The organism is Labilibacter marinus (assembly GCF_001659685.2).
In the GTDB taxonomy this organism is placed as follows: domain Bacteria; phylum Bacteroidota; class Bacteroidia; order Bacteroidales; family Marinilabiliaceae; genus Saccharicrinis; species Saccharicrinis marinus.
Genome location: NZ_LXYE02000038.1, coordinates 1 through 209,896, shown reverse-complemented (window position 1 = coordinate 209,896; position 209,896 = coordinate 1). Strand labels below are relative to the sequence as shown.

Sequence of the window (209,896 nt, the reverse complement as noted above, 5' to 3'; positions counted from 1 at the left end):
ATTCTAGGCGGGTATTTTTATATTTGACAAAGTGTCAAAATCAATTAAAACATTACATCATGAAGCTAAGGTCGATATATTTTGTTCTTATTTTTAACCTAATGATTTTTGCTCATGCTAATATGTGGGCTCAGCAGCAAGAAAATACATATTTAAATATTAAATCGTATGGAGCTAAAGGTGATGGTATTTCCGACGATACGCCTGCCTTGTTAAAAGCTATGGAGGCTGCTACACAATCAGAAGGAACGGTTTACTTTCCGCACGGTAATTATGCTATTCATCCCGTTCAGGTGCCTAGTCATATTACTTTATTAGGGCATTCGGCTTGGGCTTATGAAAATAAGGATAAGAGAGATGAAGACTTTGAAGGAAAAACCTTTTTAAGCGCTTTGTCAGGAGATGCTCGTGCTTTACTTGATTTAGGTAATAATAGAGGAATACGTATTCTTGGATTAACCATTAACGGAAATCATCAGGGAAAACGCATGCATGGCATTTATGCCCGTCACTCGCAATGTGAGCAATATAATTGTATTGAGGATTGTCGTATTCAGCATTTTACGGGATCAGGAATTCGTTTGGAACGCTCTTGGGTGTTTTCTATTCGTCGTTGTTTGCTCATGTTTAACGACGAACATGGTGTAGACCTAACGGGAGGTTACGATGGTTGGATTATAGATACACAATTAACAGCCAATAAAGGAGCTGGTTTGTTTGCCCGTGGCGAAGCTCGCGAAGGAATGGCGGAAGATCAGATTAAAGACCTTAAGTTTTTTGGCACGGCATCAGTGATGGTAACAGCCAATCGTATAGAATGGAATAAAGAAGGAGGGATACTTTTAAAAGGTTCTAACTCTATGCAAATAACAGGCTGTTCTATCGACCATAACTTTGGGCCAGGAATTAGAATGGTAAATAGTATTGGCAATACTATTACAGGAAATATGGTAAGGAGCAATGGTGCGCAAAAGCAAGGAGATTGGTGTAGTCAAATATGGCTTGAGAATTGTAAAGGAACCAGTGTTACAGGTAATTCCTTATGGGGATGGTACAATCGTAAAGAAGGTTCGTTTACCTATCCTTTTCCATATTACGGTATTATAGCTAAAGACCTTAATGGCTGTGTTATTTCGCAAAATGCCATGTACCATAGCTCTAGTAAGGAAGGGGTTAGTGATAGGGGAGGAAACAAGAATTCAATCATTACCCAAAATGCCTATGTAAAACCAAATATCAAGCAGTTTGAAGGCGGTTTTTCTTTAGTAGAAGAGTAAAGCATTGATGAATCCATAAAACGATCATAAAAATATATAGCATGAAAGTAATCTACTTTTTATCCATCTTACTTTTAACCACCACCCTAAGTGCCCAAACGGTTTTCGAAGAGGACTTTGAAGACAAAATAACGGGATTAGATTTAACCACCGAAGCATATGTGCTTTCTCACAAAGATTCCTATACTGGAACGGTGACAGCTGTGGTTACTGAAAATACAGGAAATAAGTTTGCCCGAATGGTGGCCGATGTAAATGCAGGTGCCGATATGCAAATGGCCAAGACTATAAGTGTAGAGGCCGGTAAAACTTACTTGTATAGTGTTGAAAGTAAAGGCCCTTTTAAAAGGCAGCTACGCGTTTTATCTATGGATGATGATATTTTAGCTTCGTCACCAGATTATAAACCAACCAACGATACCGAAGGTCAGGAATGGAAAAGCATGGAGATTAGCTTTACTGTGCCTTCAGGAGCCACACAGGTTAAAATTGCCTTTTTACATTACTGGGCGGGTACTATTGATATAGATAATTTTAAAGTGGAGCAAACTACGCGTCAAACCGCTTATTATGTAAGTAGCTCTGAAGGAAATGATGATAATATAGGTACTGAAGATGAACCTTGGCTAACGCTGGAAAAAATTAGTGCAGTTACTTTAATGCCCGGTGATACCGTTTTGTTTAAGCGTGGCGATGAGTTTAAAGGACACTATTCGGTCAGTGGTTCTGGAAGTGTAGAAGACCCTGTACTGATTACTGCCTATGGCGATGGAGATAAACCTATCATCAACGGACAAGTAGGAACAGAAGCAGGAGGTGATTATCAGGAGGCCATTAGAATAGAGAACTGCGACAATATTATTATGGATGGTATTGAAGTTAAAAACGACCGATTGGTTACTAGGTCTGGCGTAAGAGATACAGATGCGTTTGGTATTTCTATTCACAATAGCAGCGATAAAACCATGAAAAACTTTGTTTTTCGCAACTTGACTGTTAAGGATGTTTTTGCGGTTCAGCCCATGTTGAGTCACGAAGATTTTGATGCTATTCAAGTATCGGGTATCAGGTTTACTAGTGCTAGAAATACCGTTGAAGGAAAAGAGAAAACCATTGATGGCATATTAATAGAAGATAGCTATTTTGCCAATTTACAGCGTTTAGGTATCCAGTTTAAAGGAGGAGGAGCTGCAGAGGGTATTGGGAATGATTCCATCAATAGAATCATGAATATTGAGGTGCGCAACAATGAGTTTTATTATAACGGAGGAACGGCGGTATTGCCCAATGGTACTTATAACTGTATCATCGAAAATAATATTTTTGACCACCCAGGAGCAGATACAGACCCTCGTATGCCTGCTCGCGGAAGTTCTGTTTGGACATACAAAGCCATGAATACTGTGGTGCAATATAATATGTGTTTAAGTACGCGTGGTTATCTCGACTCGTACGGAATACATATTGACAAGCATAATACCAACACCTTTGTGCAATATAATTATATGGACGACTGTATTGGTGGTTTCGTAGAAATATTGGCCGATAATATAGATGCGGTGTACCGTTTTAATGTGAGCGTGAATAGTGGTTTTAGATATACCGAAGGTGTTTCGGATTGGAAAGCGGGTAGTAGTACCATATATATTTATTCCGATAGGTGGACAGAGCCTGACCAGTCTGGTTTGATGTTAAGCGATGGCGTATATGTATATAATAATACAGTGGTTATAGATAAACCTTTTACCACAACTTTTAGTGCCGATGCCAATAATATGTTTATATATAACAATATTTTTTCGTCAACTAATGGTGCTACCATGGGGCATTTGCAATGTACCGTCCGCGAAGAGTCTCAATTAAGCATGACCCATAATTTATACGAAGGAGATGTGAATACTGCCTGGGTAGATATGGATGCTAGTCCTGTACAAGGAGACCCAAAATTTACGGGTGAAGGAGAGGATAAAATGCCTTTTGAACTAACAGCTGGTAGTCCAGCGATTGACGCAGGTACTAATATTACAGGACCAGAGGTCAATAATGCAGGGTATAGTGTATTTAAAGATTTAACACCTTATCCAACGGTAGACTTTTACGGAAACCCGATTGACCTAGCATCTGGTAAAGTAAATATTGGAGCTTTTAATGGCAAGCCAGAAGATGTTTCTGTGGTAGAACAAGTGTCTGGTAGTAACAATTGGTTGGTGTATCCTAACCAAGATAACACGGCATTTCTAATTACCAACAAAGGTGATTACTCTGGCGATATAAAAGTATCTTTATTTAGCCTAAGTGGTAAGTTAATTCAGCATAACAAACAAAGCATAGACCCATCTAATCATAGCTTTAGTATGGATATCAATGACAATATAAGCAACGGTATTTATATTTTAAGCTTTACTGGCGATGGAATATCACATAGCAGAAGAATAGTATTGTACCGATAAGAAACCGATTTAGTAATTTACTAGATTCATTCAGGCAAAAGGTTAGTTCGTAAGAGCTGACCTTTTGTTTTTTAATAATGTGTGATAATATTTTATTGAGTTAACATATAATCAATATTATTCTTGGCTATATAGTGTGTATTATGCATCTTTAAGCTTGATAAAAGAAAAATAACAACTCCTGACGTGGTTTTATTAGGTAGTTGTGTGCCATAAAAAACGTATGAGAAATATAGTATATATATTAGTTCTTTTTGTAATATCAAGCTGTGGAATAGAACGAAAAGAAAAACCAGGTAGACAAGTAATTCCAGATTCATTAGTAATAAACCAAATTTCAATAAAAGATTATGATAGCATCTTACCTCAAATAACTATTGGAGACTTTTGTCTGTGTCAAACAAATTTATCAGAACTTGAATACAAAGGTTATAACTTTACAGAAATAGATATAGAGGATTATTATTATCTTAAAAGTTGTCGAAGTAATAACTCTGATGTTGATTTTTACAAGGGTTTCATTTCGGATAGTATAAAAGGAGTAATATTTCGAAAAGAAGAAAATTCAGATATTATAAATAAAATAAGATTAACAAAGGATTTCGAGGGAACATTACCCAATGGACATTTTATAAAACTTGCAGATTTAAACTTAAATGACCTTAAAACCGAATTGAATGGTTTTAAATGGCAATCTAAGGACTGTTCTGATTATTGGAACTATACTAATGACACATTACGTATTTTTATTAAAATGATTCAAAGTAAACCTCGATATCCAATTGATGAAGAATTCTATTCTAAGCAACCGATTGAAGCAATTGAAATGGTATTGTCATGTTACTCTATTTATGGACCAGAATATGTAAGCAATGGTTTAGTTTATCAAAAACCTAAATACGCACCTTTAAAAGATACTCATTTAAATTGTAGTTATATGTTTTTTCGGTCTGACTTTGGGACTAAAATAAAAGAAGCGATAAGTTTTGGAAAAAAGACCAACATTGAATATTTAAAACTTGGTAAAAGGTTAGAATACAATTTTCAACATCAATTGATTTTGGAAGAATACTATGACAATAAAGGAAGGTTAATTCGGAAAGATAAATTACGGCACACAACACGTGCTCATAAATAATTGCCGTTTAGCAGGTTATTCAAGGGTTGTAACACGCAGTAAGTTCAGAGCAACAGGACAGGGAGGCAACCCGCAATCGGCAACTATTCATAGCACCATACGTTAGGCACTATAGAGACAAATTAATGACAAAAAAGAAAAATCAACATTTTGTTCCTCAGTTTTATTTAAGAAGATTCACGAAAACATCAAAATCTCCGTACATAGATTTATTTAATTGTACTAGCCAAAAAATTATTTCAAAAGCAGCCATAAAGAAGCAAGCTTCAATTAGTAATTTTTATGACAATGATAATGTAGTTGAAGATGCTTTGAGTATGATTGAGGAAGAAACAGCTAAATGTTTGGTAAAGATTGATAAAATGAATAATCTCCCAAAATTAGTATCTGAACGAACTACAATTATTGCATTTATTTTATTTCAGGAAGCACGTACTAAATCAAATGGAATAAGAGTTGATTCTAATATTAATAAAGTATACAAGAGAGCTTTCGAAGGAAATTCAGAAATTGGAGATTTTCTTAATAACCATAAAATAGCAGTAGAGAAACCTGCTTCGTTTGCTTTGAGAGTTACAGCAAAACAAATTCTATTGGCGATAGACCTAAAAATAAAGCTTATAAATAATGAAACTAAACAAGACTTTATTACGTCAGATAATCCTGTTTTGAAATACAATCAATTTTTAGAGAATAGAAAAGTTCATGGTGGAATAACTGGGGTTGGAGTAAAAGGGATACAGTATTTTTTTCCTATAGATTCAAAGAAATGTTTGATATTATATGATGGAGAAACTTATTCTATAGGCAGTCGTTTTTCAAATAGGATAATTATTAAATCAGAAAAGGAGATTGAATCAATTAACATACTTCAAATTTTAAATTGTCAAGATAACATATATTTTAATGAAGGTACAAATATTGAATACATAAAGAGTATCTATGGTAAATCAATGCATTTTGAAAAAGCAGGAGTAACTAAAGTAGACAAACACCCTCAAAAAGATAATTTTATGGGGAACGGCAATTTAATTCATTCTTATACGACAGATCTGAAAATAAATCTAAATTTATCATTTATAAGAGAAACCAAAAGAGCGAAAAAATATAAGCTAGGGAATAAGGCATGTCATCCGAGAAATAAAAAATTTGAGAATACTACAGTGCCTAACACGTGGTAATATGGCTTGGTAGGGAATGTGTCAATTCGACACGGTCGAATCTCGTGCAAGCTTTTGGCTCGGCCGTACAAAATACATGAGAATTTGATAGATGGTGATTTATTACCTTCTATTGGTAACTAAAAGTAATAGATATAGGTAAATGAATGAAACAATTAAAAAGAGAATAAAACAAAGGAGTGACTCTGAATTATTACTTATGATTGAAAAGCACAATGATTACCAGAAAGGTTTTGTTTTGGCTGCACATTATGAGTTAAAGGCAAGAAATATAGATTTTGATGAAACAGAGACACTTAAAATTATTGAAACTTCAAAAGTTAAAAAACAGGCTGTCGAGGATGAAATAAAAAGGCAGAAAATAGTTATTAAAACTTTACCTTCAAAAGTGAAAATTGCTAGAGTTTTGATATATGTATCTGTTGCTTTAAGGATTATAAAGATGCTCTTGGTTGAGAGTTATTTTGGGAATGGAGCAATTGAGATTCCTTATCTACCAGATATTTTCAGCATTGCAAGTTTAATTTTCATTGATCAGGTTTTTATAAAAGGACATTTTAAAATCAGGTTGATTTTTTTAGTTGGTTTTATTTTGAACACATACATAGCAATTAGATTCATGCTAGGACTAGAATTACCATTGATGTCTACTTTGATTTATATTCTTCATATTTTAATGAAATTGTTTGCTTTGATATTATTATTTAGTAAGCCAGTAAATCAGTGGATAGATGAATTAACTAAGCCTAAAGATGTGTAAAATACAGTGCGCGGATTGTGCTATATTTAGGCAATAAAACTTTTACTTAGTGTCTGTATAATGGGATAAGGAAGTGCTCTGAAATGCGCGGCGCCTCTTAAACTATCCGTAAGCTTCAGCATAAAAGCAAATATATATATGAAAACAGTAACATATTCTATATACGCTTCTAATAAATGCAGAACATAAAGGTTTTATTAGTATGGATTTACAGCAGATTGTAATTGTGTTTTTGTTTAATTTATTATTGACTATAGGAATAATTGCTCTAAGACACAGGATTAAATTAAAGAACAAATAATAACTCACCCACTAATAAACACCTTAAATCAATGAAACGCTATTTATTATTGTTGATCATTACCATTAGTACTTTTTGCTCTGCACAAAAGGAGCGCGCGGTTTTCCCTGCAACTACCATGGTAAATGATGTTATGTACAAAGACAGTAAGTTTAATCGATTAAATATTGGCTGTGGATTTCTGCTTAAATATAAAACAGACACTTTTGCTATAACCGCCAAGCATATCATTATTGTGGCAAAAACAGATGCCATGAAGACCACAAATTTTGAAGGCGATTTAAAAGAGTGGAGAATGTATCGTAAGGACGACAAGCAGCAATATGTTACCATGGGTGAGCTTATAAACAAAGATACCACCGACTCGCTTACTTGGGATTTTATGATGAGTGCAGAGAACTATTATGACTTCTTAATTTTCAAGATAAAATCAAATCATTCTAATATTACACCACTGGAATTAAGTACTGAAAAACCCGAGTTAGGTGATACTTTATATAATTTAGGTTGGTCGTATAATGATAAAGAAGGTCCTCAAAGGGTTTATAAATATACCTTTCACGAATCGAAAGGACTACGCTTTAATATGCGCAAAATTATTGCTCCTAAAAATGGAGGAGGATTAAGTGGTTCACCAGTTATAAATACAGACGGTAAAGTAGTCGGCATTATTTCAGGAATGGACCAAGATCCCGTAACCAAGGAAGAATTCTCTTCGCCACGGCACATCGATTACTTGATAAAATTCTTTGAAGAATATTACAAGAATAAAGAATAGAAGAGTTTAGTAATGAACCTAGATTAAAAAACATTCCATGAGATATTTTCTTTTAATACTGTTTTCAATAAGTATTTTTGGCTTTATTAATGGTCAGGAAGCCGAAAAGCAAGAGATTGTAATAGGACATTTAGATAAAGTATATTCAGATTCATTAGCGCAGTGGCGTGAGCTATACATACACTTACCTAAGAGTTATAAAAAGGAGACGTTTAAGAACAAGAAGTATCCTGTTGTGTATTTGTTGGATGGCGAAATGCACTTTGATTATACCGCTGGTATGATTGAGCATCTGAGCGCATTTAATGAGCGCACAGCTATTCCTGAAATGATTATAGTTGGAATTAAGAATAAGAATAGATGGAAGGACTTAACTCCTGAAAAAGATCCATTCTTTAAGATAGAAACAGGAGGCTCAGAAAAGTTTACTCAATTCCTTGAAGATGAAGTGATGCCTCATGTGCATGAAAAGTATAGAACAAGTGGTAAGAATTCAATTGTGGGACATTCCTTAGGTGGTCTGTTTGTGATTCATACTATGATGAATTCTCCAAAACTGTTTGATAACTATCTGGCGATAGATCCGTGTTTATGGTGGTTAAGTAATAAGTACTTGACAGATTACTTAGCGCGCTTTGATAAAACAGACCTGAATGACAAAAAGCTATATTTTGCCATAGCCAATAGTTTATTATCAGGAACAGATACAACTACCATTAGGAATGATACCACAGTAGACTCCTATCATATGAGATCTATGTTAACGTTTAAGGACGATTTTTATAAGTGTAGCATGAATCACCTCAAAGTAAAATCTAAATTTTATGAAGACGAGACCCATGGTTCATTACCTTTGATTGCCACCTACGATGCCTTAAAGTTCTTTTATGATGATAGAAGGAAGATTCAGCATAAAGGAAAATAGTTTTATATTGAAAGGTAAATAAATGTAGAAGTACAGGTAATCGACATAATAGAAACAAAGAATTATATAATACTCAAGATGCAACATACTATAGAGAATGAAAAGCTGATTTGTATCATCGAATCCAATGGAGCAGAAATACGTTCTTTAAAAAACAAAGAAACGGGAGAGGAGTATATTTGGCAGGTTAACCCGAGTATATGGGGAAGTAGTTCGCCAGTTTTATTTCCGGCCATAGGCAATATTAAAGACGAAAAGATAGAATATAATGGCGAAGCTTACGCCATGCCCAAACATGGTATTATCAGAAATAATGATAAACTGATTTTTGAGCAGGTAAGTGTTTCGCAGTGCTCATTTTCATTAACAAGCTCTCACGAAACTCTCAAGCAATATCCTTTTAAATTTTCTTTTACGGTGGAATATACCTTAGTGGAGAAACGTTTAATCATGAATTATAGCATCAAAAACCAAGATCAGGTAGCTATGTATTTTGCCTGTGGTGGCCATACAGCCTATGCTTGTCCTTTAAATGATAACACACAGCTTTCGGATTATGTCATTGAGTTTCCTGATGCGGTAAGTTTGGAAACAGTTGTTTTGGGTACTTCAGGTTTATTGACCGATGAAAAACGAAAGATAACAACTTATGATACTTTACTTCCTCTTTCTGATACTTTGTTTAACGAGGATGCTTTAATATTTATGGATGTTGATTTTGATTGGGTACGTCTGCGCAAGCAGAATGAAGAAAAAGGTATTGTAGTTCGTTTTACTAACTATCCAAATTTAGCCTTATGGTCTAAACCAGGTGCTGATTTTGTATGCATAGAACCTTGGTTAGGTGTAACGGACCGAGAAGATGAGCCAACTGAAATTAGTAAAAAGTCAAGGTATAAAAAGCTTGATGTAGGAGGTTGTTTATCTTTTGCCATAGAAACGGAAATAGAGTAGCAAGGGAACCTGCGTAAAATAGAATGGATTAGCAAGAGTAGTTACTTCATAATAGTAGAGTACCTACTTCTTAAATTTATTTTTTCAAAACAATTGAAAATCATATATTGATGCTTTATACTTTAATCAATCAGCAATGATAAACGATTTATTAAGTTCCTTCATTACTTTTTTCACTGTAATTGATCCTATTGGAACAGTACCAGTATTTATTGCGGTAACTGCTCTAGCTAGTCCCGAAGAAAGAAAAAAAATGGCTCGCAAAGCATCTTTAACGGCAGCTGGGGTGCTATTGTTTTTTATAATATTGGGTGAAGTAATCTTGTCTGCCATTGACATTCCATTAGAAGGATTTCAAATAGCAGGTGGTATTGTACTGTTTCTTTTTGCTCTTACAATGATATTCGGAGAAAGTAAACCAGAAGAAGAGCTTTCTCATATTAACAAGAAGGATGATAAATCTATTTTCCCCTTAGCTATGCCGTCTTTGGCTAGTCCTGGAGCTATTATGGCAGCCATCCTCCTAACCGAGAATACAAAGTTTAATATAGTACATCAATCCTTAACTACCTTAATGATGTTGTTGGTAATTGGCATTGCTTGGTTGTTGATGGTGCTATCTGCTAAAATATTCAAGTACATCGGAAATAGCGGTGCTGCCATTATTAGTCGTATTATGGGATTAATATTATCGGCCGTAGCGGTTACCAATGTATTAGAGGGATTTAAAAATTATTTTGGATTATAGATAGTTAATTAAGAAGAAGCTAGGATATAATTTATTGCTGCATTATTATAATATTACATAGGAAATATATTGATTGATAATAAATAACTTTTATCTTTATGAGGTAAAATATATTTATTATCAATTATAATCAAACTTAAAATGAGAAAAGTAATTGGCACATTATTGTTCGCTTCCTTTTTAGTTGGCTCATGTAAAAACGAGCAAACTATAATTAATGAGGAAATTATTGATTTAGTACAAGCTAAGTCAACGCATATAAATATGCGAATTCCAAATGGAGATAGTGAAAATCTTCAATTATCTGATGAAACAGGTTTAAAGGCTGGAGCGCTAGAATTTGTAAGTGTTATTAATCAGGGAGACACTGTTTATTGGCAGATTGATGAAGCCAGTAATATTCGTACTATTGAAGATATTATTCTTATTAATGAGGATGTTGAAGATGTTTTTAAGAACGGGCTTATTTTTAACGAGGACAAAACAACGTGTTATGCTGTAATATCTAAAAACATAGATGGAACAGTAAAATATGATATACAGTATATAACAGAGGATGGTATTTTAGTAAGAGTAGATCCAACTATGAAGGTTAAGATAATAAAGCCACCGAAAAGAGAATAGTTTTTTGAGCAAAAAAAATCCCCGATCAATAAATGGTCGGGGATTTCTTTTTATGAAGAGTTTCTTACATTCTTCTCTCTTTAATTCTGGCTTTTTTACCAGTAAGGTCACGTAAATAGTAAATACGTTTTCTACGTACTTTACCATAACGGTTCACCTCAATTTTTTCAATAAAAGGAGAATTTAATGGAAAAATTCTTTCAACACCTTGGTTTCCAGACATTTTTCTAACGGTAACAGTTTTTGCGCTACCTGAACCTTTTACTTGAATAACAACACCTTTAAAGATCTGGATACGCTCTTTGTTACCCTCTTTAATTTTGTACGAAATTGATACGGTGTCTCCTGCTCCAAAAGAAGGTTGTTCTTTTGATTCAGTTTTAAATGCTTCTTCGGCAATTTTAATTAAATCCATTTTTAAAATATGATTGCATTTAACAAATACATGCAATATTACGTGAACTTTCTGTTCAATAAGAGATTACATGCAGATTATTTTATAATCGAGCGCAAAGATAGAGTTTTTGTTGAAATAATAAAAAAATATCCATTTCTTTTTGTAACTCAATACATTAATGATCGTATAAACATATAAACGAAATATAATGGAGCAAAGGTACTAAATACCTCTCAGTACATAAGCTTCTCTTTCTTCAAAAGAAAAACTCATTGCTGAGTAGGTTCAATATATTATTAACCGCTTAAGTTTTGAGTTATGATACCTAAAAAAAATAACATAGCAGATTTAGAGCATAAACGCTCCTTGTTTTTTGAAGTTGGTTTTGTGCTTAGTTTAGGCCTAGTTTTATTTATGATGGAATTAAACTTTGTCGCAAAGGATTCCTCTTCTATTGTGGAAGGAGGTGAAGTAATTCCTGAACAAGAAATGGTGCCCATTACAAGGCAGGAACAACAAATTCAACCACCACCTCCAAAATTAGTAGTTGCTTCTGACATCATTAATATTGTTGATGACGATGTAATTATTGAAGAAGAATTAGAAGTGTTTGATAGCGAAACGGATGAAAATCAAATGGTTGAGTTTGTTGATTTAATGATTCCTGAACAGGAGGAAGATGAGGAAGAGCCTATATTTGTTATCGTTGAACAAATGCCCATCTTTAGACCGGATATTTGTAATACATCAAAGGAAGGAAATAGAGAATTAATGAAATATATTGCTGTGGCGATAAGATATCCTGTTATAGCTGCAGAAAATGGAGTAGAAGGTAAGGTTTACGTTACTTTTGTGGTATCACCCATAGGAGCTGTAACAGATGTTCGTATTGCTAGAGGAGTTAATGCTGCATTAGATAAAGAAGCTATTCGTGTAATAGAAAACCTGCCTAATTTTGCCCCAGGTAAACAAAGGGGTAAGGCTGTACGGGTTCAATATTCCGTTCCTATCAATTTTATGTTGCAATAATTTTTTACAGATATGGCAATAAACTATTCATTAACTTACTTTCTAAAATCAGTACTCTCAAATATTTTATCAGCAGAACCTGCAATAAACCCTTGAAATAAATGACCATTGCTAAGCGGAAATCTTTGAGCAAATTCGTAATAACAAGCGGGTACCTCAAAAATATCTTCTGTAAAAGCAATATTTACTTTATCGGCCAAAATACTCGACTGCTTTAAAAATTGTTCTTTACTACCTTTAATTATACCCCCAGATGCGTTTAGTACAAAATTATTTTCTAATATATATTCATTAAAATCTTCTAGACTAGTTAAATTGTTTAGATGATTTATGAATATGGTAAAGTGGTTGGCTCTAAAACCAAAAACATACATCCAAGCAGCATATTCTGATTCTTCTCTTAGTTGTTGATATTTTTTGTAATTGGGAGTAAAGCCCATGTTATTTGCAAAAATAATATCAGGGTGTTGCGGTAATTTGTTTAATATATATTGATAGTGCTCATTAATAAGCATCTGGTTAGCTTTGGATAGTTCAGATACTTCTAATTGACTGATAAAAATTTTGGGTGCATTCGGAAAATCTTCGTTTTCGTAGTGATTTGCTGTTAATTTTTTTTCTTTAAATCGATAATTTCCCTTTACTTTGTAGCCTCTAACTTCAAAAGCTTTGGCAAGCACATTAATGTTGATTTGTGGTAAATTGTATGTTCTAAATGCAATGTGGTCATTTACAATAGTTTCATTTCTATTTTTTAATAGTGTATGAATTTTATCAACGGAAGGATTTAATGATTTGTAATCATCAAATAGTCTCGAAAAAATAGCTTGCAAGTCCATCTTATTTTTTATTAAAAGTTAAGAAAAATATAACTGGAATTCAAGCATTGGTAACTTAAGTTGTCATTTGCCGTTTATCTCAGTTTATAATTTCAAGGATTGATAAAACGCATATTATTGTCGAGATATAATAAATAATTTTGTACTAATAAACTTATAATAACATACCTGTAATGGAATTCATTAACAAACTTAAAGCAAAAGCACAACAAGACATTAAAAGAATTGTGCTTCCTGAAGGATTAGAAGAAAGAACGCTTAAAGCTGCCGACACTATTATTAGTGAAGGTTTTGCTGAGATTATCTTAATAGGTAATCCTGAAGTAATTAAGGAAAAGGCTCTTCAGTTTAATTTAGGTAACATTGATAAAGCTACTTTAGTTGATCCTGAAAATCATGATAAAAAAGAAGAGTATATCAATTTGTTAGTGGAGTTAAGAAAAAGTAAAGGTTTAACACGCGAACAAGCAGAAAAATTGGTTGTTCAGCCGCTTTACTTATCAACTTTAATGATAAAAAATGGAGATGCAGATGGAGAGGTAGCTGGTGCTGAAAATTCTACTGGCGATGTATTAAGACCTGCTTTTCAAATTGTAAAAACATTACCAGGTATTAAAGTAGTTTCAGGTGCATTTATTATGATTTTACCTACTGATGAATTTGGTGAGAATGGTATGTTAGTATTTGCAGATGGAGCTGTTCATCCAGACCCAACAGCTAGTGAGCTTGCTGAAATAGCTGTAGTTACAGGTAGAACAACAAAATCTATTGTTGGTATTGAGCCACGTGTGGCTATGCTAAGTTTTTCTACCAAAGGAAGTGCAAAGCATGCAATGGTGGATAAGGTAGTTGAAGCTACACGCTTAGCTAAGGAGATGGATCCAAACTTAAAAATTGATGGAGAACTTCAGGCTGATGCTGCTATTGTAGAGGCTATTGGAGCAAAAAAAGCGCCAGGAAGTGAAATTGCGGGTAAAGCAAACGTATTAGTATTCCCTAATCTAGAAACAGGTAATATTTGTTATAAGTTAGTTCAAAGAATGGCACATGCAGAGGCTATAGGGCCTGTATTACAAGGTATGGCTGCTCCAATTAACGACTTATCTCGTGGATGTTCGGTAAGTGATATCGTAAACTTGGTGGCTATTACGGCTAATCAGGCGGCAGGTTTAGTATAAATATTTAATTTGAAGTATTATCATTAACTTCAATGTTAGTCTTGTAATAACAAAATCAATATAAATGGCTGAAATTTTAGTAGAACCTATAGAAGGTTATGCGCTAAGTAAGGACAAGAAAAAAGGGACAACGCTTTTTTCAAAAGTCGGAGTTATAGGTTGCGGTAAAGAGGGGCAAAGTATTGCTCGTATCGCAAGCTGGCACGGCATGGAAGTTGTATTCTTGGAGTTAAGCGAAGAGAAAATTGAGAGTGCAATTACCAATATTGGTAAAGAGTTAGACAATAGAATTGAAAACTGGGGTTTAACTTCTAGCGAGAAAAAGGCCATCATGAGCCGAATTAAAGGAACTGTTGATTACAAAGATTTAGCAGATTGTGACTTTGTAATTGAGGCTATCCGTTCTGATTCTAATACGGCTTATCGTAGTATTGATGAGCGTAAAGAAGTATTTACAAAAGTTGAAGAGATTGTTAGAGAAGATACGATCATCGCAACTAACTCTACAACAATTATCATTACAGAACTAGCCTCTGAAATGAAGAAACCAGAAAGATGTATTAGTTTACACTTTTTTGTGACTTCGCCAGAAGCTAAAATTATTGAAGTTGTAAAAGGATTATATACTTCAGAAGATGTATATAATAAGGTATGTACCTTCGTTAAGTTAATCAACCGCGATGTTATTCCTGTAGAGGAATCTGCTGGATTGGTTAGTGTGCGCTTGTATGTAACGCTTTTAAATGAAGCTTGTCAGGTATTAATGGAAGGCATTGCAACAATGGCTGACATTGATAAAACAATGAATATAGGTCTGGGTATGAGATTCGGACCATTTAGAACTGCTGATATTATTGGTTTAAGTAAAATTTCTAGATGGATGGATAATTTATATGAAGAGTTTGGTAACTCTAAATATAAACCTAATCCGTTAATTAAACGATTAGTGAGAGCTAAGCATCTAGGAAAACAAACTGGAGAAGGTTTTTATAAGTACGATGACAATGGCAATATTATAACTGAATAGTTTGCCAATTATTAAACAGAAAGAAATTAAACCAATGAAGATATTAGTTTTAAATTGTGGAAGTTCCTCAATTAAATATCAGTTGTTCAATATGGATGATAATGGTCATGATGTATTGGGTAAAGGAGGCGTTGAAAAAATAGGACTTAAGGGGTCATTTTTGAAGCACGAAAAAGAAAACGGAGAAAAAGTATTACTTGAAGGTGAAATTTTAGATCATCAAACAGGTATTGACTATATTTTAGGAGTACTATCTAGTAAAAAGCACGGATGTATTTCAAACCTTGAAGAAATTGATGCTGTTGGGCATAGAGTTGTTCATGGTGGTGAAACATTTAACTCAAGTGTATTTATTACAAATGAGGTGGTGGATAAAATGAATGAGTGTATTGATTTAGCTCCACTTCATAATCCGCCAAACTTAAGTGGTATTTCGGCAATTGAGCAACTGTTACCAAGTGTACCTCAGGTAGGTGTGTTTGATACGGCTTTCCACCAAACAATGCCAAAGCATGCTTACATGTATGCACTTCCGTATTCTTTATATCAAAAATATGGAATTCGTCGTTATGGTTTCCACGGAACTAGTCATAAATATGTATCAGCAAGAGCTTGTGAAATTTTAGGTTTAGATTATTCTAAAACTAAGGTTATTTCTTGTCACTTAGGTAATGGAGCATCTATTGCAGCTATTAAAAATGGGCAGTCTGTAGATACATCAATGGGTTTTACGCCAATTGAAGGTTTAATAATGGGTACGCGTGCAGGTGATTTAGACATTGGTGCAGCTACTTACATTATGGACAAGGAAATGATTGGTACAAAATCTGCCAGCGTACTATTTAATAAGCAAAGTGGTATGTTAGGAATTACAGGTGTGTCATCGGATATGCGTGAGGTAGAAGCAGCTAAAGCTGAGGGTAATAAGCAAGCTATTCTTGGATTGGATATGTATTATTACCGTATTAAAAAGTATATCGGTTCGTATGCTGCTGCAATGGGCGGAGCTGATGTTATTCTTTTTACTGGAGGTATTGGCGAAAATGGTATCGAAACCAGGTTTAATATCTGTTCTGATATGGAATATATGGGTATTGAAATGGATACCGATAAAAATGAAACAAGAGGTGATGAAGCTGTAATTAGTTCAGATAGTAGTAAAGTAACTGTAATGGTTGTGCCTACAGATGAAGAATTGGTTATTGCAAAGGACACAAAACAAATTGTTGAAGAATTAGCGAGTAGATAGTTTTACAACGTAAAATATTTAAAGAGACGCACTTTTTATGAGTTGCGTCTCTTTTTTTTGCTTATAAAAGTCATTTTTATACTTGATTTGCTAGCGTAATTTAGTGTACTTCGAAAAGAGAATTTTAATGGTAAAAAAAATAGAGGTCTATGTTTAAAAAATTATCAGATCTAGAGCGTTTAATCAGCAAGAATAAAATTGTTAGAACTTTAGCTCTTGCCGTGTCGCAAGATCAGTATTCATTAAATGCGATCCATAAAGCATATAAAGTAGGAATTGTAAATCCTATATTAATTGGAGACGAAGTCTTAACACGAGATATCATCAAAGAAAAAGGTTATGACTTTGATGGTGCCGTATTTATCAACGAATTGGATCATCAAAAATGTGTGGAGATAGCAGTTAAGTTGGTACATAATGATGAAGCACAAATTTTAATGAAGGGTAAAGTTGCTACTCCAGAATTGCTAAAAGGCGTATTGAATAAGGAATGGGGTTTACGTACAGGTACCTTGTTGTCTCACTTTGCTTTGTTTGAAGTAAATACCTATCATAAATTAATAGCTATAACAGATGTAGCTATGAACATTGCCCCAAATCTTAAGGATAAGATAGCTATTGTGAATAACTCTGTAGGTTATTTAAATAAGATGGGTATCGCTAAACCTAAAGTAGCGGTTTTGGGTGCTATAGAAATGGTAAATGAAAGCATGCAAGCTACTTTAGATGCCGCTTTATTGTCAAAAATGAATCAGCGCGACCAGATTAAAAACTGTATTATTGATGGTCCATTGGCTTTTGATAATGCAGTTAGTTTTGAAAGTGCTAAAAACAAAAATATTAAAAGTGCAGTTGCTGGTGATACAGATTTATTGTTAATGCCAGATATTGAAGTAGGTAATGTTTTGTATAAAACGCTGGTGTTTTTTGCAAAGGCTAAGGTAGCATCGGTGGTTCTTGGTGCTAAAAAACCCATTGTATTAACTTCCCGGAGTGATTCCGAAGAATCTAAATATCATAGTATCTTATTAGCTGCATTAGCTTAATTTAAGGATTAGTATGAGACCAGTGTCAAGACTTTCCGAGCTTCCAGAAATAGTCATTTCTTTAAACAAAAGGTTTAAAGTAGCTGTGGTTATGGCCGAAGACAAAAACACGATTGAAGCAGTAATTGCGGGAATATTAAATGGTTTCTTGAAACCTATATTTATTGGTAATAAGCAATTGATTATTTCTTTAATACCTGATGAGCTGTTGCTTAATGAAAATGCTTTTGATATTGTGGAATGTGAAGACCCAAAGGAAGCTTCAGATTTGGCTGTCGATATGGTGAACAATGGAGAGGCGGATATCTTAATGAAAGGTCTAATTAATACAGATATTTTCTTAAAGTCGGTATTGAATAAGGAAAAAGGATTGATGAAGGAGGAGGGAGTGCTCAGTTATGTTTGCGCCCTGGAACTTCCAGCATATCACAAACTCCTTTTTATTACAGATCCTGCTGTACTTCCGTTTCCATCAAAAAAGCAAAAAATAGCTATGGCCCAATATGCTATTGATATGACGAATAAATTGGGTATTAATGAGCCGAAGGTAGCCCTAATCGGTGCGTCAGAAAAGGTTTCGGAACACTTTCCTAATTCGTTAGATTATCAGGAAATGAAAGAAATGGCAGCTCAAGGAGGCTTTGGCAAATGCATAATGGATGGACCTTTGGATGTTTTTTTAGCCTGTGATCCAGAAAGTTTAAAAACTAAAAAAATAATATCACCCATCGAGGGCGATGCCGATGTCCTTCTTTTTCCTTCATTAGAAGCAAGTAATCCCTTTTATAAAGGATTAATGTTGTTCGGAAATGGCGATTTGGCAGGACTCATACAGGGCACAACTCATCCAGTGGTGGTGATGTCGCGCAGCGAGAGTTTTAAATCTAAATACTATTGTTTAGCTTTAGCATGCCTAATGTCAAATTAAATGTTAACTATTGAATTTTAATTTATGAAGATTTTTAGAGTTTTAGTGATTAACCCAGGATCTACATCAACTAAGATAGCGGTGTATGACAATGAAAAATCTATTTTTCTAAAAAATATAAAACACTCAAATGAGGATTTAGAACCATTCAATACAGTTGCTGCTCAATACGAATTTCGTAAGGAAGTAATTTTAAATGAATTGATACAAGCTGATATAGACATTGAAAGGATTGATGGAATAATAGGTAGGGGAGGTTTAGTTAAGCCTATAGAGTCGGGTGTATATGCTGTTAATGAAGCTTTAAAACATGATTTAAGAGTGGGTATTTTAGGAGAACATGCTAGTAATCTTGGAGGACTCATTGCAGATGACATAGCCAATTCTTTACCCCATGCCAAAGCATTTATTGCCGATCCTGTGGTAGTAGATGAATTAGAAGATGTAGCACGTGTAACAGGCTGTCCATCTATGCCGCGACGATCTATTTTTCATGCCTTAAACCAAAAAGCGGTAGGACGATTATTTGCACGTACACGAGGTTTTGTGTACGAAGAGTTGAATCTTATTGTAGCACATATGGGCGGTGGTATTTCAATTGGAGCGCATAAAGAAGGAAAAGTGGTTGATGTAAATAATGCCCTTTCTGGTTATGGACCATTTTCTCCTGAAAGAGCGGGTACATTGCCAACTGGTGCTCTGATAGACGCTTGTTTTAGTGGTGAGAAAACCCATGAGGAAATGAATAAACTCGTGAATGGTAATGGAGGTTTAGTGGCTCATTTAGGTACCAATCAAGCTTATGAAGTGGAGAAAAGAATAAAAGCAGGAGATAAACATGCTGAGCTTGTATTGAGTGCAATGTGTTATCAAATTGCCAAAGCAATTGGTGGTTGTGCTGCTGTATTAAAAGGAAAGGTTAATGGAATTATATTAACTGGTGGTATTGCCCACGATGACTTTGTAATTAAATACATTAAGGAAAGAGTTGATTTTATAGCTCCTGTAGCAGTTTATCCTGGTGAAGATGAAATGACTGCCTTAATGCAAAATGGCTTATCCGCATTACGCGAAGAAGTGGAGTGTAGGGTGTATGAGTAATTATTAAACAAAATATTAAAGCTTACGTTTTAAAAGAAGTTGTTAATGTGTATTCATTGGCAACTTTTTTTTATTATTGCTAAAGTAAAAGGAATACAACTTATGGAGCTTTTGTCAATACAGGAATATATAAATACAAATAATGTAGCTTATTTTTTAATAATAGGAGCTTCATTAGTTATTATCCTGTCTTATCTTTTTTCGGTTGTATCTCAAAAAACAGCTATACCCAGTGTAATTCTATTAATATTTTTGGGGTTCTTCAGTAAAAAGGTTTTTAATATAGGAGTATCTGATGTCGATTGGATATTCTCTCTTGAGATATTAGGTTTAGTAGGGTTGATGTTGATTGTACTTGAAGGAGCATTAGACCTAAAGTTATCAAAAGAGCGCTGGCCCATGATCTGGAAGTCAGGATTAATCGCTTTTTTATCTTTAATAATTAATGTATTTCTCTTTACTTACGGAATTCAAATACTCATATCTAATTTAGATTTTCTAACTGCTTTTATCTATGCTATTCCGCTTTCTATCATTAGCAGTGCCATTGTAATTCCTAGTGTAACTCAATTAGAAGAGGAAAAACGAGAATTTCTTATTTACGAAAGTACATTATCCGACATATTTGGTTTAATCTTGTTTTATACGGTTATTAATAACGTACATACAAGCGAGGTGGCTAAAATAGGATTAAATGTAGTCTCTAATTTGGGAGGAACTTTAATTCTGTCAGTAGTCTTGTCCTATGCAATGATTATATTTTTTCAGCGTATTAATAGTCATGTAAAACTCTTTTTATTTATTTCCGTATTACTTTTACTGTATGCGATAGGCAAGGTTTTTCACTTATCATCGTTACTCATAATATTGGTTTTCGGGCTCATATTAGAGAATAGACATATTTTCTTTTCTGGTGTAATGAAAAAGTTTTTACGAGAAGAGAAAGTAAAGGAAGTATTGGCTGATTTTAAACTATTAACAGCAGAAAGTGCTTTTGTGGTGCGTACTTTTTTCTTTTTTGTATTTGGATTAAGTATTACCATTGCAGGTATTTTTGAAACTAGGATTGTACTAGGAGCATTTGCATTTTTAGCTATAATTTTTTTAGGAAGATGGTTGTTGTTTAAGATTATTGTTAAAAAAGATTTTGTGCCTCATGTGTTTATCGCGCCAAGAGGTTTAATATCTGTTTTATTGTATTTTGCGATACCCGATGAGTTTTTAATAAACGATTTTGAAACAGGAATATTACTATTTGTAATTCTGGGTTCAAGCATTATAATGGCATGGGCTTTGGTACATTACAAACTCGGTAAAACAGGGAGATTAAGAAAAGTAGTGAAATTAAAAACGAGTATTTCATTGAAATCGATTGCTAAGCAAAAAGATATAAATACTAAAGCATAGTATAGGTGTTTTAAGGTAGGTAAAGTTTGGAAGATTTTATATATGATTAAAAAGATAGATTTAAGATTAACGATATTAATATTTGCTTCATTAATTATGATGCAACATTCTTTAAATGCTCAAATAAGTGAGTCTGGTAGTCCAGTTTTTGATGTTGAAGTAAGTAAAGAGCTATATGTTGATGCCAAGGAACACTTCTACTTACCATCAAAGACTAGGTTAAAAAGTGCACGCCAAGTCGATAAAGGAGAATCATTAAAATTTGCACATCAGTTCTCGGTTAACTATTCTTTAGTTAATTCGGGAGAATGGACAACGTTGGATGATGGAACAAAGATTTGGCGTTTGGTTATTAGTTCGCAAGGGGCGTATTCTCTTAATTTAATTTTTGATAGGTATAAGCTGCCAGATGGAGGTAAGTTATTCATATATAATACAGATCGTTCGGAAGTATTGGGTGCGTTTACTCAAGCAAACAATCAGCCGTCTGGAGTATTAGCTACTTCTCCTATTAGAGGAGATCAAGTGATCGTTGAATATCAAGAGCCGAGTAATGTAAAAGGCGAAACGGAAATACTAATAGGTGCTGTTAATCATGATTATTTAAATATATATGATTTAAAAATAAGTGATTATTTTGGTGAGGCAGATCAGGAATGTGATGTTGATATAAGTTGCTATGAAGAAGGAACGGAAATGAATATAAAGAGGGCTGTAGTTAGAGTTATCATGAACGGTACAGACTTATGTACGGGTACTCTTATTAATAACACTGGCTCAGAAAAAAAGCAGTATATAATAACAGCAGCACATTGTTTTAGGCCGGATAAAACAGGAAGTACGGCGTTGGTTCACTTTAATTATGAAACTCCGCAATGTGCTCAGATTATTGAAGGATATTATGGACATAGTCTTTCGGGAGGAGTGCCAAGGGTGTTAGAAGATGATTTAGATATCGCTTTATTAGAAATGAATAATACTCCACCTTCCTATTACAGACCTTATTTAGCAGGTTGGACCTTAAGTACAGCTCCTCCTTCTCCTTTTAAAGCCATTCATCACCCATGGGGAGATGTGAAAAAAATTGCCACCTTCGATGGAGATATAGAAGCTTCTTCGTTTAATATTCCAGCTAATTATCCTTATACACAGGTAGATAATGTTCATTGGAAGGTTTCAGAATGGACTACCTCTACCACGGAGCCAGGGTCTTCAGGAGGGCCATTGTTTGATGGCAATGATATGTTTGTGGGTACTTTATCTGGCGGAGCAGCTATTTGTACCAACCCAGTTAATGACTATTATACGCAATTCTATAAATCATGGGATCAACATTTTAAAGAGTGGTTAGACCCTATTAATTCAGGAGATCAAAGTTTACAAGGTGTTGATCCATATGAAAGCAATAAATTTAAACGTCTATCCAATATTGAATTTGGTGATACGCCAACTAGTACGGAAATTGCCGAAGGCGGATTCTTGAGTGGACATAATGCTTCTCAAAACACTATTTATGCCGAACGGTTTACAGATATTAAATCGGCTAGAATAAAAGGAGTATATTTTGCGCCGAGTGAAGTAAAGTGGGGTTCTAATCAAACATTTAATTTAGGTGTGTGGCAAGGAGATATAGAGCCTGAAGTGTTGATTAGTAAAAAGGTAGGAATTCAATTTTCTGAGTTAGGTAATAGTGATAAAGATAGTTCGGAAGTGCATTATTTCGAATTTGATACACCAATTAATGTTGAAGGAAACTTTTTTGTGGGTTATGAAATCAACTATGAAGACACACCTGTAGATACTTTAGCGGTTTATTATTCTGTTCGTAATAATAATAAACATAATTCAATGTTAGTGTATGATAATGTGGATGGATGGTCGTATGCATCTGAAATTTACGAATATAATAACTACAGTCTATGGCTAGATGTTTTAGCAGATATGGTAGTGTATGAGGATACGCAAGTCCCAGAAAATAAAGCAGGCAGTGTTTATATTTATCCTGTACCACTTAAAGGCCATACCTTATTTTTGAATAGTAATGGTAAGTTTGTTGATCGCTATGAGGTCTATGACTATATTGGAAGAAGGATAACTGGAAATATGGTTAATTTAATAGGATCGGAAATACCAATAGAAGTTGGAGATATACCTGTTGGTTTTTATGTATTAAAGGTATATTTAGAAGGAGAGGAGCAGGTCAAGTCATTTGTAGTTCAGTAATTCCTTTTACGAAGGAAAATGAAATGGCATTTACTTTTGCTCAAGAGAACAAAGGTAAATGCCATTTTTAAATTACGATTATTCTATAATTTTAATTTCATCAAAACAAACAAAGCCTGGAGAATTGGTTACTCCATCAACAGTATCTGAAGAAGATAAGTAAAATTTGATTGTATTAACGTGCCCCAAAGTAGTTAAATCTATAGTAGTCCAATCTTCAACGATATAATTATCCCTATTAGTACCAAATGTAAAATCAGCAAGCATAAACTCAATAGTACCTTGTTTAGTATCATTGTTATCTATTCCAACAATAATAAGTTTAAGCCAGTCTAAATCAGTTCCATCTTCGCCGCCAAACTTTTTAGAACCATGTGCCCCAGTATTAACAGCATCATATAAGTAATAAGAGTTATTGACGGAGATGCTTTTGAAAAGATGATTACTACCATCTTTTGTATTAAGAGTTATTGCATTTTGAGGATTTTTATCCAACAACATGATCCCAAAAATGGTTGATTCAAAATCACTGGAGGCTTTGTGACAACTGTACTTCTCATTGTCCTCGTATTTATCACTTCCAGTTAAGTTTGAATAAGTAAATCCATACCAAGGTTGATTATTATAAGAGCCGCTAATATCAAATTCTATTTGATCTGATATTAACGAATTATTAGTTTCTGTATTAAGCCAAAATGTATCTTTTTCAAGTTCAAATTCCTCAAAATCCGTTTTATACATCGACTGTACAACAATAGTAGTGTCATCACTACCTCTATCGTTATTTATACTAAAATGATAAGTGTATTTGTTTAGCTCATTGGGGATTAATTGATAATCCTTTTCATCCCATATAATTTCTTCATTAAGCACCCATGCGTAAGTAGAATTAAAGTCGTAGGTTATTCTTGGAATTATAACAATAGTGTCATTAACATTTATTTCATAACCTCCTTCGGGCATGTTTAAAAAGATCTCAGAAGGTGGAATGTCCTTAACGTACTCTTCGCAAGAAGTACATACAATTAAGAATGTAAGAAAAGATAATATTATATATTTGAATTTATTCATTTGATGCACTTCTGTAATTACAAAATTATTGCTGATTTAACTTAAGGTGATGATCAATAAAGCCTGGAACTTGTTCTGCTCCAATTCTTTTTCCAATTATTTTTTTATTCTCATCTAAAACATAAATTACGGGTGTACTGTATATATCGTATAAATTTCGGAAATTAGTTTGATTATATGGATCATACACATTCATCCATTCCTCTAACTGATTATCCGTAATAAATTCAGTCCATTTTTCCGTTTCGTGTTGGGTGAATACTGCAAATATCTTAACGCCTTGATCTTGGTATTTATCCCACACAACCTCTTTAAGTTTAGGAATTTCCTTTTTACAGTGACCACAATCTGGCTCCCAAAAAACAAGTACCGTAACGGGAGCATATACCTCGCTAAGTTTAAAGTGTTGACTATTGGGAGACATCATGAGCAGGTCAGGTGCAGTATTGCCAATCAGGTTTGGTTTTAGTTTAGTAATACGATCTTCTAGTTTTGTAATAAATTCTTCATCTACCCAATCGGCATAGCCAGATAAATAATACTTTTCCCCTAAGGCAACCATCGCAGCATCCATACCCATCAACTTGCTCTCGTTAGCTTTGTTGAATGTGTATTGAATAAGATACTTTTCCATTTCTTTATTTCCTTCGGCCATATCTATTACCCTAATAGATTCCTTTACAACGCTATCTGGCATTTGCACCACCAATTTTGAGAAGAAGTTTTCTAGTTTGCTAGTAAAGAATGGAGTGCGTAAAAGTCGATCATCTTTCATATCAATATTATCAAAATAATGAAGTTTATAATATTGATATTTCCTAATCTGTTTTAATGAGTCCGATTCGTTAATTTCATAAAAATTAGGTACAGTAACTTCTCGCATTGCATTTACAAAGGAAGATAAAAATGTTCCTTCATGCTCTTTCAAAATATTATCCCAATAACTATTGACCTCAGTCGATAATTCAGATAGTTGCTTCTTCCATATATCTACAGAGTCAGGTTCTGTTTTACTCTTATCTTTAATATTGTTGTTTATAGCTGTAGCTTTTGATTGCCTTTCGAAAATAAACTTTTGATAGTTATTGAATGCCTTTTCTTGTTTATTACCATTTACTTGAAGTGTCTGAACAGGATCACTTTTATCAACAGATAATGAAAAGTGTTGCTCATCGTCAATAATTACATCAAAGTACTTCTGATCTGGCATGTAAATAATATAAACACCTCCCGCCAGTTTGTTATCACCCTCGAACTTTCCCTGACCATCGCCATTAAGGTATATAGTATCATTAACCAACATTTTTTTGTTGAAGTAATGCCCTAGAATTAAAGTGGTGTCTTGCCAACCATTTACAGTTACGTCTATAGCGTAACCCTTATTCTGGCTATATCCATTAAAAGTAATAAAGGATAGTAGGAGTGTTATTATTAAGCTTAGTATCTTATGGTTCATCGTATTTGCGGATTACTTTTTATCCTTTATATTAAAGTAGTAACCAATTTTATATAAATCAAATAATAAAAGGTTTGGATTGTTACTACAAAGGTTATTAATTATTTTCAGTCTAAATTTTAAGTACAGCTTAATGACAATACCTTTTAGTCCGTATTGTTGAATCATTTTAGCATACCGAAGGAGTTTAATTTTATCATATAAGGCGTTGGAATATTTATTATCAAGCAAAATCTGAACCAAGTTTTCAATAGCTTGTTCAGTTTTATTTAAATATTCAATATTTGAGTCAATGCCAATGTGAATAGCAGGATTGTCAATGTGTTTAATTTTAACACTGTTGATATCTAATTCGATGCCAAAAAGAGTATCTTCATGACCATATTTCGTTATATTTTCATTAAAGGAATATTGATAAAATACTTCAGTTTTCACAACAAAGTTATTGGAAGTAAAGGATGTATATTTATTCCTTTCTCTCACTGAAACAGAGCGGTCTTCTCTCATGGTTCCTGATTTCCATCTTAAAGTTTTATTTGGAGATGGACATATGTTGGGATGTAGAGTGCCTCCACAAATAACCTCGCTACCTTTATCGATATTATTCATGTAAGTTTTTACAAAATTAGGTTTAATATCAGAATCACAGTCTAAAAAAAGGATGTAATTAAATATACTTCGCTTAGCCAAAAGGTTTCTAATTGCTGACCTCCCAACGTTTTCTTTTAATTCGATATAGTTAACCTTGTAATCGTTTTTAATGGTTTTATTTATTAGCTTATAATCATTACTAGAGCCATCATCCATCACTATTATTTCCGCTTTTTGAGAGATGTCTTTTAGTTGTGCGCATAATTTGCCAACTAAAGTTGTAACATCGTAATTATAAACAGGAATGCAAATGGATAACATGTTAGAATAATATTGTATTAAATTGCTTTAGTCTTTTCCTCTAACCAATTTTTCAACTCTTCATTAAGCAAAGGAGAAAGCTTGTCAAAAACCATCTTGTGATAACTATTTAACCAATCTTTTTCTTCATGATTTAATAAAGAAACCTCAATAGAATCTATATCAATAGGGCAGAGGGTTAAAGTTTCAAACTTTAGGAAATCACCGAATTGTGTTGTGTCTGCTTCGGTTGTTAGAATTAAATTCTCGATTCTAATACCATACTCACCTGTTCTATACAACCCAGGTTCATTGGATGTTATCATACCATTTTTAAATAGTACTCCATTATCATCAGGTCTTATACTTTGAGGACCTTCGTGCACATTTAAAAAACAGCCAACTCCATGTCCTGTACCATGGCCATAATTTAAGCCTTTAGACCATAGTGGTTTTCTAGCCAATATGTCTAAGTGAACTCCTCTGGTACCCACCGGAAAATAAGTTGTATCCAAGGCAATATTACCTTTTAATACCATCGTGAAGTCTACTTTCTGTTGTTCTGTAGGATTACCTAAATGAATAGTACGTGTAATATCCGTGGTACCTTCTAAATATTGACCTCCTGAATCAACAAGGTAAAAGTTGTCAGGAGTTAATTTAACGTCAGTTTCTTTATTCACCGTATAGTGAACAATAGCACCGTGCTCAGCAAATCCAGAAATAGTTCCGAATGATTCACCTACAAAATTATCACCTTCAGATCTAAACTTTTTTAGTTTTTTTGATGCTGATAATTCACTAACATTTCCTTCAGATACATTTACTTCGAGCCAATGTAAAAACTTAACCATAGCTACACCATCTTTTACCATGGCTGTTCTAAAACCTTCTTGTTCCGTTGGGTTTTTTATGCCTTTTAATTCACGAACAATGCTATCTTCCTCAATTTTAATAATTTCTCTTGGTATTAATGAAAATATCTTGGCATTGGTTGTGGATGAGTCAAAAACTAAACCAGATTCAACAGGCATGTCTTTTACCCATTTAAAAATATCTGAATACAGATGTATTGAAATATCATCTTTAGCCAATTCTTTACCAATGTTAGCTGTTATTTTATGAGTGTCTATAAATAAATAAACGGCATCAAGTGATATGATTAAGTAAGCGTGAAAAACTGGGTTATATGCCACATCATTGCCTCTTAAATTTAAGGTCCAGGCAATTTCATCTAATGCAGTTATAATATAATGCGATGCATCAAGATCGCGCATTCTTTTTCGAATACTTTCTACTTTCTCATTACGGCTTAATCCGGCATATTTTGTTTCATGAACAAATATACTGTTGTCAGGAATTGGCGGTCTACCTTCCCATATCTCATCCAATAAAGTCTGGTTTGGATCAATGGTAATACCATAATGTTTATATTTTTTTGAAAGCTTTCTAGCGTCATCAATTGAGAAAACCTCTCCTTCAAAAGCTATTGTACTTCCTGGGTTTAACCTTTCTGCAATCCAATCAGCGTAATCTGGGGTTTCAGGTTCGGAAGCTTTAAACAACTCAATATCACTACCAGTTAATTCTTCTTCGGCTTGCAAATAATATCTACTATCCGTCCATAAACCTGCTTCTTCAGCAAGTACAACTACAGTTCCTGCCGATCCAGTAAAACCAGAAATAAACTCTCTTTTTTTCCAATGAGCCGCAGTGTATTCACTCATATGAGGATCACTACCTGGAATTATAAAAGCATCAATGCCCAATGAGAGCATTTTGGTACGAAGTAAAAATACTTTATCTGCAGTTGACATATTGTTGAGTTTTGGGATTATTTAAATTCAATAGACTCGTTACGGTTAAAGATAATAACTTTTGTTTTGGAACTAGCATCATTACCAACTTCTCCTGAAATTGAAACGTTTTCCAGATCTTTAATAATTTGAATGTTTTCTGATTTAGGATGTGTAAATGAACCGTTTATAACTTCCCCATTAATAGAGTATGAAGAAGCTGAGTTCAAATGAATTTCTGTTAATGTTTGGTTATTATTTACAACCAGTTCACTAAAATATGCATCCGAATCCTGAATATTTAAACTTCCATTTTTACATTCAAAAAATCCTTTAGTGGAGAAATAGTGAAGTTTAATAATGCTATTGTCAGACTTAAGTTTAATACTATCCAGCTTATTAATTTCAAGATTATCTACCATAGACTCTCCTTGATAATGATATATGGTATTGAAATTTAATAGGCTATATTCAGTTATTGCAGAAATATACTTACCTTTTATAATATCTATATTAGAATTACTAATATTTAAGTTTGCCGTTCCTAAATGATTAATTTTTCCTTTACAATGTATAATTTTTAATTGGTTAGGGATAGAATCATTTATTTGATTGATATTTTTAATGTTTAAGTTACAATATCCAATATTTGCATCAACACCACCTTCTACTTCTCCAATATTAACATCCCCGTGTTCATTGTCAATTCTTAGAGCCAGTTTTTTGGGGTAAAAGATATTGTAGCTGATTTTATAAGGAATCGTTCTGTTGAATTCTTTTATAAAAGTAGTTTTTACCTGTAGGGTATTCCCGTATCTAACTTTCTTAACATAAACCTCTTCAAGCATCTCTTTAGAAATGTTGGGTTTGGTAGATATTATTTCAATGCTTGTTTCTACACTGATGGAATCTTTATCCCAGTTTAACAGATTTATTTGAGCATGTTTTGCTCTAATATCTAACCTTTTTATATCTCCTAACGGAAATACTTCGAAAGTATAATCTTTAAAATCAGTTGTTAATCGAGTTTGCCCAGAAATTGGTAAAACTGAATACATTAAAATGATTGTTAATATAATTGATTTAAGCATTTGTTATTTGTGTTATGAATGCACCAAAAATAGATAAAATGTGGAGTTTCGAAAAATTTTAGTCCCTCAATAAAAAGTAAAATAAATTATATCTACTTTAATATTTTATCTAGTTTGTTGGATTATCATCTTTAGTTTTTTCAGTATTAATTTGTTGTCCACTAGCGCCAGAGCTTGTTTTAATAGGAGCTAAGCCAAATTTCTTAATAAAACGATTTAAACGGCTCGCTGGTGCTTGTATAAAAGTAAAACCTCCTGACTTAGCTTTTCGTTCATCCGATTTTAAATTTAATACCGTTGAATTGTACGCTTCTATTGAAGATAAAGTATACATCATTTTTGATTTATAGCTAAAGTAGAACCAAGTTGATTTATCAAAACTTAAAAATAAGTCGATAGAGTTACCACTTCGTTTCTTAACAATTTCAGCTTTGATATCTACTTTTTTGTTGAGTACTTGATTATTAACCATAGATAGGTCAGCCGTACCATCAGCAATATACATATGGTACTTTCCATCAAAAATAAAATCGATATTACTAAATAAAAACATATTATTCATGGTTTCATTTAGTTCCTCAATTAATTGTATTGATTGACACTCTTTAGTAAGCTTTTTAGATTCTTTAAGGCCGACTAGTTCTGCCGCGCGTTTTTGGAATAATTCATTGGATACATTACTTTCTCTAGCAGAAGATGCTAAAATAGCACTGGTCATTTGCTCAGTAGCTACTTCATTAAAAAAGAAATCAATTCCTAACATTGAAGTAAGGGTTATTTTTTCTTTTTTAGGATCATCGATAATTGTGCCTGAGTTTAGAAGTTTAACCTGACCAAGATCCATTCCCATATCCATTTTACCTTCAGCAAGAACAGTACAGTTTGTATTAGAATACCTAAATAGCACCCCTGTTGTATCTGGGTTTTCAATTCTATGAAGATCAGTTATTTCAAAGGCATTCTGTTTATCGTTGAAGTATAGATATTCTCCAGCAGTAATCATTGGTATATCGCTGTAATCCTTTCTGCTAGTCAAGAAGGTCGAATACAGGTGGGATGAATCTTTTGTGATATAAAAGTCTCTATATATCTTTTTTCGTTCGTAATTAACTGGTTCTACTCCAATAGGAATCCTAACTTTATGAGGATCGATCGTTGCATTAAAATAAGTAAAAGTCTGAGGTCCACCTGAACATTGGTGAAGCATTTGTGCACCTCCATCAAAGTTTAAATGTTTTTCGGTAGAGGTAAGTTTTGCTTTCCCCTTAAATGTAAAGTTTTTATCAAACGTAAATAAATCTTCACCAATTATTGTTCCTTCTGCCGTGGTTTTAACGTCATCATTTAAACCAATATCATTAAACTGGATGGTGAATTTTTTACCGTTACCATTGATATAATCATACTCTCCATAACCCGAATAATCAAATTTACCTGCTATTTTTAAATGGGAATTATAGATAGTGTGAGATAAACTTGTATCAGCTGTTAAAACTATAACAGCACTGTCCAGTGGTGCCATATCTGCATCTTCGCGAATGATTACATTTCCATTGCTAAGTATAATATTCGCATCAGCTACTTTAATCTCCTTTACTTCTTCTGCATAGATAACTTTGTTTTCTACATCGTAACGGGCTAGTGGTACTCTAAACTCTAGAGAATCTTGTCTTTTATGTGTTGAAACAAATCGGTTACCTTCCGAACCACGAGCTCCCATAAAGATGTCATTTTTATCCATATCCCATGAGAATTCACTAATGTACGAAACATATCTATTATCGGTAAAGTTAACCTCACTACCTCCAGTTTTAGAGCGGAACTTACCTTGGCGCTCTTCAAAGTCAATTTGAGAAACCAGGTTGGTTGTATTGAAGGATACAGCATCTTCCATATCTGCACTTACCAAATTAAAGTCAGATGAATCAGCTAACAAGATATGGCCACCAAAAGTCATGTCAGGTGATTTTATATTGGCTTTTTCCATATAAAAAGTTCCTTTTCCAGTTGCCCCGTATGGGCCTATTACAATCTGACCTTCTAGCTGAGCCTCACTGTTATACATCGTGAAAGATTCTTCCTGAGAATTTGAAATCAACTTATCACTATATGGTAGGTAGGAGATATGATTATATTTGCCTTGTGCATCTGGATATTCTGTTCCTTCTTCGCTTTTTTGAACAGTGAACTCATGAGCCTGCCCTCTAGTCTCTTCAGGTAAAAATAATAAGTTTTCGGATTTAGAAGTTGAAGAAAGGTAGTTTAATGTACCAGAACCTCTAAGACCTTTATTGCTTAAATCAATATCGTTGGTGAATTTTGCTCTGTGATCATAAATATCATATCCAGTTTCTGGTGTTTTCCTTTTAAAACCAAGAGAGTAGTCTTTTCTTACCGTTAAGTTCTCTTCAAACGTTGGAAAGATATTAGATACGAATGTTCCCGAAAAGTCGAAGTTTTTAGCCGTTAATTTACTAATGCTATCCATACTAAACGTATCTAGTTTAAAATAGAATTTTTCGCGGGCGTACTGTCCTCCCTGTACTTCGGGTTTGTCGTAATACACAAATGACTCCTTAGAACTATGTAAGATAGGGTATTCACTATAAAAATCTTTACCAGATTTGTTATCTGGCTGATCAATTTTTAAGCTACCAGATAAATTTTCAATGGCATTATTTACATAAGTGAGTTTAGGTTGGCCAAAATAATCTAGCTCACCGGTTTGCACCTTCATTCTAACCGAATCGATATTTTTCATATCGATCAGAAAGTTTTCGTAGTTAAATTTAAAACCATCGCCATATAAATTAAGCATACCAGCATTAATGGCGCCATCAAAAACAAAGTTTCTATTTTTCTTTAATAATAGATGCTCATTGCGAGGGAAGAAAACTACATTTTGATTATCAGAAATAGATATCTGTTGTACACCGTTTATATCAATATCGTAGTTTAATAAGTCAATTTGTGCATTGGCTAATCCACCAGGAGTATGAGATACGAATCTAATAACATCATAATCCTTTTTACCTAATCTAAAGGACAAGTAGTCATTAAGCCTGTCCGTTATTTGAATCATATCTGTGTTTACATTGTAATTCACAAACCCATAAAAAGACAGTTGTATGACTTGTTGACGTATCTGATTTTCTGGCAAGCCCATCATACCTGCATATTCTTTAGCACTGAATGGTCTCCCGTGAAAATATTTAGAGCAGTTTCTTAAACCTTGAAGTGGGTGGATGGCATCCATTCCTTGCAGTTGGTTATAAAAGCTTTCTCTGAAATAACTTAATGATTCAAACTCACCATGGTTTTCAGCAGCACCAGAAACCATTTTTAAGTCCATCAACAAACTGTTTAGTTTCCAGGTTAATAGCTCGATGTCCATACTAACATTATGGTAGGTGTTAAAATAAGGACTTAAAGCTAATCCTTCGCCATTTCTAATTAGATGAAGTTCGTTTTCATCTACCATTAATTTAAAAATAAGACCTGGGTGGTAAATATAGTCCTGATCCATTCTAAATTTCACTTCAGTATCACTACTAAGTATCTGATCTTTACGTAAAGCAAAATAAAGTGATTTCGCTGTTAAAAAGGCGGTGTCGTTACGAAAGATGGTTATAGTAGCTGGGTTTTCGTGCGTTCCAGATCCTAAGAACTTAGCTCCATTTTGAGAAAAGCCTCCTTCGTAATTTATATCAGGATGAATATTGTCTAATTTAAAGCGTTGTTCTACAGATAAAAATTGTGGATAAGTAGAACTTTCGGGCGATTTAATATTCATTACTTTGTGCCTTAACTTACCTTTTAATGGATGATCAAAATAGATAGTGTTATAAAACTGAACAGAGTCAATTTCGATATATGATTGTTTAAGCGGTAACCTATAAGCTCCAAATGTTGCGTTTACTTGAGCAGGATCAAAGCCAGACCTTTCCCAAGTGATTTTACCTTTATCACCCTCCCAAATGTTGGTGGCGTAATTAAAGGTTCCTTTCGAATCAAAAATTTGAATACTATCGTTTTTAGAATAGCAAGTTAGTTTTAAAGAAGGAAACGTTGCTATCAATTCCTTGTTGATGTATTTTAAGGTCCAGTTACTATTGTCTGATTTCCATTTGTTGGAAGGGGTAGAGTATATTATTTTATCCGTAATTAAATTAGTGGTTATTTTTAAATAGGAGTTTAATTTTCGGAGTTGATACCTAGGTTTAGTTGCTAAATCAACTACTGAGTTATTCCATGCTTCAAACGATGGTTTAGCAATATCAGCAGTTAAATAAGTCCTTGCACAGTTAAGGTAGGTTTCGTAGTCTGGAATTGGACGGGCTTTCTTTTTGGCCAGATGATTACAATTTGTGATAATCAATAGCTTATCTTCCTCTGTATTGTCAGCAGAATACCAAAATGTGCTTAATTCTTCAATGTAGCTTTTAGCATGTTTTTTATCTGCAATAGATTTAAAGAGTTCTTCCATTTTTGGGATGAACTCTTCTGTGTTGTCTGTAAATACTTGAGATGGGCTTTGAGAAAAAGCACTGATATTTATAAAGTATAAAATAAATAGAGTAAAAGTTATTCTCATTGCTTGCGTTTTAATTAGTCAATGTATACGCAATGGCCACCCAATTGTTATCTTCCTTAAGGTGTTTTTTTACCAAGTTATTAACATTGCATACTTTATCAATTTTTTCGATGTCGCTTTGGTAAAAACCACTTAAAAGTAGGGTGCCTCCAGGCTTTAGAACTTTAGTGTACTTACTAATATCTTGCAACAAAATATTACGATTTATATTGGCAAAAATTACATCATAAATCTCATCTCCGAATAAAGACGCATCTCCACAAGCAATTTCCATGTTTGTGATATGATTCATTTTTACATTTTCTATAGCATTATTGTAGGCCCATTCTTCAATATCAATACCCATTACCTTTTGTGCACCTCTTTGTGATGCTAATATACCAAGTATACCTGTGCCGCAACCCATATCTAATACCGATTTATTGTTAAAGTCGATATTTAAAATATGCTTTACCATTAAACCTGTAGTTTCGTGGTGACCAGAACCAAAAGCCATTTTTGGTTCAATTAATATGTGGTATTCTGCTTTAGGAATATCAGTATGGGTAGGGCTATGAATAACGCATTGGTCGCCAATAATAATGGGATTAAAGAAGTGCTTTTCCCAAGTTTCATTCCAGTTCTGATCAGCTATATTTTCATATTTAAATGAAATAAAATATTCCTCATTGCTAAGTAGCTGAATGCTTTTGATGTTATCCTCATTATAATGTTGGGTTGGGATATATGCATTTATTCCATTGTCCGTTTCTTCAAAGCTGTCAAACTCAAACTGTGCTAATTCGGCAGTTAATATGTCTCTAATAAAGTCGTTAAGCGGCGATATGGTGAAACTTACTTTAGTGTATTCCATTTTTCAATTATTGACCGTATATGAATTTAGCCCAAAAGTATGGAAAAATAACGGTTAATGGAGCAGTGAGCAGTTGAATCTATTCATTGTTTGAATCAAAACTTATATCCTATTAATATATTCAACTAGATGAACTGATTTACTTAATCCCATTTTTTTTCTTAGTCTATACCTAGATGTATTGACACTTTCCATAGAAATACCCAAAAGTTGTGATATCTCCTTACTTGAGAAATTTAACTTAATTAGAGCGCATAGTTTATGATCTTTAGAAGTGAGTTGCGGATGTTGGTTGGATAGGGACTTGTAGAATTCTTGATTAATGGAGGTAAATCTAATATCAAACTCATTCCAATCTTGTTTGCTGTTTATTCTAATCTTATTTAATATATCATCGAGTTTTTTATTACTCATTGATGAAGTTAATTCTGCTATAATCTCTTTTATCTCGAGAAGTAGTTCATCTTTATGAATTAACTGCAGAGCAGAGGAAGTAAGTTCTTTGTTTTTAATTTCTACAATCTCTTTGTTCTTCTCTGAGCTTATTTTTTGCTCTTTGGCAAAGAATAGTTTATCTGTTTTACGTTTGTGTTGTAAGTACCAATAAAAAGCTGCTGCCAATAATAATAGTGAAACTACCGAAATAGAAAGAACACTATTTTTTAAAAACAGTATTTTTTTCTCCTGTTCAAGCTCGTTTAGCTTATTTAATTCTAATAGCTTGGCTTTTTCATCAAGCTCTCGACGGTATTCATCTTTAATTTCTAATATGGTGCTATTACTCTTGCCCCGTGCATCAAAAAGTTGTTCTGTTAGTTCTCTTGATTTTGATTGGTAATCGTAGGCCAGCTTTAACTTTCCCATCTGCACATACAATTCTGCAATGTTTTGATATACCTGAGTTAACATGTTTTTATGGGCGTTATATGTATCAGATATATCAATTGATTTTAAGTAATAGTATTCACTTTTCGTATAATCCCTTTGTTCAAAATATAAGTCTGCTAAATATAAATACAGAATAACCAAATATGGTTTTTCATTAGCAATGAGTATATCTTCAGCTTCAAGTAAAAACTCCTCCGCTTTTTTAGTTTCTTTATTATAGTAGTATATCCTCCCTTGTTCAGCTATTAAAAATGGAAGTTTTGCAGCGGTATTGTATTCAGCTTTTATATTCCAGCAACTATCTAAATAGGATTGAGCTATGTTATAGTTACCCAGTTCTCTATGAAAACTAGCAATTACATAAAAATCATCGATTAAAACAGAACGCTTTAGGTGTTGGATATTGATCAGACTTCTTTGCAGCTCTATTGACTTATTAAAATAACTTTCGGCTTCATTTACTCTGCCGTATAAACCATAAAGAATACCTAAGCCTCTATATATATCACTTACATAGGAAGAGTCATTTATACTTTCAGAATAAATTAAGGCTTCCCAATATCCATCATAAGCCTTGGTGTAGTTGCCTCCTGTAGAATTCAATCTGGAGGTTTTGATTAAGTATTGTATGGCATTTATTGTATCGCCATTTAATAGATGTTGCTTAGTTATCTTAGGTAATTCTATCAGTAAGCTATCATGGTAGGTAGTTTTATGTTGATATAAACTAGAAATGGCATTCGTTATACTTAATGAGTTTTGAGAAGTAACATCTACTGTAATGAAACTGAAAAGTAAATTTAGTAAGAAGTATTTACAAAGGAATAAAAAAAGTGCATGAGAAAATAGACTTCTGTACATGTTGAATATTGCTATGTTTATATATTGGTACTCAAGCAAAGATATGCTAAATATTAAATATCAGCAATATGTGTTGATTGTTAATGTTGTATGTCTATTGAGAGTCTATTGTTTTTAACATTGTGTCTATGAAGTGTTCGTGCAATTCTATTATGAAAGTTTTTATAAGTTGATACTTTAGGAGGTGGATTTATGTAGTAAGTATCGGTAGTGAAATGCTACCTGATTGCAGATGTAATTATAACCTATTAATAATATATTTAGAATGGAAAAAAAGACTAAAGTTATAAGTAAGCTGTTTGGGGTTTGCTTGATAGTAGTATGTACAATAACATCTAATATTAATGCTCAGGAAACAAATATTGTTTTTCTATTTTCGGATGACGCAGGATATCACGATTTTGGTTTTCAAGGAAGTAAAACATTTAAAACACCGCATTTAGACAAGTTAGCTTCAGAAGGCGTAGTTTTTAAACAGGCCTATACAACAGCAGCGGTTTGTGGTCCTTCTCGTGCAGGATTAATAACAGGAAAATATCAGCAACGCTTTGGTATCGAAGAAAATAATGTGCCTGGGTACATGAGTCATTCTTCTAAATTGATGGGTGATGAAATGGGAATGCCTTTAAATGAGAAAACGATTGCCGATTATCTAGATCCATTAGGTTATACTTCTATTATCTTAGGAAAATGGCATCTTGGAAATGCAGATAGGTATCATCCATTGCATCGAGGATTTGATGAGTTTTACGGTTTTAGGGGTGGAGCCAGATCGTTTTTCCCTTTAACACAAAAGCAGGCAGCAGATAAACCTGAAGATAGGATGGAAAGAGGTATTGGTGTGTATGAAGAACCTGAGAAGTATCTGACGGATGCAATTGCTGATGAAGCTTGCGATTTTATGGAAAGAAATCAAAAGAAACCATTTTTTATGTATGTTTCGTTTAATGCCGTTCATACACCAATGCAAGCCACTAAGGAGGATTTAGCACAGGTTGAAGGATTAGGCCTAACTGGTCGCCGTAAAACGTTGGCCGCCATGAATGTAGCTTTAGATAGAGCCTGTGGTAATATTTTGGCAAAACTAAAAGAGCTTGGTTTAGAAGAGAATACCTTGGTAATCTTTTCAAACGATAATGGAGGCCCAGATGGATCAAAGACTTGTAACTATCCATTAAGTGGATGTAAATCCAATCACCTGGAAGGAGGAATTCGAGTTCCTTGTATCATGAAATTACCCAATGTGATAAAGCCAGGAACTCAGTATAATCCTTCTGTAAGTATGTTAGATATGCTTCCTACTTTTGTAAATGTAGCTGGAGGTGATGCAAAAAAGATTAAAGATATCGATGGGGTTGATTTAATTCCATATGTAACTGGTGAAAATAAGTCGGATCCTCATGAATTATTATTTTGGAAAAAAGAAAACAGAGGTGTTGTACGTCAAGGTGATTGGAAAATGTTACGCTATCCAGACAGACCAGCAGAGTTATATAATATTACTAAAGATATTTCGGAGAGTAACAACTTAGCACATAAGCATCCTGAAAAAGTAAGAGAAATGTTTAAATTATTGTGGGAATGGGAAGGTGAGCTGGAGCGACCACTATGGCAATTGAAGCGCCTGTATGAAGTAAATGCCATGGAGAGAATGGATGTAAAAAGAACTCCTGTGTTAGATGAGTTGAATAAATAAAATTAGAAATATAGCCTTTGCCAAATCAATAAATAATGAGTTTTTAAAAACTTAATATTTTAGAAAGTAAACATGAATTTAAACTAGACAATTAAAAACTCCTTTGTATGGTTTTCTTTTACAACCCCACAATCATAAATTATTATGGTTTATTGCTAAGTAATTTAAAACCATACAAAACTGATTAATATGAAACATGTAAGAAATAACCTTATTTCTGGAAAAGAGAGATTCTTTATAGGCATTATGGTATTAGTTCTTTTTATAAACCATAATTTGATGGCTCAGCCATCTGCTCCAGAAGGTAAGGTGTGGAAAGTTGTACCTGAGTTAAGTGATGAATTTGATTTTTGGGATTCTTCTAAATGGGGTAAGTCTCTTTGGAATTATGGTGTTCCTGTTCAAATGAAAGCAGAAAATTCTGGAGTAGCAGAAGGTAATTTATGGATAAAAGCCACATTAGATAAATCGGTATCGCAAGATAAGGATGGTCGTTGGTTTGAGACTTCTAGGGTAATGTCTAAAAAACAAATAAGATTTCCGATGTACACTGAATGTAGAATGAAGACATCTGATATTTCAGCCTTTAGTACATATTGGTTAAACAATGGCAATAGTAATAATAGAGATGAAATAGATATTTGTGAGCATAATTCAAAACCATCTTTTATTGACCAGAAGGATAGGCCGTATACCATGTATTCGCAATATTTTGTTGTGAAAGACGGAGATACCGAAAGGCATCATGGAAACTTTGATAATCGTAAGTTGTCGGATGATAACCCTGCTAAAGGAAAAAAGTGGAATGAAGATTACCAAGTTTTAGGATGTTGGTGGAAAGATGAGCACAATATTCAGTTTTATATTAATGGAGAAGAAGCAGGAAGTGTCCAGTCGAAGCAGGTATTTACTCGTAAGCAAAATATTATTTGGGATCTGTGGACCAGTAAAGATACTTGGACAGGAGGTATAGCTGATAAAAAAGATTTATCTAACGATAATATAAACACCATGTATGTAGATTGGATACATACTTATGAGTTGGTTAAGGATAAGAAATAGTTTGATACAAATTATAAACGAAAAAAAACGCAAGGACATAGATGATTTCCTTGCGTTTTTTGTATAACCACCAATTGTTTTACAGGTTTGCTATATATTTTTCCAGACTTTCAGATCGATCAAGACCCATCTTTTTTCTCATCCTAGAGCGTGTAATGTGCACACTGTGAGGTGCAATATTTAGTATGCGGGCCATTTCTTTAGTGCCAAAATTTAGTTTTATCAAAGCACAATGTTTCCTCTCCGTTGGGCTTAGGTCTGGGTGTTTTGTATTTAATTTATTATAGAATACGGTATTTACTTCTGTAAAGCGCAGGTTAAACTGATCCCATAAGTCTTTTGCGCCCTTTTTATATTTTATTTGTAAAGGCTTATAACTCGAAGGAGCTTCCTTTTTTAATATATCAAGTAATTCATCAATAGCTGTGTCCTTATCTATCATCTGTAGTGCGTAGGAAGTCAACTCTTTGCTCTTTAGTTCAACTTCTCCTTTTATCTTTTTCTCGCTTAGTTTAGCCTCTAACTCAGAAGTGTTTTTTTCCAGTAAGGTTTTCTTTAGCTTTAATCGGATACGTACAACAGCAAAGGCGGCAATGCCTAACAGTATTATTAATATAGATATTATTTTTAATCGAGATTGAATTTGCTTTTGGTAATCTAACTCCTGTTGCTGACTTATTATATAGTTATCTTTTTCTTTAATAGACTTTAAATAAGAGTTTTTAACTTCAAATAAATCACTGTTTGCATTCAACTGAAATTCAATTAGGCTGTCCTTTATTTCCTTATGATGATTTAAATATATAAGCGCCTTGTGATATTTTTTTTGTTCTTTATAAATGTTGGATAATAACAAATATGCTTCTGGCAGCAAAGCTAGGTCACCTTTGTTTTTCTTAATGTAATCAATCGATTTATTAAAATAATAAACGGCACTATCTCTATTATTGGTTTTTAAATGGTACTCACCCAGATATAGGTATAAGTTAGGTTTATAATTTACCTTTTTTTCATAAACCCCTTGGTAAGCTCTGGTCAAGAATTTATAAGCACTTTCCAACTTGTCTGTTTTCATATGTACGTAACCAATTTCAGCATCAAAAAAAGGTAAAGAAATTTCTTTTTCTTCAAATTGGTTTTCAATCATTAAGCAGGTGTCAAGATAATTTAAGGCCATTTGGTAATTACCCATGCTACGCTGGCGTATGCCTAAATTCATGTAAGTAGCAATTAAATTGGAGGCGAAATTTGGGTCGTCTTCAGGAATTTTCTTCGCTATGTTCAAGCCTTGCTGAAGATGAATTAACGCTGCATCGTTCAAATTAAAACTCACATAGAGCTTTGATAGCATGGTATGAATTTTAATGACTGATTGATTATTGTTGGAAGAATTTGCTAAATAAAGGCCTTCCCATAAATCATTAAATGATGTACTGTACTTACCGATATTTTGATTTTGCTTAGCTTCAATAATCAGCTCAGCTATTCTTTCTAAGGTATCTTTTTTGGAAGGTAGTATTGCGGTTCTATTATTTTTTTTTGAGTTTGTCTCAACTGAATCTGTAATGCTCTTTTTTAATTCATCTGTATAACTGTCTTTAGCTCTGTATATAGAATTAGATGCAATAATTGAAGTGCTAATAAAAAATATAGATATGATTATAAAGGATGGTTTGGGTTTTAAGTTCTTGATAAATAGGTTCATAATCTTTTATTTAGTTAGAGGTGATAAAAGTACTTAAAAAAAATATTGTAGAAATTAATTATATGGATTTATAGTAGAGTGTATAGTATTTGTATATGGTAATTTATAATAAACCGAATTGATTTAGAGTATTTTTGAAATAGATTTTAAACGAAAACTATACAATATGTATATAGCTAGATTCAAACGTGCTTTTATATTGTCATTTCTTATAATGTTAGTATACTTTATTAAGCTAAATGCTCAATCAAATCAACCCAATATACTTTGGATAATAACAGATGATCATAGAGCTGATGCCTTAGAGTGTTATAACCAAGCCACAACAGGTAAGAGTGAAAGTAATTTAGGGTATGTATCATCACCTAATATAGATAGGTTAGCAGCAGAAGGTGTGTTATTTACACATGCTTACTGTAATTCGCCTATGTGCACCCCATCTCGTAGTTCTATGCAATCAGGCAGGTATCCTTTTCGCAGTGGGCATTATAAGTTTAAATCTCATCAAAAGGCAGATCATGTTAAACCAACGGTTTCTCAATCCTTACGGGAATATGGATACGGAACTGCAGTTTTTGGTAAAACGGGATGGGGAATTAAAGGAGATAAAGGGGATCTTTCCTTTTACGACTATACCATAAGTTTTGGCAGAGATATAAACCACGCAGGATTAGGAGATATTTTTACGAGTGGTGGAAAGTATGAATTCCCAGATGGAATATTTGAAGTTATTTATTCTGATGAAACAGTTATTTATCCCAATGGAGAAAAAGTAAGTTACCGAAAACAACAACGTGATGGAGAAATTCCCTTGAAAGATCAACAGCTAAAAGCTAAAGTAGAAGAGGACTTTGATATTTTAAGAGCATACACCAGACCTAATCAAGGCTTAATATTAGGAGGAGTTAATCCGCACCCAATGGGAAAAACTTTAGATAGTCATGTGGTAACTGAATTTAAAAACTATCTAAAAAATCAGGATAAGGCATTTAAAACATTAGCAGGAAAAAATGCCGAAGGTGCTAAGTCTGGTCAACCTTTGATGGTGAATATTGGCTTTACATGGCCACATACGCCTGTTCTTCCTCCAAAGGAATTCAGAGATCAGTTTAAAAAGAAGAAATATAATATTCCGGAGTTTAGTACAGATGAACTGTCTAACTTTCCACCGCAACTGGTAACTCTTTATAATGAATGTAAAGCCGATCAGCTAACGGATAAAGAAAAACTGCAAGCGATTCAAGATTACTATGCGTTTTGTGCATATGGAGATGCGTTGATTGGAGAGTCTGTTAAGGCGTTTAAGGAATATTGTTCTACAAACAATCAAGAATACCTAATCATATTTACGGTAGGCGATCATGGTTGGCATCTTGGAGAACAAGGTATTATGGCAAAGTTTGGGCCATGGAAGCAATCCGTTCAGGATGCTGCTATTGTAGTTTCATCTGATAAAGCCAAGATTCCTACAGGAAAAGTTGTAGATGATATCATTGAATTTGTCGATTTTACACCAACAATGTTAGCAGCAGCTGGAATTAATATACAACAAGATAAGTATGCGTATTTGGATGGATACGACTTGCAGGAAGTTATCTCAAATCCAACAAAGAATAATCGAGAATATGCCGTAGGCGAGGTTAATGTAGTTTGCGGACATAGGGCGTATATTAGAGGAAAGGATTTTGCATTCAGCATGAGAACCCGCGATAGGTGGGATGTGGCAACTTCAGAAAATGTAAATAAGGATATCATGTGGGCGCTCACTTGCGAAAGACCAAAGGCCGATATGGCGTTATATGATTTGCGTAACGATCCTTTGGAGATGAATAATTTGGCTAATGATAAAGACTATATAAAACTTGCCGATTGGTTTAGAAATAAACTAGGAAATATAGTTTTAGGAGATAGGCGTGTTGAGTGTGATTGGACAAAGCCCAATAGCTACGCCATTAGTAATTTTGCTGGAGGAGCTGATAATAAAAAGTTAGATATTCCTAAAGAAATTATTCCTCAGTTGTAATTTAAAAGGATCTAGGACTATTGTTTTTGCGAAAACGTTTCCGTAAAAATAATAGTCTTTTTTTAGCTTTAGTTACAAATATGAATAAGATATTTAAATATGAAGTATATTTTCGTTAACTAATAACCATTAAAACAAACACATGAATAAGAAATTGATTAGTGTGGTATGGATTTGCTTGATGTTGGTGTCAATTCAAGTATTTGCACAAGAAGAATTTAACTTTGCCGATCTGCTTCCCGATAAGTTTGATAAAGCCAATATTATTGAAGAAGAGGACTATAATGTTTGGGGTACTAATATTCTTAAAGGAAAAGATGGTAAGTACCATGCCATATATTCGCGTTGGCTTAAGAGTCGTGGCCATCATGGATGGGTAACACATTCTGAGATTGCTCACGCTGTATCCGATCATTTAACAGGTCCTTATACGTTTAAAAATGTGGTACTACCAGCCCGAGGTAAGCAATACTGGGATGGAGATTGTACCCATAACCCACATGTAATGGAGTATGATGGAAAGTATTATTTATATCATATGGGAAACCGAGGAAGTGGTTATTGGGATGAAACACCTGATGATAGAATGCCTTTATATAAAGATAAAGAGTGGTGGGTAAACCGTAACAATCAACGCGTAGGCGTAGCGGTGGCTGATGATTTAAATGGAGAATGGAAGCGTTTTGATGAACCTTTAATTGATGTTACAGGAAATAGAATGATGACTTCAACGCCTACTATATCAAGGCGAAATGATGGAAAGTTTCTGTTGGCCTATAAATATGTTGAGCCACACCCTAAGTTTAAAAATGGAAAGGTGGTTCATGTTACAGCAACATCCAGATCGCCTATGGGGCCTTTTGAAGACACCGGCATTCCTTTTATAACGCACCCAACAGCTTCTTTTGCTATTGATGATCATGTAGAATGGGTTTTTAATGGTAATTATTATTGCATTGCAAAAGATTCGCGCGGGGCTTGGAGCGATTACCCGGATGGATCAACCATGTTGTTTGAAGGCGATGATATGGGACTGAACTGGAAGCCTGCCAAAAACTTTTTAGTATTAAAAGCTGGAGAAATTAAGTGGACAGATGGTACCATAACAAAAACAGCACGAACGGCTGATATGCCTAAGTTTTACATGGAAAAAGGAGTGCCAAAAGCTTTAATTATTGCCATCCTGCCAAAGGGTAGTGAAATTTCATATTCGCTGGTGATTCCTTTAAAAACGCCTAAGCCAGGAACAAAAGCTTTTCCTTATCAAGTAACGGAATATTCTGTTGATTATAAACTAAGCGCTGCTTTGGATAGGAGTTTTAATCAGTATCCATCGCATGTAAATGCCGAAAATGAGTTGTATAGTCAGTTTAAGTATACTAAACTCACAGGTTTCGATTATAATGATGGAGATGCAACTATTACTCGTCGCGATCCTTCAAAAATCCTTTTCGAAAATGGAAAATACTATGTGTGGTACACTAAGCGCCACACCTCAATTCCGCCAGTAGGTAGATTTTCTAAAGATTACAAAGTAATGGAGGTGGTTGGTGACCAGGTGGTTTGGAATGATACGATACCCACTACCGATTGGGACTTAGCCGAAGTGTGGTATGCTACGAGTAAGGATGGGTTTCATTGGGAAGAGCAAGGTGTAGCTGTAACGCGTCCTCAAGCTCCAATACCTGGTTGGAGGGCAGTTGCAACACCAGATATCTTAAAATTTAAAGAAAAATTCTATATCTATTATCAAGCCTTTACGGAGCCTAGTGGCGTACGAGGAGATTATTGCCCAGTGGGTGTAGCCTATGCCGATTCGCCCGATGGACCATGGACGCACGTGAATGATGTGGTGATTCCAACCGGAGCCAAAGGGGAGTGGGACCAATTTGCCATTCAGGCACCAACACCATTGGTACATGATGGTAAAATATATGTTTATTATAAGGCGGCTTTTAATAGGCCAGGAACGGTTTGGAGCGGAATTGGTTTGGCGATTGCCGATAATCCCTTGGGACCTTTTAAAAAGCATCCTTTAAATCCAGTTCAAAATTCAGGTCACGAAATATGCTTTTTTCCTTGGAAAGAAGGTGTCGCTTCGTTGACAATAAGAGATGGTTCAGAACACTTTACCATTCAATATGCCAAAGACTGGGTTAATTTTGATGTGATGTCCATTACAGAGATGATGCCTGTTGGTCCCAATGCCTATATTCCTGATGCTTTTGCAGATAATGGAGATGGCCGAGGAATAACGTGGGGTATAGGTCACTTTATTAATTTTAAATCCGAAGGCGCGGATAGATGGCATTCTGAATTATATCGCTTTGATTGTGATTTGAGTAGAGATGTTCATGACCCAGAGATGAAACATCATAATTACCTGCGTAAGCCTGAAGAATATTTTAAATATGGCCTTAGTGAAAAACAAAAAGCTAGAATTAAAAAACAAAATACAGAGATGAGTAAGTAGCATATTTAGTGTATAGTTACAAAAACTGAAAAGGCAAGTTGTATATATACTTCTTGCCTTTTTGTCTTTGAGTATCTTGCAAATGACTTTTTTAGTATAATTCTGGTTTTATCATTTAATCTTACACTATACAAATTCAAATAGATTAAGATATTTCATGTCAAGCTGTTTATTACCCGTTTAAACCATTTATTATTGGACGTCCGTTATCTTGGATTTTGTTTATTTAGTTTCCTAATAAGAGATTAGCCTTCATTAAATATTATAAGAAGACATTATGAATTCAATTTTTACAAGAACAATTCAACTTTTGGCTGTAGTGTTGTTATTAAGTGTTTCGGCAGAAGCTAAAAAGAAGCCCAATATCATTATCTATTTTGCAGATGATATTAGTGCAAGAGAATTGCCTATCTACGGTTCTTCAAAGTGGAGCAAGCCGCCGCAGGGTGGAGATACATCAGATGCTAAATATAGAGCCAAAACGCCTGTGTTAGATCAGTTAGCTAACGAAGGCCTTTGGATTAAAACAGCATGGGCAGCAACCGTTTGTATGCCAAGTCGTGCTATGATGATGACTGGGCGTTATGCGCATCGCCATAAGTGGTGGCATAATAAAGACAAGGGAACTTGGGTGAATGAGAAGGGCAAGAAAGAATCGGTTCCTATTTATGCTGCTTCACCGCATACCAATGCATTTGTGGCAAAAGCAGGAGGGTATGCGAGTATTTGGGCTGGTAAAACGCAAATGTCGGGCGTAGATCAGTTTGGTTTTGACGAAGGGGTTTTTACGCCAGGCGTGCACGATAAGGAAAATACTCACACAGATTTTAAAGTTGTTACGAAAAAGAAGAATGGAAAAAGAGTATTGATTAATGAAGATACTGGGGCAGAAGTAGATTACTATCAGCAGTTTGGTTGGTACTGGCAACCTCATGTTGAGTTAATGAATCATCCAGATTCTAAAACAAAATTTGAAATTTGGCCCAACTCCTTACGGGCAAAACAATCGTATGGCTTGCATACTTACGGACCAGATGTTGAGTTGGAATATGTTTTTGATTTTATGCAGCGAAAACAAAAAGAAGGCAAACCATTTTTTGTTTACCACACTTCGCATTTAGGTCATGATGGATGGGATTTCTTCAGTAGTGATATCAACAAAAATACCAGGCAAAAATGGCCCTGCACACCAAAGATTGAATGGAAAAAAGGTAAATACCATAGAACAGAACCAAAGATTACGGGAGATAAAGGTGTTTATAATACACATGGAACAGTCAGTGAGCCGGGAATTCACGCGCATATTAATTATATCGATTATCAGGTTTGGCAATATATAAATAAGCTCAAGGAACTAGGTATTGATGATAATACCATATTTATTTTTTGTGCCGATAATGGAACTAGTGGATACGGAAAATCAAGTCCTGTTTCGCAAAAAGGGGTACACGTACCCATGATAATTTACGCACCTTGTTTAAATATGACCAAGCAGGGCGAGCAGGATGTATTGATGAATATAGCCGATTTAGTTCCTACTATTGCAGAAATTGCGGGTGTTAAAATACCAGATAGCTACGAGATAAATGGAGAAAGTTTAATACCATTTTTAACAACAGATAAGCAAGAGCATAGAAAATGGATTTATGCTTATCATATGGAGAAGCAATTGATACGAAGTAAAAATGTATTGATTGATGGGAATAATAATATGTATGACGTTTCGGAGTACCCTGCAGACTTAATCAGTTTTCCAGAGGTTAAAGATTGGTCATCTTATTCAAAACAAGATGTAAAGGATTACCAAATGTTACAATCTATTCTACCTGAATTCGACCTTCATGATGATGAACATGATTTGCCAAAACGTTTAGGTCCTGTGGAGGCTTTAACCGTAAAATAAATTCAAAGTAAATATTGGGGAGGTATACTGTGTTGGTAACCAGTTGCCTTCCTTGAATTTAATTCTAACTTTTGAGGATTAAAGCGCTATGCTTTAATTTATATTCTACCCTGTTGAAATATTCTGTCATATTGCAGATTACTAATTTTTTCTATATTTGGTGTTTGAGTACGACTTAAAACACCTATGGAAAAACAAGATCAAGATCAATATTTACTGGCTGAATTCCGCCAAGGCAAAGAAGGTGCGTTTGATTTTGTTTTTCGTAAATACTTCAAGTCACTTTGCGCTCAAGCTAACTTATATGTACACGATTTAGATAAATCTCAGAGTTTAGTGCAGGAGTGTTTTGTAAAACTTTGGGAGAACCGACAAAAAGCAGAGAGTATAAATAATCTGTCTTCCTATCTGTCTTTTATGGTTCGGAATAATTGTATCGACTATTTACGATCTGTTAAAACTTTTGATCGTGTTAAAACCAATATCGCGTTAAATGAACCAGAAAATAATTCGGAGCAGCTTTTAGAGCTAGGCGAATTTGAAGAAAAACTGGTTGTGGCCTTAGCTATGTTACCTGAAAGAAGTCGACAAGCCTTTGAATATAGTCGCTTTGATGGTTTAAGTTATAAGGAAATTGCGGCTAAAATGGATATCTCTGTAAAAGCCGTAGAAGCGCTATTAGGCCGCTCTTTAAAAATTTTAAGAGCTGAGCTAAAAGACTATTTACCAATTATAGCTACCATTTTTAACATGGGTGAAATTTTATAACAGTTCATTTATTTTTTTCTCAACATCTTTTCGTGTTTCGTAATATTCACATAACCAGTAAGTATGCTCTAGTTATAGGAAGATGTATACTGTGTTATTTATGAAAAAGTAAATAAAAATGTAATTTTTTGTAAAAATGACATAGGGTATGTGTAGTCTTGGTTCGTCTTATAAGAAACAAAGGCATAAATTGTGGACAATACATACATCGAAAATATCATTACTAAGCAAATTTTGGAAGGGCTTGAAGCTAATGAACAAGAGGTTTTAGATAAGTGGCTTGCAGAATCTGATAAGAATATAAAGGATTATCAGGCTTACCGTAAAATATGGAACAAGTCTAAAAAACTAGTACTGTCGGATGAAATTGACGTAGAAGTCTCGCTTAAAAAGACTAAAAAACAAATAGGCTTTAAAACTCCGAAAAGGTGGCTGGTATATGCCCGTCAGGCAGCAGCTGTTTTATTACTTTCATTATTGATCAGTTATCTATATCAAAATCGTCCTATCGATTCTAAGATTGCGATTAACGAGAAAACCATATATCAAGAAATTACCGCTTCATACGGAACTCGTAGTAAACTATTATTATCAGATGGTACACAGGTTTGGTTAAATTCTGGAAGTACATTAAAATTCCCAACCGCTTTTAAGCAAGGAAAGAAACGTGAAGTGTTGTTAGATGGAGAGGCCTTCTTTGAGGTTCATACAGATTCTTTAAGACCTTTTATTGTTAATACCTCCAAGTTAGATGTAAAAGTATATGGTACTTCGTTTAATGTTTCGGCCTACAATAGTTATAGAAATATGACGGTTGCCTTAACAGAGGGGAAGGTTAGTTTAATAAAGGACGGAAGTTTGAAAGATGAAGAACTTGTTGTAATGGAACCAGAACAAGTGGCTGTTTTTAATAACAAAAGTGGAAAACTTGATTGTAAAAAGGATTCATATATTGAGAAGCACACAGCTTGGAAAGATGGACAAATTATATTTTATGGCGATCCAATATGGGTTGTAGTTCGTCGATTAGAAAAATGGTATAATGTAGATATTGATGTGGCGGATAAAGAGCTAAATAAATATCGTTTTACAGCTACATTTATTGATGAATCATTAGAACAAGTATTAAATCTACTAAGTCTATCTTCTTCGATGGACTATAAAATAACATCAGCAAGAAAACAAGATGACAACTCTTTTAGTAAGAGAAAAATAACCTTAAAAGTCAAGAAGTAAAATCTATGAAAAATTAAAAATCTATGTGCTTATGAAGTAAAAGAAAAATCTAAAAAAAAAGAAGGTGTTGGCGCACCTTCTTAAATTACTCTACCTGAATGATAGCTCAGGTAAAATTTTGTACTAATTAAATACTTAACAAATTTATGAAAAAGATTGTAAATAGGAGGAATTTCCTCAATGGATTTCTTCCGCCTAAATTTCTGCTTGTTATGAAATTATCTGCATTTATCACTTTTCTAGCAGTATTCGAACTTATGGCATCCTCTACCTACTCTCAAGAAGCCAGAGTATCATTAAAAATGGATGACACATCAATAAAAGAAGTTCTATTAGAGATTGAAAATACGAGTGAATTTTTCTTTTTATATAATAATGAATTGGTAGATGTTGAACGTAAGGTTGACGTTGAGATTAAACAGGAACCTATTTCGGATGCCCTAAATCATATTTTCGAAGGGCAGCAAGTTCAATTTTCTGTTATGGATAGGCAGATAATTATTTCGCCAGAGAGTATAGATGCCAGCTATGTACAAGCTATATCCAAAACAATTACAGGAAAAGTAGTTGATGATTCTGGTGAAGCTTTACCTGGTGTTACGGTTATTATAAATGGTTCTACTACAGGTACTATAACTGATGTAGATGGTAAATATTCTCTTTCGAATGTTAAAGAAAGCGATATACTTATTTTTTCTTTTATAGGGATGCGTGCTACAGAAGTGCTTGTAGGAGATCAAACTGCAATTGATATTACCTTAAAGCCTGATGCCGTTTCCCTGGATGAGATTGTAGCCATTGGATATGGTACAGCGCGTAAAAAGGATTTAACAAGTGCTGTTGGTTCGGTGACAAACGAGGATTTTCAAAATCAGCCTATCACAGAGGTGAGTCAAGTACTTCAAGGACGTTCGGCTGGGGTTTCTGTAATAAAAGCTTCGGGTGCACCTGGTGGTACAGCGCGTATTCGCGTAAGGGGATCCAATTCCATTACAGGTAATAATGATCCATTGTATGTAATTGATGGTTTAGTAGGAGGCGACTTTAATAGTCTGAATCCGAATGATATTGAGGATATGCAGATATTAAAAGATGCTTCGGCAACAGCTGTGTATGGTAGTAGAGGTGCTAACGGTGTGGTTATTATAACAACTAAAGGTGGTAGAGCTGGCGAAAACAAAATTTCGTTTAGAGCTACATATTCTTTATCTAATGTAATTGACGAGTGGGATTTATTAGGAGCCGGAGAATATGCCGATGTAGCTAATGACTATTATACGGCTTTAGGTAATACACCTCCATTTACAGACCAAGATGTGCAAGGCTTCTATAAAAATGGAGGTTCTGATTGGCAAGATTTACTTTTAAGGACGGCTAAAGGTCAGGATTATCAGCTGAGTTTTTCGGGAGGTAACGAAACAACTACCTATTATGTATCTGGTAATTTAACCGATATGGAAGGTATTGTTATTAACTCAGACTATAAAAGATATGGCTTGAGAGCTAATATCAGCACTAAATTTTCAGACAAGTTAAAGGCTAATGTTAGAACTAATTTTACCCACAGTGAAGCCTTAAATAATGCTGGAGGAAGTTGGGGATTCCGTACTTCAATGAACCAAATGTTAAGTTGGGCACCAACTACGCCAGCGTACTTAGAGGATGGTAGTATAAACCCTGTTGATAATGTGGGTAGTACCTTTGAAGGCCCTTTAGAGCTTGCAACCGACGAAAATTTAAAAACGGCTAATACTTTTACCGCCAATGGTAACCTAATATATGATATCATACCAGGATTAACATTAGATATTGGTTTAGGGGTTAGATATAGAAATAGTTCGGAGAGAATTTTTAATCAGGCATTGTTAATGGGTTTAACCTCAGATGATGCAGCCTCAGCAACACGTAAAGCGAGTGAAGATATCTATTATGCTAATACAAATGTATTAACCTATAGAAAGTCATTTGATGGAGGTCATGACCTTACAGTAACTGCTGTTAATGAGCAGACCAGAGAAATTGACGACGACTTTAATGTGGATGCTCAAGGCCTACTTTTCCCATCATTTGGTTACAACAACTTGTCGTTGCTTAGCGAAGGTGGAGGTTTAACAGGTGATGCATATTTGGGCGAAAGAAAAATACGTTCGTATGTAGGTCGTGTGAATTATGTATTTGATCATAAGTACTACTTTACTGCTTCTATGCGCCGTGATGGTTCAAGTGTATTTCAAGGCGATAATAAATGGGCTAACTTTCCTTCTTTAAGTGCTGGTTGGACTATTTCTGAAGAGGACTTCATGGATGTTGATGCAATCGATCAATTGAAGTTAAGAGCTTCCTGGGGTAAAACCGGAAATCAGGCTGTTGGAGTATATGGCACAAGAGGACAGATTAAAACCAGTCCACCAAAAGAAATATCTACTTCTTTTGAAAATGGAGAGAGCGTTCCTGGTGTAGTGATGGATGATCCTGGTAATAAAGATTTAAAATGGGAAACAACGGAACAAATAAATATAGGTGTTGATTTAGCACTTTTTAACCGTGTAACTTTTACGGCGGATTATTTTAAGAAAAACACCTACGACCTGTTACTTTATGTACCGCTACCAAAGTATTCTGGTGGAGGAGGTATGTATCAAAATGTTGGAGAAGTTGAAAACAAAGGCTTTGAGTTCTCTATAAATGCTGATGTAATTGATAATGGAGCTTTTTCTTGGACAACCAACTTTAATGCTACTTTTTTAAACAACGAAGTATTGTCTCTAGGTCAAGATGAATTTGGTGTCGGAAACGAAACTACCGAAGGTTATTCGTTCATGGTTAAAGAAGGTTATGGCGTATCATCCTTTTATGGTTTAACTTATTTAGGAACATGGAAACAGAATCAAGCAGCAGAAGCAGCAATGTATGATGCCGTTCCTGGTGATCCAAGATTTTTAGATTTACAAAAAGAAGGTGAAGATGGTTATGGCGTTATCGACTCTAAGGATAAAGGAATCATCGGAAACGGAATACCTAATGCTACATATGGTTGGAACAATACCATGAAGTATAAGAAATTTACCGTAAATGTGTTCTTCCAAGCTATGACAGGTGTTGATAGATATGCTCAAACTTATGCACTTGCAGTAACACCTGGTTACGGTGGAGTTTTTCCAACACATGTTGATATTCAAGACCGTTGGGATGCAAATACAAATCCTAATAGTGACATTCCTCACTTTAGTTCAACTGCTGCAACTGATATTCAAACATCTCGTTTTGTAATGGATGCTAGTTTCTTACGTTTAAAGAATTTAAGTGTGGGGTATGATATTGCTTTAGGTGAAGGAAAGAATCTTTCGTTAATGTTGGCAGGAACAAACCTACTTACATTTACTAAATACAAAGGTTTAGATCCAGAGGCATACTCAAATCAGGATAACGACGATTCACTTCAAGGATTGGATATGGGATCATACCCTAATTCAAGAATGTATTCGTTAAGTGCAACTATTAACTTTTAATAAGTCATGGTAAAATTTGAAGAAATGAAGAAATTAATATTATTCTTATTTATAGCAACATTCCTCTCTGCTTGTTCCGACTTTTTAGAAGAGGATACATCAACTATCATGTCGGATGATAGTGAGGCAATCAAAACGGAAACAGGAATGTTTTCTGCACTTATTGGGGCGTATAAACCTATGTCATATACATGGAATACAGGTTTGGGTAACTCCAATACACAAGGTGTTTGTTGTGGTGATGATATTTTAACAACACACAAAGCACGTAATAAAGCCGATTTTCGTGAGTTCGACCAGTTTAATGTAAATGATATTAATTACCGTTTGCAATTTATTTGGGATGGCGCATATAAGGCCATTCAAGGAGCCAACTTAATTATTGATAATTATGAAGAGGCTACAGGTGATCAAGATAATATCATGCAATATGCAGGCGAGGCTTATTTTTTACGCGCTTATAATTATTTTTGGGTAGCTCGTATGTGGGAAGAAGCTCCTATTCTTTTGCATTCTCAAACATTTGATTTTGATTATTTAACTATGGAACCTTCTGATCAGTTGGCTCTTTACAATCAAATTATTGCAGATTGCGATTTAGCTTTAGCTACTATGGTAAGCGATACTAGAGTTCAACCAGGTAGAGCAAGTAAAGGTAGTGTGATGGCTTTAAAAGCAGAGGCTTTACTACATATGGCTGGATATCCCCTTAAGCAAACAGCTAAATATGCCGAGGCTGCAGCTGTAGCTAAAGATTTAATAGATGATAGAGCTATTTATGGATTGGGCTTAGTAGATGACTGGGCCGATTTATGGCAAGCTGAGCACGATGGTAATAGTGAAGAGGTGTTTGCAATTACCTTTTTAGGAACTTCTCAAAACTGGAATGGTAATGCATTATACGGTTCTGCAAACAGACCTGCTGACGAAGGTGGTTGGAATGATATATGCGCAGAGATAACCTTTTTCAATAATTATCCAGATCAGTATCGTAAAGATCTTACTTATAAAACGTCAATAGAGAAAGACATAGATGGTGTGATGACCACTATCCCTTGGCAGGACTTTGAGAGTGCACGTCCGTTCTTTCAAAAATTTGAGGGAGAAAGAAATAATTGGTACCTAGGTCAGTCCCTGCCTTTAGAAAGATTTGCAGAAGTATACTTGATTTATGCTGAGGCAGAACTTATGTCAGGTGGTGATGTAGACGAAGCTTTGGAAGCTTTAAATATTATTGTACGCAGAGCTTATAACCAACCGCTTTATACAGCAAGTGTTTATGATTATACGGCTGCTCAATTAACCCAAGACTTAATTTTAACCGAAAAAGCACGTGAGCATGCTGGTGAGTGGGTTCGTTGGTTTGATTTAGTACGTACCGAGAAAGTAGAAGAGGCTAATTCAACTAAAGATCCCGATGATCTTCAGCCTATCGGTGGATTGGATAAAAGCGATTATTTTATGCCAATACCAGCTACCGAAACGCAGGTAAATCCAAATTTGTAATGTAAGGAGTAAGGTCATCAAGTTACTTGGTGGCTTTGCTACTTGTGATGAAAAGGGCATTTGTCACAAAGTATATTGCAATATTTGAAGAGTTTAGTAATTGTTCTGTAAAGGAATATCCGGATTGCTAAATTATATATTGATTAAAATGGCAAGGCTGTCTCTTATAGGGGCAGCCTTTTCTGCGTTTATACTATGAAGTTATAAATCGATTATTCGCAATTACCCGGGCTTATATTATGAACCTTTTTCATGGAGAGGATGTTTTTTGTAAGAACGATTACTCAAAGTTCTTTCAAAGAGGTTTGAGGTAATTGTAAAAGAAAATATTTACAAACGATTTTAAACCCTGATTATGTATTAAAACATCGTTATGAACATTGAAAACGCCCAAAAATAAGGCTTTATTGAAACAAGGCGTAGCATCGTTTTAGTGAGTTAAAGTAAAGCAAATAAGCGACTTGTTTTGGAGCGGTTTAAATGGGCGATAAGTTTTTTAATGCATTGTGCGGGTTGAACTTTGTTGTGTTTAAACAAATTAATATAATATGAAATTTAACACTGTACTTGGTCAATTACGAATACTAGCAATCGTTGAAGGAATTTCTTACCTACTGCTTATACCAACCGTTATTCTTAAGTATGGCTTTGAGATGGGACTGCCTAATAAAATTGTTGGAGGTATTCACGGTATTCTATTCATTTTATATTGTGTTTGGGTAGTATTTTATGCGATAAAAAAGAGGTGGAACTTTATAAAAACACTCATCTGCTTGGTTGCATCTTTATTTCCCTTTGCTACTTTCATTGTAGATCAGAGAATTCTTAAAAAGGAAGAAGAGAACGAATTACTAGCCGCTACTAACTAGGTGTCGTAATTAAATGTAGTCTTACCCTTTTATCAATTGCTGTTCTCTGATTGCTATTGTCAAAAGTTTTTAAATGATCCTAAATGGCTCTAGATTAATAATTTACAGAATGTAAACTAGTGGAAAATCTATATATTTTAATTTTTAGATACTAAGAGTTAACTTTGGTATTTTTTTATAACGGAATAATCCATTTTGTTTATTCAAAAATAAAGGAGAAACTAAATTACCATCTTTGAAGGAAATAATATGGATGAAAACTGAAAAAATATAAGCTAATTATCATCTAAATGATAATTAGCTTATATTAGCGCTGCCTAATATATTTAACCTTACATGATGATTACTACAAAACGCCTAAACCGAAAATTATTACTGATTAGTTTTTTTTATACTACCATAGCATGCTCACTTTATAGTCAGCAGTTTGAGCCTTTCTTCTCTTTTGGGTACGGTTCTTATAAAATGGAAGATTTAAAGAAATTTCAAGATGACATCATAAGCCAGGTTCCTTTTCCACTTAAAATAACAGATAACTTTCCTTCGTATGTAAATTACCGTATTGGATTAATGTACCATTTAGAAAATGGACAACATAAGGTTGGATTGTCGTTTGGTAATATGTCAACAGGTAGCAGAGCAAACGTAACTGACTATTCTGGTTCGTACAATATAGATCAAAAAGTAAAGGCAAGTCAGTATGGAGTAGTTTATGAAGGTTTATTATCGGAGTTTTATATATTTCAACTGGCATTCAATGCAAATGTTGGTTATTTGGCTACTTCGTATAAACTGGTAGAAGAATTTGAGATTGGACAAGAATATATGCCAAGCGATGTGGCTAGTCTGGCTTCTTCAGGTTTTTATATCGAACCTGGTTTAAAGTTGTCAGTACCCTTTCATAAATTTGTGTTTTCTGTACAGACTGGATATATGTTTGATTCAGCATCACCACTTCATTTAGAAAGTGATAAAGATTTAGAGCTACAATTAGAAGATAGGTCCATTGGAGCAGACTTTAGTGGAGTTAGATTAAATGCGGTAATTGCTTTTATAATTGGATAAAACATTTAATACTATGGCTATGATTCGTCAACAATTATATTTATTCATTATCTTTTTCGTAATAATTTGCACTTTATATTCATGTGAGTACGATCCTAACGGTGTATTTGAACAACAGGTTGAATCCCCATCTCTTCCGCTTCATTCCGAAGAAGGATTTAGTTTTTATAATAAGCTTATCAATGATACAATATATGTTCATTTTTATGAATTTCGTATGTATTACTCATGTCCCGAAGAGGGCAGAAGGGTAATGGGAGCGAGATATTCGGTAAATGGAGGTAGTATGATGGAGCTTGATAAAGATTTTGTGAGAGTAGAATTGGAATTATATGAACTGAATGAAGGGATTAATACAATACGGGTAGAATTGGCTTTTAATTCAGGAACTAAAAGTATAGCTGATTTGTCAGAAGTAGAATTCGTATCTGAAGTGTATGAATTTAAGGTTTTTAAAATTCCGATGTATTCAAGTATTGCTAATACTTTAAGCACTTCAATTGAAGATGGGGCACTTAAGTTAAGCTGGAGGCCTTATGAGTATATTGATTTTGATTATTATGAGATACTGTATACAGCACATATAAAAGATCAAAACCAAACTTATTATTATGATGAAAATTATTACGAGGGCCTCAATAAAGGTTACGAATTAAGTGTATTTGCAGGAGGAAGAGAGGTAAGTACTTATACGAGACGCGCTACATATCCATTACCTCCGTTATGGTACGAAGAAGAAGATGGTGGCTATCGATTTTATTGGAATAAAACAAAATTTCCTAAAGCAGATATTAAGTATGTAGTAGGCGGAATGTATTCGAGCACTGTTTGGTTTGAATCGGAGAACTTAAATGATACTTCCTTTTTTATTAAAGATCTTCCTTTTGGTCGAAGCCTTGAATTTAACCTTAATTTTATTGGGACGGGTGCTGATTACGAGGACGGCATGGAAGGTTCTAAAGTCACCAATATAGCTGTTGGAGAAACGACCCCTATTGAAGTAATAAATAAAAACAGGTTTTACAATAAGGAAACAGGACAAGTTGTAGTATATTTTAATTACAACTTTGCAATATATGATGAATCCACAAACAGAGTTGTTAAAGAGGCTTACATTAATGATTATGCCCGTTCTTATTTCTATGGGGCTCCATGGGCTTTGTCTCAAAATGGTAAAAAAATAGTAGGTGTCAATAGTGATTATGTGTTAAGGTTAGACCCTGAAGCACTGGAAACTGAAAGAATAATTTCTCTGCAAGAGTTTAAAGAGAAGGCTGGTTTAGGTTATGGATATTACTTTAAAAGAGTAATTGCTGATGAAATAGGCAATTATTATATCATTATATCGGATTATAGAAGTTGGTATACTTTGTATAGATACAATGAGCATTCAGAAGAGGTGACGCAAATAACGATGGAGGAAAATTATGGCTTATCTTTAAGCGACAGCGAAGTGTCTGCAGATGGTAAGTTCATCATCTTAAATAGTGGTTTATGCGCTATTGAAGGCAATACTTGTTCATTGGTATACGGGTTGGGAGAAGGGCATTTTTTACCAGAAGAGCAAACTGTATTGTTTTTTAATAATGCTGTATATAATAAGAAAAAGGAAGTACGTTATTTAGATTTAGAATCTATGCAAATAGATGAACAGCTAAGTTTTAATATTTTTCAACTGGATTCATACTCGCTAAATTTTAAGTATGCCATAGGAACCAAGAATTACTATGATCAGAATCCTTCCATTATTGATTTAGAAACAGGTAAGGTTTTACAAGAATTAAACGTAACGGATGCTTATAGTATTTGCATGTTAGCCAACTCATATATTTATGGTTATGCAGGAAGAAGAATGGCTGTGTTGGAATAAATAAGAATCTAGTCAGAAGTTAATAATCATCGCTATTAGCTACGTTTTGACTAGAAGTGCTTTCTTCATTTGAATTTTATATTATTTATGTAATTATTCAAGCAAGAATGTAATTATGAAGCTATTGTGATATGCGGTATATTGGGGTGTTCTCAACAAAAATATAACTATAAAGTTGAAAACGCTACCCTAGATTGCTTTATAAATAACATAAGGATAACAATATTGATGTAATAAGTTTAATTGATAGCCTTGCAAGAAACTGATTAACTACATTTAAAGAAACCTAAACAATGAAAGAAGTTTTAATAATAGTCCTACTATCCATTTCATTATCTATAAGCAGTCAAACAAAGTCAATATCAAAACTTGAAGTGCCTGGCTTAACTGTGAAGAATAAATCTGTATACTCAGAGGACTCAAAAATTAAGGTTATTAATAAAGATAGTATTACAATTACCCAATCAAAACATTCGAATGTAGCTTATTTTATTAATGGTGTTTTTCTGGAAGGTAAAAATATAGATTTTAACTTAAACCCTCGTAAAATTGAAGAGATAAAGGTAGAAAAGGAACCTATTCATATAGGTGGAATAGAATACGAAGGGAAAATCCTTGTAAAAACACATAGTAGTTACAAACCTAAGTTCATAACACTTAAGAAGGTTATAGATAGGTATTTAAAATTAAATGATAATCCAATTGTTTTTCAGCTTGATAATAATGTAATTGAAGCCGATTATAACAGTTATATGGTAAATGAAGATCAAATTTTAAAAATAGAGTTTGAACAGATTAAAACTTCTAATCAGAATATAGAACTGAACCTGGTAAAATTAACCTCAAGAACTAAAGAAAATATAAAAGAAGCGAATACTATTTATATCAAGTAAACTTTAATATGAAACTACTTAGCACTATTATCCTGTTCATAGGACTGTCAACCATTACGGCTTGCGCTCAAAAAACAAGTTCAGCTACTGAAAAACTACTGGCCTTAGATGCCTCTTGGGAAAAGGCGCAATTGGAAATGGACTTTGTGTACTTAGAGTCTTTATTAGCTGAGGATTTTATTTGGGTACACAACCATGCAGGCACAGTGGATAATAAGAAGGCAGTTATTGAAAGAGCTAAAAGACATTTAAAAAACAAGAACAATAATACCAAAGCGCGTACTTCTTCCGATGTAAAAGTGATCGTATTACAAGAAACGGCTATAGTGACGGGATATACAACGGTGGATAGAGGACCAAAGCCAACCAAATATCATTTTATGCGCACCTATGTAAAGGTAGGAGCAAAGTACTTGTTGTTAGCAAATCATACCATGGCTATTCCAAAAGAATGATGGCTCAATTTAGCAGTCATGCACCCACTTTTATTCAGGGGTACTTGACCATTTTTCCCATCTAATATTATCCGAATCGAATTTATCTTTTGGTTTTTCAATACCCGTTGGATAACCAATGGTGATGGCGCATAGAGGCGTAAAGTGCTCTGGAAGGTTTAACACATCTTTTATATGAGCCATATAATCTTTCCATGGATAGATGGAACGCCAAACTGCGCCTAAACCCATACCTTCAATGGCTAATAACATATTTTGAGTAGCTACAGAAGTGTCGGTAATCCAGAATTCAGGTGCTCGTTCGTCAAGCTTACTCATATCTGCACAAACTACAATGGCAGCCGGAATCCCAGCTTGTTTTATCTCTCGCATTATACTACTGTCTGTAATAGCAATAAACTTCCAAGGTCGGGTATCAATGCCCGATGGAGCCGCCATACCTGCTTTCATAATAGTCATCAAGTCTTCTTCTGAAACCGCTTTGTCCTGATAGTTCCGAACACTCTTTCTATTATGAATGACAGAAAGAATGGCTTCTTTCGGCGATACAGTTTTATTGGATAGCTCTTTTACCTGATATTTTTGTTGTACGTATTTATAAGTACTCACCAGTAATGCAATACCGAGTAATAAAGAGAGTAAATGACTTTTGCTCATGAGGTTTTTGTTTGTTTTAACAATGAAATATTAATAGTAAGTGTTTTAAAGCAAATTGCTATTGGTAGACTAAATGTAAATGACTCTTCCCTTTATCTATGAAGATAAAGGGAAGTACACCGTTAAAGCTGACGGGATGGTGATTTATTTTAATATAACTTGATAGAGATAAGCTTAGTTATTGATTTAAAACTTATATATGCAGCCTTTTTGCAAACTGGGTTTTATCCTATTCTAATTACGAGTTTTTAATTTCGTAATTACCATCGGTGCGAATGTAGATCACAGCCTCTGTGTTATTTGGGTTGCTCAATTTATGAATACCCGTTCCTTTCGAACCAAAGTAACTACCAGTTTCTAAGTCTTTGATCTTTTCTTCGCCAGGAACTTGATGTTGAATATTTCCTTGCACCACTACAGATCGCAATACAGCATCATAGCTAACTAATTCACCATTAAACCCGGCAGGTAGCTTTACCATGGTTCCGCCCAGTGCACCAGCTTTGGTATTACCCCATAAAAAAGCAACTTTAGTTCCATTTGCAGAATCATTGCTAGGTTTCACCCATCTAATGTCGGATGCATTCAGCCAGACTAAGTTGGTATGATCCACATTTACCGGTCTTTCGCCACTATCAAAATGTTCATCTGCAGGAAGCACTAAATAAGGTCCTTTATCAATTTCGATGTAAGCAAAAGTGTTGGTTCCCTTGGCTGCAGTAATGTGTACATGCCCTTTAGGCTGTGTCCAAAACGAACCCGCAGGCATCCACATATCCGCTGCATTGGGGTCATCATTATGAATCATTCCACTCATCACAATACCTCGGTAAGAAACATTGTGGATGTGAGGAGGCGAGGAAAAACCATCACTTGGCTTAAGTAAGAATCCTGTAGCTTCGGTTCCGTTTCTGTCTCCCCAAAGCGTGCCAGCCATTGGGGCTAAGTCTCCTCTTTTAGGGTTCAGGTAAGTCCAATCTACTTCCGATTTTAATACTACCTCGTAGCTTGCATCTTGTTTAAATGGAGTTTCTTTCTTTTCAGATGAATTAGGGGTGGTATTGCAAGCCGCTAATATGCTAATTAGGGCTAAATACATTAAATTTTTCATGTTATATGTTGTTAAGATTATTGATATAAATGAATAGAATAACTGCTTGTATTTACCATTTTTCGAAATGGATATTGTTCGCATCAAATTTAACCTTTGGTTTTTCTACACCTGTTGGGTACCCAAAAGGTATAACACACATTGGCATAATGTGTTCTGGTAGGTTAAGTACTTTGCGGGCATGTGCCATACGTTCCACACCAGGATATAGGGTACTCCACACACCACCTAAACCCATTCCTTCCATGGCTAATAGCATGTTTTGCGTGGCCGCTGAGGTATCGGTAATCCAAAACTCAGGAGCCTCTTCTCGTACTTTAGTCATATCCCCACATACAACAATTGCTGCTGGCGATCCATCTAAACCACGGGCATACACCAATTCTTTTCTAAGCTCCATCATGGTGTTTCTATCCTTAATAACAATAAATTGCCAAGGTTGTGCATTAAAGCCTGTTGGAGCAGCCATGCCTGCTTTTAGTATAGTAGTAATATCTTCATCCGATACTGGCTGATCGGTATAATTCCGAACACTCTTGCGGTTATGGATTACGGATAAAATAGCTTCCTCTTTACTTGATGTAGATTCTGAAGTATTTTTAATTTCATTTTTTACTTCCGCCAGTTTATAAATGCTTAAAAACAAAGCAATAGCTAATAACAAGGATAATATATGACTCTTATTCATGATTGTTTATTTTTTAAAGGGTTTTCTAATTGTTTCTAATAAATATCCTGTCGGACAAACATAGTTGCACCAAGGACGTGGTATAAATATAGAGAGCAATAAAAATGTGCCTGCTAACACCATTATAGGTATGGAGGCAGATCTAAATAAAAAGGCCGAGAATGGTTCTATATTGGTTAAGTCGAAAGCTACACCTGTAAAAAGCAACAGCATTATGCAGGCAAATACTTTTTCGCGGAGTGTAGCCAAAAACTGCTTAAGATTATTGGAAAGATTAAAACGCTTTTTTCTGATTTTGCCCAATAAATCTTGTGAGGCACCAAAAGGGCATAAGTGGCTGCAATAAAAAGCCTTGTTTGTAATAAGCGGTAGCGTTAGGCTTAAAACAAGTATGGTAAACACAAATAGTTTAGAGGGAAGGTCTATTCCGTATATAATCCAATTGTTAAAGGAAAACAAGGAGAGAAAAGTTCCCAACCAAAAGCCTAGTATAGCAACTACTAACACTAAGTATATGGTTCTTACTTTCCTTAGTTTTTTGGGAGCAAAAAACTGCAATAAAGCCAAAAGGATTAATAAATATCCTGCTATTACCTTTAGAATATATAATATATCTGTAGGTCTTTTTAAGGACACACTCTGTTGGGAGAGTTTGCCAGTGCTATGCTGAACGGTTTTAATAATAGCAGACGAGGTCAAGGTAGCTCCCGAAAAAGCATCAATATGAGTTTGGGGTAAATCGTTTAAGCTTATTTTATCCCATGAATCCAAAAATCTCGACTTTACTATTTTCTCTACAAAATCAGGCGATTCATAATTCTTCAGTAGCCTAATTCCAATAACTTTATTGTTAGTATTAAAGCCTAATAGCAAAGGAACAGAGGTAGTGTATCCTACAATAGAATCTGAACCAGGACTGGTATTATAAGCCCACCCTAGTTTATTATCATCAGCGTAAACAAGGATACTATCTTGTACAACCGTATATTTATTGGCACTGGGGTAGAGTTCTTTTATATCGCTTAAAGCAAATGCTGTAATTTGTGGTTCACCCGTATCGATTACAAATAATCGGTTTCCCAGAATACTTTCGTTTCGCATGGCAACTACCCCGAGCAATAAAGTAATCATAATGACTACATAAGCTTTTTGTAATACTTGCTTACTCATCTTTACCTTGCTCATATAGTCAACAACAATATTATAATGGCTGCTGCCAGAATAATGTTAATAATATCACTAATGCTTAGTTTTTTCATAACTGAAAGTTTAAATGACTGTTTACTTAACTAGGTACTCGTTTGTGCTAACAAAGTAAACCCAAATGCATGGTAATATTATAGTATTAACGTTGGAAATAATTGTAATATGTGGGGTTTAACATCGCGTTAACATCGCATCGAAATTTCAAGAACTTACGCGTTAATTTGGGCATAGGGGGTATATTTAAAATCAACATTGGTATTTAGTATTGTTTAGTAGGAGTCTAGTTGTAAAATAAGGAGTATTAAAAAAGTATGTATAGTTTTAAATAAATACAAAAAACAGATAGATGATGCGAAAAAGAGAGAGGAAAAACACACAAGGGCGCCTGTTTTGGGTACTATCTTTACTATTCATATTAAGCGCTTGCGGAGGAGATTCAAAGGAGGAGGAGAATCCAGCACCCCCAAATGATAAGCCAACGGCCGTAGATGATAACCTGACGGTAGAGCAGGATAGTCAACCAGGAGCAGCTAATCAAATTGATGTTTCATTAACTGATGATATTGGAGATAATGGTGGGAGTGATGATAATTATAGTTTATTGAGTGATGCTACCAACGGAAGCGTAAGCGAAATAAGTGACGGTGTATTTGAATATATACCTACTGCAAAATTTCATGGTTCAGATAGTTTTGAATATACGCTTACTGATGCTGCGGGTGAAACGGATAATGCAACCGTAAATGTGACTGTTAATAAATTTATGCCAAAGGCGGAAAATGATGACTTGACAGTAGAACAGGGCAGTAAGGCAGGAACAGAAAATCAGATTGACGTTTCTTTAACAGATGATATTGGTGGTAATGGTGGAAGCGATGATAATTACAGCTTATTAAATGGTGCCGCAAACGGAAGCGTTACAGAAATAACCGATGGTGTATTTGAGTATATACCGAATACAGAATTTTATGGAGAAGATAGTTTTACGTATACGCTTACAGATGCTGAAGGAGAAACGGATAATGCAACTGTAAATATTACGGTTAATAAGTTTATACCATCAGCTGGAGATTTTGATAATATTGATCCAAATTTACCTTCGTTTGTTTCAATATTTAATACAACACCCCAAGGCAAAGTATGGGTAAAAAAGGAAAGTATGTCAGATGAGTTTGATACTTGGGATTCTAATAAGTGGTTTAAATCAACCTGGAACTATGGCGTACCAGTATTTATGTCTCAATCGGCTGATAACTCTGGAGTAGGAGGTGGAAATCTTTGGATAAAAGCTACCTTAAATGAAAGTAATTCGGAAGGACGTTGGTTTCAAACTGCTCGAATTCACTCCAAAGCTGAAACAAGCTATCCAATGTATACGGAGGCACGCATTAAAACAGCGCATATTTCTGCTTATAATACCTATTGGTTAAATAATGGTAATTCTAGCAATAGGGATGAAATTGATATCATTGAAAACAATTCAAAACCTTCATGTGGTTGTCAGCCAGAATTTCCAACGCAGATGAACTCGCAGTATTTTCATGCCGATTCTTCAAAAGACCCAGTAGAAATTAGAAATAAGGGTAATGCTAGTCAATCGGTAATGTCGGATGCTAATCCTTTAAAAGGAGTGAAGTGGAACGAAGATTATCATACATACGGTGTTTGGTGGAAAGATGAGAAGCATATTCAGTTCTATTTAAATGGAGAGCCAGCGGGTAGTGTAACAGTTGGTCATCATCAAGATGGCACAGTATATTCTGACAGAGTATTTACTCGTGAGTTAGAGATTATCTTTGACCTTTGGACCAATGAAGCTAGCTGGTTGGGTGGACTTCCTCCAAAATCGGATTTAGCAGATAACTCCATAAATACAATGAAAGTAGACTGGGTAAGAACCTGGAAGTTAGAAGACGAATAAATCCTAAAAAGATTGAAAATATAGAAGACTCAAGTTTGCATAAAGCTTGAGTCTTTTTTTTGTCTTGATTTAGGATTCTGAAATGGTGGCTTCTATGTCGTTACCTATGCCTTTTAAATTAAAAGGTTTACGGAAGTACTTTTTTACCATGCCTAACTCAATCAGGTGGTTAATTTCATCCGTAATATCATGACCAGATAGAATGAAAAAAGCGATGGAAGGGTGCAATAGTTTAGCACTTCTAATAAAATCAGAACCATTCATGTTGGGCATCCTCATATCAGTTACTACCACAGGTATATCCGTATGTTGTTCTAATAACTTAAGTCCGCATGAGCCCGAATTGCAAGTGAGAACATCAAACCTGGTGCCGAGGTTTATTTTGAAGATTCTTAGGTTAATATCTTCATCATCTATATAGAGTATTTTGGTTTTTGGCATTTTAGTTTAGATTAATGGTAAGGTTATGGTTGCTGTTGTACTAACACCAAGCTCTGAGTCAAATTTTAATGTTCCTTGGTGTTCCTGTATAATTTTATAAGTGATAGAAAGACCTAATCCAGATCCTTTACCAGGTTCTTTGGTTGTGAAGAATGGATCTGTTATTTTATCCATATGATCCATATCAATGCCTTCACCCGTATCTTGTATGCTAATAATTAGGTTATTGTCCTTATTTAAGGTAGTTACATTTATGGTTCCTTTATCCTCTATTGCTTGACAAGCATTGGTTAGTATATTTATAAATATTTGATGAACTTTTCCAACGTTACCCATCACATTGTATGAAGCTGCATCATAATCTCTAATTAATTCAATTCGCCCCTTTGTGAGGTGTTTTATCATTAAAATACTATTGTCTAAAATAGAGTGTATATCACAGTTCTCATCAAAAGTATTTTTGGTACGGCTAAACTGATTTAAACCCGAAACAATTTCAGCAGCTCTATCAACACCCGTTTTAATGCTGTACATTAGCACTTCTATATCTTCACTTTTTTCACCTTGCTGATCAAAATAAGATTCTAGACCCGTATAGCCACCTAATATATAATTGAGTGGATTGTTGATTTCGTGAGCAACACCGGCAGTTAAAATTCCCAATGAAGCCATTTTCTCTTGCTGAACTAAGGTAGATTGGGTTTCTTTTAACTGGTTGATGGTTTTTTGTAGTTCTTCTCCTTGTTCAGATAAGGTGGTGTTTTGAAGAAGTATTTCTTTTTGCTTGTCCTTTAATTCAATTTTCTGATTTTCTAGTACATCAATGGCTTTGCTCAACTCGCTTGTTCTTACTTTTACCAGACCTTCCAGTTTTGTGTTTTGCTTGCTAAGCGATCTGTTATATAGCTTAACAATGAGTGTGATAAAGATTAATATGGCGGTTATATAAACAATATAGGCTATTCTGGTTTCGTACCAAGCAGGTTTAATAACAAAAGTGTAGGAGGCGGTGCTGCTTAGGTTGCCAAATACGTTTTTAGCCTTTACTTTAAAAGTGTATTTACCACGAGGTAGTTCACTATATAGGGCAGACGGCACTTTAGTCCATGGGCTCCATGCCTTATCAAAACCTTCAATTTTGTATTTATACTGCGTTTGTTGTGCGGCTTCTAAAAATGTAGCGCTAAAATATATTTGAAGCGAATTGAATTTCTTCTTGAGTTCAGGAATGTAATGTTTTGGTTGATCTTTTACAATCTTATTCTCATCTGCATCAAGGTATGTTCCATTAAAAATAAGAGAATCATTTGTTGGTATTACTACTTTTCGAATAGCTACATCAAAAGGCTTAGAATAATCTTTTTCTTTAAAAGTATCGTAAATTAAAATAGATTCGCTGGCACCAATATTTATATATCGCTGATCACGAATAGATACAGAGAATATTTCATTTAATATATTAAAAGGTTTTTCAATGAGTTGAGATGAATCTCCTTTTGCATGGTAGATACCCGTTTTGTCGCCATGTACAAAGAATTGATTTTCTTTAATTTGCTCAATGCCTATGATAGACAAGGAATCTTCGTTAATAAATCTATTCCAATATGTATCGTGGTCAAAAGTTAGTTTAGTTTCTTGATTGGGCTTATAAATTCCTTTTTGTGTAAAGATATTTATCTGGTTATTAAATTTAGTTACAAAGGCACCTTGAATTTCAGCAGGTAATCCATCTGAAGTTGAAAAACGTGTAATACTATACTTCTCCAAACTTTTGTCTTCAAACTTAATCAGACTAATTCCTTCGTTATAAGAAGCTAACCAAAGGTCACCATTCGAATCAAAAGTCATTGACCTAATTTGACTGATGTTATTTTTAATTTCAAAGGTTTTACTAATTTCTAATTTCTTGTTGGTACAATTATCTTTAAAAGTACAAATAACCAAAGCTTGATTTTGTCCTACTGCTAACTTGTTGTTATATCGTTTATCATATGCAGTGCAAAAAGCTCTGGATTTGGATAATAGCTTATGATTTACACCATTTATTATTTCCGACAAACCATTAACATCGCATACCAATAGATGATCATTTACAATATTAAAATCCTCACTTTTTTGAATGCCTTTTACCTGTTTTACTTCTTTATTAATACGATTCTTAGTTGAAGGATTCTCAGAAAGGTAGTACGTGTTTATACTCGTTCCAATGTATAGTTTTTTATCATGAAATATAGAATTAACCACATCCCCAAAAAGACCTTGTTTTCTGCTGTAATGAGATATGGGGTAGCTAATATCAATTCTGGATACTCCTCTTTTTGTGGCCGCCCATAGGTTACCCTCTCTATCTAAAGAAAGTGCATACACGCAATTGGAGGATAAACCTTTACTTTCGTTGATTACTTTAATTATAACACCATCATTATCGACTAAAGCTATTCCTCCAGAATAAGTGGATATAGCCATCTGTTGCTTACCTATAGGTGTAATGGAATGTCCAAAGAATTGATCTATAAATGCTTCCGTTTCTTTGGGGAATTGATAAGAAACAAGCTTGTTTTGCAATAAGTCGTATTTATATGTTTTTTTATCACTACTAGTAGATAATAGCAGTTTATCTTTTTCGTTTTGAACGATGAAAAAGCTACCTCGTTTAAATTTATTAACAGCCTCACAGCCTGGTAGTGATATAATGGAAGTGTCGTTAATGTACGCTAGTCCTTTTTCTTTGTCTTTAATATAAATGGTATTGTCTATATAAAAAGCACTCGGAGATTGCAGTTGAACCGAGATGGTATCAATCTTATTGTCTTTATATCGGAAAATATAATTGTTAGCAAAAAAGTATACCCCGTTAGCCGTGTTAAAGGTTTTCCAAACGCTTTGGTAATAAGAAAAATTTTCTGGCAATAAGTGTTGAAGAGAATTATATTTGAGCGAACCAATGGAGTCTGGTTTAAAAAATCCAAATTCATTTACAGCACCAACATATATAATACCATTGGGCCCTGTATCTATAGATCGAATAACCGATTTGTTTGGAACCTGATGCATTCGCCACGAATTGCCATCAAATTCGAGCAAGCCATGGCGATCGCCAAAAAACATAATGCCTCTTTGGTCCTGGGCTATTGACCAAATAAATTTACTGCCATGATTATCATTAGGATCAAAATTCTCAATAAAAGGAGAGCCTTGTAATTGAATATTCTGGGCAATAGAAATATGGTTAAGTGCTAAAGAAAAAACTAAAGCGCAGATAAATTTTAAATACAACTTCATTATAAAATACAGGATGCTAACTCAATATGTTTAACCATATTTATGGTCAATGATTTCGCGCCTAAGATACTAAAAGTTTATAGCTTATTGTATGATTTAAGTAGTGAAAGCTATTATGGCTGAACAATTTGTTCTATTATTTTATTCGTTCTAGCAGCAGATTCTCCTGTACTAACACAATTTGTTCCATTTAATATACTTTCAGTAACTTGTTTAATTAAATTATGTTGAATATTCTCGGGGTTTAAATACGGGAATTCAATGACTCCATTATCCTTGATGAGTTTGATTGGCTGATGGTTAAATCCACTAAATAATATGGAGCCTTTGGTGCCAATAATTTCCATGCTGTCTTGCGCTGCATCTCGGTGTGTAACAAAACTCCACATACCACTTCCTACTACACCATTTGAAAATTTAAACGATGCACAAACCGTATCCTCAGTATTGTACCAGCTGTTATTGTTGTTAGCAAAACCTTTAAAATCAGTTATTGGACCAAATAAAAAATCTAAATAGTCAAGCTGATGCGATGCTAAATCATGAAATATACCACCTCCTGCAATTTTAGGATCTACTCGCCACGAATTACTTTTTTCGGCTTCATTTGCTTCTCGCGATAAGCGAATATTACAAGTCAAAACCTGCCCAATGATATTTTCATCTAACAATTCTTTCACCTTTAAAAAGCCCGGTAGCGTTCTCCTATAATAGGCAACATATAACGGTACGCCTGTTTCTTCCGAAACTTTCAGCATTTCTTTACATTCTTGATAGGAAGTAGCCATCGGTTTTTCAACATAAACAGGCTTGCCTGCACGCATGGCTGCAATGGCGTATTGCGCATGGGTTGATGGAGGAGTAGCTACATAAATGGCATTCACCATTTCATGATTGATTAATTTTTCCGCCTTATCAAAATAATAAGGTACCTGATGACGTTCAGCGTAGTCTTTCGCCTTATTTAAATCTCTTCGCATCACCGCAATCAGGGTCGATTTTTCAACTTTGTTAAATGCAGGGCCACTCTTTTTCTCGGTTACATCACCACAACCAATTATTCCCCAGTTAATTGTATTTATCATTTGAATATTGTTTTTTTATAGATACAAAAGTTATAATTTTGGCTGGTATCATTTATCAAAGATATTGAATTTTGGAGCAGGTAAAAGGCGAAAAAACAAATATAATTCAAGAAGATTGTTTCTACGATATTATAGGCGATGTTCATGGTAACGCTAACGAACTAGAAGAGCTATTATTAAAGCTGGGTTATAGAAAAATGTATGGCGTTTGGCGTCATGAGCATCGTAAAGCCGTTTTTGCAGGCGACTTTATTGATAGAGGCCCTAGTTCTAAAAGAGTTTTGGAGATTGTTCGTAATATGGTGGGCTATGGTTTTGCATATGCCATATTAGGAAATCATGAGCTAAATGCCCTTTATCACTTTAGAAAAGGAGAAGACGGCAAACCTATAAAAAAGCTATCTGAATCTGGCAAAAAGATGGCAGAGAAGGTTAAAAGAGAATTTGTGGGCGAAGAAAAGCTTTTCAAGTCCTATTTAAAATGGCTGCGTTCATTACCTATTCATTTAGATTTTGGAAAGTTTAGGGTGGTTCATGCGTATTGGAATGATGAGTATGCTGCCGTAATTGAATCGTACAGAGAGGAAGGTAGATTCCGAAAAAAAATACTGCCTTTAATGGCAGATTGTAATCACCCACTTGGAAATGCAATAGAAAAATCAACTAAGGGAATTGAAATAAAATTACCGAACGATTTGATTATTAAAGATTCTGAAAATAATAGGCGTAATAATTTTAGAATTAAATGGTGGGAGTCAGCTGAAGATAAAACCTTTTTTGAACTCAGTTATGGTAATAAATTCAGATTGCCAGATTACACCATACCTAAGGAACTTTTATTTCCGTATCGACGATATACAGAAAAGGAACCTTTGGTGTTCTTTGGTCATTATTGCATGAAAAAAGAAAATATGGTTCCTCGCCATAATATTTGTTGTGTCGATTCATGTATTGCTAGTGGAGGTGCATTGGCGGCATATCGATGGAAAGGAGAGGAAGAGGTGCAGACAGAGAACTTTATTTTTGTTAATCCAGGCAATGAATTAAAGAAGAGTTTACTATCCAGATTAAAGCTATAGGATAGTAGAATTTGTATTATTCTTCAATTCTCATCCATTTATTAAGTTAAAAAAAAGTGAAAGAGGCTTATGGTTCTAGCTGAATCCGCTAAACTTATTATATTTGTTCGGTTAAATATGGTAGGTGAAAAATCATTGTGCCGAGTTAATATTTTATGAGAAAATTTTTTTGCTATTTATATATCCTCTTTTTATTAGGTATTGGTACTAATACAAAGGCCCAGATTGATACCGATAGAGTATTGATTATTGGTAGAAACGCTTTGTATTATGAGGATTACGTTTTGGCTATATCATATTTTAATAAAGTTATTCGTGTAAAACCGTATTTGGCAGAACCTTATTACTTTAGAGCTTATGCTAAGTATAGTTTAGATGATTTAAAAGGTGCCGAAAATGATATGACCAAAGCCATTGATATTAGTCCGTTTCATGCTGGTTTTTATCGCTTTAGAGCGGACATAAGAAATAGGTTTGGTGATTATGATGATGCGATTGATGATTATGCAAAAGGCTTAGAGATTAGTCCCCAAGACGAAGGTATTTTTTTTAATAGGGGCTTGGTTTATATGAATCTTAAGGAATACGAAAAGAGTGTTGAAGATTTTACCTCCGTTTTAAAAATAGATAATGCACAGTATGGAGCATATATCAATAGAGCTATTGCGAAGCTTAATTTAAAAGATACTATTGGTGCTGTTACGGATATGGATGAAGCCATTGAAGTAAACCCATTAGTGGCCGATGCTTACCGTTTTAGTTCATCCATTTATTATGAAATAAATCAATTTGATAAAGCTTTAGCTCGTATTGATGAAGCTATAAATTTAGATCAGCATGAAGCATCATATTATATGATGAGAGGTGTTATTCGTTATCAAACGGATGATTTGATGGGAACCATGGGGGACTTTGATAAAGTGATTGAGTTGCAGCCGCAAAATACAATGGCTTATGCTAATCGTGGTATTCTAAGAGTGGAAGTGGGAGATGTAAATAATGCCATTGACGACTTTTCGAGGGTGCTGGCTTTAAATCCTAATGATTTACTAACACTGTTTAATCGGTCTTTGCTTTATATCCGAGTTGGTCAATATAGAGATGCTATTTCTGACTTAAATCTTATCATTGAGCATTACCCAGATTATCCCAATGCTTATATGGCTAGGTCGCAAGCACACAATGGACTAAACAATACGGCTGCTGCGGGTAAAGATTATAATATGGCTTATAAGCTGGAGCAAGACGGACGTAAAAAGGCGGCACAAGCAGCTAAGAGTGGTAGCTCAAGTAAGCCTAAAAAGACCAGAAGTGAGAAGGATGAAGATATTAATAACCACGATAAGATAGCGGTGCTGGACGACTTTGGTGTTGAAGAAACCGAAGTTGAAGAAATTGATAACCTACGTGGTAAAATTCAAAACCGTAATATAATTATTGATTTGGAAACGGTTTATGGCTTAACCTTCTTTTCTGTTGATTCTTTGGTAAACAGAACAAGGTACTTTAAGCCTACTGTAACTCAGTTTAATCAGCGTAAAAAGTTTGGTCGACCACTTGTATTCTCTAACAGAGAAGCCGAGAATGATGGAGAAAAAGCTTTAGAATATTTTACTACCATTAAAGAAATAAGCGAAGATTTAAAACAAGAGCCAACAAGTGTAGATTTACGTTATACCAGAGCTATTTTGTATGGTGTTGTATTAAATTACAGTAGTGCTATTAATGAGTATGATGATTTGATTAAAAGCAATCCGAAAGGCAACGTTGGCTTATTCTCGTATTTTAATCGCGCATATATACGCTATAAGATGGTTGAAATGATGCAAACTTTTACCGAGGAGGAATTGCCTGCCAATCTATTAGCAAAACCATTATCATCATCTACAACAACTAAAAAAGATACTAAAAAGGGTGACGGGGTAATTCAACAAATGCTGGATTACGATCTAATAGAACGCGACCTTCGAAAAGTACTAGAAATAGATCCTAAGTTTGAGTTTGCTTATTATAATTTGGGAATCCTTCAGTGTATTCGAAAGGATTATGAAGGAGCAATTGAGTATTTTAATAAAGCCATAGAATTAAATCCATTTTTTGCGGAAGCCTATTTTAATAGAGGTTTAACGCAAATTTATTTGAAAGAGGACGAAAAAGGAACCCTAGATTTAAGTAAAGCGGGTGAGCTTGGTTTATATAAAGCCTATAACGTTATCAAACGTTATGGTATGCAACGTATTGCTGAGCAAGAGGAAAAGGAAGAGGAGAAAGAGGAATAAATGGAGGAATGGCTCGAAAATATTGATACAGATAATAACGAATTTCAGGATGCACTAAAGCTGGTGCAATATACCAATCGCTCCGTTTTTTTAACAGGAAAGGCTGGAACAGGAAAGAGCACCTTTTTAAAATACATTTGTGCTCAAACGCATAAAAAACATGTAGTGGTTGCACCTACGGGAATAGCAGCTATTAATGCAGGTGGGCAAACCATGCATTCTTTCTTTAAAATCCCATTCAGACCAATATTACCTGATGACCCAGACTTGAGTACCAAGGATGGTCGTATATATGATTTTCTTAAATACAGAAAAGAGCACCAAAAGTTAATACGTGAATTCGAGTTGTTGATTATTGACGAGGTTTCTATGCTTCGCGTGGATATACTTGATTTTATAGATAGGGTATTACGTGTTTTTTCGGGTAATATGCAGCTTCCTTTTGGAGGCAAACAGTTGTTAATGGTGGGTGATGTTTTTCAGTTAGAACCAGTTGTACGAAGAGAGGAGTGGGGTATATTAAAGCGTTTTTATCAAACACCGTTTTTCTTCTCGGCCAGAGTGTTTCGTAACTTACCCATGGTTCAAATAGAGCTGAAAAAGGTTTATCGCCAAAGCAACCCTGAGTTTGTTAATTTGCTGGATAGAGTGCGCGTGAATGCCGTTAAACAGGATGATATTAGAACCATCAACCAGCGCTATAGCCCTACTTATAATGCGCCCATCGATGAGCTTTTTATCACCTTGGCGACCAGACGCGATACAGTTGACTATATCAACGACCATAAACTGGCTGAACTCGAAGAAGAAGAAATTACCTTTGAAGGATATATATCAGGTGAGTTTCCTGAATCTGCTTTACCAACTCCGCGTCAGTTAATTTTAAAGGAGAATGCGCAGGTAATGTTTATTAAAAATGATTCTCCCGATAGAAAGTGGTTTAATGGCAGCCTAGGCAGAATTGATGAAATAAACGAAGAGGGCATTTACGTTAGGTTGGAGAATGATGAGATTCATCTGGTTGAAAAGGAAGTATGGCGTAATGTACGATATAAATACGATGAGAAGAATAATCGTATTATTGAGGAAGAAATAGGTTCATATCAGCAATACCCGTTAAAACTGGCTTGGGCTATTACAGTTCATAAAAGTCAGGGTTTAACCTTTGATAAGGTGATGATTGATTTCTCGGGAGGTGCTTTTGCTGGTGGGCAGTTGTACGTTGCATTGAGTCGTTGCCGATCATTGGAAGGTATTATCATGAAGTCGCAAGTAACTCCTCGCGATGTAATTGTGAAAAGAGAATGTGTTGATTTTTCGCGTAAGTCAAACAATAAAATGCAAATTAAGGAGAGCCTGGATTCTGCGCATGCAGATGACAGTTATAAAAGTGCCTTAAAAGCGTTTAAAAAGAATGACTTTAGAACATCGATGCAAGAGTTGGGTAAAGCGGTTAGTAAACGAAATGATCTTACAAAACCAGTTGTATTGCGGTTTATGGCTAGGCAACTTCAGGTAATTCATAAGCTTCGCAATAAAGTAAAAGAGCTAGAAAATAGAGAAAAAAAGAGAAATAAGCAGCTAAAAGACTTTTCACGAGAGTACTTTTTAATGGCTAATGAATGTTTGGTGAAAGCTAAGGATAGGACAGCAGCCATCGCTAATTTAAACAAAGCCATATTATTAAGTCCCGATTTTTTTGATGCTATTTTTAAAAGGGCTGGTTTAAAGGTAGAAACACAAGATTTAGAAGGTGCTGATGAAGATTATTCCTTAGCTCGAAAATTAAAACCGCGTACTTTTAAAGTATATTATAATAGAGGTAGAACACGTATTTTATTGCGTAATTATAACGGTGCCTACAACGATCTTAAAAAAGCTACGCACTTAAAAGATGATCATGCAGATGCTTATTATTACTTATCAGAGGTCTGCGAAAAAATGGGAGAGAAGGATGAAGCCGAGCGATATAGAAATATATCTGAGAACTTAGGTTTTGAGGAGGGAGATGAATAGAAGACCAAAGCAATTGGTTTGATCTTCTATTACAGCTTATTATTTAGTTTGAGCCTTTATATATTCAGCCACTGCTTTATGTCCCTTTGAGTTAGCAAAATCCAAAGAAGATTCTCCATCTACATCAACCATACTTAAATCAGCACCATGGGCTACCAAAGTTTTAACCACCTCAAGTTGGCCTTCTGCAGCAGCCATCATAACTGCTGTCCAGCTTTCCTCATTGTCAACCATGTTCGGATTTGCACCTGCTTCTAATAAACTTAAAACCGTAGGCACAAAATCGCCCGTTGAAGCATACATTAAAGCAGTTCGGTTAATATTATCTACAAGATTTACGTCAGCTCCTTTTTCTATTAGTAAGTCCACAATAGAAGTGTGCCCATTATAAGCCGCCAACATGATAGCTGTACGTTTATTTTCATCAATAGAGTTAGCATTGTAACCGTTATCTAAAGCACCTTTAATAGTGGCGATATTACCTTCTAAAGCAGATTCCATAATGAATGGAATATCAAATACTTTCTCTGCTTTAATTTCAGTTTTATCGGCAACAACGGTATCTGTAGCTTCTTTTTTATTGGATTTAGTATTGCAACTGCTAACTATCGATGTGATTAACAGGATGGCAGCAAAATAATAAAGTCTGTTCATGATGTTGTTTTTCTTAACTTTTTTTTAATTGAAATTCAAAAGTAATACATAAATGCAATTTATTGAGATAAAAGGACTATAAAAGCTAATTTATAAGGAATACCCAATATATAAAATAAGGATACATAAGTTTAATAACCTAGTAATTAAGTAGAGCTTTTGATTAAGCGCTTTAATTTATAGATAAATGTATATCTCTACATATGTAATAAGATACTAAAAATTATACTTTTGTGATATTATATTATCTCATGGGTCTATGGAGGATTTTCTTGTTTTTTTTGTGGTGATGTCTTTGATGTTACCAGTTGGTTACTTTGCCTTAAAGATTGTTTTTAAAAAATCGATTATATTTTCGCTTTCTTGGCTTAATCTGCTCATAGTTTATTTTTCTTCCTTAATATATTTTGCTGTAGGCAGTTTTGGTTTGATTCACTTATTCTGGGGTTTGCCTGTAGTGAGTGCTATAACAGGTGGTTTTTATTTAAGAATTAAAAGTAAGGTACAACAACCCCTATTACAAACGGTAGATCAATTGGGTAAAATAGCCGATGGTGATTTACAAATAGGCAATGTAAAAGATATAGATCATCAAAATAACGAGTTGGGGTTACTGACAGGAAACATTCAAAAACTGGTATTAGTATTAAAACATCTGGTTAAAGAGATTAATAAAAGTTCTAAGAAATTATCAAAATCAAGTGTACTTTTAGCCAATAATACGCGCAGTTTAGCTAATGATACGAGTAAACAAGCTGCTTCTAGCAAAAAGCTGGAAAGTACTATGGGAGATATCGCTAATCGGGTCGGAGAGAATGCCCATAATGCTTCTCAAAGTAATGAGTTGTCTCAAAAAAATATGGGAAGATTACAAGAATTATTCTCATTGTCGAAGGATTTAATTATCATGGTGGATGAGATTTCGAGTAAAACCATAGAGATTGATGATATTGCTAAGGGAACGAATATATTAGCTTTAAATGCAGCCATTGAAGCAGTAAAGTCAGGTGCCTCAGGAAAAGGTTTTACAGTTGTAGCCACTGAGATTCGTAAATTGGCTGAACGAAGTAAAGAAACAGCAGAACAAATCACAGATCTTTCAGCAAATAGTAAAAAGCTTGTGGGTAAAACAGGTGAATTATTTGAAGATATGTTACCACAAATGGAGAATAACTTTAATATGGTAGCTGAGATTTGCGATGCAAGTTCAGACCAAAAAGTTAGTGTTGAAGAGGTTAATTATTCATTGAAGGAATTGAATCAGATCAATGACAATAATGTCTCCATTTCTGAGGATATAGCTTTTACTACGGAGCAATTAAAAGATTTATCTAACCGTTTAAAAGAAAGTTTACACTTTTTTAAGGTGGATGAAACTAGCACCAAAGAAAGAATGAAAAAAGCAAAGAATAAGCAGCAAAAGAAAACTCCTGTTATGCAGGAAGGGAATTCAAAAGTTCAGACAAGCCCTGAAGGAAGCTTGGTATAACATACAATACTCATTAAATGAATAAATAAAGCCACAAAATAGAGATGCTATTCTGTGGCTTTGCTATTTCGGTTTAATGTGAAATTACTGAACAGATAAGCTGACGGTTAACGTAAAAATGTCATCAATTACTTTATCTCCTAAGTTATCAAAAAATGACTTTGAACCGTAACGAATATCATACTTAGCGCGATCTACCTTTAATACAGTTTCGTATACTTTACCTGTTTTTTTAACTTCAAATTCAATCGGGTGCGAAGTGCCTTTAATCGTTAAGTCACCTTTAACTACGGCTACACCTTCAACAAATTTACCAGCACTGGTTACTTTTAAATGAGCTGTTGCATATTTATCAACGCCAAAAAAATCATCTGATTTAAGGTGACCAATTAACTTGGCTCTATATTCGTCACTTTCAATATCGTCATTGGTTATTGAGTTCATATCAATAACAAAGTTACCTTCTTTAATAACATCATCTTTAACGGTAAATGACCCTTCCTTAAATTTTATGTGGCCATCATGAGCACCGCCAATTTTCTTTCCTTCCCAATGAATTTTGGATGTTTTAGTATCTACTTGATACGATTGTGCAAAAGTGGATGTTGCAACCAATAATGCAACTGCTGCGAATAAAAATTTAATTGTTTTCATCATTTTTAGTGTATTCATTTTATATTAATTATTCTTTTTCTAACCTCATTTAATAATTCATGGGTATCTCCATCAGTAACAACTTAGCACTACTTTTAGTTTCAATATCAATGCTTTCTGCTTCCGTAATACCTATGGCATCTCTTGTTGTAAGTGTATGGTCAGCCACTTTTATTTCTCCTTCAATCAGCATTAAGTATACACCGCTTGTTTTATTATTCAGATTATAAGTAGCATTTTTGCCAGCTTCAAAATTGCCCATGTTAAACCAAGCATCCTGATGAATCCATACACCATCATCATCTTTATTAGGACTTAGAATCTGGAATAACTCATTCTTTTTTTCTAGGGTACTTATGCTAATTTGGTCATACCTGGGTTCAACATTTTTTACTTTAGGAAATAACCATATTTGAAAAAGCTTTAGTTCTTCGTCGCTACTGTTGTTAAACTCACTATGAAAAATACCGCTTCCTGCACTCATCACTTGAATTTCTCCTGCCTTAATAACAGATTGATTACCCATACTGTCTTTGTGGGCTATCATTCCTGACAAAGGAATAGTGATTATTTCCATATTATCGTGTGGATGCTCTGGAAAACCAGCTCCAGCTGCAATGGTATCATCATTTAAAACGCGTAGTGCACCAAAATTTACTTTCTTGGGGTCGTAATAGTTGGCAAAACTAAACGAATGTCGGGCATCTAACCAACCATGGTTGGCATGACCTCTATCTTCAGATTTAAATAATTGCACTTTCATAACTGTTGTTTTTATTTGATACAAACATACAGCATGTTGGGTGAGGAAGGATTGCAAAAATCAGTTGATGAATTGCAATAATCAGACTTAAAGGTATTTTATTGCTATTTTCTACTGGCAGTTCTAAACGAACCAGGGGTTTGTCCGGCTAGTTTCTTAAAAAAGTTACTAAAATGAGCAGGTTCTTCAAAGCCTAAATGATAGGCCAGTTCTTTATTGCTTTCTTCGGTAAAAAGAAGCATACGCTTGGCTTCAACCATTAGTCTATCCTGAATAAACTCCTTTGCAGACTTATTGGTTTGTGATTTTACGTACTTATTTAAATAGTCGCTGCTAACCGATAAACTATTGGCGTAATCAATCACCTTATGCAGCTGTTTATAGTGTTGCTCAATTAAATTTTTAAAATTTACAATCAGGTTATTAATACCCGAGCTGTGCATGTTCGACTCTAATTTAGGCTGAGAACACAAAGTGGTAATGTTGATGAAAAACAATTTTAAGATAGCACCTAAAGCTTCATATTTATAAGCAGTATCATTTTCTATATAAAAGCTAAACTGTTGTATGATGTTCTTAAACCTATCATATTCTTCCATACTTAATTTTAGAGGAGGAGAGTCGCCATAAGTATTGTATAAATAAACCTGATTAATAAGTTCTTGAAGAATGTTGTTTTTAAGTAAAAATTCACGCGTAAAATTCATCACCCAACCGATGGGTCTGCTTGGGTTTATTACTTTATGCACCTGACCAGGATATACAAAATGTATAGATTGATCTTCAATAGGAAACTCCTTAAAATCGATGGCATGACTACCATTGGCTTTTTCAAAAACAACAATGGTATAATAATCGTGCCTATGCGGCGCATCACTGATACCGTTAAACTTATCGTGCAAGTCGCCAATATCTTTTAAAATAAAATCTACTTTTTCACCTTCGATATTAGTAAGTCCGTATGTAGCTATTTCGTTATGCATAATCAAATAACACTTTAGGTTAAAAGTAGTTTAATTTGTTGATTGTTTAATAGAGCTTGTTATCCGATAATACATATGGTGCGCTTGTGAAATTTCATTTTTGGCATAAAAAAAAGGGTCGTGCTACTTACCTTGTAAGTGCCGACCCCCATCATATCCCACACTTCTTTATTAAGAAGTAACTTTAATGCCCAACTGCTCTAACTCCCCAGCATTCACAGTTGGGGTTTCTTTATTCAAGATTTTTTTCAGTACCATTTTACCTACTAATTCAGCTTCTTTTTTGTTGGCAAAACGTTGGTTGCCAATAATGGCTGGTACATAATCCTGATGTATGCATATTTTATCGTTAACAATAATATCGTATCCCCAGTATCCTTGTTCAAAGAAGGTTTGCATATAAACTTTCTTACGGCTGTTATGCGTACAAGCAAAACAAGCTGCTATCAACAGGATATATGAAAGGTGTTTAATCTTTGTTTTCATATTCTTCACTAGGGTTCAGTTTCCAAACATCATCAAAAGAGTAGCTACCATTTCCTCCCGTAGCAACGTATCCTATGTTGTTTAGGCTAAAACCAACAGCCCCTGAGCGAGCAGTTCCTTCAAAATCAGTTTTGCGTGTCCATCTATCTGTAGCTGGCTCGTACTCCCAGGTTTCTTGGTTATTGGCTCCATTAATGCCAGTAGCTACATAGGCTTTTCCGTCCATCACAAAAGTAACTCCCTTGTATCTGGCAATGGTATAGTCGTCGTCGTAACTATCATCTTCATAATCTGAAATGCGACCTAATTCGATCCATTTATCTTCTGCTGTATCGTATTTGTACATATCATCTAAATATGCACCGTTATTTAATCCAGTTAACACATAGGCTTCTCCATTGAGTACAAAATTCATGGCATCTCTACGTTTAGAACCGCCCATACTTGTTATTTGCGTCCAGCTATCGGCATCAACATCGTAACTCCAAAAGTCCTTTAAATAGTTATTGTCGTAACCCGTTCCCATATAACCTTTGCCATCTACATAAAAGGCTGTGGCGCTATAACGTGCCGTGCCAGGAAAATCATTTTTCTGCATCCAGGCATTATCTATAGGGTCGTATTCATACATATCCTTCAGTTTGTTATCACCATCGTAGCCTGTTCCTACATAACCCTTAGTGCTCGAGCTAAAAGCTATGGCTCCGTTTCGTCCTAATCCAGGAAGACTGGCTACCTGCTTCCAAAAATCCTTCTCGGCATCATATACCCAAAAATCCGTTAATCGCTCCTTGTTATCAATATCGTAACCTGTTCCTATATAGGCTTTATTATCTATGGTAAAACAAACACCTTCAGTACGTGGTATACCATCAAAATCGGCCATTCTAACCCAGTTTCCTAAATAATCTTCATCATCATCGCTGCTACATCCGGTAAAGGATAAACTTGTTATAAATAATGCGAGGGTAATTATTAGTGAATATTTTGTCATTTCCTTACAAATATTTTGTGTTTATTGTTTTGTTACGATACAAACATACGTCATCAACATGGCTTGCGAAGCAGGCCTTAGATAGCGGGTAAATATTTATCGACGAATAGGAATATTTCTTCTACCAACCTGATATAAGTGTTTTTCTATCTGCGTTACGAATTGTGGATTTTCTGATTAAGTAGTTGATGTATAGATGTTAGCATTGTTTTATTAATCGGATTGATCATCGTTAAATAATGATGTCGATGAAAAGACGCTTTTCGTCGATAAATAAATTGTATTGGAATTAGATATAGCTATTTATATTACTAGCATTACTTTTTTTGCATTAAAATATAATAAAATGCAAAGAGTAATAATTATACTAATAATAGCACTGGCTCTGGTTAATGAAGCTTGCAACGATCAAAGTCTGGATGAATTAAAAATGGGAGAAGAGTATATCGATGATGAATCGGGTATTCTGTTAATTGATACTTTTTCTTTGGCATTAAGCACGGTGCTTATTGATTCCATATCAACTTCTGCCAGTTCTTCACTTGTAATAGGACAATATAATAATACCGTGTTTGGCAAAATTGGTGTTGAACCGGTATATAGTTTAGATGTACCTTTTAGATACGATTTTGAGGAGGAAGATGTGTTTGATTCCATTACCATAAGTATTGATTACAATGGCTACACATTAGGTGATACGACATCATTACAGACGATAAATGTAATGGAATTGGATACTGATTTAGATGATTTTGAATCGTATTTATATAATACTACTAGAGTTAAAACAAAAGAGGAAGCGCTAGGGCAGATAAGCTTTTATCCAAAACCTACTAGAAGGGAATTGCTAGAAATGCGCCTAAATGATGATTTTGGACAACGCATATTTGATTTGTTTATAAACGAAGAAGATGAAATTGCGAATGCCACTGCTTTTAACGAATACTTTAAGGGTATTGTATTGCAAAATGAGCTCAGTCATTCTTTATTGGGGCTGGGTTTAAATGATAGTTCGTTGTGTGTGAATATGTATTACCATCGTGTGGATGGTGAAAAACAAGAGCTTAAGGCGGAGTTTGAAATGCGCCGAGAGTACGAGTATTTTAGTCAGGTTAAATACGATAGAAGCCAAACCTTGTTTGCACCGCTTGTAATTCAGGAAGAGGATATTTCATCCCTTCAAACCAATGATATTACACTTTTACAAGGCATGAGTGGCTTGCTTACCAAGGTGCGATTTCCAGGGCTTGCTAAGGTATTTCAGCTAGTAAAACTCGACCAGATTATTAAGGTTGAACTCATTTTGGTTCCCACGCAAGAAGCCGAAGATATTAATAGTTTACCACTTCAATTACTGGCTTATGAATCGAATAAGGTGAATAAAATAAATGACCTTGTTGATGATGGCAGTGGCAATGCTATTCCACTGTTACTGTACCCTGCATCTGATAATTTTGAGAGTCATCCATATTATTCCATGGATATTACATCTTACATTATTAGCAACCTAGTGACAGGATATTTTGAACCTGATAATGCCATTTTAGTTGGATTACCTTCAGAATATCTTCAAAACACAGCAGCCACGGTCATGTTTGGTGGGGAGCAGAATACCACCTATCAGCCTAAGTTAAAAATATACACTTACTATTATTAAACCGTACTTACATGCAATTTAAAATTAGATATTCACTCATTATAATTGGTCTATTAAGTTTTATAATAGAAGGGCTACAAGCTCAGAATGGAGCAGCTTCGGCATATACATCGTTTGGTGTGGGGCGAATAGAAAGTGGGGCTACCATTCAATACGAGGCCATGGGCGGAACAGGAATTGCTTTGCCATCGGAGTACTCCATTAATACATTAAATCCAGCTTCATTGGCAGGGCTAAAATCGGAAGGTATTATATTTGATTTAGGTTTGCGAACCAGCTTTACCGAATATTCCCATGATACCGAATCGGGAAGTGCCTTTACAGGAGGTTTAAATAATTTAACCTTGGCCTTTAAACCAGGAGAAAAATGGGTGACCTCATTTAATGTGTCGCAGTTTTCGTCGTTGGCTTATAAAATAAACTCAGAGACTTATATTGATGGTTCTACAACGCTTATAGATAAGAATTATGAAGGAAGCGGTGGGTTAAGTGAGGTGTCGGTGTCCAATGCTTACGCGGTAAATAGCAATCTATCCTTGGGTTTAACGTTATCCTATGTATTCGGAAAATTAAATAAACAAGAAAGCTATTCTTCATCGGTCATTGGTGGTGATTTAACGGTAGATTACGGCGACTTTTTGCAGCAAATGACTGTTGGTGCTGGTATCCAATATAAGCTTCCGCTTAAAAAGAGCAATTTGCTATTTGGGGCAACATATAACCCTGCTGTAAATTTCAATACCGAGCGCGAAGTACAAACATCCAGTAGCAGTGGGGCTGGTATTATTGAAGAAATGGAGGAGGATGATTATAAAATTCCCGCCAACCTAGGAGGAGGCGTAGCTTGGATGAATAATCATGGCATTAAAATAGCTTTAGATTATCGCTATCAGAGTTGGAGTAATATAAATTATAGCAGCCCTATAGCCGAATATAAGGACAGCCATAAATTCAATGGAGGAGTGGAATATAGAAGAAGAAAAAGTCGCAAGTTAAACCCCTACTTATGGCGCTTAGGCGGATATTATGAGGATTCGTACATTCAAGTAAAAGGAAAAACCATTATGGATAGAGGCATCACTGCTGGGGTAGGAATACCTTTGCGAGGTCAAAGCTCGTACTTAAACGTGAGCTTTAATTATGGTAGTCGAGGAACCAATAACAATGCGTTGATTACAGAAAATTACTACGGTATTAGCGTCAGTATGTCGATGGTAGAATCGTGGTTTAAAAAACGAACTTTCGATTAATGGGATGCGTTTATTGGCGCTTCTAACAAGCCATTAATTAGATAGGAGTAGTGCTTTATGATTTATTCCATAGGTGAAACTGGTTTAAAACCATGCCTGTACTTGCTTAAAGCTTGTTTGCATAAACGCTGAAGTAAAGTATATAAGCATTTTGTTGGTTTAATGTACGGGTATGTTGGTTTAACTGACAATTAGTTCGGTTTAACTGACGGGTTGTCTGGTTTAATATGCGGGTGAGATGGTTTACATGACGGGTTGTTTGGTTTGCATGACGGGTTGACTGGTTTTGATTGTAATGCCCTAAAATCGCTTTGTGTCGTTAAAATCAAAAAATTATATCAAGAACCAAGAAATTCCTAATACCTTCCTTTCCAAAGGCGTTTTAAGCGTTCCAAAATCTTATTTTCCTGAGCATTATTTTGTGGGGTATATAAGCGTTTGTTCTTAACCTCTTTGGGCATAAATTCTTGCTCTACAAAGTTCTCAGGGTAATCGTGTGAGTACTTATATTCTTCGCCATAACCCAACTCTTTCATTAGCTTGGTAGGAGCATTACGAAGGTGTAAAGGCACTGGTAAGTTACCTGTTTGTTTTACCAATGCCTGCGCGTTTTTAATAGCCATATACGAAGCATTACTTTTGGGGCTGGTTGCTAAATAAATAGTGGTTTGCGAAAGTATAATTCTACCCTCGGGCCAACCCACCATTTTAACCGCTTCAAAACACTGATTGGCCAATAATAAGGCGTTAGGATTAGCCATACCAATATCTTCAGAAGCAGAGATAACTAGTCTACGTGCTATAAATTTAGGATCTTCGCCACCTTCCACCATCCGAGCCAGCCAATAAACAGCAGCATCGGGGTCGCTGCCTCTAATAGACTTAATAAAAGCCGAGATGATATCATAATGCATCTCTCCATTTTTATCGTATGCAGCTGGGTTTGATTGCAAACACTTGGTTACATTATCGTTGGTAATAGTTACCTTTTCACCCTCGTTGGCATTTATCACCAATTCAAGTATGTTTAGTAATTTACGCGCATCACCACCCGAAAAACGAAATAAAGCTTCTTCTTCCTTCAGGTCAATGGTCTTTTTCTTCAGAATCTCGTCTGTAGTGGTTGCTTTCTTTACCAGCTCTCGTAAATCTGCTACTTCAAGCGATTTAAGTACATACACCTGGCATCGCGAAAGCAAAGGCGAAATGACTTCAAAAGAAGGATTTTCGGTAGTTGCACCAATTAAAGTAACTACACCTTGTTCCACGGCTCCCAATAAAGAATCTTGCTGAGATTTACTAAAACGATGAATCTCATCAATAAACAAAATGGGATTGGGACTATTGAAAAACTTAGTTTTTTTAGCCTTCTCAATCACCTCTCGCACATCTTTAACGCCAGAATTAATAGCAGAAAGGATATAAAAAGGACGATTAAGCTGTTGCGATATTATCTTTGCTAAAGTAGTTTTTCCAACCCCTGGAGGTCCCCATAATATAATAGAAGATATTACCCCTGAATCAATCATTTTACGAAGTACAGCATCTTTACCAACCAAGTGGTGCTGTCCTATGTATTGATCTAGCGCTGTAGGGCGTTGTCTTTCTGCTAATGGGGGATAACCGTTCATATTTGTTTAATTAGTGAGGCAAAATTAATAATCTTGCGTTAATCGCGAGATGAAATGTTGATTTAATATTCTATGCACTTTGGTTAATTCCTTACTTTTAATTTATCAGAGTGAGTATTAAAATAAGATCACAATTTTTTGCTGATACAACTACCTGTAAAATAACGATGAACCGAAACTGACATTTGTTGTTTTATAATACCAAACTAAAGCTTACTATTGCATGGTTCATTTTTATAATGACAGTGGGATAGTGGCGTAAAAAGATAGGTGATGAAGGGAGTGTTTATATTATTTACAGCAGCATTATTTTTTATGAGTTCAGAAGCAAAAAACAAAGAAGTAGCCACATTAGGAGCAGGATGCTTTTGGTGTGTTGAAGCTATATACGACCAATTAGAAGGAGTTATTTCTGTAGAATCAGGTTACTCGGGAGGACAGACAGATAAGCCAACGTATAAGGAAGTGTGTGAAGGAACAACTGGGCATGCAGAAGTGTGTCAGATTACTTTTGACCCTGAGGTGATTTCTTTTGGAGAAATTCTTGCCGTATTTTGGTCGGTTCACGACCCAACAACTTTAAATCGTCAAGGTGCTGATGTCGGTACCCAATATCGTTCGGTAGTTTATTATCATAACCAAGAGCAAAAAAGAATTGCCGAAGCACAGATTAAGTTGGTTGGCGATGAAAAACTATACGAAGATCCTATTGTAACTGAAGTAACGGCTTTTGATAAGTTTTACCAAGCAGAAGATTACCATCAGGAATATTTTGCTAATAATCCAGAAAATCAATACTGCCGAATGGTGGTTGGACCAAAAGTAGAGAAGTTTGAAAAGCTATTTAAAGATCAATTAAAGAAATAGAAGAAGCAATTTGTTTCAGTAATAAATGAGGTCGTTTGAAATTATCAAACGGCCTTTTTTTGTCCTTTATCTAAAATATTTTAATGTAGATAAGGTTGTTATATTTGTTGTAAACCAGATGTTTATTGTTTATTTATATGTTTGGTCTGAAACTTTTTTAAAATAAAATCACATTTTCTTAAAATATAATCTCTTGTTATTCGACTTAATAAGTAGATACAGTAATTATGACAACAGAAAAACAAAATATTGGAGAAACCTTTCATCAGGAACAGAATCGCTTAACAAACTATGTTAAGGGAAGAATCGGTTCTGTAGAGGATGCGGAGGATATTGTTCAAGATGTTTTTATGAGTTTAGTGGGAGGGTTTGATGATATATCGGATTTGCGCAAAACCATCTCTTGGTTATACTCAGTTGCTAAAAATAAAATTGTTGATTTTCGCAGAAAAAAGCGCCCTTATTCATTAGAAGAAAATAAAACGAATGAAGAAGGAGAGAGCTTAAATATAAGTGATTTGTTGCCGTCGTTAGAATCGATGCCTGATGAGCAAATGATGCTAGATATGGTTTGGGAAGAGATACAGGAACGATTAAATGAATTGCCTCAGGAACAGCGAGAAGTTTTTGAATGGCACGAATTAGAGGGCAATAGCTTTCAGCAGATATCTGAATTTATGGGGACGCCTGTAAACACGCTCATCAGCAGAAAGCGTTATGCAGTATTGTACTTGCGAGAACACTTAGAAGAATTATTTAATCAGATGAATGAATAACTGCGAGGCGGTTATAAATAAGAGTTATAAAACAGATTGTGTCTGAAGCTAGAGAATGTTGCAGATTAAGGCACAGTCATAAATTTTAGAAAAGATGAAAAAGTATTCAAGAATAAAAATGATAGGGAAGATGGTTGCATTTGGAGTATTAGCTGGAACAGCTTTTACATTTGCATTGATGTTATTGTGGAATTGGTTAATGCCAGCAATTTTTGGATTAACAGTGATTACCTTTTGGCAGGCACTAGGTTTACTGGCTTTATCTAAAATATTATTTGGCAAAGGACAAAGACCAAGCTGGCAAAATAGAGAAAAATCTAAGATGCATAAAGAGCAATTTATGAATCGTTTTAAAAGGTCGCGATGCAATGATGTTGTTGAACCATCAAAAGGGATGAGTTATGAAGAAAAATAAAGTAATCATATCGACACCGGTGCATGTAAACTTTAATGCTTGCGATGGATGCGGAGTTTGTGTTGATGTTTGTTCAATGAATGTTTTTGAAATCAAGGAGATAAGTAAAGAAGCGATGAATGATTTGTCTTTTATGGGTAAAATAAGGTGAAAATTAAAGGACATCAAAAATCTAATGTTATTAATGCAGCTGCTTGCATTGGATGTGTTAAATGTGTAAGCAATTGCCACGAGCGAGCCATTTTTGTAAAAGACATTAAACAAAGGGCATAGGCGTAAGGGTGTAATCGAAGAAAGTAAAAGGTTTAAACTGGATTAAAAGTATTCTGCTCGTAATGCTGTTTGTGGTAAGTGCGATTACTTCGTTTATTCCTTGGTGGCTTTTTATATTATAAAAAATGTGAACGTGCTATTTTTATTTTATGCTATATTCGGATTTTAATATTAGGTGTTTATGTAGGAGAAAACCAAACTTTTCTTGAACAAAAGAAATACCTAATGGTTTTTAAGGTATTATATTGTAACAAGAAGAGTTTGATGCTGCATGGTTAAAAGTATAACGCTTAGTGTCAAACTTATAAAAAAATGAATAATGAAATCAATCACAAAGATTCTAGGCACATTAATGTTAACCTTGGCTTTATTTAGCCTGTCGAATAATGCCAAAGCACATTGCGAAATTCCGTGTGGTATTTATGGCGATTCTACGCGTGTAACTTTAATGTATGAGCACATAGCAACTATTGAAAAATCGATCAATCAAATTGTAAAACTATCCGAAGGTGAAGTTAAAGACCATAATCAACTGGTGAGATGGGTTATCAATAAAGAAGAACATGCTACCAAAATTCAGGAAATCGCTAGTCAATATTTTATGCACCAACGCATTAAAGTAAAGGACTCATCTGATCCCGAAGGATATGCGGTTTATATTAAGCAACTTACATTAATGCATAAAATTCAGGTTTATGCCATGAAGGCAAAACAAGCAACCGACTTAAAGTATATTAAATTACTTCGAGAAACGCTTCATGACTTTGAACATGCATATTTTGGAGGGCATTAAAATATAAATTGGTCAATCATTTTTGTATGATATAAAATCATCAGGAAATCGGTCAGAACCATGAATGCATAAATCCATCAAGCAAAGCTTAAATGCTTTTGTTTGGTGGATTTTTTTATGCTAATTGTTATATATCGTATAAATAGAGATTGAATAATAAGCCGTATTTTTCATATATAACAAGGATAAAATTAAATGATCAGGCAACTATTGTTTCTAACAACTGATTTTAGAATAAATATCAAAGAATAAAATTATTATTTAATAATGCTTTGTGTTTTAGTAATGTATCTATGGTTGGGCGGAGGTATTAATTTATGAGATACGCAATATTAATATCAAATTAATGCATCTAATATAATATTGTGAGCAATATTAAATAAACCATCTCGCTTTGATGGACGAGTATTGACCTAAAAGTTAAATTTATAATCAAATGAAGAAAATCTTATTTATTGCATTTTGTCTATTTGTAGCAACAACAACAGATGCAAAAAAAATTAAAGTGTTAATCGTTGACGGACAAAATAACCATGCGGTATGGCCAAAGTCAACTATTATGATGAAACAGTACCTGGAAGAAACAGGTATGTTTAAAGTGGATGTATATAGAAGTAAATACACTTGGAAAGCAGGTAGAGAAAAGGATTTTTTACCCATGGCTAAAGCGGGTGAGTCGGAAGATTTAAAAGAGCCTAAACATGATCCAGACTTTGCTCCCAAATTTAAAAAATACGATGTTGTAATCTCTAATTTTGGATGGAAAGCAGCAGACTGGTCAGAAAGTACACAAAAAGCGCTAGAAGACTATATGGAAGCTGGAGGAGGTTTTGTTTCGGTACATGCTGCCGATAACTCTTTTCCTGATTGGAAAGCATACAATCAAATGATTGGCCTTGGAGGCTGGGGTGGAAGAAATGAAAAAGATGGCCCCTATGTGTATTATAATAACGAAGGTGAACTAATTCACGACCATTCTGCAGGTAGTTGTGGTGCACACGGACCCAAACATATGTTTCCAATAACGGTACGAGTTACCGATCACCCTATAACAGAAGGCATGCCAAAAGTATGGCTGACGGCTAAAGATGAATGTTATGCAAAACTTCGTGGTCCTGCAGAAAATATGATTGTTTTAGCTACAGGAAAAGATCAGAATGCCAATGCTCCAACCGATCGTCACGAGCCAATATTAATGGTTTTAGATTATGGCAAAGGGCGTATATTTCATACTACCTTAGGTCATGACGATTACTCTTTTGAAGGAGTTGGCTTTATTGTTTCTTTTTTACGTGGTACCGAATGGGCTGCTACGGGAAAAGTAACCCAAGCAATGCCAGCGGATTTTCCATCAGCAGAAACGGGTAAAAGCAGAGCTTTTAAATTAAATCAAGAGTATCTAAAATAAATATTGAAAATATAATTCGTTATCAATAGAAGAGTAAAATATTGTATTCTTCGTGCTGATAATTAAATAATCCTAATTAAATAATGAAAAAAAATCTTACAACAATTTTAGTAGCTGTATTCGTATTACTAAGTAGTTCAAGTATAGCTCAAAAGCAAACGCCTAAAAAATATCCGTCTAAAAAGACAAAATCTAAAGAATGGACCGATTTATTGGATAAAGAATTATCTCATTGGGAAGTATGGACTGGTGTTCCGCATAAATCAGTTAAAAATTTACCTGCCGATTATAAAAAGGATGCAAATGGAGAAAATACAGCACCCATTGGACTAGGTGATCCCTTAGGCATGTATAAAGTAACTGAAGATAAGAATGGTGAATTAGTTTTGAATATTTCTGGTAAAGTATATGCTGGGTTAACTTCTTTAAAAACTTACTCTAATTACCATATGACATTACTTTTTAAGTGGGGCGAAAAAAAGTACGAGCCACGTTTAGATAAATTAAGAGACAACGGTTTACTTTACCATTGTTATGGCGAACACGGTGCGTTTTGGGATGTTTGGAAATCATGTTTAGAATCACAAATTCAGGAAGGTGATTTTGGAGATTTATTTACTTTAGCTGGAACTAGTGCTCAAGTAAGAGTAAATGAGAATGGCCGTTTTGATGCCAATTCTGAAGTAATTAAGAAAAAAGCAAAAAGAGGCATTGATGCTGAAAGTCCTCATGGCGAATGGACGCGTGTTGACCTATACGTAATAGGCGATAAGGCAATCCATGTAACTAACGGAGTGGTTTCTTTAGCCTTAACAGATGCTAAAGACGATAAAGGGAATGCTTTAACTGAAGGTCAAATTCAAATTCAGTCGGAGGGAGCAGAAGCTTACGCTAAAGATATATGTATCCGACCAATCACTAAGTTTCCTAAAAAGATATTAAAAGCAGCTAACCTTTAATATACGGTAATGATTAAAAACTTAATTAAAGTATGCTGTTTCGGAATGTTGTTGCTTTTTATGGGGGCATGTACCAATAATAACGAGCTTAAATTTACACCCTTGTTTAATGGTGAAAATTGGGATGGTTGGTATTTTAAATTACGGAATGGTGATGAAGCTTTAGCTAAAAAAGTATTCAGTATTGAAGATGGAATGGTTCATGTTTATAATGATCAATTTCCCGATACGATTGACTTAGATGGCGAAAATGATACCCACGGTTTGTTTTATACCCATAAAAAGTATCGTAGGTTTATATTACGATTTGAATATAAATGGGGGGCCAAAATTGCCAATAATTTTAAGCATTGGCATTATGACGCAGGATGTTATTATCATGTGGTAGATGATAAAATATGGCCTGTAGGGTTGGAGTATCAAATAAGGTACAACCATAAAGCCAACAAAAACCATAGTGGCGATTATTGGGCCTCTGTACCTTTAGATTGGTACGCTCAAAAAGATAGTTCGGTATTTTTACATCCTAACGAAGGAGGTTTGCTGATAGAAAACAAAAAAGGTGAGGTGCTAGCCAAACCAACGAATAACTATCATGCTTTAGATGGACAATGGAACAAATGCGAAGTAATTGTAATGGAGGATAAGTATTCTATACAGAAACTTAATGGTGAAATTGTAAACATTGCCACTAACCTAAAGTTGAAAGGTGGTAAAATTGGTTTCCAGTCAGAAACAGCTGAAGTATATTATAGAAATATTGAGATTGCTGAATTTGAAGAGCTAGTTCCTATGGAGGAATTTATTCAATAAGATATAGTATCATTTTGTACAAGGAGGTCACAGTTTACTGTGGCCTTTTTTTGTGCCTAAATCTAAATGTCAGGCATATAGGAATGTGTATTTTAGAACTAAAAATGTACTATTAGGGCACCCATATTTTACGAATGTATGATTTTTGACTTTGAATTTAATAAGTCAATATTCTGTATTGTATTATCCTTAAATTGGAGTTGTAACTCTTTAAGTGTAGTAATGGGTTTAGAGCATTATTTTAATATTATTGAGTAGGGTAAGTCTATTTATTCTTTTCATCTAAATTTGATATGAGGGGGTAAAATTATACAAGTTGAGTCAAGAATAATTAGCAGGATTCTGCACCCTCTATCTTCCAATTTATGTATGTACATCAAATTTGCTTGTACAGCCTGATCCACAATTCTGCATAAAATTAACCACTGAGTAATACGAGAAAACGATAACATTGTTTCGAATACAAAATTCAAAATAGTATCGTGTAAAAACAATCTATTCAAAAGTAAGACAAGTAATTATATAATACAGGTATTTTTTTAAGATGCTGTGCAAACGATTGTATAAATAAAACGAAATCTAAATAAATCTATTACTCATTAAATCTTACAATTCGTATGAAAACTAAATTTACAGGTCGCGGAATGAAAATAGGGCTTACAAGTATACTCTGCTTGTTGCTTAGTTTCAGTCTGATGGCACAAGAAACAAAACAAATTTCGGGTGTTGTAACCGATACCCAAGGTAATTTATTGCCTGGCGTAACCGTGGTGGTTAAAGGAACCTCTAATGGTTTAATTACAGGTATCGATGGTGATTATACTATTAATGCCCCAGCCAACAGCGTACTTCAATACTCATTTATTGGTATGATATCGCAAGAAATTACAGTTACCGATCAAACTAAAATTGACATTACGCTGCAAGGCGATATGATTGGTTTAGAGGAAGTGGTAGCTGTGGGTTATGGTACTCAACGTAAAGCGGATTTAACTGGTGCCGTTTCTTCGTTGGAAGGTGAGGAATTAGTAAAAGCAGCTACTCCTAACTTAGCCAATAGTTTAGGTGGTAAAATAAGTGGTGTAACAGCTATGAATAGAAGCAGTAAACCAGGAGCGGAGGATGTAGACTTTTTAATTCGTGGTCAGAGTACTTTTGGAAATAACTCTCCACTGGTATTAGTCGATGGAGTTGAGCGTAGTATGAGTCGTATCAACCCACAGGATGTGGAAAGTATGGTGGTGTTGAAAGATGCCGCTTCTGCAGCCATTTATGGAGTAAAAGGTGCAAATGGTGTAATTTTAATTACTACCAAAAGAGCGAAGGAAGGAAAAGCTGAAATTAGCTACTCGTATAACTTAGGTATTCAAAGTCCTATGTTTTTGCCAGATCGAATGAATTCAGTGGAATATGCTACTCATTTGAATAGAGCAATGATGAATAGTGATCAAGATCCTTTGTACAGTGACGAAGATATTGAGAAGTTAAGAACTGAAGGCCCAAACACCAATTGGTGGGATGAAACCATGGATAAAAGTGCACCAATTCATACCCATAATATTGTGGTTTCTAATGGTAATGAAAAAATTAAAACCAGAACTTCATTTGAAATATTAGATCAAAAAGGGTTGTATGATGAGTCTAATTATAAACGTTATAATTTTCGTTCAAATTTAGATACTAAGATTACTGAATCTTTAAAAATGAATTTGAATATATCTTATCGTTTAGAGGATAGAAATGAAGCCCCAGAAGAAAGTGGTATGTTTCAGAGCACTACGGTAAGTCATCCTGATGAGCCAGCTTATATTGAGATTGATGGTAAGCAGGAGCTACATTGGAATGGTTTTAATAATACGCCCATTGGGGAATCTAAGAGTGGTAGCGATAATCGCAGATATGGGACTTTTGAAAGTTCGATTGGACTACAATATGATGCTAAATTCTTGCCTGGATTAACAGCTAAATACACCTTTTCTTTTGACAGAACAAATCATCAGAGAAAGACTTTTAGAACACCTTATACTTTTTATACAGGACCAGATCCGATAGAAGATAAAAAAACATCCATTGCATCTATTGATTTAACCCATTTAATGAGAGAATGGACTAACAAAACGGGTAATCTAGTTATCGATTATAATAAAAAAGCAGGAGATCATTCTTTTGGAGCAACCTTTGTATTTGAACACAGGGATTATTATAACGAATGGATTGAGGCTTATAGAGATGGATTTATCTCTGATGCTATTGATCAAATATTTGCAGGATCATCCGCACGTTGGGCCAATGATGGAAAAGCTAACGAAAATGCTCGTGTAGGTTATGCAGGACGTTTGAACTACAACTATAAAGATAAGTACTTATTACAAGCGAATGTTCGCTACGATAAATCATTTAACTTCCCTAAAGATAATGCAGGTGGTTATTTTCCAGCATTTTCTGGAGCTTGGAGATTATCTAACGAAGGCTTTTTACAAGATGTGTCTTGGTTATCTAACTTAAAATTACGTGTAGGTTATGGTATTTATGGAAACGATCGTATTGCTGCTTTCCAATATCTATCAACATTTGGGTTTAGTAGTACTAGAGGAAATCCATCGGGAACTATTTATGGTGGAGACTTTTATCAAGGAATTCAGCCAAGTAATATTCCTAATCCTAATGTAACATGGGAAACGGCCAAAAATTTAAATATAGGTGTAGATTTTGGTTTGTTTAATAATAAAATTTCTGGAGATTTTGAAGTGTATAAAAAACGTACAGAAGACCTTTTATTACCTCCAGCAAATATTCCTGTTGAGGTTGGTTCTGGAGTAGCTCATACCAATGCTGGTATTACAGAGAATACAGGTTTTGATTCTAATCTACGCTACAAAAACACCTTTGGTAGCTTAAAAATGAATATTACAGGTACCATTACTTATGCCAAAAGTAAAATTATTGAAATGACTGAAGCGGCTAATGTACCTGATGGTTTAAAGAAGACCGGCCGTCCTTTTGGTTCGCGTTATGGCTTAATAAGTCTAGGTAAATTTGTGGATGATACAGATATTTCAAATTCTCCAGATCATGCTAGTTATTTTGGATCAGCAAAACCTGGTGATATAAAGTACAAGGATATTTCGGGCCCCGATGGAACGCCTGATGATGTAATTGATGGATATGATCGTACCTACATAGGTAAAGGTGGTATGCCAGAGTGGGATTTTGGTTTAAACTTATTTTTTGGATATAAAGGCTTTGAATTAACTGCATTCTTTAATGGTAAAACAGGTTATACACATAGATATATGCCAGCGCCATTTGTAAATTCAGGAAATGGTCTACAAGCTTTTACTGATTCTTGGACTCCAGATAATCCGAACTCTTGGTTACCACGTACTTCTTTAGGATGGGATGAAATTAATGATGCACAATCAGACTATTGGTTAACTGATGGTTGGTTTGTAAAGTTAAGAACAGCAGAATTTGCTTATAACGTACCTCAAGTTAATGTGATGGATAAATTAGGGGTAAAAGCATTAAGGGTTTATGTGTCAGGAAGCAACTTGTTTTCTGTAAGTAATATTGACCTATGGGATCCTGAATCAGCTGATTTAGGTACGCACCCAATGTATTATATGCCAATGAGAACTTATAATTGTGGTGTACAAGTTACCTTCTAGTCATTACATTATAGCAGAATAACGCAATTGAAAGTAAAATTTTAAAAAATGAAACTAGTCGTTAATCAGTATTTTAATACTAGAACAAGGATAAAAGACAAGTTTCATTCAAAGCATCTGAATTTTATAAATAGTAACGAAATGAAAAAAATAAATATCATAATAGTTTGTTTCATGGCCTTAATAGCTTTTAACAGCTGTGAGGATTACCTTGAAAGACAACCACTGGATAAAGTTTCCAGTGCGGCAGTATTTGAAGATGTCGGATATATTCAAGCTACCTTGATGGATATCTATAGTTTTATGCCCAATGGATTTGGTTGGGAGAGCACAGGACACAAAGCCCGTGGTTATGGACGACGTAGCTTTTTAGATTGTACTACAGATCTTATCGCGAATAAAAGTGGATATGTAGAAGGGTGGAAGTATGTAAATCAAGGGCAAAGTCCAACCAATGGACAACAGTTCAGTAACTATAGCGAAAATTATCAAGTAATTTTTAGATGTAATACTTTATTAGAGGGGGTGGCTACATCTAGCTTAAAAAATGACGAATATGTAAAGTTAATGCTTGCAGAGGTTCGTTTCTTAAGAGCATTCTATTATTTTGATTTGGTGCGTCGTTATGGTCGAGTGCCATTTATTACTGAAGTATCTAACACGGATGATATAGAATCTACTTATGAGCCTAGAGAAGACACGGATGTTATTTATGACTTTATTTACTCCGAGTTTAATGAAGTAGCTCCTTTAATTCCTTTAGCAAAAGATTTAAAAACAGTTGGGTCTGATGTTGGACGTATTTCTCGCGAAGCTATTTGGGGTTTTAATGGAAGAGCGATGTTGCACGCTAAGCGTTATGCACAATCGGCTGCAGAATCTAAAAAAGTATTGGATGCAGTAGCTGATGGTACTTCGGACAGAAAATTAGCTGAGGATTACGAAAAACTATTTATCTCAAAAGGAGGAAATGAGGAAGTACTATTTGAAATCATCTTTAACGGAAACGAAAAAGGTGGTACGGTTGATAACTTCTCTCGTCCTCCAAGTGATAGAGGTTCTTGGGGTGGACAGCACAACCCAACAGAGGATTTAGTGCGTGCCTACGAAATGGCCGATGGATCTGAAGCTACAGTTATTAATGGTTATGATCCAAATAATCCATATACTAATCGTGATCCTCGTTTATCTCAAACAGTACTACATCATGGATCTATGTTTTATGGCAAAACAATGGATTTTGCATGGGTTCTGGAAGGGGATACTTGGACATCTAAACCTAAAGATGATGATTTAAAAGCTCAAGTGAATGGTAATGCGGCTCATGCACAAGGATTGGCTACCATTACGGGATATTACTTAAGAAAGTTTATGGATGAAAGCGCCCCTGTTGGTGATTTTGGTATGTCGGAACAAAGTTGGATAGTATTGCGTTTGGCAGAGGTTATGTTGAACTATGCAGAAGCTCAAAACGAAGTAGCAGGACCTGATGCTTCGGTATATCAAGCAATTAATGATGTTCGTGAGCGTTCGAGCATGCCAGCCGTAGAGGTAAATTACCCTGGATTAGATAAGGAGGGAATGTTTGAGCGTATTAAACATGAGCGTAAAGTAGAATTATGCTTTGAAGGTCAACGTTTTTGGGATATTCGCCGTTGGGAAATTGGAATGGAGATTTGTAATGGTACAATTCCTGAAGATGCTGCCGATCCTTCAAAAGGAGGTCGTATGATGTGTTGTTACCCTTTACGTCAGGCCGATGGGTCAGTATTGTATTGTACGCCAGAAACGATTGATGATGTATTAAAACCTGGAGAAAAAATATGGAAAGATCCTGTAACCAGCCGTAATCCGTATATCTGGCAAGACAGAAATTACTTAATGCCAATTCCTCAAAATGCGATCGATAAAAACCCTTCATTAGAAGGGGATCAGAATCCTGGATATGGTGGTTAATTTAAATGTGTAATTATAGGCTAAAATAGGCTTTAGCTCAATACTTTTGTATTGCGGAAAGGTTGTCTCAATAAATGGAGGCAACCTTTTTTGATGAAAATGAGTTTTTAATCACTCGTCATTGTAATTTGTATTCCTTATTTTTGATCGTTTATCGATCTTTTTATAATTATATTTTATAGTGAAAACTCTCTTCTTCAACTCCATATTACTTTTTCTACAATGTGTTTTTTTACAGGCGCAGGAGTCAAAGTTATTGCCTACGTATAATTATAATATTTCCAATGGTTTAGCACACAATGGTGTCACCTCTATCATGGAAGATTCTAAAGGTTATATTTGGATTGGCACCTATGATGGAATCAATAAATATGATGGTTATAGCTTTGTAACTTACAAAAATAGCTACGATAACGAAATATTAAAAAGCAACCGTGTTAGAACCCTTTGTGAAGATCATCGAGGTAATATTTGGGTAGGAACAGATAATGGAATATCTCTTTACCACTACCAAACGGACAAGTTTATTGATATGGATAGTGGGGTAAGTCAAAAGTCCTCAAAGAATATAATTGTACGTTCTATCTATGAAAATAAAAATAAGAACCTGATAATTTGTAGTACCGAAGGTGATGGAATTATCACCTTTTCGAAAAATTATCAATTTCAACAACAGATTATTCCACAAGAGCAGGATCCACGAAATAAAATCACTGTATATAATTGTATCGAATTGGATTCTTTAAACTTTGTTTTCTGCACTTCAAGAGGAATTAGTTTATACAATATTCAACATCAGACATTTAAAAGTGTACTTGAGCAAGATACGAGAGGTAATTCCAACATTCGGTTAATTTCGGATAGCATAATAGCCATACCGCTTAGATCTGGGGTCAGCTATATGAAGTACTCTTTAGTCAATAATGATTTTTCTTTTAAAATATTACCAAATCAAATAACTCAGCATCAATATAATTGTATTAATGTGGATGCAAAAAGAAATTTATGGCTAGGTACCAGCTTTAATGGCATTCGAAAAATAAACAATGTACCTAAACTATTAAATCACGAAGCGGTTGAAACGGCTGTGTTTAAAGGAGAATCAGGCTTACTAAGGATAAGTAGCATTTATTGTTCAGAAACATCGGGTTGTTGGGTAGGTACCTTTAATAAAGGTATTTATCGCTTTTCAAACAATGGTAATGTTTTTAAAACGATAGATCATGTTGTAAATACTCCCAATGGATTGCAATCAAACAGTATTTCAAATATTCATCCATTAGATGATAAGAGAGTTATTTTAAGTGCTAATAGAGGAGGGGTAGCTATATTTAATACAGAGTCTCATCAATATGAACCCTTACCTTTAAAATTGTCTGAAAAGGAGCGTAAAAGTTTTGCTATTTTTTATATAGATTCAAAAAAGCACATATGGTATAGAGCAAATGAGGATGCTGGTTTAGCTAGAATGACAAGCAACGGTAAACGACATAGTATCGATTTTCAGCGCTTCCCTGAGCTGAAAACCTTGCGTCCTAGAATATTTGTAGAAGATAAATACAGCAATATTTGGATTGGAGAGGAGAAAGATGTGTACAAATTAAGTATGGGTAATAATGGTGAAATAGAGAGAGTTGAAAGTCTAAATAGTCATATGCTTTTTAATGATAAACCCATAGATCAGGTTCGAGCATTGTATTTAGATCCTCAATATAATTACATATGGGTTGGTACAGGTTCCAACGGTTTGGTAAGAATCGAACCACAAGAAGATAGATCGGTTGAACATTTAAATATCCACCAGTTTTTAAGAGTTAAGAATAAACTCAACTCTATTTCTAGTAATTTTGTGAGTGCCATTGTTCGCACTCCCAATGGCGAATTATGGATTGGTACTGAAGGTGGTGGCATTTGTAAAGTAGTAAACTCTAATAGTTCACCCGAATTTATTCCATTTACAGAGAAGCAAGGTTTATCTAATAATGTTATTAAATCTATTCAGTATGATGATGAATATAGCCTTTGGATAGCCACTAATATTGGATTGAATAAGTTTAATACCAAAGATTATCAGTTCAGGAATTTTAAAAAGGAAGATGGATTACCTTTTGAGGATTTTTGGTATATAAATACAAAGCTGAAGAATGGTAATTTTGTATTTTCGGGCGTTGAAGGTTTCTGCTATTTTTCGCCATTGAATATAAGTGCCCAAGAATCATTGCCAAAATTAGAACTCGAAAATTTTAGCATCTTCAATGAAGAAATAGCGCCAGGAGATACCCTAAATAATAGGGTTTTATTGAAGAACCGATTAAATGATACCAACGAAATTATATTAGCTCATAATGAAAATAGTATATCATTTATGGCTAATGTACTACATTTTTCTGCTCCCGAAAATCATTATTTACAATATCAATTATTACCCATTAACGAACAATGGATAAAAGTTTCGTCGGATCAAAGAAGTATTTCATACAATGATTTAAATCCAGGGAATTATCAATTTAGAGTTAAAGCTTCCAACTCATTAAATGAATGGACGCAGATTAAGGAATTAAACATCGTAGTTAAGCCGCCTTTCTGGAAAACAATTCCTGCAATGTTAATATACCTTTTGTGCATTCTTGCGATTATTTATATAGTAATTAAGGTAATTACAAGAATACAGAAGCTTCAACATAAGTTAGAATTGGAACATCTTGAATATGATAAAGTAAAAGAGGTAAATGCAGCTAAATTGCGTTTCTTTTCTAATATTTCACACGAAATTAAAACACCTATTACTTTAATATCTGGGCCCATTAATATCTTGAGCGATCGCTTTAAAGGAATTGCAGACGTAATGGGACAGCTTAGAATAGTTCAACGACAATCTAAAAAGATATCTCAACTGATTGATCAGGTTCATGATTTTCAGCGTTCGGATGCTAATATGTTAGAAATGCACTATGCTCAGTTTAATTTCAAGGATTATTTATTTGAGTTAATTGAAGATTTCCATTTTTTAGCAAAGAATGATAAAAAGCAATTAACGTTAGTGGGAACAGAGCAAGATGTGTATGTTTCTGCCGATAAGGATAAAGTAGGTAAAATCATCAATAACCTACTGAATAATGCCTTTAAGTATACGCAGGAAGGTGATGGTATAACCATTGAATTAAATATAGTTAAAAATGGATTGTTCTTAATAGTTAAAGACACGGGTAGGGGTATAGAAAAGAGTGATTTACCATATGTATTTGATCGCTTCTATCAGTCAAAAAATAAACATGCAGAGTATACTGGCGGCTCAGGTATAGGTTTAGCCTTTTCATTACGTTTAGCTAAAATGCATTATGGAGATATTAAAGTTGAAAGCGTTGTCAATAAGGGATCTTCATTTATTCTTCAATTACCTATTGTGGTTAAGATAAGCAATGAGCAACAGGAAGAAGTTAAAACTAATGCTTTAGTCAAGGAATCGGATAATCAAAGGAATGATGTTTTATCGGATAAGATGGATGTTTCTAAAATTAAGGTCGATCCAGCATTATCTAACGCAACTCTATTTTATGCCGAAGATAATACCGAAATGCGACAGTTTGTAGAAGGCGTGTTGTCACAGTTTTTTGAGATTAAGTCATTTGTTAATGGCATGGATTGTTTGAGCGCTATGGAAAAAGAGTGGCCCGATTTATTAGTTAGTGATATTCTGATGCCCGAGTTAAATGGTTTTGATCTGTGTAAAGCCATTAAAACCGATATAAAAACGAGCCATATACCTGTGCTGCTGTTAACGGCGTGCACCTCTATTGAAGACGAAATTAAAGGTTTAGAGTTTGGGGCAGATGCATACGTAAAAAAACCTTTTAATATTCAGTATCTTATCTCAACTTGTGAAGCCCTTTTACGATCGCGTAAGCAATTACGAGAACGATTTAAGAATAATTTACCGTTGGATTTATCTAATTTAGATGAAGAGGAAAATGCACATAACAAAGCTTTTTTAGAGAAGTTTTACGAGCTAATTGAAAAAAATCTAGATAATTCAGATATTGATTTAGCCACCTTTGCCAAAGAGTTATATCTCAATAGAACACACTTCTTTCAGAAGGTTAAAGCGATAACCAGTCACACACCGTACGAATTAATAAAAAGCTACAGAATTAAAAAAGCAGCTGAATTATTAGTTGATAAACGACTGCCAGTAAATGATGTTTTTTTAATGACAGGTTTTAAAAGTCGTGCTCACTTTAATAAGCTTTTTAAAGAAGTGTATGAGCTGCCTCCTGGAAAATATGCTAGCCAAATGAGAAATAAATAGAACTAAATTCTCAAAACAACTTAATTATTGGGTACATTAATGCACTAGAATGTAAAACAAATTAATAGGTATGAAAAGTAATATTGTATTTATAGCAACTAGTCTAGATGGATATATTGCAGATTCAAAAGGAGGTTTAGATTGGCTAAATATAATTCCTAATCCAGATCAGGTTGATATGGGTTATGAATCTCTTATGGCTCGGATTGATGGACTAATTATGGGGCGAAATACGTTTGAAACGGTATGTAGTTTTGATGTTGAATGGCCATATACTAAGCCTGTTTTTGTGCTGAGTAATACTCTAAAGAAAATACCGAAAGAATATGAAGGGAAAGTGGAGTTGGTTCAAGGGGCTCTTAAGGATGTTTTAGCGCATTTAAATAATAAAGGTTATACTCAGCTATATATTGATGGAGGAGCTACTATTCAAAGCTTTTTGAAAGAAGATTTAATAGATGAGTTAATTATTACAACTATTCCAATTCTATTGGGAGGAGGAGTGCCTTTATTTGGTGATTTAGGCCAAGCAAAAGAGCTGGAGTTAGTAGAATCAAAAACCTACCTCAATCAGATTGTACAAAGTCATTATAAGCGTAAAAGGTAATTGTTACAATGAGATTAGAGCATATTGCATTTTGGGTTAAAGACCTTGAGCTTATGAGGGCCTTTTACTGTGAATACTTCGGCATGACTAGTAATAAAAGGTACCATAACCCAAACAAGAATTTCTCTTCCTATTTTTTGACCTTTCCGGAAGGCCGTGCAAGGATCGAAATTATGCATCAACCAGAATTACTCGAATTAGCGGAAAATGGTATAACATATTTTGGTCTAACTCACATTGCCATCTCAGTTGGGAGCATGGCAAAAGTAAATGAACTAACACAGAAACTTGAAAGCGAAAACTACAAGATAATAGGTAAGCCTAGAGTTACAGGAGATGGCTATTACGAAAGTGTAATTCTTGATCCAGAAGGCAATTATATTGAAATTACTGAGTAATTTTTTGTAATTATTTAGTGTGTTTTGATTAGGTAATTATATCAAGATGATTTTGATTATTGTTAACTATGGTTGCGTGTAATATCTTGATAGGTGGAATTTTCTGAATGTTCTAAAAAACACCCTGAGAAAGAAGAAATAAAACGTTAATTTTTTTCCATAAATATTATAATATATTTAAGCTTTTAAAATCGCTGTTTGTATAGGTTATTTTATGGATGTGTTAGTGTGTTTGTTATTGAAAGTCTCTGGTATTTAGTTTTTGTAAAGTTTCTTAACTAACACACTATTAGTATTTAGAGTGTTAGTTATTAATGGATGTAATTTGTATATTTTAAGATTAAAAAAATACTATTGTCTATGTATTTTATATGTATTGTTAGATTGTTTATTCAGAAAATACAATCCTATATTGGGTATATGTTGTCGTGCGATTTACGCTGGCGCTACGATGTTTTTATGAAAAAGTTATAGTGTTTTTAAAATAAATAGAATGTGATTATCAAAATATTGCAATTTCTGGTTAATGTAATGGTAGGGTTTTGTTTGGTATAGTTTGTGATTTATGAGTTTAATACGTTATTGTATAGGTCTTTGTGTTAATTGCGAATATATATCCATATTTGGTATTGTATAAGTATTCGTATTTTTATTTTGTATATTATACTACCAATTTATGCTAGGTGTGATTTATGCTCGTTTTGAAAGGAAGTATATTAATATTAATGTGAGTTAGGTAAACATATTACCTGTATGTTGATGGTGTTTAGTTCGGAAATATTTTATAAATTCAAATACCCAATAAATCTTTAACTAAAAGGATACTGAAAATACCAACCCTATATTCCTAACTGAGTTTAATTTGTTTTTCTTCGCGTATAAAACCATTTGATGTAGAAAATAGGGAGGAAGTTAACCTTTTTGTTGGGATGGATAAATAACCAACCTTGAAGGGTCGTATAAAGTTATTTTAAGACATACATCACCTATTTTATTATCAATAAATAATTATGTAGAGAATGCAGAGGTATCCATATTTGATGAATATGGTGAGGAGTAGCTATTCAATTATGAGAATCATGGTAACTATATTTCATCGGATTTTTTCCAAGACGAAGAAACTGTCCTATTAATTATTAAAATTAACGCGAATAGAAGTTCAGAAGAGCATAAATGCCTAGGATGGAGTGTTGTAAGTCAATTAAAGCAGTTACAAGAAGGATAATCCTACTAGTTACTGCTTTAATTATTTGTTATACATCAAGACCTATTATTTGACTTATAAAGTAAGTTATTTCTTCCAAAGCCAATTTAAACTCTCGACGCTTTTATGTTGGTAGTATCTAAAATAATCGAAGTTAATTCCCATACCATTAGGTAACTGTTGAGAGTTGTGAGCAACAATACTCAAGCTAATGTTTAAAAGATATAATAATATGGTTGTATCTTCATGCATTGAATAAGATTTAAATTATTCTACTTTTATGATATTCGACCAATTACTTTCTTTACCATTAATTACTCTCTTTATCTTAAAATAAAGCTCTGTTTCACCATTTAAATCAATAGATACCATGCCTCTTACATTAGAGGTGAATTCCTTTTTTAAACTATCTTTTGATGTACCGTATTTGATGGTGTAAATACCATCGTTAAAATCGCTGGAATAACCAATTACCAACTTATTGTCTACAATAAATGAATCCCAGATAATTGGAGGTAATGCTTTCTGATTGGTAGCTACTAACACCTCCTTTGAGGCTTCACTATTTCCTTTGTCGTTAATGGCATATAACTGAAGCTTATAGTTTTTACCTTGTTCCAAACTATCCACATCAATATAGTTACTTACCGTTTTGTACGATTCTTGATTATCCAGTCCATCAGCTGAATACTCTACGAAATACTCAGATGCATTAGGTACATGTTCAAAAAGGATTCTAACTGCATCTTTACCTTTAATTACCTCTGTAATTTGTGGTGTAATTGCTTTTTGAAAAGATATGGTTTTATCTAATCTAGAGTAGTTCGTAGGCGTTACTAGACTCACAGTTAAATCCAACACATCATCAGCTAAAGCTTTCCAAGAAATAGAACCATTCCATTCTTTATCATCAGGTTGTAGCGTAGGTAAACCGATAGAGTTATTTGAAATAATTTCGCCTTTTGTATTTTTGAATTGATACACCAACTTATAATTGCGCATGCTATGACTAGGGTAATCACTTGCACTTCGGATTGGCATTTTTACATCAGCCGTATTTTTCTTAAAATCAATGTTGCTGACTTCAATATCTAATACAGGCGCATGCTCTCGTTTTATACGTGGAAATAACCTTCTTTTTTGTCTCCAAGATGTAATTACACCCCAAACTCTGTTTTCTTCAGCTGTTGTTCCTGCATAACCACTTCTATAATCGTTGAAAGTCCACATGGAAGTTCCAATCACAAATTCATTTTTATGTCTAAAATTATTGGTCCATTCCGAAAATATTTCTTTATCCGAATCTAAAGCGGTAGAAGGGAAGGGGTCGAAACCAAATTCAGAAATAAACACTGGTTTATCAGGCCATTTAGTTCTTAATGTAGTGAGTATTTCCTGAGGGTCTCCTTGCCAACGATACATATTATGCATAATTAAATCTACATGGGTGTTGGCATCCGTTTCAGGTGTATATTCCTTTTTTTGTCCCGAGTTACTGACACAAGTAACTAATCTGTATGGGTCCATTTCATTTTTAACGTAATCGATAGACGCTTTTCCATATTCATAATGATTATTCAGCTCGTTACCTACACTCCACCCAATAATACTTGGGTGGTTAATGTCGCGCTCAATCATTCCTTTAAGCCAATATTTGGCTAGAAAATAGTTCTTGTCTGTAACATCTATACCATGCTTATCAGTAAGCATTACATAAGGCTCATCTAACATTAAAACTTCTTCGTCTTCAAGCTTAAGCTTAATTCCTTTCTCTTTTTCAAGCTTAGCTACAGGGTAGTAGTTAGCGCGGAATTCATCATTATCCAAGTCGCGTACATTGATTTCTTCAAAAAGTAGAATTCCTTTTTTATCGCATAAATCTATTAGCTTTTCATTTTGGGTTCCGTGCATAATTCTCATAAAGTTGGCACCAGCTTCCTTCATTAAATCCACATCTCTTTCTAACACTTCTAACGGTTCCGAAGAGCCCCAAAAACGGTGTTCGCTTACTCTATTAAAACCAGCTAAACGCACTGCTTCGCCATTCAGTAACATCTGAGAGTCGGTCAACTCAACTTTGCGAATTCCAAAATTATCCAACCGCTCATTCAATACATTTTTTCCTTCCGAAATGCTTGTTTTAATTTGATATAGTTTAGGATTATCAAAGTGCCAAAGTTCAACATCCTTCGCTTTTAATTCTGTTTCCAGATGAATGTCTTTTATGGTATTGGCTGCAATTTCAATTGAACCTTTTAATGCACCAATTTTGGACTTATCCAGAATCTTCGAATCAACATTAACGGTTCTTTTTTCATTAGAATTATTCTCTATCCTAACCTTTAATTTTAGCTTAGCTATCCCTGTTTTTAAATCAGGTTCAGCATGAATATATTGATAATCTATTCTAATATCTTTGTTTTTACTTAAGGTAACATCTCGGATAATTCCTCCCCAATTCCAGGTGGCACCAACAATGGCACTATTATCTGCTTGAACAGCAATTACATTTTTTCCATTAAAGTTTAATGCATCTGTTACATCAAACTCAAAAGGCGTAAAACCACCTCTGTTTTTCCCTATAAACTTACCGTTTAAATAAATCTTTGAAAGATGATAAATCCCTTCAAACTTCAAATAGAACCTTTCATCTGCATTCTTCGTCCATGTTTGCGGCAACTCCAATGTTTTACGATACCAACCAATACCTGTGTAGTTAGAATATTCGTTAAGCATGCCCCAATGACCCGGTACTTTTAAATCGCTCCATTTTGAATCATCAAAATCGCTTAAATAAACGCGCTTAGGTTCCTCTTTTGCTTGTAAGTATTTCTCTTTCGAAATCTCTCTGAACATTACAGCATCTGCAGCCACCTGACCACTAACAATAGCGGTTAATTCCACATAATTTTCAACCTCACTGTTGAATTTGTAAATACCTAGGCTGTTCCATTCATTACAAAAAACTCTTTGGCTCACAAATTTTGTACTTACGCCATCCGCATGTTTTATATTATACTGGGCAGTAAGATGTGAGGAAAAAGGGTAGTAAGTGAAAGCTTCGTAGTATCCCGATTTTTTGAATTTAGGATAGAATCTGAAATAAGAACTATCTGATTTATCATCGCCATTTAAATCGGTTAAGGAAAAATAATGAAGTTGATAATCTTCTTTATAAAATTTTGAATCTCTGCCAGCTTTCTTTGACGTTTTCCAGTTTCCTTTCATCTCTATATTAGGATGCTTATTGTCCATTACAATGTCTCCTTCTGAAACCTGAATATTCATATAATTAGAACCTTCGCCATAAATGGAGTAAAACTTCCAATAGCCATTAAGACTCATTGTTTCTTGACCTTGCTGAGCGATAATGTTTACTTGCTCATTGGGTATACAAGCCGTAAAAAATAAAGTCGTTAATAATATAAATGTTAAATGTAGATTTTTCATTTAGTTTATAAATTTTAGTCGTTCCAATGGTTATTAATTACTTCTTGAATATGCGGATAATGATTGTCTTCTTCGTTCAGTTCTGTTCTTTTATTGGCCAATTCAACCTTCAGTTTGTCCACAATACTTGAATAGTTCGGATTGTTATACTCATTCTGCATTTCTTTAGGGTCGCGTTTTAAATCATAAAACTCCCAGGCAACAGGCGTATCAAAATCATAACGTCCCCAACCGTCTTGTTTTATCTTATCCTTCGTTTTATAATATCTTCCATAATAAAAAATCAGTTTATAATCCTTTGTTCTAATACCAAAGTGAGCGGGATTACCATGACGACTTCCCATATGCATCCAATAACGATAATAGGTAGATTGTCTCCAATTTTCAGGTTCATGGCCTGTTTTAAGCAAGGATTTAAAACTATGCCCTTGCATGTAATCAGGTACCGTTCCACCCGCTAATTCAATCAAAGTAGGAGTAAAGTCAGTATTGTTTATCAAAGCATCGGTTTTAATACCAGACTTAAAACCTTTAGGGTAATGCACAATAAATGGCATGCGCATAGCTTCTTCATACATCCAACGTTTATCCTGATAATCGTGCTCGCCCAAAAAGAAACCCTGGTCGGCCGTGTAAACAATAATGGTGTTCTCCAACAGGTTTTCTGATTTTAGATAATCTAACAAACGCTGTATATTATCATCCACGCCTTTTACACAGCGTAAATATCTTTTTAAATACTCTTGATAAACCTTGTGTTTGTAATCTGGATTATTTGGGTCTAATTCCATTTTTAGCGCTCGTCCCATGCCACGAATGGTATTTCGCATGCCAATGGAAGAACCAATATCGTGGATTAAACTATCGTTTTTACCACGCGTAGCTTCCGAACCATGATTACCCATTTGATATAAACTAGCTGGTTCAGGAATGTATGTGTCTTCCAGATAATCTTTATATCTATCGGCAAATTCAAATAAATCGTGAGGAGCCTTAAAGTGATGCATCAACATAAAGGGCTTGGATTTATCACGTTTGTTTTTTAGCCAATTAATGGATCTATCCGTAATTATATCAGATGAATGCCCTTGGTAACTATCAACGAGCACTTCCTTTTTACCATATCTACCAAAGTTTAGCTCCATTGAGTTTTTACCATCTCTTGAAATTAAATCGGGGTTATGATATTTACCTTGTAAGGGAAGAACCTCATAATAATCAAAACTTTCAGGTGCTTCTTTTAAATGCCATTTACCAATTACTGCGGTTTCATACCCCAGCTTTTTCATTTCTTGTGGTAGATATTGCTTTTCTTTAGGTAGATATTGATGCAAGTCGAGCACTCCATTGGTTTGCGGATATTGTCCCGTTAAAATGCTTGCTCGACTTGGCGTACATATGGCGTTGTTGCAAAAAACATTATTAAAGATGATTCCGTCTTTTGCCAAAGCGTCGATATTGGGCGTTGGGTTTAAAGGCGCTAAACGACTTCCATAAATTCCGATGGCTTGTGTTGTGTGGTCATCGGACATGATATATAGAATATTGGGCGGTGTTTCCTTTTTTTTACAAGCAGAAAATACCAATAATATCAAAAGCAAAAATATGCCACTTGTTCTTATTTGGTAAGAGATTCGAGTCATTATTTATTCCAGTTTTCGTAGATTTCTTTCAATTGCTGGTAGGCCGCTTTGGGCTTTCTGTTTTCATCCACAACTCCCCATTCTCTAAAACCTGATTCAGGCGTTCCTTTGTAGTTGCTGCGATAATCGTTATAACACCAGTAAGAAATACCTATCAAGTAAGGATAATCTTTCATTTCCCTCATATAGGTTACCAAATCCTCCTTAAACTTAGCATCAGGCGCAGGACCTATTTGGCTACGACCCACCTCTGATAAAAAGATAGGTATTCCTGGGAATTTTTTGTGTGTATCACGAACTGCTTTTGCAGAATTACCATAGGAGTTAATGCAAATGAAATCGACTTTATCTACCGGTTCGTTAGATGGGTTTGCACCTTCACTGTAGGCTGTTAAACTCACAAAAGTTTTTAAGCGGGTAGTATCTAACTCATCAATATAATCTAGCATACTAGCCACATAGTCGTGCTGACGAGCTGTCAATAGTTTTTTACCCCAATTCGGAACCGAGTCTCTTAATTCGTTACCCACACTCCAACCAACAACACTTGGATGGTTAAAGTCGCGCTCTATCATATCCTTCAACCATTTTTTAGTAAGTGGATTATCTGGGAACGATTGTGGGTCGTCATTACCCCAAACAGGAATTTCTTCAATTAGTAAAAAGCCAATGCTATCACAAAACTCAAGTAAATTTTCAGATAGAGGAGCATGCATTAAACGTGCAAAATTGCAACCCAACGATTTTATGTCCAACATATCTTGCTTAACCAATTGGTCAGGCTCTGTATTTCCATATTTGGGATGGTCGTGCACGCGATTTAAGCCATTCATTCTGACCGGCGCATTATTTAAAAACATTTGCTCTCCGCGCACTTCTAATTTTCGAATTCCAAATTTGTCAGTCTTACTGTCCATATGACCTTTTGCTTTTAACTCACTAGTAAGTGCATAAAGGTGGGGATGATTAAAATCCCATAATTGAAAATGAGACAAGTCCTCTTCAAATGTAATTTCTTTGGTTTGTATTGATTTTCCTGTGATGGAAATTTTTGAAGATAATTCCTTCTCAAAACCATGTCCATTTATGATTGAAGATATTTTTGCTTTGTAGGTATTGCAAGCATTGTTTTCAACTTTATATTTTAATACAAATCGAACCTTATTTGAGTTAAAATCTGGAATTGCACTAATATGTTGGTAAATCAAATGAACATCATCATTTGCTGTTAATGTAACATCGCGACTAATACCTCCCCAGGCCCACCAAGCTCCTCTTTTATATGAATTATCGGCCATTACCAACACTGTATTAGGTTTGCCGAAATTAATCACGTCGGTAATATTATACTCAAAAGGAGTATAACCACCGAAGTGAACTCCGAGTTGTTTTCCATTAACCCAAACCTTTGATGTTTGATAAACGGCACCAAACTTAATGCGTATTTGTTTTCCTTTCCAGGAAGAAGAAACTTTGAATTCTTTTTGATAATAGCCTTTACCAATATACTCAGCATAGGCATCTTGCGTATCCCAGTTTCCTGGAACTGTTATTTTGTCCCATTCGATGTTGTAATTGGCTAATACTTCGTACTCCGTTTTATTATTGGAAGCAAAGAAGTCCCATGCTCCATTTAAAGAAGTCTGTTGAGTTTGGGCATTTCCAATAAATCCAATTCCTAATGCAACGATTAATATGTAGATGAATTTCATAGTATATATCTATTAATTAGATAAGTTTCCGACGCAAAGTTCATTTGCTAATAGCGAACTTTGCGTCGGATTAATATTTAACCCCGATGGGTTTATTTTAAGTTTTGTATGCAAAGATTATTCAACAAGCAACTCAAAAACAGAAGCGGGAACATTTTTTGATGGATGTTCGACTTCAATAATTAAACCTTTAGTATTAACAGAAGAATCTAGCTTAATTTTATTGATGGTTTGATAATTTCCTTCTACCTCCTTAATTACATCTCCCTCTAAACTAGTAATTTTGTAATTCTGCACACAGAAAGGTATGACATCCTCAGGGTGTCCAAATTGAACAGTTTCCATGGCATGGTCATAATCTGTATCAAAGAATAGCGTTATTTCTGAAATTTCCTTTTCAGCTTCCCACTCTACCTTTAATGAAGGTGTTTTATCACTTAAATCGGCTACCCATGCATTGGCACCAAGCCATGGGCGAATAAGTCCGTTACCTATGTTACTAACCTCAAAAGCTTCAATGGCTGGACTTATCTCCATAGCTATATTTTTACCTTCTGGACGACGATTTGGAATCCAAAACTCAAATGCATCTACGCCTATTCCTTCAGGTGGTCTTTGACTTCCATCGTTGGAAACCTTTTCGTTCACCCCATTAAAAACAGTCATCACACCCGTTATTAATTCTTGGCTTTCTCGAATGCTGACTAAATCATTTTTCATAAACGTCACAAAGGCATATAAATCCTCGGTAACCGTTGTGTCAAAACTAAATTCAACACTTTGCTCTCCTTTGCTTATTTCAATATATTTTGATTCTAGAATAAGCTCAGGAGTATAATTCGATGCTCTGTCAGATCTTCGTAATTGGACTTCTAGTTGAGTATCTTCTTTGGCATTAATGGCAACCTTAAATGCATGTTTTTTACCTGCTTTAAACGGTAGAACTTGAGCTGCAGAAACAGAAAGATTTAACCAGTCGCCATTGGCAGGAATCTCAGAAAGCTTTAATGTTGACGATGCTGTTAGGTTAGCTTCATTAATTGTATTTGAACAAGCTTCAATAGGCACATCTAGGATACTTTGCCCAGCTTTATTCAGTTCGTTTTGTAGTTTCTTAATCTTGCCATTTTCAAGTATCTGCGCAGGAAGTAATTTATCCTCTTTACAAATAGAGGCAGCCATTCCTACGGCCTGTGCACCAAAACCACAAGTAATCATTACACGGGTAGAACCAAAAGCCACGTGTGATGCACTAATAATTCTACCAGCTAAAAATAAGTTATCAATATCTTTACTTACAAAACTACGGTAAGGTATATCGTACACGCCTTTAGAATGCCATTGAGTGCAGCTCGATAACTCGCTATATACACCATCTGCAGGGTGTAAATCCAAGGCCCAACCGCCAAAAGCAATCGCATCATCAAACTTAGCCTGACCAAGCACATCTTGCTGCTTCATCATATATAAACCTTCAAAACGGCGGCTTTCACGTTTTCCTGGAATATTTCCAACCCATTCTAAATCTAGGTTTTCAACCCCTTCAAATTCACCTGAGTTTTTGATGTAATCCCAAACACCGTAAATTACTTTCGATAATTCCCACTTGATTTCCTCGGTATCATGAATCGTATCTAAACGTCCACCATATTCGAACCACCAAAAGTTACAACCTGTTTGGTCTTTACGGATAATTTTATGACGAGGTATTTTACTAATATCCTTTAAAGCATAGGAGGGAGCTACATATTTTACGGGTTTATCCGATGGTTTACTGTAAAAAAACATGGAGTGCCCTAATAACTGACCATAAGACTCTTCTGGAGCAAATAATTCTCCAAACTCCTCTTTAGATTCGGCACCAATACGAAAACTTGCACCGGCCTGAAAAGCAACAATACCATCTCCGGAAGCATCACAAAACAATGGTGCTGAGATAACGTATTCAGTAGAGTTTTGGCTATTGAAGGCCACTACACTCTTTAGGTTTCTATCATTGGCTTTTTCAACCTTGGATACACCTGTATTTAATAGCAAAGTAATATTCTTTTCCTCTACTACCTTTTCTAATAAAACTGTATCAAATATGATAGGATTACCTCCTTTGTTGCGATACATGTTTTCTACCATGATTTCATCAATCACTCCACCTTCGCGACTCCAACGGTTATTATTACCCATATGAGAAGTGGCGCCTAAAGCCCATAAACGGACTTCAGATGATGCATTTCCCCCTAACACAGGTCTATCTTGAATAAGAATAGTCTTGGTTCCTTTACGAGCTGCTGTAATAGCTGCACAAACACCTGACAATCCACCTCCAACTACTACAAAGTCTGCTTGTAGTTGCTCTACTTTATTATTACGCTTTACGCTTGAAAAATCTTCTTGAATCATTGTTTTACTTTTTCTGATATGAGCAATCACTCATTTTTCATTAGTAACTACTCCTTATTTCTATATATGATGATAGCACCCAAAGCCAATACTACAGTTCCCATACCGCCTACTAAAAGGGCGCCGTTATCGGCTAAAAAGGATAGAATTAATATTAACGCTCCTGTGGAAGCTACTCCAATACCGATAACACGTCCGCCTTTTTTGTTTCCACTGGTTTCATCCGTCTCATCTTTTACTTTATTGGCTATAGTCTCAATGTATTGGTTGTATTGCGTAGTTTCTTGTGCTTTAGCAATTAATATGATTTCGTAAATCACCATTAATACAACAGGAAGACCAACGCCAAGCATCATTTCTGCCGTGCGGCTTAAAGTGATGTCCAAAAATGATGGAGCTAAAAATTTAAAGAAACCATTAATGAGTAATGTAATGATGGTAACTGTTAAAGCTGTTTGACCATTTTGACGTTTTGAAAATAAAGACCATATAGGAGGTAAGAACATAGCTCCTCCTGTTAAGGCGGCTAAACTCATGACTACTTCTACAATTCCACCTAACATTGGAACCAGTAAGGCAACCAATATGGTAATCACACCTAAAATAACCGTAGAAAGCTTTCCAACTTTCACCAATTGCTGATCGCTTGTTTCGGGTTTGAAATGTTTATATACATCATTCGCCAAAACGCCAGCAGAAATATTTAAAGTTGTATTAACCGAGCTTGAAGTGGCAAATATCATTCCTCCCAACATTAAACCTAACATTCCAACAGGAAGTACTTCTTTACACATTAATAAATAAGCGCCTTCATCTGCTAAACCTGTTAAGTCAGGATTTAATACTCTGTAAATCATTGGAGGTAACATCCAAATTAATGGACTTATAGTGTATAAACCTCCGAATAACCAACCTACTTTTTTGGCATCTTTAGGCGTTGCTACACTTGTGTAACGCTGTACGTAGGCCCAGTTTCCTGCGATAAAAAAGAGATTATACAAACCAAATGCCACCAGGAACATGGGGGAGTATTCATCATTTACAAAATTGAAAAAATTATCGGGTGCTTGTTGAATGAAATTATTAATGCCTCCGATTTTATCGAAAGATAATGGAACAACAATAAGTACGGCTGCTGTTAAAACTACAAACTGTAAAACATCGGTAACAATCACTGCCCATAAGCCACCAACAGCTGTATATATTAAAATTAAAACACCTAAAAATATAATGCTGGCATAAATAGGAATACCTGTAGATACTTCAACTATTTTAGCTACAGGATATAGAAATGCACCTGTGGTAAACACCGATATAAATAGAAATAGATAGGTGTAAATCTTTTGCGTTTTTAAACCGAGCCTATCGGTGATGAATTCTGCTGCAGTTAATGCTCTTGTTTTTTGCCATTTAGGAGCAATGAAAAAACCGATAATTAATCCTGCGATACACATGGTCCATTGAATAGCAATGGCTACCCAGCCACTTTGATAGGCGATTGAGCCCCAAACCACAAATGTTCCTGCAGAGAAGAAACTCATAAATAAGGAAAGTCCACTCATCCACCAAGGTAATGCTCCACCTGCTGCAAAGAATGACTTCATGTTTTTTCCAGAACGAGAAAAACTCACGCCACTAATAAAAACTAGCGCTGTAAAAACTAAAATTACTGTAATGTCTATTGAACCCATTGAATATATTTTATGAAACCAAAACTAATGCTTAAGTCAATCAGTTTGTGAAAATGACTTTCGGAAACGTTTCCGAAAGCGTTTTTATTTTCGGAAACGTTTCCGAAAATTGTTTTTGTTTCCGAAATTAGTATCATTGTTGAATCGATTTCTTAAAGTTAATAAAAGGATTGCAATGAAACACGTAACTATAAAAGATGTAGCTTCTAAATTAAATTGCTCGGTATCTACCGTTTCTAGGGCTTTTAATGACAAATATGATATTCGTCCCGAAACGCGTAGTTTAATACTGAAAACGGCAGAGGAAATGGGTTATCGTCCCAATCCAATCGCCCGAAAGTTAATTAAGCAGCGCTCATTAAATATTGGGATAGTGGTGCCTGAGTTTGTCAATAGCTTTTTTCCAGAAGTAATTATTGGTGCTCAGGATGTGCTTCATGAAAAGGGTTATCAGGTGCTTATTATGCAATCCAATGAATCGAAGGACATAGAATATAAGAATGTAGAGACTCTTGTCGATAATATGGTAGATGGCATTCTTATTTCACTTACATCAGAAGTTACAGACAATGAGTATTATGCAAAGCTGATAAATAGAGGAATGCCTTTGGTATTTTTTAATCGTGTGTTAGAAGGCTTGAACGTTTCCAGAGTATTGTTTGATGATTATAAATGGGCGTTTTTTGCTACAGAGCATTTAATTGTTCAGGGGCACAGAAACATAGTACATATTACTGGTCCGGAAGAATTGCTACTTACAAAAGAGCGTATCAAAGGTTTTGATGATGCACATAAAAAATACAAAATAGCGCCAGGTAAAAAGGTAACCTGTGGTTTTACCATGAAGGACGGGGAGGGAATGGCTCAAAAGATGATTGATAACGATGAATTGCCCAAGGCTATTTTTTCTGCCAGTGACCTCAGTGCTATTGGTTTTATGAAGACGCTGAAAAATAATGGCATTAGAATACCAGAAGATACAGCTATTGTTGGTTTTTCGGAATCAAGATTGGCTGAAAATGTGTATCCGCCTTTAACCTCAGTAAAACAGCCCACTTATGAAATGGGACGTACAGCTGCCGAATTGCTAATAGAGCAAATACAAAACACAGGTAAATTTGTTCCGCAAACCATCGTTTTAAATGGAAAACTCAATATTAGAGAATCATCCGTGAACGTTGGTGCTTAATTCCTGTTGGCTTTCTAATTTTTTAATAGAATTCTTTTTGCTTTTTAAAAAGGATTGAAACCACAAACCTGAATACTTGATGATTCGTTCTTGTGTTTTAAAATTGTTATATACTAAACCAAAACGAGGTTCAAAACCTTCTTTCCATTCAAAATTATCTATTAAAGTCCATATTAAATAGCCTTTAACTGGAATACCTTTCTTCTGAGCTCTTAATATTTGCTTCAATATTTTTCGATGATATTGGGTGCGTTTTATATCGTATACTTTTCCGTTGCTTACATGGTCTGGGTAACAAACACCACTTTCGCTTACAATAATTTTTTTGATGCCCTTATATTGATGGTAAAAGTTCAAGATTTTATACATGCCTTTGGGATAAACTTCTAATCCCATGGTATTTACTTTAGCATTTCTTTTTTTAGCTTCAATTTCGGTGGCAAATAATACGGGTGGAAATAGGCTAAACTTTGTAACCACCCTAAAATAGTACTGGATACCTATAAAATCAAAATCAAACTTTAAACGCTCTTCATCACCCTCGTTAAAGTAACGTTGTATCATATTTAAACCAGGCATTATATCCGTTGGGTAACCTAAGCCCAAGGATGGTTCTATAAAAAAACGATTAAGTAGTGCTTCCATACGACTGGCGGCTCTACGATTCATAAACCATTTGTTAATAGGCTTAATAACAGAACAACTAAAGGCTGTACCTACTTGTGCACCTTCTACATTTCTTCTTACTATTCTGCCTCCTTCGGCATTGCATAGGCATGCATGATGGGCAGCCTTTAAAAAATTACTTAAGCCTGTTTTTCCGGGTGCATGATAACCCATAAAATATCCTAAACCTACAAAGCTCATAGGCTCATTTAATACCAACCAATGTTTTACCTTATGGCCATATTCTTTGGTGCAAAAATCTGTATATTTTGAAAACCAATGTACAATAGACCGTGACGTCCAGCCTCCTAAATCCTCTAGTTTTTGAGGTAAATCCCAATGGTACAAAGTAACCCAGGGTTGCAAACCATGCTTTAAACAGCAGTCAATCACTCGATGGTAAAAATATACACCTTCAAGGTTTACATCACCCATGCCTTGAGGAAATATGCGTGTCCACGAAAGTGAAAAACGAAATACTCGTAAGTTTAATTCCGAGGCTATCTGAATATCTCTTTCAAAGTCCTTATAAAAGTTGGATGCATTCTCTATTTTGTCGCTATTTTTAATGTTGTTGTAATTAGAAGTAAACCTATCCCAAATGGAGGCCCCTTTCCCTTCAGCCTTTGGCCAACCTTCATTTTGGAAGGAACTAATTGTAGTTCCCCAAACAAAATCACTCCCAAATTGATTCTTTTTAAGCATAGGTGGTATTATGAAATAAACACAAGATTACAATGCTCTTATAAATTAAACATTAGATAAATGTTACTGTTTAGATAATATGGGAAGATAAATACTAATGTTTTTATAATTTTGTGCATAAATTAATACCTAAAACATAAAATCATGAGAAAATTAATTGTAGCTTTTGTATTGGTTATAGCACCATTTGTAGTAAAAGCACAAACCGATGTGTATACGGAAACTAGCTGGGAAATGATATTTTCATTTGCTGATGTTGAAATGAATGTCGGAAATGAGGATATTAAAGTAAATTCTCCTATGCGTTTTACTGCATGGTACCATGCTGCACAATATGTAAATTTTGATTTTACCAATAATATTGGATTATACACTGGCTTAGCTTTGCGTAACGTGGGTTTTATCACTAATGATAGTGAATATAATTTAGAAAAACATGTGCATCGTTCGTATAATCTAGGATTGCCTTTGGCCGTTAAATTAGGGGCCTTTGATAAAGGTGCATACATATACGGAGGAGCAGAGTATGAATTATTATTCCACTACAAAGAAAAGTTTTGGCAAGATGGTCAGAAATACAAAACTTCTCAGTGGTTTAGTGATAGAACAAAACGCTTTATACCTTCTGTTTTTGTGGGTGTTCAACTTCCACACCGAGCCAATATTCAGTTTAAATATTATTTAGATGATTTTTTAAATCATGATTATAAAAGAGGAGTGGTAGACCAAAGTAATTATAAAAAGACACAAGTATTTTATGTATCCGTGTCATACCGTTTTAGGTCAAGAGACTTTAAAAAAGTATTTGAAGGAGAAGGCTATGAATTTCATGCTAAGCGATAAAGCTTACTGAAACACCTCTATATATGCACCAAATTGTGCATGAGAAGAAGGCGGTGTTAGCGGAATAAAACCAGAAATAATTTTAGAGCCACTTATAATGAGTGGCTTTTTTTTGCTTTCAGCTTCCGTAAAATCATTCCATAACCCTTTTTTAACGGAGACCACTTTCCATACTCCCTTACTATTCGAGTGTATAAAACGAGGCAGTTGAATATTTACATTGCCCATGTTATATCTCCAATTGATATCCAAACATGGATGAATTTTTAATTGCCCCAGTTCATCAACATAAACTATTCCGTCAACACCTAAATAGCCTTCGTATTTCAAATGAGGCTGTAAACTTTTAATGGCTTCAATTAATAACTGGGCAGATGATTGAATTAAATCCTCATTAAAAAACTCGCTGATAGCATTTGTTTGATGTGGCCAATGGATTATTCCTCCAGTAAAATGCCCTTTATTATCGTTGGTGAAATGTGAGATTCCTAAAAAAATAATTTCTCCATTTCTATCCAACTTAAGTTGATACGAAAAGTCCTTTGCTTTTTGAAGCAAAGGCTCTACAGTTACAAAACTCTGAGCGTTAATGGCTCCTCTAAGCCATTCCTTATTCAAAGGTCTGTTGTTCTCCGTATCTACCGTATGTACACCTCTTCCACTTGAGCTCCATGGCATTTTAATAACAGCTTTACCATTTCGCTCTATCCATTGCTCTACTTTATCAATGCTATATACATTTATTGCTGCTTTTTGAATTCGTACCTCCGAATGTTTGCAGTTGTGCTGGAGGTAAGTTTGTACTTTATTGCAGGATGCTCTACTAAAAAACATCTTATCATCCTCTTGCCATGAATAGTTAGGGCTAGATTTGAAATGTGAGCTGCTATTAGCTTTTAAATTCTTTAATTGATGATGACAGGCAGGACTCCAACTCCAAGGTCTGATAAAGTTTATATTCTTTTGTTGCTCTGCTTCTTTAAGAGTTATATAATTACATATTGGTAATCCAATATTTTGCCAAATATTTAAAAAGGATTCGTTGGGTTTATCCTGAACTAGAACAACATCGCCTTCTTGCGCAAAATAGGATGGCATCAACGCTAAATCGCACTCAAACTGTCGCAAGGCTTTGGGTGGCATATAACTGGCAAAACCATTAGCTATTGCCATTTCGCCAGTAGGATTAAAGTAATATATATCGCTCATGAATCATTAAATAAACTAGGGCACAAAGATAAGGTATTATCCTTTATTGAAAAGCCTTTGGTGCGAATGAGTGACTACACCTATTTTATCTTTTCTGGCAGCATTTAATATGACTAAAAACAGGCTTTTTGCCTGATAATATTCATAGTGCAAAAACAAACTAATCTGTTATTTTGAAAGTACAAAACATGAGAAAACGATTAGTAATATTTTAACTTTTGAGCCATGATTATAGGTGTTCCTAAAGAAATTAAGCCTGCTGAAAACAGGGTAGGGATGACTCCTGCGGGAGTCTTAGAAATGACCAAAGCTGGTCATACTGTATATGTTCAATCTACAGCTGGACTAGGTACGGATTTTTATGATGAAGATTATGAGAATGCAGGAGCTAAAGTTTTAGCCACTATTGAAGAGGTTTATGCAATCGCTGAAATGATTGTAAAGGTAAAAGAACCTATTGAGCCCGAGTACAAATTGATTAAAGAGAATCAACTGTTATTTACTTATTTCCACTTTGCATCATGTGAGCCTTTAACTAATGCTATGATTGAGCAAAAGGCAATTTGTTTAGCATACGAAACAGTTGAAACACCAGATAGAAAGCTTCCTTTATTAATTCCTATGTCGGAAGTAGCAGGAAGAATGGCAACGCAAGAAGGTGCTAAATACCTAGAACGAACATATAACGGACGTGGTGTTTTACTAGGAGGAGTTCCTGGAGTTAACCCAGCTAAAGTATTGGTTATTGGAGGTGGTGTTGTAGGTACGCAGGCGGCTAAAATGGCGGCAGGTTTAGGTGCAGATGTTACCATGATGGACTTAAATATTGATCGTTTGCGACAGTTAGATGACATTATGCCTGCTAACGTGAAAACATTAGTTCCTAATGAAATGAGAATGCGTGAGGAAATTCAAAAAATGGATTTAATCATTGGAGCGGTTTTAATACCTGGAGCTAAAGCACCTAAATTAATTACACGGGAAATGTTACCTACGTTACAACAAGGTACAGTATTGGTAGATGTTGCTATTGATCAAGGTGGTTGTTTTGAAACCTCCAAACCAACAACACACCAAGATCCAACATATATTATTGATGATGTGATTCATTATACCGTAGCAAATATGCCAGGTGCAGTACCATTTACTTCTACTATGGCATTAACTAATGCCACTTTGCCTTATGCTATTCAATTAGCTAATAAAGGATGGGAAACAGCATGTAAAGAGAATTCTGCATTGAAATTAGGTTTAAATATCGTTAAAGGAGATGTTGTTTATAAAGGCGTATCTGAAGCTTTCGATTTACCTTATGTTCCTGTAGAAAAAGTATTGTAAGTAAACTTTTAGAATTATGATATTGAAGGCGTCCTATGAAGGGCGCCTTTTTTTATGGATACGATTTAGCTATGGGAGTATATCTGTGTAAAATGGATCATATTGAAGTAATTTGGTTATAGTAACACTTACATTTGATTCTCAAATTATATGTTAATACTATTTTCAAACCTTTGAGGATATACAGGTAAAAGTCATTCTAGTAAAGAAAGAAAACTAGTACATTGAGCGTTATTTTAATGATTTGAATTCAATAGGGTAATCATCTATTGTCTTTGTAACTTATCTTTAACTGCCACGTAATGAGATTTACCCCCTCTATTTAGTTGTTTTATTTTATCATAATTATGTCCGAAGGACTAAATTTGGCTTTATGAAAATCTACCAGTTTATAATTATTCTATGTATTGTTCTTATTGCAAGCATTGGTATTAACACAAATGTACTAGCACAAGAACTACCTGCCCTTAAGTTTGAAAAATTAAATACTGACCATGGTTTATCTAGTAATCAATCCTTATTCATAAAGCAAGATAATCAAGGTTTTTTGTGGATTGGCTCTAATGGTGGAACAGATCGATATGATGGTTACAACCTGCGTAAATATGTCACGGACAAAAAGAATCCGCATGCTATATCAACCAATGTAGTGGGTAGTTTTGCTCAAGATTACAATAATAATATTTGGTTTTCTTCTATTAATTCGGGTATAGAATTTTATGATATACATACGGAGCGATTTAAAAACCTATCTAAAATTCAGCAGGATTCTAAAGCTAATAGTTCAAGCAAGGTATTTATTGATTCAAAAAAAAGAATATGGTCCATTACAAAAGATGAAGAGGTTTATATGGCTTCATTAGAAGAGTTTTATAAAGATTCAACATTAAATTTTCAGCCTATCAATAATAATGAAACCAATAATCCATTAACCGCTACTGATATTAAGGAAGATAAAACAGGTAAAATATGGGTGATTGGAAAAGAATATATGGCAGTAGTTTCGTTCAATGCGAATGGGAAATATAAGGTTGAACTTATTGAAACCTCGGGTACTTCAAATATATTTAAGGATGACCATGATGATTTATGGTTTTTTGCGAATGGAATGGTAAATAAGGTATTTTACGAAGCCAAAAATAAATATTCGATAGAAAAATACGATTGTTATAATAGTGTTAGTAATAAAAAGTTCTGGCTATACGATGTGAGTTCATTGGTAATTGATAAAAATGAAACCATGTGGTTAGGAACAGGGAGTAGAGGGGTTTATACTGCAACGATTAATACCGAATTAAAGCGTACAGACCTTAAAACACATTCTTCATACGACTTATATAATGCGGATGGCATTAGTTCTAATACGGTGCGAAGAATTTATGTAGATAAAAATAATATTGTATGGCTTGCATTGTCAGGAGGCGGTATTAATAAATACGATGCAGATCAAAAACAGTTTGGACATATAAAGGTTAGTAACCAACCGGGTCATCTTCCTTTTAAAGGTGTTCGGAAAATTGTTGAAGATGGAGAAGATAACCTTTGGATTGGAGAGCAAGGGGCTGGTTTGGTAGTGCTTCCGAAAACTGATGATAATGGTTTATATAATAATTTTATCAGCAAAACGGATGAAGTATTTTCTGGAAAACGCCCTCCTGGACCTAACTATAGTATTGGTGTGGTTTCTACTAATAAATTTAACTCGTTATACTTTTTTACTTGGAAAAAGAAGATTGTTTATTTAGATCCAAAATTAAATAGAGGTAAAAAATATCACTTTCTAGAAGATGACAAAGAAACCATTGGAAAGGGAATTTGCATTCAGAACTATGCAGATAAAAATAATGACTTATGGTATACTCATTTTAATGGTGGAGTAGCTAGGGTAAAATTAACAGAGGATGGCCACATTGATTCAAGCCAGGTGTTCATGTTTGATGCTAATGATGATTATTCCATACCCAACAATACGGTTCGCGATGTGGTGCACAGTTCAGACAATACGCTATGGGTAGCTACAGCAAAAGGCTTGGCACGTATTAAAAATTATAATAAAGATGACATTGATTTAAAGTTTGAGACTTTTTACACCAATGAAAAAGATTCGAACTCGATAAGTAATGATTATGCAATTTGTTTATTCGAAACTCAAAATGGAGTTTTATGGATAGGTACATACGGAGGTGGTTTAAATAAATTTGTACCAGGAGTTAACGGAGAACCAGATCGATTTAAAGCGTATACAGAAGAGAATGGACTTTCTAGTAATATTGTAAAATGTATTTTAGAAGATGATAATGGAAATTTGTGGATAACAACGGCATTTGGACTATCTAAATTTAATCCAAAAACTGAGAAATTCAGAAATTACACAAAAGCAGATGGTCTGCAGGATAATGATTTTTTCGATTTATCAGGAATCAAGCGTAAAAATGGTCAAATATTACTGGGTGGAGTAAATGGCTTCAACTATTTCTATCCAGATAGTATTAAGGATAATCCTTATCAGCCTAAGGCTAAAATTGTGAATATAAAGATAAATAACAAACCTGGCATTATTGGACAGGAATATCATAAAAACGTGGTTCTTCCGCAATCAATCAGCTTACTAAGTGAAATGGAAATTAGCTATAAAGAAAGAGTAATAGAACTTGAGCTAAGTAGTGACCATTATGCGAACCCTGAAAAAAATAAATTTCAATATAAATTAGAACCATTAGATGATGAATGGATAAGTACTACTTCGGAAAAACGATTTGTGACTTATACTGATTTACGTGGTGGAGAGTACACTTTTAAAGTAAAAGCTGCCAATGGCGATGGAGTTTGGGGTGAAGTAACAAGTTTGATGATAACAGTTAAACCTCCATTCTGGAAAACAACTTTTTTTATAGTTTTTTGCATTCTATCAGTAATTGTAGGTTTATATTTTCTTTTTAAATGGCGTACTCAAAAACTGAAAGAAGATCAGAAACTACTAAAGGAAAAAGTAGATCAGGCTACTGCCCAAGTAGAAAGTAGAAATGCTAAACTAGAGGAGGCTAAAGATAAAATAGCCAAAATAATGCAGGATGTAAAAAATGAGTTAGGTAAGGCCTCTGAGGAATTATTAAATGCGACAAATAGCCAAGCTTCTACCATTGAAGAAATTTCATCTTCGGTAGAGCAGATGACTGCCAATATTAAAGAAGATGCCAACAATGCCCTAACAATGCATCAGGATTCAAAGAGCATCGAAGAGGATGCCGAGTTGAGTGTGAAGATTGTTTCGCAGACCGTGGATTCCATGGAAAATATTACTAAAGAAATTAGTTTTATTTCGGATTTTGCACGAACTACGAACCTATTATCATTAAATGCCACCATTGAGGCAGCAAAAGCAGGAGAACATGGGCGAACCTTTGCGGTAGTAGCGGGTGAAATTAAAAAGCTAGCAGATAATTCGCAGGAGGTAGCAGATAAAATAAAAGGTTTGAGTGAGGCTGGTTTATTGCAGTCGCATGAGGCGAATACTAAAATAGTGGAACTACAAACTGTGATTGGAAATGTAATTGGTTTTATTGCTAAAATTAGAGAATCGAGTCAAACGCAATCGTACGAAACGAATAATATTAATTCCGCGATTCAACAAATAACAACATACATCAATAGTACGAATCAATTAGCAGAAAAATTAGATAGTGCCATTAACGCTTTATCCGTAGATGATGAATAGCTTATAAGTAAAACAACTTAAGATTATAATTAGATGTTATGCTTCCGTTTTAAAGGCTTATATTGCGGTTAATAAAAAAGATTTAGATGAAGAAAGCCGCAGTATTATGGACCGGGGGCAAAGATTGTGCTTTTGCCTTAATGGATTCCATTGGAAAATATAACATTGTAAAACTAATTACCTTTGTACCTGAGAATCACGAAGAATTTTTTGCTCATTCCATTGAGGTAATGAAAGCGCAAGCCTATAGTATTGGCTTGCCTCATGAATTAATTGAGGTGAAAGAACCTTTTAAAGAGGGTTATGTCGCTGCGATGCACCAAATTAAAAAATCCAATATAGAGGTATTGATCACGGGTGATATATCAACGGTAGACGGACATCCTAATTGGATAACGGAGTGTGCTTCGGGCATTATAGATGTAGATATGCCTTTATGGGAATTAGAGCGCAAAAGCTTAATGAAACGTATTGATGAAGATCAATTTAAAGTGGTTTGCTCATTATCTTACAAAAAGTATTTTGAAGAAACCATAACCGGTCGCATGTTAAATCCTGCTTTTGTAGCGGAGTTGTTGCAAATGGAAAACGAAGGTAAGATTGACGCTTGTGGCGAAAATGGTGAATATCACACAATGGTATTATCTGCTCCATATTTTAAATATGATTTAATAATTATGGAGGCAGAAATGTTTGAAGAGGATACCTTTAATTACTTACGTATTCGAAATATAGACTCCTCAGTAAAAAGATCATCGCCAATCGAAATTTCGTAATGAAAGAAATAACGTTTACTCTATAAACACATTGAATAAACTCCCAAGTACAAGTATATACATGTAGTACTATAGCTTTGTATCAAAGATTTTTGTAGTCACTAATTAAAGTTGAATGATGAAAAGATTTATAGGGTTTATAATGTTATTGATGATTGTAGCTGGTGTAACGAACATTAGCGCTCAGGCGATTGGTAAAAAGCACCTTGAGAAAATTGAAACTCAAGTAGAAGAGATTGCAACGGTAATGGGTTTAGATGATGCCCAAAAAGCGAAAGTTCTTGAGTATAAAAAGGAAAGTGCTTTAGAAGCACAAGCAGTAAATAAAAAATACGAAAAAGGATCTGATGACTACAAAGCTGCTAAAAAAGAAATTCAAACCACGTTTCATACTAAGTTAAAAGCCTTATCTACCAAGGAACAAATGAAGCTTTGGTCCGCACATAAAAAAAGCAAAAAACAAAGTATTTCATAAAAATATGAAGCCCTTATTTCAACTGAAATAGGGGCTTTTTTCTTTCTTCAAACTCCATAAATAGATATTTACGCTAAAGCACAAAGGATAAATTACGAGGACAATTCTTTGAATAGCTTAATGCTTTATTTGTATAAATATTTTTCTTAACCTCAATTAAGAAAACCATTTTTTTATGGAATTGAAATCTTACAATTAATTACACATGAAAATACAACACTATTTATTCTATGTGCTATTTTTAAGCATATTTCATTTGGGAAAAGCTGAAGGAGATAAAGTCAACATACTTGCCCCGTATTTATTCGGTTTTGAATCAGGTGGAAATGGTTGGTGGTTGCAGCACGATGAATATTGGCAATTATCCGATGAAATAGCCTCGCATGGTTCCTATAGTTTAAAATACTCCAATGAAACGATAATTACCGATGGTTCGAAAAAAGCACATGGTAGTAATTTAGTAGAATATCCCATAGTGCTAGATGCAGGCACATATACCATGACATTAAAAGTTTGGATTGTCAATGGTACTGAACTAACCGCCTTTAACACGATAATAAAAGATCCTGTATGGACAAATATTAAATGGGATATTGAAGGTGTTGAACGAGAAAAATGGGTGATGCTTACCCAAGAAGTATCATTTTCTCAAGCCATTAATGGCTCTGCTAGTATAATAACCATGGATCAAACCTATGGTGGAAAAGGAACATTTTATATTGATGAAATAGCCATTTGGGATGATGCTCCTGCAGAAATTGAAGAACTGCCGTACACATCCAATGTTAACTCCAAAGCAGGTGGATTAATAGATTTGGAACCAGGAACCTATGATGTTAAAACCAAAGTGTTTATAGAAGATGGTACAAGTATTTCTAAATTCTACACCTTTATCAATGAGCCTTGGTTGGCCTTGGATTGGGATATGGAATCGCTTGCTAAAGATGAGTGGGTTGAATTAACACAACAACTTATCATACCTAAAAAAGTAGAACAATCAGAATTTATTATTCAAGTGAATAATAACCCAGCTTATGGAGGAGGTAAAGGTTCTATTTACATCGATGACTTCAAATTTGAGTTTGTGTCAAGTGATGTAGCTTTAGGTAATACTCCAATATTTAGCTATGAAGTATTTCCTAACCCAAGTTCAGAAATTCTTCAAATAAAAACTCCTGAGCCTTGTACATATATTCTTTGTAATATGCTTGGAAAAGTAATGAAATCATCTTCCAACCCATCCAGTCATTTTACCATTTATGTATCCGATTTACCAAGCGGAATTTACTTGTTGCAGTTGAAGGTAGGCAATCAGCGTGTTGTGGAAAAAATAAAAATTAATTAGTCAATCATACAAAACATCATATTATGCGATATTATAATTTTCTATTATTCGTATTTCTAACTTTTTCAATTACAAATGCTCAAGTCAGTTACGACTTTGAAGATGAAGCTAAGTGGAACACCAATGCGAATTGGAGCATTTCAAGTAATGAGGCGGCCAAAGGTTCAAAGAGTTTAAATTATTTGGTTAACGAAAATTCAGTGCTACAGGACAAAGGTCTTGTAAGCATTGAAACTGGACATACCATACAAAAGGTTCGTGTAGCTAAAGAGAATGACAATAATTACATAGTAGCCAGTAGTTACGAAGGTGTATTAATGGGCGTTTCTTATGGTGGAAATGTGTTGTGGAAGAATAATCTGACAGGTTATATGGTACATGATATTTGGTGTGCCGATATAACCGGTGATAATACCGATGAAATTATTGTTGCCACAGCTGATGGTTGTATAATTGCTATTGATGCGCAAGGAAAAACTTTATGGAAGTTTCAGGATAGTGAGGTGCCCATGTATGCAACATGTGTGGTAAAAAAAGGCAATACTCCATATGTGGTTTGTGGCGGTTTAGATTTAAATATGTATTACTTATCAGCGCAAGGAGCACTGGTAAAAACGATTGCTTCATCCACTTATAGTGAAGAAAAAACGTGGGGTATAGATAAAAAATATGATTACCTGCACTATGCTAATTTCCTTCGTCCGATAACAAAGGCTGATGGAACGCAAGTTTTAGCCATGCATGCCAGCGACAATCATATGCAAGCCAAGGGCTCTATATACTTATTCGAAGTGTTGGCAGACGAACCTTATCAAGTCACAAAGGTGGATGCCACTTCACCAATTGGTGAGTTTCGAGTTTCTGATTACAATAATGATGGTACTGCCGAAATTTTATTAGGAGTTTCAAGTCATCAAAAAAGTGCTAGCATATCACGTTTAGATTTAGCTACGGGAACAACCAAAGACGATTGGCTGAAATATGAAATTACTGGACTTGGCTTTGGGTATACTGTGGCTCAACCGGAATTAATTAAAGATGGAAGCGAGGATAAGTACCTAGTAAGAGTTGGAAATCATATTGTACTAATCAATACTGACTTAAGTTCAGGTGAAGAAAAAATAGCATGTAATTATGCTTTTAACGATATGTGGAAAGATGGCAACAAGATAATTTTAGCCAGTGTTCAGAGCGGGGGAAGCAACATACATATTTTAGATACGCAACATGCCGATTGGAAAAAGTCTTTTAAAGCAATATCACCCACAGGTAAGCTACAAAAAATGAAAGATAACCATGAGGCTTATCGTGTGGCCTTGGAAGGTTACTCAAAACCTGCAGATGAACGAAATCCTCGTAAAGTGTATTTAATGACAGAAAATACGGATGATGGAATCGCTAAAGCTGTGGCCGATAATATACGATCAAACTACCAAAGTCCTATATTTTTAGGTGGGTCGCATACCAATAAAGCCGAAGACTGGGATCGCTCTGCAATGGCGAATGAAAAATATAAAAATAAACGTGATGGAAGAAGGCAATACGTATATTCTCGCCAGCAATGCCTCGACCTCTTACAACCATGGTACAATAACGAGCCTGGAATAGCCTATTGGGGTGGTCATGGTAACGATCCATACATGTTCCACATAGAAACTACCAAACAGGTATTAGATTATGCAGACGGCAAGAAAACTGTATTGATTTACCCAGAATTGGAGGACCATAGTGATGATTTTGCTTGGGTGATGGAAGATTTGTTTTATCCATTGGCCAACTATGCTAAAGATAAAAACGCCAACATATTTGTGCGTACTAAACACAATTTTTGGCAAGGCAATATCTATTTGCCAATGTGGGAAAAAGTAATGGATGGCGATTATGCAAATGTATTTGTGCCAGCTATGGAAGAAACTACCGATAAGGCCATGGATATTAGTATTGCTGCTCGTTCCGGAGTATGGGCTTCGGGTGCCTTTACGGATTGGGGAACTAGAGCAGTGCCTGATAACCCAAGTTTTGACCGTTCAAGACAATTTTCGCACCAACGTTTGCCAAGTCACTTTCTGCGTCATATAGTTTATCACATGGCTTGTGGAGCCACATATATTAACAACTTTAGTGTAGATCAGGACTATATGAGCATTCTTTGGGATTTAATTGCCAAGGGTGCGCTTTATGTTCCTGAATCAAATGAAATTGTAAGTTATTCTCCGGTTCACCTTTCGATGAAAGATCCTGACGAGCATTATATGACAGAATCGAGTAATGTAAAATGGTCAGTTTTTTATGATGAAGAATTTGAGAATAATAACCCTTTTGTTTTTAGTCGTCAGAATGGAACTTGGCCTGCCGCTAAAGTTAATGAGTGGGATTTTTCTAATTACGCAGGAGGAGTAAAAGATAGACGTCAAAACTACCTGCCTTCATACCCCAGTGGTTTAGTGCTCATTACACCTCCTCAAGATGGTGTATATGCGCGCGCAGGTGTTAGTCGTGGTAAATTAACGGATCATTTACATCCTATATACAAGGATATTATGAGGGAATACATCACCGATGGGCGTTTTTATTACTCGGCAGATGGTACACAAACCTTTAATGCAAACGAGTATAGTGATGTTATTGCCAATGATATAAAACAATTATCTAATAATTTACCCTTAACGGTAGAAGGTGACGTTGCTTGGGTGGTAGCCCAAACTGGTCCTAAAAAACTTCGATTAACGGTTATAGATGGTGGGTATTTAAACCCAAACGACAGAGAAGCTATAATTACTTTTAACTCTGTTACACCAGTTAAAATGAATGACATTTTAGATAAAACTAACTATGATATTAGCAATAAATCAAATGTTAAAGTAGAGGTGCCTTGCGGACTATTCCGATTTATCGAGATTGAATTACAAGAAGAATTGTAAGATAAATCTATAATGATGTAAAAAGGAACTTCTTTCATTAGGAGTTCCTTTTTTTATGCTTGTATGTTCCAACAATTGCTACATTCTTATTGTTATATTTGAACACTTTATAAAAATAAGATTAGTGAGGATTACATTTTTAGGAACAGGAACCTCCCAAGGAATACCCGTTATTGGATGTCAGTGTGAAGTTTGTAAGTCTGCCGACTCAAAAGATAAAAGGCTTCGCTCTTCAGTATTAATTGAAGTGGATGGATTACATCTTGTAATAGATTCTGGGCCAGACTTTCGCCAACAGATGTTGCGGCATGATGTAAGAAAATTGGACGGCATACTATTTACACATGAGCACAAAGATCATATTGCTGGTTTAGATGACGTGAGAGCGTTTAACTGGGTAAACAAAGTGCCTGCCGAGGTTTATGCAGAGCATCGTGTATCAAAAGCATTGCAAGTAGAATTTGCTTATGCTTTTGCAGAAAAACCATACCCTGGTGTTCCGAAAATTAATTTAAATATTATCGATGAACAGCCTTTTTATATTCAGAATACAGAAATAACTCCTATAAGAGGTAAACATATGCACCTGCCTGTTTTGGGTTATCGAATTAAAGATTTTACCTATTTAAGCGATTTTAATTATATCTCTGAAGAATCACTAGAAAATGTAAAAGGCTCTAAAGTAGTTGTAGTAAACGCAGTTCGTAAGGAGCCGCATGTTTCTCATTATTGTTTGAGCGAAGCTATTGAAGTCATACAAAAATCAGGAGCAGAACAAGGTTATATTACACATGTTTCGCACCAAATGGGGATGTATCAAAAGGAAAATAAATTGCTCCCTCATGGAATCGAATTTGCCTATGATAATTTAATCATAGATATTTAAGCCTCCTCGTTCTGGTCGATAGAACGAAGGAATAAAAAGATAGAGGAACCCACTAAAATTGTAAAAACAATTCCCATCACTTTCATGGAAAATGCCCGTGTATAAGCATCAGATAAGTACCCAATAAAAGGTGCTATAATGGCAAAAAATCCTCTGATGATTAAGCTTCGTATAGAAAGTACTGTAGCTCTAATATCACTCGATGTTATCCTATTGATATAATCTTTAAGTACCGGAGTGGCAATTCCTCTACTAAAATAAAATACTGCCAGTATTACTAATATCCAAGCAGATTCCATGAAACCAGAAAGAACATAACTACCAGTAATTATGATGGAAGTTAACCAAATGGTCATTTTAGGTTTTAATTTGGCTTCAATTTTATAAGCGAATAGGGTAGTGGTACCCACAATTAAATTTAATACGGTATGGGTGGTACCAATAGCGTACTCCGAAAAACCTAAATCATTGAGATATAATTGATATATCCAGGCCATCGTTAACGTAGCCGTACCGAGAATGCTCGAATACAATAAATTATAGCGCAGTTTAGCATTTTTTACGGTGGCATACCAAACCACACTTAGTATATCCTTGATACCTGGTTTTTTCCTTACGCCAGTTCTAATGGGTTCAATAAGCATGAATGAAGCAGGTACAGCCATAAAAGCGATGGCGGTTTGAAATATAAATGGATATCGCATATTAATGGCAGCGAGTGTTCCTCCAATAATTCCTGCCAACGCTTCGGAATAATTACCTACCGTAAAATTTCTACCTTCGTATTTTACATATTCCTTTTCACGCCCCGCCTGTTTTAAAGAGTCATACATAATTGCCGAGTCAGCTCCCGAAACAAAGCTTTGTCCGATACCTAAAATTACTTCAGCAATTAAAAACCAATAAAATCCAGATGTAGTGGCATAAACTAAAAAGCCTAGCGTTCCGAGTATTGAACCAATGATGAGTGTTTTTCGCCTCCCTAATACATCAGCCACATAGCCCGAAGGTATTTCGAAGATAACAATGGCAATGGAGTAAAACGCCTTTAACTGAAAGGATTCCCTATCCGAGAATCCCATGTCTTTGTAGAATAACATTAAAATAGGCATGGTTAGCATAAACCATTTGGCTATTTTAATAATGTATAATTTGCCGATATTCGACTCAAACCCTGTTCGCACCAATCCTATCGAAAAATGATTTTATAATTTTTTAGTAATGCCCTATTTCAACACTATAAATAATTAGAATGTTTAAGTTGGCCATTAACTTACATCTTTTCACTCATTAAAAGTGACCACTAATAATGACCTAACTCGCGCGCCATTTTATCAATATGCTTATTTTTATTAGGGTCTATTACTTTTTTAGTAGACTTTGCAGAAAGCATTTCTTTTCTCAGCTCAATTAAAGATGACGAAATAGTTTCCATCTTTTCTTTATTTCTGACTAACTGTTGCTCAAAACTGGCTAGCTTCTGCTTATTAATATCAGCCGCCTTGCTTAATTTTGTTTTATCAGCACTTAACTTATTATATTTGCTTTTTTGCGTTTCTAATTCGCCTTCTAACTGAGTAAACCTTTCTTTAGAAAGACTTAAAGCATACTTAATACTCGCTGTATCTCTCTTTAGCTTAATATTATCCGTTCTTAAATTTTTAAGTTCCTCAGTTGCCGATGCTGAGCTTTGTTTTGAAGATTTATAAAGCTTTATCGTTTCGTTAAGCTTATTCTCTAATGCTGTATTATCATCTGATAACTGAGTAACTTTTACCAATAAATCACTCATTTCATCCGATTTAACGGCATTACTTAAATGAAGCTCATTCTTCATTTTTTCAAAATCAGATATATTGGTTTCTATTCTACTGTTTAATGCTTTATTTTCTTTATTTGCAGCAGATAGCTTTTTACTCAGCTTAGCTTTATCGGCCAAACAGGCTTCGTATTTCTTTTTTGAAACAATACATCCGTTTAATAAGATAATGCTTGAAACAAGTAATATAGTCAGTTTCATAAGTTTTTTATTTATGATTATATCAATGTCAAAAGTAACAAAGTTTTTAATCTTTCCATCAAAATTAAAGTTTGTAAACGAAGATGGGAATTTAATATAAACAAGCTCAAAATAATTCTTACATTTATCGTTTAAAATTATAAGAAATGAAAAAGTACATGCGACATATATTGTTTTGTTTATCGCTAATTATTTTAGGATTAACCCCAATAAAAGCTCAAAATTTTAGTGTTACAGGCACTGTTATTAATGCCGAGACTGGAGCTGCAGTGGAGTTTGCTAATATTGGTGTAGAAGGGACCTATCTTGGTACAGCTTCTGACTTAAATGGTAATTTTGAAATCATTTTATCACAAGCTATAATTGACAAATTTGTTAGCGTATCGGCAGTTGGGTATAAAGCAAAGAGATTTAGTGTAAAAGATTGGGAAGGGCAAGAAGGGCTAATCATTCAGTTGGCACCTACTAATTATGGTATTTCTGAGGTTAATGTGGCCGCAAAATCCAAAGTGGGTTATGGTATCATTAAAACAGCATCGAATTTAATTTCTGAAAATTACACATCAAAGCCATTTACGTTAAGTGCATACTTTTTAAATAGTAAGTCTGGTGTAAAAAAGGAAGCCTTGGTGAAAATATCAGACAATAAAGGATATGGTGAGCGTTCTTTCACGGAATCATTTCAGAATAGAAATTTTAAAATTGTACAGAATAACGTAACCAAAGAAGCTCTATTATTAAAGGATGGCTTAACATTAACGGAAGAATTAATTAATGCGGATATTGTTAGGTCGCCAGGTAATATATTATCTATTGAAACCATCAATGAGTTTGACGTGAATGAAGAAGATGATGAAGTGATAGATGGAGAAAAAGTTTGGGTTATTTCTTATAAGTGTAAAAACCCTAGCATTCAAAATACTGGAGATGCTGAATGTATAGCTTATAGTGGCACTATATTTATTGCTCAAGATAATAATGCCATTATTAAGAATACTATCAAAGTGGTACGTCAAGGTAAGTTTCGACATGGAGTAAATTTCTCAAATCCAGAGGAAACTAAAGAAGAATTAAAATATGATATAGAGACTAGTTATAAACTTAATGAAGGAAAATATATCATTCATTCTATTAAATTAAATCAAGAATATAAAGGTGTAAAAGAAGCGGCTTGGCTTAAAGTAGTTGACATATTGCCATTGGATAAAAGTATTACTAGTCGTCAATATTTCAACAATACTAAAAAAGATGCTGATTTTTGGAATAGCTTTAAACGCCCATAGGAATTCTTCCTTCTAATAAATTATATGTTTTTGATGTTTGATTAGTGGACTTTTACTGGATTTATTATTAAATTAATAGTCCAAGAACTAATCTAAACAATCAAGACCATGGACGATAAAATAATCACCTTAGCAACGCTTTCGTTTGAAAAAGCTCAAATAGTAAAAACCTTATTGATTAATGAGGGTGTAGAATGTTTTCTCGAACATATTAATTTGCTTCAGGGAGCGGTTGCTGCTGGAGTAAAAGTGCAGATTAATGAGTTAGATTTTGAAAAAGCTATTAAGATATTTGATGCAATCCGAGAAACAGATTTTGAATTAAAACATAAACAGACTTCACCACCAGAAACCATTAAAATCTTAGTTCCTGTCGATTTTTCAGAATACTCCCAAAAAGCAGTTGATATAGCCTTTGACTGGGTAGTTCAAACAAAAGGCGAGATTATTTTATTTAATGCCTATTATTCACCTGTAGGTACAGGTGTTGGTTTTGGAGATTCCTTTGCTTATGACATTAACTCGGAAGAAGTTAGTTACGAGCTAAAAGAGGAAGCTGAAAAAAAACTTAGCCTTTTAAAAGAGGGACTCGATGAACGTATTTCCCAGGAAAATATAGATGATGTAACGGTAGCAACCGAATTAAGAAGAGGAATAGCCGAACACGAAATAATTACTTATAGCGAACTATATAAACCTTCGCTTATTGTTATGGGTACGCGAGGTGCGGACAAAAAGGTAGTAGATTTAATTGGAAGCGTAACAGCCGAAATTATTGAAGGTGCTAAAGTGCCTGTTTTAGCAGTTCCAGAGAGCTTCAATTATAAAAGTATTGAACAAATAAAAAACATTGGTTATCTGTCGGTATTTGGAGAAAGTGATTATATCGCCATAGAAAAATTAGCAAGCATAATACGTGCTTTAGATGTTAAAGTAAAGTGTGTTCATATCACTACAGATAAAGAGTCTGAACAGGATAAAGTAAAGATGGATGGATTGATTGAACACTTTAGTAATAAGCGTGTAGATTTGCCATTAGACTTTAAATTGGTTAATAATGAAGATTTTTGGGTAGGTATTGAAGGTTTTATTCAACTTGATAATATTGATGTATTGTCGTTTACCACATTTAAAAGAAATTTAATCTCAAGATTACTGAATCCATCGGTTGCTAAAAAAATGTTATTTCATTCAACTACTCCTTTGTTGGTTTTTCATGCTTAATTATTTAATTTTAAGCCTGAATAGATACTTGTTATCTCCATGGGGAAATATATTTTATTGTTTATTGTCATTTTTGGGCTTGCTCAAGGTGCGCTATATTGTCAAGAAATGTATGCAGTACGGGGTACTGTGTACATTAAAGATGGGAAAGCGGATAGAGTAAACCTTAGCGTATTTTCCTCTGATAGGGAGAAAAGAATTCCTGTGGATATTGATGGAGACTTCACTACTCAGTTGGATTGGAATAATAATTATCAGTTTTATTTTTCGAAACCTGGTTATATCAGTAAAAAAATAGATTTTTCTACTATTGTGCCAACTAACATAAATGAATCCAGATTATATCCCTATCAATTATTAGTCGAGTTGTTTCCAATGTTTCCGCATGCAGATACCGCGTTTTTTAGAAATCCCGTAGCAAAAATAAAATATTCAGATATCAATAATGATTTTGATTACGATCTCAATTATCAACTGGTGGTAAAAGAGAAGGTGCAGAAACTAAAAAAAGATTATCAAAGTTTTTTAAAGCAAAACATTTCAAAACCAGTTCCTGCAAAAGAAATTGTGGTAAAAAATCAAGAAGTGGCTGCTTTAAGGTATCAAAAGAGAGTAGAAACTAGCCAAAAGAAAAAAATAGTTCCTGTTAAAACAGCTGTAAGCAGGCCAGAGAAAGATGCTTCGAATAATGAAAGTAATCCATTTGGTTTACCTCCATTAAAAGCATTGTATCCCAATGGTAAGTCTATTGAGTCGTATAAAAGAAAAGGTAAAGTGATCACGCGTATTATCATGAAAAATGATAACTATCAGAAAGCCTTTTATAGAGTTAAGCATAATTGGGGAGGGCTATATTATTTTGTGCAAGAATCTCCTACTTACTACCGAAGTATCTCAAAGTATAACTTTGAGAAAGCCACTAAAATTTAAGATTTAGGTTAATTTATCCTTCTACATTTTCGAAAACAACAAAAAGGTAGCAAAAGTCATGCTTTTGTTTTGGGATTTAAAATAAATGTCTATTTTTGCATTATAATTTATAAGAGAAACGCATATACAGCTTATGGTTTGTAATTTACTCCATACAATTATTACAACAACTACTTCTACGTTCACCCCTAGGGGGGTCTAGCTGTTATATACCTACCATTGGGAGGTTTTATTTATAATAATAAACACCTTCTGAGATTTTTTCTAAAACTTTATTATTAGAAATTTGTATTGATCCAAAGCTTGGTTGTAAGATCACAAGTAAGCAATTAGTGAAAAGAATAATTCAATCAGATGACACTGTTGAAGAACGGTGAATAAATCCAAAAATAAGTATTGATGAAGGTTTTAAAATTTGGAGGAACATCAGTAGGCTCCTCAGATAGCATATTATTGGTTAAAAAGATTGTTGAATCGCAACAGGAACAAGTTTTAGTGGTGGTTTCTGCTGTAGGAGGAATTACGGATGAGCTAATTAAAGCTGCACATTTGGCCGAAGTTGGAAACCAAGAGTGCTTTGATGTTTCTAGTGAAGTAAAAGAAAAGCATTATAAAATAATAAGTGAGTTATTTCCTTTGGATGTAGCTCAAACCATAAAATTTAAAGTAGATCAACTTTTTGAAGAGGTAAGTACCATCATTAAAGGAGTATATATGCTAAAAGAAATGACCGTAAAAAGTCATGCTATCATTTCCAGTTTTGGAGAGCGTATTTCATCTTTTATGATTGCGGAATATATTAATGATGCAAAGTTGTACGACTCCAAAGACTTTATTTCTACAGACGAAGTGTTTGGTCGTGACTCTGTTGATTTTGAAATGACAGAATCGAAACTAAATGCCATTAAAGGTGATTTAGGTAAGGTTTCTGTGTTTCCAGGATTTATTGCCTCTAACAAACAAGGCGAAGTAACAACTTTAGGTAGGGGAGGTTCTGATTATACCGCAGCTATTTTAGCAGCAACTTACGATGCGTCGGTGCTAGAAATTTGGACTGATGTAAATGGTTTCATGACTGCTGATCCAAGGATTATCAGTAGAGCTTATTGTATTGATAGTTTAAGTTATTCTGAGGCTATGGAGCTTTCGCATTTTGGTGCTAAAGTAATATTCCCTCCAACTATTTTACCTGTATACAAAAAGAATATTCCTATTTTAATTAAGAATACATTTAATCCTGAGGCTAAAGGAACTTTAATTAATAACCAGAAAGAAGCTATAACTGGTAAGAAGATTAAAGGTATTTCGTCCATTAAGAATGTGTCATTATTGACCGTTCAAGGGCTAGGTATGATTGGAGCTACAGGTATTGCGATGAGATTGTTTAAGTCCATGGCACAAAAAAACATCAATGTAATTCTAATTTCTCAGGCATCTTCGGAGAACTCAATTAGTTTAGTGATTGATTCTCCTGTATCTGAAGAAGCGGTAGACCTAGTGAAAGCCGAATTTGAAACTGAGATTGCTCTGAATCAAATCAACAATATTTCGCTTGAAAGAAATATGGCTGTTATTGCCATTGTGGGTGAGAATATGAAGCATACCACGGGTATTTCGGGTAAGCTATTTAATAGCATGGGTAAAAACGGAATTAATATTTATGCTATAGCGCAAGGAGCTTCTGAGCTAAATATTTCTTTTGTAGTAAAAGAAAAAGATCTTAAAAAAGGTCTGAATACTGCACACGAGGCATTTTTCTTATCTCAATTTTCAGTTCTTAATTTATTTTTAGTAGGAACTGGTACTGTAGGAAAGATGTTAATTGAAAAAATTAATGCTCAGTCAGAAAAATTATTTTCTGAAAATAAGCTAAAAATTAGAATTGCAGGAATTACCAATAGCCGTAAAATGTTGCTCGATGCACAAGGCTTGGATAGTAAAAATATTATTGGTGATTTAATGGAGAAAGGCGAAACGGCCAATTTACAAGCTTTTAAGGAGCGTATTGTGGATTACAATTTAGCCAATAGTGTGATGGTTGATTGTACTGCTAACGAATCTATTGCTTCTATTTATCAAGGTGTTTTAGAGTCTAATATTTCTGTAGTTACAGCTAATAAAATTGCAAGTTCATCAGCATATGAATTATATCAAAAACTAAAATTAACGGCTTTAAACAAAGGTGTTAAATTTTTGTTTGAAACCAATGTGGGTGCAGGATTACCAATTATTGCACCCTTGAATAATTTGGTGATGAGCGGTGATAAGATTCTGAAGTTGGAAGCTGTTCTTTCTGGAACACTTAACTATATCGTAAATACAGTGGATGCGGACAAGCCTTTATCGGCAGTTATTCAGGAAGCCAAAGAAATGGGATACAGTGAGCCAGATCCAAGACTTGATTTAAGTGGAACAGATGTAGTTCGTAAAATCTTAATTTTGGCTAGAGAATCAGGTTATCCAATGGAGCAAAGCGATATTCAAGTAGTTCCGTTTGTACCTCAAAAATATATGGATGCAGATAGCTTAGAAACCTTTATGGAGGAAATAAAACAGCATGATGATGTATTCGAACAGCAACGTAAAGAGCTTGTTGCACAAGGTAAAAAGTTAAGATACGGAGCGAAACTAGAAAATGGTAAAGCCGAAGTAGGTTTTATCGAAGTAGATAGCAAACATCCTTTCTTTGAATTAGAAGGAAGCAATAATATTATTTTAATTACTTCGGAGCACTACAAAGAGCATCCAATGCAAATTAAAGGATATGGCGCAGGAGCTGAAGTTACTGCAGCTGGTGTGTTTGCCGATATTATTAAAGTAGCAAATAAATAATGGTCATTTGACATCAAAATATAAGCATATGAAATATTTAGTGATATTAGCAGATGGGGCTTCGGATGAGCCATTGAAAGAGTTAGGAGATAAAACGCCATTAATGGCAGCCAAAACACCTTACATCGATCAGTTATGTGCAGAGGGTGTTTCTGGTTTATTAGATACGGTTCCTCCTTCATTACATCCAGGTAGCGAGGTAGCCAATATGATGGTAATGGGCTATGATGCCGCTAAGTATTACAGAGGAAGAGGTGTTCTGGAAGCAGCATCTATGGGCGTTAAAACCTCTTTAGATGATTTAGTTTTTAGATGTAACTTAATATCTGTTGAGGATGAGAAAGTATTAAATCACTCAGCGGGACATATTTCTACAGAAGAAGCTAAAGAAATCATGGAGTTTCTTCAGGAAAAATTGGGTAATGATAAAGTAAATTTTCATGCAGGAGTGAGTTATCGTCATTTGATGGTAGTGAATGGAGGGAGTGATAAAATCAACTGTGTACCTCCTCATGATGTTCCAGGAACTCCAGTAAAAGATGTATTACCAAGTGCAAAGGAAGAGGCGGCTCAAGCTACTATTGATATTGTTGTGGATTTAATGCTAAAATCTAAGGAGTTATTAAAAGATCATCCTGTAAATGTTAAAAGAAGAGAAGCAGGTAAGCCAGCTGCCGATATGATATGGCCTTGGTCAGCGGGTAATACACCAGATATGCCAACCATGAAAGAGTTATATGGTATTGAATCTGGTGTGGTTATTTCAGCGGTTGATCTGATTTATGGATTAGGAGCATACGCTGGTTTAGATGGCGTTCACGTGGAAGGTTCTACTGGATTGTATGATACCAATTATGAAGGGAAAGCTGAAGCTGCTATTAAGGCTTTAAAAGAAAAACAATACGTATTTTTACATATTGAGGCTAGTGATGAAGCAGGTCATGAAGGTGACCATGTGTTAAAAACTAAAACCATAGAATACTTAGACGAACGTGTAGTGAAATATGTGATTGAGGAAGTAGAGAAAATGGACGAAGAGGTGACTATTGCATTGTTGCCAGATCATCCAACACCTTGTGCGCTAAAAACACATACACGTGATGCTGTTCCGTTTTTTATCAAAAAACCAGGGCAAGCACCAGATTCAGTTCAAGAATATAATGAGTTTGCGGCTAAAGAAGGAGCTTTCGGAACGATTTATGGTCCTGAGTTTATGCAAGAGTTACTTAAATAACAAAAGAGATTATAAAATAATTGAGTAGTTTTTATAAGTAAGAGCTACTCAATTTAAGATACTTGAAACATGCAATTTTACAGTACTAATTCACCAGATGTAAAAGTAAGCCTAAAAGAGGCTGTATTAAGAGGACTTGCTGCAGATAAAGGCTTATATATGCCTGAGGCAATTCCACAATTAGATGCTTCGTTTTTTGAAGATATTGAGAATAAGTCCTTACAAGAAATTGGTTTTGAAGTATTAAAACCTTTTTTCTGTCCAGATATTCCAGAAGATCAATTTAAAACCTTAGTGGATGATGCCTTGAGTTTTGATATTCCGGCTGTTAAGGTGACGGATGATATTTTTTCCTTAGAGCTATTTCATGGTCCTACATTGGCATTTAAAGATGTAGGAGCACGTTTTATGGCACGTATTCTATCATATTTTGTACAAGGGCAGGATAAAGAGATCAATATTTTGGTAGCTACATCGGGAGATACAGGAAGTGCTGTTGCCAATGGTTTTTATAAGGTTGCGGGTATAAATGTATTTGTGCTTTATCCAAAAGGTTTAGTGAGCGAAGTGCAAGAAAAGCAGTTTACCACTTTAGGAGAAAACATTACTTCTATTGAGGTTGATGGCACCTTTGATGATTGCCAGCGTATGGTAAAAGAGGCTTTCATGGATCAAGAGTTAAACGATAAGTTGGTTCTTACCTCGGCTAATTCAATCAATTTAGCACGTTTGTTACCACAGTCCATATATTATCATCACGGTTATGCTCAATTGCGCAAGCAAGGTGTTAAAGATGATATAGTGTATTGTGTACCTAGTGGAAACTTTGGAAATATTACTGCTGGACTTGTAGCTCAGGTAATGGGATTGCCCGTGAAAAAATTCATTGCTGCTACTAATATTAATGATATAGTACCTAAGTATCTGGAAACCGGTGAATATATTCCTGCTCCTTCAAAAGCTACCATTGCCAATGCCATGGATGTAGGTGACCCTAGTAACTTTGTTCGTATGATGGATTTGTATGATTCTAATCACGAAGTAGTCACTAAAAAGGTGGAAGGTATATCGTATACCGATGATCAGATTAGAGAAGGGGTGAAGCGTGTTGATGAAAGCAAAGGCTATGTTTTAGATCCGCATGGAGCTACAGGTTTTATGGCTTTAGAAAATAAGCTTAAGGATGGAGAAAAAGGAATCTTTTTAGAAACCGCGCATCCAACAAAATTTCCAGAAGTGGTAGAGCCCGTGATTGGACGGAAATTAGATGTACCGGAAAGGCTACAAGCCTTCATGAAAGGAGAGCCTAAGAATATTCAGCTTAAGGCTACATTAGAAGAATTAAAGACTTTCCTTTTAAAAGAGGCATAGTTATTGTTAAAATTTGAGTGAAATGTTTTACAATTGTTAAGTTTTTTAAAAAAAAAGTTATTTTTACGCTTCCAAATTGTAAACACGTAACATAAAATTATAAAATTTGAAAATTATGAAGAACATTCTTACAGTAACATTATTGTTATTCACAATGTTAGGAGCTGCATATGCGCAAGAGGAGAAAAGTGCAGCAGAATTAAAAAATGAAGGTAATGCTGCTTTTAAAGCAAAAGATTACAAAACTGCATTGGCTTCATTCGAAGCTGCCATTGATGCTTGGGACGAAGCTGAAGATATGGATGGTGCAATGATATACCTTGCTGCTAACTCTGCAAGAAAACTTAAGGATAACGAAAAAACGCTTAAGTATTATGCACAGTCTAAGGAGTTAGGTTATAAAGAAGATGCAGCAACTTATTACATTGGTACTACTCATAAGACTATGGGTAATATGGATGAAATGGAAAAAACAATGCTTGCGGGTATTGAGGAATTTCCAAACAGTAAATATGTAGCTTACATGAATAAAGCGTTAAGTACGCACTATGTTAAACAAGCTAATGAGTTTTTTACAAAAGGTATTAATATCTTAAATACTCGTGTAGAAGGAAATGCTGATCAATGGGATGCTATTAAAGGAAAAGCAAAAGTTGAATTAGATCAGGCAGGTGCTTTAGCGGATAAAGCTTTAGAGTATAACGCTAAGAATTCAACTGCTACTACTATTAAAACTAAAATTGTTGAATTGCTTAAAAGCTAATTCATAATTATAAACGTATAAAAAAAAGGATGAATCGATTAGATTCATCCTTTTTTTTTGTATCCTAATATTCGATGTTAGTTTTCACTAGCATCTGAATCTTTAACAGTTTTCTTTTTTTCGCTTTCAACGGTAGAAAATATTTTCTCATCTTTCTCGTTGAAATCTACTTTAATCACATCTCCTTCCGAAACAGAGGCTTGGATAATCACTTCTGCCATTTCATCTTCTAGATATTTTTGGATGGCTCTTTTTAGTGGTCTAGCACCAAAATTACTATCAAAACCTTTAGAAGCAATATAGTCTTTAGCTTTGTCAGTTATTTCAAGTTTGTATCCAAGTGCTTCCACTCTTGAGTATAATCCTTTTAATTCAATATCAATGATACCGTGAATATGCTCTTTATTCAATGTATTAAATACAACAACATCATCAATTCTATTTATAAACTCTGGTGCAAAAGCTTTCTTTAACGCTTTTTGAATGACATGACGAGCATGATCTGAATCAGACTCCTGACTTGCAGGTTGGAAACCAACACCACGACCAAAGTCCTTTAATTCACGACTACCTATGTTTGATGTCATGATGATAATGGTATTTTTAAAATCTACTTTTCTACCTAAGCTATCAGTCAATCTACCTTCGTCAAGAACTTGTAATAATAGATTAAATACATCAGGATGTGCTTTTTCAATTTCATCTAATAATACAACTGAATATGGTCTGCGACGAACTTTCTCAGTTAATTGACCACCTTCTTCGTAACCTACATACCCTGGAGGTGCTCCAACTAATCTTGAAACAGAGAATTTCTCCATATACTCACTCATATCAATACGAATAAGTGAATCCGTAGAATCGAATAGATATTTAGCCAATACTTTTGCTAAATGCGTTTTACCAACACCAGTAGGTCCTAAAAATACAAATGAACCAATAGGTCTGTTAGGATCTTTAAGTCCAGCTCTGTTTCTTTGAATAGCTTTTACAATCTTTTGGATGGCATCTTCCTGGCCGATTACACTTCCTTTTAATTGTTCCCCCATTTTAAGTAAACGGAACCCTTCAGCCTGAGCAACCCTTTGCACAGGAATACCGGTCATCATAGCCACCACTTCGGCTACTTTTTCAATATCCACTGTTTCTCTATGTTGCTGTAACTCTTTTTCCCATTTATCTTTGGCGCTATTAAGCTCCTCTAAAAAAGTTTTTTCCTTATCTCTAAAACTAGCGGCCAACTCAAAATTCTGTGCCTTTACAGCCTTTATTTTGTTTTCCTTCGTTTCTTCTATTTGTTCTTCAAGCTTTAGGATAGTCTCAGGAACAACGATGTTTGAAATATGAACACGAGAACCTGCTTCATCCAACGCATCAATTGCTTTATCTGGTAAATGACGATCAGTAATATATCTTTCCGTTAGTTTTACACATGCTTCAATAGCATCTTCTGTAAATTCTACATTATGATGATCTTCATACTTTTCTTTGATATTGTTTAATATCTCAACCGTTTCGTCAATGCTGGTAGGTTCTACCATTATCTTTTGGAAACGACGCTCTAGCGCACCATCTTTTTCAATGTGCTGACGATATTCATCTAAAGTGGTAGCTCCAATACATTGAATTTCGCCACGTGCTAGTGCAGGTTTTAGCATGTTAGCTGCATCTAATGATCCTGTTGCACCTCCAGCACCTACTATAGTGTGAATTTCATCAATAAATAGGATAATGTTAGGGTTTTTAGAAAGCTCATTTAAAATAGCTTTCATTCTCTCCTCAAACTGACCTCTGTATTTTGTGCCAGCCACAATCGAAGCCAAATCTAAAGTGATAACGCGCTTGCCGAATAGTACACGAGATACCTTCTTTTCGTGAATCCTAATTGCTAAACCTTCAGCAATGGCCGATTTACCTACTCCAGGTTCACCAATTAATATAGGGTTGTTTTTTTTACGACGACTTAATATTTGAGCCAAACGCTCAATTTCGTTTTCGCGCCCAACAATAGGATCTAGCTTACCTTCTTCGGCAGCCTGCGTCATGTCAATACCAAAATTATCTAAAACAGGTGTGTCTGATCCTTTAGATCCACCAGAAGATCTTGGTGCATCAGAACCTCCACCGCCTGATGAAAAAGGGCTATCTTGATCATCATCTTCTGGTAAATCAGCTTTAGCTAATGGTTCGTTATTAGTCATTAATCCTTTTACTTTCTCGTAATTAATTCTTTTTTCTGCCATAAGTTCAGGTATAAATCCATGGTTATCCTTTAATAAAGCTAAAAGCAAATGTCCTGTATTAATACTCTCGCTTTTCACCGCACGTGCCTCTAAGTATATTAGTCTCAAAATACGTTCCGATGATTTTAATAACGGAATATGATCCGTGTGTTCTAATACAACATTTGTTTTAAGCTTAGATTCAATGTTGCTCTTTAGCTTATTCAAATCAATTTGAAGTTGCTCTAGTATTTCAATGGCAGTTCCTTCACCTTCTCTTAGTAAACCTAAAAATAAATGTTCAGGTGATATATAAGGGTTGCCTAATCTTTCAGCTTCTTCTTTTGAAAAACCAATTACATCATTAATCCTTTGTGAAAAATTCAAATTCATGTGATATAAGTTTTCTCAGTTATTACAATAATCATACTAAATGCCAAAAACTGACATTTCTTCATATTAATATTATCTATCAAGTAATATTGTCTGTTTGCCAGATTAACATTAAAGTAAGGTAATACTAATTTAAAAGTACTATTATTTTTAATTTTACCATACGTTTTTGTATGAAAATCGTAATATTTATGCGCTTTTCAGCATGTTTATTACCTGTTTATAAATTGTGTTAAGAAACACTTTCTTATTCCCAAGTAAATAACTAAATTAGGCCGTCCAAAAACAGGCTGTTATAGGCCTGTTTTCGTTTGTATATTCTAATTCATAATTTAATTATAAATGGCTGAAGGAGAGAAAATAATAAAAATTAATATTGAGGAAGAAATGAAATCGGCCTACATTGATTATTCAATGTCGGTTATTGTTTCAAGGGCATTGCCTGACGTTAGAGACGGTTTTAAGCCTGTACACAGACGTGTACTGTATGGAATGAGTGATTTAGGAGTTACTTCCACTAAGCCATATAAAAAGTCTGCCAGAATTGTAGGAGAGGTGTTAGGTAAGTATCACCCACATGGCGATTCATCTGTATATTTTGCCATGGTGCGTATGGCACAGGATTGGTCTTTAAGATATCCGCTTGTTGATGGCCAAGGAAACTTTGGTTCTGTGGATGGTGATAGTCCTGCAGCAATGCGTTATACCGAGGCACGATTAAATAAAATTGCAGAGGAAACCTTAATCGATATTGATAAAAGAACAGTTGATTTTCAGCTGAACTTTGATGATTCGATGCAAGAGCCAACGGTTTTACCAACCCGTATACCTAACTTATTAGTGAATGGAGCTTCAGGTATTGCAGTAGGTATGGCTACCAACATGCCACCTCATAACTTAACCGAAATTATTAATGCTACTGTAGCATATATCGAAAATAGTGAAATCGATATTGAGGGTCTTTTGGAGTATGTAAAAGCACCAGATTTTCCAACAGGAGGTATTATATATGGTTATAAAGGTGTAAAAGATGCCTTTGAAACAGGTAGAGGTAGAGTTGTTGTTCGCGCAAAAGCAGAAGTTGAAACAGATGCTAATAGAGATAAAATCGTTATTACCGAAATCCCTTATTTAGTAAACAAGGCTGAGTTAATTATTAAAATTGCTGAGTTAGTTAACGATAAGAAAATTGAAGGTATATCTAACGTAAACGATGAGTCGGATAGGGATGGTATGCGTATTGTAGTTGATTTAAAACGTGATGCTATTGCTAACGTTGTATTAAACAACTTATATAAATTAACAGCGCTTCAGTCTTCTTTTAGTGTTAATAATATTGCACTGGTAAAAGGTCGTCCACAAATGCTTAACCTAAAAGGTTTAATTAGCAACTTTGTAGAGCACCGCCATGATGTGGTTACTCGCCGTACGCAATATGAATTAGAGCAAGCCGAAAAAAGAGCTCATATTCTTGAAGGGTTAATTATTGCTAGTGATAATATTGATGAAGTTATCAAAATTATTAGAGCAGCTTCGAGTCCTGATGAAGCAAGAGAAAAATTAATTGAGCGTTTTGAGCTTTCTGACATTCAGGCTCGTGCCATTGTTGATATGCGTTTACGCCAGTTGACAGGACTAGAGCAAGATAAGTTACGTGGCGAATACGAGGAGTTAATGAAGACTATCGCTGATCTTAAAGATATTTTAGCAAACGAACCTCGTAGAATGCAAATTATTACAGAGGAGTTAGTTGAAATCAGAGAAAAATATGGTGACGAAAGAAAAACTGAGATAGTTTATTCTTCGGAAGAATTTAACCCAGAAGATTTTTATGCCGATGATGAAATGGTAATTACTATTTCGCACATGGGTTATATCAAAAGAACACCATTAGCAGAATTTAGAACACAGTCGAGAGGTGGAGTTGGTTCTAAAGGAAGTACCACTCGCGACGAAGACTTTATCGAACATTTATATCCTGCTACAATGCACAACCATATGTTGTTTTTCACAGCAAAAGGGCGTTGTTTTTGGTTAAAAGTATACGAAATTCCTGAAGGAGCTAAAAATACTAAAGGTAGAGCTATTCAAAACCTATTGAATATTGAAGCTGATGATAAAGTAAAAGCGTTTATTAAGGTTAAAAAACTGACGGATCAAGATTATATCAACAATAACTACATCATTATGGGTACCAAGAAAGGTATCATTAAAAAGTCGTTATTAGCTGATTATTCTCGTCCTCGTGTAAATGGTGTAAATGCTATCACAATTAAAGAAGATGATGAGTTAATACAAGCACGATTAACTGATGGTGAAAACGAAATTCTAATGGCTACACGTACTGGTAGAGCCATCCGTTTTAACGAATCTAAAGTAAGATGTATCGGTCGTACTGGCTTGGGAGTTAGAGGAGTATCTTTGGATACAACTAGCGATGAAGTAGTTGGCATGATATGTGTAAAAGATATAGAACTTGAGGATGTGCTTGTAGTATCTGAAAAAGGTTTTGGTAAACGTTCTAAAATTGAAGATTATCGAATTACCAACCGCGGAGGTAAGGGTGTAAAAACAATGAAGATTACCGACAAGACAGGTGCACTAATATCCATTAAAAATGTAACAGACGATAATGACTTGATGATTATAAATAAATCAGGTATTACTATTCGTTTGGCCTTATCTGAACTAAGAACCACTGGTAGAGCAACGCAAGGTGTTAAAGTAATTAACCTTAAAAATAGTGATGAAATAGCCTCTGTAGCTAAAGTAACTGCATTTAAAGAAGAGGTTGTTACTGAAACTGAAAGCGAAGAAGCTACGGAAAATGAAACGCCAACAGGTGAAGCTACCAATGATGAAAACCTAAATACTAACGAGGATAACGACATTAATAACGAACAAGAATAAAACTAATTATTAAGAATTAGAATCCACACAATAAAAACTTAATATGATGAAAAAGACAATTTTATTTTTAGCGGTTGTGATGACTTTTTCTGCTGCTATTGCACAGAAGGGTAAAGTAACTACGGCCACAACTTTGCTAGAACAAGGCGACGCTGAAAAAGCTAAAGATGCTATTGATGCAGCAGTTGCGAGTGAAAAAAGTAATACCTGGCCTAAAACTTTTATCGTTGCAGCCAAGGTATATACACAATTGGCTCAAGATGGAAAAGTAGATGACGGCGTTGTTAAAGCTTATGAATTCTATCTAAAAGCCATTGAGTTAGACAAAAAAGGTGATGAAAAAGGTAAGAAAATTGGCAAGTACAAAAAAGAAATTGGCCAAGCTTTATTATTCTTTAGTAGCCAATTAACTAATGCAGGAGTTGAAGCTTTTAACGAAGAAGACTTCAAAACAGCTGTAGCTGCTTTTGATGGTTTGCTTTTATTGAATACCAATGAGTATTTAGTAGCTGTTCAAGGAGAAAAGTTAGATACTGCCATCATGTTTAATACTGCTTTAGCAGCTTATAATGGTAAAGATTGGGAGAATGCTGAGAAGTATTTTAATAAGTCTATCGATGTGAAATATGGAGGAGGAGATGCTATCATATTAATGCACCAGATGTATGCTGAGCAAGGTGATTCTGCTAAAATGGGTCCTAACTTAACGAGAGGTTTCGAGACTTATCCAGAAGATGACCGTATTTTAACGCAGTTAATCAATTATTACTTAGAGACTAAGCAAAATGATAAAGCTTTAGATTATTTAAATAAAGCAGTTGAATCAGATGCAACAAATCCTTCATTTTACTATGCTAGAGGAGTGTTAAATGATAATAGCGGTAATTTTGATGCTGCTTTAGCGGATTATAGTAAGTGTTTAGAGGTTGATTCTGAATATTTTAATGCTTATTATAATATGGGTGTTATGTACTTTAACCGTGGTGTTGAAGAAATGAATGACGCTAATAAAGAAACTGACTTTAAAAAGTTTGATGCTAAAAAAGCTATTGCAGAAGCGACATTTAAAAAATCTTTACCACATTTTGAAAATGGTTTAAAAATTAAACCTGAGGATGTTGGTACATTAGAAAGCTTAAAAACATTATATTATCGTTTTGAGATGAATGATAAATACAATGAAGTGAACGAGAAGTTGAAGAATTTATAATAACAGATATATATCCAGGTGAAATACCCTGGATATATTTTTACCTATAAATATAACATAATATCAAATTCATGACACTTTTTTGACTATACACCCCGTAAATGCTCATTCCATTCAGTACACAACTTGGAATGAGACCAATAGAATAGGGGAGTCTTAAGTTTATCTAGAATAGATATAAATAACAAAAAAAGCCTGTAACACATCAAATGTTACAGGCTTTCATGTTTAAAATAATTCAATATTTAATCTAGAATCTTGTTGCTTTATAACAAATTACCTCAAAATGACCTCCACACCATAAGTCATGCAAACCGTTTCCAATACTCAAGCACGAAAACTCAACACCCTCTCTGACCATATCCTCAAGCAAAATATTATACTCGTTTCTTGGCCTTCCCGTTGCTGGTCTTTCTTGCTCACACCAAATGGCATTATCGATACTCAAACCTACATTTTTCAGCATATCATCCTGTTGATCTCCGTTTTCATATCTATTACCTCGAATATAACTATCGAGATAAAAATATGGAAAAGAGTACCATTTATCCGTAAATACAGTATTTATACCATTATCCGCAGCGAGCTCCTGTCCTAACTTTTTACCTATAAACCTTAGCTTTTTAATGTAATATAACACTCCATCCTCAACAGGTAATATCACCATTTTATGGTCGGTGGAATTATTAGGTAGATTATCAAAGGTTACGTTTACCGTTACTACCTCCACACCTACACGGCTCGAACCCATATAATCCTCTGCAAATTCCTTAAATTCTGCCTTACCTAAACCTGATACATTTAACTCCATTTTTTCACTTTCTTTTTTTATTGTTTGTAATTCTTCTGTACAACTGGTTAATGAGGTCAAGAATAACCCTAACACAAATGACAATAACCATAGTTTGAAATTCCTTCCCGAATTCTTTAATAAACCCATTCTCAAATATTTTTTTTAATATTGTTGCTAAATCAAATAATAATTCACTCACACTTTAAAATTTTACACACATGAATTTAACACAAGACGAATACATTTATTCTGTAATTTTCTTCTGCCTAATCTCAGGTGCTTTATTCTTTCGTATTGGTTACGAACTAGCACGTAGAAAATACCGCAAATAATTAAAACGTTATACTAATATTACTCTTAACCCAAATTTCACGCATTTGGGTTTTTTCTTTTTCATTTAGTTCTACGTTAAACCATCCAAACAAATCTAATTCACTACCCCCGAAACCATTCCCCCAACCTTGGTATTTTTTAGTACCAAACTCTTTATAAACAGAACGTAATTCGAAACCTTGTAAATGCTCTAAAGATTTAAACAGCATATTTTCATTTGTACCGTAAAACGTAGTATCCATAGACTTATATACTTGATTCGCTATAGCCTTATATCTTCCTACATTTTCACCCTCGAAAAATGATTTAATACCATCTTTCAAACCTACAACGAACATTACAAGAGCAATAGGCAAAAGAATCCACCAATACTTTCTCGCTAGGTTCGCAACCTTAGATTTTCGACCACGCTTCATTCAAGATATCTTTAGGAATCTCATAACGTGATTCAATTATCGACATTGCATTAATAACTTTGCTGATGTGTTCAAACTTCCAATCAAGTTTAGCTTGAGCCGGAAAACCAGTTTTATTACTCACATAATCGATATAAGAATTCGTATCGTTTTCAACCTTTGGCGCCCATCGGTTAATTATACCCGTGATATCAGTAAGACCATGCTTGTGATAGTATGTGTGCAAATTTTTCATTGCTGCACGAACACCCCAAGTCATATCTGAAAAGGTTTCAAATTCTGAATCTGTACCCTCTACTTTTCCATTCCATTGAATATGCGTTTTACGAATATTCAGCGGATTATTATTTTTCTTCCCTCTAGTCTGGTCTGAACCAGTATTAGGAATTTTCTTTTTCATTTTAAAACTTGCCATTACTGCAACTATTAAACAAAGGAGTGCTATTAACACCCCTTTTAAATTTATATTACTCTTCTTTTTCCTCATTTTCGATAACTTTTACAGGCTCATCTTTCTCTAACACTTTGTTAAAAGCATCAATTGCAGCCTCAATAGCCAATACGAAACGAATTACCTCTTTTACCTTTTTCAAGGTGCTAATTACTCCACTTACCCACTTCATTACTTACCTCCTGAGATTTGACAAAAAACATCGTTTTTACAACTTGCTACCATTCCTAAACGGCTGATATAGAGCTTTTGTGATGAACGCTTGAAGATTGCAATACCTTTGTAATACTTCTTTGCTACTTCGCCAGTTTGCTTAAACTCTACCTGATAATACCAACGCTCATTCCCGTTACTCGTTTCAGGCGAATAGCTTTTATCATATTCCTTAAGCTTTGCAATTGCTTTTGCACCTTTTTCAGTCAGCTTATAAGCTTTTAAAGAAAGGAATCCTTTTTTTGAAGCGTTCCAAGCGTTAATAACTTCGCCCATGTTACCATCCTGAGAGGTATATTTTGTAAGCTTTGCTCCTGATTTAGCGGGGTATTGCTTACCATCTTTACCCGTTTTCATCTTTTTAGCCATAACTTATCGTCTTTTACCTCGTTTCGGTTTTCTCTTCAAATACACGATTACACCACCAATTACAATAAATGGCAAACCGATATATAACGCTGCTAGCTTTGGGTTTAACTTAACCCATGCATATGCACTTTCAATTTTAAATTTTATTTGTTCTAACATTGTTCTTTTATCTGGGTTAATTAAATCACGGCTTGGAGCACTTACCCCATAAACCGCTTTTGCTCTCATTTGATTTGCTTGTGCCGCTTCCGTTGACACTTTTGCCTCAGTTACTTCGCTTTTGGTAGCAGCTTTCAAACTTGAAATACTAATACGACTTAAAAAGTCACCGTTTTTCGCATCTTCTTCAACTTCCTTTTTCACTTCAATAACTTTTTGAAGTACTGACTTTACATCATTTACAATAGGCGCACTTGCTGCAATACCTTTTGCCTTTAATGTGTTTTCAATACTTTTTAAGTTCACAAAGCCTTTTCTATCCACAGCATCAGCCATTTTAGCTATTCGACTTTCACCCAAAACAGCAGTAACCTTAGTTAATTTGCTTTGGATAGGAGCAAGCTTAATAGATGCTTTTTCCAGCGCCTTACCACCTTTAGCTACTAGGTTTCCGATAACTCCACCCATTGGCAAAATACTTGCAATTGGCCCGACTATCTGAGCAGCTTTACCAACTACTTTACCCACGTTTCTAATTGCACGCCCGAACCATGAACCTCCTTTTTCTCTTCTACGAATCCTACGTTTAGCCCTACGAGCTTTGCGCCTTTCTCTTCTTCTTTTTCTACGTGCTTTACCCATCGAAACTAGTTTTTAGAGTTAACCAAAATTAATTCATACGCTGCACCAGCGGTTTTTGTGATTCTAATCTCTTTGATATCCTCGATATCTAAAAGCGCATAATTCTTATAACCCCAATAAGCGGTTTCCGTACCTGACACAGTAGAGATAGCTACCATATCATTTTCTTGCTCCATTAAAGCTTTTAATTCAGTAGGCGTATAAGTCATTGACTGACCATTATCTCGAATCATTTCAACTTTTTCAAGTCCAGTTAATGGAAGTGCAACCTCTTCTTTGTCAGTAGTACCATATACCTTTTCAGTTTCATCAGAATTTATGGTCATTGGGTGATATGACATAAGCCCCTCAACAATTTCGCCTTGCTCCAATCCGAAAACTGTATATGTTTTACTAGATTCTAGACTAGACATATCAATTTCTAAATAACGCTGATCTGAAAGTTTAATACTTCCTTCCATACCCACTTGAATACTACCACGACTTTCTTGGTCTGAATCAATAAATAATCCTTCACCATGAGAACCGATTTCAAAAACATTCGTCATTATTAATCGGGGCATACACTTATCGTGTGTTCCTGTTTGACCGTTCACGCGGTTAACTTCAACTTTCTCACCGTTCCAATTCCCGTTTTTCACGACAAGAATGTGCGAAACTGGTTTAAAAATTCTCGCTACTTCATCCGTGCGTCCTGTAAATCCTAATACTTTCATTTTTACTTTGTTTTAATTTCTGAAACAAAGAAAGGGGGAGCACACGCCCCCCCTTATTCATTTCTATTAATTTCTATTCGTTTTTAGTCCTTTTTAGTCCTTTTCATATACTCTTTTAATTTCATTATATTTTTTACTTCCTCTATTGTTAAAGCTTCATATTTTGCCATATGAGCAAGTAAAACACGACCTTTCTTTTTAAGGTTTAATGCTTCCTTTATTTCTTTAACTCTAGCACGAGCAGTAACAGGAGAGACCCCATAAAATTCTTGAATATCCTTAATAGTTAGTTCCATAAGTGTTTATTTGTAGGTTTATTTTTTTTAGTAAAATTCCCAATTTGGTCTCCGTTTGATTTATCGTAAACATTGAAATACGCCCAACTTTCAAAAGTTCTTTCTAGGTAAGCCGTATATTTAATAAGGTCGTTCACGTGATGTTTAACGAATCGCCAGCCTTTAACGTCTTTTATTTTAGCTATACAGCGAAATTTTTTAACTATTCCCATGGTTTAATATTTTGATGAAAGGTTCATTGACATATTGACTGTTGAATAAAAGACAAGGTTTTTTGTTTGGGCTGTAATGCTTCTTTAACTTTCTTTTTTACATCTTCGTAACAAGGTATTTCAAATACATCAGATGTATATATTTTACGAAAAAAGCCCCCAATCTTAGAAAATATTAGTTTGCAATGGTTCATAAATTCATCAGGTATTAATTTATAACCCCATTTCTTTAGGTATTGAATAGGAGCGGAGACAGTTAAAGAGTAATCATTTTCGAATACATCTTTATCCTTGGATTTTTTAACAATCTCCACAAATTCATCCATGATTAAATTATCCGTTCCATCCAGTTGTAAATTTTTCATTTTTGCGACCGACTGGGAAGAGTACCAAATTCGCCCAATAACCTGTAATTCGGGTTTATCTTTTTCCTTGTGGCCTTTACTCATGTACTTAGAAATATAAGCAGCTATATTTTTTACACCTCTTAAGCTTTCTATATCGGTGCTATTTGGGTTGCGCCAGTTACACGCTTCGCCACGTTCATAAGCTTTTTTAATTTGGTTAATGTTTACTTTCTTTTTTCCTTTATTACGTAGACCCAAATACTCGTCAAAAGAAAGTGCACGCATTTTAATAGCATATTCAAATAAATAACCAAGTTTACCAACAATCCTATTCCATATATCGTTAATTTCTTGGTATGGTATTCGTTGTTCGCATAATATGTGAAAATGAATATTTCCATTCTCTTGTTTTTCAGCTTTCCAAATATATTTTTCAACACCATATTTAGCCTTTAATTCTGTTAAAAATTGGTTTAAACATTTACTTTTTATGACTTTATCCGAGTGCACTTGTCGTGATGGGAGTGTAAGCGTGATAAATGAAATCTTATCTTTTCCTTTACCCGTAGTCAATATGCGTTCGTCTACAGAATATAAGAACCAGTAAACAGCTTTCTCTAATGCTTTTTTCCCTTTACTGCTTAAATCGCCTTTTTCTTTATTGATGCAATCAGGTTTCTTACCTTTTAATGGGTTCGACTCTCTGCCATCAGGTGTAAACATCTTGTGATAGGCTGTTATTCTTAATGGGGAAACAGACAAAGCAGGCATTTTAACAAAGCCATTATCTAATAAAATCGGTTGTAAAGTATCCATTTAATTAGTTCTTAAATTGTTACGGGGTATTTTTGGAGTTGTGGGAGGGTAGACAAGCCAACCAAATAGGGGAGAGTCCCCTATTTTTTATTTACCACTTTTAGATATCAACTACTTTAATACTCATTACACAATAACCGTTCTCTATCCCATACATACCCCCAAGAATCATATGTATAACTTTCACATACAAAACCTCATTATGCAATGGTTTACCCTCATTATATCTATGCAATTCTAACAAATCACCAACTTTATAATCACGCTCACATTTTCTTACTTCAAAACGCTTTCGCAACATCGCTATATCTAAATAATGCTGATTTTCTATTTTAATTTTGTGTATGTCCATAGTTATTTGACTTTTACAATTTTAAAAACCAACTCACTAACATCGCATCGCATTGCTAACATAGCTCCTTGTATTCTTAACCTTTCAGGCTTTAAAACTATTGTCCTTAATGATGAAATCACATGAAACTGATAACCATACTTATCCAACATTTTTACAACAGCATAAGCCGTTTTGTAATTCAACCAATTTTTTAATTTTACTATCATACTTCTTTATTTTAGGGTAATAAAAAAAAGGTAGCCTATACTAGACCACCTTTGACATTGTTATTTTTTCTATATCCTGATATCTAACACGCTCAATCACTGCGAATGCCTTCAATTGCTCATACTCATTTAATGAGCGTTCAATCATATTTACCTCATTATGAAAGTTTATTACTTGATACTTTAAGGTTGTTAACTTTTGACGTTCAACTAATTGATTCAGGTCTAAGCAAATGTTTCTAAGAGCTGAAACACAGTAATAAAAAGCACTAAAAACGATATAATTACCATTTTTGGTATTGCTCATCCATACAGATTTACTTAAACTTTCCGATACACCAGTAAGATATTTATTAATGTTCCTTTCGGCCTGAAGTATAGCACCTTGTCTTTTTCCTGAATCAGGAGTAAAGAGTAAATAATTTTGTCTATACGTTAAAAATACTTGTGAATAGACGTGATTAATAAAGGCTAATTGTTCGGTTAAAAACTTATTGGTTTTGCGGAGAAATGATTGTGCTTGCTTTTCTTGTTTGAATGAGAATTCAAAACCATTACCGAGTTTTACCCGATAGCAATCATCAATTTTTGTATAATATTTTAGTTCTATTTTCTTCACACAAAACATACTTGATAAATGCTTTTAAGTTGCTTTTTAGGGCATAACTTAAAAACAATGCATCATTAATACATTTTGCAATTTTAATATATAAAACTAACATAATATCAACTATAAGACAAATGTGGTGAATTAAAAAGCATCATATTTTATGATGCCTAAATTCTATATTGAGAACCCTAACTTAAATGCAGGTTGATCGTGATCATTCACCATCCAGTTTGAAAACTCATCTAACCAACGCCAAAAATTTAAGACTAATTCCTCTGGCACAGTATCCATTTCAGATAATACTTGTCTATAGCAATCCAACCATACCAATCTTGTTTTTGGAGTTATTTTAAATGGTAAATGTCTACTAGCTAACATCGGATTTCCTCGGCTCATTTTATAATATTCTGGACCGCCTAAACGTTGCACAAAGAAATCAGCTGATCTTTTTTTAGCACCTTCTAATAATTCTCCTTTGGGAGGAAAAATTTCCTTAATATTACTTTCTACCAATAATTCGTAATGATCGTTTACCATTTGGCGAACTCCATCTTCCTTTAAATAGTTGTATATACTTATATCTGGTTTAAAGTTTGTCCTTCTTTCACCAAATGGTAATTCTGTAATTGTAAATAATGAAATATCTATCATGTAATTCTATTTAACCTAATGAAACCATTTAAAATTGCATTAATAATAGATGAATAACATCAGGGCAAAAAAAAGGTTTAGAAAATGATGGACTTACGTTTCGAAGATTCGTTGTTTTTTAAGTCAAACATGTCGTAGTTAGGCCAAGAGTCAACTTTTGCTAAAGTACGATCCATCATGTACTTTATATCATTTGCAAATTCAGGTCCTTTCCATGAGTTTGTATTAAATACGATGGCATACGATAAACCATCATTTTGTCTAACCACCAATGCTGATGTTCCTGCTAATGTTCCTGTGCGATACCAGTAGTTCTTCCTAACACCACGCCAACCCAAAGGGCTACCACCTAAAAGCTCGGTTGAACTCATTTCCTGAATACTATTCGCACTTAAAATATCATGAGGTGTATCAAAGCCATCAATAGCCACAATTAAGCGAAGTAAATCAGTTGTTGAAGCAATCCAACCTCCAGCAGCTCCAAGTGTTTTAATATCATTACCTCCATAACTTCTAGGTACTAATTCAGTCCCGCCATTATGATCTTCCACTAAAAAGGCATCATCAGGCTCGTAATATTTAACTTCCAGGTTTGAACGTTCCCAAGTATAACTACCTCCAATTTGCATATCAAATATCTCTAAAGGATACAATACATTGGTTTTTACGTACAACTCATAATCCATCCGAGATGACTTTTCAATCACCTTTTCAAGTATAGCATAGCCTAAATTACTATACGAAGACATGGTTCCTGGAGGAAAATGCAATCTCTTTTTTAACATAAAAGAAATAATATCTTCTTGTTTTACAGGATATTCTAAGTCCATTTTTTTTGCAATTACCGTTGGTATAAACATCGGATCTCCGTACCTATTGGTAAAACCAGCAGAATGATTTAATAATTGTTTAACGGTGATTCTCTCCACCTTTTTATCTCTATAATTAAGGTAGATGGAATCATTTAAAATACCATTACTACCAAAAACATGGCTATCTAAAGTAAGCTTATCTTGCTCTACTAATTTCATTACAGCTACAGCAGTTACAAGCTTTGAAACACTGGCTATACGAAATAAATTATAAGGTTGTACTTGAATCGATTTCTCTTTATCAGCCATGCCGTAACCTTTGGTAAAGACTAACTTACCTTCCCTGGCTACCGAAACAGAGGCTCCAGCAAGATGATTTCTTCGAATAAAGCGATTAACACTCTGGTCAATTACTTTGAATCTATCTTGATCGGAGAAAGCGTTAGAGATTCTATGCGAGGCAACAGACGGCGTTGCAGGAACAAAGTCCCCACCAAAGGAATCTCCTGAGTTGAATAGAACTAAATTGGCAATGCTTAAAGCAATTACACCTAATAGGGCAATTCCTGATTTATATATAATGGTCATTTATATCTACTTTAAACCGCAAAAATAACGAAAAGCTTGTACAACAGCAAAAAAGCATAGACTTAACAGGCTTTTTGTCCGTGTTTTTGGTCATTTAAAAGTAATATACGTGGAATTTATCAATAAGTTCTCTATCCCAAGTTCTAAAACGTATAGATATATTAGTGAATCGGTCTTCTGTTTCTTATTATAGAGAATAATCTATATCCCACTATTAAAGCAACAGGTATTGTAGCCAATGGAAAAGATTGAGGTATTATCGTAAAACCAACAATAAAAACAATCACAATAATCAAATTCAATTTTAATACCCATTGATATAGTTCCTTATTACTATTAGCAAATGCTAGGAATAAAAAACTAGGAAAGCTCCATAATACATTGTAATTGTATCCAGTAGCACTGTGATCTGCTACAAACCATAGATAAGAGATTAAAACACCAATGAAACCTAAAACAAAAAATAATACTCTGTCTAAGCTACTAAGGGCGTTTCTTTTCTTGATAATAGAGAAAACTACTACTACAACTAGAAGCAGAAAAAAAACAAATACAGGTGTCAAACTAAATGTATTGCTATTGTTTGCTTCAAACTCAAGCAAAATCCTTTTTTCCAGAACGATTGATTTTGAATTACCATCATCACTCTGCACTTGAGCCACATCGATAACATCCATTAAAAAGTCAGGTAAAAACGTCGACTCTTTCTGGGTAGCTATTTTATCCGCAGGATAACCTAAAATAGTATTTAAGCCTGTTTCAACCCAGGGCAACTGAGCTAAATAATGATGTAAATACATTCTAAAAGAACGGCTTGTAACATCACTCGGTTCCTCTATTAGTATAATTCCTCCTTCAATATTTTCATCAATAATATCAAAGATTCTGGTGGCACAATTATCGTAAAAAAAGTCGTACTTATAATACCTATTTTCAGGTTTGTAGTTAGTCATTAGGGCTTCAAAAAGCTTTTGTTTGTCAGTTGCACTAATATTTAAAACTTGCTCAATGACGCTTCTGTTACTTTTAAAATACTCAGGTAAAAAATGCTTAAACTCACTAATGCTCAATATGTACTTCAACTGCCCATTGGCAAATTTGAGATAAAAATTAGGCGTGTTAAAATCAAATGTTCCATAATTAAATACCCAATCAATATTATTGGCAGTATCGGAAACGCGCAAGGCACTATGACCAAAAGCCGAATACAACTCATCGCCCTGCGAACAGGTTAAAATAGATATTTGCGCATCGTCGCTTAATTTAATTGGCGCGGCAAAAACAGATGAAAATAGAAATATAAAAATGGCACTAAATAGGATTCGAAACATGATATTTTAATTTGTCCCAAATATAGACAAATTGAAAAGGCCTGAAAACTCTTGATCCATTAATTAATACAGATTTAAAAGTGGAACTTGCCCACAACTGCAGATTATCAGAAGAACTTACACGTGCAATTAGCTTATTGCTTATATTCTCCATAGCATCAATACTCAATCTAATTTTATTTAAGTGTAAACCTGCATTTTGACTGCTGTGGATTATAACTTCTCCTTTTTCTTCTCTTTTAGCTACGCTACTGCTATTAGGGTAAGTTTCTTCAACCCAGTAATATTCAGGGTCAGCAAAAAAGTTCATAAACCATTCAACACAAATGTTTGTCCACTTAATGATCCAGCTATCTACTCTTAATTTTATTACTTCCATGGCTTAATATTATTTTATGATAATTAAATTCAAATACAAAATTACAACCGTATGCTAAACTATATCAGTCGATTAAATAGATTAAGCGATTGTTAGGTAAGAAATAAGTAAACCATATGGCTTAATAATGACTTAATTAATTAAGCTTTTATACTTAATTGAATTGCTTAATTACGTATATTTGTTGTTGTTAGTAATTTATGGCCAACTATAGTTCTATATTATCTGAAGAATTATTTTTTTCCCTAATCGACCATATTACACAGATGGTAGTTGGCGTGGAAAAAATTATTGGGATATACTCACATCCCGATAAGGAAGAGCTATGCGGTATTTCATTAGAATATAGAAACAACAAGCTGCAGGAACATGTACTTAATTTATCAAATCTAGAGGGTAAAATTGATAATATAAGACAACAGACCAGTAGCTATAAATGGTTAGATAAAAACCAAATCCCTTTTAACACAGCAGTTAACTCCAAAGTTCAATTAAATATTTTTGATGAGTATGAACATTTGGTATTACTGGTTGCATTGCCCGGCGATAATATGCTCAAAGATATTTTAATGATCTACTTTAAAGATGACATTAATAGCTTTGGTGTTCAGCATCAAAAATCTTCTTTGTCTACCGATAATAAATCCATTATTGGCCAACTTGTTTCTGGTTCAGTTAATTCTTATTGTAATTTATATGCGAAAGAGAAAGCTCAGATGAATCGCTTTGTGCAAAAAACACAAAACATTCTGTCTGCTCAACGTACAGATAATGAAGATACTATTCGAAAAAAGCAATTAGAAGAAGTTATCTATTCCTACGCCAATGAGTATATTCAGAAAAGAAACGAATCTGAGGGTGTTAATTATGTTTATTCGGAAGAGGCTGTTCGAAAAATTAAAAACTATGTTGGAGCATTCTCTAACTTTAAACAGGCCATAGAGGAAGCTGTAGATTACGCCCAAATGATAATTACAGATGTAACCAAAGTGATTCAGGCGGAATTTATTCAGTATATTACAGATGTGAATAGCGAATTAAACTACAGTTCGAATAATGACTCTATTGCCCTACCCTTAAGACTACAAAAGGTTTACGACTTTATGGAAAGATTAGAAGCAGCATGTATTTCCGTTAACAAATCTAAACTTAATCTTACAGGTGTAAATGTAGGAGGTGCTATGGATACTCCTATTTCTGCAGCTGCTATTTCTGATTATACCAGTAAGAATAGGGAAAGAATAAATACCCTATTCGATCAATATCCTGAAAAGTGGAGTTTTTCAAAAAATAATTTTAAATCGATTATTAATATTTCCGTTCAAAACCATTCATCATTAAGGAATTGGAGTTAATAGGTCTGGAAAACGAAAAAAAATGTTGCTGAAAAAGCTAAAATAAAGTTGCTGCATATATAATAAATTACTACTATTGCACTCGCAAAAAAAAAACGATGACTCAGTAGCTCAGCTGGTAGAGCACATCCCTTTTAAGGATGGGGTCCTGAGTTCGAACCTCAGCTGAGTCACAGAAAAAAGGAGAACTATTATAGTTCTCCTTTCTTTTTTTATATACTTTTTATTACAGCCAAAAAAAAGGCCGTTATAAATAACGACCTTTAAATGCTCTTATATTTTTTACCTAAGGATAAATAACTGTTTGATATTGATTAATATCTACTTGCGGTATATTTGCCTTATATGTTGTATTAATCGACTTGATAAACTCATTGGCTACAATGGCAGATCCACGTTCTGTAACATGAACACCATCTAAAGAGAATATACCTCCTGAAACAAATGTCGATGAATATGCATTCCCATCTAATATCAAGCCTTTAGTGCTTAACTGAGCCATAAAACCATTTAAATCTACATGCGCTAAACCATATTCGCTACAAAGACTTTTAATGGTAGTATTATACGCAGCAATAGCATCTTTAATATCTTTTAGTTCATTAGCATCCAAAACCATGTTTGAGGGTAATGGTTTTTCAACTGATTGACCGTATCCAGCTTGTAAAAGACTACTTGCTGAAAGTAAAACCTTCTCCCCTTCTAATAATATTCTAAATCCATTTGGTGCATTCTCATCCTCAATCAATAATGGTAAATGCCCATCTGACAATATATGCGTAAAAAATGGTAAACTTTCAATATCTGGCACATTAGCTATAACACCTGTTGTCTCTCCTGCAAACAATGTGTTCGTTATCATATTCATATAACCTGCAAACATCGTAGGGTCTGTAATAGCTCCCTCTTCTCCACCAGCTAAGGCATAGCTCAATACATCATTTCCACCAATCCACAAGGATATAAAGGAAGGCTCCATCATCATAGCATCTTTTATTACAGATGTAGCTGTAGTGCTTGCAAATCGGGCAAAAAATGGATTTAATGTAGCATAACCATCGCCTAATAAATGAAATGATAATGCACCTGGAACACCTAAGTTTTGAATAGGTGCCTCCGAATCATATAAACGGTCTGAAAGTATGCTCATATCACCTTCTCCAGGTACCGGAGCCAAACTACCATTAACTATCTTCAAATCCATATATCCAGTACCACTTCCACTAATACTTCCGTTAGAGCTTATCATGGGTTGCTTAAAACCATTTATACCAACGCCTTTAAATTGTTGAGCCATGATATTCGGAAAACTAGACTCCTGTCCTCTTGCTCCTAATGCTCCGTCGGTATATCCTGCTGTATACGAATCGCCAATAGCCACAAACGTAGAAAAGTCTGCTTCTCCACTTGCTGGCTTAAAATCACTTGTTTTTACCTCACAACCAGCTAGTAAAACCAGTGACAGAATAAGGTAATAATATATATATGTTTTCATATTCTAAATAATTAGCAAAACCTTGAAGACCAATACAAACTACCATCACACTCTTGTGTATGTATGAATTTGCTATGGCTGTGCCAGTTTCATTTTTTATTGTTTAAATAGATGTATTAAAATGTGTACGATAAGCCTAAACCAGGTAGAACGGCAGTAGTGTTATAGGTACCAGAAAAATTAGCTGGTGAATAACTTGCTTCTCTTTCTAAGCCTTTTATATACAATAGAGATACATCTAAAGCCAGCTTTTCGGATAGCATATACGTCCCTCCAAACGACAAACCAATTTTATTCATTCCTGGTGTTTCGGGGTTTAATAAATTATCTGAAATAGGTGTTTGATCATAGTAAGCGCCAGCACGTAAGGCTAGTTTGTCACTTTGATTAAATTCTGCTCCAATTCTATAAATTAATGTATTTTCATATCCTCTAGGGTTATATGAATCTGCCAAAAGGTCGGTGTTTTTTTCAAAATCAAACACTAACTCTTCGTAAGCCGACCAGAATACATATTGAAAGTCAGCAGCTAAGGTCCACTTTTCGTTAAGGTGATATCCTAGGCCAAAAGTAAGGTTGGCAGGCAATGGCAATTCCGCATCAAAAGTATTGTCTGCAGGGAAATAAGCTGCTAAAGCACTAGGTGTTTCAAAACTAGCATCACCACTTACCATTTCCATTTTTACTTTAGAGCGATAGTTTAAGCCAAAAGATAAAGCCTCACTTGCCTGGTAATATATACCTGCATTAAAACCAAATGAAGTGGTAGAACCATCTAATTCTGCACTTCCTTCGCCTTGAGCTGATTCAATGGGTAATGCTTTATTTAAATTAACACTACCAAATACCAGCATGGCACCTAAACCCACACCTAGTTTATCTGATATTTTATAAGAATAAGTAGGCTGAACCACAATGGCTTTTAAGGAGATGTTTTGGATTAAATATCTTCCAGACCAATCGTCATCCCATGCCAATGAGTTACCATATGGTGTGGTTACCCCGATTGATATGACCGACTTCTCTCCTATTTTTTTAGCTCCATATAGATAAAATGGAGTACCAACTGGATTATCCGTAGTTGCTTGATAGTCGGAATTTGATTTAGCGTATGAAGCTTGGGAATACACCAAAGTTCCTCCAAATGAGAAATCATAATCCTTATCCATAAGGCTCAGTGCCCCAGGATTAAAGTGAACAGAGGAAGAACCCAATAATAGAGCGGTTCCTGTATGCCCCATGGCCGTGTTTTTCTGGCTTTGTACATTTACCTGATATCCTTCAGCATATGTCAGTAAACTGATTACTGAAAGAATAATCATAAAAATACTTTTTTTCATGTGTTACATTTTAAATTTTAGGGAGAGAGCGCAGAACTTATTTTTTATATTATGTAACTGGGAGAATCCATAATACAATTTTATGAAGCTACATTTCTCGCCCAAATTCATTTTAAAAAAGTGTAGTTATTCTACACTAAAGTTTTAATTAATTGGGATTTACCTAGATAATTAAATTTCATACAAAATTAATTGCCCAAATTTGGCGCAACGTACAAACAAAATCTTGTACAAAAACAAGTAAGGCTTAGTTTTTACCTAAATCATAAAAAAATACAATATTCAAACATTAGGGTCGTATAGTTTAATATTCGATTATTTATGCTTTTCAACAGTGATTATCTTAATTTTAGATCCTTAGGTTTATAAATAAACTTACGCTCTAGTATAGGTTTTTATTGCTTCAAATAAAGCGTATCTTCGAAGCTTATAAAGTTAATTTAGATTGGAAAAGTACCTTCAGATATTAAAAAAATATTGGGGATATGATGGCTTTAGAGCCATGCAAGACCAAATTGTAGAATCTATTGGACAAGGCAAAGATACTTTAGGTTTAATGCCCACGGGAGGTGGAAAATCCATTACCTTTCAAGTGCCTGCTATGGCCATGGATGGTTTGTGTATTGTAATTACTCCCTTAGTAGCGCTTATGAAAGATCAGGTCAGTAACCTGAAAAGCAAGAATATAAAGGCTATTGCAGTATATTCAGGCCTAACTAGGCAAGAAATAAATATTGCTTACGATAACTGTATTTTTGGAGATTATAAATTCTTATACCTATCACCCGAGCGCCTTACTACTACCCTATTTTTAGAAAAGTTAATTCACTTTAAGGTGAATATGTTGGTGGTGGATGAAGCGCACTGTATAAGCCAATGGGGATATGATTTTAGGCCTTCTTACCTGAAAATTGCAGATATTCGTAAGGAGCTGCCCGAAGTGCCTGTTTTGGCATTGACAGCAACTGCTACTCCGCAAATTGTAGATGATATACAGGAACGTTTAGTATTTGAGAAAAAAAATGTAGTTAAAAAAAGTTTTGAACGCGATAATCTGGCGTATATAGTGCGTCATACCGATGATAAACTGAGGCAACTAATTAATATCGTAAAATCAATTGACGGCTGTACAGTGGTATTTGTTCGCAATCGTAAAAAGACCAAAGAATATGCATTGTGGTTGCGAGAAAATGGTATTTCGGCACATAATTATCATGCTGGTTTAACCCATGATAGCAAAGATAAAAAGCAACGCGAATGGATGAACGATCAGGTACAAGTAATGGTTTGTACCAACGCTTTTGGTATGGGTATCGATAAACCTGATGTTCGCTTGGTGGTGCACATGGATTCACCTGATTCCATTGAGGCCTACTTTCAAGAGGCTGGTCGTGGCGGGCGTGATGGCAAAAAAGCTTATGCCGTCTTACTTTTTGAAAATGCGGATAAAACCAGATTAAAGAAAAATATTAAAATCTCCTTTCCCGAAAAGGAGGAAGTATTCAGGGTATATAATGCGTTGGGTAACTTTTTTCAACTGGCTACAGGTCACGGACAAGATATGGTTTATGATTTCGATATTGTTCAATTTTGTAAGGCTTATCATTTTAATATGCTCACTGTTTTTAACAGTCTCAAAATATTGCAACGAGCAACTTACTTGGAATATAGCGAAGAAGCTAACCTGCCTTCGAGGGTTCATTTTTTAGTGCAAAAAGTAGAATTATATAGCTTTCAGGTAAAAAACGAAGCGTTTAATGCATTTATAAAATTATTGCTTCGCTCCTACACGGGATTTTTTACTGAATATGTGGTGATTAACGAGCAGCTTTTAGCTCAACGCGCCAATGTGTCGGCGGACTTAATTTATAAATACCTAAATAAACTAAATCATCTTAAAATCATTCATTATATACCGCGTAAAAAGACACCTTTAATTCAATACATTCAGCCGAGAGAGGAAGTTCGTTATTTAAAATTACCCAATGAGGTTTATAAAGACCGTAAAATACAATACGAAGAAAGAGTGCATGCTGTAATTGATTATGCGGAGTTTAGCCATGTGTGCAGAAGTAGGTATTTATTACAATATTTTGGTCAGAAAAATACGAAGGATTGTGGTCAATGCGATGTGTGTTTAGATAAGAAAAAGCATGGCGTAAACGAATCGGATGCTAGTGCGATAGAGGAAAAAATGCTAGAATTATTATTGACTCCAGTAAAATATGATCAAATTGAAAGTTTATTGGCATTGCCAGAAGAAAAATGGCTGTCGGTTTTTAACTGGTTGGCAGATAATGGTGTGATCTTCCCTAATGAGGAGGATAAATGGTGCAAAAAAGAATAGTTCCATTATTACTTGATAGGTAGTTTGTACAATTTTATACAAGGAATAAACTATAATACACTCTAATCATCATTGTTTTAACGTAATTTGAACTCATTCGTATTTAAACCAATTAACATGTCTTCAAAGCATAATGTCGTATTTTTAATAGTCTTGGTGGTGTTATTAAGTGCTTGCCAAAAAACAGCTAAAACGGAGCTAGATCAGATATTACAGTCCGTTAAAAAAGTAGAAGTCTTTAATGATGACTTCACGCAAGATTGGACAAAACAATGGGTCTTGGATGGACAGCGGGCAACAGTTAACAATACAGATGAAGGAATGGATTTTTTCGCCGGTAAAGAGCAAGGTAATGATACTTGCCATGCTGTGCTATGGACCAAAAAATCGTTTCAAGGAGATTTATTACTTCAATATGAATATACCAGGTTAGATACGCAAAACCGAAACGTAAATATTATCTACATCCAAGCTACAGGGGAAAAACCTTTGGATAAAAACATCCATCAATGGCACAAAAAAAGAGCCGTTCCTTCCATGTTTAAGTATTTTCATAATATGAATACCTTACACATTAGTTATGCTGCGTATCCTGTTGCAGGAAGTGATTCTGATTATGTGCGTGCACGCCGATACATGCCTTTAACAAAGACCTTAGGCAAAACCAACTTCGGACAATCCTTCGAAAACACTGGACTTTTTAAAACAAACATTCCTTATCAAATTACAATTGCTAAAATAGGTTTTGATTTATTTATGCAAGTGCAAGCTAACGATGGAGAAGCTACTTTATACCGATGGAATTATAGCGATTTTCCTATTGTTAAAGAAGGCTACATTGGATTGCGCCATATGTATACGCGTGGTGCTCGGTACAAAAACTTTAAAATATACCAACTCTCTTCTAAATAGTTTAATAGATATAAAATACGATGATTTACTATCTCCTATATTAGGATTAGTGGCTCCGTATTAATGGCTCAAAGCCTCACGAATCACATGAACTTTGAAGGAGGAGCTTATTTCTTACATTAGTAAATGAGCCTCTCTCTGTGGTATATTAATAAAACTGTAAAAACAATTCGTGAACAAAAATACCCGACGAATGCATGTTTTTGCCCATAGCTTTAAGTTTCATGTGATAGCTTTGTTGGTATATTTTAATAGACACAAACATGAATCTACACAAACTCTACTGTTGCATATTGCTTACTCTAATTACTTTTTCTTCCAACGCTTTTGCAGATATAAAACAAAGTAAATACGCCGCTAAACAAACCATCTCTATTAAAAAATGGGAAGTGGTTGATATTTCTTTTAAAGCCAAATCAAAGTCGCCATTTAAGGTCGATTTTATTGCCGATTTTATTTCTCCATCGGGTAAAAAGCAAAAGGCCGCTGGTTTTTATAACGATAACAACCAATGGCTTATTCGCTTTTCAGGCGCTGAAACAGGAAAATGGACCTACTCCACTTCGTCGTCGTTAAAAGCCTTAAATGGAAAAAAAGGTAGCTTAATCATAGCCCAAGAAACAGCAGAAGCCAGCCATGGTGGAATTGTAATTCCTGAAAACGACCCACAGCATTTTTATTACGAAGATGGTACACCGTATTTTTTAATGGCTTTTGAATGTGATTGGTTATATGCTCTTGATTACCATAACGAGGATGGCCTACCTAAAACTAATCATCTATTGAATTTACTCAATGATAATGGTTTAAATCAGGTTGTGATGAATGTGTTTTCGTACGATGTAAATTGGAAATGGGGAAAAGATCCTCTGCTCAAACAACATCCTGAACATGAGTTTGGTGCACCTCAAGATATCTTTCCGTTTAAAGGCAATAACGAAAATCCTGATTATTCAGCCTTAAATATTGATTTTTTTAAGAAACTAGACCGCACCATCGATTTGCTGAATGAGAAAGATATCATCTCGCATTTAATGATTTATGTATGGAATAAGGAGGTCAACTGGCCCGATATGAATACTGAAGCCGACAATATGTATTACGATTATATAGTCAAACGATATGGAGCTTTCCCGAATATTATGTGGGATGTATCCAAGGAAGCCCTGTTTTATGGCAGAGCCGATGACGAGTATATTTTGGAACGTATACAAAGATTACGAAAGGCCAACTATTTTAACCGATTGGTGACTGTACACGATTATAAGTTTTGCCAACGCAATACAGAACATGTGGATTACATATCGCGTCAGGATTGGACTTTTTCCTTATACCACAACATGATAAACGATTTAAAGACCTACAGTGATAAGCCCATTTTTAATATTGAGCATGGAGGTTATGAAGAATCGCCATATGTGGTCTTCTCGGGTAGTTACATCAGTGCAGAAGCCTGTTTGCGCCGTAATTATCAATGTGCTTTTGCTGGGGCTTATTCCACCTATTACTGGCAAGGAACCTCTTGGAATGCGCTCATTTGGAATCCTTTTGAGCAAGACGAAAGCTTTTACAAACCCAAATTTGAATACTTTAAACACATGACTGCCTTATTTACGGCTCACGATTTTAGTAAGTACAAACCTGTAGTGGCCGAGAACAAAGCGGGTTATGCCATGGCTCATGCAAATGAAGAGCGTTATCTTTTTTATGTTCCTAAGGAAACGTATTGGTATCATACAGGTTATGTATTTGAGGATAAGAAGCCTGTGACCTACCAATGGTTTAATACTTATACAGGGGAATATTCAGATGAAGTAACGATCACCAAAAAGCAACATTTTATATCGCCTTGGCATGGAGAGGCAGATGCAGTGCTAATTCAGCATAAGTAGTCAGGCTTTAGTTGTTAGGCACTAGGTAATAATGTGAATCAGCTTTAGCTTACTAATAGAAAGAAGCTAATTTATTCTCTGAAATATGAACTGATATACCTATTCGCTGAACTATCATTTTCAAGCAATCACTAACTTTAGGTATAGTCAAAAAAAACCTCCCAAGTTTTAAAAACTTGGGAGGTTTTGAGTAAAATCAAAATGACTAATTCCTTTAATTATAGTAGTTCTTAGTAAAATTAATCTAAGGTAGACTTACTTGTCTCTAACTCTACCCAAGCAGGCAATTTACCCAAACGCAGTTCAAGCTGCGCTTCAAATAATGATTCTGGTTCAACTGCTCTGCCAGTACTTTCTTCGTAGCCTAAATCACTCTGCTTAAAAGTAGTTCCTGCACCATGAAAGCCAACAATGATAGGAGGAATAACTTTCCAAAACCAAGTCTTGGTAGACCAGAATTCAAAGTCTTTTTCTCCTTCATCCGTTTCTTTATAGTTCCATAATACCAAATAACGTCCATGGTTCGGCAGGTTAGTCAATGCACCGCCTCCTCTACCTAAAAAGAATCCACCTTCCATCTTATCCAATAAGGTACATCGAGGTTGCGAAGCATGTGACTCAAAGGATGTAGAAGGTGTATGTTTACACCTCCAAATTACATTACGTGTAATACTGCCGTTGCCAACACCACAAGCGTGCCATTGCCCTGCCTTGTCGTTGGTTCTTGCATTTAAAATACCCGTAGAAGCCGAAGTTATTGAAATAGCATTATGTCCTAAATTTCCTTCTATGGTATTATTTAATGCAGTGCTAGCCGCCGAATTAGCAATGGATACTGCTCTACTTACGTTGATAAACTTGCAATCACGTACCCACGAATTCACGACTCTTTCCATTTTAAGGATGCTCCAACCTCCATCATGCTGGGCATTACCATGATGTTTAAAAGGAATTAACCAGTTACCTTCAAAGTTTAAGTGTTCAAAACCAATGTTCTCCAAATGAGCATATTTGTTAATGGTCCAGCCATGCTGCGGGTTAATATCATAATGAATAGGGTCGTAAAAGGTAATGGTGTTACCTTCTACTTTATCCACTAAATGGATTTCTTTTACAATCACTCCTTTTGTTAAAATGCTTTTCCATTTCTCAGAAGTTTCTCGGGGCTGTAATTCGTATTCCAATACTTCAGGACTATTATTTTCCATGCTTAGCATCACCCAGTCACCTGCCTTAATTTGACTCGCATCAGCTACGTTAACTTCAAAACTTTCCCTAGAAGCTGCACCTGTCACCACTGTAATTTCACTATTATCCTTTTTTATGGAGGTAGCTATAACATAAGGACAAGTCCACATTTTTTTTGGATCGGCAGGCGGTAAATCACGCTGAAAAAACAAAGTAGCCTCCTCTCCTCTTAAAACTATATTCGATTGCTGAATATAAATAATGCTGTTATCGTCGCTATGCGTATTGATATAATACTTTCCAGAAGGAAAAAACACGATGCCTTTACCATTCATTTCTGCCGCAGCAATTGCTTTTTTTATCGCTTCTTTATCCGATAAAGTATCATTAGCTATTGCTCCATACTTGGTAACATCAAAAATTGGATAATCGTGTATTGGTAAAGCTTCTTCACTAAATTTATATCCAGCATAGGAAAAATCAGGCAAAGGAGGCAAGGTATTATTCTTTTTACTGGATACGTAATCGTTCCATATCTGACAAACATCTTTTGCTTGACCATAGGTACTTACGCTTAAAAGCGAAACTACAAGGAAAATAATTATTCTCATCGATGATTTTTTAAATTGGTTCGTTAATCGGATAATGAATAGGCCTAAAATTACGAACCCATATATCTATTATTTTTCTAGCTTTTTTAATCTCATTAATGCCTCTATGTAATAATAATCGGCATAAACCAAAGGCACGTCAATTTCGTTGTTGTGGGGAATACTTCCAACACTATGTTTTAAAACAAACTTACCATTTTCGCCTAATTTAGCTTGATAACTGTCAGATGCCAGACTTTCTAGTATATATTTCGCTTCCTCCAAATAAGTTGTGTCAGTATAAGTACTTAACTCAATAAGTGCCGATGCTGTGACGGCTGCTGCCGAAGCATCTCTAGGTTCGTTAGGAATTTTAGGTGCGTTATAATCCCAATACGGAACATGGTCAGACGGCATGCCTTCATAATTATTAATAAACTCGGCAATTTTTTGCGCTTGCTGTAAATACGCAGGATTCTTTGTATATCTGTAGCACACCGTATAACCATACAGCCCCCATGCCTGCCCTCGTGCCCAGGCACTTTCGTGTGCAAAACCTTGAGCAGTATGTTTATTTCTAAGCTCCCCATTAATCGAATCGTAATCTATTACGTGATAACTACTATTATCCGTTCTAAAATGGTTTTTCAAAGTGGTATTGGCATGGGCAATAGCTACTTCTTTATATTTGTCATCCTTGGTTAGTTCGCTAAGCTCAAACAACAACTCCAAATTCATCATATTATCAATGATAACAGGATATTGCCAACCTCTTTTAGCTTGCCAACCTCCATCAACATCCCACGACTTTATACAGCCTACTTCTGGTTTAAAACGAGTAATAAGAGCGTTTCCTGCTTCAATCATCACTTGCTTATATGCCTCATTTTGCGTTAAACGATACGCATTCCCATAGGAGCAATTAAATACAAAACCCAAATCATGGTTAGTAGTTAAAGTTTTGTGACTTTCGAACATGCTTTGAAGTTCACTGGCTTGGTTTTTCCAGGCTTCATTTCCAGAATACTCATATAAATACCAACAAACACCCGGAAAAAAACCTTCCGTCCAATCAAAATTAGAACGCGCCCAATGCATTTCACCTTCTGCCGTTAAAGTTCTTGGAAGTTTATTATGCATCATGGCCTCCTTAACTAATAAGGCTGTTTGTTGTTCTGCAGATTTGAGGTTTTTATCGCAAAAGCCTTCCTCTTCTTTTTTAGTTTGACAGGCCAACATGCTTAAAGACAACATGCCGACCATAAATCCTTTCAATAACTTCATATTTTGTATTTTATTTTAGGTATTCATTTTTTGTTTGTACAGCAAACTTATACTTTTACTTTATCAGGATAGGGCATCATAATATGAATGAAAGCAAAAATCGTTCAATTTGTATAAAGCGGTCTGTATAAAGGGATTTTGAGGTAGTCCATATTGCCGCCATGTACATTCGGTGCTCTGTTCCGTACATTTTTACCCCTAAGTAAATACATTACAACCTTTCTTTGTAAAGGTTTAATTTAACACGATTCTTCCATTAAACGATGAGTAGTGTAATACAATTATAAAGTATTGATAAATGCGAAAAACAAGAATAACCATTATCCTTTTTCTAATATCGGTTTGTATCCTTCCGGCACAAAATATGGCTTTTGAATATTTAGGGGTTAACGAAGGACTTTCTCAGAATTCGGTTACTAGTATAACCCAAGATAGCATAGGCCGAATGTGGATAGGAACGCGTGATGGCTTAAATATGTACGATGGCACTCATATCAATACCTATCGCCCAATAAGAGGAGATTCTACCTCATTATTAGGGCATTTTATTACGTATGTATATACAGACAATGAATTTGTATGGATTGCCTCAAAAACGGGTATCTCTCGTCTTAATATTAAAACGTTAAAGTTTAAACGTTTTGCGGGTCAAGGCTTTAAATCAATTATTAAATACCGAGACGAAATTCTGATTGGTTCTACAGAAGGCTTATACCATTTAAATTCACAAAATCAGAAAATAACTAAATATGATGATATCATCAATCATGATGTATCTATCAATAAATTGTACTCCGATAAATCGGGTATTTTATGGATTTGTAGTGAGCAAGGTTTATATGCGTATTACCCTGAGCGGGATATCTCGAAAAAATTACTGAATAAAAGAACCAGCTGTACCTATACGGATAGTAAAAAGCAAATTTGGGTAGGCACATTAAATGATGGTGTTTACTTGCTGAATCATGATCATGAGGTAGTCAGGCATTATCATAAATCCAATACTTCAAACCCATTGGTTAATGATGTAGTTCGTGATATTAACGAAGATACCAACGGCAACATTTGGGTTGGAACATTTTTAGGACTTAGCGTCATTAATCAAAACCAAAATGAAGTACAACATTATCAATCTAACAAATTCGATTCGAACGCCTTATCGCACAATAGTGTATATAGCATTGTTAAAGACAAGCAAGGTAGTATGTGGTTAGGTACTTATTTTGGCGGTATCAGTTATTTTAACTCCGAATTTGATTTATACAAGCGTTACGACGTACTAAGTGCTAAAAATAAAAATGGAACTGGTTTTGAGGTAATTGGAGAAATGATTGAAGATGACCAGAAAAACCTTTGGATAGCAACCGAAGGTGGCGGTGTAGACTATTATGATAGAACCCACGATTCTTTTACACATTACGCACATCAAACAGGCACTAAAGGGTTATCGCATAACAATGTAAAGGCGCTATTTTTACAGAATAAATCCTTGCTGATTGGCACGCATCATGGAGGGCTAAATATATTAAATACCGCTAACGGTCATATTAAATCATATCAGCATAATCCAGATGATTCCTTATCCATACCTTCGGATGTGGTGAATGATGTGATTGCCTATTACGATAAATATTTATTGGCAACTCAAAAAGGTTTGGTTTTGTTTAATCCTGAAACAGAGCATTTTACCCATTTTATCAAAGGTGAAGATGTATATGGCCTCAATAAAATAGGCATTCATTGTTTAAATGAAGATAGCTTTGGTAAGTTATGGGTGGGTACCGAAAGTCAAGGTCTTTATTCCTACGATAAAGAATCGGGAGAAGTACAGGAGTATGTTTTTAATTCGAGTAATATACATTCTATAAGTGCCAATAATATTTCATGCATCTATGAGGATCATCATTTTAGGCTTTGGATTGGTACACAAGGTGGTGGCCTTAACCTGTATAATCGCGAAGAGAATAGCTTTAGCAATTATAATATGGCTAGTAATGGTTTGCCCAGCGATTTTATTCAAGGTATAAAAGAATCCAATTTTGGTAGTTTGTGGATAGCTACTTCTAAAGGTCTATCAAGATTTGATGTGAGTTCAAATGTTATTTATAATTATTCCCAGCAAAATGGTTTTCCTTTAAGCGAAATAAACCTGGCCTCCTTGTATTTAACCAGCGATGGCGAAATATTTGTGGGTGGTATTAACGGATTAATATCGTTTAACGAAAGTAGAATGTTAACCCGAAGCAATCAGTTTAACGTCATGTTTAATGAGCTATACGTGAATAATAATAAGGTTAAGCCATTGGACGACACGGAGGTATTAAGTCAGGATTTACCATATACACAAGCCATCAGGTTAAAGCCTGGGCATAACGTTTTTACCATTAATTATTCTGCCAACAACTACATATCTACCAATAAAAACTCCTTTGAATATAAGCTGGAGAATTTTAGTGACGAATGGATTAAAGATGTGGGTAAAAACTCGGTGACCTACACAAATTTAAATCCAGGCACCTACGTTTTAAAACTGAGAGGTATCAGCAGTATAGAAAATAAAGTGATCGATGAGAAATCTATCACCATTATAGTTACTCCTCCCCTTTATCGCTCGTGGTATGCCATTGCCTTTTATGTGTTTGTGATTATTGCTGGTTTTATTTGGTTAAATAAAATGTATCGCGCCCGTGTAGGTTTGGTCGATAAAATTAAAGCGGAACAGCGTGAAAAAGAACAAATAAAAAGTCTGAACCAAAGCAAACTGAATTTCTTTACCAATATTTCGCACGAATTCAGAACACCGCTTACGTTGATTACAGGAACCTTGGAATCTATTATGGAGGATAGTAAAACCAGACCAGAAAATTACAATAAGCTTTCTAAAACCTACCATAATGCAGTTCGACTAAATAACTTAATTACCGAATTACTTGATTTTAGAAAACTGGAACACGGTCACCTAAAGTTAAAAGTGCATGAGGTTAAACTGAACGATTTAATGCAGAAGGTATATCAATCGTTTACAGGCTTTGCACATCGTCATAAGGTTAACTTTCATTACCAGGAACCATCGCATAATTTGGCTATTTGGATGGATGCCTCACAAATGGAAAAAGTATTTTACAACCTTATTTCTAATGCATTGAAAATCGTAAAAGATGGCATTGGTAATATATCTGTTAAGGTAAATGAAGCAGCCAACCATGTGGATGTTTTGGTGGAAGACAACGGTACGGGTATGACACAGGATGAAACGCAAAAGATATTTGATATGTATTATCAAATAGATAATATGCAAGCGCCTACTAAAGGAGCAAGTACAGGTATTGGTTTGGCTTTATGCAAAAGTATTATTTTAGAGCATCATGGCGAAATACTGGTAGATAGTCAGCTGGATAAAGGTACTTGTTTTACGGTTCGTCTGTTAAAAGGAAATCGCCATTTTAAAGACCTGGATTTAAATGAAGCTAGTGAAGCTATCGAGTTAAGCTCTAATCAACATTCTCAATTGTATGCCGAATTGGAGGAGAAAGAAGCTAAAGCTTCTAAAAATGCCCCTCAAATATTACTTGTGGAAGATAACCTAGAGGTACAGGAATTATTAAAAGAGATTTTGAGTCCTAGCTATCATTTAATGATGGCGAATGACGGTAAGGAAGGTTTAAATATGGCCATTGATAAACAACCCGATTTAATTATTTCGGATGTAATGATGCCAAATATGTCGGGTACCGAAATGTGTTCTACTTTAAAACGCAATTTTCAAACCAGCCATATTCCTATCATCTTACTAACAGCTAGAGCTTCGGTTGATTACAAAATTGATGGTTTAGAAACGGGAGCTGATGATTATATCACCAAACCTTTCAATACCAAAATATTAAAAGCCAGAGTCAAAAATATTATTCACAACCGTGTTTTGATGCAGGAGAAATTCAAACAAAACCCTAAAATCAAGATCAAGGATGTAACGACCAATTCTATCGATGAAAAATTGTTAACTCAGGCTCGTCGTATTGTTGAAAAAAATATGGACAATACAGAGTTTGATGTACAAGATTTTGCCAAAGAGATGAATTTGGGAAGGACACGTTTATACACCAAACTAAAAGGAGTGACGGGACAAACACCCAATGATTTTATTCTATCTGTACGCTTGAAAAAAGCTGCTGAATTATTGTTAGAAAACAATGAAGAAATGAATATCTCTGAAGTGGCCTATTCGGTTGGTTTTAGCACACCTAGGTATTTTAGTCGTTGCTTTAGGCAACACTTTGGTGTATCACCATCTAAGTACTGTAGCAATGAAGTAGCTAGTGAATAATAACCTAATCAGATACTAAAAAAATTACCTAAAACGACCATGATAAAAACTCTCACACAAGGAGCTGATTATATTTTGGGAGTTTCATATGACCATCCAAAACAGATATAGATGAAATACTTATTGATATTATCCTTGGCTATTCTTGCAGCCTGTTCTCCTCAAACAAATCCTGTGCAACAGGAGTTTAAAACTGTTTGTAATCCGATGAATTTGAGTTATCGATTTCGTCCAGAGGAACCATCGCGAAGAGAAGCAGCGGATCCCACCGTGATTGAGTTTAAAGGGGCTTATTATCTATTTGCTTCCAAATCGGGTGGCTATTGGCATTCGCTGGATTTAGCGACTTGGAACTTTATTGAAAATAATGAGATTCCGACTGAGGACTACGCCCCAACTGCCATCGTATTACGCGATACTATTTTTATGGCTGTATCCTCTAAAAAGAACAATAAAATATATAAAACGGCCGACCCATTAAGTGGCCACTGGATAAGTAATGATACCCTTGATTTTGCCGTTGAAGATCCATTTTTCTATCAGGACAATAACCAGCTATATTTGTATTGGGGATGCAGCAATGTGCGCCCTTTATATGCTTCCGAAATAGATATGAATAGTTTTTCCTTGCGCGGAGAAACACAGGAAGTCATTCATCAAAATCCAGCAGAATATGGATGGGAAGTTCGTGGTGATTACAATACCGAATATGATAATGCGCCTTGGTTAGAGGGCTGTTGGGTGAATAAACATCAGGGTAAATATTATTTGCAATACTCTGCTCCGGGCACCCGCGAAAAATCCTACTCTGATGGTGTTTATGTAGCCAATGATCCTTTGGGACCTTTTACTTTGGCGGCACATAATCCCTTTGCATACAAACCAGAAGGTTTTGCCTGTGGTGCTGGACATGGAAGCACGATTGCTGATGCCTATGGTAATTATTGGCATCTGGGTACTATTTCTATTTCAGTCAAGCATATTTTTGAGCGCCGCATAGGCTTTTATCCTGCCTTCTGGGATAAAGATGGTATTATGCATTCCACCACTAAATATGGCGATTACCCCATCATTATTCCCAATAATAAAGTAGATAATTTTGATGATTTATTTCCAGGGTGGATGCTTCTATCCTACCAAAAACCTGTTCAGGTTTCTTCGGAATTATCCGAGTATACGGCTCCTAATGTCAATGATGAAGAAATAAGAACTTATTGGTCGGCAGCCACGAATAACCCGGATGAATGGATGATGATGGACCTGACGGAGAACTATGACATTTATGCTTTGCAGGTAAACTTTGCAGAGCATAATACTAAAATATATGGTCGCCAACCTAATTTAAAGTATCAGTATATTATTGAAGCTTCTAATGATTCAAAAACATGGCATACTATTGTGGATAAATCCAATAATCAAACGGATAATTCTCATGATTATATTCAGCTTCCACAGAAAGTCAATTATCGTTACATACGGATAAAAAACATACATGTACCTAGCGGAAATATTGCTATCTGTGGTTTTCGTGTGTTTGGTAAAGGTCAGGGGCAATTGCCCACCCAAGTCACCAACTTTACTACAGTAAGAAATAAAACAGACCGCAGATCTGTTACCTTAAGTTGGGATAAATCTGCTGGAGCAACAGGTTATAATATCAGTTTTGGTAGTCATCCTGATAAGTTATATCATAACTACTTAGTATATGCAGATACAACAGTCACTATTAGAAGTTTAAATGCCAATCAGGAGTATTACTTCGAGATTGAAGCTTTTAATGAAAATGGGATTACAAAATAGGTGTTAGTTATTAGAAATATAGGGAGGGTGTACTGTTTATAATTAGCATTGATCTTTATACCTGACTAGTGAAATTAAGAGTTTTATGAAGGTATATTAAATATGAAACCTCATTTATCACTCGACCTTGTCAATAAGTATAAAAACAAGATTGAATAATCGCAAATTGCGATTTGTTTGCACTTATGGCGAAGTAAATAAGGGCTTTAGAGATGAAATGCCTAGCTTTAATATATGGTATCTGGAGCTTGATTGAGATGACTACTAAAAGTCATATATACCTTTTATCATGAGATAGATATGATTAATTGCTATAATCTTTTATATTTGTAGCAATAACCACAATAATACGTTTGTCTTTTTTTTAATGGTTGGATGGTAAAGCCTATTGGGCTATGCATTCTTCTACTTGTGTAAAGCAGTTGGTAATTTAAACTAATACCCAACTACTAAAAACGAACAAACTATTATGAACTTTAATCTTTTAATCAAATGGCCTCTTTACTTTATAGCCTGAACCGTAAATCCTTTTATCGTTCTGCGCATTGGCAGCAGAGTGTAGGAATCAAAGCTGTAGTCATCTTCTTTTCGGTGTACCTTTCGGCAGTATTACTTACCGTTGGGTTTAACATCCCCAGCATTTTTAAACAGTTTTTTCCCAGTGCCGATCCTGTTATCTTATTCAATCAATTTGTATGGGGATATTTTTTAATTAGCGCGTTAATGCGTCAACTGGTGCAATCGTTGCCTGTTGTAGATACCATACCACTGTTATCCTTGCCGTTTAAAAAACGTAAAATTGCACAATATGTGGTGAATAAGTCTTTTATTTCGTTCCTGAATCTTACACCCTGGTTTATAGTGCTTCCTTTTGCCTTTACGGTGCTGTCTAAGCAATTTACCGCCATAAGCGTGAGTGCTTGGGTCATTAATTTACTGGGCTTTGTGCTCATCGACCATTTGACGGCTATTTTGGTAAAGCGTTCGGCCCCTTCGAAGCAACGTACCATCATGATATTGTATGTGATAGGTATTATTGTATTTGTTATTTCTTATTTTGAAATATTACCTGTGGCCGAATGGTTTGGAAACTATTTATTATTGGTGCTTGAAAAGCCCTTTTTAGCCATTATTCCTTTGGTGACTTGCGTACCCTTATATTTAATCAATATTAAAAGTATTACCGAAAGCCTGTATCTCGACTCAGGTATATTACCTACCGAGAAAGAACAATCTACCTATAGTTTTGACTGGACCAATAAGTTTGGACAAATGGGAACTTATTTGGCACTGGAGCTAAAAATGATTACCCGCAATAAAAGACCTAAAACCGCGCTTTTTAGTGTTATATTTTTATTGTGTTATGGTTTTATTGTCTACGGAAGTCCTCAAAACTTAAGCAAGGATTTTATGTTGGTTTTGGTTGGACTATTTGTAACAGGAAGCTTTAGCATTAGTTATGGTCAGTTTACACCAGCTTGGCACGCCCAGTATTATTCTTTCATCAATACCCGTAATTTTGGTTTAAAGGAAATGTTGAATACCCAGTATTTCTTGTTTATTGCAACCACCATTTTGGCCTATATATTTTCTACCATATATTTAATGTATGGAGCTAAAATACTCATGGTAAACGCAGTAATGGCCATATTTAATATTGGTTTTACGAGTCATATAGTGCTTTGGATGGGTTCGTACAGTTCAAAACCCATTGACCTGTCACGTGGTTCTTTTATGAACTACCAGGGAACGGGTGCTTCGCAATGGGTTATGAGCTTTATTATCATACTGCCTCCAATCATCCTATTTGCTGTTTTAAATGCCTTTATTGGAGCTAACTGGGCTTATGCCATATTTACCATGATAGGTGTATTGGGCATTATTTTTCATGGTCTTATTATGGATAAAGTTATGAAACGCTATCAGGATAATAAGCACCGCATGTTATTTGCTTACAAACAATAAACCATTCACTTATAAACTATACAATCATGATTACACTTTATCATACAGTAAAAAAATACGGAGAAAATACCGTACTAGATATTGATACATTAACCATTAACAAAGGCGAAATATTTGGACTAGTTGGTAATAACGGTGCTGGTAAAACCACCATGTTTTCTGCTATTTTAGATTTAGTTCGCTTATCAGATGGTTATATTGAGAATAACCAAACTAAAGTAAATGAGTCGGAAGATTGGAAAATGTATACTTCGGCTTATTTAGACGAGAAGTTTTTGATTGGCTACCTAACGCCAAAGGAGTATTTTGAGATGATAGGGAAGCTTAAAAACATATCTCCTGACGAGGTTCAGACCTTTATTGGCCAGTTTGAGGAATTCTTTAATGGCGAGTTGGATGGGAAACAAAAATATATCCGTAGTCTATCTAAAGGTAATCAGCAAAAAATTGGGGTGATAGGTGCTTTAATTGGCAAACCTCAAATAGTAATTTTAGATGAACCTTTCAGTAACCTCGACCCTACTTCGCAATACCGTTTGCGCCATATCTTACGCGATTTTTCCAAAGAAAACAATAGTTCGGTGTTAATATCCAGTCATGATTTAAACCATGTGGCCGAATTATGTAACCGTATCGTTATTCTGGAAAAAGGAAAGGTCATTGATGATGTAATTACATCGGATGAAACCATGGGTAAGCTGGAGGATTATTTTGCGGTATAACTTTTTGCTTTAATTAGTTAAATGGTCAATAGTAACTGGTACAAACCGATACTATTTGCTATTGGCCAATAGCTTTTAGCTCTTTGTAAGAGAGGAATTCCCTTCTCTCGCCTCCGAAAATGTTTCTCCCACACTTTCATCTTTCAAGTTGATACTTTTAACTGTTACAGTCTGTCATAAGTTAAAACAGCAGTTACTCAAATCATTTACAATAAGTTTCCTTTGGAATAGTCTACCAATACCTTTAAATTTTGCAGCACTTTAAAGTATTGTTTCCTTCTCCGGTTTCCCTTCTCCAGCCTCCTAACTCACCTTTCAACTTGAACTTTTGACTTATTTACAACTTTTCCTGCACAAAGCTTCTCAAATAATTAAAGCGCTTTTTAATTTTACCATTCTTGGCAATCGTAGCTTTCTTTAATACTTTGTTGTAATCACCCATCCAAAAGTAGCCTAGTACATGATTAACAAGCTGCTCCGAGAAAAACTCCGAAGCTTCTTTAGGGATGGCACTAGGTAGTTTATCTACTGCCATTACGGTGATGTTGTTTTCTGCAGAAAACGCTTTCTCTACCTGTTGGGTAGCGGGAATAATATCATAGTACGATTCTTCTATCGTGCATGTTTTTTGAGTAGTTGGAACCGAACCATCTACATCGCAAGTGATATCTCCAATCAGTTTAATATTAAAATTATCGGCGCTAATATCTTCGATGTTAAAAAACTTGGGCGATTTGGTATCCCAATAATGTCCGGTAATTAATATGTCGGTTACTTGCGCAAAGCGATTAAAGTTGCTCACAAAGTCCCGAGGTCTTGTTCTGTAATCTTTAAAAGTAAAAGGGATATCATCTTTGTGCTTGGCGTAATCTAAGGGACTAGCCACGTAATACACGGGGTCGTTATAACGTTGAGTTAAAAAGTCCTCCTGCTCTACTTTAAAAATACCGCAGGTTTGCATCACCTCTTCAATACCTTTACTAACACGCCCCTTTCCTGTAATTAATATCTTATCCTGCCTGCCTACCACCTTTTTTTTGAGCTCCTTCATCATTTGCTTTTGGCTCTTTATTTCATGTAGCGAAAGCAAATTAAAACGCTTATACTTTAAACCATAGGCTCGCATGGTATTGTATGCCCCTGCTAGTCCCGCATAATATCCAAAAGCCGCTATTCTGTTCTTTTTACTGGCGTAGAGATACTCATAATCTATCAGGGTAATTTTCTTATCTAATATGGTTTGTAATAAGGCTTGGTTATGCATCTGCTTTTTTGCCGTATGCGAAAAAAACATATATTGCTTACCTTCTATCAGACTTTCTTTAGCTACCTCTTTTACGCCTAACAATACATCACAATGCGAAAGATCTGCCATTAAAACACAGCCTACTTCGGCATATTCTTCATCTGCAAAAGCCCTATCATCCGAAGGCTGCACATATATATTTAAAGCCTTATTGTCTTGCAGCAACTGGGCAGCTCCATGAGGCGTTAATGCCGTTCTTGCATCAGGATTAATTTGTGTTTCGCGTAAAATACCTATGTTAAATTCCGAAGTCATTGTAGTAATAGTTTTCGTTGATAAATTACCACTTTTTTTTCATACCCTGTGCAAATTGATTAAATAATAACAAACCCAGCGCAATTAATTGAATAGTCAATATTAGCTTAATGCGAATGATACAATTAATTAAAATTGCTTATGTTTTTTTAATTTGACTATATAATTTATGGTTAAACTATAATTGATCAGTCTGGTAGGTTTAAACAGAAAGCCTTATCAAACAAACCTTAAGGACATCCACATTAATTACATCACAAAAAAAACCAAAACATGAAAATAGAAAACCCTACATTATATATAGCTACAAGGCTTTTATACTGGGCTTTTTTTTCTATATTTGCCATCCTTAAATACCACGGGGATGACTTGGATTCGACAGCAGGTGAAAGTGGTGTGTAAGCATGCAGAGCTCAGGGATTCCGGCTCTTAAATCTCGGGTTTCAACTTTTTACAAGGCGAAAATAATTACGCTCTTGCAGCATAATCGAAGTATAGTAGATTAAGCATTATTCGGTATTAGATACTGAAACAAGACATCTCTTAAGTGCTATTTTCTTGAGGCGGCTTAAATTAGAGATGCTGGAAAATCGAGAACCGGCGATAGCAAACTTCGGGTTGTTGCTTAAATAAAGAAGATAAGGTAATAGTGGGTGGCTTTGATCCTGCTATTATTCGAAAATCAAGTCAAAGCTAAGCATGTAGAAAGCATATGGCTTCCTTGACTGGACCAGGGTTCGAAACCCTGCATCTCCACCAAGAAACAAAAAATCCACTTCCGAAACGAAGTGGATTTTTTGTTTGTATACCATTACTTTTTAAAACATTCACCTCTCATATTTTTTTAAAACTTGGGAGGTATATATATTATTTTCTTAATACTTTTTTAAAGCACCTTCTCAAAACATCGGCTATCCTTTACCTCTGTATATTGCCCATAATTGGGGATACTTTGAAAGTTATTTTTGGTGTATAAAGCAATGGCTTCGGGTTGTTTGATGCCTGTTTCGAGTATGCACTTTTTGTAGGATAGTTCTTGCGCCCATTTTTCTAACTCGGCAAGTACCAGAGATGCTAAGCCCTTGCCCCTGCTTTGTGGGCTAGTATACATGCGTTTTACCTCCATTGTATTAGGCTCATACTCTTTAATGGCACCGCATGCCAGCGGAATATCATTATGGTATGCTATTACCACATATTTTAAACTATCTATTTTATTGTATTGCGCATAAAAAGCATGGTCTTCACCATCTCTTATGGCTAAATCTGCATCTAGCTCTTTTACGAGTGATATAAAATCTGGATGTGTTGAATCCGTACGAAGCAGTTTTGGCATTTTATCCTAGTTTTAAAATATTTTAATGAAACCTATATCTTTCGATACTCTCCACCTTATTTTTTTATTATTGTAAGCAGTTTTTTACATACTCATTTCTTTTAGTATCTTCCACTTACCTATTCCTTTTTCGACAAAAATTAACCTAGGTCGATGTCCATGTCCTCCTGGGTCAATCATTGTAAAAAGAAAACATCCTTTCTGATAATCATCTGTAAATGCTACTTTCGAAATTGCAATAAAACCCACATCTCTATATTTATCGTCATTGTTTTTAATAAAGGTTCGTAAACCTAACTCGCGATTTTGTGGATATAATTCATACCTTCCAATCACTGACATCTTTTTAAAGTCCATTACCTCCTTCTTTTTAGTTGGAGCAACAAGTGTTGATATTAAAATACTATCGCATAACGAAACTTCTACGTACAAATTTGTCAAGTCAGAAATATCCCAAGGATGAACATCTAGCGAGCTACTTACTTCTAAAAACAAACGTCTCTTTTCAACAGGTCTATTTTTTGATTCAACATATTCACCCCACAGTTTTCGTTGTGTTATAGAGTCGTATTGAAAGATACTATTAAACGGGATGTGATAACTACCTGTTCCGATAACTTCTAGCAAAACATCATCATAAACACTGTATGAATCCTCTTGTTCTTTGCATCCTTGAAGTCCTAATACAATTATGAGAATGATAAATACTTCTTTGCTCATTTAGTTTCCTATAAAAAGTGTTTTATGCGACTTGATAAATTGCTTACAACGTTACTAATAAGGGGGCGTGACCTAATTTAAAATCTAAACTCCCCAAAAAATGCTGCCAGTTTAGGCCCTTAATTTATTATTGTACACTGTGATTTCTTCATTCATCCATAAATAGAGCTCATTATCCTTCGTTATTTCTTTTCGAATAGCCATTTTAATAATTTATTATATATCAGTGAGAATTTCAACTTCTATTTTTAAAGATTTAATTAGTTTATAAATTTCCTGTAATGCTTTGTCCTCACTAACTTTGTAATCAATCATTATGTACTCTTTTACTTCTTCAAGTGTCTCAAAATCAACAGATGCTTTGTAATTAAAAAAACAATCCTGTATCTCTCTCCAATCCTCATACTCTTTTTTGCTTAAAAGCACTTTATCACTTAAAAATATCAGGCTGAATTTAATCATGGTCGGTTTTCTAAATTACCTACAACTAATAAATAAAAGCACCTATATAGCTCCTATTTTCATTATGTCTATCATTTATGGTCTCTATTGCCAGCATATGGCGTAATAGAAACATCATAGTATTTTACATTTACGACTACAGAGATACAAAATTTCTACTTTATAACATAATAACAATAGTAATACATTATCCTTTAAACCGAGTGACTACAAAAATATTATTTGCTTAGTTAATAAATGACTAAACTTCGTATTTAAGCTCTTATTTAGGGCATCGTCAAAGTGAGATGCTACCATGGGTAGAATGGATTTTTTTAGTATTATTTCTTTCAGAATGTAATACTTATGTGCGATTGGGATGATTTACACTCCTTGTATATCATTATTACCACCTTGGGTTATATTCATTTTTTATATGGGCGGTACACTTGCCATGTTGGGAGTTATAATTACCCATTTGTACAGAGTATTTTCCTATTTGGGTTATTATTAATGTTTTGTTGGGACTAATTATTGCCAATTTGTATAGCATACTTGCCAACTTGGGATGTGTATTGGCCATATTGGGACATATAGTTTCCAGTTTGGGCGATATTATTGCCCGGTAAATATAGTTTACAAAGGCCATTTAAATACTTTTAAAGCTCAAGTCACCAAAGCCAAGTAAGCAAATTTTATAACAATAGCCATATCTGAATAGTACAACTAAATAAGCTCCGTTTATAAGCAATACTTAAAGCGTTTTATAGCTATTGTTGAGGAATACAAATACACTGTATCCCCAACATAGGTATAAATTCATACAATAATAACTCATCATACATGCTTTTAGGCATAAACAACTCCATACAAAACACCCACTAAAATCATCATACACATTGATTTATAAAACATTAACATATGCCTACTAAACTTATGGTACATTCTTTGCTTTACTCCCACCGTTCATGCTTTAAAAGTATAGTTAAGCTAGCAATAAAGCATATTCTTATTTTTTAGTATTCATTTAAAACACAACAAAATGAGAGCGTTAAATTTTAATTTTACCATTGCCGAGTTAAATCAAAGAGCAGACAAACTGGTTATTTCGTATAAGCGCGATGAAAACGAGTTTAAAAGTTATGGTTACAATGGCGAAGCTATCAGCCAAATAGAAGGCAAAACGGAGTTTTTAAAGTCATTATTATCGGATGATTATTATGCGGGACTGCAAAGGATGGCCACGGACAATAAAAATCAGATTCGTCAGGATTTAGAAACCAACATCAGTGACTTTAGAAACCGAAGTAAACTGGCCCTTGGAGCCAATTCGATAGAGTATAGCCTGTTTAATTTTAGTAAACTAAACTCACTAAAGGATAATGAGTTGGTACAATATGTATTGCATATAAACACCACGGCTCAGCCCCTATTGCAACAACTAAGCAAGCGTTTAATTAGCCAAAAAACACTAGATAGTTTAATGCAAAGTCGCGAAAAACTGGATGATGCCATTGATATGCAATCGACTGCCGTTTCGGAACGACGCGAAAAAAAGGTAAAACGTACCCAGCTGGCCAATGAGTTATATACTTTTATTAGCGAACTATGCGAAGTAGGTAAATTAATATGGAAAGGTAATAATGAAGCCTTTTATACCGACTATGTAATATATGGTTCTTCGAAAGCCATAGAAGAACAAAACGATGAAATGGAAGAACTGGAATATGATCAGGAATAAATTAGTGTATTTATTATAACCCTCCCAGCATATAAAAATCTGGGAGGTGTAATATCTGTTAGCGTTTTAAATACACATAACCTTTAAAAACTTTACTGGCATTAGATAAAGTTAAAAAGTACCAGTAAGTATTGGTTGGTAATTGTACGCCATCCATATCATACCCATTCCAATTGCTGTTGTAACTATCAGCTTTGTATACTGTTTTGCCCAGCCCATCTACTATAATCAATTGTGCACCATCTGTTATACCTCTAATCACAAAATATTCGTTTATATCATCACCATTAGGCGTAAAAGAATTAGGAATATTAATGCCAAACTCACTATGATTACATGAAAAAATAGAGATAGGAAATGAAGAAGATACAGGCCCTGCTCCACATCCATTAATTCCTTTAACGCTTAAAAATCCATCAGAAGAAGCTTTATTAAAATCAATACTTACTCCATTGCTGGTTCCTAATACCTTGGTTTCAGAGTCAGTATATGCCCACTCATAACTAATTGTATTATCCATTAATTCAACACTGTAGTTTACTCCCATTTCCTGATAACAGACCTCCTGTTTACCATTGATGTCACCTACCTTTTCGGGATACGGATTTACATAGATGGGAAATGCTAAACTTTGACCTCCAGAACCACATCTATTGATACCACTAACCATTAAATTACCCGAAGATGCATGACTCAAAAAGTTAATCATCACCGCATTCTCATCACCAATAATAGTAGCTCCTTGTCCATCATATTCCCATAAATAATTATCTGTATTGGGTATGCTTGGTACAGAAAAAGATACACTATTTTCATTGGGACAGACCACATCTTTACCTATAATCTCACTAGCATCAGCTGGCAAAGGAATAATATTAATGGACAAAGGTTCTGAAGGTATTCCTAAGCCACACATGTTTTCGCCCATCACACTTAATAGCCCATGCGTTGCATTGTAGTCAAAATCTAGTTTAACCTGATTGTTATCTCCATGAATCGTTACGCCTGTTCCAGTGTAATCCCATTGGTATTTATTTGAATTTTGGAGAGCGGGTACCATGTAGCTTAGTTCTGTACTTGCAGGACAAACGTTTAAGTCTCCTGAAATTATTTCTGGTTTATCGGGCAAAGACTCAATATTTATAGGATGTAATAACGATTGTGGCCCTTTAAAACACTTATTCTGGCTGGTAACCCATAAATTACCACTGGTGGCATCATGGTTAAAATTCAATACTACTTTATTAGAACTTCCTTCAATTTGTACGCCTGTACCTGAGTATTCCCATGTATAACTATCGGCATATTTAATAGAATCGATAGCGTAAATTACGCCATTTTGGTTAACACATACCGAACTATCACCAATAACGAGTCCTGCATCCCTAATAGAAGGAGGTACCTCAATATCAAAGGCTACCCTATTTATAGTATTGGGACAGGTGTTATTCAAAACTAGTTGCCCACTGGTCGCGCTATCGTCAAAATCAATTTTAAGCATATCGCCTTGCGCATATAAAGCAGCTCCATTACCTGTATAAGTCCAGCTATTAGCCGAATGGCAGAAAAGGGGTAAATTATAAGTCACCCCTTGTTCTCCAGGACAAACCTTAAAAATCCCCTCCACCTCTTCCAAAGCTAGGTTATCAATTAAAATATAAGCCGCTTTCATCACATCTAGATAAATCTCTATCTTAATAAAATGACAGGTATCCATTTGCGGTGCAAGTACATAATTATGTCTGTACCAAACAGAATCAGTAGCCAATTCTGAAATCAATAATACTTCATCCATAGAATACTGATCTTTTCCGCCTGAAATTTTAATTTGGCATGGATTATCATAGTTGATTGTATCCCCATTAGACACATCAAAAATATAGGTAGAAAGAGCTATGTCTGCAGCAAATAAATATCTATTTCCTTTAAGTAAAGGTTTTAATAATTGAGTGCAAGCATCTTCATTTTTAGGATCAGGGTCGTTTTGCCCACGCATCACTAGTCCCATGAATGAATTTCCATCGCTAGGGTTTAAGCGAACGTCGTAAGGTTGCGTATCCGGAGAAGAGTTATTGTTATTAGAAAACCACCCCCTAGGCGCAATTCCCTGCCCAATAGCACCTTCAAAAGATGGATTTATGAGATAACTAGACTGAGCCACAATCAGTGACTTTATCCCCAATAATACTATACATACAAATACCCTTTTTACCATTATAATCCTATTGAATAAATTCAAAGCCATTTAATCCTAAATTAATCCCTAAAGAAACCTGATGCGAACCATAATTATATGATTTTACATCTCCCAATCCATAAGCAAAATTATAGCCAAAATAAAACATGCGATATAAACGAAAAGCACAACGTACATTCATGTTATTGAGCGTACTGTAGGACAGTGCAAACCATTGATGTTTACCTAAGTAACATTTAGCATGAACATCCATTATTACACTTGAGTTGTTTATCTTCTTTACGGCCAATAACGGTTCCAGGACAAAACCTTTTTTATTGGTTTTAAACTTATATCCTAGCATAGTAAAATAACTGTTATCCTCAGTCACTTCCACCAACATATTGGCATTATCCGAAACGTATTTCATCATTGATAAGCCAATAAAAAAAGCTTTTTTACGGTATAAAACACCGCCTCCAATTTTGGCTTTAAAACTTGAATTATTACCCGAAAATAAGTAACTATCGCCAGGCTCATCAGGGCGTAATTCAGATGTTTTTAAAGATTGATTGAGTAAAATTACCGATAAGCCAAACGAGAGGTTCGATTTTTGTTTTAAGGGCAAGTGATAAGCATAAGATAGTATTCCACCAGTATTACCAATAGGCCCATAGTTTTCTTGAAATAACGATGCCCCAACTCCAATTCTGCCCCTAAGTTTTAATGGACCTTTATAAACCAATCCATTGGGATTATAAAAATCATATTTGCCTATTCTAAAATTAGTTGATAATAAAGCAGAACCCGGTGCATCAGGAATTCCAACCCATCGTTTTTTGGCAGATAAATGGGCTTTAAAATACTCATCTACTCCAGAAAAAGCTGGATTTGTAATAAAAGGATCGAGATAATCGTCAGTGAAAATAGTGTTTTCCTGACCCCGAGAATCTACACTAAACAGTGTAAATAATAACAAAAAGGAAAAGTTTAATAAATAGTTCTTAGGCATGGGTTTGGTGTAAATTCTGTTGCATAGATAATAAATATCTATTTAACCACAACAATTATTACACCAACTTAAGGACTTGATTGGTTAAATAAGTCCTTCTATAAAAGAAACCACCTCATTATGCAATACACCTACCCTCTTTTTTTAATCCTCACAAATATAAGTTTGTTACTGCTTTTGGGGTTTTCTCGTTGTTCTATCTCAAATTTTTTGGTCGACTTTATTAGGGGTGTTAACTTCTGAAAACCAAAGTTCCTAGGATCAAAGTTAGGTTGTTTCTTTTGCAATAAGCTACCTACATCACCTAAAAAGGCCCATCCTTCATCGTCCGACAAATCGGTAATGGTAGAAGATATTAATTTAATTTCTCGATGGGTTATTTTTTCTACTGATTCCTTCTCATGTTCTTTCTCATCCTCAGATTCCTTTTCTTTGGATTTACGTTTTAAAATCTCGATATATATAAACTTATCACAAGCCACAATAAACGGATTCGGTGTCTTTTTTTCACCTATTCCAATTACCTGCATGCCAGCCTCTCTGAGGCGAGTAGCTAATCGGGTAAAGTCGCTATCGCTAGAAACCAAACAAAAACCATTTACTTTTTCGGAATATAAAATATCCATCGCATCAATAATCATGGCCGAATCAGTGGCATTTTTTCCTGTGGTATAGCCATATTGCTGAATGGGTGTTATGGCATTCTCCAACAACATATTTTTCCATTTTGCAAGATTGGGTTTGGTCCAATCGCCATAGATTCTTTTGATAGTAGGATTTCCATATTTGGCAATTTCCTCCATCATCTCTTTTACATGTGCCGAAGGAATGTTATCTCCATCAATTAGTACTGCTAAATTTATATTCATCCTTATCTATTTTAAAAACTATGTTTTAAATATTTAACTAAAAATAATGCTTATTTTCCATATGACTATTTACTCCACTTCTTTACGTGCTTGCTCGGCATATTTACCAGGCGTTAAACCATACTTTTCTTTAAACAAATTGGTAAAAGAAGTACGACTTTTAAAGCCTGTCATTACAATGGCCTCGTTTACCGTCATCCTATCCTGAGCCAGTAATTGTGCAGCCTTTGTAATACGGAAGTTTTTAATAAACTCAAATGGCGTTTGATCAGAAATAGCCCTCACCTTTTCGTATAAGTGGGTACGATTCAACAGCATGGCTTTGGCCAAGTAATTCACATCCAGTTGCGGATTATCCAAATTCTCCGACATCACATGATACAGCTTTTCTAGGAATTTTTTATCCGCACTTTCATCCTGTTCTTCACTATCTAAAGTTAAAGGGAAAGTCATTTGAAAACGCTCACGCAATTTTTTACGCCCTTGCATTAAAGTTTCGATACTGGTTACCAGATGCTGCATGCTAAAAGGCTTTTTAATATAGGCATCAGCCCCTTCCTTTAAACCTTTAATTTCATCATGAATGGTAGTACATGCCGTCAGTAATATCACAGGAATATGACTGGTCTTAATATCGTTTTTTACCGCCCTACAAAGCTCAAAACCATTGAGCTGAGGCATCAATACATCACTCACTATAATATCGGGCCATTCCTTTTCCAGTGCATCCAAACATTCCTGACCATTGGTAAAACTCCTTACCGTAAAATACTTCTCTAAGGTACCCGCCACAAACAAACGCATATCGGTATTATCCTCCACCAAAAAGATGCGTAAGTTACTAAAAGCACTATCCATCTTAATATCAATGCCCATCTCCTCTTTATCTATCTCGGGCAAAACAAGGTTACCCGCCGATAAAACTTCCTCCTCTTTAATACGCTGCTGTTCCGATTTTTCTTTAATGGCAATAGGCAGTTTAAGCTTAATGGAAGTACCTTTATTCAACTGGCTTTGCGCCGAAATAAAACCAAAGTGCATCTCCACCAACCTTTTGCTAAAGGCCAGTCCAATACCCGATCCGCCGATATATTGGGTTTCTTTATTACGACTCTGATAAAAACGTTCGAATATATGCGGCAAATCTTCCTGATCAATACCTCTGCCCGTATCGCTCACCTCCATCAATACATCTTTACCCTTGGCTTCGTACTTTAATATAATGGTATCTTTAGGACTACTATATTTAAAAGCATTGTTCAATAGGTTATTCAACACCTTTTCCAGCTTATCTTTATCAGCAGCCACAAAAATTTCCTTCTCTCCTTTTTCCAGCTCAAATTGTTTATTGCTACTTTGCGCCATAAACTCAAAATCCGCCACCAAGTCATAGATAAATCTATCTAAACTAAATTCAGATATCATCAACTTCAACTCATTGGCATCCGAACGCTGAAAATCGTGCACCTGATCCACCAGCTGTGTTATTTTTTTAGACTGGCGTTGAATGATATTCAGCTTTTCTTTAATTTCGGAATGATTCTGAAAACGACCAATCAGGTTTTCCACCGGGCCCGAAATCAGCGTAAGCGGCGTTTTAATCTCATGTGATATATTGGAGAAATAACGCAGTTTAGCCGCATTTACCTCCTTCACCTTATCAATCTCTAATTGGTCAATTTCTAAACTATGCTTAAGCGAATGCACCTTAAGGCGAAAGGCTACAATTACGTATACTATAACAGCAATAATTAAGGCATATAAGAGCAAGGCCCACGAGGTTTTCCACCAAGGAGGCAGAATGGTTATGCTTAACTCCTTGGCCTCCGACCATTTATTAAAAGAGTTAGAAGCCATGGCCCTAAAGGTATATTTACCTGGACGCAATTCATTATAAGTAACAAAACGCTGATCCGAAGGAACCTCAATCCAATCCTTATTAATAGGTAAAAGCTGATAACGCAGCATATGACTTTTTACATTGGCAAAATGCAAAGATTTGAGCTCTATCGAAAATACATTTTCGCTGTGTTTTAAGCTTAACGCACCACCATCCATCAAACGGCTTTCTAATATTACACGATTATCTACCGTATCATCCGGCAACACGGTTTGATTGAATAAGCGTAGATCACCAAACTCCAACTGCGGCATTTGCACGTTATCTTGAACATCGGCCGGATTAAAATAACAGATGCCATCAAAACCAAAAAACAATAAAGTTTTATGATTCATATGAGCCGAACCATATTTAAAAGCATTAAAAGGTAAACCATCCTCTTCGCCATAACTCCTAAACTTTTGTGTTTTAACATCAAACTTATTCAGTCCCGTATTGGTTGATACCCATAAGTTCTGATCCTCGTCATGCTGAAAACCTGTGACTACATGGCTCGACAAACCTTGTTTTTCGGAATAGGTAACAAACTGCGGATCTTTATCGCTATGAATTACTTTACAAATGCCCCCACGTTCGGTACTCAACCATAAATCGTTATTAGGCAATCGGGCAATAGAAGTCACAAAGTTACTGGCAATAGAATATTTATTATCCTTCTCGCGCACATACTGATCTACCACAAGCTCATCCAAGGCCACTCGGTTCTTCATCTTTAAACGAAATAAACCATCCGAGGCAGTAGCTATCCAAATAAAATCATGTAAAGGGTCCTTATAAATACAACGCACCCCCGACAGTTTCTTTTTATTAAAGGCTTGCAAATCGTTCAGGTAATCAATACTCTTTAAGGCACCCGATCCATATCTTTTAATAACATGAACACCACTGCGACTTCCCATCCATACATTTCCCTGTTTGTCCTCGGCATAGGTACGAATCATAAAATCCAGAAAACGATGCTCATTATTCGAAAGAATCTTACGCAACCTTCCGCTTTTAGTATTTAATACAAACATGCCCTGAAAACCAATTTGCATCCAAATATTCTTCTTTGAATCCACGTAAATCGATTTTATTTTTTCGGGTTTAAAAGGACTGATATCAAAAGGTAAAGGCTCAAATAGCTGCGATTGCATATTAAACAAAGCCACTCCATTGTTTAAGGTGGTGATAAATACACGCTGCTCATCCATCTTAACTACATTCATAATATTATTAGAAGGTAGTCCATAAAGTGATCCTTGCTGCGTACTTGCGTGTTTAAAAGGATTCGTTTTATTCTCGAAGCGAAAAATACCTTTGTCGTAAGTAGCCGATAGCCAAGTACCGATTTGAGCAGATGAAAAGATAGTAGTTACATCCATCTCATTGGAGCCGTCATTAAAATAATTAAAATCAGACTTTTGGGGCAAAGCTCCATTAATTACATTTGTAACTTGAATTGCTCCAGTGTTCAGTGTTCCTAACCACAAATTATTTTGCTTATCTATAGAGGCACTGATAAATGAATAATCCTCTAAAAGCGTTTGCTCTATCTGAAATACATATTTATCATCCTCCCATTTAACCTTAACCTGAGCAATACCATTATCTAGGTTAGTGATAAACCGATCTTTGCTTAACGACTGAATAAAACCCGTAAAACGAGCCATTTTTTCAGTGACAAATGTAAACTTGTTCTGCTTTAAATTATAATAATACGTACCTGCTGAAGTCGCTAAAAGATAATGCGAAGGCTTTAAAATATGGATATCATAAAAGCTAAGTTTACTTTCTACTCCCAAAACAATCGGATCTGGATCAATCTTTTTTACTAAATGCTTATCAGAATCAAAAATCAATAATCCTTCATCCTCTGTAGCACATAAATACTGCTGATTTTCGGCATCCTCAATAATATTTAAGACAATAGGACCTTTGGCTTCAGGATTGACTTGCTTATTAGAGTATAATTCATGTATTTTTTGCTTTTGCGTTTCATATATCGATAAACCATCCTCGGTACCTATCCAAATATTTCCGTCACTGTCTTCATAAATAGAACGAATACGATTATTGCTTAAAATATGCTGGTCAACTGTATTTTTATAATGTTTAAACTCATAACCATCGTAACGATTTAAACCATCATATGTTCCTATCCATAAATAAGCTCTCGAATCTTCTAATATGCAGGTCACCCCATTATGACTTAAGCCATCCATAAACGAATATTGCTGCGAAGGCTTTAAGGGTTTACCTGCTGCCACCCAAAGTATAGGGGTAAGCACGAATAAGAGAATATATATATATAGGAGTTTTCGCATAAACCAATAAAATTTAGTGTGCATACTTCAATAATGTTTAAAAATAAACAAATCGTTGGAATTTATGCGCGAGTCGTACTATTGAATAAGGAAAAAGATATCATAGATAAATATTTGTTGTTTAAGGATGTAATTTATTTCAGTATATCCTTAAAGGTAGGTAAGATACAAAAGGAATGAATGACTCTAGCTATGCGCATTACATATGTAACTTCTGTAAATATAAGGCTAATTCAAAGATTAATGAGAGACATTACATATGTAACTAGGTTGGTATTGACATAGTTTATATTTGTATCGAGGTTAATTCTAGAGTTGTGCTTCGTATTACGTTCTTAAAACAATAAGTTCTATTGCTTATTCAATCATTAACGAAATGATGTATATTCTTCCAACTCCACCATAGTACACTTGTTGGTTTAATCTACTTTTAGCTTTCAACTTAATGACTTTATAAACAATTTACTAGACACAAAAAAAGGTCAACCCTACATCGGATTAACCTTTCTGAATATATCTATTAAGTGCTTATTTAAGCAATGCTTTGTTAATTCTTTTAATCAATCCTGGTCCTTCGTAAATAAAGCCCGTATAAATCTGTACTAAGTCGGCACCTGCTTCCATTTTCTTTTTAGCATCCTCACCACTATGCACTCCACCTACACCAATAATAGCAAATGATTTATTAGAATGATCCGCTAGATATTTAATCACATCTGTACTTCTATCCGCTATCGGTTGTCCACTTAAACCACCATTTCCGATATCATTTAGCTGCTGTTCCGTTGCTTTTAAACCACTACGATTAATAGAAGTATTACTAGCTATAACACCATCAATTTTAGTTTCCTGAACCACCTCAATGATTTCATCCAGTTGATTTATGTTTAAATCAGGAGATATTTTTAATACGATAGGTTTGCGCTTTTCATTTTGTAAAGGATCAATTTGTAATGTATTCAATAGCTCTACTAAGTATGATTTATCCTGCAGTTTAGCCGTTACCCCAACATTAGGACAACTTACATTTACCACAAAATAATCCACATATGCATGTAACTCTTTAAAGCAGGTGAGATAATCACTCGTTACCTGATCTTCAGGAATACCCGTATTTTTACCTATGTTTCCTCCAATAATAACCTTGCCTTTATTTTTCTTTAATTGCTTAACTGCCTCATTTACTCCATTATTATTAAAGCCCATTCTATTAATGATGCCTTTATCATCAATGAGTCTAAATAAACGTTTTTTAGGATTGCCAGTTTGAGCCTTAGGCGTAACCGTACCAATTTCTATAAAACCAAAACCTAAATCCGCCAGTTCATTATATACCTCTGCATTTTTATCTAGGCCTGCAGCTAAGCCCACAGGATTTTTAAACTTTAAACCCATGACTTCACGCTCCAGTCTAGAATCATCCATGCGATTAATTCTTCTAATAAACCATCCTATACCAGGAATATTAAAAACAATTTTTATTAAAGCGATAGTAAAATGATGCACCTTTTCAGGATCAAACTGAAAGAAAATAGGGCGTAGAATATATTTATACATGGTGCAATTATTTAAAAATTTGCACAAAAGTAAGTAATTACCGAGGATATACAAAGGAAGATGTTTAATAGTTCACTAATGTATAGGCGTGAGATCATCAAGTAATTTAAATGGAAAATTAAAAGGTTGTTTACACAAAGAAGTATTTATAGTATCAAGTGCAAGACTTGTTATAGGTTGCTTAGCCAAGCTATACCTTATGATTATTTGTATGGGCTAAACTTTGAGGAATTAAATGAAACAACCCACCGATTACATCTGTAAATAACACATTGAAATATTCACAATTCGAAACGTATACATATGTAACGTAACTGTATATGGAAAACAACAAGTATTACTGTGACTCTAATCAGACAACTATAAATTTGAATTTACGTTAGGTATTACACCCAATACAACATGGCTCATTTGCTAAAATCTACATCAAGTGTAATGAAGTAATGCACTTACGATTCATTAATAAGCTAAAATATCAACATTATATCTCGTTATATTTTTTGATTAGGCGTATAAGTATCAAAAGTACCATTTGTATAAAAGATGACGATACGCTCCACTTGTTTATCACTTGAATCGATTAGCACTTCCTCCTTAGGTTCTTTTTTAGATGTATAAACAGGTGCATCTTCAGGTTCAGATACCTTAGCTTGTTTTTCCTGTTTTACTTCCAGTAAAGGCTCTTTAATAACTTGTTTAGGAGTTTCTAATATTGGTGTAGGGACAATGGGCTTTTCTTCATTAAATTCGATGGTATTTGGAGCAGATGAAACTTGGTTGCCTTTGCTATTTCTATACATATTTCCTTGTCCAAGCAATAACCAATCTGGGTTAATATGTGGAAACTTAAGTAATACTTTCTGTAAAAAGTCTAAGCTCGGGTTATTTCTACCAGAAAGAAGGTGGGAAATACTGGATCTATTGACGCCTAAAAGGTCGGCAAACTTAGAAGATGCCATCTTTTCTGTCGTTAATAATGTTTGTAGTCTCTGCTTCATATTCAAATTAATAATCTTTCAACTTATTCACTTCAGTTTCTTAAATGCTCATGGTATACACACTTCTGATATCAATAATAGATTTGTTTACAGACTTTAAGTGTACGTTACAAATGTATATGTATTTCATTTCCCCTGATAAGTTTCATTTGTAACTAAAAAACTCAACGAATACACAAATGAAATTAGTATACAAATGTATATAACAATTTACAAAAGACAAAATAACTAAGTTGCATATTCATACATTTGTCACAACCTAAAAACATTCATACACATACTATCATTTCTATGTATTCATTAATATTTAATAAATCATGAATTATTGACTTAAATATTACATTGAGAACATCTCTTTAAGTTATTGTATAATAGAAATATATGAAATAAATATTTCGCTTACAAAACTTAGTGAACGCTTTCTGTTTTTATTTAATACACAGAGAATCATGCAATCTAAATGTCTTATTTACAGAAATATGAAGATCGTATTGAAACGTAAAAACAATAACTTCATATAAATACTTTAAACTGCTGGATATATGACTAATAAGACTTACTTAAGCGTCTCGTTGGAGTTTTTCTAGTGTAGTTTTTCACCGCGTGTAATCATTTTTACTTAATAGCTTTATGTAGTGTACGTAACTATCATGAAATAAGTCTATTATAGTTATTGTATAAAATATATAACAGTGCTTATTTTGCAAATGTTGTAGTAGTATAAGATTATTCATTTTTTTAGAAAAATGTTTACTAATTGTACCTATACCCTACCCTATATAGGTATATTGATGTCATAATTGATTACATATGTACTTTGCAAGTCCGAAAATAAGCAATATAAAACAAGTTACAACTGTAACTTACCAGATAACACCTATGCTCTATAATAAATTTACAAATGGAGTATGCCATCGACTATATTGAACTATAATACTGTTGATGTACATCTGGAATAAATAGGAATAGTAGTTGAATCCATCCTATATGATATGAAATTAGTGATATGTGAATTTTACTAGTATTGGGATATATTTCAAAGTCCATGATTGTTGTATCTGGACTACAAAATCATAAATGACTGATAAAATTGAGCATTCGATGAACTGGGGTGTCAAATAAGTGTATTTCGACATAAAATACCTTTTTTTGATATTCTGTATCATAACTAAAGAAAGCTATTTTATAAAATCCTAACTCAGTTAATTATGTTACGTTATGAACGGAAAGTTAATTGCAAAAAAAAGGTCTTGCATAAATGCAAGACCTTTCAAATTTAACTTTATGTTGTAGTTACTTAAAATCCTTTTTTAAACCTTCTACCCAATTCGAAATTCTTTCATCAGATAAGGCCGCCTGATTTTCAATATCCAAAGCAAGACCTACAAACTTATCTCCTCTTTGCGCTTTTGAACCCTCAAACTCATATCCATCTGTAGAGGTATGACCAATAACTTTACCACCTCTAGCTTCTAAAAAATCAGCCATAGTACCAATACCATCCACAAAATTTTCAGGGTAACCTTTCTGATCACCACCTCCGTATAGAGCAAATGTTTTTCCTTTTAATGAGTCATCTTCTACGGAAGGCAAAAACTCGTCCCAATAATTAGGAAGCTCACCATCAAACCAGGTAGGCACAGCCAATATGAAATTACTATAGGTTAAAAACTGCTCTTGAGTTGCCTCTTCCACATTAACCACTTCTACATTTCCTTCGCCAATACCAGCAATAATCTTTTGGGCTTGTTGCTTTGTCTTGACTGAATTAAAACTATAAAATAATCCTATTTTCTTCATAATTAGTTTGTTTAATAAGCCAATAATTCGATTGCAGCATCCTTAATTTTTTGAACATTAGGTAGTGTTGCAGCCTCTAAAGTACGGTTAAATCCTACTGGAGTAAAAGTAGAACCTACACGTTTTATAGGCGCATCTAAATACTCAAAGCCTAAATCCGTAATAGTTGCTGACACTTCTCCTCCAAATCCTGAGAACACCTTATCTTCATGTACAACCAACACTCTAGAAGTCTTTTTAATAGACGCTAAAATGGTTTCTTCATCCAGTGGTAACAAAGAACGTAAGTCAATAACTTCAATATTACCAATACCTTCGTCATTCAATTGATTAGCGGCATCAACACACATATGTGTAGTATTACCATAAGTAATAATAGTTAAATCACTACCTTCTCTTCTAATTCTTGCTTTTCCGTAAGGAACTTCAAACTCCTCTGGAATTGGAGTGGCTGCTTTCGGAGAGTTATAAAGTGCTTTAGGTTCTAAGAATAATGTCATACCCTCAGAGCGCATGGCTGTTCTTAATAATCCGGCAGCATCATCTGCATAAGATGGATAAACAACACGTACACCTGGGAAGGTAGTTAACGCACCTTCAATATTTTGAGAGTGATATAATCCACCACCAATATAACCACCCGAAGCTAATCGCACAGTAATATTAGGCGAATACTGACCTTTGGTTCTCCAATACTCATGCGTGGTTTCTACAAATTGTTCCATGGCAGGCCAAAAATAATCAGCAAACTCAGCACCTTCAACTACAATACGAATATCCTTGTTATAACGCGACATACCATTGGCTGTACCCATAATATAATCTTCAGCAATTGGCGCATTAAAAACTCGTTCACGCCCAAACTCCTGCTGTAAACCTTTTGATACATTAAAAATTCCACCTTTGTCTTTGTTGGCCATATCTTGCCCCCAAATATAAGTATCCGGATTTCTTCTAAACTCTTCTTTTAGCGTACCATTTAAAGCTTCAATTAATTTCTTCGGTTCGCCTTCCTCGTTATGTAATCCCTCAGGAAATTTCTGAGGCACATAAGCAGGTGCAAATACAAAATCATGAATACTTTCTGGTGCAGGATGTGGCGCTGCTAATCCTTTTTTATGTGCTGCTTTTACTTCAGCTTTTACTTCAACATCTATAGCATCCAACTCCTCATTGGTAGCACGCTCGTAACGAACCAATAATCTTCTGAACTTAGCAATTGGATCATACTCCTGCACATAATTCAACTCAGCCTTATCTCTATAAAGCTCATGTCTATCCGAATTGGAGTGAGAGTGAATACGCACACAGTTGGCATGCACAATAACAGGTTTTTGCTCTTCCTGTGCCCAACGAACAGCTTCCGCCATTACATTCATCGAATCGAAAACATCTTTACCATTACAGTATAAAATTTTGAGGTTTTTCATCCCTTCAAAATTCTTGGCTACTTTACGGTTAGCTGTTTGGTCCTTTTTAGGAACTGAAATTCCATAACCATTATCCTGAAATACAAACACCACAGGAAGCTGCTCGTTAGAAGCTCCATTGATAGCCTCATAAACATAACCTTCCGAAACAGAAGATTCTCCTTGAGAACTAATAGCTACACCTTTAGACTTATAAGTCTTAATAGCTCTGGCGATACCCGCAGCATGTAAGGTATGGTTACCTGTACATGACGACACATTATGAATATTCCACGCTGGCTTAGCAAAGTGATTTGACATATGTCGACCACCTCCAGCTACATCAGCATCTTTTGAAATACCATTGTAGATAATTTCTTCAGCAGACAAACCAGCAGATAAACAAGTCATTAGATCTCTATAATAAGGAAATAAATGATCCTTACTTCTATCAAAATTCTGACCTATAGCCAATTGAATAGCATCATGACCTGCAGCAGGTGCATGATACGACCAACCGATAGCTTGTTTCAAATAATTAGGAGCACGTTCATCCAGGCTTCTTCCTAATTTAAGAAGATGATACCATTTTAAAAGTGTTTCCTTATCGGTTGTTTTTATTTTATATATATCTTTTACTTCGTTACTCATATTCCTTAAGTTTTAATGTATGTTAATAGATTAAAGAGCCCTATCAATATCAAATTGCTCAAGGTAATCACCTATTCTTCTTAAGAAGTTACCACCTAATGAACCATCCACAATTCTGTGGTCGTACGAAAGTGATAAGAACATTTTATGACGAATGCCAATAACATCTCCCGTAGGGGTTTCGATCACTGCAGGTTTTTTCTCGATAGCACCTACCGCTAAAATAGCAACCTGAGGTTGATTGATAATAGGCGTTCCGATAATGTTTTTAAACGAACCAAAGTTAGTAATGGTAAATGTACCACCTTGAATATCATCTGGCGCCAATTTGTTATTACGCGCTAATCCTGCTAATCTATTTACATCAGAAGTTAAACCTGCTAGGTTTTTATAATCGGCTTGTTTAATTACTGGAACAATTAAGTTACCACTAGGTAAAGCAACCGCCATTCCGATATTTACATTTTTGCGATAAATAATATTATCTCCATCCACAGAAGCATTAACACCTGGGAAGTCGCGTAAAGCTTTAGCTGTAGCTTCAAAGAATATTGGCGTGAAAGTAATTTTCTCACCATACTTCTCTTGATAAGCGGCCTTATTTTTATTACGCCACAATACAATATTAGTCATGTCAACTTCTACTACAGCTGTAACATGCGGAGAAACTTGTTTTGACATTACCATATGGTCGGCAATAATTTTACGCATACGATCCATCTGAACAATTTCATCTTCTCCGCTTACTGAAACAGGCGGACGTTGAATTGGAGCTGCAGCAGGCGTAGGTGCTGGACTAGCTTTAGGAGCACTAGCCGCTTTAGGCGCTGCACTTCCTGAAGTTTTATCAGATACAAATGCTAGAATATCATTTTTAGTGACTCTATTATTTTGACCTGTACCTTTAATACTGTCTAACTCTTGAACAGAAACGCCTTCTTCTTTAGCAATGCTTTTTACCAATGGAGAATAGAATTTATCCGATTCAGCAAAATCTTGTGCTGGTGCACTTGCAGTTTCTTCAACCGCTGCCTCTACAGATTTTTCAACCTCTGCCGTCGCAGCTGGTTCTGCACCGTCATCAGATCCACCATCTTCACCTTCTAAAGAAATGATAGCTACTGGTTTACCAACAGGTACTAAAGCATCCGTTTCGTATAATATTTCTTTCACAATTCCTTCCACTGGAGAAGGAATTTCAGAGTCGACCTTATCTGTTGCTATTTCCAACAGCACATCATCCTCTTCAATTTTATCTCCTACGGAAACAAACCATTTAGTAATTGTTGCTTCTTCAACGCTCTCGCCCATTTTGGGCATAAGAATTTCAAATGTTGACATATTGTTTTATTTAATATTTGTTCTAATTATCTATTACAAAAACTCTGGTAGTATTTCTGTAATATAATTCTAAGTTAGTTATACATTTTGTTTACTAAAAAATACCACTAGTGACATATCTCATACTAATCATATATCTATTTGTTGGCATTATTCGATTTATAAACAAGCAATTTTAAAAATGGTTCTGTAATTGTGAAATATCTTTTGAATAGGGTACTTTTGTTGCTCAAATTTTATAAAAATAATATCATGCAAATGTCGTACCCAATAATTAAAAGCACGGTGATAGCTTTGGTTATTTTGTTTACTGGATGCTCCCAACCAGAAAACAAAACTCAGCTACAAAAACCTGATTTCAAGAAAGAAACATTAACCCAATCGATTCAGCCAGGCGATGATTTTTTTAGATATGTAAATACAAATTGGATGGATTCAAACCCTATACCAGATGATAAAAGTCGCTTTGGCTGGTTTGACATATTGTTAGAAAATAATCGAAATAAATTAAAAACTTTATTTGCCGAAGCCGCTAAAGGAAGCAAAGAAAAAGGAAGTGTAGCTCAAAAGATAGGTGATTTTTACGCCTCAGGAATGGATACATTAGCCATTGAAAAGGAAGGCTTAGCAAATATTCAATTTATTTTAGACCAAATAACTCAGATAAATTCCCCTATCGAGCTAGCTAAAACGATTGGTTATATGCATAGTCTTCAGCTTAACCCCTTGTTTTACTATTATGCTTCAGCCGATGAAAAAAATAGCACCATAAATATTGCTGGTATTTATCAAGGTGGTTTAGGTTTACCCGATAGAGATTATTACCTAGAAGATGATGACGCTAGCATAGAAATTAGAGCTGCATATCACGCCTATTTAGAAAAGGTTCTTTCCTTCTCTGGCGAGGATGAAGCTTCTTCGGAAGTGAATGCAAAGCAGATTATTACTTTTGAAAAGTTGCTGGCAGAAGCATCATACACTCGATTAAAAAATAGAGATCCGCACCTGACTTACAATAAAATTAAAGGAGAAGAGTTAAATACTGAATATCCGGGAATTAATTGGAATGCATATTTTGAAGGACTAGGACATGAAACACCTAAAGAAGTTAACGTAAATCAAACTGCTTATTTAAAAGAACTTGAAAACTTGATCTCGAATCAAGATTTGAATACATGGAAGAGCTATTTAAAAGCATTGACCATTCGCTCATTAAGCGCTTATCTTTCGTCATCTTATGTCAATGCACACTTTGAATTATACGGTAAGGTGATTCAAGGAAAGGAAATGATGGAGCCACGATGGAAACTAGTACAAGGTGTTACCGGAAATGCCTTAGGAGAAGCTGTGGGACAATTGTTTGTGGAGCGTTATTTCCCACCAGAAGCGAAACAACGTATGGAAGTATTGGTGGAAAACTTACGCATTGGATTTGCCCAAAGAATAGATCAGCTGGAATGGATGAGTGCGGATACCAAAATTGCTGCCAAGGATAAACTAAATGCCATTAAGGTAAAAATTGGTTATCCTAATAAATGGAGAGACTATAGTGGACTAGACATTGAACCCAATTCGTATGTAAGTAATGTTTTAGCATCCAATCGTTTTGATTTTGCTTATAGCATGAATAAAATTGGAAAGCCAGTGGACACCGAAGAGTGGCATATGTTTCCGCAGATGGTGAATGCCTATTACAGCCCAACAGGTAACGAAGTTGTATTTCCTGCTGCTATTCTTCAACCGCCGTTCTTTTACTTAGATGGTGATGATGCTGTAAATTATGGTGCAATCGGTGTAGTTATCGGACATGAAATGACGCACGGTTTTGACGACCAAGGTGCTAAATACGATAAACATGGTAACCTAAGTACATGGTGGACCGCTGAGGATTCGGCAAAATTTGCCACGCGTACTCAGGTATTGGTGGAGCAATTCAATCAGTATCAAATTAAAGATACTGTATATGCCAATGGAGAATTAACTCTTGGAGAAAATATTGCAGATTTAGGAGGCTTAAATATTTCATATGCTGCCTACCAAACTGCCATTAAAGACAAAGGAGATATTGTAGATATAGATGGTCTTAATCATAAACAAAGATTTATGATTAGTTATGCCAATATCTGGGCGCAAAATATCCGCGATAAGGAAAAACTAAGAAGAACAAAAACCGATGTTCACTCATTGGGTGAATTCAGAGTGAATGGAGCTTTGCGTAACTTTGATGCGTTCTACAAAACATATGAACTTACTGAGAATTCTCAGATGTTTTTAAATAAGGAAAGCAGAGTTAACATCTGGTAAACCAACACCTTAATTATTCATAATTAGCCAGAGAGACTTTCTTTCTGGCTTTTTTATTTTTAATCATTGTAATATTTAATAAAAGCTGCCATTTTTGTGGCTGTTTTTAAACCTTTATAATGACAATTTCAATTATTACAGCTACCTATAATGCAGGTAAAACTTTAGAAAGTGCTATTCAATCATTAATTAACCAAACTTATGCACATATTGAATACATTATAATTGATGGTGGATCTACGGATAATACTCTAGAAATAGTTGAAAAGTACAAACCGTTCATTCAACAATTTGTTTCTGAAGAAGATAAGGGAATATACGACGCATTGAACAAAGGTATTAACATGGCTACGGGAGATGTTATCGGTATTTTGCATGCCGATGATTTACTAGATGATGATTATACCATTGAAACCGTCATGCAAACATTTACAAATAACCAAACTGAAGCTACCTATGGAGATTTGGAATATGTTCAATTCCAAGACCCTAAAAAAGTAGTACGTTACTGGAAGAGTAAAGCATTTAAACCTTCCTTATTAAAAGCGGGCTGGATGCCTCCTCACCCAACTCTTTTTGTGCGTAAAAAAGTATACCAAGAAATCGGCCCCTTTCGATTAGATTTTAAAATTGCTGCAGACTATGATTTTATTCTTCGATTATTTTCGCGCCCTAATTTTAAAGCCCATTATTTGCCACTGGTAATTACCCGCATGCGCATTGGAGGTACAAGCAATCAAAATGTAGGTAATATAATCATTAAAATGAAAGAAGATTTAAAGGCATTAAAAGACAATAATGTTGGTTCTATCCTATCATTAATATGGAAAAATCTTTCTAAATTACCTCAATTCTTAAAAAGAAACTAAATCCATCATGATGAAGCTATATAAGTTAATTGTACTTACTGCACTTGCTTTTTTTGTTTTAACACAAAGTAATGCTCAAAAAGTTAGCCACTATAACAATCCTGATTTCAACCCATTAGAAAGAGAACTATATAAGCCAGGCATTAATATACACACTTCGGTTCGTTCTTACGATTTAAGCAGAATAGAAGCTATTGTTGATGTCGATTCATTATTATATGATGGAATAAAAACACCTTCGGGGCACCTTAATTTTTGGAAAAGAATATTGCATGATGATTTATTGCAATGGGATAAAAATGGGGTGAATATTAAAATTAATCCATTATTTGATTTAGGCCTGGGTAAAGAGTTTGAAGATGGCAAAAACACGATGAATAATACCCGTGGTTTTTATATTGAAGGAACATTTGGCGATGACTTTTATTTCTATACCGATTTTCTGGAAAACCAAGCTAAGTTCCCTAACTATATGGATGCTTTTATAGCCGAGCGTAAGGTGGTACCTGGACAAGGAAAAACCAAAGAATATGGAACTTTAGAGAATGACTATTCGCAAGCCACTGGTTTTATCTCATACTCACCAGGCAACTGGTTTAACTTTCAGATTGGAAGTAGCAAGCATTTTATTGGAGATGGTTACCGTTCTTTATTATTATCGGATAATTCTTATAGTTATCCATACCTGAAATTTTCTGCTGATTTTAATAAAGTACATTATCATGTGATGTGGGCGCAACACCGCGATTTAAATATAGACCCCACCCTTGAAGCTAATGATACTCGATATCTTGAAAAGTATTCTGCTTCTCAGTATTTAAATTTTAATATCGGTAATCGACTTTCCTTAGGGCTATTTGAAAGTGTAGTTTGGGCAGCTCAAGATACGATGGGACAACGAAATTTTGAGTTAGCTTATCTTAATCCAGTTATCTTTTTTAGGCCTGTTGAATATTCTTTGGGCTCTCCAGATAATATGACAATGGGTTTTAATGCCAAATATATTGTGGGTAACAACAGTGCATTTTACGGACAATTTGTATTGGGAGAATTTAAGTTTGACGAGGTATTTAGTGGTAATAAATGGTGGGCAAACAAACAAGGTTTTCAGCTAGGCTTTAAAAGCTTCAGTTTATTCGGCATTAACAAATTAGACTTCTTAACAGAATACAATCAAGTAAGACCTTATACCTATTCTCATAGAGAAACCATCACTAATTACGGACATTATAATCAAGAACTAGCACACCCACTTGGAGCCAACTTTAGAGAAAGCATTACAAAAGTAAAGTACCAATATAAAAGATGGATATTTAATGCGGAGATAATGGCAGCCATGTATGGGAAAGACTTTGATGATGATGTTAGTTATGGTAAAAACATATACAAAAATAACCAATTACGTCCTGGCGACTATGGTCATTTTATTGGACAGGGTTTAAAAACTAACTTGATGTATTTAGATGGTAGTGTAAGTTACTTGATTAACCCTCGTAACAATTTAAATATTGCCATGGGTGGAAGATTTAGAACCGAGAAAAATGACCTAGAAACCATGAATACAAAGATGGTATGGTTTGCGGTTCGTACTAGTATTAAAAGTATTTATACTGATTTTTAAAATCAGTATAAATCACCTCGCCCAAGCATGACCAACAACAAAATAAAATGCAAAGTCATTGTTGTTGCTCCAAGCAAAATCTGTTCCTCCAGTTAACCCAAATACGCGAGCCACCAAATACCTAAATCCAGTTCCAACAGTTTGTACTGACTTATTACTAACTCTACTATTATCCTCCAAAGGAGAGGTAACTCCCACGCCGGAAAAGCCTAAAAGCTCCCATCTTGAATTCAGTCTATAATTCATCTGTACTTCCAGCAGGTTGGTTTTATTGCCTTGGTATTTAGCAGCAGGCACTCCCCGCATATTAATTCCCGGAATCGCCCAAAAAGGGGTGTCTTCACTAGCATATTGTGTTTCGAATCGAACACCAACATTCAACTGATCACTCACTTCACCAAAGGCCTGAAAAGTCCCAAATAACCTTCCATACATATCAGATCCTCCTAACCATTTATCGCTATAGGTTCCCTCTACTTGAGCATAAACCCCTTTGGTAGGAGAAAATACATTATCTCTACTATCATAATCTACCATTAATGATAATTCACTCAATGTAGACTCAAAACTCTTGCCACTAAAAGCAGGAATATCAATAGGGAATTGTAGGGTATTGGTTCCTCCATAATAGAAATATCTTGAGCCTAGAAAAAAATTAGATTCTTTAATGCGAAACTTAATTTGCTGAATTAATATCCACGTATCTAGGTTCATTTCCACAGGTTTAGGCAAAATATTATTAGGACCATAATAGTTGTAGTTGATATAGCCTTTACCCAATACTCCCATATACCTAATATGGTCTTCTTTCCAAAAGCCAGCATGAAATACTCCAGCCATCCAAGTACCATTATCTGTCAATCCTCCAAAACCGCCAGATATATCTGGAATATTTCCTTTCTCCATGATAGAACCATGAAAATACCCTAGCCCTAATCCTCCTCCATACCCTATTGCAGGTTCTGTAATTACCATAGGAACTGGCATCACCCCTTTCTTTTCGGTAAGAAACCTGCTCATATCAAAAGCATTATCTAACGAATCTTTGAACAAACCTTCTTTATTATCCTGCGCGAAACAAAAAAGGTTATGCAATACTAGAATTAATACTAATAGGGTTATTTTCATTTTTTTTCAAATAGGTTATATATTAATATTA

At 34.8% G+C, this 209,896-nt stretch carries 152 protein-coding genes, 1 tRNA gene and 1 other RNA gene; 85 read left to right on the top strand and 69 right to left on the bottom strand.

Going from position 1 to position 209,896, the window contains the following annotated elements; translation table 11 throughout:
- The 10 genes from A8L32_RS16415 to A8L32_RS16370 form a co-directional block, all read left to right on the top strand.
- Positions 1-1,277: right-handed parallel beta-helix repeat-containing protein (locus A8L32_RS16415; protein WP_233145498.1), on the top strand; the 1,277-nt coding region annotated here is incomplete at its 5' end.
- A gap of 41 nt (positions 1,278-1,318) precedes the next feature.
- Entirely contained in the window at positions 1,319-3,727 is a 2,409-nt protein-coding gene (locus A8L32_RS16410) for a T9SS type A sorting domain-containing protein (protein WP_066632004.1), read from the top strand.
- A 223-nt stretch (positions 3,728-3,950) separates the two neighbouring features.
- Positions 3,951-4,865, top strand: a complete 915-nt coding sequence (locus tag A8L32_RS16405; protein WP_066632003.1) for a hypothetical protein — start codon at positions 3,951-3,953, stop codon at positions 4,863-4,865.
- A gap of 125 nt (positions 4,866-4,990) precedes the next feature.
- A complete protein-coding gene (locus A8L32_RS16400) occupies positions 4,991-6,046 on the top strand; it encodes a DUF4238 domain-containing protein (RefSeq protein WP_066632002.1) in 1,056 nt (351 codons plus the stop codon).
- 142 nt (positions 6,047-6,188) lie between these two features.
- Positions 6,189-6,806, top strand: coding sequence for a hypothetical protein (locus A8L32_RS16395; protein WP_066632001.1), 618 nt, complete (start codon positions 6,189-6,191; stop codon positions 6,804-6,806).
- A gap of 332 nt (positions 6,807-7,138) precedes the next feature.
- The gene (locus tag A8L32_RS16390; RefSeq protein WP_066631997.1) at positions 7,139-7,885 is read left to right on the top strand and encodes a trypsin-like serine protease; all 747 of its coding nucleotides are present in this window, start codon (positions 7,139-7,141) and stop codon (positions 7,883-7,885) included.
- Between the two features lie 37 nt (positions 7,886-7,922).
- Positions 7,923-8,810, top strand: a complete 888-nt coding sequence (locus tag A8L32_RS16385; RefSeq protein WP_066631995.1) for an alpha/beta hydrolase — start codon at positions 7,923-7,925, stop codon at positions 8,808-8,810.
- 78 nt (positions 8,811-8,888) lie between these two features.
- Positions 8,889-9,764 (top strand): aldose 1-epimerase family protein, encoded by an 876-nt coding sequence (locus A8L32_RS16380; RefSeq protein ID WP_066631994.1) that lies wholly within the window; start codon positions 8,889-8,891, stop codon positions 9,762-9,764.
- A 136-nt stretch (positions 9,765-9,900) separates the two neighbouring features.
- Complete coding sequence (locus A8L32_RS16375) at positions 9,901-10,512, top strand: MarC family protein (RefSeq protein ID WP_066631992.1); 612 nt, start codon at positions 9,901-9,903, stop codon at positions 10,510-10,512.
- Between the two features lie 141 nt (positions 10,513-10,653).
- Entirely contained in the window at positions 10,654-11,136 is a 483-nt protein-coding gene (locus A8L32_RS16370) for a hypothetical protein (RefSeq protein WP_066631990.1), read from the top strand.
- A 64-nt stretch (positions 11,137-11,200) separates the two neighbouring features.
- Here A8L32_RS16370 and rplS read toward each other — a convergent pair whose 3' ends face one another.
- The gene (gene rplS / locus A8L32_RS16365; protein WP_066631987.1) at positions 11,201-11,551 is read right to left on the bottom strand and encodes a 50S ribosomal protein L19; all 351 of its coding nucleotides are present in this window, start codon (positions 11,549-11,551) and stop codon (positions 11,201-11,203) included.
- Between the two features lie 300 nt (positions 11,552-11,851).
- On the opposite strand from rplS, the gene A8L32_RS23730 reads away from it, so the two are divergent.
- Positions 11,852-12,562, top strand: a complete 711-nt coding sequence (locus A8L32_RS23730; protein ID WP_066631986.1) for an energy transducer TonB — start codon at positions 11,852-11,854, stop codon at positions 12,560-12,562.
- A gap of 35 nt (positions 12,563-12,597) precedes the next feature.
- On the opposite strand, the gene A8L32_RS16355 is transcribed toward A8L32_RS23730, so the two are convergent.
- Positions 12,598-13,401, bottom strand: a complete 804-nt coding sequence (locus A8L32_RS16355; protein WP_066631985.1) for a DUF1338 domain-containing protein — start codon at positions 13,399-13,401, stop codon at positions 12,598-12,600.
- A gap of 173 nt (positions 13,402-13,574) precedes the next feature.
- Between A8L32_RS16355 and pta the strand changes: the two genes are divergently transcribed.
- The 8 genes from pta to A8L32_RS16315 all read left to right on the top strand — a co-directional run bounded on the left by pta (position 13,575) and on the right by A8L32_RS16315 (position 23,560).
- A complete protein-coding gene (gene pta, locus A8L32_RS16350; protein WP_066631983.1) occupies positions 13,575-14,579 on the top strand; it encodes a phosphate acetyltransferase in 1,005 nt (334 codons plus the stop codon).
- A gap of 64 nt (positions 14,580-14,643) precedes the next feature.
- Positions 14,644-15,606 carry a 3-hydroxyacyl-CoA dehydrogenase family protein gene (locus A8L32_RS16345; protein WP_066631981.1) on the top strand — a complete coding sequence of 321 codons (963 nt, stop codon included), beginning with the start codon at positions 14,644-14,646 and terminating at the stop codon, positions 15,604-15,606.
- A gap of 34 nt (positions 15,607-15,640) precedes the next feature.
- Positions 15,641-16,855: an acetate/propionate family kinase gene (locus A8L32_RS16340; RefSeq protein WP_066631979.1), complete on the top strand. Its 1,215-nt coding sequence runs from the start codon at positions 15,641-15,643 to the stop codon at positions 16,853-16,855.
- Positions 16,856-17,004: 149 nt separating this feature from the next.
- Complete coding sequence (locus tag A8L32_RS16335; protein ID WP_066631977.1) at positions 17,005-17,901, top strand: bifunctional enoyl-CoA hydratase/phosphate acetyltransferase; 897 nt, start codon at positions 17,005-17,007, stop codon at positions 17,899-17,901.
- A gap of 13 nt (positions 17,902-17,914) precedes the next feature.
- Positions 17,915-18,829: a phosphate acyltransferase gene (locus A8L32_RS16330; RefSeq protein WP_066631975.1), complete on the top strand. Its 915-nt coding sequence runs from the start codon at positions 17,915-17,917 to the stop codon at positions 18,827-18,829.
- Positions 18,830-18,853: 24 nt separating this feature from the next.
- Positions 18,854-19,930, top strand: coding sequence for a butyrate kinase (buk, locus tag A8L32_RS16325; protein WP_066631973.1), 1,077 nt, complete (start codon positions 18,854-18,856; stop codon positions 19,928-19,930).
- A 45-nt stretch (positions 19,931-19,975) separates the two neighbouring features.
- Positions 19,976-21,337 (top strand): cation:proton antiporter domain-containing protein, encoded by a 1,362-nt coding sequence (locus A8L32_RS16320; RefSeq protein ID WP_066631971.1) that lies wholly within the window; start codon positions 19,976-19,978, stop codon positions 21,335-21,337.
- A 42-nt stretch (positions 21,338-21,379) separates the two neighbouring features.
- Positions 21,380-23,560 carry a trypsin-like peptidase domain-containing protein gene (locus A8L32_RS16315; RefSeq protein ID WP_066631969.1) on the top strand — a complete coding sequence of 727 codons (2,181 nt, stop codon included), beginning with the start codon at positions 21,380-21,382 and terminating at the stop codon, positions 23,558-23,560.
- A 78-nt stretch (positions 23,561-23,638) separates the two neighbouring features.
- Here the strand turns inward: A8L32_RS16315 and A8L32_RS16310 are convergent, their stop codons facing one another.
- The 8 genes from A8L32_RS16310 to A8L32_RS16275 all read right to left on the bottom strand — a co-directional run bounded on the left by A8L32_RS16310 (position 23,639) and on the right by A8L32_RS16275 (position 37,061).
- Complete coding sequence (locus tag A8L32_RS16310) at positions 23,639-24,631, bottom strand: DUF4465 domain-containing protein (RefSeq protein WP_066631967.1); 993 nt, start codon at positions 24,629-24,631, stop codon at positions 23,639-23,641.
- Between the two features lie 25 nt (positions 24,632-24,656).
- Entirely contained in the window at positions 24,657-26,087 is a 1,431-nt protein-coding gene (locus A8L32_RS16305) for a TlpA family protein disulfide reductase (protein WP_066631965.1), read from the bottom strand.
- Positions 26,088-26,099: 12 nt separating this feature from the next.
- Positions 26,100-26,999 (bottom strand): glycosyltransferase family 2 protein, encoded by a 900-nt coding sequence (locus tag A8L32_RS16300; RefSeq protein ID WP_066631963.1) that lies wholly within the window; start codon positions 26,997-26,999, stop codon positions 26,100-26,102.
- Positions 27,000-27,016: 17 nt separating this feature from the next.
- Positions 27,017-28,795, bottom strand: coding sequence for an aminopeptidase P family protein (locus A8L32_RS16295; RefSeq protein ID WP_066631958.1), 1,779 nt, complete (start codon positions 28,793-28,795; stop codon positions 27,017-27,019).
- A 17-nt stretch (positions 28,796-28,812) separates the two neighbouring features.
- Entirely contained in the window at positions 28,813-29,832 is a 1,020-nt protein-coding gene (locus tag A8L32_RS16290) for a hypothetical protein (RefSeq protein WP_066631957.1), read from the bottom strand.
- A 142-nt stretch (positions 29,833-29,974) separates the two neighbouring features.
- On the bottom strand, positions 29,975-34,459 hold the full coding sequence (locus A8L32_RS16285) for a hypothetical protein (protein ID WP_066631956.1): 4,485 nt from the start codon (positions 34,457-34,459) through the stop codon (positions 29,975-29,977).
- Positions 34,460-34,469: 10 nt separating this feature from the next.
- Positions 34,470-35,312: a 50S ribosomal protein L11 methyltransferase gene (gene prmA / locus A8L32_RS16280; protein WP_066631954.1), complete on the bottom strand. Its 843-nt coding sequence runs from the start codon at positions 35,310-35,312 to the stop codon at positions 34,470-34,472.
- 102 nt (positions 35,313-35,414) lie between these two features.
- Positions 35,415-37,061 carry a tetratricopeptide repeat protein gene (locus A8L32_RS16275; protein ID WP_066631953.1) on the bottom strand — a complete coding sequence of 549 codons (1,647 nt, stop codon included), beginning with the start codon at positions 37,059-37,061 and terminating at the stop codon, positions 35,415-35,417.
- A gap of 265 nt (positions 37,062-37,326) precedes the next feature.
- Between A8L32_RS16275 and A8L32_RS16270 the strand changes: the two genes are divergently transcribed.
- On the top strand, positions 37,327-38,757 hold the full coding sequence (locus A8L32_RS16270; RefSeq protein ID WP_066631947.1) for a sulfatase: 1,431 nt from the start codon (positions 37,327-37,329) through the stop codon (positions 38,755-38,757).
- Between the two features lie 189 nt (positions 38,758-38,946).
- On the top strand, positions 38,947-39,819 hold the full coding sequence (locus A8L32_RS16265; RefSeq protein ID WP_066631945.1) for a LamG domain-containing protein: 873 nt from the start codon (positions 38,947-38,949) through the stop codon (positions 39,817-39,819).
- A gap of 79 nt (positions 39,820-39,898) precedes the next feature.
- On the opposite strand, the gene A8L32_RS16260 is transcribed toward A8L32_RS16265, so the two are convergent.
- Positions 39,899-41,524, bottom strand: a complete 1,626-nt coding sequence (locus tag A8L32_RS16260; RefSeq protein ID WP_066631942.1) for a tetratricopeptide repeat protein — start codon at positions 41,522-41,524, stop codon at positions 39,899-39,901.
- A 214-nt stretch (positions 41,525-41,738) separates the two neighbouring features.
- Between A8L32_RS16260 and A8L32_RS16255 the strand changes: the two genes are divergently transcribed.
- From A8L32_RS16255 to A8L32_RS16200, 12 genes are all read left to right on the top strand, one after another.
- Positions 41,739-43,547 carry a sulfatase-like hydrolase/transferase gene (locus A8L32_RS16255; RefSeq protein ID WP_198931801.1) on the top strand — a complete coding sequence of 603 codons (1,809 nt, stop codon included), beginning with the start codon at positions 41,739-41,741 and terminating at the stop codon, positions 43,545-43,547.
- 142 nt (positions 43,548-43,689) lie between these two features.
- The gene (locus A8L32_RS23655) at positions 43,690-46,020 is read left to right on the top strand and encodes a family 43 glycosylhydrolase (protein ID WP_198931800.1); all 2,331 of its coding nucleotides are present in this window, start codon (positions 43,690-43,692) and stop codon (positions 46,018-46,020) included.
- 277 nt (positions 46,021-46,297) lie between these two features.
- Positions 46,298-47,923, top strand: coding sequence for a sulfatase-like hydrolase/transferase (locus tag A8L32_RS16245; RefSeq protein WP_083631379.1), 1,626 nt, complete (start codon positions 46,298-46,300; stop codon positions 47,921-47,923).
- Positions 47,924-48,109: 186 nt separating this feature from the next.
- Positions 48,110-48,691, top strand: a complete 582-nt coding sequence (locus A8L32_RS16240) for an RNA polymerase sigma-70 factor (RefSeq protein ID WP_066631941.1) — start codon at positions 48,110-48,112, stop codon at positions 48,689-48,691.
- Positions 48,692-48,883: 192 nt separating this feature from the next.
- Entirely contained in the window at positions 48,884-49,927 is a 1,044-nt protein-coding gene (locus tag A8L32_RS16235; protein WP_066631940.1) for a FecR family protein, read from the top strand.
- Between the two features lie 212 nt (positions 49,928-50,139).
- Positions 50,140-53,436, top strand: coding sequence for a TonB-dependent receptor (locus A8L32_RS16230; RefSeq protein ID WP_158027259.1), 3,297 nt, complete (start codon positions 50,140-50,142; stop codon positions 53,434-53,436).
- A 24-nt stretch (positions 53,437-53,460) separates the two neighbouring features.
- On the top strand, positions 53,461-54,942 hold the full coding sequence (locus A8L32_RS16225) for a RagB/SusD family nutrient uptake outer membrane protein (protein WP_066632021.1): 1,482 nt from the start codon (positions 53,461-53,463) through the stop codon (positions 54,940-54,942).
- Between the two features lie 548 nt (positions 54,943-55,490).
- Positions 55,491-55,811 carry a DUF3817 domain-containing protein gene (locus A8L32_RS16220; RefSeq protein ID WP_066631939.1) on the top strand — a complete coding sequence of 107 codons (321 nt, stop codon included), beginning with the start codon at positions 55,491-55,493 and terminating at the stop codon, positions 55,809-55,811.
- A 339-nt stretch (positions 55,812-56,150) separates the two neighbouring features.
- On the top strand, positions 56,151-56,876 hold the full coding sequence (locus tag A8L32_RS16215) for a hypothetical protein (protein WP_066631937.1): 726 nt from the start codon (positions 56,151-56,153) through the stop codon (positions 56,874-56,876).
- Between the two features lie 19 nt (positions 56,877-56,895).
- Positions 56,896-58,746, top strand: a complete 1,851-nt coding sequence (locus A8L32_RS16210) for a hypothetical protein (RefSeq protein WP_143525141.1) — start codon at positions 56,896-56,898, stop codon at positions 58,744-58,746.
- Between the two features lie 293 nt (positions 58,747-59,039).
- A complete protein-coding gene (locus A8L32_RS16205; RefSeq protein ID WP_066631922.1) occupies positions 59,040-59,639 on the top strand; it encodes a hypothetical protein in 600 nt (199 codons plus the stop codon).
- Between the two features lie 8 nt (positions 59,640-59,647).
- A complete protein-coding gene (locus tag A8L32_RS16200) occupies positions 59,648-60,094 on the top strand; it encodes a nuclear transport factor 2 family protein (RefSeq protein WP_066631918.1) in 447 nt (148 codons plus the stop codon).
- A gap of 30 nt (positions 60,095-60,124) precedes the next feature.
- Here A8L32_RS16200 and A8L32_RS16195 read toward each other — a convergent pair whose 3' ends face one another.
- The 4 genes from A8L32_RS16195 to A8L32_RS16180 all read right to left on the bottom strand — a co-directional run bounded on the left by A8L32_RS16195 (position 60,125) and on the right by A8L32_RS16180 (position 63,720).
- On the bottom strand, positions 60,125-60,751 hold the full coding sequence (locus tag A8L32_RS16195) for a nitroreductase family protein (protein ID WP_066631917.1): 627 nt from the start codon (positions 60,749-60,751) through the stop codon (positions 60,125-60,127).
- A gap of 238 nt (positions 60,752-60,989) precedes the next feature.
- Positions 60,990-61,862 (bottom strand): DUF4437 domain-containing protein, encoded by an 873-nt coding sequence (locus A8L32_RS16190; RefSeq protein WP_143525140.1) that lies wholly within the window; start codon positions 61,860-61,862, stop codon positions 60,990-60,992.
- Between the two features lie 52 nt (positions 61,863-61,914).
- Positions 61,915-62,550, bottom strand: a complete 636-nt coding sequence (locus A8L32_RS16185; protein WP_066631916.1) for a nitroreductase family protein — start codon at positions 62,548-62,550, stop codon at positions 61,915-61,917.
- A 6-nt stretch (positions 62,551-62,556) separates the two neighbouring features.
- Entirely contained in the window at positions 62,557-63,720 is a 1,164-nt protein-coding gene (locus A8L32_RS16180) for a 4Fe-4S binding protein (protein WP_158027258.1), read from the bottom strand.
- Between the two features lie 382 nt (positions 63,721-64,102).
- Here A8L32_RS16180 and A8L32_RS23555 point away from each other — a divergent pair, with 382 nt between their 5' ends.
- A complete protein-coding gene (locus A8L32_RS23555) occupies positions 64,103-65,677 on the top strand; it encodes an Ig-like domain-containing protein (protein ID WP_158027257.1) in 1,575 nt (524 codons plus the stop codon).
- Positions 65,678-65,746: 69 nt separating this feature from the next.
- On the opposite strand, the gene A8L32_RS16170 is transcribed toward A8L32_RS23555, so the two are convergent.
- From A8L32_RS16170 to A8L32_RS16160, 3 genes are all read right to left on the bottom strand, one after another.
- A complete protein-coding gene (locus A8L32_RS16170; protein ID WP_066631912.1) occupies positions 65,747-66,118 on the bottom strand; it encodes a response regulator in 372 nt (123 codons plus the stop codon).
- Positions 66,119-66,124: 6 nt separating this feature from the next.
- Positions 66,125-69,400, bottom strand: coding sequence for an ATP-binding protein (locus tag A8L32_RS16165; RefSeq protein ID WP_066631910.1), 3,276 nt, complete (start codon positions 69,398-69,400; stop codon positions 66,125-66,127).
- A 113-nt stretch (positions 69,401-69,513) separates the two neighbouring features.
- Positions 69,514-70,485, bottom strand: coding sequence for a Gfo/Idh/MocA family protein (locus tag A8L32_RS16160; protein WP_066631908.1), 972 nt, complete (start codon positions 70,483-70,485; stop codon positions 69,514-69,516).
- Positions 70,486-70,556: 71 nt separating this feature from the next.
- Here A8L32_RS16160 and A8L32_RS16155 point away from each other — a divergent pair, with 71 nt between their 5' ends.
- The 3 genes from A8L32_RS16155 (at position 70,557) to A8L32_RS16145 (ending at position 75,859) form a co-directional block, all read left to right on the top strand.
- The gene (locus A8L32_RS16155; RefSeq protein ID WP_233145497.1) at positions 70,557-71,564 is read left to right on the top strand and encodes a metallophosphoesterase; all 1,008 of its coding nucleotides are present in this window, start codon (positions 70,557-70,559) and stop codon (positions 71,562-71,564) included.
- Between the two features lie 155 nt (positions 71,565-71,719).
- Entirely contained in the window at positions 71,720-73,843 is a 2,124-nt protein-coding gene (locus A8L32_RS16150; RefSeq protein ID WP_066631907.1) for a tetratricopeptide repeat protein, read from the top strand.
- On the top strand, positions 73,844-75,859 hold the full coding sequence (locus tag A8L32_RS16145; RefSeq protein WP_066631905.1) for an AAA family ATPase: 2,016 nt from the start codon (positions 73,844-73,846) through the stop codon (positions 75,857-75,859).
- 39 nt (positions 75,860-75,898) lie between these two features.
- Here the strand turns inward: A8L32_RS16145 and A8L32_RS16140 are convergent, their stop codons facing one another.
- Positions 75,899-76,513: an ankyrin repeat domain-containing protein gene (locus A8L32_RS16140; RefSeq protein WP_066631903.1), complete on the bottom strand. Its 615-nt coding sequence runs from the start codon at positions 76,511-76,513 to the stop codon at positions 75,899-75,901.
- A gap of 259 nt (positions 76,514-76,772) precedes the next feature.
- On the opposite strand from A8L32_RS16140, the gene A8L32_RS16135 reads away from it, so the two are divergent.
- Positions 76,773-78,002, top strand: coding sequence for a methyl-accepting chemotaxis protein (locus A8L32_RS16135; protein WP_066631900.1), 1,230 nt, complete (start codon positions 76,773-76,775; stop codon positions 78,000-78,002).
- A gap of 84 nt (positions 78,003-78,086) precedes the next feature.
- Here the strand turns inward: A8L32_RS16135 and A8L32_RS16130 are convergent, their stop codons facing one another.
- The 5 genes from A8L32_RS16130 to A8L32_RS16110 form a co-directional block, all read right to left on the bottom strand.
- Positions 78,087-78,674 carry a YceI family protein gene (locus tag A8L32_RS16130; RefSeq protein WP_198931799.1) on the bottom strand — a complete coding sequence of 196 codons (588 nt, stop codon included), beginning with the start codon at positions 78,672-78,674 and terminating at the stop codon, positions 78,087-78,089.
- 31 nt (positions 78,675-78,705) lie between these two features.
- Positions 78,706-79,419 carry a pirin family protein gene (locus A8L32_RS16125; RefSeq protein ID WP_066631898.1) on the bottom strand — a complete coding sequence of 238 codons (714 nt, stop codon included), beginning with the start codon at positions 79,417-79,419 and terminating at the stop codon, positions 78,706-78,708.
- A gap of 104 nt (positions 79,420-79,523) precedes the next feature.
- On the bottom strand, positions 79,524-80,402 hold the full coding sequence (locus A8L32_RS16120; protein ID WP_066631893.1) for an AraC family transcriptional regulator: 879 nt from the start codon (positions 80,400-80,402) through the stop codon (positions 79,524-79,526).
- A 171-nt stretch (positions 80,403-80,573) separates the two neighbouring features.
- Positions 80,574-80,888 carry a DUF4907 domain-containing protein gene (locus A8L32_RS16115; RefSeq protein ID WP_066631891.1) on the bottom strand — a complete coding sequence of 105 codons (315 nt, stop codon included), beginning with the start codon at positions 80,886-80,888 and terminating at the stop codon, positions 80,574-80,576.
- A complete protein-coding gene (locus A8L32_RS16110) occupies positions 80,872-81,882 on the bottom strand; it encodes a Kelch repeat-containing protein (protein ID WP_066631889.1) in 1,011 nt (336 codons plus the stop codon). The genes A8L32_RS16115 and A8L32_RS16110 overlap by 17 nt, the downstream gene beginning before the upstream one ends.
- A gap of 346 nt (positions 81,883-82,228) precedes the next feature.
- Here A8L32_RS16110 and A8L32_RS16105 point away from each other — a divergent pair, with 346 nt between their 5' ends.
- On the top strand, positions 82,229-83,539 hold the full coding sequence (locus A8L32_RS16105) for a DUF4270 family protein (RefSeq protein WP_143525139.1): 1,311 nt from the start codon (positions 82,229-82,231) through the stop codon (positions 83,537-83,539).
- Positions 83,540-83,550: 11 nt separating this feature from the next.
- The gene (locus tag A8L32_RS16100) at positions 83,551-84,789 is read left to right on the top strand and encodes an OmpP1/FadL family transporter (protein WP_066631884.1); all 1,239 of its coding nucleotides are present in this window, start codon (positions 83,551-83,553) and stop codon (positions 84,787-84,789) included.
- A gap of 356 nt (positions 84,790-85,145) precedes the next feature.
- Here A8L32_RS16100 and A8L32_RS16095 read toward each other — a convergent pair whose 3' ends face one another.
- Positions 85,146-86,420: a replication-associated recombination protein A gene (locus tag A8L32_RS16095; RefSeq protein ID WP_066631882.1), complete on the bottom strand. Its 1,275-nt coding sequence runs from the start codon at positions 86,418-86,420 to the stop codon at positions 85,146-85,148.
- 273 nt (positions 86,421-86,693) lie between these two features.
- Here A8L32_RS16095 and msrA point away from each other — a divergent pair, with 273 nt between their 5' ends.
- The 13 genes from msrA (at position 86,694) to A8L32_RS16030 (ending at position 103,659) form a co-directional block, all read left to right on the top strand.
- Positions 86,694-87,287, top strand: a complete 594-nt coding sequence (gene msrA / locus A8L32_RS16090; RefSeq protein ID WP_066631881.1) for a peptide-methionine (S)-S-oxide reductase MsrA — start codon at positions 86,694-86,696, stop codon at positions 87,285-87,287.
- Positions 87,288-87,514: 227 nt separating this feature from the next.
- A complete protein-coding gene (locus A8L32_RS16085; RefSeq protein WP_066631880.1) occupies positions 87,515-88,063 on the top strand; it encodes an RNA polymerase sigma factor in 549 nt (182 codons plus the stop codon).
- Positions 88,064-88,157: 94 nt separating this feature from the next.
- Positions 88,158-88,478 carry a hypothetical protein gene (locus tag A8L32_RS16080; RefSeq protein WP_066631878.1) on the top strand — a complete coding sequence of 107 codons (321 nt, stop codon included), beginning with the start codon at positions 88,158-88,160 and terminating at the stop codon, positions 88,476-88,478.
- On the top strand, positions 88,465-88,629 hold the full coding sequence (locus tag A8L32_RS23860; protein ID WP_198931798.1) for a 4Fe-4S dicluster domain-containing protein: 165 nt from the start codon (positions 88,465-88,467) through the stop codon (positions 88,627-88,629). The genes A8L32_RS16080 and A8L32_RS23860 overlap by 14 nt, the downstream gene beginning before the upstream one ends.
- A gap of 441 nt (positions 88,630-89,070) precedes the next feature.
- Entirely contained in the window at positions 89,071-89,544 is a 474-nt protein-coding gene (locus A8L32_RS16070) for a superoxide dismutase [Ni] (protein WP_066631876.1), read from the top strand.
- 436 nt (positions 89,545-89,980) lie between these two features.
- Positions 89,981-90,952, top strand: a complete 972-nt coding sequence (locus tag A8L32_RS16065; RefSeq protein ID WP_066631874.1) for a ThuA domain-containing protein — start codon at positions 89,981-89,983, stop codon at positions 90,950-90,952.
- Between the two features lie 83 nt (positions 90,953-91,035).
- On the top strand, positions 91,036-91,911 hold the full coding sequence (locus tag A8L32_RS16060; protein ID WP_083631376.1) for a 3-keto-disaccharide hydrolase: 876 nt from the start codon (positions 91,036-91,038) through the stop codon (positions 91,909-91,911).
- Positions 91,912-91,920: 9 nt separating this feature from the next.
- Positions 91,921-92,724, top strand: coding sequence for a 3-keto-disaccharide hydrolase (locus A8L32_RS16055; RefSeq protein WP_083631375.1), 804 nt, complete (start codon positions 91,921-91,923; stop codon positions 92,722-92,724).
- Between the two features lie 617 nt (positions 92,725-93,341).
- Entirely contained in the window at positions 93,342-96,392 is a 3,051-nt protein-coding gene (locus tag A8L32_RS16050; RefSeq protein WP_075590974.1) for a SusC/RagA family TonB-linked outer membrane protein, read from the top strand.
- Positions 96,393-96,533: 141 nt separating this feature from the next.
- Positions 96,534-98,348, top strand: a complete 1,815-nt coding sequence (locus A8L32_RS16045; protein WP_158027256.1) for a RagB/SusD family nutrient uptake outer membrane protein — start codon at positions 96,534-96,536, stop codon at positions 98,346-98,348.
- Positions 98,349-98,529: 181 nt separating this feature from the next.
- Positions 98,530-102,654 (top strand): hybrid sensor histidine kinase/response regulator transcription factor, encoded by a 4,125-nt coding sequence (locus A8L32_RS16040; RefSeq protein ID WP_143525138.1) that lies wholly within the window; start codon positions 98,530-98,532, stop codon positions 102,652-102,654.
- A 70-nt stretch (positions 102,655-102,724) separates the two neighbouring features.
- On the top strand, positions 102,725-103,261 hold the full coding sequence (locus A8L32_RS16035) for a dihydrofolate reductase family protein (RefSeq protein WP_066631865.1): 537 nt from the start codon (positions 102,725-102,727) through the stop codon (positions 103,259-103,261).
- A gap of 8 nt (positions 103,262-103,269) precedes the next feature.
- Entirely contained in the window at positions 103,270-103,659 is a 390-nt protein-coding gene (locus tag A8L32_RS16030; RefSeq protein ID WP_066631863.1) for a VOC family protein, read from the top strand.
- Between the two features lie 1,471 nt (positions 103,660-105,130).
- Here A8L32_RS16030 and A8L32_RS16025 read toward each other — a convergent pair.
- From A8L32_RS16025 to A8L32_RS16005, 5 genes are all read right to left on the bottom strand, one after another.
- Positions 105,131-108,313 carry a glycoside hydrolase family 2 gene (locus tag A8L32_RS16025; RefSeq protein ID WP_066631861.1) on the bottom strand — a complete coding sequence of 1,061 codons (3,183 nt, stop codon included), beginning with the start codon at positions 108,311-108,313 and terminating at the stop codon, positions 105,131-105,133.
- Between the two features lie 14 nt (positions 108,314-108,327).
- A complete protein-coding gene (locus A8L32_RS16020; protein WP_066631860.1) occupies positions 108,328-109,956 on the bottom strand; it encodes a sulfatase family protein in 1,629 nt (542 codons plus the stop codon).
- The gene (locus A8L32_RS16015) at positions 109,956-111,668 is read right to left on the bottom strand and encodes a glycoside hydrolase family 2 protein (protein WP_066631859.1); all 1,713 of its coding nucleotides are present in this window, start codon (positions 111,666-111,668) and stop codon (positions 109,956-109,958) included. The genes A8L32_RS16020 and A8L32_RS16015 overlap by 1 nt, the downstream gene beginning before the upstream one ends.
- A gap of 117 nt (positions 111,669-111,785) precedes the next feature.
- The gene (locus A8L32_RS16010; protein ID WP_066631858.1) at positions 111,786-114,065 is read right to left on the bottom strand and encodes an FAD-dependent oxidoreductase; all 2,280 of its coding nucleotides are present in this window, start codon (positions 114,063-114,065) and stop codon (positions 111,786-111,788) included.
- A gap of 47 nt (positions 114,066-114,112) precedes the next feature.
- Entirely contained in the window at positions 114,113-115,756 is a 1,644-nt protein-coding gene (locus A8L32_RS16005) for a sodium:solute symporter family protein (protein WP_066631857.1), read from the bottom strand.
- 175 nt (positions 115,757-115,931) lie between these two features.
- Between A8L32_RS16005 and A8L32_RS16000 the strand changes: the two genes are divergently transcribed.
- Complete coding sequence (locus tag A8L32_RS16000) at positions 115,932-116,945, top strand: LacI family DNA-binding transcriptional regulator (protein ID WP_066631856.1); 1,014 nt, start codon at positions 115,932-115,934, stop codon at positions 116,943-116,945.
- On the opposite strand, the gene A8L32_RS15995 is transcribed toward A8L32_RS16000, so the two are convergent.
- Positions 116,922-118,316 carry a glycoside hydrolase family 1 protein gene (locus tag A8L32_RS15995; RefSeq protein WP_066631854.1) on the bottom strand — a complete coding sequence of 465 codons (1,395 nt, stop codon included), beginning with the start codon at positions 118,314-118,316 and terminating at the stop codon, positions 116,922-116,924. The two genes, A8L32_RS16000 and A8L32_RS15995, sit on opposite strands and share 24 nt — an antisense overlap.
- A gap of 144 nt (positions 118,317-118,460) precedes the next feature.
- Between A8L32_RS15995 and A8L32_RS15990 the strand changes: the two genes are divergently transcribed.
- Complete coding sequence (locus A8L32_RS15990) at positions 118,461-119,159, top strand: hypothetical protein (protein WP_066631848.1); 699 nt, start codon at positions 118,461-118,463, stop codon at positions 119,157-119,159.
- 3 nt (positions 119,160-119,162) lie between these two features.
- Here A8L32_RS15990 and A8L32_RS15985 read toward each other — a convergent pair whose 3' ends face one another.
- Positions 119,163-120,368 (bottom strand): hypothetical protein, encoded by a 1,206-nt coding sequence (locus tag A8L32_RS15985; protein ID WP_066631846.1) that lies wholly within the window; start codon positions 120,366-120,368, stop codon positions 119,163-119,165.
- 225 nt (positions 120,369-120,593) lie between these two features.
- Here A8L32_RS15985 and ald point away from each other — a divergent pair, with 225 nt between their 5' ends.
- From ald to A8L32_RS15950, 7 genes are all read left to right on the top strand, one after another.
- Positions 120,594-121,706: an alanine dehydrogenase gene (gene ald, locus A8L32_RS15980; protein WP_066631844.1), complete on the top strand. Its 1,113-nt coding sequence runs from the start codon at positions 120,594-120,596 to the stop codon at positions 121,704-121,706.
- A 373-nt stretch (positions 121,707-122,079) separates the two neighbouring features.
- Complete coding sequence (locus A8L32_RS15975; protein WP_066631842.1) at positions 122,080-125,421, top strand: ligand-binding sensor domain-containing protein; 3,342 nt, start codon at positions 122,080-122,082, stop codon at positions 125,419-125,421.
- 86 nt (positions 125,422-125,507) lie between these two features.
- Positions 125,508-126,197, top strand: a complete 690-nt coding sequence (locus A8L32_RS15970) for a Dph6-related ATP pyrophosphatase (RefSeq protein WP_066631838.1) — start codon at positions 125,508-125,510, stop codon at positions 126,195-126,197.
- Between the two features lie 115 nt (positions 126,198-126,312).
- The gene (locus A8L32_RS15965) at positions 126,313-126,672 is read left to right on the top strand and encodes a hypothetical protein (protein ID WP_066631836.1); all 360 of its coding nucleotides are present in this window, start codon (positions 126,313-126,315) and stop codon (positions 126,670-126,672) included.
- Positions 126,673-126,877: 205 nt separating this feature from the next.
- Positions 126,878-128,017, top strand: a complete 1,140-nt coding sequence (locus A8L32_RS15960) for a T9SS type A sorting domain-containing protein (RefSeq protein WP_066631830.1) — start codon at positions 126,878-126,880, stop codon at positions 128,015-128,017.
- Positions 128,018-128,040: 23 nt separating this feature from the next.
- Positions 128,041-130,938, top strand: coding sequence for a hypothetical protein (locus A8L32_RS15955; RefSeq protein ID WP_066631829.1), 2,898 nt, complete (start codon positions 128,041-128,043; stop codon positions 130,936-130,938).
- A gap of 124 nt (positions 130,939-131,062) precedes the next feature.
- Positions 131,063-131,824, top strand: a complete 762-nt coding sequence (locus A8L32_RS15950; protein WP_066631828.1) for an MBL fold metallo-hydrolase — start codon at positions 131,063-131,065, stop codon at positions 131,822-131,824.
- Here the strand turns inward: A8L32_RS15950 and A8L32_RS15945 are convergent.
- On the bottom strand, positions 131,821-132,936 hold the full coding sequence (locus A8L32_RS15945; protein WP_233145496.1) for an MFS transporter: 1,116 nt from the start codon (positions 132,934-132,936) through the stop codon (positions 131,821-131,823). The two genes, A8L32_RS15950 and A8L32_RS15945, sit on opposite strands and share 4 nt — an antisense overlap.
- A gap of 191 nt (positions 132,937-133,127) precedes the next feature.
- On the bottom strand, positions 133,128-133,844 hold the full coding sequence (locus tag A8L32_RS15940; RefSeq protein ID WP_066631826.1) for a coiled-coil domain-containing protein: 717 nt from the start codon (positions 133,842-133,844) through the stop codon (positions 133,128-133,130).
- 146 nt (positions 133,845-133,990) lie between these two features.
- Between A8L32_RS15940 and A8L32_RS15935 the strand changes: the two genes are divergently transcribed.
- From A8L32_RS15935 to A8L32_RS15905, 7 genes are all read left to right on the top strand, one after another.
- A complete protein-coding gene (locus A8L32_RS15935) occupies positions 133,991-135,127 on the top strand; it encodes a carboxypeptidase-like regulatory domain-containing protein (RefSeq protein ID WP_066631824.1) in 1,137 nt (378 codons plus the stop codon).
- Between the two features lie 108 nt (positions 135,128-135,235).
- Positions 135,236-136,351, top strand: coding sequence for a universal stress protein (locus tag A8L32_RS15930; protein WP_066631823.1), 1,116 nt, complete (start codon positions 135,236-135,238; stop codon positions 136,349-136,351).
- A 108-nt stretch (positions 136,352-136,459) separates the two neighbouring features.
- Positions 136,460-137,281 (top strand): hypothetical protein, encoded by an 822-nt coding sequence (locus A8L32_RS15925; RefSeq protein WP_143525137.1) that lies wholly within the window; start codon positions 136,460-136,462, stop codon positions 137,279-137,281.
- 399 nt (positions 137,282-137,680) lie between these two features.
- Positions 137,681-140,113, top strand: coding sequence for a bifunctional aspartate kinase/homoserine dehydrogenase I (gene thrA / locus A8L32_RS15920; protein ID WP_066631818.1), 2,433 nt, complete (start codon positions 137,681-137,683; stop codon positions 140,111-140,113).
- Between the two features lie 28 nt (positions 140,114-140,141).
- Positions 140,142-141,347: a cofactor-independent phosphoglycerate mutase gene (locus A8L32_RS15915; RefSeq protein ID WP_066631816.1), complete on the top strand. Its 1,206-nt coding sequence runs from the start codon at positions 140,142-140,144 to the stop codon at positions 141,345-141,347.
- Positions 141,348-141,416: 69 nt separating this feature from the next.
- Positions 141,417-142,718 carry a threonine synthase gene (gene thrC / locus A8L32_RS15910; RefSeq protein ID WP_066631815.1) on the top strand — a complete coding sequence of 434 codons (1,302 nt, stop codon included), beginning with the start codon at positions 141,417-141,419 and terminating at the stop codon, positions 142,716-142,718.
- Between the two features lie 115 nt (positions 142,719-142,833).
- A complete protein-coding gene (locus tag A8L32_RS15905) occupies positions 142,834-143,481 on the top strand; it encodes a tetratricopeptide repeat protein (RefSeq protein ID WP_066631814.1) in 648 nt (215 codons plus the stop codon).
- Positions 143,482-143,558: 77 nt separating this feature from the next.
- Here the strand turns inward: A8L32_RS15905 and A8L32_RS15900 are convergent, their stop codons facing one another.
- A complete protein-coding gene (locus A8L32_RS15900; RefSeq protein WP_066631813.1) occupies positions 143,559-146,096 on the bottom strand; it encodes an ATP-dependent Clp protease ATP-binding subunit in 2,538 nt (845 codons plus the stop codon).
- Between the two features lie 342 nt (positions 146,097-146,438).
- On the opposite strand from A8L32_RS15900, the gene gyrA reads away from it, so the two are divergent.
- Together gyrA and A8L32_RS15890 are read left to right on the top strand one after the other, a co-directional pair.
- On the top strand, positions 146,439-149,006 hold the full coding sequence (gene gyrA, locus A8L32_RS15895) for a DNA gyrase subunit A (protein WP_066631809.1): 2,568 nt from the start codon (positions 146,439-146,441) through the stop codon (positions 149,004-149,006).
- A 46-nt stretch (positions 149,007-149,052) separates the two neighbouring features.
- Positions 149,053-150,216 (top strand): tetratricopeptide repeat protein, encoded by a 1,164-nt coding sequence (locus tag A8L32_RS15890; protein ID WP_066632011.1) that lies wholly within the window; start codon positions 149,053-149,055, stop codon positions 150,214-150,216.
- 250 nt (positions 150,217-150,466) lie between these two features.
- On the opposite strand, the gene A8L32_RS15885 is transcribed toward A8L32_RS15890, so the two are convergent.
- From A8L32_RS15885 to A8L32_RS15810, 16 genes are all read right to left on the bottom strand, one after another.
- Positions 150,467-151,156 (bottom strand): hypothetical protein, encoded by a 690-nt coding sequence (locus A8L32_RS15885; RefSeq protein ID WP_066631808.1) that lies wholly within the window; start codon positions 151,154-151,156, stop codon positions 150,467-150,469.
- 185 nt (positions 151,157-151,341) lie between these two features.
- On the bottom strand, positions 151,342-151,758 hold the full coding sequence (locus A8L32_RS15880; protein ID WP_066631804.1) for a hypothetical protein: 417 nt from the start codon (positions 151,756-151,758) through the stop codon (positions 151,342-151,344).
- Complete coding sequence (locus A8L32_RS15875; protein WP_083631373.1) at positions 151,736-152,245, bottom strand: hypothetical protein; 510 nt, start codon at positions 152,243-152,245, stop codon at positions 151,736-151,738. The genes A8L32_RS15880 and A8L32_RS15875 overlap by 23 nt, the downstream gene beginning before the upstream one ends.
- Positions 152,226-152,381, bottom strand: a complete 156-nt coding sequence (locus A8L32_RS23550; protein WP_158027255.1) for a hypothetical protein — start codon at positions 152,379-152,381, stop codon at positions 152,226-152,228. Before A8L32_RS23550 ends, A8L32_RS15875 begins: the two co-directional genes overlap by 20 nt.
- The gene (locus A8L32_RS15870) at positions 152,381-152,791 is read right to left on the bottom strand and encodes a hypothetical protein (protein ID WP_066631802.1); all 411 of its coding nucleotides are present in this window, start codon (positions 152,789-152,791) and stop codon (positions 152,381-152,383) included. Before A8L32_RS15870 ends, A8L32_RS23550 begins: the two co-directional genes overlap by 1 nt.
- 3 nt (positions 152,792-152,794) lie before the next feature.
- On the bottom strand, positions 152,795-153,592 hold the full coding sequence (locus A8L32_RS15865) for a hypothetical protein (protein WP_066631801.1): 798 nt from the start codon (positions 153,590-153,592) through the stop codon (positions 152,795-152,797).
- Positions 153,593-153,597: 5 nt separating this feature from the next.
- Positions 153,598-154,233, bottom strand: a complete 636-nt coding sequence (locus tag A8L32_RS15860; RefSeq protein WP_143525136.1) for a hypothetical protein — start codon at positions 154,231-154,233, stop codon at positions 153,598-153,600.
- A gap of 158 nt (positions 154,234-154,391) precedes the next feature.
- On the bottom strand, positions 154,392-154,604 hold the full coding sequence (locus A8L32_RS15855) for a hypothetical protein (protein WP_066631797.1): 213 nt from the start codon (positions 154,602-154,604) through the stop codon (positions 154,392-154,394).
- A 235-nt stretch (positions 154,605-154,839) separates the two neighbouring features.
- Positions 154,840-155,979, bottom strand: a complete 1,140-nt coding sequence (locus tag A8L32_RS23725) for a rolling circle replication-associated protein (protein WP_066631792.1) — start codon at positions 155,977-155,979, stop codon at positions 154,840-154,842.
- A gap of 100 nt (positions 155,980-156,079) precedes the next feature.
- Entirely contained in the window at positions 156,080-156,331 is a 252-nt protein-coding gene (locus A8L32_RS15840) for a DUF3850 domain-containing protein (protein WP_066631790.1), read from the bottom strand.
- A 2-nt stretch (positions 156,332-156,333) separates the two neighbouring features.
- Positions 156,334-156,540 (bottom strand): hypothetical protein, encoded by a 207-nt coding sequence (locus tag A8L32_RS15835; RefSeq protein ID WP_066631788.1) that lies wholly within the window; start codon positions 156,538-156,540, stop codon positions 156,334-156,336.
- Between the two features lie 40 nt (positions 156,541-156,580).
- Positions 156,581-157,159 carry a hypothetical protein gene (locus tag A8L32_RS15830; RefSeq protein ID WP_143525133.1) on the bottom strand — a complete coding sequence of 193 codons (579 nt, stop codon included), beginning with the start codon at positions 157,157-157,159 and terminating at the stop codon, positions 156,581-156,583.
- Between the two features lie 165 nt (positions 157,160-157,324).
- Positions 157,325-157,801, bottom strand: coding sequence for a globin domain-containing protein (locus tag A8L32_RS15825; protein ID WP_066631784.1), 477 nt, complete (start codon positions 157,799-157,801; stop codon positions 157,325-157,327).
- 77 nt (positions 157,802-157,878) lie between these two features.
- Entirely contained in the window at positions 157,879-159,201 is a 1,323-nt protein-coding gene (locus tag A8L32_RS15820) for a serine hydrolase domain-containing protein (protein ID WP_066631782.1), read from the bottom strand.
- Between the two features lie 161 nt (positions 159,202-159,362).
- Entirely contained in the window at positions 159,363-160,532 is a 1,170-nt protein-coding gene (locus tag A8L32_RS15815; protein ID WP_066631780.1) for an Lnb N-terminal periplasmic domain-containing protein, read from the bottom strand.
- Positions 160,513-160,911 (bottom strand): hypothetical protein, encoded by a 399-nt coding sequence (locus A8L32_RS15810; protein ID WP_066631778.1) that lies wholly within the window; start codon positions 160,909-160,911, stop codon positions 160,513-160,515. Before A8L32_RS15810 ends, A8L32_RS15815 begins: the two co-directional genes overlap by 20 nt.
- Positions 160,912-161,111: 200 nt before the next feature.
- On the opposite strand from A8L32_RS15810, the gene A8L32_RS15805 reads away from it, so the two are divergent.
- Positions 161,112-162,266 (top strand): hypothetical protein, encoded by a 1,155-nt coding sequence (locus tag A8L32_RS15805; RefSeq protein ID WP_066631776.1) that lies wholly within the window; start codon positions 161,112-161,114, stop codon positions 162,264-162,266.
- Between the two features lie 100 nt (positions 162,267-162,366).
- Positions 162,367-162,439: transfer RNA gene (locus A8L32_RS15800), tRNA-Lys, on the top strand.
- Positions 162,440-162,552: 113 nt separating this feature from the next.
- Here the strand turns inward: A8L32_RS15800 and A8L32_RS15795 are convergent.
- Positions 162,553-163,761 (bottom strand): SGNH/GDSL hydrolase family protein, encoded by a 1,209-nt coding sequence (locus A8L32_RS15795; RefSeq protein ID WP_066631774.1) that lies wholly within the window; start codon positions 163,759-163,761, stop codon positions 162,553-162,555.
- Positions 163,762-163,877: 116 nt separating this feature from the next.
- Entirely contained in the window at positions 163,878-165,101 is a 1,224-nt protein-coding gene (locus A8L32_RS15790) for an OmpP1/FadL family transporter (RefSeq protein ID WP_066631772.1), read from the bottom strand.
- Between the two features lie 445 nt (positions 165,102-165,546).
- Between A8L32_RS15790 and A8L32_RS15785 the strand changes: the two genes are divergently transcribed.
- The 3 genes from A8L32_RS15785 to A8L32_RS15775 all read left to right on the top strand — a co-directional run bounded on the left by A8L32_RS15785 (position 165,547) and on the right by A8L32_RS15775 (position 170,252).
- Entirely contained in the window at positions 165,547-167,448 is a 1,902-nt protein-coding gene (locus A8L32_RS15785) for a RecQ family ATP-dependent DNA helicase (protein ID WP_071797481.1), read from the top strand.
- Between the two features lie 117 nt (positions 167,449-167,565).
- On the top strand, positions 167,566-168,360 hold the full coding sequence (locus tag A8L32_RS15780; RefSeq protein ID WP_066631770.1) for a DUF1961 family protein: 795 nt from the start codon (positions 167,566-167,568) through the stop codon (positions 168,358-168,360).
- 263 nt (positions 168,361-168,623) lie between these two features.
- Positions 168,624-170,252 carry a DUF5060 domain-containing protein gene (locus A8L32_RS15775; RefSeq protein WP_066631768.1) on the top strand — a complete coding sequence of 543 codons (1,629 nt, stop codon included), beginning with the start codon at positions 168,624-168,626 and terminating at the stop codon, positions 170,250-170,252.
- 239 nt (positions 170,253-170,491) lie between these two features.
- On the opposite strand, the gene A8L32_RS15770 is transcribed toward A8L32_RS15775, so the two are convergent.
- Both A8L32_RS15770 and A8L32_RS15765 read right to left on the bottom strand, forming a co-directional pair.
- Positions 170,492-172,051 carry a DUF4955 domain-containing protein gene (locus tag A8L32_RS15770; protein ID WP_066631764.1) on the bottom strand — a complete coding sequence of 520 codons (1,560 nt, stop codon included), beginning with the start codon at positions 172,049-172,051 and terminating at the stop codon, positions 170,492-170,494.
- Positions 172,052-172,120: 69 nt separating this feature from the next.
- On the bottom strand, positions 172,121-173,314 hold the full coding sequence (locus A8L32_RS15765) for a glycoside hydrolase family 88 protein (protein ID WP_066631761.1): 1,194 nt from the start codon (positions 173,312-173,314) through the stop codon (positions 172,121-172,123).
- 298 nt (positions 173,315-173,612) lie between these two features.
- On the opposite strand from A8L32_RS15765, the gene A8L32_RS15760 reads away from it, so the two are divergent.
- From A8L32_RS15760 to A8L32_RS15745, 4 genes are all read left to right on the top strand, one after another.
- Positions 173,613-177,638 (top strand): hybrid sensor histidine kinase/response regulator transcription factor, encoded by a 4,026-nt coding sequence (locus tag A8L32_RS15760; protein WP_083631372.1) that lies wholly within the window; start codon positions 173,613-173,615, stop codon positions 177,636-177,638.
- A gap of 111 nt (positions 177,639-177,749) precedes the next feature.
- Positions 177,750-179,438 (top strand): family 43 glycosylhydrolase, encoded by a 1,689-nt coding sequence (locus A8L32_RS15755; RefSeq protein WP_066631757.1) that lies wholly within the window; start codon positions 177,750-177,752, stop codon positions 179,436-179,438.
- A gap of 492 nt (positions 179,439-179,930) precedes the next feature.
- Positions 179,931-181,403, top strand: coding sequence for a DUF5687 family protein (locus A8L32_RS15750; RefSeq protein ID WP_066631755.1), 1,473 nt, complete (start codon positions 179,931-179,933; stop codon positions 181,401-181,403).
- 26 nt (positions 181,404-181,429) lie between these two features.
- Positions 181,430-182,125: an ABC transporter ATP-binding protein gene (locus tag A8L32_RS15745; protein WP_066631753.1), complete on the top strand. Its 696-nt coding sequence runs from the start codon at positions 181,430-181,432 to the stop codon at positions 182,123-182,125.
- Positions 182,126-182,462: 337 nt separating this feature from the next.
- Here the strand turns inward: A8L32_RS15745 and A8L32_RS15740 are convergent, their stop codons facing one another.
- A complete protein-coding gene (locus tag A8L32_RS15740) occupies positions 182,463-183,686 on the bottom strand; it encodes an NAD(P)-dependent oxidoreductase (protein WP_066631751.1) in 1,224 nt (407 codons plus the stop codon).
- Between the two features lie 360 nt (positions 183,687-184,046).
- Between A8L32_RS15740 and ssrA the strand changes: the two genes are divergently transcribed.
- Positions 184,047-184,445: a transfer-messenger RNA gene (ssrA, locus tag A8L32_RS15735) on the top strand.
- A gap of 127 nt (positions 184,446-184,572) precedes the next feature.
- Here the strand turns inward: ssrA and A8L32_RS15730 are convergent.
- The 3 genes from A8L32_RS15730 to A8L32_RS15720 form a co-directional block, all read right to left on the bottom strand.
- Positions 184,573-185,022, bottom strand: coding sequence for a GNAT family N-acetyltransferase (locus tag A8L32_RS15730; protein ID WP_066631749.1), 450 nt, complete (start codon positions 185,020-185,022; stop codon positions 184,573-184,575).
- An 84-nt stretch (positions 185,023-185,106) separates the two neighbouring features.
- The gene (locus A8L32_RS15725) at positions 185,107-185,742 is read right to left on the bottom strand and encodes a hypothetical protein (protein WP_066631747.1); all 636 of its coding nucleotides are present in this window, start codon (positions 185,740-185,742) and stop codon (positions 185,107-185,109) included.
- Between the two features lie 216 nt (positions 185,743-185,958).
- Complete coding sequence (locus A8L32_RS15720) at positions 185,959-186,204, bottom strand: hypothetical protein (RefSeq protein ID WP_066631745.1); 246 nt, start codon at positions 186,202-186,204, stop codon at positions 185,959-185,961.
- A 1,021-nt stretch (positions 186,205-187,225) separates the two neighbouring features.
- Between A8L32_RS15720 and A8L32_RS15710 the strand changes: the two genes are divergently transcribed.
- Positions 187,226-187,924, top strand: coding sequence for a hypothetical protein (locus A8L32_RS15710; RefSeq protein ID WP_066631743.1), 699 nt, complete (start codon positions 187,226-187,228; stop codon positions 187,922-187,924).
- A 58-nt stretch (positions 187,925-187,982) separates the two neighbouring features.
- Here the strand turns inward: A8L32_RS15710 and A8L32_RS15705 are convergent, their stop codons facing one another.
- The 9 genes from A8L32_RS15705 to A8L32_RS15665 form a co-directional block, all read right to left on the bottom strand.
- Complete coding sequence (locus A8L32_RS15705; RefSeq protein WP_075590969.1) at positions 187,983-190,139, bottom strand: T9SS type B sorting domain-containing protein; 2,157 nt, start codon at positions 190,137-190,139, stop codon at positions 187,983-187,985.
- 7 nt (positions 190,140-190,146) lie between these two features.
- Positions 190,147-191,112 (bottom strand): PorP/SprF family type IX secretion system membrane protein, encoded by a 966-nt coding sequence (locus A8L32_RS15700; protein ID WP_066631741.1) that lies wholly within the window; start codon positions 191,110-191,112, stop codon positions 190,147-190,149.
- 131 nt (positions 191,113-191,243) lie between these two features.
- Complete coding sequence (locus A8L32_RS15695; RefSeq protein WP_066631740.1) at positions 191,244-191,981, bottom strand: NYN domain-containing protein; 738 nt, start codon at positions 191,979-191,981, stop codon at positions 191,244-191,246.
- Positions 191,982-192,050: 69 nt separating this feature from the next.
- Positions 192,051-196,187 carry a hybrid sensor histidine kinase/response regulator transcription factor gene (locus A8L32_RS15690; RefSeq protein WP_158027254.1) on the bottom strand — a complete coding sequence of 1,379 codons (4,137 nt, stop codon included), beginning with the start codon at positions 196,185-196,187 and terminating at the stop codon, positions 192,051-192,053.
- A gap of 528 nt (positions 196,188-196,715) precedes the next feature.
- Positions 196,716-197,744, bottom strand: coding sequence for a quinone-dependent dihydroorotate dehydrogenase (locus A8L32_RS15685; protein ID WP_066631736.1), 1,029 nt, complete (start codon positions 197,742-197,744; stop codon positions 196,716-196,718).
- Positions 197,745-198,235: 491 nt separating this feature from the next.
- Positions 198,236-198,742: a helix-turn-helix domain-containing protein gene (locus A8L32_RS15680; protein WP_066631734.1), complete on the bottom strand. Its 507-nt coding sequence runs from the start codon at positions 198,740-198,742 to the stop codon at positions 198,236-198,238.
- A gap of 1,293 nt (positions 198,743-200,035) precedes the next feature.
- A complete protein-coding gene (locus A8L32_RS15675; RefSeq protein WP_066631729.1) occupies positions 200,036-200,542 on the bottom strand; it encodes a flavodoxin in 507 nt (168 codons plus the stop codon).
- 11 nt (positions 200,543-200,553) lie between these two features.
- Positions 200,554-202,602: an alpha-ketoacid dehydrogenase subunit alpha/beta gene (locus tag A8L32_RS15670; RefSeq protein WP_066631727.1), complete on the bottom strand. Its 2,049-nt coding sequence runs from the start codon at positions 202,600-202,602 to the stop codon at positions 200,554-200,556.
- A 30-nt stretch (positions 202,603-202,632) separates the two neighbouring features.
- Positions 202,633-203,943 (bottom strand): dihydrolipoamide acetyltransferase family protein, encoded by a 1,311-nt coding sequence (locus A8L32_RS15665; protein ID WP_066631725.1) that lies wholly within the window; start codon positions 203,941-203,943, stop codon positions 202,633-202,635.
- A gap of 258 nt (positions 203,944-204,201) precedes the next feature.
- Between A8L32_RS15665 and A8L32_RS15660 the strand changes: the two genes are divergently transcribed.
- The 3 genes from A8L32_RS15660 (at position 204,202) to A8L32_RS15650 (ending at position 208,737) form a co-directional block, all read left to right on the top strand.
- A complete protein-coding gene (locus A8L32_RS15660) occupies positions 204,202-206,247 on the top strand; it encodes a M13 family metallopeptidase (protein ID WP_066631723.1) in 2,046 nt (681 codons plus the stop codon).
- A 119-nt stretch (positions 206,248-206,366) separates the two neighbouring features.
- Complete coding sequence (locus tag A8L32_RS15655; RefSeq protein WP_066631722.1) at positions 206,367-207,116, top strand: glycosyltransferase family 2 protein; 750 nt, start codon at positions 206,367-206,369, stop codon at positions 207,114-207,116.
- 7 nt (positions 207,117-207,123) lie between these two features.
- Entirely contained in the window at positions 207,124-208,737 is a 1,614-nt protein-coding gene (locus A8L32_RS15650; RefSeq protein WP_233145495.1) for a hypothetical protein, read from the top strand.
- A 12-nt stretch (positions 208,738-208,749) separates the two neighbouring features.
- Here A8L32_RS15650 and A8L32_RS15645 read toward each other — a convergent pair whose 3' ends face one another.
- Entirely contained in the window at positions 208,750-209,865 is a 1,116-nt protein-coding gene (locus A8L32_RS15645; protein WP_066631719.1) for a BamA/TamA family outer membrane protein, read from the bottom strand.
- Positions 209,866-209,896: the final 31 nt, after the last annotated feature.

Excerpts from the sequence above, each read along its gene's own strand:
- A8L32_RS16210 (WP_143525141.1), top strand. The coding sequence starts at position 56,896 with ATGATTCGTCAACAATTATATTTATTCATTATCTTTTTCGTAATAATT.
- A8L32_RS16150 (WP_066631907.1), top strand. The coding sequence starts at position 71,720 with ATGAGAAAATTTTTTTGCTATTTATATATCCTCTTTTTATTAGGTATT.
- A8L32_RS23655 (WP_198931800.1), top strand. The coding sequence starts at position 43,690 with ATGAATAAGAAATTGATTAGTGTGGTATGGATTTGCTTGATGTTGGTG.
- A8L32_RS15855 (WP_066631797.1), bottom strand. The coding sequence starts at position 154,604 with ATGGAACTAACTATTAAGGATATTCAAGAATTTTATGGGGTCTCTCCT.
- A8L32_RS15940 (WP_066631826.1), bottom strand. The coding sequence starts at position 133,844 with ATGAAACTGACTATATTACTTGTTTCAAGCATTATCTTATTAAACGGA.
- A8L32_RS15765 (WP_066631761.1), bottom strand. The coding sequence starts at position 173,314 with ATGAAGTTATTGAAAGGATTTATGGTCGGCATGTTGTCTTTAAGCATG.
- A8L32_RS15985 (WP_066631846.1), bottom strand. The coding sequence starts at position 120,368 with ATGAGCGATATATATTACTTTAATCCTACTGGCGAAATGGCAATAGCT.
- A8L32_RS16340 (WP_066631979.1), top strand. The coding sequence starts at position 15,641 with ATGAAGATATTAGTTTTAAATTGTGGAAGTTCCTCAATTAAATATCAG.
- A8L32_RS15810 (WP_066631778.1), bottom strand. The coding sequence starts at position 160,911 with ATGGAAGTAATAAAATTAAGAGTAGATAGCTGGATCATTAAGTGGACA.
- A8L32_RS15960 (WP_066631830.1), top strand. The coding sequence starts at position 126,878 with ATGAAAATACAACACTATTTATTCTATGTGCTATTTTTAAGCATATTT.
- A8L32_RS15730 (WP_066631749.1), bottom strand. The coding sequence starts at position 185,022 with ATGCCAAAACTGCTTCGTACGGATTCAACACATCCAGATTTTATATCA.
- A8L32_RS16145 (WP_066631905.1), top strand. The coding sequence starts at position 73,844 with ATGGAGGAATGGCTCGAAAATATTGATACAGATAATAACGAATTTCAG.
- A8L32_RS15700 (WP_066631741.1), bottom strand. The coding sequence starts at position 191,112 with ATGCCTAAGAACTATTTATTAAACTTTTCCTTTTTGTTATTATTTACA.
- A8L32_RS23550 (WP_158027255.1), bottom strand. The coding sequence starts at position 152,381 with ATGAAGTGGGTAAGTGGAGTAATTAGCACCTTGAAAAAGGTAAAAGAG.
- A8L32_RS16230 (WP_158027259.1), top strand. The coding sequence starts at position 50,140 with ATGAAATTATCTGCATTTATCACTTTTCTAGCAGTATTCGAACTTATG.
- A8L32_RS16410 (WP_066632004.1), top strand. The coding sequence starts at position 1,319 with ATGAAAGTAATCTACTTTTTATCCATCTTACTTTTAACCACCACCCTA.
- A8L32_RS16405 (WP_066632003.1), top strand. The coding sequence starts at position 3,951 with ATGAGAAATATAGTATATATATTAGTTCTTTTTGTAATATCAAGCTGT.
- A8L32_RS15770 (WP_066631764.1), bottom strand. The coding sequence starts at position 172,051 with ATGAGAATAATTATTTTCCTTGTAGTTTCGCTTTTAAGCGTAAGTACC.
- A8L32_RS16320 (WP_066631971.1), top strand. The coding sequence starts at position 19,976 with ATGTGTATTCATTGGCAACTTTTTTTTATTATTGCTAAAGTAAAAGGA.
- thrA (WP_066631818.1), top strand. The coding sequence starts at position 137,681 with ATGAAGGTTTTAAAATTTGGAGGAACATCAGTAGGCTCCTCAGATAGC.
- A8L32_RS15945 (WP_233145496.1), bottom strand. The coding sequence starts at position 132,936 with ATGCCTATTTTAATGTTATTCTACAAAGACATGGGATTCTCGGATAGG.
- A8L32_RS16400 (WP_066632002.1), top strand. The coding sequence starts at position 4,991 with ATGACAAAAAAGAAAAATCAACATTTTGTTCCTCAGTTTTATTTAAGA.
- A8L32_RS15865 (WP_066631801.1), bottom strand. The coding sequence starts at position 153,592 with ATGGGTAAAGCACGTAGAAAAAGAAGAAGAGAAAGGCGCAAAGCTCGT.
- A8L32_RS16060 (WP_083631376.1), top strand. The coding sequence starts at position 91,036 with ATGAAAAAAAATCTTACAACAATTTTAGTAGCTGTATTCGTATTACTA.
- pta (WP_066631983.1), top strand. The coding sequence starts at position 13,575 with ATGGAATTCATTAACAAACTTAAAGCAAAAGCACAACAAGACATTAAA.
- A8L32_RS16100 (WP_066631884.1), top strand. The coding sequence starts at position 83,551 with ATGCAATTTAAAATTAGATATTCACTCATTATAATTGGTCTATTAAGT.
- A8L32_RS16375 (WP_066631992.1), top strand. The coding sequence starts at position 9,901 with ATGATAAACGATTTATTAAGTTCCTTCATTACTTTTTTCACTGTAATT.
- A8L32_RS16080 (WP_066631878.1), top strand. The coding sequence starts at position 88,158 with ATGAAAAAGTATTCAAGAATAAAAATGATAGGGAAGATGGTTGCATTT.
- A8L32_RS15970 (WP_066631838.1), top strand. The coding sequence starts at position 125,508 with ATGAAGAAAGCCGCAGTATTATGGACCGGGGGCAAAGATTGTGCTTTT.
- A8L32_RS16200 (WP_066631918.1), top strand. The coding sequence starts at position 59,648 with ATGAAACTACTTAGCACTATTATCCTGTTCATAGGACTGTCAACCATT.
- A8L32_RS15925 (WP_143525137.1), top strand. The coding sequence starts at position 136,460 with ATGTATGCAGTACGGGGTACTGTGTACATTAAAGATGGGAAAGCGGAT.
- A8L32_RS16000 (WP_066631856.1), top strand. The coding sequence starts at position 115,932 with ATGAAACACGTAACTATAAAAGATGTAGCTTCTAAATTAAATTGCTCG.
- A8L32_RS16185 (WP_066631916.1), bottom strand. The coding sequence starts at position 62,550 with ATGAATAAGAGTCATATATTATCCTTGTTATTAGCTATTGCTTTGTTT.
- A8L32_RS16055 (WP_083631375.1), top strand. The coding sequence starts at position 91,921 with ATGATTAAAAACTTAATTAAAGTATGCTGTTTCGGAATGTTGTTGCTT.
- A8L32_RS15740 (WP_066631751.1), bottom strand. The coding sequence starts at position 183,686 with ATGACTTCGGAATTTAACATAGGTATTTTACGCGAAACACAAATTAAT.
- A8L32_RS15755 (WP_066631757.1), top strand. The coding sequence starts at position 177,750 with ATGAAATACTTATTGATATTATCCTTGGCTATTCTTGCAGCCTGTTCT.
- A8L32_RS16030 (WP_066631863.1), top strand. The coding sequence starts at position 103,270 with ATGAGATTAGAGCATATTGCATTTTGGGTTAAAGACCTTGAGCTTATG.
- A8L32_RS15930 (WP_066631823.1), top strand. The coding sequence starts at position 135,236 with ATGGACGATAAAATAATCACCTTAGCAACGCTTTCGTTTGAAAAAGCT.
- A8L32_RS16390 (WP_066631997.1), top strand. The coding sequence starts at position 7,139 with ATGAAACGCTATTTATTATTGTTGATCATTACCATTAGTACTTTTTGC.
- A8L32_RS15705 (WP_075590969.1), bottom strand. The coding sequence starts at position 190,139 with ATGGTAAAAAGGGTATTTGTATGTATAGTATTATTGGGGATAAAGTCA.
- A8L32_RS16120 (WP_066631893.1), bottom strand. The coding sequence starts at position 80,402 with ATGCATAACGAAATAGCTACATACGGACTTACTAATATCGAAGGTGAA.
- A8L32_RS15840 (WP_066631790.1), bottom strand. The coding sequence starts at position 156,331 with ATGGACATACACAAAATTAAAATAGAAAATCAGCATTATTTAGATATA.
- A8L32_RS16260 (WP_066631942.1), bottom strand. The coding sequence starts at position 41,524 with ATGAACCTATTTATCAAGAACTTAAAACCCAAACCATCCTTTATAATC.
- A8L32_RS15825 (WP_066631784.1), bottom strand. The coding sequence starts at position 157,801 with ATGATAGATATTTCATTATTTACAATTACAGAATTACCATTTGGTGAA.
- A8L32_RS16035 (WP_066631865.1), top strand. The coding sequence starts at position 102,725 with ATGAAAAGTAATATTGTATTTATAGCAACTAGTCTAGATGGATATATT.
- A8L32_RS15885 (WP_066631808.1), bottom strand. The coding sequence starts at position 151,156 with ATGGGTTTATTAAAGAATTCGGGAAGGAATTTCAAACTATGGTTATTG.
- A8L32_RS16265 (WP_066631945.1), top strand. The coding sequence starts at position 38,947 with ATGAAACATGTAAGAAATAACCTTATTTCTGGAAAAGAGAGATTCTTT.
- A8L32_RS16005 (WP_066631857.1), bottom strand. The coding sequence starts at position 115,756 with ATGGGTTCAATAGACATTACAGTAATTTTAGTTTTTACAGCGCTAGTT.
- A8L32_RS15870 (WP_066631802.1), bottom strand. The coding sequence starts at position 152,791 with ATGGCTAAAAAGATGAAAACGGGTAAAGATGGTAAGCAATACCCCGCT.
- A8L32_RS16105 (WP_143525139.1), top strand. The coding sequence starts at position 82,229 with ATGCAAAGAGTAATAATTATACTAATAATAGCACTGGCTCTGGTTAAT.
- A8L32_RS15775 (WP_066631768.1), top strand. The coding sequence starts at position 168,624 with ATGAATCTACACAAACTCTACTGTTGCATATTGCTTACTCTAATTACT.
- A8L32_RS16380 (WP_066631994.1), top strand. The coding sequence starts at position 8,889 with ATGCAACATACTATAGAGAATGAAAAGCTGATTTGTATCATCGAATCC.
- A8L32_RS16015 (WP_066631859.1), bottom strand. The coding sequence starts at position 111,668 with ATGAAATTCATCTACATATTAATCGTTGCATTAGGAATTGGATTTATT.
- A8L32_RS16385 (WP_066631995.1), top strand. The coding sequence starts at position 7,923 with ATGAGATATTTTCTTTTAATACTGTTTTCAATAAGTATTTTTGGCTTT.
- A8L32_RS16225 (WP_066632021.1), top strand. The coding sequence starts at position 53,461 with ATGAAGAAATTAATATTATTCTTATTTATAGCAACATTCCTCTCTGCT.
- A8L32_RS16300 (WP_066631963.1), bottom strand. The coding sequence starts at position 26,999 with ATGTTATCCATTTGCATTCCTGTTTATAATTACGATGTTACAACTTTA.
- A8L32_RS16290 (WP_066631957.1), bottom strand. The coding sequence starts at position 29,832 with ATGTATTCAGTTTTACCAATTTCTGGGCAAACTCGATTAACAACTGAT.
- A8L32_RS15660 (WP_066631723.1), top strand. The coding sequence starts at position 204,202 with ATGTCGTACCCAATAATTAAAAGCACGGTGATAGCTTTGGTTATTTTG.
- A8L32_RS16335 (WP_066631977.1), top strand. The coding sequence starts at position 17,005 with ATGTTTAAAAAATTATCAGATCTAGAGCGTTTAATCAGCAAGAATAAA.
- A8L32_RS16130 (WP_198931799.1), bottom strand. The coding sequence starts at position 78,674 with ATGAATACACTAAAAATGATGAAAACAATTAAATTTTTATTCGCAGCA.
- A8L32_RS15815 (WP_066631780.1), bottom strand. The coding sequence starts at position 160,532 with ATGTTTCGAATCCTATTTAGTGCCATTTTTATATTTCTATTTTCATCT.
- A8L32_RS16255 (WP_198931801.1), top strand. The coding sequence starts at position 41,739 with ATGTTAGTATACTTTATTAAGCTAAATGCTCAATCAAATCAACCCAAT.
- A8L32_RS15975 (WP_066631842.1), top strand. The coding sequence starts at position 122,080 with ATGAAAATCTACCAGTTTATAATTATTCTATGTATTGTTCTTATTGCA.
- A8L32_RS16025 (WP_066631861.1), bottom strand. The coding sequence starts at position 108,313 with ATGAAAAATCTACATTTAACATTTATATTATTAACGACTTTATTTTTT.
- msrA (WP_066631881.1), top strand. The coding sequence starts at position 86,694 with ATGAAGGGAGTGTTTATATTATTTACAGCAGCATTATTTTTTATGAGT.
- A8L32_RS15790 (WP_066631772.1), bottom strand. The coding sequence starts at position 165,101 with ATGAAAAAAAGTATTTTTATGATTATTCTTTCAGTAATCAGTTTACTG.
- A8L32_RS16050 (WP_075590974.1), top strand. The coding sequence starts at position 93,342 with ATGAAAACTAAATTTACAGGTCGCGGAATGAAAATAGGGCTTACAAGT.
- A8L32_RS15675 (WP_066631729.1), bottom strand. The coding sequence starts at position 200,542 with ATGAAGAAAATAGGATTATTTTATAGTTTTAATTCAGTCAAGACAAAG.
- A8L32_RS16165 (WP_066631910.1), bottom strand. The coding sequence starts at position 69,400 with ATGAAGTTGTATTTAAAATTTATCTGCGCTTTAGTTTTTTCTTTAGCA.
- A8L32_RS23555 (WP_158027257.1), top strand. The coding sequence starts at position 64,103 with ATGATGCGAAAAAGAGAGAGGAAAAACACACAAGGGCGCCTGTTTTGG.
- A8L32_RS16170 (WP_066631912.1), bottom strand. The coding sequence starts at position 66,118 with ATGCCAAAAACCAAAATACTCTATATAGATGATGAAGATATTAACCTA.
- A8L32_RS15890 (WP_066632011.1), top strand. The coding sequence starts at position 149,053 with ATGAAAAAGACAATTTTATTTTTAGCGGTTGTGATGACTTTTTCTGCT.
- A8L32_RS15880 (WP_066631804.1), bottom strand. The coding sequence starts at position 151,758 with ATGAAGCGTGGTCGAAAATCTAAGGTTGCGAACCTAGCGAGAAAGTAT.
- A8L32_RS16115 (WP_066631891.1), bottom strand. The coding sequence starts at position 80,888 with ATGAAAACAAAGATTAAACACCTTTCATATATCCTGTTGATAGCAGCT.
- A8L32_RS16010 (WP_066631858.1), bottom strand. The coding sequence starts at position 114,065 with ATGATTCAAGAAGATTTTTCAAGCGTAAAGCGTAATAATAAAGTAGAG.
- A8L32_RS23730 (WP_066631986.1), top strand. The coding sequence starts at position 11,852 with ATGATACCTAAAAAAAATAACATAGCAGATTTAGAGCATAAACGCTCC.
- A8L32_RS16085 (WP_066631880.1), top strand. The coding sequence starts at position 87,515 with ATGACAACAGAAAAACAAAATATTGGAGAAACCTTTCATCAGGAACAG.
- A8L32_RS15935 (WP_066631824.1), top strand. The coding sequence starts at position 133,991 with ATGAAAAAGTACATGCGACATATATTGTTTTGTTTATCGCTAATTATT.
- A8L32_RS16140 (WP_066631903.1), bottom strand. The coding sequence starts at position 76,513 with ATGAACAGACTTTATTATTTTGCTGCCATCCTGTTAATCACATCGATA.
- A8L32_RS15900 (WP_066631813.1), bottom strand. The coding sequence starts at position 146,096 with ATGAATTTGAATTTTTCACAAAGGATTAATGATGTAATTGGTTTTTCA.
- thrC (WP_066631815.1), top strand. The coding sequence starts at position 141,417 with ATGCAATTTTACAGTACTAATTCACCAGATGTAAAAGTAAGCCTAAAA.
- A8L32_RS16205 (WP_066631922.1), top strand. The coding sequence starts at position 59,040 with ATGAAAGAAGTTTTAATAATAGTCCTACTATCCATTTCATTATCTATA.
- A8L32_RS15750 (WP_066631755.1), top strand. The coding sequence starts at position 179,931 with ATGGCCTCTTTACTTTATAGCCTGAACCGTAAATCCTTTTATCGTTCT.
- A8L32_RS23860 (WP_198931798.1), top strand. The coding sequence starts at position 88,465 with ATGAAGAAAAATAAAGTAATCATATCGACACCGGTGCATGTAAACTTT.
- A8L32_RS16180 (WP_158027258.1), bottom strand. The coding sequence starts at position 63,720 with ATGAGTAAGCAAGTATTACAAAAAGCTTATGTAGTCATTATGATTACT.
- A8L32_RS15795 (WP_066631774.1), bottom strand. The coding sequence starts at position 163,761 with ATGAAAACATATATATATTATTACCTTATTCTGTCACTGGTTTTACTA.
- A8L32_RS15905 (WP_066631814.1), top strand. The coding sequence starts at position 142,834 with ATGAAGAACATTCTTACAGTAACATTATTGTTATTCACAATGTTAGGA.
- A8L32_RS16220 (WP_066631939.1), top strand. The coding sequence starts at position 55,491 with ATGAAATTTAACACTGTACTTGGTCAATTACGAATACTAGCAATCGTT.
- A8L32_RS23725 (WP_066631792.1), bottom strand. The coding sequence starts at position 155,979 with ATGGATACTTTACAACCGATTTTATTAGATAATGGCTTTGTTAAAATG.
- A8L32_RS16345 (WP_066631981.1), top strand. The coding sequence starts at position 14,644 with ATGGCTGAAATTTTAGTAGAACCTATAGAAGGTTATGCGCTAAGTAAG.
- A8L32_RS15745 (WP_066631753.1), top strand. The coding sequence starts at position 181,430 with ATGATTACACTTTATCATACAGTAAAAAAATACGGAGAAAATACCGTA.
- A8L32_RS16190 (WP_143525140.1), bottom strand. The coding sequence starts at position 61,862 with ATGAAAAATTTAATGTATTTAGCCCTAATTAGCATATTAGCGGCTTGC.
- A8L32_RS16245 (WP_083631379.1), top strand. The coding sequence starts at position 46,298 with ATGAATTCAATTTTTACAAGAACAATTCAACTTTTGGCTGTAGTGTTG.
- A8L32_RS16070 (WP_066631876.1), top strand. The coding sequence starts at position 89,071 with ATGAAATCAATCACAAAGATTCTAGGCACATTAATGTTAACCTTGGCT.
- A8L32_RS15665 (WP_066631725.1), bottom strand. The coding sequence starts at position 203,943 with ATGTCAACATTTGAAATTCTTATGCCCAAAATGGGCGAGAGCGTTGAA.
- A8L32_RS15805 (WP_066631776.1), top strand. The coding sequence starts at position 161,112 with ATGGCCAACTATAGTTCTATATTATCTGAAGAATTATTTTTTTCCCTA.
- A8L32_RS15955 (WP_066631829.1), top strand. The coding sequence starts at position 128,041 with ATGCGATATTATAATTTTCTATTATTCGTATTTCTAACTTTTTCAATT.
- A8L32_RS16195 (WP_066631917.1), bottom strand. The coding sequence starts at position 60,751 with ATGAGCAAAAGTCATTTACTCTCTTTATTACTCGGTATTGCATTACTG.
- A8L32_RS15760 (WP_083631372.1), top strand. The coding sequence starts at position 173,613 with ATGCGAAAAACAAGAATAACCATTATCCTTTTTCTAATATCGGTTTGT.
- A8L32_RS15720 (WP_066631745.1), bottom strand. The coding sequence starts at position 186,204 with ATGATTAAATTCAGCCTGATATTTTTAAGTGATAAAGTGCTTTTAAGC.
- A8L32_RS16020 (WP_066631860.1), bottom strand. The coding sequence starts at position 109,956 with ATGACTCGAATCTCTTACCAAATAAGAACAAGTGGCATATTTTTGCTT.
- A8L32_RS15685 (WP_066631736.1), bottom strand. The coding sequence starts at position 197,744 with ATGTATAAATATATTCTACGCCCTATTTTCTTTCAGTTTGATCCTGAA.
- A8L32_RS15655 (WP_066631722.1), top strand. The coding sequence starts at position 206,367 with ATGACAATTTCAATTATTACAGCTACCTATAATGCAGGTAAAACTTTA.
- A8L32_RS16125 (WP_066631898.1), bottom strand. The coding sequence starts at position 79,419 with ATGAAAGTGCAATTATTTAAATCTGAAGATAGAGGTCATGCCAACCAT.
- A8L32_RS16285 (WP_066631956.1), bottom strand. The coding sequence starts at position 34,459 with ATGAGAATAACTTTTACTCTATTTATTTTATACTTTATAAATATCAGT.
- A8L32_RS16370 (WP_066631990.1), top strand. The coding sequence starts at position 10,654 with ATGAGAAAAGTAATTGGCACATTATTGTTCGCTTCCTTTTTAGTTGGC.
- prmA (WP_066631954.1), bottom strand. The coding sequence starts at position 35,312 with ATGGAATACACTAAAGTAAGTTTCACCATATCGCCGCTTAACGACTTT.
- buk (WP_066631973.1), top strand. The coding sequence starts at position 18,854 with ATGAAGATTTTTAGAGTTTTAGTGATTAACCCAGGATCTACATCAACT.
- A8L32_RS15835 (WP_066631788.1), bottom strand. The coding sequence starts at position 156,540 with ATGATAGTAAAATTAAAAAATTGGTTGAATTACAAAACGGCTTATGCT.
- A8L32_RS15990 (WP_066631848.1), top strand. The coding sequence starts at position 118,461 with ATGAGAAAATTAATTGTAGCTTTTGTATTGGTTATAGCACCATTTGTA.
- A8L32_RS16315 (WP_066631969.1), top strand. The coding sequence starts at position 21,380 with ATGATTAAAAAGATAGATTTAAGATTAACGATATTAATATTTGCTTCA.
- A8L32_RS16295 (WP_066631958.1), bottom strand. The coding sequence starts at position 28,795 with ATGTCAACTGCAGATAAAGTATTTTTACTTCGTACCAAAATGCTCTCA.
- A8L32_RS16160 (WP_066631908.1), bottom strand. The coding sequence starts at position 70,485 with ATGATAAATACAATTAACTGGGGAATAATTGGTTGTGGTGATGTAACC.
- A8L32_RS15875 (WP_083631373.1), bottom strand. The coding sequence starts at position 152,245 with ATGAGGAAAAAGAAGAGTAATATAAATTTAAAAGGGGTGTTAATAGCA.
- A8L32_RS16275 (WP_066631953.1), bottom strand. The coding sequence starts at position 37,061 with ATGTACAGAAGTCTATTTTCTCATGCACTTTTTTTATTCCTTTGTAAA.
- A8L32_RS15680 (WP_066631734.1), bottom strand. The coding sequence starts at position 198,742 with ATGAAGCAGAGACTACAAACATTATTAACGACAGAAAAGATGGCATCT.
- A8L32_RS16215 (WP_066631937.1), top strand. The coding sequence starts at position 56,151 with ATGATTACTACAAAACGCCTAAACCGAAAATTATTACTGATTAGTTTT.
- A8L32_RS15650 (WP_233145495.1), top strand. The coding sequence starts at position 207,124 with ATGATGAAGCTATATAAGTTAATTGTACTTACTGCACTTGCTTTTTTT.
- A8L32_RS16065 (WP_066631874.1), top strand. The coding sequence starts at position 89,981 with ATGAAGAAAATCTTATTTATTGCATTTTGTCTATTTGTAGCAACAACA.
- A8L32_RS15915 (WP_066631816.1), top strand. The coding sequence starts at position 140,142 with ATGAAATATTTAGTGATATTAGCAGATGGGGCTTCGGATGAGCCATTG.
- A8L32_RS16135 (WP_066631900.1), top strand. The coding sequence starts at position 76,773 with ATGGAGGATTTTCTTGTTTTTTTTGTGGTGATGTCTTTGATGTTACCA.
- A8L32_RS15695 (WP_066631740.1), bottom strand. The coding sequence starts at position 191,981 with ATGAATATAAATTTAGCAGTACTAATTGATGGAGATAACATTCCTTCG.
- A8L32_RS16310 (WP_066631967.1), bottom strand. The coding sequence starts at position 24,631 with ATGAATAAATTCAAATATATAATATTATCTTTTCTTACATTCTTAATT.
- A8L32_RS15645 (WP_066631719.1), bottom strand. The coding sequence starts at position 209,865 with ATGAAAATAACCCTATTAGTATTAATTCTAGTATTGCATAACCTTTTT.
- A8L32_RS16045 (WP_158027256.1), top strand. The coding sequence starts at position 96,534 with ATGAAAAAAATAAATATCATAATAGTTTGTTTCATGGCCTTAATAGCT.
- A8L32_RS16095 (WP_066631882.1), bottom strand. The coding sequence starts at position 86,420 with ATGAACGGTTATCCCCCATTAGCAGAAAGACAACGCCCTACAGCGCTA.
- A8L32_RS16110 (WP_066631889.1), bottom strand. The coding sequence starts at position 81,882 with ATGACAAAATATTCACTAATAATTACCCTCGCATTATTTATAACAAGT.
- gyrA (WP_066631809.1), top strand. The coding sequence starts at position 146,439 with ATGGCTGAAGGAGAGAAAATAATAAAAATTAATATTGAGGAAGAAATG.
- A8L32_RS16355 (WP_066631985.1), bottom strand. The coding sequence starts at position 13,401 with ATGGACTTGCAAGCTATTTTTTCGAGACTATTTGATGATTACAAATCA.
- A8L32_RS15820 (WP_066631782.1), bottom strand. The coding sequence starts at position 159,201 with ATGACCATTATATATAAATCAGGAATTGCCCTATTAGGTGTAATTGCT.
- A8L32_RS15710 (WP_066631743.1), top strand. The coding sequence starts at position 187,226 with ATGAGAGCGTTAAATTTTAATTTTACCATTGCCGAGTTAAATCAAAGA.
- rplS (WP_066631987.1), bottom strand. The coding sequence starts at position 11,551 with ATGGATTTAATTAAAATTGCCGAAGAAGCATTTAAAACTGAATCAAAA.
- A8L32_RS15690 (WP_158027254.1), bottom strand. The coding sequence starts at position 196,187 with ATGCGAAAACTCCTATATATATATATTCTCTTATTCGTGCTTACCCCT.
- A8L32_RS15995 (WP_066631854.1), bottom strand. The coding sequence starts at position 118,316 with ATGCTTAAAAAGAATCAATTTGGGAGTGATTTTGTTTGGGGAACTACA.
- A8L32_RS16270 (WP_066631947.1), top strand. The coding sequence starts at position 37,327 with ATGGAAAAAAAGACTAAAGTTATAAGTAAGCTGTTTGGGGTTTGCTTG.
- A8L32_RS16330 (WP_066631975.1), top strand. The coding sequence starts at position 17,915 with ATGAGACCAGTGTCAAGACTTTCCGAGCTTCCAGAAATAGTCATTTCT.
- A8L32_RS15780 (WP_066631770.1), top strand. The coding sequence starts at position 167,566 with ATGTCTTCAAAGCATAATGTCGTATTTTTAATAGTCTTGGTGGTGTTA.
- A8L32_RS15670 (WP_066631727.1), bottom strand. The coding sequence starts at position 202,602 with ATGAGTAACGAAGTAAAAGATATATATAAAATAAAAACAACCGATAAG.
- A8L32_RS16305 (WP_066631965.1), bottom strand. The coding sequence starts at position 26,087 with ATGAACCATAAGATACTAAGCTTAATAATAACACTCCTACTATCCTTT.
- ald (WP_066631844.1), top strand. The coding sequence starts at position 120,594 with ATGATTATAGGTGTTCCTAAAGAAATTAAGCCTGCTGAAAACAGGGTA.
- A8L32_RS16240 (WP_066631941.1), top strand. The coding sequence starts at position 48,110 with ATGGAAAAACAAGATCAAGATCAATATTTACTGGCTGAATTCCGCCAA.
- A8L32_RS16395 (WP_066632001.1), top strand. The coding sequence starts at position 6,189 with ATGAATGAAACAATTAAAAAGAGAATAAAACAAAGGAGTGACTCTGAA.
- A8L32_RS15725 (WP_066631747.1), bottom strand. The coding sequence starts at position 185,742 with ATGAGCAAAGAAGTATTTATCATTCTCATAATTGTATTAGGACTTCAA.
- A8L32_RS15965 (WP_066631836.1), top strand. The coding sequence starts at position 126,313 with ATGATGAAAAGATTTATAGGGTTTATAATGTTATTGATGATTGTAGCT.